Below are 230686 nucleotides of genomic sequence, written 5' to 3' on the forward strand. Positions count from 1 at the left end.
GAACAACTTCTGGGCGTTTAATCTGGATGCCACGCGGTATGCAGCCCATATATCCACACCTACCCTCCTCATGTGGGGTACTGCCGACCCGCGCGTAACGCGCCAAGAAACCGATGCCCTTTTCGCGGCACTCAGCGGCCCTAAGCTGCGGCAGGATTTCCCCGGCTCCGGCCACGAGCCCTATTGGCGCAAGCACCAGGCGCTATGGGAGCAGACTATTACGCAGGCGCTACAACACTTGCCTGCGCCAGGTAACCGTACTGCGGCCACTCAGTAGCCCCCATTGATTTCTCTACTAGTTCACCAGCAAGAGCTGGCGTAGCTGCTGTTTGGCAGTGGGGTGCAGGTGGGGGTTGCCGAGGCGCAACATATCTGCCAGAGTTAGTAGCTCGTGCAGGGCAGCGTCCTGGCGGGCGGCCACTACGGCGCCTGGGTATAAGGGCTCAATAGTGGCTCCCCAGGCAGGGCCATCGGCAGAGGGCCACACATACGTTTCTGAGAGTGTAGGCCACCCTTTATCAGGTGGCAGCACTATCGGCAGTCCTTGTTGGTGGGCGCCTAGCTCAACGGGAAATACGCAGGGCAGGCCATACAACAGGAAGCGAAGCAAGCGAGGACGGTTGATGGTCCGGTGCTCGGGATGCAGTAGGCGCGCGAACTGGCAGCGCCGGAGGGCATCCGAAACTTCCGCGGCACTGAGCCCTAGCGCCACAGCCAACTCCTTGCCCTGCCACGCTTTATTTTCTAGCAGGCTGATTTTTAGCAGCAAAACAACGTCCTGCGGCCGCATTCCATGGTGCTTGCGCATACAGGCTGAAGGGATTATTCAGGATTCGCAAATCCTGAATAAGAGCCCTTTTGTGGGTGAACGAGGCGAAGGTAGAAAACCCATCCTAACAATAGCAAGTTTATTTAAACTAATTCTAAATAAGCATTGACTGCAGTAATCTACCTTATACATTTGCTACTGTTTAGAAATTATCTAAATAAGAAACATAGGCAACTCTTGCTCTGAAAAGCGGGAGTTGCTGGCTTCACTGGCAAATGCATCGTTCCCTCACTCCTACTTTCTTGCTTGCTCTGCTACTGGCCCCAGCTGTCAGCTGGGCCCAACAGCAGAAAGCCCCCGCTGATACTAGCACTCGGCATCTGCGGCTGCGGGAGGTAGTGATAACAGCTACCCGCACCGAAAAAGCTCTAACGGAGGTCCCTATTCCGGTAACGGTGGTCAGCAGGCAGCAAATCAAAACCATGGGTGCTCTGCGCCTCTCCGACGTACTAGGCGAGCAGACGGGCCTGAACGTAGTAGCCGACCACGGGCGCGGTATTCAGATGCAGGGCCTGAACCCCGAGTACACCCTGATTCTGGTGGATGGGGAGCCGCTGATTGGCCGCACCGCCGGCACACTGGAACTCTCGCGGGTGGCAGTGGGCAATATTGAGCGCGTAGAAGTGGTGAAAGGCCCGGCGTCGGCGCTGTGGGGTTCCGAGGCGCTGGCGGGGGTAGTGAACATCATCACTCAAAAGCCCCAGCCCGGCACCCGCGGCGAAGTACGCCTACGCTACGGCACCAACCGCACAGCCGATGTAGGCGGCACCTTTAACCTCAAGCAAAACCGCCTGGGCATCACGGTATTCGGAAACCGCTACAGCTCGGCGGGCTACACTCTGCAGCCCGCCAGCGGCCAAGCCACCGTGCCGCCGTTTGCCAGCTACACCGGCCAAAGCCGCCTCTCCTACCAGCTCGACGACAAGACTACCCTAAGCATTTCGGGGCGCTACTTTATTGAAAACCAACGCAGCGAGTTACCCATTAGCACGGAAGGTGGGCAAACGGCGCCGGTCCGCCTTAAAAGCCGCCAGCAGGACTTCAGTCTGAACCCTACCCTCACGCGCTGCTTCTCGGATAAACTCTTTGGCACGCTGCGTTTCTATCACGCCGGCTACCGCACCCAGGAAAATTACACTTACACCACTGACGGCGCCTACTACGACGCCAGCTACTTCCACCAAACCTTCACCCGCCCCGAAGCGCAGCTCGACTGGCGCCTCCACCCCAAGCACACCCTTACCGCTGGGGCTGGTTACTTGCTAGAGTCGGTGGAAGCTACCCGTTACGACCAGCGCCAGCAGATGCGCTCGGCCTACGGTTACCTCCAGGACGACTGGGCGCCCCTGCCGGGCCTGAACCTGGTGGCCGGGGTGCGCTACGATGGCCACAACCAGTACCGGGGGCAGCTCAGCCCCAAGCTCTCGGGGCGTTACCAGGTGCGGCCTTGGCTGGCGGTGCGGGCCTCGGCGGGCCGCGGTTTTCGGGCGCCGGATTTCCGCCAGCTCTACCTCAACTTCTCTAATCCGGCCGTGGGCTACAGCGTGTTTGGCACCCACCAGGTGCAGGAAAAAGTGGCCCAACTGGTAACCCAGGGGCAGATTGCCGTGGACCCAGCCACTGGCCAGCCGCTGATTAATGCGGCCCTTCTGGAGCAGGCTAGCAGCCTCACCGCCGAAAGCTCCCGGGCCTACAACGCCGGCTTTCAACTGGACCCAACCAGCAAGCTGCGCCTAACGGCCAACTTCTTCCATAACGACCTGCACGACCTGATTGAAACGGCCGCCGTGGCTCAGAAAACCAATGGGCAGTCGGTGTATTCCTACCGCAACGTGAGCCGGGCCTATACGCAGGGCGTGGAAGCCGATGCCCGCTACCTTCTAGGTCAGTATCTGACCCTGAGCGCCGGCTACCAATATCTAATAGCCAAAGACCGCACCGTGCTGGCCCAGCTCAAAGCCGGCTCCATTTACCGCCGCGACCCGCAAACGCTGGAAACCATACGCCTCAGGGAGGCGGATTATGGGGGCCTCTACAACCGTTCTCGTCACACAGCCAACGTCAAGCTTTTCTACGAAAACCAAGCCGCTGGCTGGTCGGGCAGTGTGCGGGGCGTGTATCGGGGCCGCTATGGGTTTCAGGACCGCAACGGCAACCTGATTCTGGACGCCGCCAACGAATACGTGCCGGGCTACTGGCTCCTGAATGTGGCCGCCGCCAAAACCTTTCGCCAGCGCTACACCCTGCAAGCCGGCCTCGACAACGCCCTGAACTACACCAACCCCGCCTACCTAAGCACCGTGCCGGGGCGCCTGTACTACGCCAGCGTGGCCGTAGCCCTGGGCCAGAAATAGCCGCACTCCCCTCCCTACCTCATTCATCACCCTATCACTTCATCACCTCTTTACACATGACCCAATTATTCTCCCGCTTCACGCTGATGGCCCTAGCCGGTCCTACACTCCTTTTCAACGCCTGCTCCAAGGATGACAACGATAACGAAGTGAAGCCGGCGGAGGCGCTGAAAACGGAAACGGCCAGCAACCTGGCGCCCGCACCCGGCACCACCAATCCAACCACCGGTCAGCCGGGCACTCCCAGGCACTATGCCTTCTACAGCCTGGCCAACAAGAGCACAGTGGCCTACACCGACTCGGCTACTACCAAGTGGGACCTGGCTGTGCGCGGTACTACCATTCTGGTTAACGGCAGCAGCAGCGGCCCTGGCCAGGGCGGCGCTATCGTGAAAGAGGGCCTGTTCTCAGAAGTGACTACGGCCCCTACTACCGACTACAAGCAGGATACTCCCACGGCTAAAGCCATTCCGACGGGCTCAGGCAATGGCTGGTACAACTACAACTCTACCACCCACGTGGTGGCACCCATTGCGGGCCGGGTGCTGCTCATTCGCACAGCCACCGGCAAGTATGCCAAGGTGGAAATTGTGAGCTACTACAAAGACGCGCCTGCCACTCCGGTCGGCACCGAGCCCAGCGGCTACTACACCTTCCGCTACGTGTACCAACCCGACGGCAGCACCAACCTAAAATAAGTCCGACGCGGGCGGCCCGGATTACCGCGAGCTGCGGGGGCTTACTACCGCCGGGCCGCCCGCTGTCGGCACAACTTTCTCTTTCTTTCCGATGAAACAGTTCCTTTCTTTTCTGCGGGCCGCGCTGGTGCTGGTCCTGCTAGTGCCGGGGCGCTTTGCGGCGGCCACGCCGGCTCCTACCCGTATTGTGTCGCTTAATGGCACCGTCAGTGAAATTATCTGTGCCCTAGGCCACCAAGCGCAGTTGGTGGGCGTGGATGTAACCAGCACCTACCCTGAGGCCTTGACCAAACTGCCCAAGGTGGGCCACAACCGCAATATTTCCGCTGAGGGCGTGCTGTCCCTGAACCCTACCCTGGTGGTGGGCACTACTGAGTCGTTGAAACCAGAAGTTGCGGCGCAGCTGAAAGCAGCAGGCCTACAGGTACATCTATTCAAACAGGAATACTCCGTAACCGGCACCAAGCAGCTCATCAGGGACGTAGCCGCCACCTTTGGCGCTATGGCCCAAGTGCCCGCCGTTACGGCCAAGCTAGACGCCGATCTGGGCAAAGTGAAGAAAGCCACCGCCGCCCCCAAGGTGCTGTTCATTTATGCGCGTGGGGCCGGCACCATGATGGTAGCGGGTCAGGGCACCTCCGTTGAAAAAGCGCTGCAATTGGCCGGCGCCCGCAACGCCGCCAGCGGCTTCTCCGACTTCAAGCCCCTCACGGCCGAAGCCCTGGTGGCCGCCAACCCCGATGTACTACTGCTCTTCGATAGTGGCCTAGACAGCCTGGGTGGCAAAGCGGGCTTGCTCCAGATTCCGGGGGTAGCGCAAACTGCTGCGGGCCGCACCGGCCGCGTAGTAGAAATGGATGGGCAGCTGCTCACGGGGTTTGGTCCTCGCCTGGGCCAGGCCACGGCAGAGCTGGCCAGTAAACTTAAATAACGCTGCTGATGCCTACCCTCGTCCAGGCTCCGGCCCCTATCGTAACCACGCCGCCACCCCAGGCCTTACCTGGGCGCCAGCCTACGGTATTAAGGCGCCAGCGCTTGCTGCTCCCCAGCCTCGCCATCTTGCTTATAGGGGCTATTCTGGTGGGAGCCGGTGTGGGGGCCGTGGAGGTGCCGGTGCCCGCCGTGGTGGGCATCTTGCTGCATAAGCTCGGTGTGAGTACCGGCCTAGCCTATGAGCCTCAACAGGAGGCCGTGCTCTGGGCTATTCGGTTGCCGCGGGTGTGTTTGGGGGTGCTAGTGGGGGCGGCCTTGGGCTTGGCGGGTGCCAGCATGCAAGGTCTGTTCCGGAACCCGTTGGCCGATGCTGGTTTGATAGGTATATCCTCCGGGGCTTCGCTGGCTGCTGTGGCTACCATTGTGCTAGAGGTGAAACTGCTGGCCATATTTTCGGGACTGGCGGCGGTGCGCGAGGCGCTGGGGTTTTACCTGCTGCCGACGGTAGCGTTTGCGGGTGCCTGCGGCACTACGTTTCTGGTGTACCGCATTTCGCGGGAGGGCGGCCGCACGGTAATAGCCACTATGCTGCTGGTGGGCTTGGCCATCAATGCCCTAGCTGGTGCCTGCACCGGCCTGCTTACCTACGTAGCCACCGACGAGCAATTGCGCAGCATCACGTTCTGGGGACTGGGCAGCCTGGGCGGCGCCTCCTGGCCTACGGTGCTGCGGCTCCTACCCTTCCTGGTGCTGCCGCTTCTGTGGCTGCCACGCTTGGGCAAGCCGCTCAATCTGCTGGCCCTGGGCGAAAGCCAGGCCACTCACCTAGGCCTGCCCGTGGGCCGACTAAAGCGGCAACTAATTGGCCTATCCACGTTGGCGGTGGGCGCGAGCGTGGCGGTAGTGGGTGCTATTGGGTTTCTAGGCCTGATTGTGCCCCACCTGATCCGCCTGGTAGCAGGGCCCGACAACCGCCGCGTACTGGCAGGTTCCGCCCTGGGCGGGGCAATAGTGCTGGTGCTGGCCGATACCCTGGCCCGCACCATTGTAGCCCCAGCCGAGCTGCCCATTGGCATTCTCACGGCATTGCTTGGCGCCCCTGCCTTCCTCTGGATTCTGCTGCGCGAACAAAAGCAGCGCCGCTCTTAAGCCGAAAAAATCATGTTCGACGTTGAAAATCTAACCTATCAAACCGGCCGAAAAACCCTGCTGCAACAGGTTTCCTTCCGGGCCCGCCCAGGTGAACTGTTGGCCGTGGTGGGAGCCAACGGGGCGGGTAAATCTACCTTGCTGCGCCTGCTAAGCGGCGACATAGTGCCCACCAGTGGCCTAGTGCGCTTCGATGGGCAACCGCTCAGTGAGCAGCCGGCCGCCACGCTGGCCCGCCGCCGAGCAGTGCTTACCCAGCAGCACACGCTGTCGTTGGCCTTTCCGGTGGCGGAGCTGGTGATGATGGGCCGCTACCCACACTTCCAGGGGCAGCCCACTGCCCTCGACCATTGGATTGTAGAAGCTGCCCTGAGCACCGTAGGCCTCTCGGCGCTGGCGGGGCGCAGCTACCCTACCCTCTCGGGCGGGGAGCAGCAACGTGCCCAGCTGGCCCGGGTGCTGGCGCAGGTGTGGGAAGCCCGGGAAGGCTTTCTGCTGCTCGATGAGCCCCTCACCGGCCTCGACCTGCACCACCAGCACCACACCCTGGATATTGCCCGCGACCTGGTGCTGCGGGGCTTCGGAGTAATTGCCGTTCTGCACGACCTGAACCTGGCCGCCCAGTACGCCGACCGTATTCTGCTGCTGGCTGAGGGCCAGCCAGTGGCCTACGGCCCGCCTGATCAGGTGCTAACCTGCGAGAACATTCACCGCGGCTTTCAGATAGATGTGCAGCTCCTGCCCCACCCTCACCTGAGCTGTCCGCTCATTGTGCCTTGCCCGCGCCGCGCGGTGTAAGGTACCCGCCTCATCTTCTCATGTAAACTACCGACCTTACTTTTTATGGAGACTTTCACCGCCACTCTTACCCTAGCCGAGCGCTGGCAGCAGTATCAGCAGGAAAACCTCAAGAGCCGCATCCGCGACGCCGCCCGCGCCCTGAGCGTCAGCGAAGCCGAGCTGCTGGCTACTCGCTGCACTGGCCTAGCCGACTCCCCCGTAACGTTCCTGAGCAACGACTTCCGGGCGCTGCTCAAGCAAGTGCCCACCCTGGGCCGCGTGATGGCCCTCACCCGCAACGACAGCGCCGTGCACGAGCGCAAAGGCGAGTACCAAAAAGTATCCGTGAATGGGCACGTAGGCCTGGTGTTAGGCGAAGACATCGACCTGCGCCTGTTCCTAGGCCACTGGGAGTTTGGCTTTGCCGTGGATGAAAACGGCCGCCGCAGCTTGCAGTTCTTCGCGGCCGATGGCGAGGCGGTGCATAAGATATACCTGCTCGAAGAAAGTAACCATCTGGCCTACGACGCCCTGGTAAACCAATTTCGGGCCACCGGCCAGCCCACTACCCTCACCACCCAAGCGGCCCCCGCTCCTACGCCCGAAGCCGACGACGCCAGCATTGACTCGGAAGGATTTCGGGCAGCGTGGCGCGGCATGACCGATACGCACGAGTTTTTTGGCCTGCTGCGCCAGTTCAATGTCAGCCGCACGCAGGCCTTGCGCTTGGGCCCGCCGGAGCTGTTGCGCCAACTCGATACCACTGCCATCAACCGGGCGCTGCGCCTTGCCTCGGAGCAGCAGCTGGCCGTGATGATTTTCGTGGCCAGCCGCGGCTGCATTCAGATTCACACGGGTCTTACGGAGCGCATTGTGCCCACTGGCCCCTGGCTGAACGTCCTCGACCCCGATTTCAACCTGCATTTAAAGGTAGGCGACATTGCCCAAGCCTGGGCCGTGCAAAAGCCCACTACCAATGGCATTGTAACGTCGGTGGAGTTGTACGATGCGGCGGGCAACAACCTGCTGCTGTTGTTCGGCAAGCGCAAGCCGGGTATGCCGGAGCTTACCGCCTGGCGGGAGCTGGTTGCTACCTTATAAATTTCGGTTAATACCCTTTAAAAAGCCTCAACTTGCTCAGTTGGGGCTTTTGCTTTTTCTATCCTATTAGCTCCCTCTACTGATCATCTGCCCAGCTGTCAGCATATCCCTTGTCCTATTTTCTCGTAAAAGTCAGACCGTCGCGAATCAATTCGGTGAAGTATGTAAAAGTGACAATCTGTCACAAATAAGTTGCTTTTCGGTGGCTGGTACGCGTCTTGTAATTCCCCCGGTGCGAGTGATTCGCATCTGATATCTGACATCTCAACTCCTAAACCATAACCATTCACATGGGCAAAATAATCGGTATTGACCTCGGCACCACCAACTCGTGCGTGGCCGTAATGGAAGGCAACGAGCCGGTGGTAATTCCGAATAGCGAAGGCCGCCGCACGACTCCCTCGATCGTGGCGTTCCTCGATAACGGTAAAGGCGAACGTAAAGTAGGTGACCCCGCGAAGCGTCAGGCCATTACCAACCCCAAGAATACGCTGCAGTCGATCAAGCGCTTCATGGGCCGCGGCTTCGGTGAAGTAACTGAAGAGTCGAAGCACGTATCGTACGAGCTGGTGCGTGGTTCTAACAACACGGTAGCTGTGCAAATCGGCGACCGTCAGTACACGCCCCAGGAAATCTCCGCTATGGTGCTTCAGAAAATGAAGCAGACTGCTGAGGATTATCTAGGCCAGCCCGTAACGGAAGCCGTTATTACGGTTCCTGCGTACTTTAACGACGCCCAGCGTCAGGCTACCAAAGAAGCTGGTGCCATTGCCGGCCTCGATGTAAAGCGCATTATCAACGAGCCTACCGCCGCTGCACTGGCCTACGGTCTCGATAAAAAGCATAAAGACCAGAAGATTGCCGTGTACGACCTTGGCGGTGGTACTTTCGACATCTCGATTCTGGAACTAGGTGATGGCGTATTCGAAGTACTGAGCACCAACGGTGACACCCACCTCGGTGGCGACGACTTTGACCAAGTAATCATCAACTTCCTGGCGGAGACTTTCGCCAGCGAAAACGAAGGCCTCGACCTGCGCAAAGACGCTATGGCCCTCCAGCGCTTGAAAGAAGCTGCTGAGAAAGCCAAAGTAGAGCTGTCGAGCTCTTCGGAGACTGAAATCAACCTGCCTTACGTAACGGCTACCGCTTCGGGCCCCAAGCACTTGGTGGTAAAGCTGAGCCGCGCGAAGTTCGAGCAGCTGGCTGACAGCCTCGTACGTCGTTCGATGGAGCCCTGCAAAAAGGCGCTGCAAGACGCTGGCCTGAGCACTTCCGACATCGACGAAGTAATCCTGGTAGGTGGTTCAACTCGTATCCCCCGCATCCAGGAGGAGGTAGAGAAGTTCTTCGGCAAGAAGCCTTCAAAGGGTGTTAACCCCGACGAAGTAGTAGCCGTGGGCGCTGCCATCCAGGGTGGTGTACTGACCGGTGAAGTGAAGGACGTGCTCCTGCTCGACGTGACCCCGCTTTCGCTGGGTATCGAAACGATGGGCGGTGTAATGACCAAGCTGATCGAGTCGAACACGACCATTCCTACCAAGAAGTCTGAGACTTTCTCCACTGCTTCTGACAACCAGCCTTCGGTTGAGATTCACGTCCTGCAGGGCGAGCGTCCATTGGCTTCGCAGAACCGCACCATCGGCCGCTTCCACCTCGACTCGATTCCGCCAGCACCCCGTGGTGTTCCGCAAATCGAAGTAACCTTCGACATCGACGCCAACGGTATCCTGCACGTATCGGCCAAAGACAAAGGCACCGGTAAGGAGCAGAAGATCCGCATCGAAGCTTCTTCGGGCCTCACCGACGCCGACATCGAGCGCATGCGTAACGAAGCTGCTGCCAACGCCGAAGCTGATAAAGCGGAGACGGAGCGCATCGGTAAGGTTAACGCCGCTGACTCAATGATTTTCCAAACGGAGAAGCAGTTGAAAGAATACGGCGACAAGCTGAGCGCTGGCAACAAGACTGCCGTTGAAAATGCTCTGGCTGACCTGAAGAAGGCCCATGAGAGCAAAGACATCACCGCTATCGACTCCGCTATGGAGGCTATTAACGGTGCATGGCAGGCTGCTTCGCAGGAAATGTACGCCGCTACCCAAGGTGGCGCCGACGGCCAGCCTGGTGCTGACGGTGGCAACCCCTTCGGCGGTGCCGGCCAGCCCGGCGGCAACGGCCAGCAAGGTCAGCCCCACGACAACGTAACCGACGTTGACTACGAAGAAGTAGGCAAGTAGTCCTCTTGAGGATTAAATCATAAGAAAGGCCCAGGGCAATTGCTCTGGGCCTTTTTTATTTTAACGCCTACTAGTCACTCAGTCATAGATAAGCGTAGTTTTTAAGCGTCCTACTGAGCGGAGTCAAAGCAACTCTCCCTCTGACCAATCACACTGGCCTAGAACAGCAACGAAGCGGTAGAGATGCTTCGACAAGCTCAGCATGACGTTCTTTATCGTACGCTTACCTATGCTGAACCATTTAAGATTTACCAAGGGCAAGTGGCCGGGGCCGGGAAGTATTCCTCACTGAAATACTTGCCGGTTGGCCCATCTGAGTCAAGCAGCGCATATTTCACGATACGTTGCCCGGCTTCTTCTGCCGTACTAGTGCCCTGGTGACCCGTGAAATCGGTTTGAGTGTAGCCGGGGCACACTGCGTTGACTTTGAATGGCGTGTTGCGCAGCTCGTAGGCCAGGTTGAGGGTATACATATTCAGGGCTGCTTTCGAGGCTTGGTACACCGGGAGTCGAAAGACGAAGTTGTCATTGTCGAAGTCGGCGGACAGCGTCAGGGACGCCATAGCAGTACTTACGTTTACGATGCGGGGCTCCGGTGACTTTTCCAGCAGATCGAGGAACGCCTGCGTGACCCCAGCCACCCCGAATACATTGGTGGCAAACACTTCTTGAAACTGGCCTAGGGTAGTTTGCCGGGCCAACTGCGACATACCACCGGAAATGCCGGCGTTGTTAATCAGCACATCCAGCACGGGTGTTTTTGCCTCAATCGTCGCCCGAGCGGCCTGGATAGAATCGGGATCGGTGACATCTAACTGAACAGCTGCGAGGGTAGTAAGCCCGGTGGCTTTTAGCTGTTCTACTACGGCTTCGCCGCTCTCCAACTTACGGCTGCCGATATACACGAAAAATCCGTGCTGAGCGAGTAGCTTGGCTACTTCTAGGCCTATGCCTTTGTTGGCACCGGTGACCAATGCTGACTTCATTGCTTTATTTGAATTAGGTAAGAAAAAGACCGACAGAATCATTCTAGCCGGACTACTGAGGTAAGGACATAGCCCTATCCGTAAGGCATTTGCGAATGCCTTTTAGTGTGATTTATCAGAAGTGAAGGGAGCCGTATGAGCCCTATGTACAGGGGCGTCTTCTCTCAGAGAAAAGTGTGCAGCTTAGGCTGCAGGACGAAAAGCTAGAGGTAGTTCCTCTCCACAAATGGTTCTGCGCATCAAGCGGCGTGGGGCTAGGGGTGATTGAACTGGCCTAGAATGATTACCCTAGAACGTCATCCTGAGCAACGCGAAGAATCTTATTACGCATGAAAGGCTTGTTCTAGGCCTCTGCTACGAAGCGGTAGAGATGCTTCGGCAAGCTCAGCATGACCGCTAGTGTGGCAACGTTAGCACGTGAGTTGTCTCGACAAGCTCGACATGACGGGCTTCTATACCGTTCTAGGCCAGTTCACCACCCGTAGCGCCTCCTGGCTTGGGAGGAGGTCAGTACGCTACTAGGGTCAGCTCGGTAGCCTTTCTCTGCTTGTCCAAGGCATTTGGGGAGTAGCCGAAGTGTTTTTTGAACGCATAGGAGAAATGCGCCAGGTTCTCAAAGCCTGCTTCCAGATAAACCTCAATGGGCTTTCTTTTCTTTTCTGCGAGCTGGTAGTGGGCTAGGGCTAATCTTTTCTGCGTGAGCCAGCGCTGAGGGCTCAGCTGAAAGGCCTTTTTGAAGTCTCGCTTGAAGGTGGTTAGGCTGCGGCCGGTCAGGTAGCTGAACTTGGCCAAGGAGATATTGAACATATAGTTAGCTTCCATAAACTCCACCAAGTTCAATTTCCCCGGCTCGGAGAAATCGGCCAGCACCCCGTCGCTGTTCTGGTCAAGGCTGCGTAGTATCTCTATTACTTCCGCAATCTTCACGGCCAAAAGCTTTTCAGGTAACGGGTGCTGTAGCTCCAGGTAAGGCAGCAGTGACGCAAAGAGGCTTTGCAACAGCGGGTTTTTGGGGTATACCAGAACATCACTGGAAGCTGACCGAGCCACCGCTGGCACATTTTCCGCGTAGTACGACCGTACCAAAGCTGTGGGTAGCTTCATAATCACGGCTTGGTACGCTACGCCGTCTTTCGGGTTCTTGATCAGTGTTGCAGGCTGGTTTTTGGGCAACAGCACCGTGTCACTCGCTCCACAGTGGAGGGTGCGCCCGGCTTGTACCACTTTCAGTTCACCAGCCAGTACACTAACCAAGATGTGCTCCTCGAAAGCAGCCTCTCCCTGGTAACGCGCATCGCCACCACACACAACCACCATTTCTGCGTTGGGGTTAAGCAGCTTGCTTGCCATGAGGAATTTCGGTTAGAGACGTTTGGAGAGTGGTTATTGACCTTACAAAGGTAGCTAGCCTCACACCTAGGCACTTTGTTTAAAAGGCCGAATACACTTTGCTCAGCAGGCTACTTTGCTACCACAACAGGCCTAGAAGGCAGCGGCTACCAACGCAAATACCAACTCTGCCAAAGGATTGAGGTGGCATCTGCTTTACCAGCTAGCCTACGATGTTCGCTCCACTACCTCCCTCCTACCAACCGTTGGTTTACGCGCGGGCCATTTCGCGCGCGAGCTGCTTATACTTCTCGACGGCCGCGTCTTTCTCACCCTGGAGTTCTGCCAATAAGCCCGAGTCGACGATGGTTGGGCAGTGCTTGGCTCCCCACAGCACGAGCTCAATGATAAGGGGAACGGTATCTACTCCCTTCTCAGTCAGGCGGTAGGTGAACTTCGATTTCTTATCGGCAGCTACAGCTTTGGTCAGAATGCCTTGCGACTCCAGGACCGCCAAGCGGTCGGCCAGAATGTTGGTGGCCATTTTTTCCGCCGACTGCAGGAATTGCCCATACGTGGACTTGCCCGCGAACACCATGTCCCGCAAAATAAGAAGGGTCCATTTGTCCCCTAGCACGTCGAGAGCGGTGCTGATTGGACAAGTAGAACGCTGTTTGAGCACTTTCATATGACAGATATTTTTTCACTTGCAATTTGCAAGTAATTGGATTCTTGCTTACACTTGCAAATCGAAAGTAAATATAGCTGTTTCTCCTATCTCACAGCAAGGCAGCCCCTCCGATTCAACAAAAGGAGTAGCGCCTTTGCTCATTAACCCCTTGCGCACGACCTCTTATAGCTTGTGCAACACCCTTCTTCCGGGCAGTTGGAGCCCGATCCTCTTCTCCCTGCATCACCCTTTTGCCGACCACGCAGTCGTGGTTTTAAATTTCTGCTTCATATGATCTTAGTAACAGGAGCCACCGGTGGCCTAGGCCACGAAACCATTGAGTGCTTGCTTAAGACCACCCCAGCCACGGAAATTGCCGCCCTGGTGCGCGACGTGAACAAAGCTACGGACCTGACGGAGCGAGGTGTCGACGTCCGGCAGGCCGACTACTTCGATTACCCTGCCCTGGTGCACGCCTTCCAGGGCGTTGAGAAGGTGCTCTTGGTGTCTGCAGTAGCCTTTACCGACCGGCTAAGTCAGCACCGCAACGTTATTGACGCTGCGAAGGAAGCTGGGGTCAAGCACCTATTCTACACCAGCATTCAGCGCAGTTCCGACTTTGTGATGCCTGAGGTTACGGAAAGCGACCGGGCCACAGAAGCCTACCTAAAAGCGTCGGGGCTGGTCTACACCATTCTCCACAATGGCTACTACTTCGAAGGCCTAGCCTACCTGATTGGCAGCGAAGTACCAGAATCCGAAATACGTGTCCCGGCCGGAGAAGGCAAAATAGCCTTCGTCAAGCGGACCGAGTTGGCCGCCGCTACGGCCGCCCTGCTCACTAGCGAAGGCCATAACAACCAAGAGTATACCCTGACCGGGAGCGAAGCCTATTCGTTTCACGACGTTGCCCGCGAATTCTCCAAGCTGGCGGGCCGGCCCATCACCTATCACAACAGCGAGCCCGCGCCCTATATCGCGCAGTTAGTTGCCGCCGGCCTGCCCGAGCCCGTCGCTACCTTCTTGGCCCAGTGGGCCGCCGCCGCTGAGCACGGCATGTTAGCTGGTACACCCGGTACCGTCGAGCGGTTGTTGGGCCACAAGCCCACCTCGTTGCAGGAATACTTGAAAGCGACCTATTTCCCAGGCGCATAACTGGCTGACCGCGGTTGCCCATGCTTGGTGCATGGCCTTCTCTGTGAGGGCCCCATCCTCATCAACGCGAACCTCTCCATTCTAGCTAGTAGCACCTTTGTAGACTAGGGCGAGCAGGCATCAAACGCGTGCATAGCAGCCGGTTGCCTAGCGCCAAGCCATTACAAACGAGCTGATTTGCCAATAAAAATGCCCTATTGACCTGGGCAGGCTGGGAAATGAGCTGGCTTCCTTTAGCGGGCAAGCGCCCACTACCCTTAATCCACTGCTAAATAATTAGTCATGCAAGCCTTAACGTATCAAAACGCCCACGAACTGACCGATTTTGCTCTTGACCTGCAAGAGTTGCCTGTGCCCACGCTACGAGATTCTGATTTGCTGATTCGCGTCCGGGCCTTTGCCGTGAACCCCGGTGACACAGTTATCCGCCGGTTCCGGTCAGCTGCCCCGGGTCAGACGGTAACCTTGGGCTGGGAGTTTGCCGGCATCGTCGAGCAAGTGGGGCCACTCACCACGGGGTTTCAAGTGGGCGACGAGGTATATGGCGCCGGTGACCTTTCGCGGGACGGAAATTACGCCGACTACGTAGCAGTCGATTACCGGGTGGTAGCTCATAAGCCCTCCACCCTGTCGTTTCCGGAAGCTGCGGCGCTGCCTATGAGCTTCCAGACGGCCTGGGGCGCCTTGCTGCGCAGCGACAATCAGTTACCGGCGGGGGTGAATACCGTCTTGGTTTTGGGCGGTGCCGGTGGCATTGGGTCCATTGCTGTCCAATTGCTGAAAGCTCACACCAGCGCCGTGGTTATTGCTACGGCGTCGCGCCCCGAATCCAAACGCTGGGTCGAGGCCATGGGCGCTGATGTGGTGCTGGACCATAGTCAGGACCTCGCCACGCAGTTGACGCAGGGGGGCATTGAGAAAGTAGATATGGTGCTGGCTACTCGCTCTTCCGCCAGCCACTTAGCCGCCATGCCGCAACTGCTCAAGGCCTACGGACACCTCGCCCTGCTGGATGCCCACCAGAGCTTGGACGTCAGCGGCCTAACGCCTTATTCTATCTCGGTGCACCTAGAAAATGTATTTGCCCGAGTACTCACCAACCAGCACCCCGAGCAGCAAGGGTTGATTCTGCGCAAGCTTACGCAGTTGGTAGAAGCAGGCAAGATCCGGTCTACCCTGCAGAAAACATTGCCGGGCTTAACCAGCGAGAATATTCGTACCGCCCACGAACTAGTTGAAAAAAGCGAGATGATCGGAAAGATCGTACTAGAACTGGAAAGCGTCCGCTGACCAGTAATCACCTCTAAGAAGCTGCGGCGCATGAGAAGTTTCTTTTAGCTCACACAGCCAACACCCGATGTTTTGCCCTGAAAGTAAATTGGCCCTTGTATACGCTGGAGCGGGATGACGGCCCAGATGCCACAGGCAGTTAGTAATCTACCGCTTCGCTTAGGCGCAATTTGACTAGAACTCTGCAGGAGGAAACCTAGAAATACACGTTTCCTTCTCTCTTTTCTACCTCAGTAGCAAGCCAAACAAAAAGCCTCACCATGTGGTGAGGCTTTTCTTTTTATACCTGGCCTACGAGGTGGCCTAGGCCACTCTATTGCTTCCAACCGCCACCCAGCGCCCGGTACACATTTACCGAGGCGTTGAGTTGCTGCATCTTGGTTTCGATCAGGTCGAACTTCGATTCCAAGGCGTCGCGCTGGGTGAAGAGCACTTCGGTGTACTCGGCGCGGGCCGAGCGGAAGAGGCTGTTAGAAATGGTGCTTGACTGGTTCAAGGCCTGTACGGCTTTGGCCTTTTCGTCGTAGCTCTTCGCCAGGTTGTTGATGTTGGAGAGCTGGTTAGCTACTTCCACGTAGGCGTTCAGGATGGTGCGCTCGTAGTTGTAGGCGGCCTGAATTTGCGCAGCGGTGGCGTTGCCGTACACGGCTTTGATGCCGTTGCGGTTTACCAGGGGCGCTACCAAATCACCGGCCAACGAATACAGCATCGACTCGGGCGTGGAGAAAATAAGGCCGGGCTTGAAGGCTCCGAAGCCAGCGCCACCCGTTATGCGCAGAGCCGGGTAGAAGTTGGCCCGCGCGACCTGAATATCCAGCTTGGCGGCGGCTAGGCTCTGCTCCGCTTGCCGGATATCCGGCCGGTTTTGTAGCAGCTGCGCAGGAACACCCGTCTGCACTACCGTTGGCACCAACTCATTGAACGAGGCATCATCGCGGACGATGGGCTGCGGATACCGGCCGACTAGGAAGTTAATCCGGTTCTCGGTTTCCGTGATGCGCTGCTGAATACCGTACTGCAGGCTGCGGGTGTTGTGCACCTGGGCCTCAAAACGCTGCACGGCCAGCTCCGTCGTCCGGGCCGATTCCTTTTGTAGTCGCACCAGCTCCAGGGCATTGGTTTGCAGCTCAATGTTCTGCTTTACAATGGCCAGCTGATTGTCGAGGGCCAGCAACTCGTAGTATGAGTTGGCAATTTCGGCAATCAGGTTGGTCACCGTGAAGTTGCGGCCTTCTACCGTAGCCAGGTAGCGCAGGGCTGCCGACTTCCGGGAGTTACGCAGCTTGTGCCAGATATCTACTTCCCAGCTGGCAAAGGCGCCGATTTGGTAATTCTGCAGCGGGTCGGGGTTGCGGTGCTCCGGCTTGATGTCGATAGCTTCTTCCGTGGCACCCTGGAGCGTATAGCGGCTAGGCCTCTCGGCTTCGACCTTGGCGCCCAGGCCTACGAACGGCAGGTACTCCCCTTTCCGGATCTGTACTTCGTTGCGGGCAATCTGGATTTCCTGCAGCGAGATATTCAGTTCCTGGTTACGCTGCAGCGCGGTATCGATAAGCGCAACCAGGTTGGGGTCGGTGAAAAACGATTTCCACTGGCCCGTTGCTGTGCTAGCCGTGTCTCTTGCGCTGGCGGTGCCGTAGCTGGTAGGCACCGTGCGGTTCTCTTTTCTTTGTACCAGCTCAGGCGCTTTGCACGCCGCCACCGTCAGAGCCAGGCACGCGGCCGTGAGACTTTGATATATGCGTCTTTTAAGCATGTTCTTCAACTAATACGTGCGGCTCAAACTCCGACAAGGGGTGCTCATTTTCATCCCCAATCAGCTTGCGGCCGGAAGCCAGGGTGCCGAAGATGTAGTACAGACCAGGCACAATAATTACCCCGAAGATGGTACCGAACAGCATGCCCCCGAGGGCCGAGGTACCAATGGTGCGGTTACCAATAGCCCCAGCGCCGTGGGCCAGTACCAGCGGAATCAGACCAGCAATGAAGGCGAACGAGGTCATGAGGATGGGGCGGAAACGCACCTTAGCACCTTCAATGGCAGCATCACGAATTGACATTCCCTCCTCGTGCTTCTGTACCGCGAATTCTACAATCAGCACAGCGTTCTTACCTAATAGGCCTACGAGCATTACTAGGCCTACCTGGGCGTAGATGTTGTTGGCCAGACCCATGGTCTTGATCAGCAGGAACGAACCGAAAATACCAGCGGGCAGCGACAGGATTACCGCCAGTGGCAGCAGGAAGCTTTCGTACTGTGCGGCCAGTACCAGGTACACGAAGCCCAGTACAATCAGGAAGATATAGATGGCCTCGTTGCCACGGCTCACCTCGTCTTTCGATAGGCCACCCCAGTCGATGTCGTAGCCGCGGGGCAGGGTCTTGGCCGCTACTTCTTGCACGGCCTTGATGGCCTCACCTGAGCTGTAGCCCGCTGCTGCATCGCCGCGGATAGAAGCTGTGGGGTACATGTTGTAGCGGTTGATTTCGTTGGCGCCCTGGCTCTTCACAATTTTCATGAAAGCCGAGAGCGGCACCATTTCACCCTTGTCGTTCTTCACCCACATATCCAGCACGTCTTTGGGTAGGCGGCGGTACTCGGGTGAGGCCTGCACGAACACCTTGAAGAAGCGCTGATATTTAATGAAGCCCAGCTCGTAAGTCGAGCCAATCATGATACTCAGCGTGTTCATGGCATTGCCGATGCTTACGCCCTTCTGCATAGCCAGCTGGTTGTCGATCTGCAGTTCATACTGCGGATAGTTAGCGGAGAAGAAGGTAAATAGACCCGAGAGCTCCTTACGCTTTTTCAGCTCGGCCATGAAGTCCTCGTTCACCTTTTCCAGCGCCTTGTAGTCACCGGTGGCGGTTTTATCAAGCAGCTGCAGCTGGAAACCACCTGCGGCGCCATAGCCGGGTACTGCTGGTGGCTCAAAGAACTCGATGGTCGCGCCAGGAATTTCCTTGGCCTTTTCTTCTAGGCTCATCACAATGTCGTGCACCGACTCCTTGCGCTCTTCCCATGGTTTGAGGCTAATCAGCAGGGTACCAGCGTTGGAGCCGCGACCTTCCGTAAGCACTTCGTAACCGGCTAGCGACGACACGCTTTCGATACCGGGCACCTTTTCTGCTAGCTTCGAAAGCTGCTGCGACAGGGCGTTGGTACGCTCAAGCGTTGAGCCAGGAGGCGTTTGAATGATAGCGTAGAGCATGCCTTGGTCTTCGGCTGGGATAAAGCCGGAAGGCAGCGTGGACGAGATACCGAAGATGCCGAAGCCGAAGGCTATCAGAATACCGAAGGTGAATACCCGACGGTCAACTACCTTCTCTAAAATGTTGGTGTAGCGGCCGGTCAGGCGCTCGAATCCCCGGTTAAACCAGTCAATAAACCGGTTGATGGGGGTCTTTTTGCGAGGCTGGCCGTGGTTGTTCTTCAGAATCATGGCGCACAGCACCGGCGTCAGCGTCAGGGCCACAATACCCGAGATGACGATAGACGAGGCCATGGTGATGGAGAACTGCCGGTAGAAAATACCCACCGGGCCGCTCATGAATGCTACCGGTACGAATACCGCCGTCATCAGGATGGTAATGGCAATGATAGCGCCGCTGATTTCACCTACTACCTCCCGCACCGCGCCGTATGGCGAAAGGTGCTTTTCCTCCATCTTGGCGTGCACCGCTTCCACCACCACAATGGCGTCATCGACCACGATACCGATTGCCAGTACCAGGGCGAAGAGCGTAATCATGTTGATGGTCATGCCGAAGGCCTGCATGGCAATGAACGCCCCTACCAGCGACACCGGCACGGCAATGATTGGAATCAGCGTAGAGCGCCAGTCGCCCAAGAACAGGAACACCACAATGGCCACCAGAATAAAGGCGTCGCGCAGGGTGTGAATTACGTTTTCGGTGGAGGCGTCGAGGAAGCTCGATACGTCGTAGCTGATCTTGTAGTCCATGCCGGGGGGCATGGTCTTCTTCAGCTCCTCCAGCTTGGCTTTCACGCTCTTGATTACATCACTGGCGTTGGAGCCATAGGTCTGCTTCAGCATGATAGCCGCCGAGGGGTAGCCATCGAGGTTGGAGTAGATGTCGTAGAATTCCGAGCCCAACTCCACGTTGGCCACATCCTTGAGGCGCAGCGTTTCACCGTTGGCGTTGGCCTTGATAATAACGTTCTTGTATTCTTCAACGTCGTTGAAGCGGCCCTTGTAGGTCAGTACGTATTCCAGCGCGGAGGCTTCTTTACCGTCAGAGCGGCCGATACGGCCCGGCGAGCCAATTACGCTTTGGTCGTTGAGGGCTTCCATCACGTCATCCACGGAGAGGTTGTAGGCCCGCATGCGGTCGGGCTTCAGCCACACGCGCATGGCGTACTGGCGAGAACCCAGAATGCTGGCACGTCCAATACCGTCGATACGCTGGATTTCGGGCAGCATGTTTACCCCGGCATAGTTGAACAAGTACCGCATATCGGTATTCTTGTCCTTGCTATAGAGGTTAACATACATCAGCATGTTCGGTACCACGCGGTTTACCACCACGCCTTCGCGCTGCACCAGCACCGGCAAGCGGTTCAGGATCTGCGCAATGCGGGTGTTTACGTTTACTACCGCCTGCTCCGGGTCGGTGCCCAGGTTAAATACGATCTGAATGTTGGCCTCACCCGCCGATACGGCATCGGAGGTCATGTACTTCATGCCGGGCACGCCGTTGATGGCCTGCTCCAGCGGAATAAGCACCGACTCGGTTAGTACCTTGGCGCTGGCGCCCGGATATGCCGTGCTCACCATTACCATGGGCGGCGAAATTTCCGGGAACTGCGAGTTGGGAAGGGTTTTGATGGCCAGAACACCCAGGAACATGATTACCACCGATATCACGATGGCAAACACTGGCCGGCGAAGGAATCTACTGAACATAGTTTATGACGTTTGTTACCAGTAGCTGATTGCCAATGGTTAGTACAGGATTTGCACTATCCTTTGACAATCAACCCCTAACAACCTTACTATTCAGAGTACACTTTGAGGTGGGAGACGACCGACTTGGGGTCTTGGTAGGTGAAGCTGATCTTATCACCGTCTTTCACTTTCCGAATGCCTTCCAACATGATCTTGTCGGAGGCGGCTAGGCCACTAGATACCACGTAGAGGTCGGGCATTTCAGATGCCACTACCACTTCCTTCTGGTGCACCACGTTGTTCTTGTCAACCACGTACACGAATTTCTTTTCCAGAACCTCGAAGGTGGCTTTCTGCGGGATGATGATGGCATTTTTCATGGGCACCGTCATCAGCACGCTGCCGGTTTCGCCGTTGCGCAGTAGCCCCTTAGGATTGGGGAAAGTGGCCCGGAAAGCAATGTTGCCAGTCTCATTGTTGAAGTCAGCCTCGATGGTTTGCACTACGCCGGGGTATTGGAACACCTCGTTGTTGGCCATCTTCAGCTTCACGCGCATGGCGCTATCAGTCTTGGCGGCGTGGGCTTTGTACGACAGGTACTCAGCTTCCGGCACGTTATAGTACACCCACATTTTGCTGTTGTCGGAGAGCGTAGTCAGCAGGTCGCCCTCATCCACTAAGCTGCCTAGCCGGGCCTGGAAGTGGTCCATGATGCCATTGAAGGGCGCCCGAATGGTGGTGAAACCTAGGTGAGTCTCGGCCAGGTTCACTTCGGCTTTGGCCTTCTCCAGCTTAGCCTGTGAAAGGGCCAGCTCACTTTTCGACACCACGTTGTTGTCGGCCAGCTTCTTGGTGTTCTGGTATTCCAGATCCACGAACTTGGCTTCGGCCTGCGATTTTTTCAGCTCGGCCTGGTAGAGCATCGGCATGATTTGGAACATCACCTGCCCTTGCCGCACTTGCTGACCCTCATCCACGAATATTTTCTGCAGATAGCCTTTTTCCAGGGCGCGCAGCTCAATGTGCTGGATGGAATGGATCTGCGAAACGTACTCCTTCGTGATGGTCGTGTCCTTTTGCCAAGGACTGGTAACCAAAAACTTAACTTGTTCTTCCTTCTCTTCTTTCTTTTCTGAGCAGCTTGTAGCGGAATACAAGACGCCTAGGCCCATACACATGAGCGCGAACCTTCCTTTCATAAGGGTCTTAGATGCCTTAACCGGCGTTTGGTGATCCAGAGGATATTGTGATGTGTGGGATAGAATGCGGAGCGGGGCCTGCCTAGGCCAGTAGCGGGGTGAGTACTGATGCTACCGGGTAAAGCTGGTGGCACGTAAGCGGCGTAACCGAGTGCCAGTACGACTGTGGTTGGTGCCAGACCACCGGTTTAGTGGGCTGGAGGGTACTACCTAATTTGTCTTCGTACATACTTGCTAATTGACGAGGCTACTGCAGCAGAAGCCCATTGAGGGCCAGCGGAAAAGAGGGATAATGTGCGTGCTGTAGTGCCAGTGTCATAGGTTGGTGATACAAAGCACTTGGTGCGGCATGAAGACTACATGAAGCAAATCTTCATCTAGACTACCCGGAAGCACTTTTCACCTCATATCATTCTATAATTCAAATTATTATATCTGGCTTTATAGATACTTCACTAGAGCTTGGATTCCTCGGTATTATATTTTTTATCAATCCATCGCGCTCGTCAGCAACTCTAAGCTTCTTGAGCCTTTTACCGCCGTTTTGGCTTAGGTAAGAGTAGGTAGTGTAGCTAGGTATAAAGCCTTTACTACGGAGCGGTAGTTGTGCCCACAGCTCAATGCCCCATACTCAGCCCGTTATAAGTAAATATTTGTCATAGAATGCATTAGCCTACGCGCCTACGTATTTTATAGGGGGGGGGGATTTAGTACTCTGACTCGCTAAAACCCGTTTTTATTCGGTTGCATGCTACTTGCTGCAGGGCGAACTTCAGTTATGAAAGATTTGCTCTCCCTATGGTCGTCTCAGCAGCCTGCCCTGCTTACTACCGAGCAAGGCCGCCGGCGCTTGCTGACGCTCCTGCTTACGCTTACGGAGGGGACGCACTTATACCCCACCCCCTGCGAACTGCGATTATTTGAATTATATGCGCTAGGCGAAATTCCGGTGGAGGAGTTAGTAGCAAGCCTAGGCCCACCCGAATTTGTCACTCAGGATCTTACTCACCGAATGTGATGCCCACCCTAGCGGCGGCGCCAATGGTGGCCTAGATCTGGTAAGAGAACTTCTAATTCTATCCCATATCCCCATCGACTGATAGTTATACTCCTATCAAAAAGTGAAGCACTTACTACGCTTTAGCGCGCCCCGGGCAAGCTGGAGGCCGCAGTGTAGATTTATTTATTTCCGCAGGAGCTGGCTCGCAACAAAATCAGAGGCCTAGAAGTAGGACTTACTATCCTACACTCTGGTTATGTGATGCTTGAGCCTGCCACCTTTTTCTTAAATCAGGCTGAAGCCAGTCAGCATATTCACTTCATTTATGATGTGGAGGCAGAGCTGATTGTCTTTGTCAATAGCGCCTATGAGCAACTACTGCTAGGCCACTCTGACCGTGTAAATGAGGAACTGCCTGGCTTACTCGCCCGCCTCCACCCCGATGACTTACCTGTGCTGCGCCGCTACTGGCAGCTCTGGACTCAGGGCCGAATCCACGACGATATAGAATTCCGGTTGGCCCACCCCAATAGGTCAGACCAGTGGTTCTGCCTGACGCCATACTGGCACCACCAACCCCAAGGCAAGGGTTGGCTGGGCGGCATACTCCGAGATATCAGCTTCACGAAGGAGCACGAGGCAAACGCGCTCAAGTTCAATAGCAAGAAGAACATAGTACTGGAAATTCTGGCGCACGACTTGGCCGGTGCGTTTATTATGGTGCAGCAGCTGGCTACTTACGTGCAGGATGAATTGGAGCCTGCATCAAACCCGCGGGTACTAGAGATGCTCCAGCTGATGCAGTCAACCAGCCAGCACAGCGTGCAGCTCATCCACGACCTCGTCGATCAGGAATTTCTGGAATCCTCTAGCGTTGCGCTCCGGCGTGAGCGGGTTGATTTACGAGAGAAACTAGGTCAGTGCCTGGAGCCTTTCCGGCGTGCTCCTGGCCGCCAAACCCAACAGTTGCAGTACGAAGCGCCTCCGGGGCCTCTATACGCTGAGGTAGATAGCCTAAAGATTGTGCAGGTGGTGGCCAACCTGGTAGGAAATGCCATGAAATTCACGCCAGATGAAGGCCGCATTACGGTGCAGCTAGAGCCCTGCACTGATTGTGTGCGCATAAAGGTGGCCGATGAGGGCATTGGCATTCCGCAGGATTTGCAGGCCGCGCTGTTTGAGCGGTTCACGCAAGCTCGCCGCCCGGGCCTGCGCGGGGAGCCCACTACTGGCCTAGGCCTCTTCTTGTGTAAGACCATTGTAGAGCTGCATCAGGGCACCATCTCGGTAGAAAGCACCGAAGGCCAAGGCAGTGTTTTCACGGTAGTACTACCCTTGACAGAAGAAGGCTTGCCAGCTCGCTAGGCCATCTCTGGTTAGGTACAGCCAACAATAAAAACGCAACAGGACGCCCGCATTACTACGGCGTCCTGTTGCGTTTTTTGCAGCATAGGCCTAGCCCGGGCTACACCTCATGCGGCCATTCAGGTGACGACAGCATGCGGCAGAGAAAGACAAAGCGCTCGGCCTTGTCAAAATCCATTACACTGAGCGGAAGAGAGAATCGAGGCGCAGCAGCTTTAGGCAGCGCTTCAGCACTGGGCTCACGTTGCACAGCCACACCCCCGAGCCGCTCTGATGCAGCAACAGCAGTTGCGATACTACATAGCTAACCCCCAATGAACGCAGGCACTTTAATTGGCTACAATCCACCAGAAAGTTAGAGCGGGCATGCTCGGGTTGCTGGGCTAGCGTTCGGATAGCCTGGATGGCATCTACCGTATCCAAATCGATGGGCGTAAGAGCCGAAATAGCTGGGCGGCTGGTACCAACGGAGTTAAGCGTAGCAGACATATGTGAGGGTGACTGAAGTATGAGAAAGTAACAGGCACTGGTAAACCAGGCATCTACCCTCAGATAAACGGCAGTGCGGTATCTTTTTCTCCCGAATAACTACGGGTTTCCAGGAGCTGAAAACTCGTATTTTCTCTTCCGTAGCTTTCCGCTTTTGCGCTATTACCCGTACTGATCCGGTACCGTGGGGCCACACCCTACGTATTCTCCCCCACCCTATAACTACCGCTCGTTGCTCCTCTCGGCAGCAGTTGGCTTCACTAAATCACCATGCGCCCGCCCCTAGATTTGCCCCGTAGTAATTCTCAGTTGCTAGGCCAGTTCACAGCGTAATGGCAAACTTTCTCATCGTAGGAGCCGGTATTGGCGGACTAACCACTGCCCATGCGCTGCTAGGCCTAGGCCACTCGGTGCGCGTGTACGAAGCGGCGCCGGAGCTGCGCGAAGTAGGAGCCGGGGTAGTGCTAGGGACCAACGCCATGCGCGCCCTGCACCAGTTGGGCCTGCACGAAGCAGTGCAGGCACACGGCACGCCTGTGCTGCACCTCAACTTGCTGGATCAACAAGGCCGCGTGCTCCAGGCCGCCGACACCTCCGTTTTCACTCAAAAGCTCGGGTTCGATAACCTGGGTATCCATCGGGCCGCACTGCAGCAGGTGCTGTTGCGTAAGTTGCCCACGGGTACGGTGGTGCTTGGTAAGCCATTCGAGCGCTTCGAGGAAACTTCTACTGGCCTAGCAGTTCACTTCGCGGACGGTACCACTGCTACAGCTGATTTCTTAGTTGGCGCCGATGGCCTACGCTCCCGGGTGCGGCGGCAGTTGCTGCCCAACGCAGAGCCCCGCTATGCCGGCTACACCTGCTGGCGGGCTATAGTAGATGCCTCACGGCTGCAGCTCCCAGTAGGCCAGTCAGGTGAAACCTGGGGTGAGCGGGGTCGGCGCTTCGGGTACGTGCCGGTGGGCGGCGGTAGGGTATACTGGTTTGCCTGCCTCAACAGCCCGGAGCCGCAAAACCCAAAGTTTCGGGCATACCGCGTGGCAGACTTGCAGCGGGAGTTTGCCCAGTTTCATGCGCCCATTCCCGACCTGCTCAGCCTCACCCGCAACGACCAGCTACTCTGGAACGATATTCTGGATCTGAAGCCCCTGCGCCACCTGGCCTACGGCCGCGTGCTTCTCCTCGGGGATGCCGGCCACGCTACCACGCCCAACATGGGGCAGGGTGCCGGCATGGCCCTAGAAGACGCCGCTGTGCTATCCTCTTGCTTGAGCGCCGAGGTTGATACCAGGTCTGCCTTTCGGCAGTTTGAGCGCCGCCGCCTGCCACGCACTACCCGCATTGTGCAGACCTCCTGGCGTCTAGGCCAGGTGGGCCAGTGGGAAAACCCGCTGCTGACTGGCCTACGCAATACTGTCATGCGCCTCCTCCCCGACTCCGTCAGCCGCGGTCAGATGGCGTGGCTGTATGAGGCGACTTAGAGGCTGAAAACAAAACGGCAGCCTGTGGCTGCCGTTTCGCTTAGTTAAGTAGTGAGTTCCTTTTCGGTCTTTTCACTGCTGGCCTCTTCCAGCTCCTCTTCGGTTTCCTCCTCAAAGCCCTCCCTGATTTTTTCGTTGGCCTCCTGGTGGTCCTCCGCGTCGGCCTGCTCCTGATTTTCTTCCTGCTCCTGCTTGTCGTGGGGTTCGTAGCTGAGCTTGATGTAGATCGGGAAGTGGTCGGAGCCTACGTAGGGCAGGCGCTCCATATCGTCCACTTTAAAGTCCGCCGACACGAAGACGTGGTCGAGCGGCCAGCGCAACAGGGAGTAATCGGCGTGGAAGGTGGGCAGCAGGCCGCGGCCCACGCGCGGGTCCATGAGGCCACTAATGCGGCGGAACAGCTCAGAGGTGTGTGACCAAGCCACGTCGTTCATATCCCCAAACACGATGGTTGGTTCCTCCCGCTGCTCAATCTCCTTGCCCACTAGCAGCAGTTCAGCGTCGCGCTTGGTGCTGGTTTTAGACTCAGCGGGTGCTGGGGGCTTGGGGTGCAGCCCAAACAACCGCACCCAGGTTTTGCCATCAGGCAGCTGTACGTGCGTGTGCAGAGAAGGCACATCATCATCAAGCAGGTACTTGATTTGACAGTTTCGCAGGGGCAGGCGCGAGAAAAAGAGCAGCCCGTAGGTATTATCTAGCGGCTCGTGGCAGGTATAGGGGTGCGTTTTTTCCAGCGCCTTCAGCTGCCCGTACCACCATTCATCGGTTTCCACCGCCATTATCACGTCGGGGTCAGACTCCTGCAGGGCTGCCAGGGCTTTTGCGCCTTGCTTGTTGAATTGCAGCACATTCATCACGGCCAAGCTCAGGTGGCGCTTCCCGTCTTTCAGGGTGCTGTCGCCCACCTGCTTGCGCACCAGAGGCGTGTACGGCAGAATCCGGATGCCCTGGTATATCACGGCTATACCCAGGGCAGCCAACAAAATCAGCCCCCAGTTCTCTTCGAATTGATGCCAGCCCAGCAGCAAGCCAGCCACTATGCACAGCAGAGCCACGGCCACAATCTGCAGGCGCGGAAAGTCAAATACCCTGATCCACCAGGCCGTTTGGCGCAGCAGCGGCAAAAGCGTAGCAATCAAGGAAACAATAGCCAGCAGAAATGCCAGGCTATGGGCTATTAGCAGCCAGAGGGGTTCATCAAGATCAGGCACGGGTGGGGAGAGATGTGGTGAGACAGGGAAGCAACAGGCGAAAATGAGGCCACCTTAGTCGTCGCTGAACCCTCCCTTCCGCAACTCTTCAATTGTGCGCATCACTTTATCCTTCAGTGAGGTCCGGTATTTCTCCAGCACGTCGGCTAGTCGGGCATTGCTAATGGCCAACATTTCCGTGGCCAACACGGCCGCGTTGGCGGCTCCATCTAGCGCCACAGTAGCCACGGGCACGCCCGCCGGCATCTGCAGCATCGACAGGATAGAGTCTAGGCCGTGCAGGGAAGTAACGGAGTTGATAGGCACCCCAATCACGGGGAGTGTAGTGAAGGCCGCTATCATGCCCGGCAGATGAGCGGCGCCCCCACCACCAGCAATTATCACGCGTAGGCCACGCTTGCGGGCGGTTTCGGCGTACTCAATCAGCCGGTGCGGGGTGCGGTGCGGCGACACTAGCGTTATCTCGTAGGGCACGCCAAACTGCCGCAGAAACTCTGCCGCTGCCGACATGATTTTCAGGTCAGACTGGGAGCCCATAATAATGCCTACCAGCGGTGTATCGGCCGGAGAGGTTACCTCGGCCGGGGAAGAAATGGGAAGTGTTGTACTCATGGGGAGAGAGGACGAAAACAGGACAGAACCGGCTAGACAGTGCTTCTACGCGCTCCTACGCACGAGGTTCTTTCACCAAACATAGCGTTTTCCTTGTTTGCTGATTCTCAAAGGCTCGTACCTTTGGTGAGGCCCCAAGTGCCCGCCTCACTTATGGAGATACTGCTTGCCACCTTTACCACCTTATTCTCGGTTGTGAACCCCTTCGGGGCTATGCCGGTCTTTCTCACCCTCACCGAGGACGACACCCCCGCCGTACGCGCCAATACTGGCCTACGAGCTTGTTTGTACATGATTGGGGTGCTGATGGTATCGTTCTTCGCGGGCCAGTACGTGCTGAATTTCTTTGGCATAAATATTCACCACCTGCGCATTGCGGGCGGTATTTTGCTCATGCGCTCGGCTTTTGACTTGCTCACGCCCGGTGGCAACCGCAGCAAGGTATCGGAGGCCACCCTGGAGGAGAGTATGCACAAGGATGATATTTCCTTCACGCCGCTGGCCATGCCCATGCTATCGGGGCCCGGTTCCATGGCCGTGTGCATTGGTCTGTTCACAGAAAAGCTCAGCTTCCTCGATATGGGGATGATTGTGCTGGGTTTCGTGCTGGTAGCGCTGGCGGCTTATATTATCCTTATGTCCTCGCTCCGCCTTACGCGCTTCCTTGGCCGTCCTGGTATGGCGGCGCTGGCCCGTATCATGGGATTTATCACTTTGGCTATTGGCGTGAATTTCCTGGCTACAGCCATTGCGGCACTTTTTCCTGGGCTGAGCCGGTAGAAAAGTATGGGTGAAGTCATCGGCCTTTTGTTTCTTTTAGGCCTATGTGTGGCAATTGTAGTCCTGCTTCCAGCAGCTGGCCTATGGTGGCTTGTCAAATGGTTTAAGTCACAGAATTATCGATGGACCGCAGTTGTAGTTCAGGTGCTGCTTGCTGGCTTTGTTATCTTCTGGATACTTCTCATCTACTCTTTCTATTTTCTCTTTGACGGTGAGCTTAAAGATGAGTTTGTACGCATCACCGCTTTACCTTTCCCAGAATCTGGGGAAATAATACGGGGAGACGAATCAGGCCTTGACCCACATGGCAACTATATTGTCTGTGCCCGCATAAAAGTCAGCACAGACGATTACACCCTTATTTTGAAGAAGCTGAGGGCTGATTCTGCTTTTCGGCCTACTCATATGGCCACTGATTCTTCTTTCGTGAGCAGCAAGGAGTTTCAGTATGCTACCCAGAGCATAAAGCCCAGTGACTATGTCTACTCCTTTGCCAGGGGCCAGGTAAATGTAGATGCCTACACATTCGTAGGGTTTCTGCATGACCGGTGCACCATTGTCATTTATCGTTGCAGCACATAAGCCCTAAAAGAGCCGGAGCTAACCTTGCATTTTAAAGGCTATCGACGAGAAAACGCACCCTAATAGGTATTCCTTCACTGCTCATTCTTTATTGCTGACTGCGGTAGGTTACCTTTGCGGCAGTTATGCTGAAGAACGACCTCCTCCTCCGTGCCGCCCGTGGCGAAGAAACCGAGCGCACTCCTGTGTGGCTCATGCGCCAGGCTGGCCGCATCCTCCCCGAATACCGTGCCCTGCGGGCCCGCCTCAGCGGCTTCAAAGAGCTGGTAGAAACGCCCGAGCTAGCCGCTGAAGTCACTATCCAGCCCGTCGATGCGCTTGACGTGGATGCCGCCATTATCTTCTCCGATATTCTGGTGGTACCTGAGGCTATGGGCCTGACCTATGAAATGGTGGAAGCCCGCGGCCCTCTGTTTCCGGAAACCATAAAAACGGCCCAAGATGTAGCCCGCATGCGCGTGGCCGACCCTGAAGAGCACCTGGGCTACGTGCTGGAGGCTATTCGCGTAACCAAGCGCGCCCTCAACGGGCGAGTACCCCTCATCGGGTTTGCCGGTGCTCCCTGGACCATCCTGGCCTATATGGTGGAAGGACACGGCTCCAAAACCTTCAGCAAAGCCCGCCGGATGCTCTATGCCGAGCCGGAGCTGGCGCATCAGCTGCTGCGCAAAATCACGGATACTACCATTGCTTACCTGCGGGCACAAGTGCAGGCCGGCGCCAACATTGTGCAGGTATTCGACTCGTGGGCGGGTATTTTGCCGCCGGCCCACTACCAGGAATTCAGCACCCGCTACATCGCCGAAATTTGCCAGGCCATCCCCGACGTGCCCGTTACGGTATTTGCCAAAGGTGCCTTCTGGGCCGTAGAAGACTTCGCCCAGCTCCCCTGCCGCACCATCGGCCTCGACTGGAACCAGGATGCCCGCGCCGTGCGCCCCTTGGTAGGCGACAAAACCCTGCAGGGCAACCTCGACCCCTGCGCCCTCTATGGCACCCCGGAGCAGGTTCGCGCTGCCACTATCACCATGCTCGACCAGTTTGGCCCACACCGCCACATCGCCAATCTAGGCCACGGCGTCTACCCCGACACCAACCCCGACAACGTGAAGGTGTTCATTGAGACGGTAAAGGAATACAGCCCTAAGCTGCGCTAACCGCACGCAAGGCTCCAGAAACAAAAAAGCCCGTCACCTGAAAAGGACGACGGGCTTTTTTGTTTCTGTGACGCTGTTATAACGCTAGGCCTACATTCTGAGCTTCTTCTAGCAATAGCTGTTTTTCAATTGGCACTACCCCTACCTGCTCGCAAACCAAGCCGCCGCCAAGGTTGGCCAGGGCTGCTGTAACGGGTGCTGGCAGGCCTAACGCCACGCACAACGCGGCAATACTGATAACGGTATCACCGGCACCAGAAACATCAGATATGCTGCGCAAGTGGGCTGGAATGTAGGTGCGCTTCATCTGCCCATTTTCTACAAACACACCGCGCTCCGAGAGTGTTACCAGCACAATTTCGGGGGTAAGTACCTCCCGCAGACGAGCTACGGCGGCCTCGAAGGCGGGCTTCTCTGCATCGGTGTCGCCGAACTCCAGCTTAAGGCCTTCGCGCAGCTCCTTCAGGTTGGGCTTGAACAACGTGCAGTGCTGGTAGGCCAGGAAGTTCTTCTTCTTGGGGTCGACGACGGTAGGAACTCCTTGCTGCCGGGCTAGTTGGATGAAGTGCTGAATGCTCTTTTCATTGAGTACGCCCTTATCGTAATCCTCAAAAATAACCACATCGGCGCGGCTCAAGAGCTCCTCAAAGCTTTCTGCTAGGCCACGATTTTCCTCCTCATTCAGGTCGGTTTCTACTTCTGAGTCAATGCGGAGGAGTTGCTGACCGTGGGCCAGAATGCGCTGCTTCACGGTAGTAGGCCGGTGCTGGCTCCGCACAATACCGTCGGCCGACAGGCCCGTGGTGCGCAGCAGTTCCAAGAGCTGGTCGCCTCCTTGGTCGTCGCCAATTACGGCGCACAGCAAGGGGGTAGCACCTAAGGCCTGCACGTTCAGGGCCACGTTGGCCGCTCCACCCAGGCGCTGCTCCGTGCGGCTCACATTCACAACCGGCACGGGTGCTTCTGGCGAAATACGGGTGGTCTTGCCCCACACGTAAGCGTCCATCATCACATCGCCCACAATCAGGACAGTGAGGTCGTTGAAAGCGGCAAAAAGCTCGGGCAGAGAAGCAGGCGGTACGGCAGCGGGCATTACGGGAAAATCTGGTAAAGAAGCCGCAAAGGTAGTCGACCGCCGGAAAATGCACCGCCTATAAACCAAGAACCACCGACGGCAAGTCGGTGGTTCTTGGTTTAGGGCTTAGGGGCAGGGTTACACCAGCTTTGCCAAGCTATACTTGATTCGGATAAAGGCCTCCCGCAGCTTTTCATCGGCAGCGGCAGTGCTAAACCGGAGGCAGTTGGGCGCCCCAAAAGCGCCGCCATCTACGGCGGCCACGTGCCCATCATGTAGCATGTAGAGAGCCAAGTCGTAGGCAGAGTTGATGGTTTTCCCCTCGGGCGTGGTTTTGCCAAAGTAGCCGCTCACGTCGGGGAAGATGTAGAAGGCACCACTAGGCGTGGGCGTCCGGAAACCGGGAATATCTTTCACCAGCTCCAGCACCATGTCGCGGCGGCGGCGGTAGGCCTCTACCATCTCATCAGCAGAGGTACGGCCTCCTTGCAGGGCCGCCAGGGCCGCCCGCTGGGCAATGGAGCAGGTGCCTGAGGTAATCTGACTCTGGATTTTCTCACAGGCACAGGCAATTTCCTTGTTGGCGGCCAGGTACCCCACGCGCCAGCCCGTCATGGCATAGCCTTTCGAGAAACCATTTACCGTAATTACGCGGTCTTTGATTTCGTCAAACTGCGCCATGCTTACGTGCTCCCCCTCGAAGTTGATGTACTCGTAGATTTCATCAGCCAGCACATAAATCTGCGGATGGCGCATCAACACCTCCACTACGGCCGCTAGCTCTTCCCGCGAAAACACGGCCCCGGTTGGGTTACAGGGCGAAGAGTACATTACGAGCTTGGTGCGTGGCGTAATGGCCTCTTCCAGCTGCTGAGCCGTGGCTTTAAAGCCATTTTCCAGAGAACCTACCAGCGTAACGGTTTTGCCCTCCGCCAGCCGCACCATTTCTTCATAGCTCACCCAGTAAGGCGAAAACACAATCACCTCGTCATCGGGATTCACGAGGCTCATTACGGCGTTGGCTAACGACTGCTTAGCGCCGGTGCTTACTACAATGTTCTCGGGCTTATAGGCCAGGTTGTTTTCCCGCTGGAGCTTGTCGCAGATGGCCTGGCGCAGATCGGGGTAGCCGGGCACGGGCGTGTAGAAGGTGTAGCCGTCGTCAAGGGCCTTTTTAGCGGCGTCCTTGATGTACTGGGGGGTTTGAAAGTCAGGCTCCCCAAAGCTTAGGCTAATCACGTCGACGCCCTGAGCTGCCAGCTCCCGCGCCATTTTGGCCATGGCAATAGTCTGCGACTCTTGCATGGCATTGATACGATCGGATATAACAGAGGCAGTAGGGGCAGCAGTAGCGTCAGACATAAGGCATCGGGGAAATGAGGAATAGGGAATGGACGCAAAGGTACGGGAAGGTACGCATTCGGACCGGCGGGAGAAAGCACAACTACCGCCTCGTTACTCTTGCCCTAGCCACCGAAAGCAGCGCAGCATAATGCGCAAATCGGTGCCGGTAACGTAGTCTTTGGCGTACAGTAGCTCCAGCCGACGGCGGGTGGCCTCCGAGAGTGCCGCAGTTGCTTGAGCAACATCGGCAGGCGAAAGAATAGCCCGGGCCAACCGCCGCGGAGCCGCCGCATACCGCAGGCCTACCCACGTGCGCGAGCCACTCAGCACCCGAAAGCAGTTGCGCACAAACCCGGCTTTGTGCCGCTGAAATAGCAACACTAACGGCAGCAGTACCAAGAGCAGTAAGCTAGTGAACATATCAAGCAGCCGCTTATTGCGCACGTGCTGAGGGTGCACCAGGTTCAGGGTAATGTCAAGGGTATAATAGTCGCCGGGGGCATCCTTGCGGGAGCTGCCAATGATGTATTCGCTGTCTTGGGGCAGAATCTTGTAGGCCACCTCCGGATGCTGAGGCAGGCGCACCATAAGGGAAATTATCTGGCTGGCTGATAAATCTCGGCCGCAGAAAATCAGCTCATTCAGCTCATACATCCGGATGATATCCTCCAGCTGCCGCACCTCTCCCAGCAAGTCTTCGGCGGCAGTGGTGGCTTGGGCAGCTTCCGTCATTTCCCATACAGTGGCAGCCCCTACGGCCGTGCGCCGAAAGTTGGGCGAAGGCACCATCACTACATCGGGCGTCACAAAGCCAATAACGCGTACCTGCACACCAAACTGCTCTAGCAATTGCCGCACCCGCTCACTCTCCTGCCGGGAGCCTACGATAGCGACGTTTTTTTGGTGATACACTGCCAAACTGAACTTGTGGTGCACCACCAGGTTATGCACCATACGCCGACCAATCAGCGCCGCGGCGCTCCAGGCTCCGCCTAGCACAATCAGCGCCTTGGAGAAGCGCCAGGCGTCCAGAAAGTTGCTAAACGCAGAAATAAGCACGGTACCGATGAAGATACCCCGCACGATGCGGCTGGTTTTTGTGGGCTTATCGTAGCCGCCGCTTAGGTAAGCCGAAGCGAGCCAGAACAAGATATAGACCGGCACGGCGGCCAGCATGTACTTTTCTGGGTAAGGGATGCGCACATACCGGTGGTTTTCCTCCCAGTAGGTTTTCAGGAAGTACATCCCCCCGTAGATCATAGCACCATCTAATAGTACGGGCGTAGCCTGCGTGAAGAAGCGCTGGCCTAGTGCCGCCCCGGCCCTCAGCCAGATAGCCATGTTAATCAGGAAGCTGAACGCCCCCGCCCGACCCGGTGCGAAGTGCTTGCGGGCGAAGATGACCATGGCCCGGTAAAACACAAACACATAGTTGACACTCGTGCGCTTGGTGCTCTCCCCCTTGTAATGGATGATGCGGGTGCCAGGATAGTAGTAATTCTTCCAACCTCCCTGCGTGAGGCGGTACGAGAGGTCAATGTCCTCACCGTACATAAAATAGTCCTCGTCGAGCAGGCCTACTTCCGCCAGGGCCGTCTGGCGCATGAGCATAAACGCTCCACTGAGCACGGCTACTTCGTGGCTCTCGTCCTTATCAAGGTAGCCCAGGTGGTACTGCCCAAACCGTCGCGACTTTGGAAATAGCTTGGCCAGCCCGAACATTTTGTAGAAGGCCACCCAAGGTGTGGGCAAGCCCCGCTTGCTTTCCGGCAAGAAGCAGCCCTGCCCATCCAGCATTTTTACGCCTAGGCCTCCCCCATCAGGGTGAGCATCCATGAACTCGCAACACCGCAGAAAAGTATCTTCTTCTACTACGGTGTCGGGGTTGAGCAAGAGCACGTACTCACCACGAGCCTGCTTCAGAGCTTGGTTGTTGGCCTTGGAGAAACCAGGGTTGTGGTGGTTTTCCAGAAGGATTACATCCGGAAACCGATTCCGCACCATGGCTACCGAGCCATCCACGGAGTTATTGTCCACCACAAATACTTCCACTGGCTCCCCTAATTTCTCCACCGCCCGCTCCACCGACAACAACGCCTGCTCTAGGAAATAGCAGACGTTATAGTTAACGATAATGACAGAAAGCTTTACAGGAGCAGGCACAAGCGCGGGGGCGTGGAAAGGGTTACGAAATGTACTAAGATTAGCCGCACCCTACCTACCTTATTTCTAAGACGTGTGCCAAATTATTACGGAATTTATATATCTGTCAGCTTCCGTAGGCCTATTATTATTGTTCAGCTAATTGGGTACGGTGAGTCCAGACGCAAAAACAGCCCGCAGAGCAAGTCTACGGGCTGTTTTAAAGTAACTGTTATCTTTTTGTTTAGTGGCCGCCAACTATTACCGGGCCTGCCGCTGCCGCTCCACTATGGAACGGCCCAATGTGATTTCATCGGCATACTCTAGCTCACCGCCCATCGGGATGCCACGGGCAATGCTGCTCACGTGCACCTCAGGTAAGTCGCGCAGCTTGCGAGACAGGTAAAAGGCAGTGGTGTCGCCTTCCATCGTGGGGCTGATGGCCAGAATGACTTCTCGTACCTCAGAGCCTTCTTTGGTTACGCGCTGCAGTAGAGAGTCAATGGTTAGATCAGCCGGGCCAATGCCTTCAATGGGCGAAATCACGCCACCCAGCACGTGGTACATACCTTGGTATTGCGCGGTATTCTCAATGGCAATAACATCGCGGATATCCGACACGACGCACACGGTGCTTTGGTCGCGGAGCTGGTTAGCGCAGATGGCACACTCCGGCGTATCCGAGATGTTGTGGCAGGTATCGCAGTAGCGAATCTCGAAGCGCATTTTAGCCAGGGCCTCCGCCAGCGAAGCCGTAGTATCCGTCTCGGCTTTCAGTAGGTGGAGCGCGAGGCGCAAAGCCGTTTTCTTGCCGATGCCCGGCAGCTTCGACAATTCACCAACGGCGTTTTCTATCAATTTGGAAGGGAATTCCATTCAGATCAACAAGTTGTAAAAAGAGCTGTCATCCAGGGCGTACGAGGGTTGCTCACAAGGCCCATATCTAAACAATAATTTCCTTGTGATAAGTCCCTTCGCAGGTCCTGGATGACAGTTTTTTTCGTCGGCTCCCAGCTATACGATGTCGGCTGAAATGCCGCGGTCGTGGATAGCGGTGCACATGGCCGCCAGCTCGTCATAGGCGCCGTGCTTCACGGTGCACTGGCCTTTGTAGTGGATCAGGAGCGTGCACTGCTCAGCCTGTTCGGGCTCGTGGCCGCACACATCAATGAGCGTTCTGATGACGTGGTCGAAGGTATTAATGTCATCATTATACACGACCAGGTCGCGCACGTCGGTGGTCTCTTCCAGGAGCAGAACGTCCTCGTCGTACTCGATTTGCGGTTTACTGTTCATGGCACAAAACTACGTAAAAACAGGCAGAAAGCCGGATTTCAAAGTCTAAACTGGTTTACTATAACCACCTGAGCAGCAGAATCGTTTCGGGCAAGCATTGTAAAATCTGAATAGAACCAAAGTACAGGCAGGTACCTGCTCTCCAGGGTGGCCTAGCTAGACTGCTCTGAAATTCTGATGTACTTTTCAGGTCTCATTCCGCTACCCTTTCCACTACTATGCTTCACCGTTTTGCTCACCGGCGGCTTTTCCTGCTGCTGGCTGTTATGGCGTACCTGCCGGTTCTGGCCCAGCAGAAGCGTTTCACCATGGAAGACGCCTTCCTCAACCGCCAACTTCAGCCAGAAAACCTGCGTCAGCTCACCTGGATACCGGGCTCCTCGGATGAATACAGCTACCTGCGCACCACCAACGGCCAAGACGAGATAGTACGTGGCTCAGCTAGTGGCCAAGTAAGGGCCGTGCTTTCCCTTGGCGAGCTAGGCCAGTCGTTGCAGGCGGCCGGTGCGCCGGCTGTCAAGGCTTCGGCATTTCCGGCCGTAACCTGGGTGAATCCGCAGAGCTTTCTGGTTACGCGCATTGGCAAAGTATACCGCGTTGATGCGGCCTCCAAGCAGGCTGCTGCGCTGTTTAGCTACGACCAGAGTGCCGCCAATGTAGACCTCGACCCAACGAAGAGCCGAGTGGCCTACACTAAAGGCCAGAACCTTTACATCTCACTGGCCGGCCGTGAAAACGAGGCTGTGACGCAGGAAACCAACTCAGCCATTGTGAATGGGCAAGCCGCGCACCGCTCGGAGTTTGGCATCACGAAGGGCACCTTCTGGAGCCCCACGGGCAGCAAACTGGCCTACTACTGCATGGACCAGACCATGGTAACGGACTACCCCATCGTATCTATTGAGCCCGAGCCCGCCAAGGCTGTGCCCATAAAGTACCCCATGGCTGGCGACAACAGCCATGAGGTAACGGTGGGCGTGTACGACCTGGCTGCCCGCAAAACTGTGTTCCTACAAACTGGTGAGCCCAAGGAGCAATATCTAACCAATATCACTTGGAGCCCCGACGAGAAGAGCATATACATGGCGGTGCTCAACCGGGCGCAGAACCACATGAAGCTCAACCAATACGATGCTGCTACTGGGGCCTTCGTGAAAACGCTGTTTGAGGAAAAGGACGAAAAGACCTTTGTGGAGCCTCTGCACCCGCTCACGTTCGTGCCCGGCCACCCCGACCAGTTTATCTGGCAAACCCAGCGCGACGGCTACAATCACCTCTACCTCTACTCTACCAGCGGCAAGCTGCTGCGCCAAATAACCAAGGGCGCGTGGCAGGTAACGGACTTATTGGGCTTCGCTAATAAAAACCGGGAAGTAGTATTTCAGAGCACGGCAGCTAGCCCCATGCAGCGCCGGTTGTATAGCGTAAGCCTAAACGGTGGCAAGGTGCGCGACCTGACTCCGCAAGCGGGCACCCACGCCGCCACGCTCAGCCCTAGCGGCACGTATCTGCTCGATGTCTTCAGCAACGCTACCACTCCTCGCACCATCAAGGTTATAGGCCTAGCCAATGGCCAAGTCAAGCAAACGGTGCTGACGGCCCCAAATCCAATTGCCGACTATCAGGTGGGTGAAACCAAGCTGTTCCCCATCAAGGCCGATGATGGCAAGACGGACCTGTACTGCCGCCTGAACACGCCGCCCGGTTTCGACCCCAGCAAGAAGTACCCAGTGGTGGTGTACCTCTACGGTGGCCCACACGTGCAGCTCGTGACCGATTCCTGGCTGGGTGGCTCCAACCTCTGGATGCAGCTCATGGCCCAGAAGGGCTACGTGGTATTTACCCTCGACTCACGCGGTTCCGGCAATCGGGGCTCGGCGTTTGAGCGGGCTACCTTCCGGCAGCTGGGCACCGTAGAAATGGCCGATCAGCTAAAGGGAATTGACTACCTCAAGAGCCTGCCCTACGTGGACCAAGCGCGCATAGGTATTCACGGCTGGAGCTTTGGCGGTTTTATGACGACAACTATGATGACGCGCAGCCCCGGCACCTTCAAAGTAGGCGTGGGCGGCGGCCCAGTTATCAACTGGCGCCTTTACGAAATCATGTACACAGAGCGCTACATGGACACGCCCCAGGAAAACCCCGAAGGCTACGAGAAGGCCAACCTGCTCAACTACGTCGATAAGCTTCAGGGCAAGTTGTTGCTCATTCACGGCACCATTGATGATGTAGTTGTGTGGCAGCACAGCCTCGAATACCTGAAAAAGGCCGTAGACCAAGGTGTGCAGCTCGATTACTTCGTGTACCCAGGCCACCCGCACAACGTGGGCGGCAAAGACCGCGTCCACCTCTACAATAAAATCACTCAGTACTTCGACGAGAAGCTCTAGGCCAGTAGCTAAGCCTTGATAACGCAATAAGGAAGGACCTTTCTCAGAAACACGACTGGCCTAGCGGCCCGGCGCTTCCTCTGAGAAAGGTCCTTCTTATCGTTTAGCGCTATCGCTTGATTTGACGAACTATGGTTGCGTCCGTGATTTTGTCATCATCCATGAGCAGCAGGGCTTTGCTGAGGATAATGGACAGCACAGCGTCGCCCTCAAAGGGCAGAAATACATCGGTGGTGGTTTTCACGGAACGGTCGGGTACAATACAGAGGTACTGGTCGTTGGGCTCCATGAGAATGTTGCCGCTGCCCAAATGGATTTTGTAGGTCCGTAGCTTGCCGCGCACTACCAGAAACCGGTCCTTGATTTCGCTGACCTTACCAATCTTCAGGCGCGGGACCAGACGCTCCAGGGCCAGCTTACGGTTTTTTGCCACTTCGCCAAGCTCCCCGAAGCTGTAGCTTTCCCAGTAGTCACGGTAAACGGGTAGGCCACCGTTGTCGCGCCAGAGGGGGTCATTTCCCACTGAGGCAACGCCCACGAACAAGTCTACGTCGCGCATTACTTCGGAGAATACCAGGGGTGGTACCTCCGGCAGCGATATCGTTTCCTCGCCCCTCACAAATCGTACTTGGTCGGTGCTGACGTAGTTCCAGATACCGGTAGCATTCCAGGCTTCATCGGCATTCACTTCACTCACCCAAAACTGCGCCTGCAGGCCTTGCACCGGCAGCTCCAGCGTGGCCGCATCCGACTCGTAACCTTTATCATAAGCACCCATGAGGCTGTAGCGCCAGCCGCGTAGCTTGGCCAGCGAGCTAAACTGGTGCTGCCGCAGCACGTGAGCTGCCATCCGGTTGGAGTATGTGCGGGTGCGTTCTTCGGGCGGCGTAAGCAAGTATACTTCACGGTAGGCCTGTTTTAGGGGCTGGCGCAGTTGGTTTTCATCCAGCAAGGTGCGCCAGGCCAGCACTTCTTCGGTGGCCGCTAACACGGGGTGCCAAAGCTGCAGGGTGTCCGCGTCAGTGGGCTCCGGTACAACCTTGCCCTGTGCATTTCGCCAAGCATCCTGTAGCCATAGGGCATCCTGATGAGAACCATCGGGGTGATGGATACGCCAAATGAGGGGGTGCACCAGCTTTTCCATGAGGCCATGCTCCATGTAGTAGCGCCGAAACCTAGGCCACGTAATGCGCCGGTCGGCTACATAGCTCCGGTCGAGCCGGTCGCGCTGGGCGGAGTAGGCGTGCTGCGCCTGGGTTTGGGCTAGCTTCAGGTTTAGCAGCTCTTGGCCGTGGGTGCTCTTTAGGGCAGTTGGCGCCGACTTTAGTGGCTTGCCCGACTTACTCCATTGCACTTCCGCTTTGCCTCCTACCAGCGTTAATACGGCCCGGTAGTCGCCTAGCGTGTACTCAGCCCGCCCGCCTTGCAAGCCGAAATCGGGCACGGCCATGTCTTCCAGCTCAGCCGGCGTCATGCCCAACTCCAGGGCTGCCTTTTCAATGCTGCGCCCGATAAGCGTTTGCGTGTTGGCCTGCTTTACTACCCCATGCAGCCGCGATAAATGCGCCACGCCCGGCAAGCCGCCTTTCGCCAATACCCATACGCACGCATTGCCCAGGCTAGCCGCAAGTTGGCCTTTCTCCGGAATTTTGCGGTAGCACTTGGCCGCCAATTCGGCTACCGAGTGCAGCATGGTTGGGGTTAGCAGCGAGGCACTAATCCAGAGTAGCCCTTTCGCCAACTCTTGGTTGGGTCCGCTCAAAAAATGCCTCTCCGTGTACGTGTAGGTATGGCCCCCGTAGGTATTGGTGCGGTTGAGCTCTTGCACGGGAAGTTTAGCCAGTGCGCTCAGCCATACTTCAATGTGCGACGCCACCAGCTCGGTTCCTACTGCCGCCACCGCGGCGCCTGCCTCCTTCTGGAACTTAGCGGTGGGCTGGGCACCAGTGGCTTTCTGGCACAGCTGCAATAGCCGCATCCACGACCCAGCTTCCGGCCCGTTCTCTAGGGTGCGTACAAACTCGGTTAGCGCCTGCCCGAACGCATCATTTGTGGGAAACACGAGCTTCGGCAGCTGCTCTGGTTCAGTAACACCCAGCATTTCCCGGATTTTTACACTCGCTTTAGTTTCGTTAAGATGGTGCGTTTCCAGGTAATTGAGCAATTGCAAGAGATACGCCCGCGTTGCCTCCTGAATGTCCTCTTTCTTAAGCAGCTTTTGTAACTGGCCTAGCGTCAAACTAAACGGATAAAGGCCTAGGCCTGTGCGTCGGGCCTCGTAGTCTGTCTTGCTGAAATCCAGGCCAAAGCCGCGGAATAGATTCACGTATTCCTCTTGGCTGAGCTGCATGCGAGTCCGCATCAGCGCGGTTAGGATATCAGTCATAGTAAACCGTAATTGAAAATTCTGCTGACGGACGCATTCAGTCATGGCCTGGGTTAAAGCCAAGGCTATTCTTCCCCGAAACCGGGGACTCTCCTCACATACCGTAGCATAAGCCGGCAGATCAGTGATTTTGATGGTATACGGCTTGTCACTCGCCTCTTCGGTCAGGGCAATTAGAACAGGGCGTAGTTCCTGCTCGGCACCTGTATCCGCAAACAGTTCGGGCAGGGAATATAGCTTGGTACTTAACATAGAGTGCGAGACACGATGAGTAAATAAAGCACGCCAAAGAGCGTACAAAGTCACGGAAAGAATAATGGATAAATTTATCATCCACCAACTAGCGGCGTGAGCTTAATAAAGCTTGCCGTGGCACCTGCACCTAGCCATACTTCCTCATCGAGGGTTTCTACCTGCCGATCGTTAACTAACACGAAGTAACCGTTCTGCCGAAAGCCTTCCAGGGCTTTGTACAGCTGCTGCTCGGCATCAATAGGCTTGGGCTGGCGCATCCGAAAACCGTTGAGTACTCGCTCCGAATCGGTGGGCTGCACTAGCCCATGAAAGATCCCCGACTGCCGGTTGTTATAGGCAGCTACTTCCTGGTGCACCCGTTGGGCAATAAGCTCACGCACGGTAAGCATCTCCTGCTGTACTTCCAGTTCTATGCGGTGCAGAACTCCGCCGGTAGCGGTTTCATCTTGAATGGTGAGTGTGGCCATAGATTTTAGAATCATTACTAATGATGGTGGATACTAATTTCATTAGCAATATAGGCAAAAGCAGTTTATCACCCCTCTAGGCCACTATTTATTTTCCAACGTATTTTTAGCTCGACCTACTCTCTCCTAGCTAGCATGCCCGTTCCGTCCGCTGATTTTAAGCGCGCCCTCAAGCGCCTATCCGACAAAGAAAAGGAAGCCCTGCTCCTGCGTGCTGCCCGCCGCGACGCCGAGCTGTATGACACCCTCAGCTTTGAGCTGCTGCCGGATGTAACGGTAGAAACGGTATTTGAGCAGACATCCGACCAGATTCATGAGTTGTTTGCGGTAGGCGCCACGGGCCGCCTGCTCAACCGCAGCCTTACCAAGGCTCTGCAGAAAGCCACTAAGGAAGTAGCCCGGGCCCGCCGCATCACCAAGGATAAACGCCTGGAAATAGACCTGAACCTCTACACCCTACGGCACATCTTTGCCAACTACACCGGTCAGTTTGAGAGTGTGTATGGCGGTTTCTACACTAGCACGGCCCGCCTAGCAGCTCGCACCACCCAACTGGTATTACAAAACCTACACGAAGATCTGTGGCTGGAGTACAAAGCCGAGCTAGACGACTTCCTGCAGCAACTCCACGCCCGCAGCAAGAGCCGCAGCCTCAAGTTCGAGCTGCCTCGGGAGCTAGTGTTGCCGGATTAGTAGTTACTTGCTGCCTCTATTTTTAGCAGTACTACTAGCATGTATATTTTACGTTCTGTGGCCTTGGCCGCTTCTCTAGCGAGCTTGGTGGCTTGTTCCGATAATTCAGCCACTCGTTCCGCTTCCTCTCCTTCCTCAAAAGCCGCCCCCGACACGGCCGTTGCCCGCAAAGTAGCCAAGGAATTCAGAGTGCACTACAACCGGCCCGTAGACCTCGATAGCACCGACGGGTACTTCCTACCTGTTTCCGTAGTGCCCCTAGATGGTGCAGCCCGCAGCCGAACGTTTTCCAGCGGATCCTACGAAAGCGACTCTGACCGTAACGGCATTGAGGGCACCTGTTACAACCTGGTTTTTCTGCAAAAAGCAACCTTATCTGAGCACTTATTGCTGACTCACAGCCGATTTGTTATTGCGGATATAGATATCGAAAAGAAACCCGACGCACGCTGGCCTTACCTATTTTACACCATCATGAAGGCCGACACCAACGGTGACGGAGAACAGGACAAGGAGGACGTTAGTGCCTTATACGTCTCGGACCGGAGCGGCCAGCAACTACACCAACTCACCCCCGATGGGACAGATCTAGTGAGCTGGCAGATTCTACCCAAGACGAACGTGCTGTTAGCCGAGGTGCGCCCCGATGTGAACAAGGACCGGGAATTTACCCACGCCGACGGCACCTACTGGCTGCGCTTCGATTTACAGAATCTACGCGTAGCCCCTGCCCAACAACCCACGGCCCCGCTCAGCAAGCAGTTGCAACAGCAGATGCTTGAGCGCCAAAGTCGCTTACCCCAATAGGCCTAGCGCAAAAAAGCCCCGCCAGAATCCTGACGGGGCTTTTTTAGGTATAAGTAAGTAGCCTAGGCCAGTATTACTTACTTGGCAATTACGTTGAAGCTCAGCGTGAAGTCATCGTTGATGGCTTTGTCGCCGATGCCGTCGAAGAACGACTTGGAGCCGTATTTGATGTCGAACTTGGTACGGTCAACGGTGGCAGTGCCGCTGGCGGCAGCTACGCCGTTCTTCACGCCCACTTTGGCGGGGAAAGTGATGCTGTTGGTTTTGCCTTTGATAGTCAGGTCGCCGGTGATGTTGGCGTTGTTAGCGTCAGCAGCAGCACCTTTGATGTAGGCCACCTTCGTGATTTTGAACGTAGCGTTAGGGTTGTTAGCTACACCAAAGAAGTCATCGGAGGTGATGTGGCCCATAAACTTGGTTTGGGTATCAGCGTCCTTGATGTCGGTAGCCTTGATGGACTTCATGTCCACCGTCACGGTGCCACCTACCAGCTGGTTGCCACGCACGAGCAGTTCTCCACCCGAAAACTGTACGGTACCATTGTGGCCGTGCGTTACGGCTTTGCCATCCCAACCTAAGGTGCTGAGCTGGGGCTGCAGCTTGTAAACTTTGTCGGCAGGCTTTACAGCGCTAGCAGCAGCTTTATTTGCAACTGGCTGACCAGCGAAGGCGGGAGCAGCAAACAAAGCGGCGGCCAGCAGGGCCGGCAGAACGATCTTTTTCATGATTGAAATAGAAGTGGTAAAGGGAGTTAACTGAAAGACGTCAGTCGCGGATTTTGTCAAGAAGGGCGCTGAGTTGCGAGGCTTCCTCAGCAGTTAAATTACTCATTCCCAGTTGCTGGGAGTTAACTACGTCGTCGAGCTTGGTAAGCAGCTCTAATCCTTTGTCGGTGATGCGAATGTCCACGGCGCGGCGGTTGCTAGGACATACTTTGCGGGTTACCAGCTCTTTGGCTTCCAGCTTATCTACAATGCGGGAAGCGTTACTGGTCTTATCCAGCATTCGCTCAATCAGCATGTTTACCGTGGCCGGCTTGGGGTGCTGACCGCGCAGAATGCGCAGAATGTTGAACTGGGGGGAAGTCAGGTTAAAGTCCTTGAACATTGCCCCTTGCTTCAGCTGCAGCCAGCCGGAAGTAAACACCAGATTGATGTAGGCTTTTTGGTACTCGTCTCGGAAAGTGCGCTGTTTAATTTCGTCCTCAATTTTCATAGCTCAGGCATGGGGTCATGCTGAATGATGATGCAAATATATGTACATACATTTAATGTTGCAACACCATTCAGCAAATTTATTTTTAATCACGACTACTGTTCTGATGCAGCCTCCAGGTAGCAAATATCGTAAGCAAGGCATCTAAGCTCCCTATTCCCATGAAAAAGCTCCCTCTCTCCCTGTTTTTGCTGCTAGGCCTGCTAGCGGCAGCCCCTAGTTTTGCTCAAACCACTACCGCGCCAAAAATGCCGGCCGGGGCCAAAGAAGTTAATTCTACTGACCGCTTTCTGATGCAAGGCGGACAGGTAGTGCTGGTGCAAGGCAAGCGCCCTACCCCACTCTCGAAGAATGTAGTGCTTTCTAACGGCACCAAGATCAACTATAAGAGTGGCATAGTGGAGCTACCCGGAGGCAAAATAACAACTTTAAAAGAAGGTGATTACGTGCGCATGGACGGCGGTATTGTATTCGCTACGCCTGGTAGTGCCGCAGAGGCGCGCAACGAGCCAGCCAATACTGCTAGTTCCCAATTTCAGCAATACGTTGATAACCGTCCGGCTCCTAATAGCACGGCAGGCGTAGAGGTACGCCTCACGGAGTTGAACCAGAAAATCAGCCTTATGGGCGAAAAAATCCAGCTCCTAAATCAGAAAATCTGCTTGATGAGCTCCTCTAGTCAGCGCCCCGTCGATACCAGCCAGCTAGACCAGCAGATCAAAGCACTAGACGAAAAATTAAAGTAACCAGTAGGTACTCCACCCGCTGCCAGCTTGAGCACCTGCTGCTTGGGTGGGCAGTGGGTTTATGGTGTTATAGTAGGCCAGGCGCCATACGGTAGCAAGTGACCCTGCTCCTCTCCTACTAACTTAAAGGGTTCATTCTGCACTACCAGAAACCCATCTAAGTCGCACACGTCGGTGAGGCTGCTGACCTGCAACGCCGACCATATTCCCAGGGAGGTTTCTACCATGCAGCCCAGCATGGTCTGGAGACCGTGGGCGCGAGTTTCACGCAGAATGCGCAGGCCATTGAGGTAGCCGCCCGCCTTCATCAGCTTCATGTTTACGCCATCGAACTGCCGGGCTATTTCCGTGAAATCTGCCTCATCAGTCACCGACTCATCCGCGAAGACGGGGCAATCCAACTGACCTTTTAGGGCGCGGTAGTCGTCGGCGCAGGCGGCTGGCAGGGGCTGCTCCAAGAGGCGTACTCGTAGGCCAGGCAGCCTTTGGATTTGTTCCCACGAGTGGCGCAAGCTGTCGGCGTCGGTCCAGGCTTCATTGCCATCGATTATAAGCAGATGATTGGGCAGCAGGCGCGTGACCTCGCGCAGCAGGTCCACGGCCCCGTCGCGGTTTACTTTCACCTTCAGCATGGGGAAACGCTCGTACCCCTGCACCCGTAGGAACTCGGCCACGGCGCCAGGCTCCATAATGGGCAAGGTAACGGCGGTGGGTACGGCTGGTGCGGGGGGCGAGAGGCCTAGCCATTGCGCTACCGGCTGCCCCGCCAGCACGGCCGCCCGGTGCACAAACGCCGACTCTAACGCAAAACGTAAGGCATGGGCCGGGGAGTGAGCCGCCAAAAAGCTAGTTAGCTCCTCTAAGGTGTGGCACTGGCCTAGGCCAGCCATGTGGAGCTGCGCAAACTCTTCCTGCAGTCCTTCGGGGGTTTCGCCGTAACGCACATTAGGGGCGGCCTCTCCCCAGCCAATTGCCTGGCCAGCCTGGTCTTGTACTTTCAGAAGCAGGTTGGTTTTGAAGGTAGAAGCGTTGCGCGCTATTTTCCAGGTGTAGCGCAAGGGCAGCGCCAGCGGGACAAGAGACCAGGTGAGCATGGGGCGAGGGCAGGAACAGAAAGGCGAAGGCCAAGGTACTACGCCGCCCCCGATACGCCAGCAGGTGGCCTAGAGATACATGAGGTAATACCGAGGTTGTGCGTAAACTCAAATGGGGCACGTGCTACTGCCCGGCTCAAAAACCTATCTTTGCCGTATTCCCGCCATATTCTTTCCCTGATTGCTGCGCATGAAGTTTTCGCGACTCGCACCTCTTGTTCTTATTCTCTTTGTTCTTGCGGCCATTTTAACGGCCCTGGCGGCCTATCAGGTGGTAGCACTGCCCAACGCGGTACCCATGGCGGCCCGCTGGCTGGCCGTTGCGGCGGCAGTAGCGCTGGGCTTTCAGCGTCGCTCCATCACGTTCTGGATTGTGGTAAGCATGCTCGTAGGAGCAGAAATTGGCCACGACTTCCCGGAGCAAGCCGTGCAGCTAAAAGTGCTTAGCGACGTATTCCTGCGCCTGGTAAAAACCATCATTGCGCCGCTGGTATTTGCCACCCTGGTAGTAGGTATTGCTGGCCACGCCGACCTCAAGCAGGTGGGTAAAATGGGGCTTAAAGCATTGATTTACTTTGAAGTAGTCACCACATTTGCCCTGTTCATCGGGTTGGGGGCTATCAACTTAACGCGCGCTGGCGAAGGCGTAGACCGCAGCGGCATTCAGGCTGATAACGAGCAGCTTGCCACTGTAAAGCAGACTACTGCGGACATTATTCTGCACATCTTCCCCGAGAACATTGCCAAATCAGTGGCGGAGGGGCAAGTGCTGCAGGTAGTAGTGTTTGCTATCATCTTCGCTATTGGCTTGGCTATGGTGCACCAGAAGCACCGGGCACCCATGCTGCAGCTCACGGAGAGCCTATCAGAGGTGATGTTTAAGTTCACCAACGTAGTAATGTTCTTTGCGCCATTTGGGGTAGGTGGCGCCCTGGCCTACACAGTGGGCAAGATGGGCTTTGCTCCCTTATATAATGCCTTCAAGCTGCTCTTGACGCTTTACGGCGCGCTGGCTGCATTCCTGGTACTGATTCTGGTGCCCATTGCGCTGATTGCCCGCATCCCGCTGAAGCGCTTTGTGCTGGCTATTGCCGAGCCCGTGAGTATTGCCTTTGCTACCACCTCATCAGAAGCTGCTTTGCCTCGCGCCATGGAAGCCATGATTGGCATTGGCGTACCGCGCCGCATTGTGGCCTTCGTGATGCCTACCGGCTACTCGTTTAACCTCGATGGCACCACGTTGTACCTTTCATTGGCCGCCATTTTCGTGGCCCAGGCGGCGGGCATAGAACTGACGTTCGGTCAGCAGTTGGTAATGGTGTTCACCCTCATGCTAACCAGTAAAGGCGTGGCCGGAGTACCGCGCGCCTCGTTGGTTATCCTGCTGGCTACGGTAGCTTCGTTCAACCTCCCCGCTTGGCCGGTGTTCATTATCCTCGGCATTGATGCCCTCATGGACATGGCCCGCACCGCCGTAAACGTAGTCGGCAACTGCTTGGCTACTGCAGTAGTAGCCCGCTGGGAAGGCGAGTTTGTGGACAACTATGTGGCGCCTCCGCTGGAAGAGCTGGCCGAAACGGATAGTGCGTTGGCGCACTCGGCGCACTAAACTATCAGTACCAGTATTTTGTAGACAAAGCCCCGTAGTTTTAGTAAACTGCGGGGCTTTGTTTTGCAGTAAACCTATATGCCACATGCTCTAATGCATATCATTAAAAATTGCATTCAGCATGTTCTATTTTTTAATTAAATGTTTATATTTGAATCCATCTATCTGCGAAACAAATAGCGTTACTTTTGGAGTTGCCTCTAGAAGTTAGCCTATTAACCATCCTGCCTATGAACTTCGCGAATCGGTACTCCCTTCTGTTTCTACTGGCTACATCGCTGTTCACTAGCTGCAAATCAACTGAAGAGGCTCTCTATAGCGCAGTTCACTCCAACCACTCAGTTTCCATTGGGAAGTTGCCGCGGTTAGAACAAGTGGTGGAGGCTGGCCCCTTAAATGCCACGGAAGGGGCCTACCCAGATGATGCTTCCAAGGTATTCCGCCAAGAACTGGCCTACCATACAGCTGAGCCTGCTGATACCGTAGAGTATGGTTATGCTAAGCTTATTATAACGCAAGCGGAAGTTACGCGCACCGGCCGAGGGTTGCAGGCATTTCAGATGGCCACTCTCATGACCCCTAGCTTATTTGGCCTTCCTCTGGAGTGGTACCGCACAGAAGTGAAAGCTGAAGTGCAAATCATCAATTCCAAGGGCGAGGTAATTGGTTCTTACACGGGCACCGGCCGTAGCAAAGTGCGAGTTGCCATGTACAACGGTTATAGCCAAACCAGTGCTCCCCGCATTTCCGACGTGCAAGGCCTGCGCCTAGCCCTAGACCAAATTCGCCCCCAGCTTGATACGGCGGCCATTAGTCTGCGTGCACAACTGCTGGCCGCTGGTCCTAGCGAAGAACTAATCGGGACAGCACACACCAACAGATAACTAGTTTACTACTCTCTCCCTGCTCTTACCTACACCCGTTCCCGCATCTGGCCGCCTCAGCGCTTGGATGCGGGAATTGTGTTTCTGCGCCCCTTCCAATGCGCTCAAGGCAACTCGTAGTGAGCGGGTGAGGCCATTGGCCTAGGCCTGTTGTCTGCAACCTTCTCGGGCCGGATGGTTACTTTGCGGCAGCCAGCCCTCCAAGTCTGGTCTCATTCACGCTCATTGCCTTTTCACCATGAAACACGCATTGCAGGCCTTGGCGCTGAGCACGGCGTTGCTGGTTAGCCCAGCTGCCAACGCGCAGAAAGCCGCTGCCTCACCTACCACCGCGGCCACTAGTACCAAGTCCGTTTTCCCCTACCCTATTCAGCAAAAACAGCTAGCCAATGGCCTGAACGTGGTTACGGTGCCGTTTGACTCGCCGGGCTTGGCCTCCTTCTTTCTGGTAGTGCGTGCGGGCTCCCGCGACGAGGTGGAACCGGGCCACACGGGCTTTGCGCACTTCTTTGAGCACGTAATGTTCCGGGGCACTGAGAAGTACTCCAAGGAGCAGTATGATGAGGTGCTGCAAAGCATTGGGGCCGCCGCCAACGCAAATACCTCCCTCGACCGCACTGTGTACCACATGACCGGCAACGCCCGCATGCTGGAAAAGATGTTTGAGGTGGAGGCCGACCGCTTTCAGAACCTGAAATACTCCGAGCACGATTTCAAGGCCGAAGCCGGCGCCGTGAAGGGCGAGTACACCAAAAACTCTGCCTCGCTCTACACCCAGCTGAATGAGAAGGTGGCCGATGCAGCTTTCGACAAGCATACCTACGAGCACACCACGATGGGCTTCTTCAAAGACATCGTGGACATGCCCAACCAGTACCAGTATTCTCTCTCCTTTTTCGACCGTTTTTACCGCCCCGAGTACACCACCCTGCTAGTGGTAGGCGACGTGAAGTCGGAAGATGTGAACAAGCTGGCCGATAAGTATTTCGCCTCCTGGAAGCGCGGCACTTACCAGCCGAACATCACGCCCGAGCCCGCCCAAACGGCCCCTAGGGCAGTGCACATCCAGAACGCCAACTTCCCGCCGCTGGTGAGCTTGAGCTACCGTGGGCCGGCTTTCTCCGACCAGAGCAAGGACTTGCCCGCTCTCGATGTGCTAACCACGATGTTGTTCGCCGAAAACTCGCCCCTGTATCAGCAGCTGGTAGTGAAAGAGCAGAAGGTGCGCTTCGTGGGTGGCTCGCCCAACTACACCCGCGACCCGTATCTGATGACCGTTCGGGCCTCGGTGGTGAAGCCCCAGGATATGGCCTACGTGAAAGACCAGATTACCAAGGCACTGGAGGAAATGAAAACCAAGCCCGTGGATGCCAAGCGCCTCGCCGATACCAAGTCGGCACTGAAGTATGGCTTCCTGATGGGCCTAGATGCCCCCGACCAAGTGGCCAATGCCTTATCGCAGTTTATCTGGCTCACGGGTGATGTACAGTCGCTGAACCGCTTCTACGCCCAATACGACCAAGTAACGGCCGCTGATATTCAGGCCGTGGCGCAGAAGTACTTCGTGCCCGCGGGCCTGACGGTAGGCACCATCGGGCCGGGTGCTACGAGTGGCCTACAGTAATACGCCCGCTGCTGCTTTAACGATCAGCGTGAGCATTCAACTAGGCCACTGCTCCTTAGTTATGCTTGCTTCTTTTAGCTGAACAGCAACGGTACTCTTTTTCTCTCTTCCCTGATTTCACCTCCATGAAACATATAGTTTCTCGCCTCCTGCTGAGTGCGGCCCTGCTAGGACCAGCCGCAGTGGCCCCTGCTCGCGCCGCCGAGATAGTAGAGCTGCGCCAACCCAACGCCGCCAAGGTGGTGGTAAAGCTGCAGTTCCGCAACGGCTCCGCCGCCGACCCCGTGGGCAAAGAAGGCCTCACTTACCTCACCAGCCAATTACTTACTGAGGGTGGCACCAAAGACCTGACGGCCGCCCAGCTCAAGGACTTGCTCTACCCTATGGCGGCGCGCTACTACGCTACCACTGACAAGGAGGTCACCACGTTCACCTTTGAGTTTCACCGCGACTTTGTTGATCAGTTTTACCCTGTGCTGCGGGGGCTGATGCTGACGCCTTCGTTCACGCAGGAAGACTTCGACCGTCTTAAGAGCAACCAGCTTAACTACGTAGAGCAGCTTATTCGGGCTTCTTCTGACGAAGACTACAGCAAGTTTGCCTTGGAGGACCAGCTGTTCCGGGGTACTCGCTACCAGCACATGACGCGCGGCACGGCCGCAGGCGTAAAAAGCATCACGCTGGCTGATGTAAAGCAGTACTACGCCAGCGCCTTCGGCCAGAACAATCTCACGATAGGCCTAGCCGGCAATTACCCGGCTTCCTTCGCCAAACAGCTGGAGCGCGACCTAGCCAAGCTCCCCAAAAGCACCGTGAAGGTGCCAGTACCGGTAGCAGCCATGCCCAAGGGCATCCATGTGGAAATCATCAGTAAGCCCGATGCTCTGGGCTCGGCGGTGTACGCGGGCTTCCCCATCCAGACCACACGCGCCCAAGACGACTTTGCGGCCCTGATGGTGGCCAATTCCTGGTTGGGCGAGCACCGGAAGAGCTACGGCAAGCTCTACGATAAAATCCGGACGACCCGCTCCATGAACTACGGCGACTACAGCTACATTGAGTGGTATGAGGCCGGCGGCAACAATATGCTGCCCGTGCCCGGGGTGCCGCGCCACGCCAACTACACCAGCATCTGGCTACGGCCCGTGCAGATTGCCGAAGGCCTGCGCAAGCAATACCCCTCCGAGCTAGGCAACCTCACCGTAGGCCATGCCCCCTTCGCACTGCGCTTGGCCGTGCGCGAAATGGACAACGTGGTGAAAAACGGCATGAGCAAGGAAGACTTTGAGCGCACCCGCACGTTCCTGCGCTCTTACGTGAAGCTCTACGGCACCACGCCCGCCAAGCAGCTCGGCTTCCTGCTCGACTCCCGCTTCTACGGCCGCAAAGACTGGCTGCAGGAGGTAGATGGGCAGCTCGCCAAGATCACCCTCGATGATGTGAACCGGGCCATGCGCAAGCACTGGCAGGTGCAGAACATGTACGTAACCATCGTGACCGACGACAGCGAAGCCCAACCTCTGGCCGATGTGCTTAAGAACAACACGCCCTCGCCCATGAGCTACGCCAACGTGGTGAAGGCGGGCCTACCGCAAGCTGTAGTAGCCGAGGATGCGGAGGTAGCCAATTACAAACTTAACGTGACAGAGGTGAAGGTTATCGACACCAACGACACGTTTCGGTAAGCGCTAGGCCACTGCTGGCCGTAAATCGTTGCACTCAAACCGTCTCGGCTTCTGGTCGAGACGGTTTTTTTATGGGCCCATTAAACTCCGCTGGCCCACAAGCATCTATGAAGCAAAACCAGCTAGCTGAACTACATTCTCCCACATCATTTCCCATGCAAGTAACTTCATTCAAAACCCTAGGCCTCCTGCTGGTAGCGCTCCTGACCAGCCTCAGCACCTGGGCCCAGCCCGCTCAGAATACGCAAGGCCAAGCGCGCCCTAACCGCCGGGTTGTAGTCGCCTACGTGCAGCAAAACGTACTGCCCGTGGTACGCCAGCAGCGTCAGAAACTAGAGCCTCAGCTCAGCACCTCCGATAAGGCCCAGCTGGCTATTTACCGCACTCAGCTGCAGGAACTGCGCCAGCGCGGCAAGGCTCTTCGCCAGAGCTTCCGGCCCGCGGGTGCGCCCCAGGGCACCCGCCCAGAGCTAACCGACACGCAGAAGCAGCAGTTGCAGCAGCTCCGCAACGACCAGAAGGCCCTGCTGCAGGAGGTTGGTAAACTAGCCCAGAAGTACGAGGGCGATATTGCCAAGCTAGCGCAGGAAGTGCAGCCCCAGCGCGAAAAATGGACCGCAGATCTAAAAAACCTAATAGCTCAAAACACCACGCCCGAACAGCAGGAGCGCCGCAAGCACGTGGGAGGCAAAATGCGGCACAACAACCCCACCGCGCAGTACTTCAGGCCCGCCATGTTCCTGCTGATGAAGACCAACACGCCAGCTGCTACCGAAGCCCGCGGCGCTGGTAGTACTGTGTACCCAAACCCCGTTACCCCTACTAGCCAACTGGAGTATGAAGTAAAAAAAGCCGGCCCCGTGACGGTTGATTTGCTAGATAGCATGGGTAATATGGTGCGTACTGTGGCTCAGGAAGCGCACAAGGAAAAAGGCACTTACACATTGCCAGTGAACTTGAGCGACCTAACCAACGGCACTTACTACTTTAAAATCACGACGAAAGGCGCAGCTGAAACCAAGCGCTTCGTGAAGGAGTAGAGTTTGTTCTCATGCTAGGCCACTTCTAAGCTACGCTGCGAAAATAAAACTCAATATCTCCGCTACCGGTTACGTTTGTAAGCCAGCCCAACTATCGGGCTGGCTTTTTCGTGGGTTGCTGCCGGCTTGGCCTAGAGTGGGCTAGGTGCCAACGTAGCCCTATCTTTACGCCCCTATGCTGCGCTCCTTCCTTACCTGGTTTTTGCTCCTTTCTACTGCTGCGCTTGTTGCGGCCTGTTGTGGCTCCGTTGCCTGCGATTGCAACGATAGCAACGCGGACGGCATTGCGTTTAAATTCGACACCACTTCTAGCACTAGTACGCGTCTTCCTTTTAAGCCCGAGGACTTTGACACCGTGTATGCTGTGCGGCGAGTGCTGGGAGATACTGCCAAACGGCCGACGCGTGATACGGTTGTGATAGCTCGAACGACAAAACAAGCGCGCGAGCAGCCCATTATCATCAACAATACTAGTCCTTTCGTGGCAAACAAAAGTAGGCGAATTGATCAGTATAGCTATAAGCTGTACCTAGCTACCCGCAAGAAGCCTTCAACATCATTGGTGGTGACTGACTCGGTGGTAGTGGAAAAAGTGGATGTAGCTGGTGAGTTTAAAGCTGATGGCTGCTGCACGTGTTACGAGAATACCAAACGAGAGGTGTATATTAAAGGGTTAGCGTCGCCCTTTATTGCCACTAACCCAGAAGATCCTAAGCAGCCAATTCCGTTTGTGGTGAGACGCTAGTGCTTTTAGGCATTGTGGCCTACCAAGCGGCACTATATGTTTCAACGCCACAGAGCTGCGGCGCGTATACGTATCATCTCCAACCAGCGCGATGTTGAGCACTGATTTCTGGAGTACTTGCCCTCTGGCTCTATGCTAAAAGAACCTGTTGCCCGCCCGGCCTCGGCCGTATTTCCCTTCAAGACTACCCTTAGCCTGGAGCCTCTCATTGCGTACTGGAAAGACCGTGAGAATGCCTCTAACGCCGGCGTGGCCCAATTGGCCCGCTTTATTGGCGAGCAGGTAGCACAGGCCGACTGGTGCCGCGGCCCCATCACGGATTTGGCTCAGCTGGAATGCAACTGCGACCTGGTGGAGACTCTGATGCTGGCGGTATTCCCCTCCTCTTCTTTCCAGACGGATATCAGCGGCGCTATTCTGCCGTTTCAACGCCACAGCTTCTACTATACTCCCCGCTTTGAAGAAGTACTGCTTAATGCGGGCCAAACCATTAAGCAGCCGCTTAACATTGATGTGCACACCCTGGAGGTGTACACTACCCGTATGGCCTACCAGCTTATTCTGGAGAAGGTATACGGGGTGCACATTCCTATGCAGGGCGCTATTATTTTCACGGTTCCCGATTACAGCATTGGCCTTTACCGTCACTACAGCGTCAACTTCAACTCTACGTTTCTGGAGGTACTTGTGCACGGTGAGAAGCCCACGCTGACCCCGGAGCAACTAGAGCACCTTACCCGGAACATGCACCGGGCCGATATTTGGCAGGAAACGTTGCCGCCGGAGCATTTTGAGCTCTCGGGCTTCAACCTGCTGCAGCTGGTCGACGTCACGGAACAGGAAATTCTCTCGGAGCTGAAGTACGACCTGCTAGAGCGCGACGTACTACAGGCCTCCGACCGACTCGAGCAAATTCAGGAGAAGCTGCGCGTACTCTTCGGGCGGCCCTTCCTGCAGCTGGGCATTGCGGCCTACGACGAAAAAAAGAAAGCTTTCGTAGACTTCGGACGTAAAATCAACCACAGCTTCCTGACCAAGCAGCTCCACAACCAAGATGCCAGCTCCGGCTTCCGGCAGATTTACAGCCAGCTCTGGCAAGACCGCCAGCCCCTGGTGCTGGAAGACGTAGAAAAAGCTGATATTCCGGAAGATCTGCGCCAGCAAATTCTAAGTCTCGGTATTCGGTCAGCCATTTTGGCTCTGCTGCCCTACGGCGACGATACCGTAGGCCTCTTAGAGCTGGGTTCGCCCAATGTAGGCGACCTTGATGAGTTTAGCCTGGAGAATGTAACGCAGTTTATGCCGCTGTTTGCGGTGGCCGTAAAGCGCAACGCTGAGGAAATCCAGACCCGCGTGCAGGCCATTATCAAGGAGAAATTCACGGCCCTGCACCCGACCATGGAGTGGCGTTTTACCGATGCCGCCCAGAATTTGCTGCAAAAGATTGAGGACGGCAACAAGAATGCAGAGATGGAAGATATCGTCTTCCACGAAGTGTATCCCCTGCACGGCTCCTCCGACATCCGGGGTAGCAGCACGGCCCGCAACGAAGCCATCCAGGGCGACTTAATTGAGCACCTGACTTTGGCCAATAAGGTGCTCAAAAAGGCCTCTGAGCTTCAACAGTTGCCTATTCTCGACGAGTTGAAGTTCTACGTGAGCAAGAACCTGCGCCGCCTGCGCCAGGGCATCCTGACCGGCGACGAAGTGAGCATTTTCGAGTCGTTGCGCATGGAGGTGGAGCCGCTGTTCAATTACCTGGCCCAAAATGCCCCGGAGCTGCGGCCCGTCATCAAAGAGTATTGGTCTAACATCGATACGGAGTTGGGCATCCTCTACAAACGGCGTAAGGACTTTGAGGAAAGCACCACCCGCCTCAACGATGCCGTCAGCGACTACCTTGATGAGGAAGAAGCCAAGGCCCAGGACATGTACCCGCACTACTTCCAGCGCTTCAAGACCGATGGCGTGGAGCACAACATCTACGTGGGTGCTTCGCTGGTAGAGAACAAACCGTTTGATCTGGTTTTTCTGAAAAACCTAAGGCTATGGCAACTGCTGGTGATGGTGGAAATCACGCGCCGGACCGCCGCACTGAAGTCGCAGCTACCGTTGCCCCTGGAAACGACCCAGCTTATTCTCATCCATAGCCAGCCTCTCAACATTCGGTTCCGGCAGGATGAACGCCAATTTGATGTAGATGGAGCTTACAACATCCGCTATGAAATCATCAAAAAGCGTATTGATAAAGCCACGGTGCAAGGAACGGGTGAACGGCTAACTCAGCCAGGATACATTGCGTTGGTGTACACACAACAGCGCGAAGCCGACGAGTACTTTGAGTACATCGACTATCTGCAGGACCGTGGGCTACTGGAGCCCGGCATTGAGGAACTGGAGCTGGAAGAGTTGCAAGGAGTAAAAGGCCTGCTTGCCTTGCGGGTGAAAGTACGGTTGTAAGGGTATAGCAACGCGAATAAAAAGCGAAGCAGCAGGTGGCCTAGGCCACCTGCTGCTTCGCTTTTACACTAGTTTATAGTTTCACTTCCTCCCGCCACCACAGCCGCAACGCCGTGCGCAGCAAAATCAGCCAGACTAAGCCGATGGCAAAACCGGCGAGTACATCGGTGGCGTAGTGTACGTGCAGGTACACGCGGGTGAGCCCAATGAGTATGGCCCATACGAGCAGCCCAGCTGCCCACAGCGGGTGGCGCTGGTGCCGCCAGAGCAGCCAAGCCACGCACCCATATAGGGCTAGGCCTATCATGGCATGCCCGCTCGGGAAGCTCAGCCCTGCCTGCGGAAAAAGCGCTGAGCTAGGGCGCGCCCGTTGAAAGTGCGCTTTTAGCAGCTGATTTAGTAGGGAAGCTCCCGCTACTGCCAAAAAAACCTCCAGGCCTTCGCGGCGGTGGCCTCTGCTCCGCAGTAGCAGCGGTAGGCCTATACCGGCTCCTACCAGAAAGGGGAGAGACGCGAAGAAGGTCACCCCTTCCACCCCGCTAGTGAGGCTCGGCCACCAATTCCGGAGCTCATCCATGCGCGCAAAAGCCCACTGGTCGAAGTCGACGGAGTGCTGCACGAACACCACGCGCGTCAGGTAAAAGAACAGCAAAGCCGATGCGACAAACACGAGTCCGACCACTGCTATTTCCAAAGTCAGGAAGCTAAACAGAGCCGTGAATCGGGCAGCAAATCTTTTCATAGCCGGAGAGTTGTTCCACTATCCAACGCAGCCCTAGCCTCGGGTGTTGGAGAGTCCTAGAGCGCAGACGACCAGAAAACAAAAAAGCCGGTCCATATCTGGACCGGCTTTTGTGCGCTCGGAGAGACTCGAACTCTCACACCTTTCGGAACTGCCGCCTGAAGACAGCGCGTCTACCAATTTCGCCACAAGCGCAGCTTTTTTATCAGTTGACCGCCGTGGTGGTGGTCATTTGATGCTGCAAAGATAGGAGGCTTTTTCGACGTGTGTCAAGCTTTGTGCTTAAAAAACAATAAAAACTTAACCACAAAAGTTTGCTTCCTGAGTTATATAGGCTGTTTTTCAGCCGCTTGCACTTGCTTACCGAAGCGCTTTTTTGCTTTAATTTCTAGTTGCCGCAGAAGCGGAATAGCTACCACCAGCCAGACCAAGCCCGCCGTGAAGCCCGCCAGTACGTCGGTGGCGTAGTGCACCCGCAGGTACACCCGGGTTAGCCCGATGAGGATAATAAGAACCGCTAGGCCAGTAGTGAGGCCCCAACGCAGCGCCTTAGAGCGAACGTGCACCTGTACCAGATAAATCAAGAGACCATAGAAAGAGGCCGATATCATGGCGTGCCCGCTAGGAAAGCTTAGGCCACTAGCCGAAACTAGCGGCAGCAATGGCCTCGGACGGTGGTAAAACTGTTTCAGCACTAGGTTGAGCGTAATGCTGCCCAGCGCTACTACCGGCACCAGCAAGGAGTACCACCGGCGCCGCCGTACCAGCAGCCACGCTACCAGTAGTAGCCCCATCACCGTAATAAAGTTGCGCGAGGCCAAAAACGTGATACCCTGTACCCATTCCTGCCGCTCGGGCCCAAATAGCTGGCGCGTCCAGCGGAAAGCTCCGGCGTCAAAGGTGGCGGCGTCTTGATCGAATACCTCTCTACTTAGCGCGAGAAAGATGACCACCCCCACCGTGCCTAATATCAGCGTAATGGCAAATTCCGTGAAGAACAGCGTGACACCAGCTAGTAGTCGACGAATTGAGTTGGTCATGAATAAACAGCAATAAAACCAGGATGAGAGGTTCCGGTTGACGTGGTTCTTACGACATTTCGGTGCCTTCCGGCCGAATTACGTAGTCTGCTTGATTCCTTCCACCGCTGATGCCCCTCCCCGACTCCGGCTTCGATTACGTTGCCGCTTTCTATGATTCGCTGGCTCGCTTGGTGTATGGCCGGGCGTTGCAGCAGGCGCAGCAGGCAGCCCTAGCCGGCTTGCCAGCAGGGGCACCGCGTATCTTGGTTATTGGTGGCGGTACCGGCTGGGTGCTCGGGGAAATATTGCGTCAGCGCCCGCAGGCTCGGGTGCTCTACCTAGAAGCATCTCCTCAGATGCTACGTCGCAGCCAAGAGTTTCTGCGCCAGCACTGGCCTACGAGGCAGGAGCAAGTAGAATTTCGGCTAGGAACTGAAGCAGCTTTGCTCTCCCAGGAGCAATTTGAGGCCATTATTACCTTCTTTTTCCTCGACCTATTCGAGCCCACCCGACTGCGGCAGCTCATTGCTAGGTTGTACGCCGCACGCAGGACCGGGGCCCTTTGGCTCCTCGCCGATTTTGCTCAGCCCCAAACCTGGTGGCAACGGGGGTTGCTAGCCACCATGTACGCCTTCTTCGGCCTGACCACTGGCATTAGTGCCCGCCGTAGGCCACCCATTGAAACAGAATTGCAGCGGCTAGGCCTATCGGCCCGGCCACTGGGCGCTTTTTTTGGCGGAATGGTAGAGGCCACGGTGTGGCAGTAAGTGTATCGGCGGATTTATGTGGTCGGCTTGCAGCCTCTTCATCGCAAAAGCTACCTTTAGGCAGCTTTCCATTTCCTTTCTCTCCTCTCCTAATATGATGCGGAAAACCGCTGCCCTGCTTCTGCTAGGCCTGCCCTTGGCCCTTGGCCGCCCGGCCGCTGCTCAGGCCCCCGTGCAATACTCCGTGGCCTTCCCCAATGCTATGCACCACGAGGCCCGCGTGACGGTTACGTTTACCGAGGTGCCCGCCGGCACACTGCAGGTACGCATGGCGCGCTCCTCGCCCGGCCGCTACGCCCTGCATGAATTTGCGAAGAACGTGTACGACGTGCAGGCCACTGACTCCAAAGGCAAAGCATTGGCGGTAAATAAGCCTGACCCCTACGGCTGGGACGTAACCGGCCACGATGGCACCGTGCGCTTCACCTACACCCTCTTCGGTGACCGGACCGATGGCACCTACGCCGGCATCGACTCGCGCCACGCCCACCTAAACATGCCCGCCACGCTGGCCTTTGCCCGTGGCCTAGAGCAGCGCCCGGCGGAGGTGAAGTTTGAGTTGCCCCAAGGCTGGACAGTAGCCTCGCAGCTGCGCCCCGATGCGACCAAAGGCACTTACTACGCTCCACACCTGCAGTACCTCATGGACTCACCCACCTCGCTGGGGCCACAGAAGGTGCGCAGTTGGCAGGAACAGGGCAAAACCATTGAGATGCAGGTGCTGCACGATGGCACCGATGCGGAACTGGACGCCTTTGCCAACAACACAAAGAAAGTAGTGAAGGAAGCCGCCGCCATCTTCGGCGGTCTGCCCGACTACGATTTCGGGCGCTACACCTTCGTGGCCAACTACCTCCCCCAGACCAGTGGCGACGGAATGGAGCACCGCAACTCCACCAGCCTCACCAGCAACCGCCCCCTGCGCGGCCCCGGCGCCCTCGACAACCTGGGCACGGTTTCCCACGAGTTCTTCCACAGCTGGAACGTAGAGCGTATCCGGCCCAAAGACTTGGAGCCCTTTGACTTCGAGCGGGCCAATATGAGCAGTAACCTGTGGTTTGCCGAGGGCTTCACCCAGTACTACGGCGAGTTGCTGCTGCGCCGGGCCGGCATCTACACCGACGAGCAGTATTGCCAAGAAGCCCTCAGCGGCATCGTAGATGCCATGCTGACCATGCCCGGCCCGAAGCGCTACTCGCCGGTGTACATGAGCCAGCAGGCGCCTTTCGTGGATGCCGCTGCGGCCATCGACCCCAACAACCGCTCGAACACCTACCTGAGCTACTACTACATCGGGGCGGGCAATGCCCTGGCCCTGGATCTGCAGCTGCGCCAGCGCTTTAAAACCGACCTCGACACGTATATGCGCGCCCTCTGGAAAGAGAACGGCCAGCAGCAGAACTACGCTCCTGCCAAGCCCTACACCCTCCGCGACCTGCAACGGGTGCTGGGCCAGGTAACCAAGGACACCACCTTTGCCGGCCAGTTTTTCCGCCAGTACATCACCGGCCACGAGGCGCATAACTACGAGCAGCTCCTGGCCCCCGCTGGCCTACTGGTGCGCCGGGCCCAGGCAGGGCAGGCCACGCTGGAAGCCCGCATGCAGTTCAACCCCGACAGCAGCGCTACCCTGGGCACTACCTTGCTAGGCAGCCCCTTCTACCTCGCCGGCCTCGACCGGGAAGATGTGGTGCTAAAGATGGATGGCCGCAAGCCCACCAATGCCAAGGAAGTGCAAAAGCTCCTGGCAGCTCACAAACCCGGCGACATCATTCAGGTGGAAGCCCGCGCCCGCGACGGGGTGCGCACCGTGCCGGTTACTCTCCAGGAAAACTCCGACCTCGAAGTGGTGCCCTACGAACAGGCGAAAAAGCCGGTGACCAAAGCCCAGAAGAAATTCAGGGAGGAATGGCTGAAAGGCAAAGCCAAGTAATGGCTTGTCTGCGACGCAGATCTTGGCTAGCTCCTAAATAGCCGCCCAACCCTTATACCCACGAAAAAGGGGCCACTGAATTCAGTGGCCCCTTTTTTATTTAGCTTGCTGGTACTTGACTAGCCTGCTTACTCCATTGGGTAGCGCAGGCCGATTTGCTTGCGCACAGCATCTAGCTGGTGCATTAGCTCCTGCGTGAACTGCAGAGGCAGCAAGGGGCTCTGCGTGAGGCCTTGCGCCAGACACTGCTGCACGTGCTCGGCTTCGTACTGATAGCCGTACCCTTGCTTTTCGCAGGGGATATGCTGCGGCTCCTGATTTGGGAGCTTCAGGGTGATGCCACTAGCGGCGTGGAAGCGACCCGTGAGGTGAAGCTGGCCGTGGCTGCCGTAGAGAATGCACTGGTTATCAGTTTGAGCAGCCAAAGTAGAGAACAGACTAGCCGTGGCCCCACCCTCGTAGGCCAGGGCCATAGTACAGTTCACGTCTACTCCAGTGCCGGCTCGGGTGGCTATGGCGCGTATCTCCTGAGGCTCACCAAGGAAAAGCTTGCTGATAAACAGCGGGTACACTCCAATATCTAGCAAGGAACCACCCGCCAAGGCTGGGTTAAACAGCCGGCCTTCCGGCACATACGGAGCCACAAAGCCAAAGTCGGCGGCGAGGTGCTTGATTTCGCCGATGGTACCGGCCGCTACCAGCTCCAGCGCTTTATGGATGGCCGGGAAAAAGCGCGTCCAGAAGGCTTCCATCAGGAAAATGCCTTTCGCTTCTGCAATCTGCCGCATCTGCTGGGCCTGCTGGGCATTCACGGCAAAAGGCTTTTCGCATAGCACGGGCAATCCGGCGCGCAGGCAGAGGAGCGTGTGGGCGTAGTGCTCGGTGTGGGGCGTAGCAATGTATACCGCATCTATGTCCGGCACTGTCAGTAACTCATCGTAGCTGCCCACGGCATGAGGTACTCCGAACCTGGCGGCAAACTCCTGGGCCTTGACCGCATCACGCGAGGCTACCGCGTGGAGCCGGGCATTGGGCAGCAGCGCGAGGCTTTCTGCAAACTTGTGAGCAATGTTGCCTAGGCCTAGAATAGCCCAATTGTATGTGCGCATAAAGCAAGTATCAGGATGATTGACGGAAGCAGCTAAAGGTAACTGCTCGCCAGAAGTATACTGGGTAAACTTGCTTGTAGGCCACTATTCACGGCTGTGCTACTTCTTACCTCGGGTAATGAACTGACGCAGCCGCGGGTAGTGGCCTAGCGGTGCGCTATTCTTCTTCCGCAGTAATGGAGGCCGGGCCGTCGGGCAGGTTCAGCAGTGGGCCGAGCAACACCGCATTGGTAAACAGACGCGAGGTGCCGTGCCAGTAGTGGCGGAAGTTGGGGTCATCGGCGAAGAGCACCACCCGACCAGTGCCCACCTTGCTAACCACCACCGCAGCCGAGTTGCGAATCTGCTGCAGGTTGTTTCTAGATACGTAGCCACTCACGAGCGGCGACGCCGTGTACTGTGCTACCGTGGCATAGGGGTTGCGGCTGGGCCGCAGGAACGTAGTACCATTGCGGAACACGTAGAGGCGGCGGTTGGTGAGGCCAAACCCAATGGGGTTGGTAATGTCGATGTCGGTGAGGTAGATAGAGCCGGCAATAGCGCGGGTTCCCTCCTGCTCCTGGCCTACGAAGTCGGCACGCCGGGGGGCGAAGGAGGTTTGCGGTTTGGGCCGCTGGGTTACTTTGGGAGCGGGCGGCGTGGCCTCGGCCAGCGCTACGGCAAAAGCGGTGGTATCGGCCCAACCTCCATTAGCCGGAATCAGCAGCTTCTCTTTCACAATGCCCTGCTTGATGGCCCATTCCGAAGCGTTTTTCAGGGTAACGAGCGTGCCGCCTTCCTGCACCCAGCGCCGCAGCTTATCCACGGCCGCTTTGTCGAGGCTAGTGTACGAACCACCCACCAGAACTATACTGCTGTAGCGGCCTAATGGCGCCTTCCCGAAGTTGCTCAGCTCAATCTTGCTCAACGGTAGGCCTAGCTGCTGATTAGCCACAAACCACGCTTCCCCTACTTCCGAGGCCGTGGTACCCGTTCCTACCAGAATGGCCGCCTTAGCCTCGGGCACGGTGCGCACATTGTTAGAACCCAGATCAATACCACCCAGGCTGAAGCCAGTGCCCACACCAGTAAACGTTACCTGGTGCTGCCGGCTCAACCGGCTCACGATTTGAAAAACAGAATCGGCGGGGAGCTTTTGGGCCGCCACCGGAATAACCAGGGTGCCATAGCCAAAGTCGATGGGCTGTTTAGCCGTGCCGGCCTTGAAGGGCTTAAAGCTGACTTTGGTGGTGATGCCGGCCCGCTGCAGCGCCACCAGCGTACGGGGAGCATTGTAATCAGACCAAGGCAATAAGTAAGCGTAGCTGCTCTGCCCGCCCTGCACGGTGCCCGCCAGATTTTTAGGCGACGAAACAAGAGCCCCTTGCACTAGGCCTGTGTTCTTTTGTTTCGACACCGCCAGCCCATACGCATGGGCCTGGCTCCAGCCCGTTACGTCATAAAACACGCTGTCGTGGAAGGTGGTCAGCTCCTCGAACAAGGAATTGACGATGCGATACTGCGGCTGGCTGGTGGGCACCACGTAGGCTTTGCCCTGCTTAAACTCCTGCTTATCCAGCGTAACATTTTTGCCCAGCTCGTGCACCTCAATTTTGTGTTGCAGCAGCAGTGCCAAGAATTTGTTGGTCAGGGTTTCGTCCTGGGCATTGCCGAAGACGTAGGCTTTGGTCGGGAACTTGCGGGCGTCGGTGAGAGCTGACGCAAAAAAATCCCGCTGATGACGCAGGTAGAGCTCCTTTTCCTCCACGGCTCCGCGCACGGTGGCTATGCCAGTAGCCACGTGGTTGCGAATGGTAAATGGAAACGTGACTACACCGTTGGTCCCTTCTTGCGCCAACCCGCGGGAGCTGCCGACCTCGAACGTGATGCCCACGCCGCCCTGAAAGTCGGGGTACGTGGAGCCGTAGATGGGCGAGAGGTTATCGAACTGCTCCTTGGTCCAGTAGAGCGAGCCCAAGTCGTCGAGGGCTTTGGCGAAATACTTGGCCATGTGCACGTTCAGCACTTCATAGGTAGCCCGCGGAATCAGGTCGTTCTCGGTGCTGAATGGTTTGGAGGGCTCAAAGTAGTACGTGCCGTTGGTGCCCATCTCGTGAAAGTCAATCATCACGTTGGGGTACCACTCGTGGAAGAAGGCCATCCGGGCCCGGCTTTCGGGTTGGGTCAGCGGAAGCCAGTCGCGGTTCAGATCGGTGTAGAAGTGGTTGGTGCGCCCACCCGGCCAAGCCTCCGTGTGTTCCCGGTCGAGCGGGTCGGTTACGTTGGGCCACGACTTATTCTGATCAAACCAGTGCGAAGCCCGGTCGCGGCCATCGGGGTTTTCCAGGGGGTCGATGGTAATTACGGCTTGCTCCAGCCACTGTTTGGTCTCGGGCGAGGTAGAGGCCGTGAGGTAGTAGGCCAGCAGCAGCGCGGCTTCCGAAGAACTGCTTTCGTTGCCATGCACACCAAAGTTCAGGCTCACTACTACCGGCAGCTTGCGGTAGTCGGGGGCGGCCAGTTTCGGGTCCATTAGGGCCCGCCGTGCCTGCTGCAACCCCGCCAGATTCTGCTGATTTTCCGCAGCCGTGATGGTGGCCACCACCTGCGGGCGCTCCTCAAAGGTGTTCCCCAGCACCCGCAGGCTCACTTTATCCGATACCCGATCAAGCTCCCGCAGGTAGGCCACTATCTGGTCGGTGCGGGTGTAGTGCGAGCCAATGGGGTAACCCAAAAACTGCTCGGGCGTGGGCACGGCGGGGTCAAAGCTGCCGCCGGTAGCCGCCGGGAAGAAATACTTGTTTTGCGCCAGCGCGGGAGCAGCCGAAGCCAGGCTTAGGCTAAGTAGCGCGCCAAAAAAGGTTGATTTCAACATGATAAATGCAGGTCGTAGTCAGAGGAATGCGAGCTACCTAGCCTAGTAGCCGGGGTTTTGCGTCAGGCTGGGGTCGGCCACCAGGTCGTTGAAGGGCAAGGGGAACAGCCAGCGACGTTGGTCAGTAACGCCCAGCACTGCGCCGGCCCGGCCCGTACGCACCAGGTCAAACCAGCGGTCGGCCTCGAAGGCAAACTCCACCCGGCGCTCATTTTCAATCGCCAGCAGCAGTTGCTCGGCGGTAGCGGCGGTGCTGGTGGGCACCCCGGCCCGGCTGCGCACGGCATTCAGATCGGCCAGGGCGGCGGTTAGCTTGCCCTGCTTGGCCCGGGCCTCCGCCCGAATCAGGTACTGCTCCGCCAGCCGCAGCACGTAGCTGGGGTCGTCGCGCTGGGCGGAGCGGCTGTAGAGGTTGCCGTAGGTAACTGGGCTGCCCGCGATGGTCGTGGTAGCAAGCAGGGCCGAGCGGCTCCCGCCCACGGCCGGGTCATTGAGCAAGGCAATGGCCGCCGGTACGGGCTGGAAGTTGAACTGCCCACCCAGGGCGCTCGGGAACCAGTTGTTCCACATGGAGTTGGCGTCGGAGTTGCTGAACGTCAGCTCGAAGATGGACTCCCGGCTCAGGAAAGGAGCCGTGGAAATCGTGCGGTAAGGTGTAACCAAGCTATAGTTGCTGCTGGCAATTACCTGCGTAGCATAGGCCTCGGCCTCAGTCCACTGCTGCCGGTACAGGTGCAGGCGGGCCCGCAGGGCGCGGGCAGTGGTTTGCACGGCGCGGTTACGGGTGGCACCATCGGGCAGTAAGGCTTCGGCCTGCGTTAAGTCGGCCAGCACTTGGTCGTAGGTCTGGGCCTGGGTGCTGCGCCCAATTCCCTGGCCGTTTTCCTTGGTGCGGGTGGGCGTGAGTACCAGCGGCACACCGCCCCAGCCCCGCGCCAGATCGAAGTACACGAGGGCCCGCAGGAAGTAGGCCTCTCCCTGCAGCTGGTTTTTCTCGGCCGTCGTCAGTAGCGGGTCATTCACCCCTGGCACGCCCGCCAGTACATTGTTGGCGCCATTCACGGCTTGGTACATCTGGGTCCAGGCTTCCGTAATGAGCACGTTGTCGGCGCTGAGCTGGTTCTGATCAATCTGCAGAAACTGGTTCAGGGTGCCATTGAAGCGCACATTTTCGCCGGGCAGAAAGCCCAGCACGGGCCAGTTCAGCTGGTAGTAGGCCTGCACCCGGTCGTAGACGCCAATGGTGGCGGAGCGGGCACTGCCGGCATCGGTAATGGCCTTATCGTCGGGCAGCTGCTGCACCGGGGTCGGGTCCAGCAAATCCTGGCACCCGGTCAGGCTTAAGACAGCGGTTGAGAGTTGCGCGGCAAACAGGAGGCGGTATAGGGTCTTTTTCATCGAAGTCAACAGCTTATAGTCCGACCGTCAGGCCCACCTGGAAGGTGCGGGGCTGGGGCACGGTGGCCCAGTCGATGTTTTTGGTATTGCTCACGCCGCTCTGGGAGTTCACCTCCGGGTCGAGGCCGGAGTAGGGCGTGATGGTGAAGAGGTTGGCCGCCTGCACGTACACCCGCAGGCTGCTCAGGCGCGCTTTGGCCGCCACGTCTTTCGGCACGGTGTAGCCCAGGGATAAGGTCCGGAGGCGCAGGAAGGAGCCATCTTCCAGGTACCGGTCGCTCAGGTTCTGCACCACGCCCCCGTAGTTGTTGCTGGCGGGGTTAGTGGTGAGCCGCGGAATATCCGTGATGTCGCCGGGCTTCTGCCAGCGGTCGAGCTGCTCGCGCAGGTAGCCGATGTTGCTCTGGGTGCCGCCGTGCACCAGAAAGAAGCGGTTCATGTTCATGATCTTCGCGCCTTGCTCGAAGTTGAGCGTGAAGCCCAGGTCAAAGCCCCGGTAGCTTACCGAGTTGGTGAGGCCCCCGAAGTAATTGGGCCAGGCATTGCCCACCAGCTTGCGGTCAGCCACCGTGAGCTGGCCGTCGCCGTTCACGTCCTCGTACTGGGCATCCCCATTTTCCGGGTTCACGCCCGTCTGGTGGTAGAGCCAGAAGGAATAGAGTGGTGCACCCTCCTCCAGCCGGAAAATGTCGCGGGAGCCGCTGGTGATGGGCGCGGCCAGCTTTTCAATTTTATTGACGTTGCGGGCTACGTTGAAGGTAGTGCTCCACTGCACCGCGGCCTTGGGCAGCCAGTTAACGGTGGCCTGCAGCTCCAGGCCTTTGTTGCTCACGGCTCCGTAGTTTTCCACCACCGAAGAGAAGCCGGTTTTGCGGGGCACGGGTACGTTCAAGAGCAGTCCCGAGGTATACTTGTCGTAGTAGTTGAACTCGACCAGCACCCGGTTTTGCAGCACGGCGGCGTCTACGCCCACGTTCCACTGCCGGGTACTTTCCCAGCTTAGGTTGGGGTTGGCCAGCTGCAGGGGGGCAGTGCCCGGCAGGTCGAGGTAGTTGGCGCCGCCCTGCACCAGACCGCGGGCCGCAAAGTCGCTGATGCCGGCCTGGTTGCCGGTTTTGCCGATGCTGGCCCGCAGCTTCAGCTCCTGAAACACGTTCAGGTTCTTCACAAACTCCTCTTCGCCCAGGCGCCAGCCCACGCCCACTGCCGGGAAGTAGCCCCAGCGGTTGTCCTGCCCGAAGCGCGAGGACGCATCGGCCCGGAGGCTTACATCAGCGGTGTAGCGCTGCTTGAAGCTGTAAGTGCCCTTGCCGAAGAAAGAGACCAGCCCAGCCTGGGAGCGGGACGACGAGCCCGTTTGGGTGGCCGCCGAGGCGATGCTGGTCAGGTCGTTGCTGGGGAACTGCTGCCCGGCCAAGCTGGTGCGCTGAAAGGTGTTTTTCTGCAGGGTATTGCCCACCAGCGCCTGCAGTGAGTGGTTTTCGCCCAGATCTACGCTATAGTTGAGAGTTTGCTCATTGAGCAGGGTGATATCCCGCGAGAGAAACGACGAGGCCGTACCGCGCGGCTGCCCCGCCAGAATGAGCGTGTTGTTGAAGTTGTTCTCGTACATGTCGTTGAAGTCGATGCTCCAACTACTGCGCAGGGTCAAGTGCTTGCCGAACTGGTACTGCCCGTACACGTTCGAGATGACGCGGGAGCCCACCGCATCGTTGTTCAGGTTGTCAATCAGCGCCTGATGGTTGTCGAAAGAGCCATATTTGGCGTAGCTCCCGTCCGGGTTGTAAATCGGCAGGTTGGTGCGCGGAAACAGGGCCGAGTTGATGACGCCCACCGGGTTGTTGTCGTTACTGCTGACGTTGCGGTGAGTGCGCGTGAGGGCCGTGCTGGTCCCGATGCGCAGTTTATCGGTGACCGAATTGTCGAGGTTTACGCGCAGACTGAACCGCTCAAAATCGGTAGGCCTAGCAATGGACTGCTGCTTGAAGTAGCCGCCCCCAATGTAGAACTGGGTCTTGGCCGACCCACCGGCCGCCGATAGCTCATAGCTCTGCGTTTGGGCCGTGCGGAATACATCGGAGAGCCGGTCGTAGGTTTGCTGTTCCTCAGGCAGGCCCCGCCCACCGGAGGCCACCGAGCGATACGGCAACTGAGCCGGATTGCCACCATCGTTGAGAAACCGCTCATTTTCCAGCGTGGCCAGCTCCTGCCCGGTCACCAACTCGTACTTGTTAGGTGCTTTCGACCAGGCGTGGTAGGTGTTGAAGGTGATGCGCGTCTTGTCGCCGGCTTTGCCCCGCTTCGTGGTAATCAGCACTACTCCGTTGGCCCCGCGTGAGCCATAGATGGCCGTGGCGTTGGCATCCTTCAGAATCTCGATGCTCTCAATATCCTGCGGATTCAGGTCGGCCAGCGGGTTCGATGAAACTTGGTTGCCTAGGCCAGTTGCAATCAGGTTGGTGTTATTGATGAATACGCCATCTACCACGTACAGCGGGTCGTTGCTGGCATTCACGGAGTTGCTGCCCCGGATGCGGATAAAGATGCCCCCGCCCGGCACCCCCGAGTTAGCCGACACCTGCACGCCGGGCGCTTTACCTTGCAGCAGCTGGTCGGGGCTGGCCGCCGGAATGTCCTTCAGCGCCTCGCCATTCACGGAGCTAATGGCACTGGTGAGTGTTTTGCGGTTCTGCTCGCTATAGCCGGTAACAACTACTTCCGAGAGCTGCTTCACATCGGCCCGCAGGGCAACCTGCACCTGCCCGGAGGTAACGTTCAACGTTTGCGCCTGGTAGCCAATGGCGCTAATCAGCAACGTATTATTGCCTTCGGGCAGAGTGAGAGAGAATTGGCCTTTACCATCGGTAGTAGCCCCAACGGTGGTGCCCCGTACAATAATGGTGACGCCTGGCAAGGGGCTGCGGTCGGCGGCGTCGGTGATAGTACCTGTGATGGATTGGCCCGTTGTGGATTGGGCGAAACTCGCCGGGGCAAGCGCAGCTACCACCCCTGGCACCGCCAGTAGAGTAAATAATTTCATATCAGAAAGGAGAAGGAAGTGGAGCCGCGAAACCGCGCTGAGCGATTCGCTCAATTGCTCCTGATGGCGTCAAAAAGCTCGTTTGAGAAGAGCTACGGCAGAAAATACGCCTTCCTTCAAGCCTAAAATGTGTGCACAGGAAGGCCATTCCGTTGAGAGCTTCAACGAAAATTTGGGCACCAAAATGAAGGAAGGACTGACCTCAGCTGGCGGAGTCGCGCACGCCATCCGTCCGGAACGGAGCGGGCGTTATCGACTACCTCCTGGGTCAGGAGTTGGTGTAACAGTCAGGCGCGCTACTACCCTCTGTTACAGGAGCAAGCAAAAAGAATACGAGGGAATCCCTGGTCCTTAGCAGCTCACAGCCCGCATCTGCATACAGACGCTTGAACGCATCATGCTACAACACGCATGCTGTAGGGCGTTGGGCGCGGCGTTTCGGACGGCAAGGCTGGTGAAGGTGCTCACGGCGTTGTTGTTTTTATATGGTCAGGACTTGGCACCGTTCCGGATGTTCCGGGGGTTGTCGGCGGTTCATAGAGCCTGTCTCTCCGCGCCTCTGTATAAAAACAATCCTTTGTGGGTGAAAGAATTGGTATGCCAAATGTACAGGCGCATTTCTGATAAATCCAAATTTTTGTTTTTAGCCCGGAACTTTTTCGCGCAAAAACTCTCAGCCGAAGCGCGGGCAAAACTTGGTGCTGATGCCTGCTTAACTATATTTGCCCGCTTACTCAGGTGGCCTAGCGACCAAAGTAGGCACCCAAAAACCAGCGAGAATCTCTTCTTTTCCCAGTTACATGCTGCCCGTAACGCTGATCGAAAACTGTTGCTGTTGTTGCCGTGCACTACGCTAGCGCCTTGTGATGGTGGCCCTAGGCCACGTTAGTTTTCTTTCCCGCTTTACTTGATTCTGCATGACTGCTACCTCCGCCGGAACCCGGCCGGACTTGGTACGCGGCATCCGCCGCTGGGACTTCGTCGCCCTTATTATCAACATCACCATTGGCGCCGGTATTCTGGGGTTGCCAGCCAAGATTTATGCCCTGGTGGGTGCTTACAGCGTAGTGGCCTACGGCGCCAGTGCGGCCATTGTGGCGCTTATTATCCTGTGTTTCGCCGAAGTCAGCAGCCGGTTTAGCGGGGCGGGCGGGCCATACCTGTATGCTCGGGAAGCGTTTGGGCCACTCGTGGGCTTTGAGGTCGGCTGGCTACTCTGGATTTCGCGGCTGGCCAGCTTTGCGGCGCTCTGCAACTTGTTCGTTGATTATGCCGCGTACTTCTGGCCTACAGTGGGGCATGGCCTAGGGCGGGCGGCGCTAATGGCGGCGCTGGTCAGCAGCCTCACCCTCATCAACCTGGTGGGCGTGCGCACGGCTTCGCTGGTTAACAATCTATTTACAGTCAGCAAGCTGTTGGTTCTGGTTGTCTTCACCAGCGTAGGCCTATTCTACGTCGATTGGCATGCTTTCTCGTTTGCGGTGCCGCCCACCTACACGAGCTTCTCGGGGGCAGTCTTGTTGCTCATTTTTACTTTCTCCGGCTTTGATGTGGCCGCAATTCCCGCTGCCGAGATTCAGCAGCCTCAACGGAACGTGCCCTTCGCCTTGTTCACGGCCATTGCCACAGTAGCCGTGCTGTTTTTGCTGGTGCAGGTGGTGTGCATTGGCACGCTGCCCAACCTGGCCACTTCAGAACGGCCCTTGGCCGATGCCACCCAGCAATTTCTGGGGCCGCTGGGCGCGGCTTTTGTAGCGGCGGCAGCCATGCTTACGGCGCTGGGTACGCTCAATGCCCTTATGCTCACGGGGCCCCGGCTGCTCTTTGCCTTAGCCGAACAAGGCCAGATACCGGCCGTTTTTGGCGCAACGCACCCACGGTTCCGGACGCCACACGTGGCCCTGCTGGTGTCAGCGGGGCTAAAGCTCGTGCTAGCCATATCGGGCACCTTCATCTATGCTCTCACGCTCAGCACCATCATTCGGCTTACCTACTTCGCGCTTACATGCGCGGCCCTGCCGGTGCTGCGCCGACGCTACCCGGCCCAGCCGGCGCCATTTCGGGTGGCCGGTGGCGGGCTGGTTGCCCTGCTTTGCGTAGGCCTGTGCGTGTGGCTTTTAGTCAGCAGTAAAGGCAACGAGGCCCGAGACGTAGCGCTGTTTGCAGCGGGTGGCCTAGGCCTGTACTTCATCTGGAACCGACGTAAACCTGTGCCGTCCTGAGGTCTTCTCTGCTTGGCCGTTTGAGGAATAACGTCCTGGCGAGCGGAGTCGAGACATCTCCCGGGCTGACGTTGTAATGCTAATCCACCGAAGAAGGACGTCATCCTGAGTGCAGCGAAGGATCTTATCACGATAGAACGACTGGCCTAGCACCTCGTGCTGACGGGACAAGATCCTTCGCTGCACTCAGGATGACGTGCTAGATTGATGAGCAAGCATCTCAACGTCAGCCCACGAGATGTCTCAACCAGCTCGACAGGACCGGTAGGAGTCATCGTCTATATTCCTTCCGACGACGTTCCCGATCCAATACTTCTTCCCTCGTACTCTGCTTCTCTACATTCTCACGTTATGCCTCTCTCTTCCCCTATCACGTCGGTGGCCATTCGCACGCCGCAGCGCGTGGCTGAAATCTCTTGGTTCGATGACCTCTGCGGGGGCGATACGCAGTACCTGAGCGTGCTCGATGGGGCCTACCGCAGTTCCTGGGCCCACTGCCGCGACATCACGCTCTCGGCGGAGCGCCTGGGCTATTCCAATATTTTGCTGCCTACTTCCTATACGGTAGGCCAAGACGTCATGACGTTTGCGGCTGGCATTGCACCCCAAACGTCGCGCATCAACCTGCTCACCGCCATCCGTACCGGTGAGATTCACCCGCCCATGCTGGCCCGGGCCCTGGCTTCATTAGACCACATGCTGGAGGGCCGGCTCACCATCAACATCATCAACTCCGACCTACCTGGCCTACGGGAGGTGCCGGAGCTCCGGTACCAGCGGTGCGCCGAGACCATCGAGATTCTACAACAGGCCTGGACGCAGGAGCGCATTGTGCACAAGGGCGAGCTGTACCAGTTTGACATGGCCTCTGACCCCGCCAAGCCCTACCAGCAGAACGGCGGCCCGCTCCTGTACTTTGGAGGCACTTCGGAAGGGGCACGTGCGGTGTGCGCGCAGTACTGCGACATGTTCCTGATGTGGCCCGAAACCGAGGAAATGCTCTACGAAACCATGCAGGACATGAGCGCCCGAGCCGCCCGCCACGGCCGCCAGATCGACTTTGGGCTCCGCATTCACGTGATTGTGCGCGAGACCGAAGATGAGGCCCGCGCCTACGCCCGCAAGCTCATGTCGAAGTTTGACCCCGTGAAAGGGGCCGAAATCAAGAGCCGCGCCCAGGATTCGTGGTCGTTGGGGGTGCACCGCCAAAACCAGCTACGGGAGCACGCCGATATGGAAGGTTTCGTAGAGCCCCTGCTCTGGACCGACATTGGCAAAGCCCGCTCCGGAGCTGGTGGGGCCCTGGTGGGTACGCCCGACCAGATTGTAGAGAAGATCAACCGCTACATGGATATGGGCTTCCGCGCCTTCATCTTCTCCGGCTATCCGCTGCTAGATGAAGCTGACTATTTTGCCCGGTACGTGCTGCCCCGCTTGCCCAACATTTCTATGCCCGATTTTCAAGGCCGGCGCCCCCAGCAGACGCCCGTTACGCCCCTAACTACCGCACCATTGCGCTAATAGCGAGTCACCTAAGGATATGCTTTGCTATTCAATACAGTGACGTATTTGCTTTACATAAACCCTTTAACTGCGCAGATAAGCTGGCTGACGCTTTAAAGACTACCTGAAATTCGTTCAGAGGCTGCGGTGTACTGCAGCCTCTTTCTTTTATAGGCCTACGCAGTAATTACTGCGGTGTGGCTAAGGCGGCGCATTCTGCATGGCGCGGGCAGCTGACCAGGTGGTCGTTGACTAGGCCAGCGGTTTGCAAGATGTTGTAGCACGAGACGGGGCCGGTCATCACGAAACCGCGCCGCTTCAGGTCTTTGCTCATGGCTTCGCTCTGGGGCGTAGAAACGGGTACCGCGTTGGTTTCGCTACGCTGATTATCAAGAGGACGGCCGCCAACGTATTGGTAGAAGAACGGCAGCAAGCCCGCATCGCCGCCCACTTCCTGCCGTAGCCGCAGCCATGCCTGGGCATTCTGCACGGTGGCCTCCAGCTTACGGCGGTTGCGCAGAATGCGCGGGTTCAGCAGCAGCTCACTTATTTCCTCCTCCCCAAACCTCGCCAACCGTTCCGGGTCGAAGCCGGCGAGCAGCTCCCGGAACCCTTCGCGCCGCTTCAATACCACCGGAAAATCGAAGCCCAGCTGAAACGTGTGGAGCACCAGATACTCAAATAGGATACCCGCTTCGGCTACCGGCTCACCCCATTCATAGTCATGAAAATCCCGCATTAGCTCGTTGTGGTGCGCCCAGGGGCAACGGCCATCGGGGGAGGTGGTGGGCAGATTAGGAAGCATCATGTCTATAAGCGTTACTTGATCAGTAAAAGTAGCCCAATCAATTCCAATGCTTACAAAATATTCATATTGCAACTAACATTATTAATATCTTACTTGAAAATCCATACCTTATCAAAGAGAAGTTCCTCTTATTGCCGTGAGTACGTTTTAGTGCAGCTTTTCCCCTCTTTACATAGTTAACCACCCTTATGAAAACAAGCTTTACGCGTCTCCTGCTGCTAGCAGGATGGTTGCCACTTTGTGCACCAGCAGCTCTAGGCCAACAACAAAGCCCTGCCCCAGCAAGGCAAGTAGAGCAGCCAGCATCTCCCCCTACTGCCGCGGAGCTGCTTCAAACACTTCTTGGCATAAAGCAGTCTGCAATAAGTCAGTCTGCCGCCGTTAGTAAACCTGTTAGTGGCGCAAGGTCAGGTTCGGCCGCCACTCTTTCAGGCAAGGGCATCACGGAACAGGCAGCTACTACTGGCCCCGTGAGCCGGGAATGGGCCATTCACTATAATGGCAAGGAGCCCAGTTCCGACGACCTGCCCCAGGCGATGGTAGTGGACGCGAACGGCTTTGCATACGTGACGGGGTATTCCCACTCGTTTGTCACTGGCAACTACGACTGTGCCACGGTGAAGTATTCTCCGAGTGGTCAGCAGATGTGGGTAGCCGTTTACGACGGCCCCGCCCATGGCCTTGATGCAGCCAGTGATGTAGCCGTAGATGCGGCCGGCAACGTGTACATAACGGGCTATTCCTACACCACGCCAAGTAGCCTCGACTACGTTACCATAAAATACTCTCCCAGCGGTCAGCAGCTGTGGTTGGCCACCTACAATGGCCCCGGCGACAAAGGAGACGGCGCTACTAACCTGAAGCTGGATGCCGTCGGCAATGTGTATGTTACGGGCACTACCACTACCAGCAGTGGGCAAGTAAACTACGCTACGGTGAAGTACTCTGCCAGCGGTCAGCAGCAATGGGCGGCTTTCTACGATGGCCCCGCCAACTTAGCCGATCAGCCCGTTGACTTGGCCCTGGATGCCGCCGGCAACGTGTACGTAACCGGCACCTCAGCCAACGGAAGCACCCGTGATGATTATGCTACGGTGAAATACTCGCCCAGCGGCCAGCAACTCTGGGCGGCGCGCTACGATGGTCCCTCTTCTGGCAACGACCAAGCCGTGGAGTTAGCCCTTGATGGCGCGGCCAATGTGTACGTGACGGGCATATCTGACACACCGGTTGGGGGTCAGGAAGACTATGCCACTCTTAAGTATAACAGCAATGGCCAGCAGCTTTGGGTTGCTCGCTTCAATGGTCAGGGCAATGGATCTGACCGCGTAACTGGCCTAGCGGTAGATGCCAATGGCAACGCCTACGTGACCGGCGGCTCAGACTTTCACTACGCCACGCTAAAATACTCTTCCAGCGGCCAGCAACAGTGGCTGGCCACGTATGTAGGCTCAATGTACAGCTCTGATCGGGCCTCTGATATAGCCGTGGACCCCACTGGCAGCGTGTACGTGACGGGCGCCACGTACGGCGGTGGGCCTACGGGCGAGTACGCTACGCTGAAATACTCCCCCGATGGTCAGCAGATTTGGGCGGCCACGTACCCTGAGCCAGCGGGAGGTATTTATAAAGCCACCAACCTAGCCCTCGATGCCAGAAACAATGTGTACGTGACGGGGTACTCCGGCTCTATCATCAAAAGCATCAGCGACTACGCCACCGTCAAGTACATTCAACCCCAGAAAGGCATCATCTACCCAGTGGTGGTGCCCCCATCCCCTATTAGCGTAACGGCACCAGCCAACCAGTGCGGGGCTCGGGTAGAGTTTGAGGCGGTGGCTATTGGGTCGCCGGTTCCTACTATCACCTATGCCACTTCTGCCGGGCCTATTACTTCACCGTACGTTTTTCCCGTGGGCATAACCACTGTTACGGCTACTGCTACCAGCGGTGTAGGCACGAGCAGCGCCACGTTTACCGTCAACGTGACTGACGTGACGCCCCCCACTATTGTAGCCCGCAACCTAACAGTGGCGTTGTTCAACGGTTCGGCTACAATTTCCCCGCTTGATGCCGATGCAGGCAGCACCGATGCGTGCGGTATTGGCCGAATGCAGCTGAGTCAGACCAACTTCAGCTGTGAGAACCTGGGGGTTAATAACCTGACGCTAACCGTCTTCGATGTAAATGGCAATTCAAGTACGGCCCCTATAACGGTAACGGTAATAGGAAACCCACCTGCTCCCCAAATTGCCGTGCAGCCCATTGGCGGTACGTATACTGGCGGAGTACCTACCACCCTCTACCTGGGGTATGGCCCGCAGAGCGTGACCCTCTCAGCCAGTGGCGGAACCAGTTACAGCTGGAGCCCGGCCGCCGGGTTGAGCAACCCAACTAGTGCTACGCCAGTTTTCACGGCTACTGCGCCTGGCACCTATACCTACTCCCTCACCGCTACTGGTGCCTCCGGTTGCCAGGCCACTACCAGCGTGACGCTGACGGTGGTAGATGCGCGCTGCGGCAATGGCAAAAAGAATGACAAGGTGTTGGTTTGCCACAATGGGCAGGAACTCTGCATTGCGGCCAGCGCGGTAGCAGCCCACCTCCAGCACCATTCCGGCGACCAGCTAGGCCACTGCAGTAGCCAGCCCAGCCTGTCGGCGATGACCACGGAGTTGACTGCCTATCCCAATCCTAGCACAGAGCGCGCGGTTGTTTCCTTCCAGGCCACTAGTTCGGGGCAAGCTGAGTTGGTAGTGTACAACGAGGTAGGCCAGCGCGTGACCACACTTTTCAACGGGCAGGTTGAGGCCGGACAGCAGTATGAACTTCCCCTGGACAGCCGTAATCTGCCACGCGGCCTGTATTTGTGCCGTTTGGTGCTCGGCGCTCAAACCAAGCAGGTTCGCCTTTCCGTCGGTAAGTAACCCCTGGTGAGCTGAGCTCATCTCTAGGCCACTAGCCGCGGCTACGTTAGCACCTCCCTCTCCGGAAGGTTTGCCTTAACGTAGCTGCGGGTAGTAGCCTAGCTATTTTCAGTTACAATGTGGGTTGTTAGTCTTTATTGGCACACTAACCATTTCCTTAAACAAAGACTACAAACTTTTAAACGTTTGTTTAAATCACCCGTTTAGCTATAATATACCTCTTACCTTTGGCCCATAAGCCTACTATTTCTCCATGAAAGAAGCCCCTTCCTCCACCCTATCTACTGAAGAGCGCATCCGGGAGGCGGCGCGCCGGGTGTTCTTGGAGAAGGGCTATGATGGCACTACCTCGCGCGACCTGGCCGAAGCTTCGGGGTTGAACGTGGCCATGACCAACTACTATTTCCGGAGCAAGGAGAAGCTGTTTCAGCTTACGTTTCAGGATTTACACCGCCTACAGTTCGCCAAGCTCAACAGCCTCATTCACCTTGATATTCCCTTGCGGGAGAAGATTCTGCGCCTGATTGAGGCCGAGCACGAGCTAGTGGTGGAAAACCCGGATCTACCGCTGTTCATTATGCACGAGATGCGGCGCCACCCCGACCTGTTTACTGAAACGCCTACGGCCTCCTCACCCTACCCTGCTCTGCCCGACTCTCTTTTTGCGCGCCAAGTGAAGGAAGCAGTAGATAGTGGACAGATCAAGCCCATTCAGCCGCTGCAAATTATCATGGTGATTGTCAGCAATGTGCACTATCCGTTTGTGGGCCGGGCATCTATTACGCATTCCCTGCGCATGACTAATGAGGAGCTTATGGAAGTAATCAATCAGCACCAGCAAGTAATCAAGGACATGATACTAGGCTACCTGTTTGGGCCCGAGGTTCAAACCTAAACCCTATTTTTTTATCCATGCTTTAAACAAATGTTTAAAACAACTATTCAATAGCATAAATCAACTGATTGTCAGTCTATTTCCCATTCACCATCCACTCTATCAACGCATGAACAAGCTTCCGATTGGCAAGTGGATATTAACGCTGGTGGCCCTCATGACCATGTGGGGAGCCTACTACGCCGACTGGAATGAAACCCACATTTTCAATCCGCGCTGGCCGGCACACGCCAAGTTTCACAATGCCCAAACCATGCTATTGGGCTCCATCCTGGGCGCCCTGAGCCTGTGGTTTTTGTGGGGCCAGCGGGGCAATAAGCGGGCTACCCTGAAGCTGGCGGCAGTATTCGCGGCGGTGTACTGGCTTGCCCAGGCCGGGGCCCTGCTGTTTCCGGGAACCGCACTGATCGACCCTGAATTTTATCAGCCCAACGACCCGCCCCGCCAATTGTACTTCGACGCGGCCCTGGCCGTGGTGCTGCCCCTGGCCTACTGGCTTGAAACCCGGCGCCTGCGCCGCCTCGCGCACGATGCGCCCTTATAACTCGGACTTTAGTCGCAGCCAGTTGCGCCACTTACACTTCATTCTTTAAGGTTTGTTCAGCTGCTACGGGCTAACGACCTGCTGCACACAAAACAACAGCAGACGGTCATAGGTCAGACTTCTCTTCATTTCTAGGCCACCCGGCGGCCCCTAGAGCTCTGCCACTGCCAGCGCCTGCCTTCTTCTCTTATCCTTCTCCACTTTATCCTTTCTACTGCCATGCAAGATCCCCGCCACGACGAAGACAACCACATCCGGAACCTGGCCGGCCCCGAAGCTCTGCACAAGCTGCAGGAGCTGGCAACCGGCATCTGCATGTTCACCACCTTCACGGAAAACCGTCCGGCGCCCAGCCGCCCGATGGCCCTGCAGGGAGTGGACGAACAGGGCGCTCTGTACTTCTTCAGTGCCGCTTCCTCCGACAAAAATCAGCAGTTGGCCACCGACCCGGCCGTGCAGCTTTACTTCTGCAAGGAAAACGCCTCGGAGTACCTCAGTATTTACGGCCGCGCCACCGTTTCGCGCGACCGGGCTAAGATTGAGCAGTACTGGAACCCCTTCGTGAAAACCTGGTTCCAGGGCGGCCCCGACGACCCCGATCTGACCCTGGTGCGCGTGCAGCCCGAGGTGATTCATTACTGGGACACCAAGCACAACCAGATGGTAGCCCTGCTGAAAATAGCTACCTCCCTGGTAACCGGCAAAACCCTGGACGATGGCGTGGAGGGCGAGCTGAAAGTCTAGGCCACCTGATTAGCCTCCTTCTCCCTTTCCTCATCCTTACTACTGAATTTGTTATGAAACGCATTTCCCTTTTCTACTGGCTCACCACCGGGCTCCTGTCGGTGGCCATGCTCGGCTCAGGGCTGGGCGATGTAGCCCTGGCCGCGCCTATTGTTGAGAACATGCAGCACCTGGGTTTTCCGGTTGCGCTGGTGCCGTTCCTGGGGGTACTGAAAATCCTGGGCGTGCTCACCATTCTGCTGGTTCCGCGCGAGCATCTGCGTGTGGGGGCCTACGCAGGCTTTTTGTTTTACAGCCTGGGCGCCGTGGCCGTGCACGTGGGCGCGCATGACCCGGTGGCCGCCGCTCTGCCGGCCCTGGTGCTGCTGCTCCTAACGGTGGCCTCTTACTGGCTCTGGACGAAACGCCTGGCTCAGCCAACTACCAGCCCCGACACCGCCACCCCAGCCCTTGCCTAGCAGCCTGGCCTTCTGACACCTGACCCAGCAAAACACCCCGCCGCAGCGGCAGTGGCCTAGCCTTCTCTTTTCTCATTTCAACCCGACCTTCCCATGTTTACCATGCAAGAAATGGACGAGCACGTCTCGCACGCCGATCAATTCCAGGACAACAGCCCCGAGCCTGTTACACTGTTAAATACCTTCCATGTGGCCCCCGACCAGGTAGATGAGTTCATAGTTGAATGGGGCAATATCGTGCGGGAGTTTCGGACCCAGCCGGGCCAGATTTCCACCCAGGTGTACCGCGGCATTGCCGGCAGCGGCATGGTTGTGATTCAGGCCGTGTGGGAGAGCGTGGCCCACTACCGAGCGGCCGTTAGCAACCCGGCATTTCAGCAGCGGGTGGCCAACTACCCTTCCAGCACCGTGGCCATGCCCCACCTCTACCGCAAAGTGGCGGTGCCGAACGTGTGCGTGGCTTAGCGGCCGAGCTATTCAACCCATCCTTCATTTTCAACTTATTTTTCCTCTCTATTATGAGCAAGACCATTGTAGTAGCCGGCGCAACCGGTAACCTGGGCGGCCGCATTGTGCAGGCGTTACTTGATCGGGGCGCTTCCGTCCGGGCCATTGTGCGGGCGGAGTCTGACCCCGGAAAAGTAGCCCAGCTAACGCAGCGTGGGGCAGAAGTACTACAGGTAGATATGGCCGATGTTGCGGCCCTGACCGAAGCCTGCACGGGAGCCGACTGCGTGGTATCGGCGGTGGCGGGCCTGCACGATGTTATCGTGGAGGGCCAGCGGGTGCTGCTGCAGGCAGCCGTGGCAGCGGGCGTACCGCGCTTTATTCCTTCAGATTTTTCGAGCGACTTTACCAAGATCCCCCCTGGCCAAAACCGCAACTTCGACCTGCGCCGGGAGTTTAAGACCCACCTCGACGAGGCTCCGATTGCCGCTACTTCCATCCTGAACGGCGGCTTTGGGGAGCTGCTGAACTACGGCATGCCTTTGCTCGATTTCAAGCAGCAGCAAGTAGGGTACTGGGAAGATGCCGACTGGCGCATCGACTTCACCACCATGAATGACACCGCCGCGTTTACCGCCGCCGCTGCCCTCGACGACTCTACTCCGCGCTTGCTGCGCATTGCCAGCTTCCAGATCAGCCCCCGCGAACTGGCTGCAGTGGCTGAAGAAGCTGGGCGCGGCACCTTCAGGCTGGTGCAGCTAGGCAGCCGGGCCGATCTAGCCGGCCACATTCAGCGCGCCCGTGCCGCCAACCCGGCGGGCGAGCAAGAACTCTACGCGAACTGGCAGCAGATGCAGTACATGCTCAGCATGTTTAGCGTGCAAAACGATCCATTGGACAACGGCCGCTACCCCGACGTGCCCTGGACCAGCGCATATGAGGTACTAACCCAGAGCCGGTAACAAACGTAGCCCGGGCGTCTGCTCGTACCCGTTAGCATAGCGCGTCACTTTGGCTGCGTTTGCTATTGGGTACGAGCAGACGCCCGGGCTACGTTTACAATACTGCCCTAGGCCGCTACGGCGACTACCTCCTCTTGAGCCTGCCGGCGGCGACGCAGTACCAGCATCACGGCAAAGGCAACACCGCCTACTACCAGCGCACCACCCACCCACTCCGGCGAAGTGTAGCCCAGGCCGGCAGCAATGGGTAGGCCACCCAGGTAGGCACCCAACGCATTGCCGGTGTTGAAGCCCGACTGACTCAGTGACGACGCCAGCATCTCGGAGCCCTTAGCCGCCCGAATCATCAGCATCTGAATGGGAGCCGCCGTGGAGAAAGCCAAGGCTCCGGTGAGCATAGTGATGAGCACCGTAGACCATTGATGCTGGGCCGCCATCGGAATGGTGAACAAGGCCGCAGCCATAGCCAGCAGTAGCCAAGTGGTAGCCCGCAACGGCGACATTCGGTCGGTGAGCCAACCGCCGAGCATGTTACCCAGGGCCATACCCACGCCCGCCAGCACCATCAGGATAGTCACGGCGTTGTGGCTGAAGCCAGCTACCTCCGTAAACAGCGGCACGATGTAGCTGAACCAGGCGAAAAAGCCGCCGTTGCCCAGAATGGTAATGGCGATAATCATCCAGGGCTCTAAGCGGGTAAAGGCCACAAACTCTTGCCGCAGGTTGGTTTCGCGAGCGGGTAGCTCGGGCAACAGGCGCCGCACGCTCACTACGGTGAGTAGGGCTACCACCACTATCAGCACAAACGGAATGCGCCAGCTGAAGGTGTGGCCTAGATAGGTACCAATTGGTACACCGATGATGTTGGCAATGGTCAGGCCCGCAAACATGATGGACACGGCCTGCGCCTCTTTGCCCGGCTCTGCCAGTCGGCCCGCTACTACGGCACCCACGCCAAAGAACGCCCCGTGCGGAAGCCCCGAGATAAAGCGCGTCAGCAGCATCAACTCATAGCCGGGCGCTATCGCCGACAGCCCGTTGCCGACCGCAAAAATCAGCATGAGCAGGCCTAGAATCTTGCGAGGAGGCAGTTTGCTGGTAAGGGCCACCATCAAAGGGGCACCCACCACCACGCCGAGGGCGTAAGCTGAAATGAGGTGGCCGGCCGTGGGGATGGAAATATGCAGGGCCTTGGCTACGTCGGGCAGAATACCCATCATGACAAATTCGGTCATGCCAATGCCGAATCCTCCCAAGGTGAGAGGAAGTAATACGCGTTTTGAATTCATAGCGGGGAATCCCGTACAAGGGATAGGCCTACAGACAACTAAAACGGCCTTTAGGTTTTAAAAATCTGAAACCAAGTTTTCTACCGTTCAGCCTGTGCGCCGCTGCAATTGTGCTTTTGGTACCAAACCGCCCACGAAGTTGCTCCTGTAGGCCCACAAAAAAACAGTCAATCCAGACAATGTCCGGATTGACTGTTTCGTGCTTGACTAATTGCTGAGTTTTATTTCCGGCGGCCGAAGATGCGGAGCAGGAACAGGAACAGGTTAATAAAGTCGAGGTACAGAGTGAGGGCACCCAGCACGGCGGCTTTACGGTCAGTGTCTTCGTCGCCGAGGCCTACGAAGGCCAGGGCTTTCAGCTTCTGGGTGTCGTAGGCGGTTAGGGCCACGAACAGAATCACGCCAATAAAGGAAGTGATAGTGTAGAGCAGTGAATTCAGCCAGAACAGATTTACCACCGAGGCAATGATGAGTCCTACCAATCCCATAAACAGGATGTTGCCCCAGCGCGATAAATCGGTGCGGGTGAAGTAACCATATAGGCTCATCACGGCAAAGGTGCCACCCGTTACGAAGAAGGTGGAAGCAATAGAATCGGCGGTGAATACCAGGAAGATGATGCCGAGCGTGATGCCATTAAGGGCCGAATACGCTACGAAAGCACCAGTTACCGAGCTTACCGACATTTCAAAGGCACGGGCGGAGATGTAGCCGACCACAAACATTTCCAGCAGCAACAGCGCCCAGAAAACCAGGCGGTTGCCGGCAACTAGCTCTATAATTTCCGGCGATGAGCCTACCAGCATGGCCACGCCACCCGTAAGGGCTAGTGCACCGGCCATCCAGGCGTACACCTGCCGCATAAAGTTAGCTTGTACTTGGGCGGCTTCTTCGGCACTGATATGTATTTCAGGCTGATAAGCTGCTTGCTCTTCAGGGGTAACGTTTTCCATAAACGGAAATAGAGAGTAGGAATGAAAACTAAACAATGCCAAGATACAGGTTCAGTGGTTTCTATATAGCGAAACCCCTACATCAGACTGAAAAATATCTGCGTTTCCTTCTGTTCACCCCCGTTTATCCATGCCCCCCGACCGTCGCCTTTGGCTGATTTATAGTATTATTCTCCTTGACGTGGTTATTGGCGCGGCTATTGGCCCGGTGCTGCCGGAGTTTGTGCGGGGGCTGGCGCGGCCGCAGCTGTGGATGGTGCTGGGCACCGGCATGTTCTTAGGAGTGCAGCTATTTTCGGCCCCGGTGCTGGGGCGCCTCTCCGACGGCTGGGGGCGCAGGCCTATTCTGGTGCTGTCGGCGGTGGGCACGCTGCTGGCTAATGCGCTGCTATTCCCGGTGCGGGCCACGCTGTACTTTGCAAACCGCTTCAGCGACGGCCTGACCAACGGTATGTACGCCACCATTCGCTCGGCCATCACCGATATCTCACCACCGGAACGCCTGTTCCGGAACCTAGGGATTGAGGGCGCTATTATTTCCCTGGGTTTCGTGCTGGGGCCCATGGCTTCCGGCGCCGTACTAACGCTTTGGGAGGTAGAGCCCAGCCAGCAGGTGGCCTACGTGGTAGCGCTGGCCGTAGCGTTGGCCGCCCTGAACGTGGGGCTCAGCTTGCTGCTCCGCGAAACCCATACCCAGCGCACACCCGTGCGCGGCCCTAAGTTGCGCGCCGAACTAAGCCGGGCCATAAACCCACTGACGCTGTGGCAACGGCTGCGGGAGCAGGATACGCCCGACCGAGGCCTGCGCCCCATTGTGCTGATGCAGCTTGTCCTTACGCTGAGCACGGGGTACTACACGTACTTCGTGCCCTTTATTAGCATCGGGGAGCTACACTTGGATGCCCGCGGCATTGCGTACTTCTTTATGTTTTTTGGAGTGCTGAGCGTGGTCATCAACTACTTGTTCTACACCTACCTTGCCGACCGCCTCAACCAGCGCCGCGCTATCTTCTGGCTGGCCGTTTTGGGCGTACCCATTCTAGTGGGGTATGGGCTCGTAGGCCAGTCGGTCACGCGCCTGTACGTGCTCACGGCCCTCGACTGCCTCACGCTTTCCCTGATTCAAGGGCTGCTGGAAGGGTTGCTAGCTCAACGCACCACCGTGGCCGACCGTGGCGAAATATTTGGGCTGAACCAGGCCGTGCAGGGTCTGGCCAGCTTCGTGAGCACGCTAGTGCTGGCAGCGCTATCCATCATAGACTTGCGGCTGCCTTGGCTGTGGTTTGCGGGCTGCCTGGCACTGGTAGCTTGGCAGGCCCGACAACAACTCCGGCAAGCCGAGCCATCGGCGGCACTCGCGGAGAGTTAGCCCTTGCTACTGCACTAGTAGTAATAGATGCGTAGGCCAGTCCAGAAGATGGTGCCGAGAATGCCTAGGATGAAGATGCGTAACCCGTGCTGGCGATCTGTGGGCGCGAAGGCAAATACCTTGTCGCCAGTAGGCAGCTGTTTCTGGTGCTTAAATAAGTGCCAGCCAATGAACACCGCTACAATGCCACCAAGTATTGCCATGAGGTAGCCGGCCAAAATCCAGGTTTTCTGGCTTTCCTCCGGCTTGGCTAGCTCTGCCAGCCGACGCTGACGCAGGAGCTGCACTACATCGGGTGAAACGTCGTGGCCGCGCTGGCGCAGGAGCTGCCGGGCTAGCGTTACGTCGAGGTTGTTCCACTCATCGGGCTTGGCCAGAATTTCCATCAGCTCATCATCTGAGAAGCTATAGAGGTAATGGTCGGTGGGCACGGAGGCCGTCAATGTCTCGTTGGCTTGCTCTTCTGCCAGTCGGGCTGCCTCAAAATTCTCCTGGCGCAGCTTCACCACGAAATAAGTATCGGTGGGGTTAAAGGCAAACGTCACATCAAGCCGGGGCCGGTCGAAGCCGGTTTCGAACTCAATACCGCGCTGGCGCAGAATATCTAACAGGGGTTGCGCTACCTCTAGGGACGGAAAGCGCTGGTAAGAAATAAATTCTGACATCGTATAGCGAAGCTAAGCAGCTGCTACGTTACTACTTTTCTGGTTCCTTTTTCACTGAGGGCACGCAGCCTGCTCCACTGATGTTGCGTATCTTGTGAAAGGAAACTCTGCTTCCCGCCCCTTGCTTATGCTACGTTCTTCTCTTGTACTGCTCGGCCTGCTGTTTGCGGGTGCTACGGCTTCGGCCCAAACCTTACCGTACGTGGCAGCCGGCACGCCTGCTCCCGGCCTAGGCAGCCTCAGCCAGCGTACTTCCTTCAGCCTGAATGCGGGAGCTATGTTTGCCGGGCGCTTTGGCTCGGCCAGCTACATTAGCCCCACCATGGCCTATCAGGTTACCAAGCGCTTCTCGGTGTTTGGTGGTGCCACATTTCTGCGCACTACGCCCGGAGTGGCCTACGGCTACGCTTACCCCGGTACTGAGGTGGGCTACCGGGCTTCGCAACCGGGCTACTATGGCATGAACCGCATGCTCATTCAGGGCTGCGGGCAATATGCGCTGTCGCCCCGGCTGACCCTCACCGGCTCGGCCTGGAAAGACCTGACGCCCGGCGGCTATAACGTAAACCCCTACGCGGGCTTCGGTGGCAATATGGGCTCAGGCGTAAACCTGCGGGCCGACTACCACATCACCGAGAACTTCTCGGTATCGGGTGGCCTACGCATGAGTAACGGCACCTCAGGCTACCCGGGGTACTCACCCATGTATTCGCCGGGCATGCCCTTTGGCTACTAGCACTTCCTAATTTTTTTCTGAGCCACCCGCCATCCTCGATGACGGGTGGTTTGTTGTTTATTTGCCTCCATCTTTTCCTGCTACTCCCCTTCCGCATGGCCGCTGCCCGCTACGTCCGCAACGAACAGCTTTCGACTATCAAGCCTAACTACCCCGGCAACAAGATGATTGGCAGCGAGTACTGCAACGGGGAGGAGCTCTACGAGCCCAATTTTAGCACCGTCATCCGCTGGCAGCTGACCGAGAACCCGCAGAAAGAAGAAAAGAAAGCCGATACCTGGGTGCCGGAAGTGGTAAACTGCACTGCATTTCTACAAAGCCAAGAAGATGGGCTGGTGTGGCTAGGCCACGCCTGCTTTGTGCTGCGCGTGGGTGGCAAAACTATCCTCACCGACCCTGTGCTATTTTCGTCGCTGGGCCTGCGCCGGCGCCACCCCCTGCCCTGCCGCCCCGAAGACCTGGTGAACATCGACTACCTGCTGCTCAGCCACGGCCACCGCGACCACCTCGACGAGCAATCCATTAAGCTGGTGGCGCGCCAGAACCCACAGCTGCAGGCCTTTGGGCCGCTGGGCATGCAGAAGCTGGTGCGCGGTATGGCCCACAGCTTGCCCGTGCAGGAGGCCGGCTGGTGGCAGCAGTTTGACCTGGGCCCCGAGGCACCCTTCGAGCTGTTCTACCTGCCCGCGTCTCACTGGCACCGCCGAGGCCTGTTTGATTTGAACACCGTGCTGTGGGGCAGCTTCCTCATCCGGACGCCCGATGGCCGCACCCTCTTCTTCGCCGGCGACACTTCCATGGCCGACCACTTCGAGCAGATTGAAAAGCAGTTCGGCCCGCTGGATATTGCCCTTATGCCCATCGGGGCCTACAAGCCGGCCTTCATGATGCACATGAGCCACACGAACCCCCACGAGGCCGCCAAAGCGGTAAACCAGCTCCGAGCCGGCCACGTGGTGCCCATGCACTACGGCACCTTCGACCTTTCCGACGAGCCCGCCTCCGAGCCGCTCCGGGAGCTACAGATGGTAGCCAATGGCCAGATGCTACGCGGCGAGCTGCACGCTCCCGCCGTGGGCGAGGTGCTCCGCTGGCAGGACTGGGAGTAGCGTTTACCCGTTGCCAGTTATGAGTCACCGGTTATGGATTCGGTTTCCGGTACTCAAGTGTCGGTTGTTGACGGCTAGTTGGTAGCTTTGGTGTTTACTATTCCTGACTGCCGCCCGGCTTACTGGTCCTAACCCAACTGGCAACCGGCAACTCATTACTGGCAACTCACCCATGTCTCCTACCCTTATTCTGAGCCTGATTGCGGGCTACTTCGTGGTGCTGGTTATCATTGCGCTGCTCACGTCGCGCAAGGCCACCAGCGAATCGTTTTTCATTGCGAACCGCAACGCGCCGTGGTACATGGTGGCGTTTGCCATGATTGGGACTTCACTCTCGGGGGTCACGTTCATTTCTATTCCGGGTATGGTAGCCACGCAGTCGTGGAGCTATATGGCGGTGGTACTGGGCTACATTGTGGGCTACCTGGTTATTGGCACGGTGCTCATGCCCATGTATTACCGGCTGCGGCTGGTGTCTATCTATACCTATCTGGAGCAGCGCTTTGGGTTCTGGAGCTATAAAACGGGTGCTTTCTTCTTCCTGATTTCTCGGGCCGTGGGCGCGGCCTTCCGGCTGTTTCTGGTTGCGGGTGTGCTGCAGCTAGCTGTATTCGACAGCCTGAACGTGCCGTTTGCCGTCACCGTGAGCATCAGCATCCTGCTGATTTACCTCTACACGTTCCGGGGCGGCCTTAAAACCATCCTCTGGACCGACACTTTCCAGACCATGGCTATGCTGGTGTGCGTGGCCGTGAGCATTTACCTGATGGCCGATGAGCTGAACCTGGGCTTTGCCGGGCTCGTGAAAACGGTGAAGGAAAGTGCCATGTCGCAGATCTACTTCTCCGACCCTAAAGACGACAAGTTCTTTTGGAAGCAGTTTGCCTCGGGTGCCTTTATCACCATCGTGATGACTGGCCTAGACCAGGATTTGATGCAGAAGAACCTGAGCTGCCGTAATCTCCAGGATGCCCAGAAGAACATGTTCTGGTTTACCATTGCCATTGTGGTGGTCAATGTATTCTTCCTCTCGCTGGGCGTGCTGCTATATCAGTTTGCCGCTGCCAAGGGTATTACGCTGCCCACTAACCCCGCCACCGGCAAAGTAATCGGCGACAACGTGTTTCCGCTGCTGGCTACTAACCACTTCTCGCTGTTCGCAGGCATCGTGTTCATACTGGGTATTATTGCCGTTACCTACGCCTCCGCCGACTCAGCTCTTACGGCCCTCACCACCTCGTTTTGCGTCGATATGCTCGATATTAAGCAGTATGAGGAGAAAAAGCAGACCCGCGTGCGCCAGCTCACCCACTTTGGCTTCTCGCTGGTGCTCATCGTCATTATCCTGATTTTCCGGGCCATCAACGACCAGAGTGTCATTACGGCCGTGTTCAAAGCCGCTGGCTACACCTACGGGCCGCTGCTAGGCCTCTACTCGTTTGGCCTTTTCACCAGCCGCGGCCTCCACGACCGCCTCGTGCCCTACGTGTGCGTGGCGGCTCCACTGGTAACGTGGTTTATCAATGCCAACTCCAAGGCTTGGTGGGGCTATGAGTTCGGCTTTGAGATTCTGATTCTGAACGGCTTGCTTACGTTTGTGGGCCTGCTAGCAATTTCTCGCGCCCGCGTACCAGAATTGAACCCTGTTGCATAGGGGTTGTTTAGGGAGACGTACCTTTGCATCTAGAATGTGCCGAGCTACTTGGCTTTTCATTCCGACGCAGGAGCAACCCGGGTTAAAGCCGTTGAGCTTATTTCTCCAGATTCCTCCTGCGTCGGAATGACAGGTGAAAGTCTCACGTTGCACCAACGCCTCCAACTACTGCCCTATGAAACATCTTTTCTTCATCTTGTTGCTCGTAGCTTCGGGCGCCGCGGCGCAGGCGCAAACCCAGCAGCCTACTCCTGCTGCTTCTCCAGCTACCACCAAGCAACCTATCGAGTTGAAGGCTGGCCGGATGCAGGCCCAGGCCAAGCCCGCGGCAAACCGCCCCGATGCGCCCCCGCAGTTTCCGGGCGGAGCACAAGGATTGAACACGTTTTTTCAGCAGAACTTAAAGTATCCCGAGGCGGCCAGCGTCAAGCAGGTTAGCGGCAACGTGGTGATGACTTTCACGGTGGAAGCCGACGGACACCTGACCAACCCCACCGTCCTCCAACCCCTCTCCCCGGAGTGCGACACGGAGGCGTTGCGCGTGCTAGGCCAGATGCCCGCCTGGAAACCGGCTACCCGCAAAGGGCAGCCCATTGCTACCCAAGTACGGCTGCCCATCCCCTTCGGCAACTCGGAGAATCTGAAGGTGGAGCAGGGCAAACCGAAATTTGAATAATTGAATTATAAGACATGAGAAGTGAGAGGTAGGAAAGAGGAACCGTTCATCGTCGCCCGAACGACCCTTCCTACCTCTCACTTCTGACTTCTCTAAGAGAATGGCCCGAAGTGGAATGAATACCAGTGGTACAACCCTTGACCCGGATGTACCCAAGAAGAAATTAACTAAGGAAAGCTTTCGGCAGGGACTGCGCATTTTTCGTTTCACGCTTCCCTACCGCACCAAGTTCAGTATTGGCACGGTGCTCCTGACGCTCTCTAGCGCAAGCACTATGGCCTTTCCCTGGCTAATTGGAAAGCTCGCTGATACCGCTAGCGGCCACCCTGTAGTGCTGCCCAATGGTACCGCCGTCACCATCAATCAGATTGCACTGGGCTTTGCGCTGTTGATTCTGCTGCAGGGCATCTTTTCCTTCGGGCGCATCTGGCTGTTTACCCAGGTAAGCGAATTTACAGTGCGCGACATCCGGCAGGCGTTGTACCGCCAGTTTGTGTCGCTGCCCATTCCATACTTCGAGAAAAACCGGGTGGGTGCCATTACTTCGCGCATTACATCCGATGTAGGCATCATTCAAGATTCCTTTTCCCTCACACTGGCGGAGCTGTTTCGGCAAGTGATGACGCTGGTGGCGGGTATTGTGTTCATCATGGTGGTATCGGTGAAGCTCTCGATGTTCATGCTGCTCACTTTCCCGCCTATTGTGGTGTTGGCCATGGTATTCGGAAAAAAAATTCGAGTGCTGGCCAAACTCACGCAGGATGAGCTAGCCAAAACCAACGTCATTGTAGAAGAAACCCTGCAGGGCATCAACACAGTGAAGGCCTTTACCAACGAGCAGTTTGAAACGGTGCGGTATACTTCCTCGCTCACTAAAACGGTGCGGGCGGCCTTACGCAGCAACCTCTACCGCGGTGGCTTCGTGTCGTTCGTTATCATTGGCCTGTTTGGAGGTATTGTGCTGGTATTGTGGCGGGCTGCCACTCTAGTACAGGCCGGCCAGATGACCATCGGCGACCTTACGCAGTTTGCCCTCTACACTATGTTCATTGGGGCATCAGTGGCAGGCCTAGGCGAACTGTATGGAAAGGTGCAGAGCACACTTGGCGCATCGGAGCGTATCTTGGAAATTCTTGATGAGCCTACCGAGCCTACCCACCAGCCTGGCACTACTCCACTCAAAGTGCGCGGCGACATCGACTACCGCCACGTGGCCTTCAGCTACCCCACCCGCCCCGATTTGCCCGTGCTTCAGGATATCAACTTTGGTATTCAGGCCGGGGAGAAAATTGCGCTGGTAGGCCCCTCTGGCGCCGGCAAAAGCACCATTGTGCAGCTGCTGATGCAGTTCTATGAGCTAAGCGGCGGCAAGATCCTCATTGATGGTCGCGACGTGCGCCAGTTCGACCTCACGGAGCTGCGCCGCCACATTGGCATTGTGCCTCAGGAAACGCTGCTGTTCGGGGGCTCTATCAGGGAGAACATTGCCTACGGTAAAATCGACGCTACCGACGCCGAAATCACGGCCGCTGCGCGCAAGGCCAACGCCTGGCAGTTCATCTCTACCTTCCCCGAAGGCCTCGACACGCTGGTAGGTGAGCGGGGTGTAAAGCTCTCGGGTGGCCAGCGCCAGCGCATTGCCATTGCCCGCGCCATCCTGAAAAATCCCGCCATTCTCATCCTCGACGAAGCCACTTCCGCCCTCGACTCGGAGAGCGAAAAGCTGGTGCAGAGCGCCATGGATGAGCTCATGCAGGACCGCACGAGCATCATCATCGCCCACCGCCTCAGCACCATCCGTAAAGTTGATAAGATCCTGGTCATCGATGGAGGCCGCATTGTAGAGCAGGGCTCCCACGATGAGTTGGCCCACAACGAAAACGGCATATACGCTAACCTGCTGAAGCTGCAGTTTGAACTAAGCTAGAGCACGGATTTAGACGGATTCATCGAGTCACACGAATTTTAAAGGAAGGGCGAGGCAATGTGCTTCGCCCTTTTTCGTATACATAAGTGTTATATTGATAGTTAACGCATTCAACAGCTATGGCCATCTTCTCTCACCGCCGTCATCACGTTGTTGGTACGCCGCGGGGTATGACCTGTTACTTCTTTTGCGTATTGCTGTTAGTGCTCTGCTATATGCTGGCTGGCAGATTAAATTCTCCGTTTGCTGATCCATACGTTCGGCTGCCGACAATTTCCTCATCCTTTTGCTATAGAGGTCTAGAACATCCTATTACCATTTCACTTGATGCCAATAATCATATTTTTCTCCAAGCAGACGAAGAGATACAATCATCTTTGATTCGGCAAGTTGCTGAGCAGCACGGTATCTATTTTACTACTACTCAACTAAGTGAACTAGACAAAACACCTTACTTGGGCCACCGAATAGAGGAACTACCCCAATGGCTTTCAACAACTGAGCGAGAGCGGCGCAGCGTTGTTCCCGGCCTATCAAATGTTGAGGATTTAGGAGAATATATAGCTGCTGGCTTGCAGATTACCCGGCAGCAGTTCGGCAGATCTGCTTATCTAGCTCTGCGAGCTGATAAGAGCATTGCAGCCCCTCAGATACAGTCTATGATCCGGCTGTTTCAACAGCATGGCTTCAATCGGATATACCTTATAGTGGAAGAATAAACTAGATCATGCTATGTGTCAGCTTCGTATTATCCGTTACCGCAGCTTGCCGGACGCACCCAAATTGATTTTGGGTCATTGGGGCAGCTTGCTGTTTCTGTTATGTGGACTACTGGTGTCGGCGGCGCCCTTTTCTTATTACACAGCGCCGACATTGCGCCTACCTTCAGCTAGTAGTACATCCGTGTGCACTATGAGAGAAGGGCCAATCCTAACTATCTCTTTCGATGCACAACGCCAGCTTTACGTTTCGACCGAAGAGGTACTGCAAGCTTTCATGCTGGAGCGCGTAGCGGCTCGCCATGGCATTTGCATCACAAGCCGACAACTATGGGAAGCGGCGCATCTGTCCTATGTAGGCCTACCAATAGCTCAATTACCCAATTACTTGGATATGACAGCCAAGCAGCGCTGGGCGGTTCTACAGCGCGGCATTCCAACTTCTGCTACCAACAATGAACTACTAGACTATGTCGAGGCTTTCCAAAACGTGGCGCAACAGCAGTATCAGCGTAAAGGATATGTAGACCTACGGATTGACGCTCAAACTTCTGCCGCTGATGTGCGGGGACTGCTTCACTTACTTCAATCTCTAAATATCAACAGGTACAACCTAAAAGTAGAGCGAGTTTGATTTATCAAGATATGTTGTCCCAACGCTCCATTCCCGCTGAATGAGCGACCTTGCGGGCATGCAGTCCCTCGTGTTCTCCCAAGTAACTATGTCGGCCGATGAGTATGTGGCCGTGAATTTCCGGCTGTGGCGTCAACAGCCCGCCACCCGCCGCAACAACTGGATTCTGATAGCAGCCCTCGTATTGCTCAGCATCAGCTTGCTAGCCCAATTGCAGCAGGATGGGTGGCAGCTCACGTCTTGGTCAGCGCCTTCGCTTTTGGTTGTAGGCCTGTTGTATGCGCTTCTGCGCACGTGGTTTGTGCGTTGGATGCTGCGGCGAGGCTACCAAAAGAACACGGTACTAAAAGAACCCATCGACTTCACCCTGACTGCCGAGGAAATCAAAGGACGAAGTGGCCTAGGACAGTTCTCGGGGAAATTGGCCACTATCAACCGGGCCGTATTGGTGCAGCCTGATTGGCTGCTGCTCTACCCCAACCAGGCCGCCTGCTATTATCTTGATTTGCGGCGGTTACAAGCTCCGGCCACTCTTTCGGCAGTGGAGCAGTTGTTGGCGCAGCACCAGGTCTCGTTGCGCCGCGTGTGAAACCAAAGTATCCAGTGGGCTAAAATACCCTACACCTGCCAACTTTATTAGCAAAATAAACCTAGCCAAGCGGGTGAAAAAGAATAAGGAAGACGCCTTTTGCTTGCTTTTCCCTAGTTTTACCCCCACATCCCATTCTCTTTTTCTTAGTCTTGCTTCTATGATCATCACGAGTAACCTGAAGTCATCGCGCGTGCTGGGCTCTACGCTGCTGGTAAGCGGCCTACTGCTGGCTAGCGCCGCGCAAGCCCAGATTTCTACTCCCGCCGCCAGCCCTAAAAGCACCGTGCAGCAGCGCGTAGGACTCACCGACGTTACCATCACCTACTCGCGCCCCGGTGTGAAAGGCCGCCCGGTTTTCGGCGACTCTACCACCAAAGCCATTGTGCCTTTTGGTCAGCGCTGGCGCACGGGTGCCAACAATACCACCAGCATCAAATTCTCGGATGACGTGACGGTGGAAGGCAAAAAAGTACCGGCCGGCGAGTACGGTCTCTATACCATTCCCGGCAAGACCTCCTGGGTTGTGGTGCTCAACAAAAGCACCAAGCAGGGTGCCGATGTGAAGGGCTTTAAAGATGCCGACGACGTAGCCCGCTTCACGGTGAAGCCTTACGCTCTGGCTAACAAGGTGGAAACCTTCACCATTGAGTTCTCCGACATTACGCCTGCTACCGCCAACGTGGAAATCCTGTGGGATAAGACCGGTGCTAAGTTCAAGGTGATGTCTGATGTGGATTCCAAAGTAATGGCCCAGATCGACGAGAAAGTCATCAAAAACAGCAGCGCTAGTGCCAACGACATGGCTGCTGCGGCCGTGTACTACTACGACAACAACAAGGACCTGAAGCAGGCTCTGACCTGGATTCAGAAGGCTAACGAGAAAGACCCCAAGTTCTGGAACGTGCACACGGAGGCCAAAATCCGCATGAAAATGAAGGATTACAAAGGCACCGTAACGGCCGCCGAGCAGTCGAAGAAACTTGCCGCCGAAGCTAAAAACACCGACTACGTAAAGCTGAACGACGGCATCATCGCCGACGCTAAGAAAGCCGGCAAGCTGTAAGCAAACTGGCCTAGGCCACTAAGCCTACAAAAGCACGTCATCCTGACGAAGGAATGATCTTATTACGTTAGCACGAACAGGCTCTGGTCAGTTGTCCCAGCGTGCAAAGATCCTTCCTTCGTCAGGATGACGTGCTTTTGCGTGCAGGGTTCAGCGTTTTTTTAAGCAGCTTTCTCTCGCTTTGCTGGCATCAAAACGCTGCCCAGCATGACGAGCACACACCCGATGATATTGAACCACAGGTAGCCAATTTCGGTGCGCCAGTAAAGTAGCAACACGGCAATCTGCGCAACGATGGCCGACCAGAAAACGGCGCGGCCATCTACACGCTTCAGGAAGAAGGCTACCACAAATATCCCTAGCATCGTACCGTAGAACAGGGAGCCCAGGATGTTCACGGCCTGAATGAGATTCTCCAGCTGCGCCGCAAACGTGGCGAAACCAATACCTAGCACGCCCCACCCCACGGCGGCCCAGCGGGAGGCTCGCACGTAGTGGCGTTCCGTCAGGCCGGGCTTAACGGGCTGATACAAGTCGATGATAGTAGTAGAGGCCAGAGCATTGAGGCCGCCCGCCGCGCTGCTCATGGCCGCCGATAATACCACCGCAATCAGCAGGCCTACGAAGCCGTGGGGCATATACTTCAGTACAAACGTGAGGAACACGTAGTCGGTGTCTTTGGCCTCGGCGGTAGGGACGGCGCGTTTGAGCAGTTTCTGGGTTTCTACGCGTAGGCCACTGCTGGCGGCATCGGTGGTTTGCAGACGGGTTTGGGAAGCGGCTACTCGTTCTTCATCGCCGGCCCGCAACGCTTCTACCAAGCCTTGGGTAGCTTCGCGGCGCGCTTCAAACAGCGTAGCATGCTGTTGCTCCAGCAATCGGAGCGTGTCGCCGCGCTGGGCTTGCCGAGCCACCTGCTCGCGCACGGGGCGGTTGAAAGTCAGCGGCGGAGCGTTGAATTGATAAAATACGAACAGCAGCACGCCAATCAGCAAAATCCCGAATTGCATGGGCACCTTCACGAGGCCATTCATTAACAGGCCTAAGCGGCTTTCCGTGATGCTGCGCCCGGTTAGGTAGCGCTGCACCTGGCTCTGGTCGGTGCCGAAGTACGACAGGGCGAGGAACAGGCCGCCTGTCATGCCCGACCAAAAGCTGTAGCGCTCCTTGAAGTCGAAGTGAAAGTCTACTAAGTTTAGCTTGCCCCGGTGGCCTGCCACTTGCAGGGCATCGGTGAAGCCAATATCGGCGGGCAGATAATGCACTAGTAAGTAGCCCGCCACCACCATACCCGTGAAGATGACGGCCACTTGCCACTGCTGCGTAACGGCTACGGCGCGCGTCCCGCCCGCTACTGTGTAGCTAATCATTAGCCCGCCAATCAGCCACACCGTAATGTGCACGTTCCAACCCAGAATGGCCGACAGCACCAGCGCCGGCGCATACAGTGACAAACCGTTGCTGAGCCCCCGCTGCACCAGAAATAAGGCCGCCGCCAGCGTGCGGGTGCGCCTATCAAAGCGGCCTTCTAGGTACTCGTAAGCGGTGAATACGCGCAGGCGGTGGTAGATGGGCACCGCGAAAACGGCAATCAGCACCATGGCCACGGGCAGGCCAAAGTAGAACTGAATGAAGCGCATGCCGTCGTCGTAGGCCTGCCCCGGTGTGCTCAGGAAGGTGATGGCCGAGGCCTGGGTGGCAATGATGCTCAACCCAATGCCCCACCAGCGGGCCTGTCGGTCGCCGAGCAGGTAGCTGTCCATGGTTTGCTGGCCGCGGGTGCGCCAGGTGCCGTAGCCCACAATAAACGCCAGTGTGCTGCCCAGCACCAGCCAATCCAGCAGACTCATGCAAACAGCCGGGTGAGGTAGGTGAAGAACGCTACTTCGGCGGCCAAGGCTCCCAACACCAGCCAGTACCACGCCCGCCACGAGGGCAGCAACGGTGGCGCCGGCTCAGCGGTTGAGCTTACACTTTCGGGAGACTGGGTGGGGTGGTCAGGCACAAATGGGCGGGTTGGGGTACGCAAGAGGCAACAAATACGCCGCTAAGTTGCATCAGGGGCTGCAGAAACCAACTCGCGTCGTAAGCTTGGCTGCAGCCACCACGTCCCAATTTCAACGAGGCAAGTAAGCACTACTGCCAAATAAACAGCCGCCACCACGTCGCTGAGCCAGTGCAGTTCCAGAACCACTCGCCCTACCCCCACCATCCCAATCACGCCAAGCAGCCAGGGCCGCAGCTTCGGGAACCGTAGAGCCAGCGGCAACAGCATACCCGCTACGGTGGCGGTATGCCCCGACGGAAAGGCGTCGTACTGCCCTAACGGCTGCCAGAACGCAGCGTCGGGGGCGGTGTGCAGCCACAGCACCTCGGGCCGCGGCCGGTTGAAATACATCTTCAAGATATTGCCCAAGGCCTCACTTCCTACCCAGGTCAGCAACATCACCAGCCAGATGGTAGCGTGCTGCCAGCGTAACAACCACGACCCCAGAAACAGCAGGGGCAACAGCAGCCAAACCCACGGCAGGCCTAGCGGGCCGGAAACGTGCGACGCGAACCACAAATAATCTGTGCCCTTCATCACGCCTTCAAAGACACCTCTTACTGGCTGCTTGTTGTGCATTAACAACGCCACCGGCTTATCTAGCAATGAAATACAGAGCAATATGAGCGGCACTAGGAGTAACGTAGCAAACAGTAGCAGCCGTAAGTAATAGCGCATAGATATAGAAAACAGGTTACTGCTTGGTCTCAAACCCGCACGTCATCTTTCACTTCCTTTAGAAAGGCGTGCGGGCCTGAGACAGTATAGTTACTATTAACAACCTATTTCCCCAACGACACCATATTGGTGAGCAGGCGGTAAGCGCCGGGTACGCCGGCCGGTAGCTCCCGGAACAGGGATAGGCCTGTGTAGATGTAGTGCCCCTTACCGTAATCAGCCACAAGGATGGCGCTTTCCTTGGCCGATTCGTTGGGGTCGTGGGAGCTAAGAACGGTTTGGTACTTGGCATCCCATTGGGAGGGGTAGTAGAGGCCCTGCTCCTGCACCCAGCCTTCAAAATCCTTGGCGGTAATTTTATTGGGCGAGTTCAGTAGCGGCTGCTTGGAGTTGAGGAAGGTAACGGCGGCATTCTCAACGGTCACCCGGTCGGCAGACAGCGTGAGCGGGTACGGCCCAATCTGGGGCATCACGGTGCCGCGGTTCACCACATATTGCACCACCATGTTGCCGCCGTTTTCCACGTAGCGCAGCAGCGTGGGCTGCAGGGTTTTGAGGCGGTCGAGAGTGTTGTAGGCCCGCACGCCCAGCACCACGGCATCGAAGCGGCGCAGGTTCTGGTCGGTGATGTCCTCGGGCTTGAGCAGGGTTACATTGTAGCCGATCTGGCGCAGGGCGTCGGGCACCTCGTCGCCGGCGCCCATGAGGTAGCCAATTTCCTGGCCCTTGCGCTTGAGGTCCAGCTTTACGAGCGGGGCCACGGCTTCGGGAAAGAGAATCTGGGTCGGGATGTGGTTGTACGCGATGGCCTGGTAGCCGCGCGAGTACTGCTGACCTTCCACGGTAGCTACGGCCCGTAGCTCGGTTTTGCCTTCTGCTGCGCCCGCGCCGGGCTGCACCCGGAACTGTACGGTCTGCTCGGCATCTTTGCTGGATATATCGAAGTTGAAGCTGGCCGGCTCGGCTTTCCAGCCCGTCGGCAGAGTAAGTGCCACGCTTCCCTTCACACTGGCTTTCCCAGCGCGTAAGGTTACCGGAATGGTTTTAGGTGAATCGTCAGCGAAGACGTAAGCGCGGCCGCCGATGTTCACGGCTACGGGGGGCACTACAGCCAAGGGGCGGTACTTCTCTCCTTCTACTGGGTCAGTGCTTTTGTATTGAACGGGAACACTATAGAACAACGGAGTACCCAACACGTTTACCTGCAAGCCTATGTAAGCAGAAGCTGGATTCTCAGGCAAGCCAATAAGGTTTTGCTGGTTGACCAGCAACATGGCATTACGTTCTTGTACTTGTTTCCCTCCGCCACCATCCGGCAAGTGCTGGGCAGGTACAGTAGCTACGCCCGGAACTTGCGCTGTTCGTAGCTCACCTCCCGCCGCGAGCAGCAACTCGCTGGGCACCCGGTACATTCCAACAGTGCCTGCTTCTCGAAGCCAGTACGGCTGCGACGTTGAAAGCTGCGCTGCAAATCGGAGGGGCAGGCGCAAGGAAAGCGTCTTCTCATTACTTAAAGTGGTGTTCAACGTAGTATCACGCCCGAACCCGAGGGCTCCGGCTCCTCGCACAGTTACGGGCACTGCCGAGCGGTTGAGCACATCAAGGCGGGCTGCTACGGCCTGACCAGGGGCAATCGTAGGCTCAGGCAAAGTAGCCTCCATGTACAGGCCTAGACTAGCCCGAATAAGCTCTTCAATCTGTTCCTGCTTGGTTTTGATCCAGTGATACTCCGGCGTCAGCCAAAATCCTCCGGTACCTCCTAGTGCTTTGGCTTGGTAGTCAAGCTTCAGAATTCCTTCCCGCACCTTCAGCAACCCGGCCACGCTGGCGCTCGGGTTGCTGGGGTCGTACTTCCGGATAACCTCGTCTATCAGCTTGCCTACGGCCGCCCCATTGAGCACGCGGTTCCAGCTCATGTCAATGCCTTCGAAAGGGTCTGCCTTGGGCTTGTCGCCTTTCACATATTGCAGGTATTCTAGCGCCTCGCCCCGCGTTGCCGATGAGCCGAAGCCCTGGCTTTTATGTTGGGAGCGGCTGCGGGCGGCAATTTCGCCGTAGCTCTGGCCTAGCAGCGGGTTATAAACGCCAGCATCTAGCTTCAGATACCCGTCCATGTTTTCGCCGGGCTTCACGAAGAAGCTGCCGGTGTTCCAGAGCAGGCGCTTGGGCTGCCAGGGCTGCACGTATTTCAGCTGCTCAGGGAAGCGCTTGGGGTCTCCGGCGGCATCAAAGGCCTCAGCGGCCAAGATGGCACTGGCCTGGTGGTGGCCGTGGCCGGCGCGGGCGTCGGGCGGAAAGCGGGTAATGAGCACATCGGGCCGACGCTGCCGGATCACCCACACCATATCGGCCAGCACTTGCTCCTTGTCCCAGATGGTGAAGGTTTCCTCGGAAGTTTTCGAGAAGCCGAAGTCATTGGCACGAGTGAAGAACTGGCGGCCCCCATCAGTGCGGCGGGCCGCCAGCAGTTCCTGCGTGCGGATAACGCCCAACTGTTCGCGTAGCTCCGGGCCGATGAGATTCTGGCCACCGTCGCCGCGGGTGCAGCTGAGGTAGCCAGTTTCTAGGAGGCGGCCGTTGGCCATGTAGGCAATCAGGCGGGTATTCTCATCGTCGGGGTGGGCGGCCATGTACAGCACCGAGCCCAGCACATTGAGCTTCTTGAGGCCCAGCAAAATTTCCGAGGACGAATAAGTTTTAGGAGCCTGAGCAGCGGCTTTATCAACGAATAGAGAGCCCTGAGTGAGGAGCAATGCCCAAAAGGCCGCACGAAAGGAGCGAATACGCATGGAGGAACGTCAGGAGTAATAGCAGGACGGTAAAGATACAGGCCTAGCCGGGAGGTTGCAGAACCACCGAAGCGCCAAACTGTTCTAGGCCACTTCTGGCCACACATGTACCCGCACAATAGGAGTTGCCCAGGCTCGGGAGTAGGCCACTCAACCGAAGCGCAGTATGCTGATTATGACTTTACAAGAGCAGCATCAGCGTTTCATAGCATAAGTCACTCACAGGCTAAGGTGAACTAGGCTCCTACTGCGGTGAGGAACGGGCAGTAACCTCTTCTCCTTTCCGGAGGCATCCCTAGTCTCTTTCTAGTCGTTAACCTGTATGTACCTGCTTTCCGCCACCTTTCCTGCCTGCCTATGCTGCTAGACACCCGACTTCCCATTCGCTATATCTTCCGAGATATCCTGCCGGATCTTATCCGGGTGTTTATCATATCCGTGATATTCCAGCTGCTGAAGCAATTTTTGGCACAGGACATTCCGCTGATACCTCTGCAACTACCCACGGTACTTGGTGGGTCAATCTCGCTGCTCCTGGCATTCAAAATCAGCCAGTCGTACGACCGGTGGTGGGAAGCGCGCAAAGTGTGGGGTGCTATTACTAATGATTCGCGCACACTGGTGCTGCAAGCCCGCACCTTTGTGGCGGATACGGCTTCGCTCCCGCCCGCCCTTTCCATTCAGGCCCTGGCCTACCGTCAGATAGCCTGGTGCTACAGCCTAGGCCAGTCGTTGCGGGGGCTAGACCCGATGGAGTCGCTGGGGCAATTCCTTTCGGCGCACGAACTGGCCTACCTTCAGCAGCATAGCAACAAGCCCTTAGCGCTGCTAGACCTGCACGCTGCCCAAATTAAAGAGCTCTACCAGCAAGACGCCATCAACAGCTTCCAGCAGGTGCAGCTTGATGCCACCCAAGTACGCCTCTGCGATGCTATGGGCCGCGCGGAACGCATCAACAGCACGATATTTCCTACCAGTTACCGGCTGATGGTGTATTTGTTTATCTACCTGTTCCTCATTACTCTATCGCTAGGCCTGGTTGAAACAATTGGGCGCTGGGAGGTGCCGCTGCTGCTGGGCATTGCCACCACCTATTTCCTGCTTGAGCGCACGGCCCGCTACCTGCAAGACCCGTTCAACAATCGCCCAACTGATACCCCCGTCACAACGATTGCCCGCAACATCGAAATCAACCTTAAGCAGCTACTCGGAGATACCGATGTGCCCACTCCCCTCCCCGCTGAAGCCTACTACCGTATGTAATCTGCGGGTTAAATGAAAAACGAATTGGCTCCTAGGCCACTATGCGGGCTATCAAGAGTTCCTTGCTAATGCACTGGGTTCCGTTGAACGCCAGAACGGCCGGGGAAAGACGTCTGGTGCGTCTCTCCCCGGCCGTTTATTGACTGCTTAAACCACTATCTAAGACATCTTAGGTGAGTCATCTACCCATTGCGAGTCGGCGCTGAGGTCGTAGATTTTTTGGATGTCGTGCAGAATGTGCTCGAAGTCTAGGTTCAGATCTTTCAGCAAGCCGGTTTGCAAATCAAACACCCAGCCGTGCACGGTTGGGTAGCCTTTCTGCAGGTACATCTGCTGTACTACAGCCGTTTTGGCCACGTTCACGCACTGCTCCTGCACATTCAGCTCTACCAAGCGGTTGTAGCGCGCGGTAGTATCCTCAATGGCATCCAGTTCCGTGTGATGCAGCCGGTACACGTCGCGGATATTGCGCAGCCATGGGTTTAGCAGCCCCAAATCTTTGGCCTGCATAGCATGCTTTACGCCGCCGCACCCGTAATGTCCGCACACCACAATGTGCTTGACGTTGAGGTACCGCACTGCATACTCAATCACCGACATGGCGTTGAGGTCAATATTATTAACCAAGTTGGCGATGTTGCGATGCACGAACACTTCTCCTGGCTTCACGCCCATCAGGTCTTCCGCCGTTACGCGGCTGTCGCTGCACCCGATGTACAGATAATCAGGCTTCTGATCAGATATTAAGGCCTCCAGAAAGGCGGGGTTGCTCGCGGTATGCGTTTCTACCCATTGGCGGTTATTGTTGAAGATATCATCATAAGTGGGCATACGGCGGGGCTGTTAAAAAGTGAAAGATGAACGCGGTACCAGTTACTCAGAGCCGCCTTATAGGCAGCCCCCGAACTGCTAACAACTGTGGTTAGTACGCGCAATATACCCGATGAGATATTAGACCACTCCATGGCAAAACGGGTAGCGGCCGGTGGCCTAGCGCCATTTGCCCCAAGTACTACTGTCGCAGTGGGCTCAGATATAAACTGGTGGCCGTATGCGTCTGAAGAAGCCTAGCCCACGTCTGTACCTTCGCACCTTTATCTGCCCTGAAATTTATAGCCTGACTTCACGCGCCTTCGTATAGGCCGTTTTACGAAATACGTCCGCGTTCCTTTCCGCATGTCCTTTCCCCTTCCCTCTCAGTTGCGCCTTCTGGCTCTAGGCCTGTTGCTGCCCACTCTTTCCTTGGCTCAGACCCCAGCGCCTGCCCCAGCGGCCCCCGCACCCATCACTACACCTCAATGGTATCTGCTTGATCCGAAGCTGGACGGGGTGATGGGCGTGAGTGCTACCCGGGCTTATTCGGAGCTGCTGCAAGGCCGGGCTTCTACCACCGTCACCGTGGCTATTATTGATGCCGGCATTGATACGGCTCACGTGGATCTGAAGCGCATGCTCTGGCACAACCCCAAGGAGATAGCCGGCAACGGCAAGGATGATGACCAGAACGGTTACGTGGATGATGCTTACGGTTGGAGCTTCCTGGGTGGCCCCGACGGCCGCAACGTGGATATCGACACCTACGAGGACACCCGTATGCTGGCCCGACTCCAACCGCGCTTCAAGGGCAAAACCCGCACTACCGTGCCCGCCGCCCAACGCGCCGACTACGACCTCTACGTGAAAGTGAACAAGAGCTATAATGATAAGCTCAAGGAAAATACTCAGCGTCTGAAGGAGATTGAACAGGCCTACACGGAGAATCAGCAGGGAGTGGCGGCCGTAAAGCAAGCGCTCAACGTGCCCGCGCTGGATACAGCCACGCTGCATCACCCTCCCACCACCGACCCTGAACTGCTGGCCGTTACCCAGGGCCTCTACCAAAACTTGTTGCAAGCTGGCTACCCCTCATTGGAAGCTGTACTGGAGGAAATTAAGGAAGCCTTAAACGATACTAAAAATCAGCTTAACTATAGTCTCAACCTCAAGTTCGACCCGCGTGGGGTGGTGAAGGACAACCCCAACGACGTGAAGGAGCGCCGTTATGGCAACCACGATCTTTATGGCCCCGAGCCCAGCCACGGCACCCACGTGGCTGGCATCATCGGTGCCGACCGCGATAATGGCCTAGGAATTCTAGGCCTAGCCTCCAACGTGCGCCTGATGGCAGTGCGCGCCGTGCCCAATGGGGATGAGCGCGACAAGGACGTGGCCAATGCCATTCGGTACGCCGTAGACAACGGCGCTAGCATCATCAACATGAGCTTTGGCAAGTATTACTCACCGCAGCGGGCGGCAGTAGAAGAAGCCATCCGTTACGCTGGCTCTAAAGGCGTGCTGCTGGTCCATTCCGCCGGTAATGAAAGCAAAAACCTCGATCAGGAAATGCAGTACCCCTCCCCTGTATTCCAGAACGGGCAGCGCATTCCGAACATGATAACTGTGGGGGCCTCCGCCCGCACCAATGATGCCGACTTAACAGCTGAATTTTCCAACTATGGCCGCCACGCCGTAGATGTTTTTGCGCCCGGCAACCAGATTTACTCTACTGTTCCGGGCAGCAAATACGCCAACAAGAGCGGAACTAGTATGGCTGCTCCCGTAGTAACCGGCATAGCAGCAGTGCTTAAATCGTACTTCCCTTCTCTAACTTCAACCCAGCTCAAGCGCATCATCCTGCAGTCAGCAGAGCCCGTACACACGCAAGTACATCAACCCGGTACTAAGAAGCTGGTTGACTTCCGAGAACTATCAGAAACGGGCGGCGTGGTAAACCTTTATCGGGCCGTGGAGCTAGCCCGCCAGCAAACGGCACAGTAATAAACACAATACTTCTAATGCAAAAGCCGACTTTCCTGAGAAAGTCGGCTTTTGCATTAGAAGTAGATTCATCTCAACTCTAACCCCTGTGATTACTTAGAATTAAAGCTTGTTGATTGGTAAAAATATGATCTGTGAGCTGCTTTTAATTGAACTATGCTTATAATTTTTATAAGTTAATTAACCTCATGCGCAATTGCATTTTATTATTTTTATTCAAAATAAAATGCGAATAGCCATATTTTTTATAATTTTATGCCATCAAATTCCGATAGCTATGAAACAGTTATACAAACACTTGCGAGTCCTATTTCTTTCAATGGCGCTCGGTGGAGCAGTCACAACTTCCACGCAAGCTCAAACGAAGGTTCCCCCCAAGATTGATGGTACCATCAGTTACTCTAGTGAAACTGCTACGGAGTACGGTTCCAAAGGAGAAAACTGGGTAGAAAGTGGCGTACTGGCATTAGGTGGCACTCGCTGGTTTCTCTCCTTTGATGATACTTATCTCTATATAGGAGTGGAAGGTGTTGCCGCAGAGGTTCCGGCAGTACTCTACTTCAACACAAAGGCTAGCGCTGGCATCACATCGGGTATTGAAGGAAGTAGCGTTACACTTCCATTTGCAGCTGACGTAGCTGTAACCGTTGGCACCAATGCAACAAGCAGCTTAGTACAGTTTGCTGAATCAACGGGTAAAGGTTTTGAGTGGCGCCCATCTGTCTTGCCTGCTCCTACTGCATCAGATGTGTTATCATTGGCTAATAGCAGAGAGATTCGCATTCCTTGGTCAAGCTTTAATACTGGCACCAAACCCTCTACATTCGAATGGCTAGCCTACCTGCAGACTGCCATTAATAATCCGGCTCCAGTAATCAACAAAACCGAGACGGATTATGCCTACTACTACAATGTGTTTACGCCGTCAAACGCACCAACTTTTGGGCGGTTAAGCTATACAGCTTCTCCAACTGCTACTACCACTCCCGGCGGCACGTTCTTTAATTACGCCGTTAATACGGGAAAGAAAGAGGTTACGCTTGCGGGCAATCTCACGGTGAACGGCACCCTCTACGTGAGAAACACCACCATTAATACGGGAAACAACACCGTTATACTTGATCAGTACGCTATCCTCGACGAGGAAGAGAACGATAAGACGAATAGCAATGCCAATGGCTACATATCGGGTAAAGTTGCTATGACGACGACCTTAGACAAGGATGGTCTATACAGCTTCGGGAATATGGGTTTGCTGTTGGACTTAAAAGCTGGTAGTAGCAGCACTCGTTTTCCCGGAAGCACGGTTGTTACTCGTTTAACAGGGCAAACCTACACGGGCACTACTGGTAACACTACCGTCAGCAGATTTTTCTTTGTGAAGCCTAGCACTGTTGAGAGCAACGACCTTGATGTAGTTATGACGCTTCATTACGCCGAGCCGGAGAAGAATACAATTGCTGAAGGACAACTTTCCTTTTTCAAATCAACTCTCCCGCCTACCATCAGCTTGGCGGGTGTAGGGTTTGCTGAAGAAGGCCGTGACAGAACGGGCCTTAACGCTGGCAACAACACGGTTAGACTAAGTGGTGTTGAATTACAGGGAGTTTGGACTTTGGCTGCCAAGGGTAGACCTCTGCCGGTAGAACTGACCCAGTTTACTGGTCAGGCTGAAGAAAAGGCGGTGCGTTTACGGTGGGCCACGGCTGTTGAGCTAAACAATAAAGGCTTTGAGGTGCAGCGCCAATTGCCCAATAGCAAGTGGCAGGCCTTGGGCTTTGTTAAAGGCAAAGGCTCTTCCGACCGTACTTCATCCTATGAATACCTCGACCACTCTGCCGGAGCCGGTATGCAGTACTATCGCCTAGCGCAAACAGACCTTGATGGCAAAGTGACTTATTCAGCGGTGGTACCTGTAAAGGTAGGCGACCAAGCCGCCGCACAGTTTGCAGTATACCCTTCGCCGGCTACAACTTCACTGTCAATAAGTGGCCTACAGAATGGGAAGCATTCCGTTGATATTTATAACGCCAAAGGGCAACGTGTAGCAACGCAACAGCTCTCCGAAGCACAAGCAACTGTAGCCATAAGCCATTTGCCAGCGGGCATTTATACTCTGCGGGTGGTAGGTGATGGCCCAATAGCCAAGACTAGCCGGTTCGTGAAGGAATAACCCCTTACTACCAAGCCGAACTTACGCCTCCCGGCGCTGCAGTCTGCGGCGCCGGGATTTTTATATATCCCACCCTCTAAGCCATTGAGCACTACTAGTTGCCGCTCCGCAAGACTAGTGAGCCTTCAGTTGCTCTTCACTTTCTCTCACCAACTTCACCTATTCGCATTCTACCTTTGAGGTATGGCTCTGCAACTCTCCGCTCTCTATATCTACCCCGTAAAGTCTTTAGGCGGTATTCGCCTCACCGAAGCACACATCGATACCCGCGGCCTGCGCCACGACCGGCGCTGGCTGATTGTGAATGAGCGCAATCAGTTCATGACGCAGCGCCAGACGGCTGCCATGGCCCACCTGAAAGTAGAGCCCGCTTACAATGGGTTCTTGCTGCGCCACAATGAGCGGCCTGAGTTACTGCCTTTGTTTGTGCCTTTTGAGGCGACGCCAGAAAAAACGTTGTTCGTGACCATCTGGGATGATATGGTATTTGCCTGGCGCGCCCGTCCTGAATGCGATGAGTGGCTTTCTGAGGCGCTAGGCCAGTCGTGTAAGTTGGTGTATATGTCGGATATGGTGCGCCGTGATGCAGAGCCCGAGTACAACCCTATCAACACGCTCGTAAGCTTCGCTGATGGGTATCCTTACCTGTTAGTTGGGCAAAACTCCCTAGCCGACCTCAACACCCGCTTGGCGGAGCCTGTAAACATGGACCGCTTCCGACCTAACCTCGTATTCAGCGGCGGCGAGGCTTTCAGCGAAGATAGCTGGCGTGACTTTCAGATTGGGGAGGTAACCTTTCGGGCTGTCAAGGGCTGTAGCCGGTGCGTACTCACCACCATTGACCAGCAAACCGGGCTGAAAGATCCACAAAGTGAGCCTCTGCGTACCTTAGCCAGCTTCCGTACTCAAAATGGAAAGGTCAAGTTTGGCCAAAATGTAACTGGCCCTGCTACGGGTACCATTCGTTTAGGTGATTCTGTGTCAGTGCTAACCTACAAGTCATAGTAAAATGCTGCTCAATCATATAATTATTATAACTTTTACATTTAACAGCGCAATAACGTTAATGATAATAATAATTGCCTTTAACTAATACAAACCCATATTAAATAACTCTCGAGCATAGCTTTATACTTATGTATTTTACATATAACACATACAGGATAGCGGATTATCATCTTGCACTTAGCTTATAGATGATAATTCATATAATTTTGAACAGCTAATCACTAGCAGTATCTATCATATTGAGTTACTGCCAAGTGCGTTTGAAGGCAATGCCTCTACCTTATGGATAGAGCCCTGCCGGAAAGTATAGCCCGCGCTCTTTATTAGTTCTGCCCCGCCATGCCTGTTGCATTCCCCTCTTTATCACGCTATGCCTGGCTACTCTGGCTGCTAGTGCTGGCGCCGGTTGCTCTGCGCGCCGAAGACTACAAACCTCTCCAACAGCTCCACGAAACGTGGAGCGATTTGCTGACCCGTCACGTAACCTTCGATGGCCGCCTTGATTACCAAGGGCTCATGGAGGACGAAGATCAACTGCTGGACTATTTAACGAGCCTACGTAAGGTTACGCCCGCCTCCGCTACCTGGACGCCCCAAGAAACCAAGGCCTTTTGGCTGAACGTGTACAATGCTTCTGCTGCTTACTTGGTTTTGCAGTACTACCCCGTCAGCAGCATTAACGATATTCGGGTGAAGGTACTGGGCGGCACGAAGTCGCCGTGGGATGCGCCGGTAGTGAATGTAGGCGGGCAGACGTACTCACTCAACCAGATTGAGCGCGACAAGTTGAGTGGCCCCACCCCTGATCCTCGTATTCACTTTGGGCTCATATACGCTGCTGTATCAGAAGCACCTCTGCTAAAAGAGGCCTACGATGGTAGCCGCCTCAACCAGCAACTTGACTCCCAAACACGGCGCTTCCTCAACGACTCCAACTTCAACCAGCTCACGCCAGCTCACGCGAAGCTTTCTGGCCTTTTTGATGCGTACGCCAAGGACTTTGGCTCGCCATCGGAGCTGTTGGCGTTTATTAACCGCTACGCCCGCACACCAGTAGAGCCTACTGCTACCATTGAATACCTCTCATTCAGCTGGGCTCTCAACGACCGAATCGATCCTAGCACCTCGCAACCGATGAGCAAGCACTAGGCCTGCAAGGCGCCAACCTCCACGGCAAGTGCCCCGTACCGCAACCCGGTGCGGGGCACGCTTTTTTACTTTTGGCCCAGCACTACTAACCTTTTCAACCTTGAGTATGCAACGGGCTTTCATTCTATCCTTCCTGCGCGATTTGGCTGCGAACAACAACAAAGCCTGGATGGACGCGCACCGCCCCGACTATCACCGGGCCCGCGCGGAGTACACTGATTTTGTAGCGGAGCTGATTCGGGGAGTGCAGCAGCAGGAACCCGACCTGCTGGGGCTTACTCCTCAAGACGTGATGTTTCGCATCAACAAGAACGACCGCTTTCAGCAAAGTGATGAGCCATACAAGAAGCATATGGGGGCGGGTCTTAAACGCGGGGGGCGGCATAGCCCATGGGCTGGCTACTTTATTGCCCTGCAGCCGGGAGGCGAGACCTACGTAGGCGCCGGGCGCTGGCAACCGGAGGCCGACCAGTTGGCCCGCATCCGGCAGGAAATTCACTACAACCCCACTGAGTTTCATGCCCTGCGCCAGAGCCCAGACCTATTGCGCCACTTCCCGAGTGGCCTAGACAAAAGCCAAGCTCTTAAAACCGCTCCAAAGGGTTACGACCGTACGGACCTAGACATTGAGTGGCTGCGCCTCAAGAGCTTCTTCGTGTGGCAATCATTCTCCGACAAAGACGTACTCCGCACCGATTTCCCGCAGCAGGTGCTGGCTGCCTGGCAAGCCGCTCAACCGTTCGTTCACTTCCTAAACGAGGCAATGGCGGTAGAGTAACTGCACTGAAGCAAGAACTGATTCTTGAAGTTTTTACCAATAGGCCTAGAAGCTTTACCAACCAAAATGCCCGGACTTCTGCGTAAGAAGTCCGGGCATTTTGGTTAGCTAACCATAAGCATAAGGCAGCAATAGACGAGATGCACGCTCCTGGCTGTGCGCAGCATGTTGATCTGCCTTCTAGTCTAGAAGAGGCCGAACAGCGTGCTGTTGATCTTATCGATGATGACGCTCAAATCCTCGGGGTTGTGTACGTAGTCGAGGTTATTAACATCCACGATGAGCAGCCGGCCGCTCTTGTAGTTACTGATCCAGTGCTCGTAGTGCTCGTTGAGGTTTTTGAGGTACTCTATTTTGATGTTGTTCTCGTAGTCGCGGTTGCGGCGCTCAATCTGCTGCACCAGTTTGGGCAGGTCGGCACGGAGGTAGAGCAGCAGATCCGGTGGATCTACCATGCTGATCATCGACTCGAACAGGCCTAGGTAGTTCTGGTAATCCCGCTCCGACATGAGGGTAGACTGGTGCAGGTTTGCCGCGAAGATGTGGGCGTCTTCGTAAATGGTACGGTCCTGAATTACCCCTTTGCTGGCACTCTGCAGCTTTTTGATGTGCTGCGTTTGGCGAAAGCGGCTATTGAGGAAGTATACCTGCAGGTGAAATGCCCAGCGGGGCATGTCATCATAGAAGTCTTTCAGGTAGGGATTGTGGTCCACATCTTCCAGAAAAACCTCCCAGTTGAAATGGTGCGCCAGTTTATTGGCCAGCGTGGTTTTGCCGGCTCCGATGTTGCCGACGATTGCAATGTGCATGAGCGAAGCGCGGAGAATGCGAGAAGTGAGCAGATCAGGTTAAGCTACAAAAGTAACGGAAGCGGCTGAACCAGCATGGCCATTTTAGTAGCAGATTTCTAATAGAAAACTGACTATATTACCTACCTGCTCCTATCCCACCTACCACAACCAACCCTATTCTATGCACCGCATCCAGCTACAGCATATCGGCTCCATGTGCGATGCGCATGGCAACCGCTTGGTAGAGCTTTATTACGCTCCCACTAGAGAACTACTGCACGTAGAATGGTTTGGCAACATCACTGGGCGCGAGGTTATTTATGTGGCACAGGAGTTTTTGAAAGTGCAGAAGCAACTGAACATATCGGTGCTGCTCAACGATAAAAGCCATGCCACCGGCGACTGGACTGAGTCGATGGAATGGCTGGAGTTTGATTGGCTGCCTCAGGTGCTGCTGGAGGGGCTACGCGCGGTGGCCTACGTCTTCAGCCCCGACGCAGGTACTCACTATGCTAGCAGAGATTTTTCAGAGCGCGTAGCGCGGCACATTCCTATTCGGCTTTTTTACGATGTGCCTTCCGCCAGCAAATGGCTGAACAGCCAAGTACGGTTTAACCCTAATACAGGCCACGGGTTTGCAGCACAGGCCTAGCTACCTGCTCCCATAAGCACAATCGGCGGCCACCCAATTTCTGAGCAGCCGCCGACCTGGCCTAGCACACAATTAGCGGCTTACAAAAGCTCTAGCACATGGCTATTGCTCATTAATGGCATCTTTCACGTTGCGGGCCTTCTCTAGCGTCCGGAATTCTCCCTGCAGGGTCCGGATGCGCAGGCGCTCCTCCAGCGGCAAGTCGGTGCGTACTTGTTCGTAGCGGGCGTTAAGGTTGCTGAGCACGGCACCGGCTGCGCTCCAGTCAGCAGCAGTCCAGTTCTTCTTTTTATCGCGCATGGTTTCTACCAAGCGAGAATATAGGTCGGGCAGCTCGGTGGCCCGGGCCCGGCTAATCACTACGTCTTCACCCAGCAAGCGGCGCTGGGCCTGTACGGAGGTTTCGGGCTGGCGCGCTGCCTGATCGAGGCTATCTTGCTTAGCCGACCACTTCTTATAACGGGTCTTTTGCGTGTCGTATTCGCGCTTGCCTTCCACTGTAAGGCTGTCTACCGCCTTATCGATGCGCTTACTTTGGCGCTCAAACTCGGCGTTGATGCGCGGCTTTTCGCGGCGAATATCCGCCGCAGCGCGGTCAATCTTGTCATTAACCCAGTCGCTGAACATATCCAGGTCGCGCTCCACGGCCGAGGTGGTGCTGACCTTGGGGCGGGAGGTTGAAGTTGTTTTTTGGGCTACTGCTGCGGAAAGAGTGAGCAAGCTGGCAACCACAACAAGTGGGATCTTTTTCATAGGACGGGAGAAGGTGTGAGCGAACGGGAAATAACGGCTGAGGCAAACTACCCCGTATACCGTAGCTCGCATTTTCTGTCCCAAAAACGGGCCAATCCCTGATTTAGGTTCGGTTTTGCGCGAAATAATGCCGTTTTTTGCTCGCTATGTCAGCTTCTGCCGCCGCGCCCATTACCATTCATCCGGCCACTCTGGCCGATATTCCCACGATTATTGCGCTGGCGGAAGCCACTTGGGAGCCTACGTACCGGTTCATCATCTCCAAGGAGCAAATCGACTATATGTACCGCGTCATCTACACGCCGGCTTCGCTGGAGCGCCAGATGACCGAGCAGGGCCACCAGTTCCTGCTGCTGCTAGACGATGGCCAGGCCGGCGGGTTTGCCTCGTACTCCGCCAAGACTGAAGCTGGCGCCTACCACCTCAACAAAATCTACATCCTCCCCTCGCACCAGGGCCGGGGGTTTGGGCAGTTGCTGATTCGGGCCGTGGAGGATGCCGTGCGGCAAGCCGGTGGCTCAGTGCTGGAGCTGAACGTAAACCGGCATAACCCCGCGCTGGCTTTTTATGAGCGCCAGGGCTTCCAGCGCCATCACGAGGAAGATATTCCCATTGGCCCCTACTGGATGAATGATTACGTAATGCGTAAAGAACTCCGCTAAGCCAAGGTAGCAAAGATGTGCATGTATGGGTTGCTGTGCGAGTGGCCTATACCTAGATAGTCCTCTTAACTCCGCCAAAGCAGCACCTTCGCCATTGTAGGGCATCACACCTTTACTACTCTACTGCCTCCCCCTCTCAATTTCATCACTTCACAAACTCACCATATGGCCACCAAACTCACCGTTTTAAGCAATGGCTCCCTCCGCGTGGAGGGCACCGATTTCGAACTCGTAGACGCCCAAGGCCAGCCCTATGGCCTCGGCGGTCGGGAGCGAATCAGCATTTGCCGCTGTGGCCTCTCCTCGAATAAGCCTTTCTGCGACGGCTCGCACAAAGGGCACTTTGAGCACGATGCCAAAGCGTTTGACTTGCCGGCTCCCGCAGCCCCCAAGCCCGTTACGCCTCCCACAGCGCCTGATGCTGGTGGTCAGCCCCTCGGCTAATTCTAGGCCAGTAACTACCAAAAAGGCCGGCTTCCTGGATCAGGAAGCCGGCCTTTTGCTTTACCGCGGATGACTGTGAGCCATCTGCAGTAAACGTATTAAGCGCCTTGGAACAAGGAATCAACCAGTGCTACGTACTCCTGACGGGCTTCATCCTGCGACTTGCCTTTGAGGGAAGCCCAGGCGTCGTACTTGGCAATGGCTTTGAAGTCGAACCCGCCGGGACGGTCGCCGGCTACGTCGCCTTCGCTGGCTTGCTTATAGAGAGCGTAGAGTTGGAGCAATACGGTGTTAGAGGGCTTGCTGGGAAGCTGCTGAGCGCGTTGCGCGGCGGCTTCGAATTCTGCGGAAGTAGCCATTAGGGAAGCTAGATAAAAACAGGTGAGGTGATTGATGCGAGGTACGGCGGAGCCGGGTGGGAAGATACGGATTCCGGCAATTTTGTGCTGCATGCAGCATTTATTTACCGTGTATATTCCGCCTTCTGATTCTCACTTACGCTCTTACTCTGCTACGATGGCCTCACCTCTACTCCGCTCTCTTACAGCCGTATTCCTTACTGGCGCCTTGTGCGGTGCTGCTCCAGCCTGGGCGCAAAAAACTTACTTACACTGTGGGCGGCTGCTAGACATGCGCCAAGACCGCGCCCAAACGGAGATGACTCTGGTAGTGGAGAAAGGCCGCATTGTGGCCCTAGAACGGGGCTATACTGCCCCCGCAGGCCCAGCGGACAAGGTGGTGGACCTGAAGAACCGCACTGTGCTGCCTGGCCTTATTGACTGCCATGTGCACCTTGAGAGCGAAACCAGCAAAGACAACTTCCTGCAAGAACTCACCCAGAACCCCGCCGACATTGCCTTTGGCTCCCTCGATCATGCCCGTAAAACTCTGCTTTCGGGCTTTACCACGGTGCGCGACTTGGGCGGCTCGGGCGTGAACCTGGCCCTGCGAAATGCCATCAACCAAAACAAGGTGGTAGGCCCGCGTATTTTCACCGCGGGCAAAGCTATTTCGGGCACTGGCGGCCACATGGACCCCACTAATGGCTACCGCCTCGACCTAATGGGCATTCCGGGCCCTACTGATGGAGTTGCCAACGGCCCCGACCAGTGCCGCCAAGCAGTGCGGGAGCAGTACAAGCGTGGTGCCGACCTCATCAAGATTGCCTCTACTGGTGGGGTCCTGTCGGTGGCGAAAGATGGTAGCAGCGCGCAGATGACGGAAGTCGAAATCAGGGCAATTGTGGAAACGGCCCACGACCTAGGCCTGCAGGTAGCCTGCCACGCGCACGGAGCAGAAGGCATGAAGCGCGCCATTCGAGCGGGCGTCACTAGCATTGAGCACGGCACGCTCATGGACGATGAAACCATGAAGCTCATGGTGAAAAACGGCACCTGGTACGTGCCCACCATTACGGCTGGCAAATCCGTCGCCGACTCAGCCAAGATTCCTAACTACTACCCAGCTCTGGTTACGCCCAAAGCCATCAGCATTGGCCCAAAGCTGCAGAGCACCTTTGGGCGGGCGTATAAGGCGGGCGTTAAGATTGCGTTTGGTACGGATGCGGCCGTTTTCCGGCACGGTGTGAATGCCCTGGAGTTTCAGTACATGGTAGAGGCTGGTATGCCCCCTGTACAGGCGTTGCGGGCGGCTACGGTTAATGCCGCCACGCTGCTAGGCCAGTCAGAAAACTTGGGCACGCTGGAGCCGGGCAAACTGGCTGATGTTGTGGCGGTAGACGGCGACCCGGTTCAGGACATTAAAGTGATGCAACGGGTACGCTTTGTAATGAAGCAAGGCACAGTTTATCGGCAGGAATAAGGCCTACGGGAAAAGCAACTTTCGCGGAGGACTCAGCCAATGAACAATCCGCGAAAGTGCTGCTAGGCCACCTCCCAGCAGCCTCAGGCAGCAGAACAGTAGCAACCTTGCTAGTAGGCTGCACCGTATCCTCAGCGCTGTTCTGCTCTTCCTGACTATGAAAAAAACCAACCCAGAAGTTCTCATCAAGGATTTCATCAAGCACAAGCTTACCCTTGCTCTGGCCGAAAGCTGCACCTGTGGCCTAGCAGCAGCTCAGCTAGCCCCGGCCGAAGGCGTGAGTGAGGTACTGCTGGGCTCCGTGGTGACGTATCATACCGATGCTAAGCAACAGCTGCTTGGCGTAAAGAAAGCTACGCTCAGTACCTACTCCGCCGAAAGCCAGCAGACCACGAACGAGATGGCCCAGGGCCTGCACCGCCAACTCCCCGACGCCGACGTGTGCGTGGCAGTAACGGGCTTGTGCGGCCCCGGCCAGTCAGAAACGCCCGACAAGCCCGTGGGTACCGTTTTCGTGACCGTACTGTTTAAGGGCCATGCCCACGAGTACCGCGAGCAGTTTAATGGGAACAGCGATGCCATTCGGCAACAGGCGACGGAGTTCATCTATCGTAAGCTAGCTGAACTGCTAGACCGCGAGCAGGTGGCCCCGGCCACCTAGGCCTGTATGCGTCGGTTGGCGCGCCCCACCAGCATTAGCTGCAGATTGAGGCGTACCACATCTCCAATACTGCGGCAAGGCGTGAACAGATCGGTGGTGTGATGCTTGTTCAGTTCTAGTTTTAATTGATCTACTTTCTCTGGAGGCGATATTTCGTCTCGGCGCATGCAGTCCATTAGATCCTTGAGGCGGTAACGCTCAGAGCGTACGCGCCGGGCCATCAGGGTACGCTCCTCCGCCTGATACTGCCGAATGGTTTCGGGCTCTAGCAGTTTGCTGCATAGCATTACCACTTCGCGGTTGTCCTTGAAATACTGGGGCATGTACATGGTCTTCTTGCCCTCGTAGCTCTGCTGATCAAAGTCGATGGCGCGCACCCGGTACTGCTCGTCTTCAAAGTCGGGGGTTACTACTATCACGTAGTTGTAAGCGCGCATATCGCCCAGCAAACGGGCAAAGCACCGCTCGTTAAACTTCACAAACTCCTTGGCAATGCGCACCTGGTTGAGGTGGGGCCGCTGCAGATGGTCGCGGATAAAATCGTCGCCGGGGATACCGGCTATATGCTCCTCAATGAGGGTATCGCCGTGCACGAGGTAGTTCATGCTATTTGGCGAGAGCAGATGCTCTAGCTCTAGGCCATACACTCGCGAGGCATCGGCCCGCTTCACGTAAAAGTAATCGTAGTTGTCGTTGAGCTGATTCACGATGCGCACCCGAAACGGGTTGCTGTTTCCGAAGCGGCAGTAGTCGATACGGTCGGCCAGCAAGTGGTCAGTGAAAGATAAGTCTCCTCCCGTCTTGAGCAAGGCGTACACTTGGGCAAGGCCTTCACTTAGCTCACGTAGGGCTTGGGGCTCGTAAAACACCGTTTCCCAGAGCGTATCCCGTTCCTGCCGATCAAGGAGCGGAAAGCTACCACTGGTGCGGGTAAGGTCGGCGTAGGTTACCGGTAGGCGCGTTTCCCGGTCGTACTGGTGCAGGTACTGACGCAGGGGCTTCCCAATGGTGTAGCTGATTTTTTTGCGGGAAATCGTAGTCAATGGGCGGAGGAGCTAAGGGGGGTAGAAGGCATCTAACGCGGGAAAAGTGAAAAGATACACCCATCCGAAGCGTTGCTAAGTGGTTTTAGGTCACCACTTCGCCAAAAACTACAATTCTTGCCTCATTGATTCGTCAAATTCCCGAACTTTGCTGTGCCGCGGGTTGCGGCTTGTTCGTGCTGTTATGAAAAAACTGCTCCTCACACTTCTCGTTGTCCTGATCTGCCCGCTACTGTCTCAAGGGTGGGGCTTTTTTGGTCACCGTACCATTGCTCAGATTTCGGTATACGCCCTCCCCTCGTCTATGCGCGGCTTCTACTACCGCCACATGGCCGAGCTGGTGAAGCGCAGCACCGCCGCCGATGAACGTCGCGAAGCCGACCCAGCAGAAGCACCAAAGCACTTTATCGATATGGACCACTACGGCGACAACCCCTTCGGGCTGATGCCGAAGCTCTACGACAAAGCCGTTGCCAAATACACCGCCGACACCCTCCGCAAATATGGTACGGTGCCCTGGACGGTAATGGAACTGAAGGAGCAGCTCACCGAAGCCTTCCGCAAACGCGACACGGTAGCTATTGTGCGGCTTTCTGCCGACCTAGGCCACTACGTTGCCGATGCCTATGTGCCCTTGCACACCACTGAGAATTACGACGGTCAGCTTACGAACCAGGCCGGCATTCATGCCTTATGGGAAAGCAAGCTGCCAGAGCGCAACATTGCCAAGTACAAGCTGGACTCTGAAGCCGCCAAGTATGTAAAAGACCCACAAACGGCTATTTGGCAGGTAGTGCAGGACTCATACGGCTTCTTGGGCGCCACCTTTGATTACGAAGACGACCTCAACAACAAGTTCACGACGGAGCAGAAGTACGTGTTTTCGCATAAGTATGGCAAAACCCGCCGCTCGTACTCTGATGCGTTTGCCGATGCATACCACGAAAAAGTGGGTGGCATGGTGGCCTACCGCCTCAAGCAGGCTCCAACCATGGTAGCTTCAATGTGGCTGACAGCCTGGAAAGATGCTGGCAGCCCCGACCTCGACGGCATGATGGCCAAGAAGCCGAGCAAAGCAGAAAAGGAAAAGCTGGAAGTGGAGCTGAAGGCTTGGGATAAGAATGAGTTGGTAGGCCAGCAGATGCTGTTGTCGCTGCAAAAGGTAGAGCAGGAAGCCCGCCCCGACCTCATCAATGCCGCGCAGGATATGGCTCCGGTGCAGGAAGAGCCGGCTCCGGCCGCTGTTACTCCTACCGGTTCACCGGTACCAGGTGCACCAGCCGTACCGGCCGGCACCAACAAAGTGAAAGTTAAAACCAAGACGCCCGACGCCCCTACTCAAAAGCAAAAGGCGAAGGCAGCTCCCGCTCCTAAAAAGAAAGCCGATGATGGCTGGGGGGCCCCAAGTGGGTCAGGCTGGTAGTCTAACGTAAGCCTTACAGAAAGCGGCTCCTATTTCGGGGCCGCTTTTTTTGTACCTGTTTAGGTCAGGCAATGCATTGGGCTTTGCGGTTGATTAAGAGAGCCCGCAGAAGCATATTATCAGAAGTAAGCCTAGCCACGAGAGGCTACATCACAAGCTCAACTGTTTCATATATAGACCTTTATACATACGATAACATTCGGGCTTTCTTCAACTTATGGGCAGACTGGGCCGTTAGAAAAGCTCCGCTGCTGGCGGAGTGTTCTTTTTTTACCCTAAACAGAAGGTGCTATGATTCTGCGTTATGACCGGCTGGCCGTGGAGCTGCCTAAACCCAAAAACCCTTCCCCCAATGATGCAGCTGCTATTCAGGAGCTATTGGGCGGTAAGTACGGGGAAATGTCGACCCTGATGAACTACACGTTTCAGTCGTTCAACTTCCGCGGTCGTAACCGCCTGCGGCCATTCTACGACCTCACGTGCAGCATCGCGGCGGAAGAATACAGCCACATTGAAGCCGTATCATACGCTATCAATCTGCTACTGACGGGCCAAACGCCCCGGGGTAAAGATCCGGTACCGGCTCCACTAGCTGGCGTTTCGGATGCTCGTAACAGCTACCATTTTCTGAGCAGCGCCCAGGCCGCATTGCCCGTCGACTCCATGGGCAACCCCTGGACGGGCCATAATGTGCATGCCAGCGGCAACCTAAAGCTCGACTTGCTGCACAACTTCTTTCTGGAATGCGGTGCCCGCGCCAACAAAATGCGCGTGTACGAAATGGTATCGGACCCCTGCGCCCGTACCATGGTAGGGTATCTGCTGGTACGCGGTGGCCTACACGTAGTAGCTTACGCCAAAGCTCTTGAGAAGCTCACGGGTGTAGAAGTAAGCAAACTGGTGCCCGTGCCTGAGCTAAGCAATGATGCATTCCCAGAAGCCAAGAAGCTGCAAGATCAGCAGAAGCTGCACCTTAAGCTTTACACCTTCAGCCCCGACGATTACAAGCAAGCAGGCATTATCTGGAATGGCACCCACCCAGAGGATGGGCAGCCACTGGAAGTAATTCAAGGTGGTTTTGAAGGCGTGCCTTACCCAGAACTGGAAGAAGAGCCCCAGCTCAACTCTCCCGGGGCCGACGACTACGACCCGCAAATGTTTGCTGATATAGCCAAGAAACTTGGTATAAAGCTCTAGGCCTCTCTGCTAAGCGCAAACGGCTATTTTTGGGTGCGGTCTTCTTCGGGAGGCCGCACCTTTTGCGTTTCTGCCCGTTTGCTACCTGGCCTAGGCCTCCCTTTCTGCCCGCTCCCTATGAAACTCCTTTCTGCCACGCTCCTGCTTAGCGCCCTGCTAGCCACTGCCTGTAACCGTGCCCAACCCGAAACGGCCAAAGATCCGGCAGCTCCGGCTCCCATACCCGGCCCCGATCTTATGACCCTGGTAGATTCGGGGGGCGTGGCGGAACGTCAGATACTGGCCTACGGGCAGGAGTACCCCGCTTCTGAGGTGATTATGCACACGCGCCTCGGCGATATGCGCATTCGGCTCTATGACGATACGCCCTTGCACAAAGCCAATTTCCTCTTGCTAAGCCGCAAAGGGGTGTTTGATGAAACGGTATTTCATCGGGTAGTGAAAGACTTCGCCATTCAGGGAGGAAACTCCAACTTCCGCACTATTCCAATGAAGGAGTACCACCTCAAGCCCGAAGTGAAGCCCGAGCACTTTCACAAGTACGGTGCCCTGGCCATGGCGCGCTACGATGGTGCTCAGAACCCCGGCAAGCTTTCCTCTAACAACGACTTCTACATTGTGCAGGGCAAAAAGATGACGGCTGCCGAGGCCAAAGCCTCTTCCCCCCGCCCCCTTTCCCCCGAGCAGGTTCGTGCCTATACTACCATTGGCGGCACACCTGGCCTAGACGGCGAATACACCGTTTTTGGGGAAGTAATTGAGGGCTTGGATGTAATTAACAAGATTGCCAACGAGCCCCTGGATCCCTACAACTGGCCGAAAAAAGACGTTCGAATTAAAATGGAGGTGATTGAGCCCAAGAAGTAGTCAGCTCATTTACAGAACCTTTCCTCATTGCAGTTGAACGCCCGGCCTCCTTGAGTAACCTCAGGAAGCCGGGCGTTTATGTTGTGCTACTGATGCTAAGTTACAACCGCCGTACGGCTATCAGGCGCGTGTGCAGCACGTCGCCGGGTTGTTCCTGCAGAAGCTCCCGGGCTTCTGCACGGGTGTAGGTCATCATGTTGCTGGCATCGTTGCTAAAGAACCCCGGCGTGCTGGTATCCGCCTGCGGGTCCTTGGCTTCCTGCTTAGCGGGATGCAAATCCACTTCATTGGGCCGAACGGCAAACACCTGATAGAAGTAGTACCGTTGCTCGGTGGTGTTTCGCGGTTGAAACTGCACCACATACACGTCGCCCACTTTAGGGTTTTGTAGCTGAGCGGAGAGTGTAGTATCTGCCGAAGCGGCGGCAGTGTTTGTGGCTGCCGGCGGGGCTTCGGGTGGGGTAGTAGCAGCCGCTTGCTCTGAGGACGGCGTTGAGTTACAACTGCTAACGAGCGTAGCACCAGCTAGCAGCACAGGTAGTAAGCGAGGTATGATTTGCATGAGGCAAGCTAATAAGGAATAATACGTAACGGGACGAGACACAAAAAAGGTGGCCTACACAGTGTAGGCCACCTTTCTAAGTACTCGTACAAGCGGGCCGGAGCCTACCACACTTTCGCGCGGTCAGCTTGGGCACGTACCATCTTGGCGTTGTCCTTGCAGCCGAACGCCTCAAAGAACTCGGGCATGTTCATGAGGGGGCCAACCGTGCGGAACTGGCCCGGAGAGTGCGGGTCGGTCATAACCTGCTGACGCAGATATTCGGGGCGGGCATTGGTGCGCCAAATCTGAGCCCAGGCCAGGAAGAAGCGTTGCTCAGGAGTATAGCCATCAAACTTAGGACGAGCACCGTTGCCGTACTGCTTCTGCAATTGCTTCTCCAGAGCCGTGTAGGCGATGTTCAGGCCACCGAGGTCGGCGAGGTTTTCGCCCATCGTCAGTTTGCCATTCACGTACACCGAGTCGAGGGGCGAGAAAGCGGAGTACTGCTTGCCCACCATATCGGCACGCTGCTCAAATTTGGCCGCATCTTCCTTGGTCCACCAATCTCGCAAGTTGCCCTGCGAGTCGTACTGTCGGCCCTGGTCATCGAAGCCGTGCGTGATTTCGTGGCCGATTACCGCACCCATACCGCCATAGTTTACCGCGTCGTCGGCCTTGGGGTCGAAGAACGGGGGCTGCATGATGCCAGCCGGGAACACGATTTCGTTCATCGGCGGGTTGTAGTAGGCATTCACTGTGGGCGGCGTCATGCCCCACTCACCGCGGTCAATGGGTTTGCCAAAGTGCTTAGAGTTATCGATGCTGGCCCACTGACGAGCGGCTAGCACGTTCTTCAGGTACGACTCACGCGAGATGTTCAGCGAAGAGTAGTCCTTCCACTTATCGGGGTAGCCGATTTTCACGGTGAAGGCATTCAGCTTCTGCAAGGCCTCCTTCTTAGTAGCCTCGCTCATCCAGTCTGACTTCTGGATGTGCTCACCCATGGCCTCCCGGATGTTAGCCACCATTTGCATGGCTTTTTGCTTGGTATCGGGCGTGAAAGCCTTATCCACGTACAGCTGGCCAAATGCCTCGCCCAGGGCGCGGTCGGTGGCGCTGTTCATACGCTTCCAGCGGGGCTGCTGCTTTTTGGCACCCGTGAGCACCTGCGCAAAGCGGAACGACTCATCACCAAATGCCTTGGGCAGGGCCGAGGTCAGCGACGAGGTCATGTGCCAGCGCAAGTAGGTTTTCAGGTCGCCGAGGGGTTCCTGCTTCAACATGGCGCTTTCTTCCTTGAAGAAGGCGGGCTGCCCCACAATGATTTCCTTAGCTGACCCAACTTGCAGCGCTTGCAGCGTGGCGGGCAGCCCCAGATTAGGGAACTGCTTGTTGGCCTCGGCCACCGTCATCTTGTTGTAGTTGGCGTAAGGGTCGCGCAGATCAACGCGGCTCTTGCTGGCTTTGGCGAGGCGCGTTTCCAGGCGCATCACGGTAGCGGCGTTCTTGGCGGCAGCAGCCTCCGAGTCGCCCAGCATTTTGAAGGTATTGGTCAGGTAGGTAATGTAGGCCGCCCGGATGCCTTTGGAGCGGGCATCGTCTTTCAGGTAGTAGTCGCGGTCGGGCAACGATAGGCCACCCTGCCCAATTTGCACGGCGTACACAGTGCTGTTTTTCTCGTCCTGGCCTACATACTCGCCGTAGAATGCGCCGGTACCCAAAAGCTGCTGACGGGCAATTTCGGCCTGCAGCCCTTTCAGGTCTTTGATGGCGGCAATGCGGTTCAGCTCAGGCTGCAGGTACTTCAGGCCCGCTTTTTCAATGGCCATGGTGTCCATAGCCGAAGCATAGTAGTCGCCTACTTTCTGCTCATTCGAGCCTTTCGCTGCGGAGGTGTTCTTGGCAGCTTCCTCCAGAATCTGCCGCATTACGGCGTTGTTCTTGTCGCTAAGCTCATTGAAAGAGCCCCAGCGTACTTCGGCAGCCGGAATAGGGTTGTTCTTAAGCCAATTGCCGCTGGCAAATTGGTAGAAATCAGAGCAAGGGTCTACTGACTTATCGACGTTAGCCACGTTCAGGCCTACGCCAGGCGTTACTGTTTCTTCAGCGGGCGCTGCAGGGGCGGTAGTAGCAGCGGTGGCTACAGGAGCAGTTGTTTTGCTCGATGCGCAGCCCGCCAGGGCCAAACCAGCGGCGGCTACGGCCGCTAGGGTCAGGCTATTACGGTTTTTCATAAGGAGACTGTGTGGGTTGGATAAGTGCAGATGTGCTGAGCAAGGTAAGCGAAAAAGCCATGTTATGCGGTGGGTGGGTTATCGCCGAAGGGGCTCTTGCGGAACGCAAGGACGGAGCTAGGCCAGGTAGCGTTGCACGGCTCAGGTACAGGTGCACATCTGGTGGTTGCGGCCTGCCCCAGCGGGAACTTCTCTGGCCTAGCGCACTATTTCCGGTACTTCCGAGTTCACAGTTCACCACTTCTCGCCGTAACTTGCAGTCTATGCCGCTGTATAACCGCCGCCCCGAGCCTGGGCTTTCCGCATCGCCCCCTGCTGCCCTGCCGTTGGCTGAGCTGCTGGCCCGCGTGCGGCAAACCCTGAGCGAGCGGTTCGCAGACTCTTACTGGGTGGTAGCTGAAATTGCTGACCTCACGGCTCCCCGTTTCGATGGGGCCCATTGCTACCTCACCCTCACCGACCAGCATACCACGGGCCGCGGGGCGCAGCTGAAAGCTCAGGCCCGCGCCACCATCTGGAGCCAGCGCTACCAGCAGCTGGCTCCCGCCTTCGAGCAACAGACTGGCCTAGCCCTGAAAGTAGGCCTCAAAGTGATGCTGCGCGTGCAGGTGAAGTTCCACGAGCAGTTCGGTCTCTCCCTTGATGTGGTGGCCATCGACCCCACTTACACCGTCGGCGACTTGGCCCGGCAGCGCCTCGAAACTCTACGCAAGCTGGAAGCAAAGGGCCTGCTGGAGCGCCAGCGCCGCCTCACGCTCCCCATTGGGGTGCAGCGCGTGGCGGTAATCTCCTCCCCCACGGCTGCCGGTTGGCAAGACTTCGTGCAGCAGCTGCGGGAGGCTCCCTATGACTTTGCCCTAACGCTCTTCCCCGCTTCTATGCAGGGCGATGAATCTCCGGCCAGTATCCGGGCCGCACTGGCTGCCATCAAAGTGCGGCGCCGCGAGTATGATGCCGTGGTTATCATCCGGGGCGGGGGTGCCAAAACGGACTTGCTGGCTTTCGACGACTATGGCCTAGCCGCCGCTGTGGGGGCTTTCCCGCTGCCCATTCTCACCGGTATCGGCCACGAGCGCGATGAAGCAGTTGTTGACCTCACGGCGCATACTTCGCTTAAAACACCTACTGCGGTTGCCGCTTTTCTCATTGAACGCCTCGCCCGTTTAGAAGCTGCTTTAGATGGTTACGGAGGCCGCATCCGAGAGCTGGCCCAGGCCCGCGTGCAAGATGCCGCCGACAGCCTGCATCGGATGTTACGCCGGGCTCATCAGAATGCCCGCCAGCAATTGCAGGAGCACCGCGAAACCCTCCATCACCGCATCAGGTTGGCGGCAGCGGCGCCCCGAGCCCAACTGCGCCAGCAGGAACAGCAACTTACCCGCCGCCGTCACCAGCTGCACCGCGCCGCCCGTACTGGCCTACGTAGCCAAGAAGGCCGCCTGCGCACGTTTGGCCGGGCACTGGCCCAACGCTTCCGGCGCTTGCATCGCCGCCGCTGTGAGCAGTTGCTGCGCCGCCGCTTCCAGTTGCAATTAGCCGCCGAGCGGCTTCTGCACCAGGCTGAGCTGCGGCTGCTGCGGCTGCTGCGGCTGCAGATTGCTGCCGCTGCCTCACCGCCGGTAGAGCAGCCCATTGAGTTAGCCGCCGTTGTTGCGGCCCCTCCCCGGCCTAAACCCGCTGGTGCCACCTCTTCACGCAAGGCCACTAACCTGCCCGCCGAAGGTCAGCTTCCCTTGTTCTTGTCTTAGCGTATTCGCTTTACTCATGCCCCAACCCATCACCTACCGCCAGGCCATCGAAGAGCTCGAAACCATCCTGCGCGCGCTCGAAACTGATTCTGTGGACGTAGACGACCTCACGGCCCGCGTCCAACGCTCGGCTGAGCTCATTCGGCTTTGCAAGCAGAAGCTTCGCTCCGCTGAGTCGGCCATTGACCAGGTATTTGAAAATCTCGATGATGAAGATGACTCTGATGAGCTAGACGAGGAATAGGCCTAGTAACAGTTCTATAGCGTTCTTAAAGCAAGAACGAAGCGAGGAAGCTGAGTTACCTGTCAAGGGTAACTTCAGCTTCCTCGTTTCGTTCCGGTTGCCCCATACTGCCACTATAGGTCACTTCTAGATATTACCTCTTGCTCTTCTACTTGTGCTTGAGAGTACCATATATTTGCCCGTTCTAATTTTCTCTACCCTACTTAGCACCTATGAAGTCACCTTCTACTGACTCATCCTCGGAACTAGATAAGGCCAGCCAATGGACGCGCAACTACCGAGCACAAAATCCTGGCGCCCCTAAAGGACACTGCATCAAAAAAGAACAACTGGAGGCTATTCTGAACCAGCCCGGCTGCGAGGGTATCAGAGCCTACTATGGCCTAGATGAGGAGGGCAACCGCAAATTAATCTTTGTGGGCATCGACGCCGACGAGCAGGATATCCTCTCGGCTACTGGCGTCACTACTGCTCTTCGAGCCGCCACAACCGATAGCTTATCATCTCAAGAAGCTCAGAGCACTGTTGTAACGGAAACGCAGCCTTGCCCTCCGTGCTGCAGCCTTGATAACCCGTTGAACAGCTAATTGCCAGCGACCAAACTAGCCCCCTGGTTCATCAATCTCTGCAATTATGGAGAGATGGTGGCTTACTGCGCCATGCTCATCCCCCTAAGCATAGCCTGGCAACGGCGTACAGGCCTGCACGGCAGCCTGTACGCCTTGGTTTTTGTTCCAGCCTGGATGTTCTTTATGTACTGGATGATGCAGCTAGGAATTTATCTATGGCACTATAATCTTGCTATTGCTCACCTCAGCACCTTCATTGAATCGCTTATTTATTTGAAGGTATTTCATGATGCCTTACCGCATCGCAGACAGCAAAAAACAATTCACATTCTGATGGCTGGCTTTATAATATTTGCTCTATTAGACTCTTTTTATCTCGAAGGATTTCAACAAATAAACTCATACACCAATCTCGCAGAAAGCATTCTAGTCACAGGGCTTATCCTTTCATACTTTGAGGAAGCAGCGTTTTCACAGAAACACTCACATTTATTACGAACACCACTTTTTGTCGCTTCAATTGGCATTTTATTATATCTAGCTGGCACAGTAACAGTATTTTTATTCACCAACCATTTTATCACTACTAATAACGAGCTCTATGCACGTTTGATTTACCTAATTAGCAGCACCTTAGTTTTTGTTCTAGCGCTACTACTCACTCGGGCTTTTTACTTAGTTCAGCCTATCACATCCAGTAAGCTGGCTTGACATGCTAATTTAGAATATTCACCCTTTACAATTACCGATAATTCATACACACGCTAACATTGAGAATATCTGAATACTTAACTTTATTATTAATCCTTATTTATATTTAATTTTTTCACAATAAAAATACAACCTAAATTGTAAATAAATATTTAATTTTTAAATTATTACACTAATAATTAATTATATCGCTCGAATAGATCCAACTACCTTTTTGTTTACTATCATAGCTGTGCTATTGTGCTATTCCTTTTGCCCGCTACGCAACGCGCTGCATTACTGCGTTAGCTCCAATCGCAGCTAGGATAGCCTCCCCTCTTGTTTCGCTGTGGTAACGGGTACTTTCAGAGCATGTAGTCGGATAAAACCTAGTATCTTGGGAAACTGAATATTGTCTTATTGGCTGCTGCTTACTACTAATGCCCGACGCGCTTATCCCGTTGGTTCTCGTTACGCCTATCCTGCTGCTGCTGGCGTTAGGCATCGTGGGCTTCGTAGTACGCTACCAACGACGCTTGCTGCAGCAACAGCAAGAATTCCAGGCCCTGCAAGATGTTGCTCAGCAACAGGCGCTTGAAGCCGCGCTGCTAGCGCAGGAAGAAGAACGCCGCCGCATTGCCGGCGACCTGCACGATGGCGTAGGTACGACCCTAGCTATTGTGAAGCTACACTTGAATATTCTTGCCCAACCTGATCTAACGCACGAGGCCTCCGCCCTGCTCGACCAAGCTATCAGTGAAGTTCGGCGCATATCACGAAACCTATTGCCGGCAGCCCTTCAGAAATTTGGGCTTTCCTTTGCCCTAGATGCGCTAGCCCGCACCATGCCCGTTGATGGCCCTACCCATGTGGTGCTCGATCAATTGGGCAATCCGCGCCGTCTCGACCCGAAGTATGAACTAATAGTGTACCGCGTGGTGCAGGAGTTGCTGGGCAACGGCCTACGTCATGCTCATGCGGCGCTCATTGAAATAAAAGTAGACTTTGGGGCCGACTATTTGTCCATTCAGTACTCCGACAACGGCATCGGTTTTGACCCCACTACTGCAGAAGCTCCCCCTACTGCTGGCATGCGTACTGGCCTAGGCCTCACTAACCTACGCAGTCGAGTTGCCGTACTACGCGGAACACTTCGCCACGAGTCGGCCGCGGGAGAGGGTAGCCGAGTTTGGATTTCCTTGCCCATCCCCTATCTTACTACAAGTCAGCCCCCTACCCTCACCTTTGCATGACCACACCTCCGATTCGTCTGGCCGTAGTAGACGACCATATTCTGTTTCGCAAAGGCTTAAGCGCCCTAATTAGCGGCTTCCCTAACATGGTTGTGGCCTTCGAGGCCGGCGATGGTCAGGAAGCCCTTGAGCGCTTGGATCAGGGCATCGTGCCCGATGTGGTACTCATGGATTTGCAGATGCCCGTGCTCGATGGCCTACAAACCGTACGCCTGCTGCGCGTGCAATACCCGCAGGTACGTACCATCATCATTTCGATGCACGATGAGCCCGAGCTTATTGACAGCCTCCGGGCCGAAGGAGCCCACGGCTACCTGCTCAAAAATGCCAGCCCAGAGGAAGTACACCGTAGTATTCTCAGCGTGCTAGGCCAAGACACGCCCGCTAGCCGCATCATCTCTGCCCGGCTCTAGGCCACTATCCTCAACGCAAACATCCGTTTCGCAACCAGCTTAGGCAGCTTCCATTCAGGATACGCCTACTGCTCGTCGCGAAACGGATGTTTGCTTTACCGCATCTGGGTAATTGCCTCACTCCAGCTCCACGGAAGGGTCCCAGAAAAGCTGTTTGAATTCTACTACTTGGTCATCTTCTACCCGCACGCCCTCTGCTTCTAGGGCTTCCTGCATAGCAGTAGGGGTAGCAAAATGATGGCGCCCCGTTAGTAACCCATTGCGGTTAACAACACGCTGAGCCGGCACTTTTTCTAGGCCTAGTGCTGGAGCTGCCGCAATCAGAGCGTACCCTACCATGCGGGCCCCGTGCCGAGCTCCCAGGTAATGCGCAATGGCGCCATAGGTACTTACCCGGCCAGGCGGAATTAGGCGTACTACCTCGTGCACATCCTCGAAAAAATTACGGCCAGCAGGAGCAGGATCAGCAGAAGATTTCATGGCGGAAAGATACGGGTAAACACTTGCCTAGGATATACTTGAAAACAAGCTCAACAGTATCAAAAAGCCCGATTTTTATATCAACCCCTTCCTAAAACTGGACGTAAGAACCAGGGCTTAGCGCTAGCAGCTGAGCCCTGCTTTTTGTCCTTCTCCACCTTTCACCTACCTAGCTATGTTTGACAAATTGGAAACCTTAGAAGACCTGTTCCAACACGAACTGAAAGATCTATACAGCGCCGAAAACCAACTGGTAAAAGCGCTTCCTCAAATGGCTGCCGCCGCCAAAGACGGACGTCTGCGCGCAGGTATTGAACGTCACCTGAAAGAAACGCAACAGCAAGTAGAACGCCTAGAGCGCATCGGCAAGTCGATGGACATTGATCTGGATGGCGAAACCTGCAAGGCCATGGAAGGCTTGATCAAAGAAGGCCAGAAAACGCTATCCGAAAATGCTACGGATGAGGTGATGGATGCGGCTATCATTGCTGCTTCGCAACGCATTGAGCACTATGAGATTTCGGGCTACGGCACGGCTGCACATTACGCCGAGCGCCTTGGCTACGATGAAGCTGCTCAACTCTTGCGCCAGACCCTAGACGAAGAACAGCTGACCGATACCAAGCTGAATGATCTGGCCAAGTCCTATATCAACCAGAAAGCTATGTAAGAGGCCTAGGGGCAGGCGACTGTACTTGCAAATAATTTTGGCAGATACCTCGTTTGCCCATTCGCCCTTGCGGGTGCTCTGAATAGCACTTTGTTTCTAAAAAGCCTGCAACCCGCAGGCTTTTTTTGTGTCTTATCCCCGTTGCTCCTCTACCCTTTCGGATAAAAGCAAACCCAAATCCGGCGGTTAGCGTTGTCAACTTTTGCTGCCCAAGTGTGGGCTGTTTTATCAAGTTGGGCCCCACCCCCTAGTTTCATGCAAACCCAAGAACGCGAACAACAAGTAGTTGCTACTGAAACCCCTACCTCGAACTCTGGTGGCGGCGGCCGGCGCATACTTTGGCTGGTCATCACGTTGGCAGTATTGGCAGCTCTGGTCTTCGTCAAGATGAAGTATTTTCCTTCTCAAAGCGGAGAAAAAGGCGGGGGTGGTAAGGGCGCAGCAGGCGGAGGCAAAGGCGGCCCAGGCGGCGGCGGAGCTCCGGGTGGTAAAGGGGGCGGCCAAAAGCTGCCAGTGCAGGTATACGTGGTACAGGCCACTAACCTAGCCGACGAGGTAGCTGCCACCGGCTCTATTCTGGCCGAGGAATCCGTAGTTATTAAAAGCGAAATATCGGGCAAGATTACGCACCTCAATATCAAAGAAGGGCAGCCCGTACGCAAAGGCCAGTTGCTGCTCAGCATCAACGCCGATGAAATTCAGTCGAACCTGCGCAAGCAGGAATACAACATTAAGCTGTACCGCGACCAGGAGCGCCGCCAGCGCACCCTGCTAGATAAGGAATATATCAGTGCCCAGGAGTATGAGCAGGCTAACAATCAACTGCTCACGGCCCAGGCCGATTTGCAGACCTTGCGCGCATCCTTGGCCAAGGCCTATGTGCGGGCTCCTTTTGATGGCGTGCTAGGCCTGACCACTGCCACGGTGGGCACTTATGTTAGCCCTGGCGCTGAAATCACCACTTTATCGAAGGTGAAGCCGGTGAAAATCAACTTCACGGTGCCTAGTCGCTTTGCCAATCTGGTAAAGACCAATGACCAGATTACAATTACGGATGAGGCTTCCAACAAGAAGTTTCAGGCCAAGGTATATGCCCTTGACCCGCAGATTGACCCTGTAAGCCGCACCCAAACCGTGCGCGCCCGCTACGCCAACACAAACAACGAGCTACGGCCTGGTGCCTTTGTGAAGGTAAATCTGCAACTGGGTGAATCGACGCAGGCGCTACAGGTACCCACTGAATCGGTGGTGCCGGAGGCAGCAGGATACAGCGTATACACCGTGGAAAAAGGCAAGATGGTGCCGAAGAAAGTAAAGATTGGGGTCCGGTCTGCCAAGCTTATTCAGATAACCGATGGCCTAGCCGTGGGTGACACAGTAATTCGTACCGGCATCCTGCAGGTTAAACCCGGCGACGCGGTAAGAGTCACTAAGTAAACCAGTAGTATGATGGCTGGTAACGTACGGCGCGGTGTCTCGCAGTAGCCGTTCCTCCCCGTGCTAGCCATCCCGTTTTTTAGCGCGAGACACTCTGTGTATTTGACGTATGAGCTTATCCTCCACCAGTATAAACCGGCCAGTGCTCGCCATTGTGATGAGCTTGGTCATCGTGATTTTTGGGGTGATTGGGTTTCGCTACCTGAGCATCCGGGAATACCCGAGCGTTGACCCTCCTATAATTACAGTATCGGCCAGCTACACCGGCGCCTCCGCCGATGTAATGCAGGGCCAGGTAACCGAGCCACTGGAAGAAGCCCTCAACGGTATCCAGGGCATTAAAAACCTAACCTCCAACAGCCGCGACGGCCGCACGCAGATTACGGTTGAGTTTGACCTCGATGCTGACCTGGAAACGGCGGCCAATGACGTTCGTGATAAGGTATCGGGGGCTCAGGGGCGGTTGCCCCGCGATATTGACCCGCCGGTAGTGAGCAAGGCTAACGCCGACTCTCAGCCGATTGTGATGACTTACCTCAGCAGCGACCGGCGCAACCTGCTGGAGCTGACCGACTATGCCAACAACACCCTGAAAGAGCGCCTGCAAACTATTCCGGGCGTATCTGAGATACGAGTGTATGGCGAGCGGAAATACTCTATGCGCCTCTGGCTGGACCCCGTGAAGCTATCTGCCCTCGGCGTATCGCCGGTGGATGTGCAGGCTGCTCTGACCCGAGAAAATGTGGAGTTGCCCAGCGGCGCCGTGCAAGGTGAGGCCACCCAGCTTACCCTCCGGACTATGGGACGGCTGACCACTATCGAAGACTTCAACAACCTGATTATCCGTCAGGATGAGTCGTCTTTGGTTCGTTTATCTGATATCGGCTATGCAGAGCTCTACCCTGAAAATGACCAAACCATTTTTAAGGTAAACGGGGTACCCATGGTAGGCCTAGCAGTAATTCCGCAGCCGGGTTCCAACCAGATAGATATTGCCGACGAGTTCAATAAGCGTATTGACCTTTATGGTAAAGACCTCCCGAAAGACTTAGTGCTGAAGCCTGGCTTCGATAACTCAGTCTTCATTCGCAAATCCATCAATGAGGTAGAGCATACCATCATTGAGGCATTCGTGCTGGTAGTTATCATCATCTTCCTCTTCCTGCGCGACTGGCGTTCTACCATCATCCCGGTAGTAGCCATTCCGGTTTCGCTGGTGGGTATCTTCTTCGTGATGTACTTGATGAACTTCTCCATCAACGTGCTCACCCTGCTGGCCATCGTACTGGCTATTGGCCTAGTTGTGGACGACGCCATTGTGGTGCTGGAGAACATCTACTCCCGTATTGAGGAAGGCGAAGACCCCAAAACAGCGGCTATCAAGGGCTCCGAAGAGATTCTGATGGCCGTAATCAGTACGACTATCGTATTGGCGGCCGTATTCTTGCCCGTCGTGTTCCTGACGGGTATAACCGGTCGTCTGTTCCGGGAATTTGGCATTGTGGTAGCTGGCTCGGTGTTGATTTCGGCCTTCGTATCGCTGACCCTGACGCCCATGATGTGTAGCCTGCTGCTCAAGCGGGAGGAAAAGCACAACTGGTTTTACCGCAAAACGGAGCCTTTCTTCGAGAAGATGATTGGGTCTTACCGCGAGAGCCTAGAAACCTTCCTGCGGAATCGCTGGCTAGCGTGGCTGGTGGTGGCTGGCACCGGAGTGGGTATTTGGTTCTTTATGAAAACCATACCCTCGGAGCTGGCCCCAGTGGAGGACCGCAGCCGCGTAAACATTAACGCTACGGGTCCCGAAGGAGCTTCCTTTGAATTTATGGATGCCTACATGGCCCAGCTCACCAAGTTGGCAATGGACTCTACGGGCCAGCAGAATCTCAGTAGCGTGTTTGCCGTTACGTCGCCTGGGTTTGGTGGTGGCTCTAACTCTGGTACGGCCCGCGTACTGCTGCTGGATGCAGACAAGCGCCCCTTGCAGCAGCAGCAGATATCTGACAAACTCAGCGCAGGAGTGAAGCGCCTAACTGCGGCCCGTACTTCGGTATCACAAGACCAGAGTATTGGTAGCGGCGGAGGTGGCCTACCGGTACAGTTCGTTATCCAGACCCAGGACTTTGATAAGTTGCGCACTGCGGTACCTAAATTCCTGGACGCCGCCCGTCAAGACCCCACGTTCCAGTTCGTGGACGTGAACCTGAAGTTCAACAAACCCGAACTGCGCGTAAATATTGATCGGGAAAAGGCGCAAAGCCTGGGCGTTTCAGTGCAGAGCATCAGCCAAACCCTGCAATCGGGCCTTAGCGGGCAGCGCTATGGCTACTTCATCCGCGAAGGCAAGCAGTACCAGATTATAGGCCAGGTGGCGCGTGAAGACCGTAGCCAGCCGCTGGATGTTCGCTTGCTATCGGTGAAGAATGCTAATGGAGAGCTTATTCAACTCGACAACGTGATTCGGCTGGAGGAAAGCAGCACACCACCCCAGCTCTACCGCTTCAACCGCTATAACTCCGCCACCTTCTCGGCTTCTTTAGCACCCGGTCGGACGCTCGGCGACGGCATTGCGGCCATGCAGGCCATTGCCGACAAAAACCTCGATGAAACTTTCTCGACGGAGCTAGCTGGTGCTTCCCGCGACTTCCAGGAGAGCTCCTCGTCGCTGGTATTTGCCTTTGGGCTGGCCCTGGTGTTGATTTACCTAGTACTGGCGGCGCAGTTCGAGAGCTTCCGCGACCCGGTTATCATCATGGTGACGGTGCCGCTGGCCCTATCGGGGGCGCTGTTAAGCTTGTGGTACTTCAACCAGACGCTCAACCTGTTCTCTCAAATTGGCATTATCATGCTCGTAGGCCTGGTAACCAAGAACGGTATCCTGATTGTGGAGTTTGCCAACCAGCAAGTGGAGCATGGCAAAGACTACATGACTGGCCTGATAGAAGGAGCCACTGCTCGCTTCCGCCCAATTCTGATGACCTCATTGTGCGCCATTTTGGGTATTCTGCCAATTGCTATTGCATCTGGTGCGGGCGCCCTTAGCCGGCGGGCCATGGGTATTGGCGTGGTAGGTGGCTTGTTCTTCGCAACTGCCTTAACCTTGTATGTGGTACCGGTTATGTATTCGTATTTCGCCACTGCGAAGAAGCACAAACAACCGGTTGCTGAAGAAAAAGCCGTAGCGGCTTAATTAGAAGTACCTGCTTTCATGCCGCTTCCTTATTTGCCGTTGAATCCCTCCATGCATCGTTCTTTCCTGATTGCTGTTTGCCTTGCTGCTGCGCCCCTCCCCCTGCTGGCGCAGCAGCCGGTACTCCCTTCCCGACAGCCGGCCACTCAGCCCCAGAGTAAGCCTCAAACTGAAAAGCCAGAAACCGTTGCTCCCGCCCCTTTCCTAACGCTGGCGGATGCTATCCGGATGGGCATAGAAAACAACTATAACATCCGGCTGTCGCGGCAGGATGAGCGAATTGCTGCGAACAATGTAACGCGCGGAAACGCGGGTCAATTGCCAACGGTTAACGGCAACCTCACTCGCACATTCAACCGCAACAACGTACGACAGGAGTCATCCAGTCGCCCTGAGCCTAGTATCGCCAATGGGGCAAAGTCTAACCTGCTCAATGCAAACGTTGCCGCCACCTGGACGATTTTTGATGGTTTGGGGATGTTCATTGCGTATGATCGGCTAAAGGCTTTAGAGCAGAGCCAACGGGAGATTACGCGGGCAACCGTAGAAGAAACCGTGGCTAGCATTACCGACGCCTATTTTGTAGTAGTGCGGGAGTCAGGCAAAATCAATTCTATTGAAGAAGCTCTCAAAATTGGGCAGGCGCGTATTGATCTTACGCAGGCCCGGGTAGATGTAGGAGTAAGTGCGAAAGTGGAAGTACTCACGGCGCGGGTAGATTACAACGCCGACCGCTCAGCCCTAATTCAGCAGCAGGAAGCCCTTCGAACTGCCAAAATCAATCTGAATAATTTATTGGGGCGTAGCCCTGGCCTAGATTTTCAGCCTCAGGACTCAATAGTTGTGGCGCAGGATCTGAACCGGGAGGCCGTTCTGCAGGCAGTACGGCAGAACAACCCACGGTTGCAGCAGGCACGCACCAACATTGATGTGGCTACCTATGACCGGCGCTTAGTACGTGCTTCTCGGTTCCCACAGGTTGGGCTTACATCCGGCTACGGGTTAAACCGTAATATCAACGGAGCAGCCTTCTTCGGCTCCCAGCTCGTCACGAACACAAGCCGCAACTATGGCTTAAACTATGGGTTGGTAGCCTCAGTGCCGATTTTTGACGGCTTTAACCGCACCCGCCTTGAGCAAAACGCCCGCATTGCGGAGGAACAGAGCCGTTTGGCACTCGACCAAACCCAGCTCCAGCTAGATGCTGAAGCGGAACAGGCCTACGCTCAGTACCAAAATCGGCTACAGCTTCTTGAGCTGGAAGAAACTAACATTTTGCTGGCCCGCGAGAACGTTGCCATTGCGCTAGAACGGTACCGGCTAGGCCTCCTCACTCCTATCGCACTGCGCGAAGCCCAACGCACTCAGCTTGATGCTGAAGTACGCTTGTTAGATATTCGTTACCAAGCCAAGCAGGCAGAGATTGTGCTCCGACGGCTAAGCAGTGGCCTTGTACAGCAAAGCGCCTCGCAATAACCGATAAGCACTGATAGCCCACAACGGGTTGCTTACCTCCCACGACAAAGGGGCCGCAGTGGCGGCCCCTTTGTCGTTTTATATTGTACAGGCCCCTCTGCAGAGGGCTATAGCCAAATATTAAGAAGCACCTATTCATTCGCTTAGGAAAAAGCACCATTTGGCGGGTAGCTACTTTGGCCCACCGAAAATTGCAGCACGACAGGTGGCCTAGGAGGTAGGTTTGGGAACCTTTTACGTCAGAGCTGATCCGGAATGGCTTGATGGAAAAGAAGTATTACTCTCTCCCTTCTCTTAGACCTATTGTCATGTTTGCTTCTTTCTGCCGCCTTTTCCTGGTTCTCTCTCTCATAGCTGGTACTCTTCTCGCTAGTGCACCTCAAGCCTCCGCTTCTGTTCTCCCCTTCTGGAAGCACGGCCGCTTATTGCCTAGTGTACGGGCCAAAATCAAAGGTCAGAACCGTATCCACCGCCCCGTATACCGGACTTACAAAGCCTATAAAGCTTACTAAAGCGCTACCCAAATCATAACAACAGTAAGGGGCGGCTTTCTCTAGTAGTAGAGAAAGCCGCCCCTTACTGTTGTTATTTAAGCTGCAGGCTTTTCAATTGCCCTAGCGCTTGCAGGGTCTCTGCGCGGGTCTTGGCCTTTTTCTCGTCTTCGTCTACCGGAGTTTTAGGACTTGGCCCGAAGAACGTAACGATGTTTTGCTTTAGCGGCGGGGTCATTCCCTCAAACTTATTTTCTGCCAGTTTGCGTACTAACTCGCCGTAGGCCTCATCTGTCAGCTTGTACTCTCCTACCTGCGTAGGTTTGCCGGTATCAAAATCAGTGTTAGGCAATACCTGGGTAGAAGCAGTAAGTGTATCCTTGGGTTCCAGCTCTACGCGGCGACAATATTCCGTACTTACATCTCGGAAGCTGGCGAGAAAGAGTTCCTGCGCTTCAGGGGTAGGCAGTTTGAAGGCAAAAGGCCGCAGAGGGCCAATTTTTGGCAACACCCGCACGAAATAAGACAAGACCCGTGCCCCCGTACCGGGCACTTGATAATCGGTACCATACTGCTTGCGGTACTGATGCTCGCTTTGCTTGTATACGTACTCACGACGCCGAGCCCGCGGGCTTAACCGACGAATTTCTTTTTTCTGCGACTGCCAAGCGGCTCGGCTAGCAATTGGGATGAGGGAACGTACCGCAAACCGGAAAGAGCCAATAGCCAGGTCTACGTTAAATATCACCTTGCCCAGCTCTAGGCCATACGTCTTTTTAAAGGCCCGCTCCAGCACCTGCTTGCTCACCTGAAAGCCAATTGCCCGCTGATAATCAGCAGAGCGGTAGCGCCCACTAGCTAGCTGCACTACGTCGAATGCAAACTCCAGCTGGGTGTGCTGAATAGGAGCCTCTTCGTAGGTGATATTGTTCCCAAACTTCTGTTGCAGATCGGGGTACACTGAGGGCATGGCTTTATTTGTGCCCTCGGGGTGGCCTACAATGTCGGCCGTGTAATGCGATAGTGCTCCTAACGCAAAAGCATACTCATTGCGGTTGTGCGCTTCATCCAACAGGTTCCGGACAAAGTCACCGCTCCGGACGTAGTGCGTAAGATTGGTAAACAGCTCCGATCCGAACGGGTAAAACCCCATATCTTGAATAATCGAGCCCCCATAAGCGTAGCTTTTGGCTTCCACTAGCTGTTCTTCCGTTGCACCAGGATACCGCTTTTCCAGAAAAGGCTTTAAGCAGCGGTTCCAGGTAGAGTCGATGTTGGCCTGGTGAGAGAGAACAGAATAACCTGACGAGGAAAAAGGCAGCACCAACAGGAGCAGCAGGAACAGGCGATGCATGAGGCGGGGAAATTGAGAGTCAGTTCACGGCAAACGGGAGAAGCCGCATCCGCGTTGTCCAGCTTAAGAATGGCTTCGTTTTCTTGAGGCGTCGTTTCAACTAAAAGTGGCCTAGCCACCAAATTACCAATCAATTCACCTGCGCTCTAGCCATAAAGCAAGGCATAAAAAAAGCCTGACTTCTGTAAAGAAATCAGGCTTTTTGCAGAGGAGGAGGGATTCGATACCCCTGCCCTATCTTATTGTTTCTTAGCAGCTTACCAGTTGCTGTAGAGCGTGTATATCCGGGTGTGTACCAGAAACGTCTACAAGGCCATAGGTAAGGGGGTAACCAGGCCGTCGGCATATGGAACGAGTTGACGCACCACACACGTATCGGCTGCTTCCTGGCTACCCGTTGGAAAAGACCCCGACTTTTCCATCAGTTGCTGGACGAAGCGCATTTGCTGGCCCATCTGCTTGATCTGCTCTAAGGCCTGTTGCAATTGTTCTTTCACGGAACTGAGCTGCTCTTTTAGCGATTCGTTCTCTCGCTTCCAGTAAGCAACTTCATCGTTCGTCGTCTCCGCCACCACGGCCAGCGAAGTAGCCTGTATAGTATTAGGCTTTGGGTCCGCTGGTTTAGTGTTGCGGACTACAGCCATACTCCCCTCCAGTTTTGTAGCAGGGACACCGAGCGCCTTTGCCAGCTTCTGTACGGTGCCAGCCCGCGGCTTTTCTACTTCATCATTTTCGAGAAGAGAAATACGAGGCCGATTGAGTCCAGCCGCATCAGCCAGCTCTTCTTGAGTCCAGCCGCGCTCTCCTCTGAGCGTGGCCAAACGTTGACCGAAAGATTGATCCATAGTATGCAGGGTTTAAGTTTTGCTTTCTTTGTTAGGTTTTGTACCTTTATGGCCCTAGGCAACGTAACACGTTGTATGCCTTTTCTTAAATACAAAGACTAGCAAAGGCTCACAAAGGTTACAAATGCCAACCAAACATGCAACAATATGGCTCTAACAATTGAAGCTCCACAGACAAATACCACTCCTCTCTCCTACGGTGAGGAGATGAAAAGTCTTAGAAGCCAGCTAAATGGAAAGCCTTACTGCAAAGGAGTGAAGGATTTACTGCCTCACTTAACGCCTTGGCAAATCCGTAACGCAGTGAATGGCAGGAAGGAAGATGCTCTGGTTCTTTCAGCCCTGCGCATCTATGTGCACAAAGAAAAACAGGCGTTGACTGAGGCTCAACTGCGTCTGGAGCAAGAAGGGGCTAAGGTGGGGCTGCCAGCAGCCTAAAAAAATTTATCTGTCTTTGTTAGCTTTTGTAACCTTTGCTGCGATATGTTTGTAGAAACAAAACCTAACATTAAGACTAACGATATGTGCACCACTACCCCTCCCTCCCATCTGATGCCAGCCGAAGTCACCCACTTCGAAGTAGCTACCACCAGCAATGCCCCTGCGCAGATGTGGCCTACTCCAGCGGGTGCCACTGAGCCCGACACCTACTGCGAAGACGAGGCTGACCGCCTACAGGCCACAGTGGTACGCACCGCTCCTGTGCATCGCTGTCTGCGCAAGGCAGTTGCCACCGCCCTGACCACAGCATATGTGGCATTAGGCCAGGACTGGCGCAAAGAAGCTGAGGTGCATTACCCCGAACTATTCATTGAGGTACCGGGCGAAGCTTCGCCGCTGGCCATCATCCGCTAAGGCAATGGGCTGCTATCACGAACGCCAACGCCTCAACGGCCTGCTCTTCCACAGTGACAGCAAGTTTGCCACTTGGGAAGCCTTCGCCTTAATGCCGAGCAACGTCAACCCCTCGGAGTGGCAGGACCGCCTACGGATAGCAGAAACCATCTACGCTATCCGCTGCGGCAAAGAGCCTGAGCTAGCCCCCTTCGTCGTGCTGGCTGAGCTACGCCAGCTCATCTACAAGCAGACCAAGGCCAAGAATGCTGCTCGGGTGTACTCGCAAGCCGAGATAGACGCTCTGCTCGATTCCCTCGAAAACCGCTCCGATTGGAGTGAGCTACTGCGCTGGCTCAAGAATGTGCGCAAGGAAACCGAGAAGCGCTACCAAGCTAGCCGCACTCAACTACCAATAGCCGCTTAATCCTACCCCTATGAGCTACCTCAACGGCTACGCCGACCCAGACTACCTCCAAGAGCTGCCCAAGTTTCGCCTACCCATGCTAGGCCAGGGTGGCACCTACCGCGCCTTCGAAATTACTGGTGACTCCATGCTGCCTATAGCCAGTGGCACCGTAATCGTTGGCCGCTACGTCTCCGACTGGATGACTATTAAGGATGGCACGCCCTGCATCGTGGTCAGCAGCAAGGAAGGCATTCTGTTCAAGCGGGTTTTCAACCGCCTCAAAGACTCGGCTACGCTGGCCCTGCACTCTGATAACCCGCTGTATTCGCCCTACAGCATTGATGTAGAAGATGTGGTGGAAATCTGGGAAGCCAAGTCCTACATCAGCAGCACTTTCCCGATTGCTGATCTCTCCCTTAACCGGCTGGCCAGCATCGTGCTGGACTTGCAACAGCAGGTAGCATCCATGAAGAAGTTCTAATCCTGCTGCGATGAAACCTGTCCTCATCACCATCGCCGAAGCCAAGCGCATTGCCGCTGCCAAAGCCCTCTACAACGCCGAAGCCTCATACCGTCAGGCCTGCTTGGAATTGGAAGCTGCCCGTGTCGGCTTGGTCCTGCCTGCTAAGCAGCGCGGAACCGCCGCCGGGGAAGGTAGCCGCAGCCTAGCATTTGCGCGGGCCTTCGGTGAGCCAGTGAACATGCAGCCTACCGCCTAGAAAACAAACAGCCCGCAGGCCGGAATCCCGCGGGCTATTCACTCAATTCATTAACAGTGCAAAGATGCTAAACGCAGATCAAGTATCCCACATCATTAGCCTGCTTAAGCCCCAGGTAAGCAAGGAAGAGATTGAACAGGTAGAAATAATGCTCTCGACACCTGTAGTCAGTGGCGATGTGCAGAGCATGGCCTTCTATCATGCCGATGTTATTAAGGACGTGTTGACTGAGCGAGTTCGTCAGCATAACAAGTTCGGCTATCAGAATCGGCCCCCGTTTGAGTGGTTTCTCATCTTATCAGAAGAGGTTGGGGAGGTGGCCAAGGAGTGTGTAGAGATGCAGTTTAACGATGCCTCACACCCTCATTCCAATCCAGCGGCATACCGCAAGGAACTGGTCGAAGTAGCAGCTGTCGCCTTAGCCGCACTGCAGAATTTCGACATGCGGGCTTCTAGCCACGCAAAGCCAATTGGGCTATGAAAGTCGGACGCATCGCCTACGCTGGGCCGCTGGCCCTACTGCTCGTCACCATCCAAGCCACTGCCGCCAAATGATACGCCACCACCTTCCCGCCCCCACGCCTGAGCAAAAAGCTACCCGCGCCACTGCTTACTGGCTACTCGTCTTTTTCGGCTGCATCCTGCTCACCATCCTCGGTAGCTGCAAGATGGCCCAACCTAAGAAGGCTAAGCCAGCACTAGGCCTGCTACAGGACAAGGAGGTGCCGCTCCCAAAATACGGCTGGTACCCAAGTGACGCCCGCCCCTAAAACAGTAGCGGCGCTACCCCTCGGAAGGTAGCGCCGCCTAATACTCAAAGTCTTAACAGCCGCAAATATATGTCTACTGAGATAGAAAAACCGAATACCAAAGTAGCGAAGGCTAAAACCACTGTGAGCAGCCTTACCCTCGGCAACGCCGATGATGCGCTTACGCTGGCCACTGAGCTGCAAAAGTTCGTCCGTGACAATAAGCTGACCAGCACCATTCAGGGCAAGCAGTTCCCCAACGTCGAGGCCTGGCAGTTCGCCGGTACCCTGCTCGGGTTGAGCGCTGTACTTGAAAGCATTGAGGATAAAAGCTCTGAGGCCGAAAGCAAATGGGCCGCTACCGTGCAGCTGGTGAATGTAAAGACGGGCGACATCGTAGGCCGGGGCTTTGCCACCTGCTCTAATAAGGAGCACACCAAGCGCAGCTTCGCCGATTACGCTATCTGCTCAATGGCCCAGACCCGCGCTGTCGGTAAGGCCTACCGCTTGACGCTAGGCTGGCTGATGAAAGCTGCTGGCTATGAGGCTACGCCTGCTGAGGAAATGGCAGATCAGGAGACCAGTGCGCAGGTAGTAGACGAGAAGCCCCGCCCTACTCAGCCGGCCGCACAAGAGGCCAGCGCGCCGGCTTCGCCACAAATGGTAGCCTCCGAAGAGTCCGACCCAAACCGCGCCGCTGAAGACTTCTTATCGGTGGCCTTAATCATTGATCTGATTAACAGTGCAGAGACACTAGATGAGTTGCAGGGTATCTGGTTCGGAGAGGCTAAGCCTTATCAGAAGGAGATTGATGTACTCGGCGCTAAAGAAGCGCGCAAAACCCTTCTGAAAAACGCCTCCGCCCAGGCTGCCTAATCACTTGCCCCGCTGCCACCGGTGGCGGGGCTTATTCGTGCCTCTTCTAACTGATTGTAATTATGGTAGTTGTTAGCAGTTTGCATAGAGAGTTGCTGGGTCTGGAAACAGCAGAGCCAGTTAAGAACGCTGGTGAGTTGTGGCCAGCCGCACAGCAGCAAATACGGGAACGCGCCTTAGCTGGCAAGCTTTCCGAAGATATGCGCAAACAAGCGCTGTGGTTAGGCTTTGAGGTGCCAGAGTATAAGCCTCTCATAACCTTTCGATATGTGCCTACGCCTGCTCCTGTGCCCTCATTTGAGGACTTGGCACAGTTGGCAGCGGGTTACTTTGGTCCTGCCACACAGGCCCAAGTATTCGAGCTCTCCCCTAGCAACGGCCTACGTCGTTCGTATGATCTGCCCGGCCGTAGAGTAAGCCCTCAGAATTACAGCATCTATGCTGCTGGGCGGGTGTGGTATATCATAGGCCACCCCTTCGCCAAGTATGCTACCCTGTCCGAACGGACCGCCGCCAACAGTGCTCGGCGGGCAGCAAATGAAATGGCTCGGGCAGCCAAGGCCACTAAGCAGGCGCAAGCCGCAACGCCACCACTTTTTGCGGAATTCTTTGGCCCGGCTAAGGTTACAGCCCCTCGGTACACGAATGCTGAGCAGGCGCTAAGCTTTGAAACGATGCGCAGGCAAGAGTGGCTTACCAACATGCGTAGCCACATAGCGCGGGAAATCCTAGAAGTACGGCGGCGTCTTGCTGCTATGCCAGAGGAGGCAGTAGCGCGGGTATATACCCAGTGGCAAAGCCAGCGCCATGCTTGCGGCCTAGTTTATCTGCTAGATAAGCTATGGCAGCTGCAAAGAAAGGAGGTGGCCAGTGCCTAGCAAGACAACCCCAGCCCAGCGCGTAGCCGAGCTGCTACGGGAGCTGAGCACCCGGCGGCGGGTGTACCCTCACTGGATCGATAAGCACCGCAAGGACGCTAAGACCGGCATAAGTCCGGAGGATGCCGCCCACCGGATAGCAGCCATTGAGGAACTGATTGAGGATATGTACACCCTCTACCCTTCCCTTCGCCCGGTGGTACAGGCCAGCCTATTTGAGATTCCCCCAGTGCATAAGAACCCGCCTAGGCCAGAGCGACCATGACCACCGCCCCGAACCGCTACCACCGAGCCGAAACCGCCGGCGGCTCTACTCCCCCCACCCTACCACGTCGCATGTACCCGATTCGCCAAGCTATCAACCAAATTCGCGGCCTCCGCTCCGAGCCTAAGTCGGTGCTGGTGGAGGTGTGCGAATTGCATGAGAACGGCAAACGCCGGCAGTGTGACGCTACCAACAGCTACCTAGCAGAACGCCTCGGCATGACGGGTAAAAACGTTTCCCGCCTGCTCTCTGGCCTCGTCTCTGGTGGCTGGTTAGAGTGTGATGTATTCCCGCATTTGGCTAACCGCCGGCTGCTCACTCCGACCCCAAAAACGCGGGCACTGTATGTGCCCGAAGTAGCCGCCGCACTATCCCCAGTTCCGCTAAGTGGGGATACCCCAGTACTAAGTGGGGATACCCCAGAAGTGGGGATACCTCACCCCAGAAGTGAGGATAGGGTATCCCCAGAAGTGGGGATAGGGTCACCCCAGAAGTGGGGAGACTTGTCTACGACCAAGAACGACCATAGTACGAACAAGGTGGAGGGGGAGGCGCTTCGCTCCGCTCTCGCCGCCGCCGAAAAAAAAATACAAGAGTTGGTTACGGCCACCATCGAGCTAGCAAGGAGCAAGGCTCAGGTAGTTTCCGACCTAGAAGAAGTTACCCGCCAACGCGACGAGCTGCAAGCCTCAGTGAATGCCAATCGTTCGGCCGCGTCGGCTTCGCACACTGGGGGGGGCGCCGGCCGCAGCCGGGCACAAGTTTCCTTTCGCCAATAGCAAGGCAGCTACCGAGGCTGGCCTACGCGCCCTGGCTCAGCGCCTGGGGTATGGTGCTGCCTACCTGCCTCACTACCTCGCTCACATGGCTTTGAAAGCCGAAAACATGCCAGTGCGCGACGAACAGGGCTGGCAAAACTACGCCCAGCGCTTCCTGGAAAATGATGCCAACAACTCTAAAGCGGGCCTGATTACCACCCCTCCAAAAGATTCCGCCAATGCTACCGCAAACCTCACAGGCCGGTCACGTTCCGGCTTCCACAGCAAAGACCTCGATTTTAGCGACATACTCGCCGCCAACGCTTATCTCGCTTCTGCGTCAGGACACGGCGACTTACGCGAGCCAGGCCCTGAGCCTGACGCCTCAGAAGGCTTTGCAGTCGAATTCACTAGCTAAGCTCAACAAGGAAGGTGGGCAGGAGTTCGTGAATGCGCTCTCGTTTGCCCTGGCCTTCACGCTGAAGCAGATCAACGTGCAGAACGGCATCAGTGCCATGCAGATTTCGCTGGCCATTCCGCAGCTGCTCCGCCAGTTCTACTACCTGAAGTTCGATGAGGTAGTGCTGTGCTTCCGCGAAGCCGCCCGGGGCCGGTGGGGTACCAACTACAACCGGCTGGACCTGCAAGTCATTACCAGCTGGCTGACGGCCTACGATGAGCAGGTGCGGACGCCGCTAGTGAATGCCCAGGCTACGCACGAGCACGAGCAACTGAAGTCGGGCAAGAACATCATCAACCAGCTCACCACCGCCGAACTCGTGCAACTCGGCTACCAGCCCCTTAACGACTTCACCCGTCAGCAGGTGGCGCAAGAACAGCAGCAGCGCGAAGCCGAGCTGGCCAAGGTGGCTGCCATGCCCGACGACATGCGAGAGGTGGCTAAGGAGCTGAGCCAGCGCGGCAAGGCCTTCAAAGTAGAGCAGGCCCGCTCCATTGATGCCGCTACCAAGCGCCTAGGCCAGATGAATGAGGTCGGCTATGCCCAGCAGGTGCGGGAGTTGATACCCCGCCTCTCGGAAGCCCAGCTTAAACAGATGGAAGACGAGGCATGGGAAACGCGCAACAAAGCTGCCCTAGATGCCATCTCCGAGTACCGCCGTGGTCAAAGTGCCGCGGCATAGCCTACCCCCCAACCCTTCACGCTACTACCTGATGAGACTATGCAGCCTCTTCGCCGGCATCGGCGGCTATTTCTTGGCCTCTCGAATCAATACCTCCAACGTTGAGGCCATGCTTAGGCCACGTTGTTCGGATAATTCTTTGAGTGTAGCCAATGCCTGCTCAGACAACGCAAACGAGGTTCTTTTCTTCTTTGCCATTGGGAAGTGTGGTAAATGTGTGGTAACTTAGGCATAACAATTTACATCAAAGTTATGGCAAATCAACACACCGCAACACCTGTACCAGCACGTGAACTTCTTATGCAGATGTATCACGAACAAGGCTTGAGTCAAAAGGAGGTCGGAGAAGCCCTTGGCGTTTCGCAGAAGGTGGTTTTCGCTTGGCTGAAAAAGCTGGAAATCCCCGCTCGTGTTGCTGCAAAGCGCAATCAGCGCGGCGAAGCCAATCACATGTGGAAGGCTGGCGATGCCTCTTATACTGCTTTCCACCATCGGGTAGAAAGCTTGCGCGGTAAGCCTATGCGCTGCGAAGTGTGTGGCACAGAGGATGAATCTGCGAATTACGATTGGGCCAACCTAACCGGCAACTACCAAGACCCGCAGGATTACAAGCGCATGTGCCGCAGTTGCCATCGGCAATTCGATTACGCTAAAGATGCTACACCATGCGAGTAATGGACTTGTTCGCAGGTATTGGGGGATTTTCCCTCGCCGCGCATTGGATGGGCTGGGCCACCGCCGTCTTCTGCGAGTGGGAAGAATTCCCCCGCCAGGTGCTGATTAAAAATTTCCAGTGTGTACCTGCTGAAGACCTGAGCGCCGCTGAGCTCACCACCATCATCGATGCGTGGAAAGCATGGAAGCCAGGCCAGCCACAACCGACCTCCGTTCTCTATGGTGATATCTGCCACTTTACTGCCTCCGCTTGGCGGAGAGCAATTGACCTTGTTTGCGGTGGGTTCCCCTGCCAAGATGCCAGCCACGCCAGAACCCATAGCTCAGGAGGAAACCATACTGAGCAGGGATTATCAGGCAAGCGAACTGGCCTCTGGTGGGAAAATCATCGGATCATCCAACAGCTGCAGCCTCGTTTCGCAGTCGGTGAAAACGTCTCAGCAATCCGCGGCAAAGGGCTCAACATCATCCTTCAAAGCCTTGCCGAAATCGGGTACGATGCGGAGTGGTGTGATATGCCAGCCCATTGGTTTGGTGCCCCCCACCCGCGTGAGAGGACGTGGATTGTGGCTTACCCCAACGGCCTCGGACGGGGAGAAGAGAGCCTCATTCTCAGCCAAATCATTAGCCGGCCGATTCCACAGGCATCCCAATGGGAACCTAGCCGAGCAATATGCAGCACTTACGGGAAAAAGGCTTTGCCCGAGGCTTACGGAATACCTGATGGGATACCCCGAAAACTGGGCAAGCGTGGCGTAGATCCTGAGATAAAAGCACACGGCAACGCCATAGTACCCCAAGTGGCCTACCAACTCTTCCTCGCTATTGCTGACTGGATAGCCCAGTATGCCCCATGAGCGCTAACACTCAAATTATCTCCCGTCTCCGGAGCGAGAAGCTAGATGAGCTCCAACGCCTACTGCGCATCTACGCCACCGATGCCCAGACCGTGAAACTGATCAACAACGAAATCAAACGGCGTCAAGCCAAACTCTCCACATGAGCACTACCCCAACCTATACCGAGGCCTCAATTGAGGAAGCCTTTAAACTACTCGACTATGCAGTAAGTGCCAGCCGCGCTGGTGTGCTGTTGCACGAAGAGTTTGAGGACCGAGTAGAGCAGGCTGCCGCCCTGCTACGCCCCGCCACCGATGCCGCCGCGCTGGAGCAGCTGGCCCAGCAGCACCCGATTGATCTGCCGTGGATGCAGCCGGTGGCAGTAATTGCCTCCGATACGCCGGCGCCGACGTGCAGCCCGCTCAGTTGTGATGGGTGTGCAATGTGTGAGGAAGGAGGTAATAATGAGTAAGTCTAAGCTGATACAGACATCTGATTTATTGCCAGGCACTAAGCTTGAGTCCTCAACTAAACCCGGTGAATTCAGCACTGTTGGCGAATTCTACCCCCGTTTTCAGAACTCTAACGGCTACTGGAACACATGGGAAGTGACGTTGGCAGACCCTAGATACAAGCCACGTCTTACGCTTTCTGCAATCCGTCGGCATTACCGAAAACCTTAATGGCCCTACGCACTGCCTCCCGAGTCGATGCCAACCAGCCCGCAGTCGTGCAAGCGCTGCGGGCCATTGGCGCTTCTGTCCTCTACACGCATCAGCTCAAGAACTGCTTTGATCTGTTGGTCGGCTACCGCGGCCGCACCTTCCTGATTGAAGTCAAAGACCCCGAGCAGCCGCCCAGCAAACGCCAGCTGACCGCCGGCGAAGAAGAGTTCCGCAGCACGTGGCGCGGCTCTCCTTACCACATTGTGCACACGCCCGACGAAGCTATCCAACTCGTTACCGCTCCCTAACTCCCTACTGCTACGCTCTCTCCCTATGCCCCTTATCCAGGATGTTCCGATGATTACCGTATACCGTTCGGGCATTATCAACCTCAACGGGGAAGCAACCCGTCTGATGCACGATACTCACTTGCAGGTAGACTTGCTGCCGCCGGTCAATGCGCGGGCCAGCTGGCAGCTTGACCGCCGCGCTGGGGCCTGCTGTAACCTGCTCAAGGGAGGGCGCAACGGCAGCCACCTGCGCTTCTCGGCACCCTACCGTGCCGCCGAACTGTTCCGGGAGCAGCCCGCCTCCGTCACGCGCATCATCTTCCGCATTACCCCGCATCAGCAGTACTTGGACCTCTACACCTTGGCTGCCGAGCTACCCGTGTCCAATCAGCCCGCAGCATTGCAACAAAAGCCCCGGCGAAAAGCGGCGTAAGGCCCGGTCTGTGGGGAGATTTGGTGTATGTCCACCACTCCCGAACCGCAGTCTACTGAAGCCCCCAAGCTCACAGCGAAGCAGCAACGCTTCGTCGAAGAGTACTGTGTAGACTGGAATGGTACTCAAGCGGGAATTCGGGCCGGTTATGCCAAGAAGACTGCCGCCGCCGAAGCCAGCAGGTTGTTAAGAAATGTTAAGGTTAAAGCCGCCATCGATGAGCGGCTGAATGAGTTGAGCTTGTCCGCTGGGCAAGTCACCAAACTCATCAGTGACATGGCAGAAACCCGCCTCAATGACTTTATAACAGTCAAAGAGGTAGAGCAAGAGACCCGTGTTCCACAGCCGTTAGCAGAGACTATCCGTCTGTTGGAGGAGGAAATTGCATTTGAGGAAGAATACGCCCATCGTTCGGCCGAAGTGCTAGGCTTAGTCGATGAGGCCAAGGAAGATTACTTGGCTGATAAGCGCCGCTCCATCAAATGGAAGCGGCTAGATGTGCTGAAGCACCAGATGACGCTGGAGCGCAATCCTGATGCTTTCATCATGGTACCCGGGCCTCCTACCTTGGTGAAGCGCGCTGATCTGGACCTCGTGAAGATTGCCGAAGCCAAGGAAGGCAACCGCATCAAGTCCTGGCAGCCCTCGGAGTTCGGTACCAAAATCGAGTTCTACGACTCGGCTGCGGCCCTGCGTGATATGGGCCGGGTGCGCGGCATCTTCGAGAAGGATAACAGCCAAGCAGCCACTACGGCCGTCATCCACACGAAGACTGAGATTATCAACACTGGCCCCCCGATTGCCCGGTCAGAAAAGGACATAGACGATGTTTAAGTCTGGACGCCTTTTCGGGGACAACTACCATAGCGCGGCCGATACTGTCGTCAACCAGGGCGGTACCAGCTCGGGTAAGACGTACTCCATCCTGCAGGTGCTGTTTCAGAAGCTCTCGGAGCGCACCAGCAAAGTGTGCACAGTGGTTGGCCAGGACATTCCCAACCTGAAGGCGGGTGCCCTGCGTGATGCGCTCGACATCTACAACAACTCCGAGGAGTTGAAAAGCCTCATCAAGTCTTACAACAAGTCGGAACGCATCTTCGAATTCCACAATGGGTGTGTGATGGAGTTTAAGAGCTACGAGGACTCGCAGGATGCCAAGTCGGGTAAGCGGGACTTCTTGTTTTTGAATGAGGCCCAGGGCATTCCCAAGCCCATTTATGACGAACTGGAGCTACGCACCAAAGAGCAGGCCTTCATCGACTACAACCCCAACGCCGAGTTCTGGGTGCATGATGACATCATCGGCAAGTCCGGTGTGGAGCTGCTGATCAGTGACCACCGCCAAAACCCCTTTCTGCTGGATAAGCAGCGAGCCAAGATCGAAGGCCTGAAGGAAAAGGATCTGGAGCTGTGGAAGGTGTACGCACGTGGCAAGACGGGCAAGATTGAAGGCCTAGTGCTTCGCAACACGGTGCTCTGCAACTACGAGGACATTCCGGCCGGGGCCCGCTTTATCGGGCGCGGCATGGACTTCGGCTTTACCAACGACCCCACGACAGCCGTGGATGTGTACCTGTCCGGAGGGGAGCTGTGGCTGGATGAGGTGCTCTACGAAGAAGGCCTGACCAACCCAGACATTCACCGCCGCCTGCTGGCGGAAGACCCTGCGGCTACGCTGAAGGTGATGATAGCCGACTCAGCCGAGCCTAAGAGCATCGAAGAGTTACGGCGGCTCGGCTTCCGCCTGATTGAGCCAGCGCTAAAGGGCCCCGACTCGGTGCGTGCTGGCATAGAAATTTTACAGCGGTACCGCCTCAATGTCACCCGGCGCTCGGTGCACCTGCGCAAGGAGCTGGATAACTACAAATGGAAGGTAGACCGCACCACAGGTAAGCCTACTAATGAGCCCGTGGACGCCTTCAACCACTGTATAGACCCCGTGCGCTACGTGGTGCTCAACAAGCTACCTGCTGCGCTGGCCCCCCGCCGCCGCTCCGCTAAATCCTCACTCGTCCAATAAGTTCTACAGATATGTCAGAAGAAATTCAGTTAGAAACTCCTGCTGAGAAGGTTGCCCGCCTGGAAGAGGATTTGTGCATCGTTGGCATTAGTAGTTCCACGGGTATAGTTCTAGTTACTGTTGAGACAGAGGACGGTGTAGTAGAAGTGCGCGTAGAAACTCCAAAGCTTCGGCACCGCATCTTGGATGCATTGATTGATGGGTTGGGTAATAAACTTGATGAAGCACGCAGGGAGGCGGCTAACGCCTAATGCGCCACGAGCTTAGCCTTACCTCTGCCGATGGCACCGAAACCATCACCCTGCAGGTGCCGACCTCGTGGGATGATGTGACGCTGCAGCAGTACATCGACTACCAGTGCAGCGAGGAGCCGGCTGTGTGTCAGCTGGCCGGCATCACCCAGGCCCAGCTCGACCGGCTGGTGTATACCGATGCGGGCTACCTCATCAACCTGCTGGCCTTCGCTGCCGAGTTGCCCGACCCGCCCTTGTCGGAGGGCATGCGCGACCCGGGCGCCGCCACCTACGGGCAGATGGTGCTGGCCAATCAGTACATCGAAGAGCACCCCGACCAGCCGCACATCTTCTACGCGCCCTACCTGTACGCGCTCTACCGCACCCGCGAGGTGTACGGGCGCAATGACCAGGGCAAGGAGGAGCAAATGCGCCAGGCCATTCTGCAGCAGCCCGTAGGCCAGTGCCTGAGCGACGTGCTTTTTATCTACGCGGGGTGGTTGACTTCCATGAGCGCCACTCCGCAGGTCCCGAAGACGCTGCCGAGCCAGACGATGACGAGTTGGAAGCCGGACTGGAAGAACTGGGGGAGCGTTTTGGCCCGCTGCTTACCGTCGATGCGCTCAGCAGCGCCTTCCGCTGCTCCTGGGCCGACCTCTACGCCCTGAGCGCCGATACCGTGTACCGCAAGCTGCGAGTAGAGCAGGCCAAAGCGGCTTACCAGCGCAGGCTAGCCAAGATTCACCGAGAGAAAACCAAGTAGTTATGAGCAATTCAGTACTCAAGCCCATCGAAAATGATCCAGGCGTTTACCGCTTTAACTGCCCTGGGTGCAATCATGACCACTATGTAAACACTGTTACAGCCAATGGCAATGGTGCAAAGTGGAGCTACAACGGCAACCCTGAGCGGCCAACATTTAGCCCAAGCTTACTCATTCGTAGTGGGCACTTCATTCCTGGCTATAGTGGTCGGTGCTGGTGCGACTATAACCGTGAGCACCCAGACGACCCAGCGCCCGCAAGCGTCTGCTGTTACATCTGCCACTCCTTTGTTCGGGATGGGCAGATTCAATTCCTGAGTGACTGCACTCACGCGCTGGCTGGGCAAACTGTGCCACTGCAGCCCTATGACGCATGAGCCGCCGGTACCGCGACCCGCCTAGGCCCTGCGGTAAGAAGAAGCTCAGCGAGAGCAAAGCGCATGGCGTGGTAGAACGCGCCCGCCGCAGCCCCTCCGATCGTCGCCATGAAATCCGGGTGTACTTCTGCCGAGGCTGTGACGCCTGGCATACCAGCAGTGCCCCCTTCACCACCGCCGCCCAACGCCGGGCATTACGAGAGCAAGCATGACCGAATTAACTCAACTCTATACCGTGGCAGAGCACGGCTTTGGCGACTGCCTACGCACTGCTTTTGCGTGCATCCTAGACAAGCAGCACCCGTCAGAGATACCCATGTTCACTTTCGAGGAAGACGGAACGCCTACGGGCCCAGATTGGGGCCTGAAAATGATGCGTTGGTTTCGAGAGCAAGGGTATGAATGGGACACCATAGACCTGAAAGCCGTGCGCCAAGGCCGCGAAATGGCACCAGGCACACTTGAAATGCTCGATGGGTATTGGGTGGCATCGGGCCTTTCTCCGCGCTTCTATCCAGATGGCAGCATCATGCACCATGCAGTAGTAGGCTTTGGCCGGGACATGCAAATAGTGCACGATCCGCACCCCTTGCGCACTGGCTTACGCGGCTTGCCAGAAACAGCCTATTGCTTGACCCCTATTCAGAAGTAGCATGACCCACGCCGAAATCGTCGCCTACCTCGAAGCCCAGGCTCTGGCCGCCGGGGCCGCTTCCTTCTGGCATGGCAAGCAGGCCCAGGCCGATATCAACTACAACGCCGCATTTCCCCAGGCGCACCTGTTTCTGATGCCCAGCCGCATCAAGGGCAACACCATCACTACGCAGGTGGCTATGTGCTTCTACGGCAAGGATGAGCACGAAAACGGCTCGGCTGACTCCGTGTTCATTCAAGATGCCATGGATAAGCTCACCCAGAAGTTTCACGGTCTACTGGCCTCGGAAGAGGATGCCGACGTGGCACTAGTCGATGATGCTATGGACCGCACCCCCGTGCTTCGGAAGGGCGCGGCCATCGGTACAGGCTACCTGGTCAACTTCACCCTGCACAGTCTCGTGGTATGCTAAGCACTCCTGAACAGCATCGGGCCCTTTTCTTAGAAATAGCGGCAGAAATGACACCCGAGCGATTGGCTGAAGCACTAAAGCCAATAGAGCTGCCTCCTATTTCCATAGAGTTATCGCAAGCAGATAAACAGCGAGACAATGATTTGCTTAACAGGCTGATGTATTCGGCTATTGTCATTCGCCCTGAAATACCAACACCACCATGCTAGCCAGTGCCGAGGCGACCTTTGCCAAGTCCATGCCCGAACTGGTAGAGCTGACCATTGAAGCCCTGAAGTCACACCCGCAGCCGCCGTACGGCAAGCCTGCCTATGCCAGTGGCCGCACGGCCCAGCAGATTCGGGAAGAGCACGGCGACGATTTCGGCCAGGTACTGGGCCCCGCCCACATGCAGACCCTGCTCACCGGCCGCGGGCCTACCCGGGGTGGCGGTAGTGCCGGCGGCGACCCGTTGCATACCATTCTGGAGCAGTGGGCTCAGGACAAGGGTCTACAGCTACGAGATGGTATGACCTTCAAACAGTTCGGCTACGCCGCTGCCTACAACATTCACAAGCAGGGCACGGCGCTCTACCGGCTCAAGCAGCCTTCTGGCCTACTGGATAAGGTGCTGACGACTGATTTTCTCAACACCCTCAAAGCCCGCATTGCCGCGGGCGAAATGGTGGCCATTGCCACCGAACTACGCACCGTCTTAGCTGCCTGATATGGCCCTGAAGCGCATTTATGAAGCATACACCGAGGTTTCGCGGCAAGATGATCCGCAAAACCCGGGCGTGTATACCATTCAGTACGAGTACACCTACTCCTTCTGGGATGACGTAGCCAAGGCCGTAGAGGCGGGCACGCAACCCTCCAGCTATATGGGGGGCTACGCCGGAGCTCCGCCCGAGCCGCAGGCCTACAGCTGGCCCACCGATACTCCGCTGGATGCCTACACGGTACCCACCGACCCCGCCGCAGCGGGCTACGTGGCACAGTACGCTGGGCAGTACGTGACGGTGTACCATGACGGAGCGGGCGGCGTCACCTATGCGCCAGCGGATGTATGCGACCTGGCCATTAAGAACATTCGGCCCCAAGCCCCAAGCGGCCCAGGCGCGCCTGGCTCGGTATCGTTCGAGGCCACCACCTCGGCGGCCACCGTTACGGTCAACGTGCACGAGGCGGCTAGTGGCGCGTTTGTGCTCTCGCTGTTTCAAGTAGCCCCCGGCTTGCTCGGCACGAACCTAGCGCCGGGTAACTACGCCTTGCGCGTGCAGGATGCGCAGGGCTGCCAACTCGGCATCAGCCCCGAAATCCTGTTCACGGTGCCTACTGCGCCCGCGCTGGTGGTGCTGGGCTGCATGGATGAAGAGGCCACCAACTACAACCCGCTGGCCACCGAAGACAACGGTACCTGCCGCTACGCGCCCCGCTGGGTAGGCGCGTGGAGCCCCGAGGGCGTGAAGGTAACGGTAGCCCCGGCTGGTGACCCGCTGCCCGCCTACCTCAGCGCTGAGCTACTGGCCGGCTACCCCGTAGGCCACCCATTGGCTGCTAGCAGGCCACTGGTGCGCGTGGCGCTGTTACGGGCTACCGTAGCGCCTTCGGGGCTGGCCACGTTCGATCTGGCCCCGTATCTGCGCGCTGAGCTTGGCAGCCTGCAGCAGGGTGCCCGGCGGCTGGACCTGAACAGCGCCACCGCGCATACGTCCGATCTGTTCGTGGGCTTCCAGCTGCTGGTAGGCGGCGCTTCCGTGGCCAAGGGCTATGCGCTGAACTCAGCACTGGACGAAGTGACGCTGGAGCTGCTGCGTGGTAGTGACTTGCCGCTGTCGCCGTTCGGCAAGACGCTGCCCGTGTGGGGCGGGTATGATTTTCCAGTGTATGCGCTGGATGAAGACCCGAGCGGCCGCTTTGGGCTGGTTACGCCGCGGCCCGCGGCCAATGACGGCACCAAGGATATTCGCGTAGTGAACCTGCCGTGCCCACGCTACGGGCTACCGGTGGCGTGGCTGGCCCCAGGAGGTGGCTTCGGCTACTGGGTATTTGCCGGAAATCACGCCCTGGGTGATGAGGTAGGCGAAGGTCAGAGCTACTTGGAGGCTACCACCCAGCAGCTGCGCTACAGCAGCCGCACAGCGTCTCGGCAAGTCGTAGAGGCCAGCAGCGGCGTGTTTAGCCAGCGCGCCCTAGCGGAGGGCCTGCGTACGTTGCGGCGCTCGGTGCAGGCCTGGTACCAGCCCGAGGGGCCGGGTACTACCTGGGTGCCCATTACGCTGAAGGGCGGCAGCTTTCCCGCTTACCGCGAAGGGCGCAACCGCTATGAGGCCACTATCCAATTCACCGAGGCTGTGCCTCAGTACGTGCAAGGGCAATGAAACGACTGAACAGCGAAACAGCCTACCCAGGTTTGCCCACATTCAAGATGAAACGGGGCTACGTGAACGGAAACCTCATTCTCCGAATAGTTATGCGCAAAATGATGCGTGTAATGATCGAAGATTTAAAGCGCATGATGCCATGATTACACCAGAAGCAGCTGTGGCTATTGTAATTGTCTTGCTAGGCCTCTTGATGATGGGCTGGCTTTTGGTAATGGTGAATGAAAGCCGCAAAGCGAAGAACCATGCCTTTCGCCGCTTTTCTGAATTTCCACCCCCGCCGCCTCGTCCTATGCCCACTAAGTCTGACTTGGAGAACAAACAGGCCAGGGAAGAGTGGAAAGCCAAATGGGATGCCTATAACGCCAAATATCCCTCATGAGCAATCAACTCCTCGTCGGCGGCATTGCCCTGGACCTCTCTCCGGATACGGTTATCCTGCCCAGCTTTCAGGCCAATGACCTCACCAAGCCCGACACCATCCAATCGGACTTCTCGCCCGAGTTCAGCCTACCTGGTACGCAGAAAAACCACCAACTGCTGGGCCGCGCAGCCTACGGCGGCACCCTGGCCGGTATTCCCTACCGCAAGCTCATGGCCACGCTGCTCAGTGATGGCGTGGAAATCATGCCGCTGGCCCTGCTCATTGTGAAGGGCTACGCCGGCGGCAAGTACCAGGTGCAGCTGTTTGCCGGTAACCGCCGCTTCATTGAGCAGCTAGGCGACAAGACGCTACAGGAGCTGGACTTTTCCCGCTTCAATCACCTCTGGACGCTCGATAACGTGGCCAGCCGCTTGCCGCTGGCCTACTGGCAGGAGCACGGCTGGGGCTATGAGGTGCTGGACCGCGGCCGTCCGCTGGACCTGACGGCCCTGAACCCGTTCATCTGCCTGCCCTCGGTGTCAGCCCAACTCATTTGGGATCAGATGCTAGCCGAAGCGGAGTTTACGGCGACGGACCTGAGCCAGGAGCCGTTGTTTTCGCGGCTCAACGTGCCTTCCCCGCAGGTGGCCGGTTACCCCGCTGACTTTATAGCCGCCCGCCAACTGGTGGCCGGGCATCCACAGCAGCCTATTGTGCCACGCCGGCAAGCGGCTACCCGTGATCCGCTGGAATTTCAGGTGCCCTTTACGTTTCACCCCGCCGGTACCGACCCGTTTCACACGCCCACTATTCCGGGCATGCTCATCGAGCGCACGTTCTCCGAGCACGGCGAAACGTATCCGTTCACTATCTACGTGCCAGACACGGCCTGCTTGCTCACCATCGAAGCTAGGGTAAACGTGGACTTCGAGGTACGCCTCGGCAAGGTGCGCGCCCGCCTCTCACTCTACAAAAACGGGCTGCTCTGGGTGGAGGGTACCGCCCAAGAAGTGGGCACGGGCTCCAATCACCTCGTCTCGGCTAGTGTAACCGCTACGCGGGAGCCCGTTGCCGCTGGCGACGAAATCTACTGCGTGCTGCGGCTGGAAAGCGTGAGCCTCGTGAGTGCGCGCTGGGGCTTCTATACCGGTTTGTTCTCGGGCCAGCAGTACGGGCCCTTCGACATGCCCAGCCCGCTCGATCAGTGGAAGATTGAGGTAGTGAGCGAAGTGCCGCCCGGGGGCCAGATCAACCTAGCCGCTTGGCTGCCCGACATGAAGCAGCTCGACTTCTTCAAAACCATCGTGCAGCTGCTCGGCCTTACGGTGCAGACCGATGCGTACGACAGTCACTTGCACCTGGGCCTGTCGGGTACGGTGCTCGACAATGCCCCGAAAGCGCTGGACTGGACAGGCAAGCGGGATGCCCCGTTTCTGCCCGCCGGCGAAGCGCGGGACGTGGTGTTTCGCTTTGGCAGCTACGGCCGCAAAAACTGGCTGCGCTGGACGACCGATAGCGTAGACAGCTACGACGTGACCGAGGCCAGCAGCCGCGTGGGCAAGGTGATACCCAAGGGCTACGCCGATGGCTATTTGGCGGTGGCTGACGAGAACCTACCCGCTGAAGCTAGCCTGGGCACGCTGCCGTTTGCGGCTACGGGCAACAGCCAAGCACTACCCGGTGGGCTGAAAATTCCCAACTGGAAGCGCAATGAGTCGGGTGGTACTATTACCTACGATCAGCAGGACGTGGTACCGCGCCTGACCCTGCGCACCGGGGCCCCGCTGCAAGTGGTGCTGCGCTACCTGCTAGGCACGCGCACCGTGTCAACCGTGCTCAGCTACTTCGCCGATGCTACGGCGCAAGTAGAGCTGGACTTGCAGCGCTGCATCTTGCCTCGTTACTGGCGGGGGCTGGCGGCCATGCTGTTGGAAGCCCGCTACCACAAAGAGCGGTACCGCTTGACCCAGCAGGACATTGCCGCCCTTGACTACACGATGCCTATCTGGGACGGGGTGCTAGGCGACTACTTTGCCATCAGTCAAGTAGCTGAGTTCAGCGCAGATAGGCCTACCGAGGTGGCCTTGTGCCGGCTGCACCCGTCGCTGCTGGCCCCGCCGGTTTCGGCTACCCAGCCCGCTATCGGCTTGGAATTCTTCGAAGGTGAGTTCAACGTGACAGCTACTACGCCACCCGAATTTTATTAAGTTCGCCTATCGTAAATAATAATTTTAAAAGAATACGTTAAAGGATTTCACCAAAGCTCAAGCAACCTATAAAGGAAAATCAGGAATGAATAAGCCAGTGCCTGGGACTCGCTACCAAGTTGGGTTATCTCCACTACCTAATCCTGAATATCTAACAGTTGGAATCGAAGGCGGGCCAGGCACAGCCACCACCGCCTATGAAAGAATCACTTACAGCATCCAAGAAGAATTTTGGCAAGACTGGGAAAACGTGGTAGATGTGGAAGGAGCCCCAATTCGACTTCAATAAAGCAAAAGCCCCGACCTACACAGGCCGGGGCTTTTCGTTAAGTTAGCAGTCAACTAAACCCTCTTTATATGGCAGAGAATAACGAAGATTTGACATTCCGCCCAGACATTGCAACGATCAATATGCTTTTGGACGTGAAAGCAATGCTCACGGTTTCATTAAACATTCAATCTGATTTATTAGCGCATAACTCAGGTAAAGACAATATGGAAGTGCGCAAAGAGACTTGGGATCGGGTTGCTACAACCCGAAAGAAAGAGGTTGAGGCCTTCGAAGAATCGTTAAGAAATAAATGAAAAAAGCCCCAACCTTGCATAGGTTGGGGCTTTTGCTTTAGGAATAAATCACCTTCTAGGTGTTCGACATGCTTTGAGTGAACTCATCTCGGGCCAATCCCTCTTTCACATCTACGATGGTGGCCTTGATGGCCCCGCTTCTCCGGATGGCGGCTACAACGCCCGCTCCAACCTCTTCTGCTGATAACGCAGGTGCCGGCCCCTTTACCGACTCGCGCACGAAGCTGGATTGTACCACGCCACCCAGCGCCATATGCCCCGAGGGAGCCAACGGCTTGCCGCCACCCATCACGTTGAGCACAGAAGCCAGGGGCCGCAGCAGCGGGCTACGCCACACGCCCTTGGTCAGAATAATTTCATCCCCCTCAGCTTCGCCCATGGGCCGGCCCGTCAAGCGGTGCACCAATGGTATGCCGCCCTGGCTGTGGCTGGGCCCGTTGAGTACGCCCCCCTCGGCAAACCGCTGGCTGCTGATAGCGGCAATCTGCGCGCCCGCTGTAGCCGTGAGCAGACCAATCTGCACGCCTCGTACTACCGTAGCAAACGGCTCGACGAACGGCGCCGCGGGAGCCCGTAGAATCTGCATTACGCCGCTGGCCAGATCAATCAGGGCCTGGGCAATGGCAATCTTGCGGCGCTTCTCGGCATACTCTTTCTCAATGCGCTCCTGGTTCTGGGCGTGGGCCTTCTGGATTTTCTCCCGCTGCTCGGCATTGTCGCCGGCCGCGGCCAACTGGCGGCGCATCTGCTCACTGTCCCGGTTCAGGGCCTGCGACTTGGCTGCTTCTTGAATGGTGTTGAGGCTATTGACCGAGTTAGCCGTTAGCGCCGCAATAGCCTCAAACTGCTCACCGAGGAGTTGCTTACGGCCCTCAGTGGTTTGGCGGTCTAGCTCCAGCAGTCGGGCTGCCGTTTCCTGCTCGATGCGCAAGCGCTCAGCGCTGCCTTCTTTGGTGCCGAGTATCTGTGCATCCCGTTCGGCCAGAATGCCCGCTTTACGCGCATTTAAGAAACCCTCCGACAGTTGCACGCGCCGGGCCTCTTCCTGGCTTAGGCCGAGTAGCTGCCGATCAGTGGCCAGCGTCAGCAGCTGAGCTCGTTCGTCCAGGGCTACCCGCTGCCGCTCGACTTCCTCAGCGGCATTGTCGGTGGCTAGCTGCTTGAGGTCAGCGGCCAGCTTGGTGCGGATAGCGTACTCTTTGGCCGCGTTGTCTTCCCGTACATCTAGGGCAGCCAGCTGCAACTCAGTATCCAACTCCAGGGCCCGGCGGCTCAGCTCGTATTTCTGCTGGGTGCCTACTTCGGCCACGCTTAGAGCCCCGGCGACGAAATCACGTTCCGCCTGCAGGCCTTCCTGGGCCCGCTTGCGCTCGGTGTCGGTTTCCAGCTTGAGTTTATCCGCCTCATACTTGGCATCAATCAAGGACTTTTGCCGAGTCGTCATGTCTTTCTGGGCTAAGTCTAGCTTATGCTGCGTGTCCAGCTTCCGGCGCAGAATGTTCAACTCCTCCTCGGAATTGGCCTGCACCTTGGCTAGCTCCAAGTCCAGAAAGCCGAGCTGTACTTTCAGTTCGTTTTGCCGCGCGGCTAGGGCCTTATCTGCTGCTTTCTGCCGCGCGTCGGCCGCTGTTTTCTCGGCTTCCTTCTCTTTATCCAGCCCTTCTTTGGTGAGCTGAAAGCGGTTGGTGATGTACTCGTTACGGCGGCCAGCGGCATCCTCTTCGAGGTCGGCTAGTTCCGCCCGGGCCTCGGCTTCTTTATCGAGCAGTTCGGCACCCGCCTTGGCAGCGCCACCACGCAGAGCAATCTGCTCTTTGTAGATGGCTAGCTGCTCTTTGGCCTGCTTTACCAGAATGCCTTCGCGGGCCTGCTCCACCTTAAACGCATCCTCATTGGCTTTTTGGCGCACTTGCAGCGAGTTAAACTCATTATCCCGAATGTTCTTCAGGTTCTCCTCATCCCGCAGCAGGCGCTTATTGGTATCGGCATTCACGCGCCGCTGCTGGTCTAGCTGCTGCTGCCGCTTGGTCAGGTCGCCAGTAAGCGTAATCTCCCGGCTTATTTCGTCACCGATGCCCGTCAGGGCACCTTTTGCCGTTTGAGCCGCCGCCGTGAAGTCACCACTGAGCACCTGCACTACGGCCTTGCCCACGGCACCAAGCCGGTCCGTCACGACATTCACCGCTGCCCCAAGCTGGTTCATGACCTTCTCCACTAGGCGGGTGCCCTCAGCCGTTTTGGTCAGGAATACCACCACGCTGCCCAGCACGACCACCAGTGCCCCGAGACCGGTGGCAATGAGCGCTAGGCGCAGGGCACCCAGGGCCCCGGTTTCCGCCACTGTAGCGGCTTTGGCTAGGTTGGCAGCCTGGGTGTACTTGGCTTTGGCCTCACTGACTTTGTTGAGGCTGACACCGAATACTTCCACGTCACCCACTACCTGCTTTACGGCCGTGCCCAGCTTTACGGGCTCTTTGGCGGTGTCGGCAATCTGGGTCTTCAACTTCTGGATCTGAAAGCCCAGCTTACTATACTCCTCACTGCTCTCGGATACCTGGCTCTGCTCTTGCTCCAGCTTCACGAGTTCGGCGGTGGCCTGCTCAATAGCTGCCGAGTACTCCGCTACTTTCTTTTGTGCTTCCTCATAGCTCAACCCCGCCTTCGCGCCGGCGGCTTGCACAGCGACCCCGTAGGCCGTGGCCTTGCGCTCCAGTTCGGTATAGGCCTCACTGTCTTCGGCTAGGCCTTGCTGCTGAGCCCTGATCTTCACCAGTTCGGCCGTAAGCTCCTCGAAGCTACCAGTAGGCACCTTTACTTCGGGCAGGGGCTCTGCAATCTCCTTCTTAAGCTTCTGGATCTGGAAGCCGATGCGGGCGTACTGCTCACTGCCTTCGCCTACCTTCTGCTGCTCCTGTTCCAGCTGCACCAGGTTCTGAATGACGGGCGCAATGCTGTCGCCGTAGCTAGTCAGCTTGGCCTGCGTCTGCTCATAGGTCAGGCCCGCTTCCGCACCTGCTTTGTTGATGGCCTGCTGAAAGCCGACGATCTTCATGCGCTGCTGCTCATAGGCGGGGCTGTCCTGCGTCAGGTTCTTTTGCTGCAGCTCCAGGCGCTTCATCTCCGCAATCAGCGGCTCAATGGCCCCGCCGTAGTTGCCCACATTCCGGACAAACAGGCCCATGCCGGCATCAGTCGTTTTGAGCGTGCCGCGTAGCTCATCAATGACCTTGGCCAGTGCCTGCGTTTCCTCGGTGCTGTTGTTCGCCGAGCCCGCTAGCTGCTGGTACTGGCGCTGAGCTAAGCTGAGCTGGGCTTGCTGCGCTTGGTAGGAGTCGGCTACGCCCTTCGTGGCGGTGCTGTACAACTCCAGATTCTTACTTAGTGCCGTTTGTTCCTGGCGCTGCTTCTTGAGCTGGTCATTGAGCGCTACGGTTTGCCGCGCAAAGGCCGCATCATCAACGCTGCCCACTTTGCGGGCGGCATTCAGCTCCCGCTGGGCAGCCCTGGTTTTCTCGATATCTAAGACCAGCTGCTTGAGCCGGTCATTCGTCTTCCCCTCATCAAGTTGCACACGCAACAAAACTACCTCAGATGCATCAGCCATCGGGTTTTAATTTTTGTATTTCTAAATTGAGAAAAGACGCAATTGGCAAGTAGTCAGAATAGCATTCGCCACTACCATTGAAGACTTGTTTAGGCTTGTATTTTATATTTTTAAATTCTCTTTTTATATGGTGTTCTAAATTCCATATATACTCTGCATCTCGCGACTCAATAATTAATAATTCGATTAATGTATAATTAGCATCTAACCTTCCGCTAAAGCGCTTAGATATATCCTGTGATGTTATACCAACTTTATAAAAAACCTCGCCTTCTCTTTCCAGCTGTATCAAGTACAACTTAGCTATTCTATTAGCGGAAAGAGCAAGCCACCGCGTTTTAGTCCATCCAGAAAGATTCCTAGGCTGGCTTCTTGCGCAACGCATACAGCCACTTCCTGTTAAATGCGCATGCGCCCTTTGCTCGAATGCGCCATGCAAAGCGCAGGTAATAGTAATCTTCTCTTTCATGCCAAATGTTTGTGGCAACAAAGCGTAAGAGTATTTATTACCGTGTACCTCTTTGAATTTCAAAACGAATTCATCGGGGCTTAGCTGTCCTGCGCATTTGGGGCAACCTGTACCATTTACATGGTTATGATATTTAGGATTAAATACTCCATGATCAGGGCACAGCACTGGTATATTATCGGTTGCCCTGAATACACTAGGCAGTAGGCTATAGTCATATTTGCCATTATGCACAGAAACAAGCCGTGCTATTTTTTCTGCTGTCGGAATTAATGGAGGGGCTCCCTTCTGCATGCCAGGCCTGGGGCCTCGTTTTACAGGTACAGTACTTGCTGCTTCATTTGGCTTTTTCATGCTATCAATATAGCAAATAAAAACTGTACTCACAGTAGTACGGTTATTCCAACTGTACTCGCAGGAGTACTACTTCGGAAGCATCAGCCATTAGGATTGTGTTTTAGCAGGAGCCGGGTAATGGGGTACGCGCACGAGGCGACCCTGGGCAATGTCGTTGAGGAACGGCGTGAGGAAGGAGTTGAGCGGAATGCCTTCCGCAGCAGCTAGTTCCTTGAGGCGTTTGACCGTGTTTTTCGGCGGATTGACTTCCATAGAAAAATAATCCCGGCACCCTGCCGGTGGTATGCCGGTGAAGTTCCGGCCTTATTTGCACTGCCCCAAGAAGTGGAGATTTCTTTGTTGCAACGCCCCCAATAGGCGCCCGCAACATGCCCGAACTCGTCATTCCCGTACCCGAAAACATTGGCCCTGGCGGTATCGACTGGGACTTTTTCGAGTGGATACCCTCCTTTACCGTGGAGGATATTCGCATGCACTTGCAGTACGCCGAATACGAGGGCATTGAGGTAGATAGCATCCTACTGCAATTCGGCATCTGCTACGGTGGCTCGGTGCGCCACGCGTTGGAAATTTACAACTACCTGCGCGGCCTGGGGCTGCCCATCCGCGCCCACGTGCTCAGTATTACGGCCAGTTCCGGCACCATCGTCGCCTTAGCTGCTGACGAGATAGAGATGGAGCATACCGCGCAGTGGATGGTTCACCGCCCGCTCTATCCCAGTGGTACCTACTCGCAACGGGCGGAAGATCTGCGCGCCGACGCCGACCGCATTGACCGGGACGAGCAAGCCATTGTGGATGTGTACGTGGCTGCTTCCGGCAAGAGTGAGCAGGAGGTGCGTCAGCTGGTGAGCGTAGACCGCTTTATGACCGCTGCGGAAGCGCTTGACTTTGGATTCGTCACGAAGGTCAACCCGCTCAAGTCCAAGGCCCCAACCAAAGTAGAGGCTCAGGCCAAGCTCAAGCATTTCAAATTGGCCGTAGCCCGCGCCGATAAGCGCACTGTGCACGCCCTCAATACGCCTAAACCCAAGGCGGCTGCTTCGCGGCCCGCCGCTAACGCTTCCCCTAAACCTATGGCCAAGAACGCCACCCCGGCCGCTGCTAAGACAGCCGCCAAGAAAGTTACGCCCCTTACTGCCGAGCAGAAAGCCAATGCTAAAATCGTAGCTGACTTGGCCAAAAAGCTTGGGGTAAAAGCCACCATTGATGGTGCCGCTGATACCACCGAGGTAACCGCTGAAGCTACGGCTACCGTGCTGGCGGATGGTGCCGGTACGCTCTATACCGATGGCCCACTGGCCCAAGGCAAAGAGGTGTTCAACGATGAGGCCTTGAGTGTCGCCACGGCCGATGCCACTTATGAAGCCGAAGATGGCCGCGAAATCGTGGTGGCTGGCGGTGTTGCGGAGTCGGTAAGCGATGCGTCCGATGAGGGCGAAGCTCCTACGGAGGCAGCTGCTACCACTACGGAAGCTATTACGGCTGCCGTAACCGCTGCCATTGCGCCTCTTACCCAGCGTCTGGACACGATGGAGGCCAAGTTTAACAAGACCGTGCCGCCTACGCCCCGCCCGTCGGCCCGTGCTAGTGCTGCCCCCCAGGTGGACACGAAGAATAGCAACACGCCCCGTCCGAAAGCTGCTCACCACGCTGGCCTGTAGCCTGTCGGCTAAGCGTCCTCTCGCTTTTTCTTCTCTCGCCTTTTACCTGTTCGTGTTATGTTCTTCGAGAATATTCCCTCTTACCGGCCCCCAGTAGCCGTTGTGACCATGCCCGCCCGCAAGATTCCTACGCTCCAGGAGCTAGGTATTCGGGTAGTGGAAAACATCAAGACCAGCGTGCTCATGCAGGGCCTGCTGGCTAAAAACAAGGTGACCGTCCGCGACACCGGTTGCGGCGAATTCCAGGGCACCGGCGCGCTGGCCACCTTCAAGACCAACGAAATCAGCGTTGATCCGCTGATGGCTCAGGATGAGGACTGCGCCGAAACCTTCGTTAATACCATCCTGCAAGGCATGCTCAACGCGGGCCACGCGACAGATTCTGACCTGACTGGTACGGAAATCGAAACGCTGGTACGTGCTTATGCCGAGGGTGGTATTGCCAAGGTGCCCGTGGGCAATCAGCCCGAGTTTGCCAACCTGCTGGACTTGGCCTTGAACGACCAGGTAAACCCGGTGGTGTACGGTGATGCCCTGCGCATTTGGATGCTCGGCGACAAAGCCAGCGCCAGCAAGGACTACAACCAGACCAACGGCTTGCGCAAAAAGCTGCTGGCTGCTGCGCCCACGGCCGGCGCCACGGGTGCCACCGGTACCTACCGCGGTGCTGCTATCGACTACGCCGCGCTGAAGGCTGACCCGAAGAAAATCTTCGAGGTGCTGGAAGACCTGGTAACCAACTGCTCGGATGAGCTGCAGGATGTGGATGATGCCCAGAAAGCCATCTACCTCACCAAGAGCCTGTACCGTCTGCTCAAGTTTGCCTATGCGCCCGCTGACGGTGAAAACTCGCAGAAGCTGGAGTACGAGAAGGGCACCCGCACCTACTACTACGACGGCATTGAGATCAAGGAACTCAAAGTGTGGGAGCAGTTCATGAAGCTGGACTTCTCTACTGCTTCGCCTCACCTGGCTTTGTACACAGCGCCCAAAAACCTGATCTGGGCTACGGACCTGGAGTCGGATATGACGACAGCCGAGTTCAAGTACGAGGCTCGCACTCGCATCAACTGGTGGCGTGTGCTCTTCCGCCTCGGCTCGGGCTTCGCCTACGACATCCTCGTATCGTTCGCGGTCTAGTCTGCTACTGAATCATTCGTGAAACCCGCCCTAGGTGCAGCAACGCCTAGGGCCATTTCGAAAGGAGAACCGAACTCATGGCAGAAGATATCTGCAACCGCATTTCCAAAAGTGTCACCAGCTCCAAGTGCGGCAAGTCAGGTGGCATCAACCGCAACAGCTGGGTATTCCAGCAGGACCAGTTCACCGGCGCCGAAACCCTCAACAGCACCACGGGTGCGCTCTCGGGCTTTGGCCTGAAGGCGGGTGAAAAGGGCATTAAGGCCGTAGGCCGGCCCAAGCGTGGCAGTGGCGCCAACAAGTCCAACACCACCGACAACGGCAGCACCGAGGTAGAGCAGACGCTCATTCAGGAGTACCGCTACAAGGACCAGATCGGGCTCAACGCCCTGACCGAGTTCCTGAAGGCCGATGCCAAAGTCGTGTTTCAGGAAACGGCGGGTGGTGATATCCGCGTGTTTTTCAAGAAGTACGGCAGCGAAACCAGCACAGGCGAAGACGGGACGGGCACGAATCTGACGGATGATAACAACATCATGAAGACCACGCTCACCGGCAAGGAAGACGACTTCCCGATGTTCTTCGAGGCGCCCGTTTCGGGTGGCCAGAGCCAGCTGGCGGCTTCCCGCGCCTACCTGGATGCCCTGGTAACGGGTGCGGAGGTAGTAGAGGAGCCTGTTCCCTAAGCCGTGGCTGTCGCTTACACTGCCGAAACGCTAAGCCGGGTGCAAGCCTGGCTTAGCCTCTCGCTCTCCAAGCGGCACACCAACGCAGGCAAAGCCGAATTACACGCGCTCTACGCGCTCATCACCGGCGGCTCTGCGGCGGGCTGCACCAACTGCAATTATTCGGGCTACGTGGGCATCCTAGAAGCTTACGAACGCCAAGCCCTTCGCCTTTTACATCCTGAACTCATGGCAGATTCTAATTACAGCCTCGCTCCCGGCTTTGAAAACGAGCAATTCGTGCACGAAAAATTCAGCTCGGTGGTAACGGCCGACAACCTGACCGACGAAGCCGCGGAATTCTTCATTAAAAACGGCTTTGAGCACGCTTTCGTGAAGAAAGAAGCAGCCAAGTCAGAGCCCAGCCAGCCGCGGCTGACCGAAAAGCAGCAGGCCGTAGCCGATTACAAAGAATTGTTCGGCGAAGAGCCAGATGCAGCCAAGACTGCGAAAGAGCTGAAGGAGCTGATTGCCGCCAAGAAGGCTGAGCTCGACCTGCAGGACTAAGCTAGTCCCCTCTCAACCACGAAAAAGGGCCGCTGCTACTTGAGTAGCGGCCTTTTTCTTTCCCCACTGCCAGACGACATTCCCCATGGCTAAGCGCCGCCGCACTTCTACCGTTTCCCTGCTTCGCGTTGGCGCTCCTTCCTCGGTTCTGAATGCGCCGGCCATCCCTGCGGGTGGCCCCGGCGAAAAGCTCAAGCTCGTGAGCTGGGGTGCTAGTGACCAGCTGCCCCAGGAATGCCTGCGCATCCTCTACGACTCGGGCACGGCAGAAGCCTGCGTGACGCGCATTGCCCAGTTTATTGGCGGCAAAGGCTTTGCCTCGGAGGCTACGGCGACCATGCGGGCCAACGATGAGCAAACGCTCAATGATCTGCTAGCGGAGGCCAAGCACTACGCCGGCGCAGGCCTCGGCGTGGCCCTCGTAGTACGCTACACCTACGGTGGCCAGCGTGGTGATGTGTTTGTGGAGCCATCGGACTGCCTGCGGCGGGAAAAGGACGGACTAGGGCGCTTCGTAGTGAATTACGGGCTGAGCGAGGGGAAACGCTCGGCTGCTGATAACCGGGTGTATCTGCCCTTCAACCCGCTGGCTTCGGAGGAGGAGATTGCGGAGGAGGTGCTGGCTGCCGTGCAGTCGGAGGCCGGGTATTGGGGGCACCTGGTCTTTTCCTTTGAGGCGCGGCCCGGGCGCACCCAGTACCCCGTGCCGAGCTACTACGCCGCCAAAGAAGACCTGGAGACGGATGCGGCCCTGGCCCGCTTCGATAAGAAGCAGGCCAAGAACGGCTTCTTTCCCGATGCCGTGATGACGGTTATCGGAGCCAAGTACAGCCCCGAGGCTGATCCGGACTTCGTGCCTGGCGAAGGCCAGACGATGGATGACGCGCCCGATGTGGAGTCGCCGGACCTGCTCGACATCAAGAAGGGCGTGAAGGCCATGAAGGGCAGCGAGTCCGAATCCTCGGTGCTGGTGCTGGCCGTGGAGAAAGAGGAGGAGGCGCCCAAGATTGACTTCATCGACAAGGGCCCCAACTCCAAAGGCCTGACCGACATGCGCAACCGCATCACGGGCGCGGTGTGCCGGCACATGGGCGTACCGCCGGTGCTCATCGGGGTGGCCGAGGCGGGCATGCTGGGCAATAATCAACAGATCGTCAACAGCATAAAGCTGTTCAACCTGACGGTAGAGCCGGCCCGCGCTTCCATTATTGCCCCGCTGGCTAAGCTGTATCCAGAGCTGTCGGACTGGAGCGTGAAGCCGCTGAACCCAGTGGACTACCTCGATCCGACGGTGGCGGGCAAAATGACCGATGATGAAATCCGGGCCTTCGGTGGCCTGCCTGAGCTGGAGAAACCACAGTCGACGGATGCCGAGCGCACCCTGCAGGCCCTGGCTGGTTTGCCCGCGCTGGTAGCCAACCAGGTGCTGGCCGATATGACGCCCGATGAGCGCCGCGGCTTGATTGGCCTAGGCCCGAAAACTACTCCTACTCCTACGCCTGCTACATGAGCCAGCTACCCATCACCAAAGCCGACTTCAAGGACTTGACGCCGATGTCACAGAACGTGGCTGACGCGCTGATTCAGCCCTACATCTTGGAAGCATGGGAGTATGATTTGGAACTGCTAACAGAAGCGGAACGGGCTGCGCTGCTGACCACCCGCGCCAACTGGTCGGCCCTGTTTGAGAAGCTGTTTGCTGAAAAGATTCGCCCTCTGTGGGTACTGGAGGCCTACCGCCGCTTTCTGGGCATGCACGGTATTCACGTTACCCCGAATGGCATTGAGTATATGGCCGCCGACACGCAGGCCATCAGCCGCACCGAGCGGGTAGAGCTGAAGGCGGATGCCGAGGCCAAGGCTTCTATTCGGCGGGGTCGGCTAGAAGCAGCGCTACGGGTGTATCGGGGCACAGTAGCGACTACCTGCAGTCCAACCCGCCGCAAGCGGGGCCGCGGTGGGGTCCAATTCATTCCCGTCTAGCTACATCATCTTCTTATTCTAGCCCTCTATGGCTTCCCGCTCCCAGCACAAGCAACGCATTCGACTTGTATTTAAAGTAGTACCCGGTGGCCCGGCCGACGTAACGCGCAGTGCTCCCGTCATCAGTGCCCTGGATGGCATTATTGACGACTACGCGCTGAAAAGCGAAATACCCCAGAACGTAGGCTTTACTACCATCACGGAAGGCCAGTACGGTACCCATCCGGAATTCACGAATCAGAATGACGTGAATGCCTTTCTCCTGCAGCAAGTGGCTAATGGTGTAGCCGTGACGGTGCCGCCGGCCCCGAAGGGTGCGCAAGTAGACGACGTAGGAAATATCTTCTCGCACCTGGCCGTGCCCGGCTATGCTTCGGCTTCCGACTACGAGCTGGAAAAGGCTGACGTAGCCGCAGGCTTCAGTACGCCGACGGATATCTACTCGCAGGGCGGGCGCATTTACTATCCCGGTATCACCGGCCCGCATAGCGTGGGCTCGGTGCGGGCGCGCGTGAAGGCCAGCGGTGGCAGGCCCGCCGGAGAGTTCGTGAGCAATGCCACGGCCTTCACGGGGCCAGTGGTGGTGCCTGGTCCTACGCTGACGCAGGCGCAGCCTGCCAGTGGCATGGTGGGCACGCAGGTAGTATTGACTGGCACCAACCTGACGGGGGCGCTGGTCGCCTTCAATGGCACGGCCGCAGCACCCGTCAGCGTTACGGCGACCCAGATCGTAGTACCCGTACCGGCGGGCGCCACGTCGGGCAACATTACGGCGACGACCAGCGCGGGCACGGCGACGCTCTATTTCACCGTTACGGTACCGGCGGCAAACATGCTGCCTACGGCCAATGCGGGCGCGGATATCACGCTGCAGCTGCCTACCAATCAGGTAGCGCTACTGGGTACGGGCTCAGACAGTGATGGCACTATCAGCTCGTACAGCTGGGCCCAGATCACCGGTCCTAATAATGCTACGGGCATGCCCGCTTCCACACAAAATGTTGTGGTGAGCGGCTTGGTCGCGGGCATCTATCAGTTTCGCCTGACCGTTACCGACGATAAGAACGGGCAGAAAACGGATGATGTATTGGTGACGGTAAATGCCGCTACCTCTGTCCTGGCTGCTGGCCTGACGCTTCCCAGTGGCAGCACGGTTGCGGTGGGTGGCGCACTGGCCTTTACTGCGACAGCTAGCGGAGGTACTAGCCCCTATGAACTGCTGGTGCAGGCAGAAAATACTAACACAGGGCAAGTAATCCAGGTGTATGCAGGTAGTGGCGCTTCTTATTCTGGCAGTTGGACACCCACTGTTGCGGGCTCCTACGCTCTGACTAACACGGTAACTGACAATACAGACACCATTAAAATCTCGCCGGTGCGTACCGTAACGGTTACGGCTGCTCCAGTGCAAGCCGGCCCCGGTATTGCCGCCACGTTCCCGAACGATGGTCTTGTTACCTATTCATTCGACGCTGCTAGCGAGGAGCCAAGAATGTACGCGGGCGTGCTAGGCAATCAGCGGCTAGTCAACAACTTCACTTACACGGATAGAGTGGCCGGGCGATCCGTACGCGACCCCAACGTGTTAGAGCGCTACACGGCAGCTGGTGGCTTTGCTCAGGTAATGGTGCACACCAACATTATAACCGGGCAATTCTATAATAATACCGGACACTTTGCGCTGGCAGTTAGCCCTTCCGGAAACGGGCGCGACTGGAAATTCTTGAAAAATCTGGTCGTTTCTACGGACCCGTTGGCTACGAGCTGGAGTCCTAAACTGACCGTTATTAATGGCCAGGACTATATTATTTACGCCCACTCAACTAATGAGAAAAAAGAGCCTACGAATTATGAGGAGGTGATGTATTTCCAGATTTGGGCGGTTCCAGTAAATAATTTATTCTCCTCTAATCCAACAGTAGGCACCCCAGTCAAAATAACTGGCTCTTCATTTCCAGTAGATATTATTGACCCGTTCTTGTATTTCAAAGATGGGCTGTATCACCTGTTGTTTAAAAATGAAGCAACGGATAAAATAGGCCTCTGTACTTCTTCGCAGCCGTTTACTGGCTACGGTGCCGTAACGTACCCTAATGTAGCTAATCAGGCTATTGAGGGTATTTCACGCTATGTGTTCGGTAACGACGAATTGTTTACCGCCGATCTATACGGCTCTACAGGGGTAAACTATTTCGGGGCTAATGCCGCATTCAACACGTTTACCCCCCTAAACCCGTTGGCGGGCAATGGAATAATCGTGCGACACAATTCGCTGTGGCCCGCTGGTAGACCTGATTTAATTGTAGTGCCCAAGGTGGCAACTCCAGGGGTGCCCTACGCCGGTATCCGCATTACGGGCAGTAATGAAACAACAAACAGTATAGACCTAGCTGTCGCGGGCATATTAACTACACCCGTAGCACAAGCCACGGCCATTACGCTGCAATTCTACGATAACAGTATCAGTGGGGGCGCGCTGTTCAACGACAATAACAAGGACGGTGGGCTCTATACCATTACGGTTCCCGCCGGGCAGACTTCCTATATCCCACCCGCCTTGCAAGCCGTGGGCAAGGTGAAGAAAGCCAACCGATATGAGGTGGGCTGGAAGGTGTTGAGCACGGACAACCCCTCCGTTTCCATTGACCCGCAAACGGGGCAAAGCTCTTTCGTGGTGAGCGCACAGGGTACGCTTTCCGGCTCGCTGCCAACGCTAACAGTTACCGGAACATTAGGAGCGCAAACGGCCGATACGCAGAATGTTAACCTTGATTTCCAGGTGTCTACTCCATTTACGGTGGATACACAACTCTACCTTCAGGTTACGGCTGATGGCGTGTTGAACCTCTATCCAGAGAGCGACCCTAATAACCCTACGCCACTCCTATTCCCAGCTGGGCAGACGCACTTCACCCCATCCTATCCTTACCCCCGAAAGGCGGGTGCGGACTACAACTATGTACTGCGCATCCGAAGCACAGGCCAGTACACCACGGGCAATCCTGACAGCTTACTGCTGGTGATTCCCGCCAAGTAAGCCCCATACTCTCTACCTGGTACGCTCGGCACTGCTACGGTGGTGCTGAGCAAGTAGCCCGCTTGCCTCTCGCTTCTCTGTGCCCGTCTGACCAACGCCTAGCACCATGACCTATTCGATCTGCCTACCACGCTACACCCCTCGCTACCCGCTGCTCTGGCCTCCGCCCAGCTGGCAACAGGTGGTAGCTGGCTTACCTCTTCTCCCAACCCCGTTTCTAGCTGCCTGTATCGCCGTGCTTCCTACTTATACCCTCTCTGTTGTGCTGCTGGATGCTGCGTTGGCCGTGCCGAACGTGGTAGTGGGGGGATTCATCACCGTGAGCTTGGCTTTCGTGCTGTGGTTTATTAACCGCAACCAGGCCACGACGGACGCCACGAATAAGGATACGAAGGAAGCGGTGCTGGCCCTGACCAAGCTGGTCACGGAAATGCGCATGGAGCGCAAGGAAGATCGGGTTGTCGTCGATTACCTGAAAGAGCGGCAGGATAAGCTGGAAGAAGAAAATGAAGTCCTACGCAAAAGCGTGCATGCCTTCGATGTCTTCATCGAAGTGCAGAAGGCTAGTGGAAAATTCAAACCCAATTCTTAATACATATGCAATCCTCTCTTTTCAAGCGCCTCATCAGCTCACTACGTAGCAACTGGCTCACCTTTCTGATTTTCTTCACCATTGGCCTCGGCGTGCTCTATGGCCAGCAGGTATTGCTGCAGGTAACGGCTGCCCTCAACGGCGTAGACCTGCACCAGGTAGCGCAGAAAGCACCCGACAACATGACCAGCGCCGAGGTTGATACCGTGAAGCAGGCTAGTGGCTGGGTGCCAGCGGGCACCGGGAGCAAGTTCCTTTTTGCCGCTGGGTACTTCTTTCTGTTTATAGGCCTCGTATGGCTGGCTCAGAGCATCACAGCAAAGCCTGCCAAGCGATGGGCGAAGAAATACTATGCCCGCGAGTTCGGCTACCTAAGCGGGTACGAACGGTTCAAGGAATACCAGCAAGGCCGCTGGCAGCTCATTGCCTTGGCCTGCGCTTCCATCATTGCGGCTGCGCTTATTGTATAACAAAAAAATAGCGCCATTGCATCTGGTTGAAAATGCTTTTAGTGACCACTGAAGGCCTTTTTAACAAAAAAAATGCGCGGCTGCATTTTATGACAAGTGATATGACAACAAGAGTGCACCACCGCTTTATCTGGCGCGTGCTAGGCTTCTGGCTGTTCTACTCCTTGGTGGCAGTGTGGGCTGCTCAAGCCCAAACCAGCCGGGCATTACAGGCCCAGAACGCCGCCTGTACAACCCAATGGCTCACCGCTAACCTCTGGATACGGGAGGCCACCGGCCGCAACGATGGCCCAGCAGTTACCCGAATTATTCTGGAAAACGGCGGGGTACGCGGCAACGAGTGGTGCGGCTTCACCCAGGCCGAAGCACAAAAGCGCTGCGGGCTTCCGAGGCCGAAAGGTGCTGGCGGCTCCTATAACTGGTTCCTCGACTCCAAGCGCAACGTGCTCAAGGGCAAGGTGGGCAGCTTTGACAGTGTACAGGTAGGCCACAAGATTGGCATTTACTCTGCCAGCCGGGGGCGCATTGCGCACATTACGGCCTGCGTGGAGTTGGCCCGAGCCGTGCGCAAGGGTCGGCCCGCGCGCGGGGCTTGGTGTATAGGTGGTAATGAGGGGCGGGGTACTAATGCCGGTATGCACCGCACGTTTTACGCTGCCACCGACATCTACGCGGCGGCTAACTGGAATTACTGAGATGAAGCATTATCTACTCTTATCCGTCATGCTGAGCGTAACGGCCTGCGCGCTACCCAAGGGCACTGCAGCTCCCGGGCAGGAGCCCGTTGATGTGGCCTTGTCCCAGCTAGACTACCAGCGCGACCAGCCGCATAAAGCAGCCAATTATTTGGAAAGTAATATTTCCAACCCCTCATCTGACTTGGGCAAAGAACACAGTTCGAACATCGCTGCAAAACCTGCTTCATTAGCTCCAATCAAAGAGAAGGGTTTTCTTAAATCAGCAGTTTCGAAAGTAGCCTCGGTGTTTGCTTCATCGGGAAAGTTCAAGAACAAAGGCACCATAATCATTCAAGAAGGCACAGGCAACACCGCGGCTGTGCCCTCGAAGACCGAAGCCCCCGTGCAGCTGGGCCAGCAGAACAAAGCCACCGACAACCGCGAAGCCGGCGCCGATGGTGGGGCCGCTGGCATCGGCAAGGGCAACACACCTTCGGTTAGTGTAAAGGAGGTAGGCCCGCCTTGGTACGTGTACGCCGTGCTGGTGCTGGCCAGTGCTACGGGCGGCTGGATACTTCGCAATCATGCCAGCAAGTGGGCCTGGGTACCGGCCCGCTGGAAGCTGGCCTAATAGAATCGTAGGCGGTGTTCACTTGGTGGTGGCCACTGCCTACGGTAACCCGAATGGCTGCGCAGCCATGCCGAGGTTTGTATCGGAGGGAAGCCGGGACTGCAGCCCGGCTTCTTCGATTAAATGATTTTATCTAATAAGAAGTATAACTAATAAAAGTCATCGAATTTGAGGACTTTCTCTACCTTGCAGCCCTCCCCCAATTCCATAACGACAAACGAAAGCCCTGGCTACCCCAAGTAGTTCAGGGCTTTTACTTTATCTGTGTGAAGAAGATTCTCTTTAGATTAGCAGAATGGAAGATATAACTCAGGATACCCCGCTAGATCAGTTTATCGCTTCTGTCACTCCAGCAATTCAAGCTTACTTTGAATCAGAAGGCTTGGGCAGTGATGCTTCGATAGAAGCAGAAGGCAGAGCAAAAGCGTTCGGTCAGTCGCTCCAAGCCGTAGTAGCCTCTCGCCAGCAGCGTACTGAGAAAGCTCCCAGTATCTTCGATAACGGCACCTATTTTTCCATCGACGAAAATAATCAGGCTAGAATCTACTAGTAGCCTTTCTGTTAATAAAAAAGCCCCATCTACTGTAGTAGGTGGGGCTTTTTTATTATCGAGAGTTTCTTCTAGCGGCGCACCACGGTAGCGGTGCCAAGTGTGCCAGGAAGTAGCATAGTAGTAGGTGTTAAAGGTGATACCTATCCACGTTTACGCATAAGGTTACTTGAGTGTTACCTATAATCATAACAATAATTAATATAAACTTTTAGGTAATTATTAGGTTGTTCTGTCCCTTGCCTAGGTGTATATATAAACTTTCCTAGAGCTATTTTAATTATATTAACAGTGAGGTAGATTCATGATATACAATCATTTAACCCACTCACTATCATGGCACACACCTCTACTTTCGCCCTCACCATGCTACTAGCTGGCACCCTGCTGACCTCGGCTTGTGACAAGCAATCCGACGTAGCTCCCAGCCAGCCAAGCGCCAAGGCCACTAAAGCTATCCTGCTGCCTGGTCAACTCAGCCCCGTTGCTATTGGGCAATACTGGAATCATGGTCCAGAGGTAACTGGCCTACAGTGTTATGCCCCAGCAAAACTGGTCTCATCCCGCATCACTGATAACGTGCAGGTGGACACCTATGAAGGAAAGGTAGTGGACTGCATCCCAGCTGAGCGGCTGGTATACAACACCACCTATACCGTGCAAACGCAGCCAGAACTGGCCGTAATACGCTGCCATACCGTAACCGAAACGGATGGCACAATCACGATACGGGCTAATTACAACATGAATGCTAGCCGGTAGAGGCCATTACACGGCAGCAAAAAGACCTGTACCACAATGTGGCACAGGTCTTTTTGCTGCCGTGGCTACGCCAAATATTCCGCTACTGCTTGCTGCAGCGTGATAGTAGCACCAGGCCACTCGGGTATTTCCCGGCTGATCTTCTCGCCGCTGAGCAGCAGCACCTTCATGTCATCATCTCGGCGGGTAGAGGTGCCGAGGCAGGTGCTGGCATCCTGACCGAATGCTTGAAAGATGGTGTGGATAAGGTCCGCGACCTTCACCAGTGGCGCCCGTCCTACGGTGTAGAGGCCCGGTGTATAATCTCCTTCCGCTAGTAAGCGGCACAGGGCCACAATATCTAAGGCATGGATATACTGCCGCTCCTGCTGGCCTGAGCCAAGTGTTACCTCTTCGCCGTTGGCTAGGGAGCGCACTAGGTATGGCACTAACCGGCTGCTCTCCCGGTCTTTCGCCCCAAGCATGGCCGGCAGCACCAAGTGGTAGGCTTTTATTTTCAGCGGTGTTTCTCCAATGAACCGGGTAAGGATGCGCTTGGAGGCTGTGTAATTGTTAGCAGAAGGCCGCGTAGAATGCACGAGGCTTTCCTCTGTTACCGGTTCGGGGCTATCCGTGGCGCCTATTTCGAAGCTCGTACCAAAGCTGATCCACTTGCCCGGCCATCCTGCGTCTTCTAGCTCAGTCAGCAAACGAAGAGGCAGCAGCGCATTGATAGCGTAGCCCATGGCGTTGCTTTCGCCCTTAGCCGACTGGACACCGGCACCAGCTGTGTAAAAGATGCACTCTGCCTGCATCAGTTGCTCAGTAGAGGGTAGGGAATCCGGATAGTTAAAGTAGTGAAACGCATGCTGGTGGCCAGCTGAACGCCGCCCAAACAAGATCAATTCGTGCTGAGGGGCTAGGCCTTCAATCAGGTATTCCGCTAGTAGGCTGTTAGAGCCAATAATGGCGATGGTCATATAAGTATCTAAACAGGAAGTTATGCTTACACTGGTCGCCCATTGTACCCAGTATATCTTTCAGAGGTGTTAAAAGAAGTATTCAGCCTATGCATACTCCCATATGCCTTGCCAGAACCAATACTGTCTTTAGTAACACCGGGATGTTTTAACACTACATTTTCAGACAGTCTTTTATTGTCTTGATTATTTGAATAAACGGCCTCAAGGTTAGGTTGATTACTTAATTCGATGCCTTTAAAAAAGTGGTTGCCAGCAACATCAAGACAATGAAGCGTGAATTTGATGCTAAACTGGGCGTTCTGTGGTGTTTGTATATAACACAGTCTTTCCTCATCAACAGCAAACGAGTGTGAGGAACCCTTAAAGAATATAGGGGAGCAATTCAGCATCCCATTGATTACTAAGTATTCGAAGCAAATGTCATTTGCAGCTGCATTGAGTGACTTGATTCTATAAGTATATTCATCAACGCTATTAGCAGTATTTTTCTCAACAAATGAGAATTCAACGAAAGGTCTTATTTCTCTCGCTGCTCTATTAGACTCTATTCTAAATAACTCAAACTGGGATTTATTCACAGCAGCTTGAGCTTGAAGCGACTTAACAACAAAGAATATCCCAACGACAGAAGCTCCGAAACTGAGCCAATCAGTTAAAGAAGTGTCTTTTAAAATTGGTTCTGAGCCTAATGCTGGCCTAGTAATTAAAAAGGCAATGACACAAATTGCCATAACGGAAAAGCACACCAATGCTTCTTTAACAGACATATACTAATCAATCTAAAACGAACTCCAAGCTGACCTTAATTCGTCTTCAAAGTACACATCCCAGTACTCATTATCCAACCGGTACACGGGCCTGCGTATCCGGTCATCACACAGCAGCGAGCCGCGCCACGTCACTTGCCATGCGATCTGCGGGTCACTCTTCACCCGCACCACATTGCGCAGGTCGTACTGGTAGCGAACAAAGGGAGGCATTTAAAAAGCACTCTTAGTCCCTACGTACCGCCAAGGTGCATGCAGTGAGTCGCGTTCAAACATCATGTGGCATACGGAGATAGACTGGTCGAGCATCTCGTCTCCTGTGGATTCACGCCACCGCTGCACATGATCTTCCTCGTCTAGTAGGGTGACTTCAGCATGCAGATCTTTTAAGTACGTGCTCGCTTCTAGCCGCTGTAAGGCCTGGGCTATTTTCTCTGGACTGGGCGTAATCATAAGCTTAGCGTTTGCGCTGGCGGCGTGCATCTAGCTGTTCTCGGCACCACACTATAGCCTCAAATGCTTCTGCTGTAAGCACTACAACGGAAAACCATATACGATTCCGAATAATCTGGTTATCAACTGTATCAATAAACCCTTCTGCCCGCATCTTCTCTGCCTCCTTTGGGTCAATCAAGCGGGTGAAGTGCATCTGATATTCTCCGGCTGGAGTAACTATCATGGCAATCCGCCGATTGTGTAATCGTCGTTGCACCCCTCGCATATATTGGGTGTTCTCTGGCAACAGCATTCCGATAGGCATGGCTAATTATTTTGGCTTTTCACAATCTTACTAACAAAGCTAGCAAAAGCCAAAACGTACGCTACTTACCCCATCGAGTCAAAACCAGCATCCCCTGTGGCAGCTGGCCCAGCCTTGTGCCACTGCTCAGGCGTGGCGGGCGTCCAGTCTACACCATCCGTTCCCGTTGCTGCCCCTCCCCTATCCAGCCGCATGGGTGCAATATCTAGTGGGCTTGTACGCGGGGTGCCGAATACGCGCTCGATATCCTCGGCAATTGTACGGTCCAAGATGCGCGCGTATATTTTCTCGGTGATACGGATACTCTTGTGGCCTAGGATTTTGCTTACTACCTCCATCCGGACGCCCGCATTGAGCAGCAGCACGCCGGCGGTCTTCCGCCCAATGTGCGTGGTAAGCCGCTCGACAGATAGTCCGCAGATAGCCGCTACCTCTTTTAAGTGCACATTGTACTTGGCATTGCTGCGCACGGGTAGCTGCTGGTCGCACAAGGTCAGGATGCGTTCGGCCTCGGGCAGCAATGGTACCAAGCACTCATAGGAATCCATCATCGTGGATTTTTGCCGGGTAATGCGCAGCCACCGCCGGCCATCCGTGCCGCGCTCAATATCCCGAGGCAAGCGCAGGTTACATAAGTCAGCGTAGGCCAGGCCAGTCCAGCACTGAAATACGAAGCACCACGCGGCAGAGCGCAGGGCCTGGAGCTGAAATGGGTAATAGCTGATGCGGCCCAGCTCCTCGGTATCGAGAAACACTAGCTCCTTATCCTTGCCCTTCCGGAACTCATAGCCGTTCATCGGGTTGGCCCGCAGAATTTCCCGACGCACACCCCAGAGCAGTACCTGCTGCACCGCCCCCAGGGACTTCTGCGCGTAGTCGTGGCCATTGTGCTCAGCAACCCGGTGCCAATGCACGTAGGCATCACAGTAATTCAGCGTAAAGCTCTCGGGCCGCAGCGTCAATTCACCCCGCGCTTTCAGAAACTTCGCTAGGGCCCGGCGCCGGGTGCGGTCAACGCCCAAGGTAGTGGCTGAAATCTCGGTGCCTACCAGCCCGGTCCGCTCCTCAATGAAGGCATCGAATAATTCCAGCAGGCTGAGCCGGCTGCCCGTTGATTCCTTATAGCGCTTCACCAGGCCTGCGGCCGTGAAGTTGATCTTGTCACGGTTGTACTCGCTGCGGTAGCCTTCGAAGACGTTGCGAATTCTGGTCAGCTCATTGTTGCCGAGCTGGGCCGACTCGGTGCGACCCTTTAGCACTTGCCCGCCGGGGTTCCAATTCTTTGAGAACACTTTAACGGAGGTGGCGAACGGGAGAGCTTCTACCTTATCAACAGTCACGCGGCAATAGAGCGTACCCTCCCGGTCGGGGTGGCGCACATTCTTGCGCAGGATGAAACGAACGAACATAGTACTTGCCATAGCCAATCGTGTTACTAAACTGATTGGCAATTTTACTAAGCTTATTGGAGGAAGGATACACAATTGGAGGCTGTGTAACCGTAAGTTCTGCGTGTACATGAATAGGTACACGAATTCTACACGCCCCTATTTGTCCAAAAACGCCGTTTCCAGCGCGCTAAGGGCAAAAAAGAAGCCCCGACAGTGGCTGTCGGGGCTGCTAAGAAACTAAGATGCAGAGGAGGAGGGATTCGAACCCCCGGAAGTTTAACCTTCAACGGTTTTCAAGACCGCCGCAATCGACCACTCTGCCACTCCTCTAATAAGATGTTATACCCAATTATACAGTTCACGGTTTGAACTGGCAAGACTTTTCTGGGTAAGAAAAAGTCTTCTGCAGAGAGGGGGGGATTCGAACCCCCGATACCGTTGCCGGTATAACGGATTTCGAATCCGTCGCATTCGACCACTCTGCCACCTCTCTGTGACCCCAAATGAGCGGTTTGGGATGGCAAAAGTAGCAGGCGGCTTCGCTTAGTGCAAGCCTCTAGGCCACATTTTTCATAATTTCTGATGCTCAACGCCGCTAAAATTCAGGCACCGGTTCATTGTCAACTACTTACCTAACTTCAACCTACCGGTCACTGCATCAATGCTTACGTTGATTTCAAACCCGAGAATCAAGGTCATACACACGAAGTCAAGCCAAACCATAAAGCCTACCAGCGTGCCGATGGAGCCATAGAAGTGGTTATAGCTGTCGAAGATCTTGACGTAGAGAATAAAGAGAAAGGACACTAAGAAGATCAGCAGAGTAGCCACCACTGCACCGGTAGAGATAAAGGGCCACTTATCATGAACCGGGGGCACGTAGTAATATACCAAACAGGTAGTGAGCAGGAACAAGCCTACCACGGAGCCGTAGCGCAACAGCGCAATGAGTTGGTCGGTCATGGCCTCAGGCACGATTTCATGATACACTAAGGCGTCGATGATATAGGTTCCGAAGAAGATGCTGGCTACTGAAAACAGCAGCACCGAGGACAACACAATGGTAAGCAAGGTGGCAATTACTCGTTTGCGAACGTAGGTGCGCTTCTTGAAGGAAGGATACTTCTTTTCAAAAGCATCGAGCAATGCCATAATACCATTGGAACTCAGCACCAGTGCCATGGCGAAACCGAAGGAGAGCAACCCTCCGTGCGGAATGTTCACGATATCCTCGATTGTACCCGAAACGGCCACGTACATCTCCTGCGGAATTAAATCAGACAGGAACTGGAGGATGTCGAGGTTCAGGTTAGGGATATGGATGTAGGGAATGAGCGTGAACAGGAAGATGATGGTGGGGAAAATGGCAATTGTGAAGTTGAATGCCATGTAGCTGGCCCGTTTGGTCAGGCCATCCAGCTTAATCTCCTGCAGCATTCTATCTACTACATCATAGACGGAAGCTTTGCCATCGTGAAAGCGGAGCCGCTTCAGAAAAACAATAAACCGGCGGTAGCTACGCCGGCGGCGCACATCTGGCAGATGGTAACGGCGGACGGGCAGACGCATGCGATACAATAAGTAAGTGGCCTAGCAGAGGCAGTTTGAGCTAAACAGGGAAGTATGAATTACCTGACTTTTCTAGAACACTACCGAAGCCCAGAGAGGTCCCTACTTCATAGTTAGAACAGTTTACTACTGCAGTTCAGCTAATCAGAACTATCATCAGACTCACCTAGCCCCTATGCTCCTCTCCCATATTGGCTCCGGTTGCTTATGCTCCCTTGGGCTCATTTCCCTTGAGAAAAGCAGCTGGAGCAGGCGCATTTTCGGGTAATTTCTCCGCCGGCGGTGTAAGAGGGCCTGCGGTTTCATCATCGCTGAAATAGGGGGCTAGCTTCTCTTGAATACTGGCTGGAATGGGCACAGGCCGGCCAGTGGCCATACTCACAAACACCATCAGTGTGTGGCCTTCCGTGAGTAGCTCCTGAGACTCATTATAGATTTCGTACTCGAAGAGCACGCGCGTACCATCGGCAGGCTGCTTTAGCAGTAAGCGTACTGTCAGCAGGTCATCGTAGCGGGCAGGGCGCCGAAAGCGGGTTCTAATCTCGCCCACGGGCATCCCTACCCCATCGGCCTCCATATCCTTATACCGGATACCCAACTGACGGAAAGCCTCAGTGCGGGCTACCTCGAAGTACGCGGCATAGTTGCCGTGATAGACGTAGCCCATCTGATCAGTTTCGGCGTACCGTACCCGAATTTGCGTGTCTTGTGCGTACATAAGTCAGTAAGGAGTTTAGGGTATCAGGGGCAGTTACTTGGGGTTGATTACTTTACTGCAACGCCCAATGGGTAACCGACAGCTGAATTTACTTCATGATTCCGGCGCGGCTCAGGGCGGCTTGGTAGCGCCGGGCATTCACTAGGTGCTCCTGCTCATTGCGAGCAAAGGCATGATAACCGCTGAAGTCATCCTTGGCGCAGAAATACAGGTAATCGTGGCTTTCCGGGTTCAGCACAGCATCAATGCTGGCAATGCTGGGCAAATTGATAGGGCCAGGAGGCAGGCCTGCGTACTTATAGGTATTGTAGGGTGAGTCTTTAGCAAGGTGCACATTGAGCACGCGTTTGATGGTGAAGTCGCGGTTAGCGTACACCACGGTGGGGTCGGCTTGCAGCTTCATGCCGCGCTTGAGGCGATTAAGGTAGACGCCTGCCACGCGGGGGCGCTCATCGGCGTGCTGCTGCTGCTCAGCTTCTACAATGCTGGCCAAGGTGCTCACCTGAGCACGAGTGAGGCCTAGCTTCTCGCGCTTGGCGTCGCGGGCGGACGTCCAGAACTTCTGGTACTCCTTCTTCATGCGCTGCATGAGGTTGTCGGCGGAAGTATTCCAGTAGAGCTCGTAGGTATTCGGGATGAACATCGACAGGATGCTGGTGGTGTCGAAGCCCAAGCTCTTAGTATAGCTAGGGCTGCTCAGCAGCGAGTCGAACTGGTGCGGACGGGCATCGATTGCAGTGCTCAGCTTGCGAGCCAGATCCTCGCGCAGCCGGATGTTCTGGAACGTAAGCTTCAAGGGCGACTGGCGGCCCGTGCGCAGGTTGTTTATCAACTCGCGGTTGGTGTAGCCGTCTTTCAGCTCGTAGCGGCCGGGCTTCACTAGCTTCTCGTACTTCATCAGGCGCGCCACAAAGTGCAGAGAAAGCTTATCCACGATTACGCCACTGGCGTCAATGGAATCAAGCACTGCTTTGGCCGTCTCGCCTTTCCGCACCAGCACATACGTAGGGCGGCCCTTGGTTTCTACGTTCGGCGTGAAGAAAACCTGGTAGAAATAATAGGAGAACGTAATGAGAATCAGCCCAAGAATGCCGGTAACGTAGGCAAACCGGTTTCGCCGCCGCGTGGCGTTGGCTTTATAATCGATGCGGGTTTTGGCCATATGGCAAGTAAGAATCAGTAAGTACAGGGGGCACTTCCATTTCCGGGTAGGCCACTTGGCACCGTAGAAATGGATTTGGCTGCCAAAAGTACGGGTTATCCGTGGCTATGCCGCAGGGTGAGGTTTGCCAATTACCAGTAGGCTTCGCAGCCCACCTACACGCCCCGGAGTTGCTGTACTCTCATTCTAGGCCTGCTATTTTACTAGCTGCTGGAGGAAATCATTACCTGGTCCCAGAAACTGCTGTTACTCTTCTGTAGGCCAGTTCCCTTGATTTCTTGCGTGGCCTAGCGCAACTCAACCTGCATTTTTATCGAAAAGAGTAGCAGGTTACTTTCTCACCTTGTACATTGACCGCCCCCGATGCCCGCCGGCATTGGGCTTGGTGTTTCCCCAAATCCAGATTCAACCATGGCTGCTACGCTGCTTCGCATTCACCCCGATAACCCGCCTCAAAACCGCCTGCTACAGGCCGTAGAAGTGCTTCGCAACGGCGGAGTTATCATCTACCCAACCGACACTGTGTATGGCTTGGGCTGTGACATTCACAATGCGAAAGCGGTAGAAAAACTCTGCCGGATTAAAGGCATCCACCCCGATAAGGCAAATCTGTCGTTTATCTGCGCCGACCTTTCTCACATCAGCGACTACGCGCACGGTATCACTACGCCGGTCTATAAAGTGCTGAAGAAGGCGTTGCCTGGCCCTTTCACTTTCATCTTTGAGGCTAGCGCCAAGGCCCCTCGGTACGGCGGAGTGAAGCGCAAAACCGTGGGCATTAGGGTTCCTGACAATCAGATCTGCGTAAGCTTAGTGCGGGAGTTGGGCAACCCTATTGTCAGCACCTCAATTCACGATGATGATACTTTAATTGAGTACAGCACCGACCCAGACCTCATTTATGAGAAATACCGCTCCCTGGTAGATCTGGTGATTGATGGTGGCTTTGGCAACAACGTGGCTAGCACGGTTGTCGACTGCACGAATGAGGACTTCGATATCATCCGCCAAGGCGCTGGTGATATCGAGCAGTACCTCTAAACCTACTTCTATGCTAGTCATAGAAAACAGAAGAGGCCTGGCAGTTGCTAGGCCTCTTCTGTTTTAAATCGGGGTTGGTCAGTTAGCAATAGGTGCAACGGGGCGTTTGTGTTTCCAGCGCCTGTGAGTCCAGAGATAAGCAACGGGGTTTTCGCGAATAGTCTGCTCCAGGTGCTGCACAAATGACTCCGTTATGGGGTAACTATCAGGAGGAATTGGCGTGCTCCCGTCGTAAAGGTCACTTAGCACCACTTCGTAATGCCCGCGCCGCACTCGGTGAATGCTTACGTACACTACAGGGCAGTTAAACCGAGTAGCTAGTCGCTCAGCACTGGTATAAAACCCCGCCTCCTGATGCATAAAGGTTGTCCAGTACGGCCGATCCTCGGGGCCTGCTGCCTGATCTGACAACAGACTTATCACTCTGGTTTCGCCTTTCCGCTTTATCATGTCGCGCAGGGTATCGCGCATGGGAATTAGGCCAGCTCCGGTGCGGGTCCGCAGCCGGTACATATAGTTTTCAAAGAAGACGTTGCTCAGCGGCTTGTATACCCCATCAACGTGGGCCGATAACCATACCGCTCCTGAGGTCAATACCCACTCCCAGTTGCCCGCATGCGACGACAGGCCTAGCACCGTGCGCCCCTTAGCAAAATGCCGCTCCAGCACTTCCGGGTTTCGAAAAATCACTCGCCGCCTAAGCTCTTCACCAGATAAGGTTGCGAGTTTCAGTGTTTCCACTATCACTTGAGAAAAGTGCAGGTAGAACTGCTGCGCCAAGCGCGCAATTTCAGTCTCTGATTTTTCAGGAAAAGACTTGCGCAGGTTCTGCACTACTACCCGGTGGCGGTAACGCACCACGTAGGCCAGTAGCAGATAAAACCCGTAGGCCACTCCGTATAGTACTGACAAAGGCAAACTAGCAATAGCCAGCAGCACCCACTCTAGCGGGCGATAGTACCAAGGAAAGGCAGCGCCAGATGGGCGAGCAGAGGAACTAGTAAAATTCATTAGGGCATAACGGCCCCGGCCGGAGCATAATCAGCCGGATTGTAGCGCAGTTTAGCCGTTTGCGAGGAAAGCACCTGGCTTTTGGCATTGCGAAGTTCAACGGTTAGCACATACTCTCCCGCTGGTAACTTGGTCAGATCTAGCTGGCCTAGCACGGGCGTAGGGCGACCCTCTAGGCCAGTAATTGGGCTAGTTGCTGAGGCAGCATCTTTGGCGCCGCCTACAGTGCGCACTCGGTACCGAACGGTAAGCGGCTGCCCAATAGGCGCATTGTACAGCTCGGCGTAGAAATTAAGCTTCTCTGCCCCTCTTGAATAAAAGCCCCCTGGGGTACGCGTGAGGCTATAGCCGTTCCGAATGAAATTATTGGCTTCTGCTACGGTGCGGCTAGCAGGTTTGGCCAGCATTACCACACTGCTAAGGGTAGGCTTGGTTGCCGTTGTCTTGACTATAAGCGGCAAATCGGTGATGCTGGCGGTACCAGCCCGGTACTGGTCGCGCACCTGTCCGCGCAACGTGTAAGTGCCATCTGGCAGCACAATGCGCTTTTGAAAGCTGATCGGGTTCTTAATAGCTGCCGTTGTGTCACGTAGCACTGGCGGCTTCAAAGTCACCGTTTCCTGATACGCCGCACTGCCATCGGGCCGGATAACTTCTAAGGTTACGGTAGCCGCGGCCTGAAACATCTTGGGTCCCCGGCGCATGTAGGTGAGAGCCTGCCCCGACACGGTAGCATAAATTTCTACTACTCCGCCTTTTACTACTTGGTCTTCATTACGAAAGCAGGCCACGTCCAGCAAGAGCTGCGGCGGAGCGGCAGCCTGCGTTAGCAGAGCAGTTAATATCAGGAGAAGAGTAAGAAACGTACGCATCATGTCAGCTTGTCGGGGTAAAGGTAGAGGGTTGGCTGCAAAAGATTACCGGCAGGATAATGGTTCAGGCATATCTGCGCCTCCTGACTGGCCTAGCACTACCCTAGTTTTAGTGTGCCATGCAGGAACTGAAAGTGCCATACCCGACGCCACTACAGTTTGAAACGCGGCTCAGTTTCATAGCTTGTAGCCAACACCAAACTTTTTCCAGCATGTTGCTTGTTTCTGAATCACAGTACCACCCTCCCCTCGCCTTTTTTAGTCAGTTGCTGGGAGCCCAAGAACTGTGGCTGGAAACCCAAGAACATTACCGGAAGCAAACATACCGAAACCGTTGCCTTATTCTCACGGCGCAGGGTGTAAAGCCCCTTACTGTACCAGTGGTAGATGGCAACCGTAGCGAAAAAGTCCTTACTTCTACCATTGAAATTGATTACCGTCAGAACTGGATACATCAGCACTGGCGCACGCTGCAAACCGCTTATGGTGGCACACCGTATTTTGAATATTACGCCGACTATCTGCACGATATTTACGTAGAGAAACCACAGCTTCTTTTTGAGCTTAATCTGGCTTTCCTGCGCTTTTACCTGCGGTGTCTGCGCTTACCCCTCCCAATCCATCTTACCACCGAATACCTCCCCTCCTATTCTGCTGCTCCGCTGCCTACTTCAACAGGTACCGTTTGGCAGGATCGGCGGGATTGGCTGACACCAAAAGCCCGGGAGAATGCCAAACCTGACAGGACGTCGGTTCGGCCCTACTCTCAGACGTTTGGTAAAGATTTTGTACCGGGACTCAGCATCTTAGACCTGCTCTTTATGCAGGGACCGGCCGCCGGCAGTTTTCTTGCGTAGTGTAACTGTCGCCCCCGAACCTTCGCCCGCTCCCATCTGTTTCAGATACTAGCGGCCCAATCCCCGGAATTCGCGTAAACAGCGCTTGCGGGGTTCCGTATTTCTTCACTACCTTATCTGCATGGAAGCTAAATTCTCAAATCGAGTCAAAGAGGTCATCTCTTTGAGCCGGGAAGAGGCCATCCGGCTCGGGCACGATTATATCGGTACCGAACACTTATTACTGGGCATGATTCGCGAAGGGGAAGGCACTGCCATTGGTCTGCTCAAGAAATTGGGTGTATCGGTGGAGGAGCTTAAGTATGCCCTAGAGCAAGCCACCCGTAATACGGCCACGCAAGGCACGAGCATCACGGGCTCTATCCCTCTGACGAAACAGACCGAGAAAGTTCTTAAGATCACGTACCTCGAAGCCAAAATCTTCAAGAGCGAAATTATTGGCACGGAGCATCTACTCCTGTCAATTCTGCGCGATGAAGACAATATCTCGTCTCAAATTCTCAGCAAATTCAAGGTGAACTACGAATCTGTGCGCGATTCGCTGGACTACCACGGTAACACGGCGAACAACCCCACCAACGGCCCAGAGGCCGATGATGACGACAACGACCGCCTCTTTGGAGGCTCGGCCGGCCGCGGTGGTGCGGGCGCCGGAGCTGCTCCGAAGAAAGGAGGCGAGAAATCGCGCACTCCGGTGCTCGATAACTTCGGCCGCGACCTGACCAAGCTGGCGGAAGAAGATAAGCTCGACCCCATTGTAGGCCGCGAGAAGGAGATCGAGCGCGTTGCTCAGATTCTGTCGCGCCGCAAGAAGAACAACCCTATTCTGATTGGTGAGCCTGGTGTTGGTAAAACGGCTATTGCCGAAGGCCTCGCCCTGCGCATCATCCAGAAGAAAGTATCACGTGTGCTGTTTGGCAAGCGCGTAGTTACGCTTGACCTAGCCTCGCTGGTAGCTGGTACCAAGTACCGCGGTCAGTTTGAGGAGCGCATGAAAGCCGTAATGAACGAACTGGAGAAGTCGCCCGACGTGATTCTGTTCATCGACGAGCTCCACACGATTGTGGGTGCTGGTGGTGCTTCAGGCTCGCTGGATGCTTCCAACATGTTCAAGCCCGCTCTCGCCCGCGGTGAAATTCAATGCATCGGGGCTACCACGCTGGACGAATACCGTCAGTACATCGAGAAAGATGGCGCTTTGGCCCGTCGTTTCCAGATGGTGATGGTAGATCCGACCTCACCTGAGGAGACGATTGAAATCCTGCACAACATCAAAGACAAGTATCAGGACCACCACCACGTGGTGTACACCGACAAAGCCATTGAGGCCTGCGTAAAGCTGTCGGACCGGTACATGTCTGACCGCTTCCTGCCAGACAAAGCCATCGACATTCTCGATGAGGCTGGTGCTCGTGTGCACATTAACAACATTGTGGTTCCCGAGGATATTCTCAAGCTCGAAGAGCAGATTGAGAACATCAAGACGGAGAAAAACCGCGTGGTGAAGTCGCAGAAATACGAGGAAGCTGCCAAGCTCCGCGACACGGAGAAGAAGCTTATTGATCAGCTCGACCAAGCCAAGAAGGACTGGGAAGAGGAGACCAAGAAGAAGCGCTACACCGTGAAAGAGGAAAACGTGGCAGAAGTAATTGCCATGATGACCGGCATTCCGGTAAGCCGCGTAGCTCAGAACGAAAGCCAGAAGCTGCTCAACATGGGCGAAGAGCTGCAAGGCAAAGTGATTGGGCAGGACAAGGCCATCAAGCAATTGGTGAAAGCCATCCAGCGTACTCGCGTAGGTCTGAAAGATCCGAAGAAGCCCATCGGCTCGTTCGTATTCCTCGGCCCGACTGGTGTTGGTAAGACGGAGCTGGCCAAAGTACTGGCTACTTATCTCTTCGACAAAGAAGATGCTCTCGTGCGCATCGACATGTCGGAGTATATGGAGAAGTTCAGCGTATCGCGCCTGGTGGGCGCGCCTCCCGGCTACGTGGGTTACGAAGAAGGCGGTCAGCTGACGGAGAAAATCCGCCGCAAGCCATATTCGGTTATCCTGCTCGACGAGATTGAGAAGGCTCACCCCGACGTATACAACCTGTTGTTGCAGGTGCTGGATGACGGTATCCTAACCGACGGCCTGGGCCGCAAGGTTGACTTCCGCAACACCATCATCATCATGACCTCGAACATTGGGGCACGTGACCTGCAGGACTTCGGTGCTGGTATTGGTTTCGGCACCAAGGCTCGTCAGGAGAACATGGATGAGTTGACGAAGGGCACCATCACCAACGCTCTGCGGAAAACCTTCTCGCCAGAGTTCCTCAACCGTTTGGACGACGTGATTGTCTTCAACTCCCTGGAGAAAAAAGACATCCACCGCATCATCGACATCTCGCTGTCGAAACTGCTGGGCCGTATCCAGACGCTGGGTTACCGTGTAGAGCTGACCGACGCCGCTAAGGACTTCGTAGCCGAGAAAGGGTATGATCCCAAATACGGTGCACGTCCGCTGAACCGGGCCATCCAGAAGTACATCGAGGATCCGATTGCCGAGGAAATCCTGAAGGCTGAAATCGCACAGGGTGACGTTATCACGGCTGACTACGCTGAGGGTGCTGAAGAGCTAACCTTCGCCGTAAGCAAGAGCGGTGAAACGCCTAACCTAGCCAGCGACGAGCGGCCCGAGGAAGCCCCAGAGCCAACGGACGATGAGCCGAAGGACACGAAGAAGAAAGGCGAGTAATCGTCAGTAGTTAATACAAGAGGCCGGTTTCTGTAAAGGAGCCGGCCTCTTGTACTTTTATGGTAAGGACTCTTGCCATCATCCAGTAAGTCTCGTTTATCGAGTGAGTACTTGCGCTACATCAAATGCTGGCATCTTGACGTTAAACATCGTTGCTGACGTGGACTGTGCCGCATCAGAATTCTGGTGCGGCTTTTCTTTGCGGGTGCGTTACCTTTGGCTTCCTACATAAAGCACCCACTCTGCATCCCTAAGCCCATCCAATGTCTGACTTGCACACTGACGCCCAACTGAGCAAACTCGAAATCCTCGACCGTAAAAACCAAGAAGCCTTACTGGGCGGTGGCCAAGCCCGAATTGATGCCCAGCATAAAAAAGGCAAGCTCACCGCGCGTGAGCGGATTGATTTGCTGCTCGACGAGGGCTCTTTTGAAGAGATTGGCAAGTTTGTGATGCACCGCTCCAAGGACTTTGGCTTGGATAAAGAGTATTATCTCGGCGACGGCGTAGTGACGGGCTACGGTACCGTTAATGGCCGCTTAGTGTACGTTTTCTCCCAAGACTTTACGGTATTCGGGGGCTCACTCAGTGAAACCCACGCCGAGAAGATTGTGAAGATTATGGACCTGGCCATGAAGAACGGCGCACCCGTGCTAGGCCTCAATGACTCCGGCGGAGCCCGCATTCAGGAAGGCGTAGTAAGCCTCGGTGGCTACGCGGATATCTTCTATAAAAATACGCTGGCTTCGGGAGTAGTACCGCAGTTGTCGGCCATTATGGGCCCCTGCGCCGGTGGCGCAGTATATTCTCCCGCTATCACCGACTTTATTCTGATGGTGCAGGACACGAGCTATATGTTCGTGACCGGGCCCAACGTGGTGAAGACAGTAACTCACGAGAATGTGACCAGCGAGGAGTTGGGCGGCGCCAGCACTCACTCGGCCAAAAGCGGCGTGACGCATTTTACCTGCGCTAATGAAGTGGAGTGCATCAACTACCTCAAGCGTCTGCTGAGCTACATGCCACAGAACTGCGAGGAAACTGCCCCGGCCCTTCCCTACGAGAGTGGCCTAGACGAAGCTAGGCCAGTGCTGGACTCCATTATTCCTGAGAACCCCAATCAGCCCTATGATATTCGGGAGGTAATTGAGGGAATCATTGATGCCGATAGCTTCCTGGAAGTACACCAGAACTTCGCCGAAAACATTGTGGTAGGCTTTGCCCGCTTGGGTGGCCGCAGCATTGGCATTGTAGGCAATCAGCCGGCTGTGTTGGCTGGCGTGCTCGATATTAATGCCAGCACCAAAGCTGCTCGCTTCGTGCGCTTCTGCGACTCGTTTAATATTCCGCTGCTGGTGCTAGAAGACGTACCCGGCTTCTTGCCCGGCACCGACCAGGAGTGGCGTGGCATTATTACCAATGGTGCCAAGCTGCTCTACGCCTTCTGTGAGGCTACTGTACCGCGCATTACGGTTATCACCCGCAAAGCCTACGGCGGGGCCTATGACGTGATGAACTCCAAGCACATTGGGGCCGACATGAACTACGCCTGGCCTACAGCTGAAATTGCTGTAATGGGTGCTAAGGGCGCGGCCGAAATCATCTTCAAGCGTGAAATTGCCCAGGCCGAAGACCCCGAGGCAAAGCTGCAGGAGAAAGTAGATGAGTACCAGCAGAAGTTTGCTACGCCTTATCGGGCGGCTCATCGTGGTTTCGTGGATGAGGTAATTCTGCCTTCTCAGACTCGGCATAAGCTGATTCGTGCCTTCAAAATGCTGGAGAACAAAGTAGACACACTCCCTCGTAAGAAGCACGGAAACATCCCGCTCTAAAGTCTATAGCCTGCTAAGTTGACAACAGGCATGTATCTACATTTATTTTGGCGTAACTTCTTGCCTTGCGCACGCTTGTTGCTAGCTGTTGTTTTACCCAACGCCTGTCACTAAAAATTCGCACGTCTAATGCGTCAAGAGAGCTTCGACTTCCTCCAGAAATACTTGAATAACCCCTCTCCTACTGGCTTCGAAAAAGAAGGTCAGCAGTTGTGGCTGGAATACATCAAGCCGTATATCGACGAGTATTTCGTAGATACCTATGGCACCGTGGTGGGCGTTATCAACCCAGAAGCTCAGTACAAAGTGGTGATTGAAGCTCACGCTGATGAAATCAGCTACTTCGTCAATTACATCACTAAAGAGGGCTACCTCTATCTGCGCAAGAACGGGGGCTCCGACCCATTGGTAGCACCCAGCAAACGGGTGAACCTACACACGACAAAAGGCATCGTGAAAGCGGTATTTGGCTGGCCTGCCATTCACGTGCGTAAGGTGGAGCAGGACAAAGCCCCAACCATTGAAACCGTTTTCCTCGACTGCGGCGCATCTTCCAAGGAGGAGGTAGAGGAAATGGGAATTCACGTGGGCACTGTGGTGACGTTTGAGGACGAGTTCACCGTGCTCAACGACAAGTTTTACGTGGGCCGGGCTCTTGACAACCGCATTGGCGGCTTCATGATTGCGGAAGTAGCCCGCATGCTGAAGGAGAACGATAAGAAGCTGCCTTTCGGCCTCTACATTGTGAATGCCGTGCAGGAAGAGATAGGCCTACGCGGCGCCGAAATGATTGCCCACCGTATTAAGCCTGATGTAGCCATCATCACAGACGTGACCCACGATACACAGTCGCCGATGTATGAGAAGAAAACGTCGGGGGATATTTTCTGCGGCAAGGGTCCGGTTATCACTTACGGCCCGGCGGTGCAGAACAACCTGCGTGACCTGATCATTGAAACTGCCCAGCAAACGGAGGTTCCCTTCCAGCGGGCAGCGGCCACTCGGGCCACTGGCACGGACACCGATGCGTTTGCCTACTCTAATGCTGGCGTAGCTTCTGCCCTGATTTCGCTGCCGCTTAAGTATATGCACACCACCGTTGAAACGGTGCACAAAGACGACGTGGACAGCGTAACGAAGCTCATCTACGAAACGCTACTGCGCATTGAAGACGGCCACGATTTCCGGTACTTCAGCTAGGCCACATTACTGGTCTTAAGTCCTGCGAAGGATCTTGTTGCACTTGATTGGGGCTTGCAAGGCCAGTCTTTCAAGTACGGCAAGATCCTTCTCTCTTTAGAAGAGTAGTGCTTCTAACTGTTCCCATCTTATCATTATGCTTCTTCCTCCCTTACCCAGTCTGCCACTTACCGTCACCGATCAAATGGGCCGGCGAGTGGCCGTGCCGTTTCCTCCGCGGCGGATTGTGTCGCTGGTACCTTCCCAGACGGAGCTACTCTACGATCTAGGCCTAGGCGACCGGGTAGTGGGCGTGACGAAGTTCTGCGTTCACCCGGCTCATGCCCGCGAAAAAGCTACTGTTATCGGGGGCACGAAGAACTTTCATCTGGAGAAAATCGAGGAGCTACAGCCAGACCTTATCATTGGAAACAAAGAAGAAAACTACCAAGAGGGCATTGAGCAACTGGCCACCAAGTACCCAGTCTGGATGAGTGACATCACTACGCTGGATGAATCACTGGATATGATTCGTCGCGTAGGCCTGCTCACGAGCCGGAAAGAGCAAGCCGATGCCCTGGCCAGTGAGATTCAAACGTCACTGGCAGCATTGCCACCGGCAGCAGAGTTGAAAACAGCCGCTTATTTCATCTGGCGCAAACCCTACATGGTAGCTGCCAATGGTACTTTCATTGATGATTTGCTGGCGCGGGCTGGTTTTCAAAATGCCTTCGGCCAACTTAGTCGCTATCCTGAAATTAGCGCAGATCAACTGCGGGCGGCGGCTCCGCAACAGATTTTATTGTCCTCGGAGCCGTACCCCTTCAGTGAAAAGCACCTCGCCGAGTTCCAGGAGCTTTGCCCAGCATCTGAGATTCGGATTGTAGATGGAGAGCTGTTTAGCTGGTACGGCAGCCGCCTGCGCCATACCGCGTCGTATTTCCAAAGGCTCAGGCAGCAGCCTTAAAAGTAAAAGCCCCTACCATGCGTGGTCAGGGACTTTTACTTTGATAATTTGATAAAGTGTTGCGCTTACAAACTGAATCCTACCTTCTCTAGCTCTGACCAGAACTGCGGGTATGATTTGCGCACAACCTGAGGAGCCTCAATAGTCAGAGGGCCACGCATAGCTAGCGGGGCAAAGGCCATGGCCATGCGGTGGTCATGGTAGGTGGCTACAGATTGACCTGACACCTGGAAGCCCTCGGATGAAGCCCGGAAATGGCCTTCTCCTTCATCAGTAAGCGAGCCGCCAAACTTGGCTAGCTCCTGCTGCAAGGCCGCAATGCGGTCAGTTTCCTTGATGCGCAGGCTTTCTAGGCCAGTCATCACTACGGGCACACCCAGGGCAGCAGCCACTACAGCTACAGTCTGGGCCAGATCAGGGCAATCAGTAAAGTCCTGGGTAAACTCCTGGGTCTTTCCGGTCTGGGTTAGCCGTACTGCCTCACCTGCGAGAAACTCTGTGTTCACCCCCAGCTTCTCCATGATGCCTACAATGGCCTGGTCGCCCTGCCAGGAGTGGCGGCGCAGATCGGGCAGCGTGATGTGTGAACCCGCAGGGGCCAGAGCTACCAGGGCATACCAATAGCTAGCCGCCGACCAGTCGCCTTCCACCGTGTAGTCGGTGGGCTGGTAGGCCTGGGGGCGTACTTCCAGCACCTCACCTAAGTCGCGGCACTGCGCACCAAAGTGTTGCATGAGTGCCTGCGTCATGCGGATATAAGGGCGTGAGCCAACTTTACCCGTCAGCCAGATGCGTAGGCCACTCGCCAGCATTGGGCCCACCATCAGGAGGGCCGAAATGTACTGGCTGCTAATGTCACCACGTACGGTAAGCTCGGTGAACTCGTCGGTGGCGGGCTGCGGTGTGCGCCCTAGTAAGCGCAGAGGCGGGTATCCCTCCTGGCCAAGGTACTCAATGCGGGCACCCAGTTCTTGCAGAGCATCAACCAAGATGCCAATTGGCCGCTCCTTCATACGGGCGGTGCCGGTAAGCTCCGTCTGGCGGCCCGTCATGGCGAGGTAAGCCGTCAGGAAGCGCATGACGGTGCCAGCATCTTCCGCATCGAAGGCAGGAGCTTCGGGGTTAGCTAGCAGCCGCTGCATGAGCTGCGTATCGTTCGCATCAGAGAGGTTGTCGAGCTGTCCACCGCCCGCTAACGCCCGGATAATTAAAGCGCGGTTGCTTTCACTCTTAGAGGCAGGAAGCTGGGCCGTTCCGCGGAGCGGCTCCCCGGTCCAGGAAAGAGAAATTGACGTGTTGATGGCACTTGTATTTATGGTTCAGACTAGAAGCTCCGAACCTTATGAGAAATGAAATGGAATTTGGTAGTATCCTTCAGCTTAGCCGGAAGCAAGTGTGCAGCTTCCAAGTGGCCTAGAGTTACAACCGATGGTAGTACCGCAACGACTCAGCTATTTCAGCTACCGTTACTGGCTGGTCGTACACGGCTCGGCCGATGGCCTCAAGCAGTGTGCAGTTGATGATGGAGCCCGCGTTTTTCTTGTCTTGCCGTGCAAGATCCGCAATGGCGTCGGTTTCAAGCGTGACAAACTGCACCTTGTCGTAGATCGAAAACAGGAAGGTTTCAATCTTATCTAGCTCTTCGGGGCTGAGCAGGCCTTTTTGGTGGCTGAGCCAGGCTTCGCAGACCATACCAGCAGCCACGGCTTCGCCGTGCAGAATCTCCCGCCCCGGCTGCAACAACAAGTAGCTTTCGAGGGCATGCCCTACGGTATGCCCAAAGTTCAGGACCTTGCGTAGGCCACTCTCTAAAGGATCTTGCTCTACAATGCGTTGCTTCAGGGCTACCGACTCGCGAATAATAGGCGTCCAGTCCTCCACAAACATGCCCTGCTGCCGCTGTTCGGCAAAAGCTGTGGCGTCGGCTATCAGCCAGTGCTTGACCACCTCCGCGTAGCCCGATTTCAGTTGCCGTGGGTCGAGAGTTTCCAGGAAACGCGGTTCGATACACACGGCAGCTGGCTCCTGAAATACGCCTAAGTGGTTTTTAAAGCCCAGAAAATCTACACCGGTTTTGCCGCCCACACTCGCATCTACCTGGGCCAGCAAGGTGGTAGGCACCTGCACAAAGCGAATACCACGCTTATACAGCGCCGCGCAAAAGCCCCCCAAATCGGTTACTACTCCCCCTCCCAAATTAAGCAGCAGCGCATAGCGGTCGGCGCGTTGCTCCGTCAGCTGGTTCCACACGGTTTCGCAGGTGGCTAGGGTCTTGTATTCCTCTCCCGCGGCAATCTCGATGAGGGTATGTTCAGCCGGCAGATGCGGTTTTAGCATGGGGTAACACTGGCGGGCAGTATTGGAGTCTGCCAACACCCAAACCTGGCTTACGGCTGGCCTACGTGCCATTTCTGCCAAGGCAGGAAGTGCTTCTGGCCCTATATAGAGAGAGTTATTCAAGGCGACAGTTATTATTTCAAGATTTACTCTACCAATGAGTGGAAAATCAAGCAAAAATAGCTTGCTTTGATGCAACTATTCTATGCTTTACCTACTCATAGTACTGCAACTTAACCTCTATTCTATAATATGTGCTCCGTCGTTCGTCGTGTAATGCTCACGCTCGGCTCTGGAATTATGCTTTTTACTAGTGCATGCAGTCGTGATTCGCTGCCCACTGCCGAAGAACAATTAGTTGGCCGCTGGGAGTGGGTTGAAAGCACTGGGGAAGCTACCACGAGCGTTACCCCGGCCTCTACAGGCCATCAGGTATGGGTTGATTTTGACCGCCGGGGGCGGGCGCGCTTTTATGAGGATGGTTCGTTGCGCAGTGCTGCCGCCTTTTCGGTCCGTCGTGCTATGCACCGGGCTGGGCATAAGCACTCGTTTCGCCACATGATTATCTATCGGGGATACCAGAGCAACCAATTTTACTCTGTGCAGGGTAACCGCTTGCTTATGGAAGATGCCTCGGGTAAGACTGGCGCGCACATCTACCGCCGTTCTAGCCGCTCTTCAGAAGCGCAAGTAGCTGCGGCCAAACTCACGGAACAATAGCACTGCGCTGGCAGTCGCAGCTGAACTGCTGCTACAGACTTTAAGAGGCCTAGGGAACAGGCAAGCTACCAGAAAAGACCTAGCAGGCAGGGTAACTATCCCCGCCGAAACGGTGTTTTACGGCTATCTTCGCACCGCGAAACTCACCCATTCCGCGCTCAACCTACCACCCGATGTCTGTAACCCACGTCCCGCAGCTGTCCTTCGACGACACCGCTGTTGCCTTTGCGGCTAAATCTGATGGCGAACTGCGCAAAATGTACGCGCTTTTCGCGGCCATGAACAACAACTCGCTGGTTAAAACTGGCGGCGGGTTGATGAAAACGGCGCTTAAGTGGAGCCTGCCGGGCACCAAGTTCCTGATCAAAAAGTCCATATTTGAGCAGTTTTGTGGCGGCGAGACTATTCAGGAATGCCTGCCGGTTATTCAGGAGCTTGGCCGTTACGGTATTGGTACCATCCTCGATTATTCTGTAGAGGGCGAAGGCAGCGACAAGAGCTTCGACGATACTACTACCGAGATTCTGGCTACGCTGGACATGGCGCACCGTTCTCAGCACATTCCGTTCTCGGTATTCAAAGTTACTGGCCTAGCCGACAGCAAGATTCTGGAGAAGGTACAGGCTGGCACAGCACTTTCTCAAGTGGAACAGGCCAGCTTTGAGCGCAGTAAGAAGCGGATTAACGCCATTTGCGCACGGGCCCATCAATATGGCGTGCGGGTATTCGTCGACGCTGAGGAGAGCTGGTTCCAGGAAACTATTGATCAGCTCACCTATGAGATGATGCAGCGCTATAACCGTGAGTCGGCCATCGTCTGGAATACCTACCAGCTCTACCGCCAAGATCGTCTCGACGCTATCAAGACAGCGTATGATGCTGCAGTGAAGGGTGGCTATTTCTTGGGTGGCAAGTTGGTACGAGGAGCCTACATGGAAAAAGAGGCCCGCGTAGCCCAGCAGCAGGGTCGAAGCAACCCCATTAACCCTACTAAGCAGGCAACTGACGATCTATATAATGAGTCGTTGCGCTTCTGCGTGGAGCATGCCGACCATATCAGCATCTGCGCCGGTACGCATAATGAGGCCAGCTCCTTATTGCTCACTGAGCTTATGCATGAGAAGGGCCTGCAGCCCAACGATCAGCGCATTTGGTTTGCCCAGCTGTATGGTATGAGTGATAACCTCACTTATAACTTGGCTAATGCTGGCTATAATACGGCTAAGTACGTGCCCTATGGCCCCGTAGAGGCCGTTATGCCCTACCTGCTGCGCCGAGCTGATGAGAACACAGCTATTGCGGGCCAAACCAGCCGGGAGTTTCTACTTATTCAAAAAGAAATGAACCGCCGGAAGCGTCGGAAATAGTGTTTTGCCTTTAACGGCATAATTTTGGTTAGCGGCCGCCCGTCCATTCAATTCACTCTTGATTGGACGGGCGCTTTTTTTTGGTAGATTCCGCTCCCCTATTCCATTTTGCTCATGATCGGCCGAGTACGCAGCCATTTAATCCGCTTTGCCCGCACCCAGGTGGGCACCACTAGCTACCTCAACTTGGTGCAGGAAGCTGAACTAGGCCTGAACCTGGATATATCTCACGAAAAAGCTGGCCTGAATGAGCTTCTAGCAGAAATCTCTGAGAACGAATTTCGGGCTGGTCGTCCCATTATTAGCTGCTTAGTGAAAGTAGAGGGCTCTAAAGGACAAGGCGACAATTTTTATAAACTGTGTGAACGGCTAGGCCTAGGTGAATGGCGCAGCTTAAAACAGCAAGAAGACTTTTTAAAGGAGCTTCGCAAAGAATGTCGAGCTTTCTGGCAGAACGAAGATAATTTTAAGCAATTCGCCTGATTTTTAACTATTTACGTTGGCTGTAAGTGGCCTAGTAAAAGAAGAGTAGAGAGAGGAAGAGCTAAATTTTATGTAACCCTGTTAAGCTCCTCCCGTTAAGCTATCCTGAAACCGCTGTTGTACTTTCCTTTCCAAAAGTTGTACAACGGCAGGTGGTTACTCTCTCCTATTCATTCATTTTACTTCCCACCTCATGAACACCAACGATTCAATCAACCCCACGAATAGCGGTACAGGTTCAGGCGCAAACTATGGTACTGGCTCGGCTGGTGCCGGCTATGGCACCGGTAGCGAAAGCAACTCTAGCGGTAACATGGGCAACTCTGCTTCTGGCGACTCTAGCGTAAGCGGAGCAACCACTGGTAGCTCTAACTACCCACTGACTAACTCAGGCGATACCAATCCTCACCACGACCACGATGCTACTGCTAAAGGTGCTGCCATTGCAGGCACCGCTGGTGCAGTAGTAGGTGCTGGTGTTGATGCCGTACAGAACGCCGCTGGCGACGCTGGCCGTGCTGTAACTGGTAGCAACACATCTTATGGCTCGGGTTCGGGCTCAACTACCTACGGTACTTTCCGTGACCGTGACAGCGCTGAGCGTGCTTACCAATCGCTTTCATCGCGTGGTTACTCGAAAGACGATGTAAACGTGCTGATGTCGGATGATACGCGCAAGCGTCATTTCGGTGACAACACTCCTGACACCGATCTGGGCGACAAAGCTATGGAAGGTGCTGGTGTAGGTTCCGCTATAGGTGGTACTGCTGGTGCCGTAATTGGTGCTATTGCTGCTATCGGTACTTCAGTAGCTCTGCCAGGCCTAGGCCTCGTAATTGCTGGTCCTATCGCTGCCGCTCTGGCTGGCGCTGGTGCTGGTGGTCTGACGGGTGGCCTAGTAGGTGCCCTAGTAGGCTCGGGTATTCCTGAAGAGCACGCCGCTGAGTACGAAAGCGACATCAAAGGTGGCAACATCGTGATGGGTGTAAAGCACCGCAGCGATGAGGATGCCCGCTACTTTGAAGACGAGTTCCGTCGCAACAACGGCGACAAAGTACGTCGCTACTAAGTAGTAACAACTGTTCTGCTTATAAAGGCCCTTCCCTTCCGGGGGAAGGGCCTTTATTTTTGTATAGTGTTTTTTGTATGACCCTTCATGGAGTACTCACTTTTTAGGTGCTTCTTTGTTTTAGGCAGGTAAATTGCACTTGTCAACTACCTCTAGTCAGTTGGTGGCAACGGGGCTGGCTAAACTTCTTTCTTATTTTGACCTGCACTCTGGAGTTGGGCACTTATTTATTGCTTCCGAGCGTTTTTAGGTACAACTAGCCCCGATTAGAGCGCGTAAAGCGCTAGTAGGCTTCTAGCGTACCATTGACTTTCCTTCATTTCATTACCGACTTTTCATGTCTTCCACTCGAATTAAGATAGGCCTATATGCCTCGGTGCTGCTGGCAGTGTTCGTGCTGGCGTCCTATAAGCTGTATCAGCGAAATGATGCGCGCACCCCGCAAAAAGACGAGGTACTTATTAAGGCTATGCTGCAGGGCTTGAGCGCCGCCCACTACCAGCCTGAAAAGATCGATGATGCTTTTTCGAAGCGGGTATTCGATTTATACCTCAAGCGCCTCGATTCCAGCAAAAAGTTCTTGCTGCAGTCTGATGTGGATCAGCTGCGCAAGTACCAAAGCGATATTGATAACGAAGTGCTCCGCGGCACCCACGAGTTTCTGGACCTGAGCACCCAGCTCATGGATCAGCGCGTGAAGGATGTGCAGACGCTTTACCACGATATTTTGGCCAAACCTTTCGACTTCACCACCGAGGAGACGTTCGAAACTGAGCCTGACAAGACCACCTTCCCAGCCAATGCTGCTGCCCAACGCGAAGAGTGGCGCAAGTTTCTGAAGTATCAGACAATGGTACGCGTATCAGAAATGATGGACGAGCAGACTAAGAAGAAAGACAAGCCATTGGCTTCTACTTCGGCCACTCCTTCTTCTACAACTACTTCGGAGCCTGTACGCACGCCTGAGCAGATGGAAGCTGAGGCCCGTAAGCGTGTACAGAAGTACTTCGATGATTACTTCCGCGACTTGCAGCAGACTGATGCCAACGACCGTTTGGCCACGTACGCAAACACCATTGCAAATACCTACGACCCTCACACGGAGTACTTTGCTCCGCGCGATAAAGAAACGTTTGATGTAGCCATGACTGGCCGCTTCGAGGGTATTGGCGCTTCGTTACAGGAAAAGGATGGTCAGATTAAGGTGTCCGACATCATTCCGGGTAGTGCCTCTTACCGTCAGGGCGAGTTGAAAGCTGGCGACATCATTCTGCGGGTTGCACAAGGCGCTGCTGAGCCAGTTTCTATTGAAGGCATGCGCCTTGATAAGGCTGTTACGCTGATCAAAGGCAAAAAAGGCACGGAGGTTCGTCTTACTGTAAAGAAGCCCGATGCTAGCACCAAGATCATCTCCATCATTCGTGATGTGGTGGTTATCGAGGAAACGTTTGCTCAATCGGCTACTATAAACGACGGCGGCAAGAAGATTGGGTATATCAAGTTGCCTTCCTTCTATGCTGATTTCAACGACAACGGGGGCCGTAGCTCGGCTGCTGATGTGAAGAAAGAACTGGAAAAGCTGAAGCAAGAAAACGTGCAAGGCATTGTGCTTGACCTACGCTTTAATGGCGGCGGTTCTCTGCAGGATGCAGTAGAAATGGCTGGCTTATTCATTGAAAACGGCCCTGTTGTACAGGTGCGCGGCGGCCAGGGTGCTGCTAGCGTTTACAATGACAAAGACCCACGCGTGCAGTATGGTGGCCCACTTGTACTGCTAGTAAATAAGTACAGCGCGTCTGCTTCTGAGATCCTGGCCGCTGCTATGCAGGACTACAAGCGTGGTGTTATCATGGGCTCAGCCAGCACGTATGGCAAAGGCACCGTGCAGCGCGTTTTTGACCTGGATGACGCAATGCCAGCTGAGTTTAACAGCATCAAGCCCTTCGGCTCGCTGAAGCTGACTACTCAGAAGTTCTACCGCATCAACGGTGGTTCTACTCAGTTCAAAGGCGTGATTCCGGACATTGTACTGCCCGACGCGTATAGCTACCTCGACCAAGGCGAGAAAGAGTCGGACTACCCATTGAAGTGGGACGAAATCAGCCCTGCTCGTTACAGCGCTTGGAAATCTGCTCCGGCCATTGATAAGCTGAAGCAATCTAGCTCGGCTCGCGTAGCCGCTAGCCCTAGCTTCAAGCAACTATCGGGCATGGTACAGCGGATGGTGAAGCGTAAGGACGACACGAAAGTGTCGCTGAAGCTGGCTTCTTACCGCGTTGAGCAGCAGCAAGCCAAAGTTGAGTCTGACAAGTACGAAGCTATCCAGAATGCAGCTCCAGCTATGGCCATTGCCCCACTTGCAATTGACCTGCGCGCTCAGGGTGCTGACACCATTAAAGTGAATCGTGCTTCGCGCTTCACTAAGCCTCTGAAGAAAGACATCACGCTGCGTGAAGCAGTAGCCGTGTTGAAAGACCAGATCTAAGCTCTAGACCAGTAGGCCACTCTTCAAGCCCCTTGCACTACCGTGCAAGGGGCTTTTTTGTGCCCCCTGCCTTTGTGATATAAGATTATCACAGTGTATTTGCTTAACAAATTTCAGCCATTTAAATTAGCAAATAGACACCAACAACAACATGATATCACTCCACTATTAAATTTTATAATCAATTGGTATTCAGTATTTTAAAATACCAAATTAATTGTCAAAAACATTAGCAAATAAGAACTCAAACCAGCTCATACCTGTTTACTTAGCATGACGACGATGAACATGGAAACTCCAATCATTCCTCTCGTAACAGAGGAGCAGAAGCAGGCTGAGGAAACGTGGCGCAAATCCATTCCGGCCCAGGTGTTCCTTAACTACTTCTTTGCTATTAACTACCACATTCAGCAAGGCGACGACGCGCTGGGTGGCCTGCAGCATCTCCCCTTCTTCCGGGCTCACCAGGCAGAGCTAGTGGAAGCCGATGAGCAGGCCATTGCTAAGTTGCTGCACGCGTGCTGGAGCACTGAGTACGCCTTGCGTGCAACGGCAGAGTTGGGTGATGAAGACTACCTGCGCAATGCCTTGCACTGGACGTTCCCTCAGGCTTATCATACCATCATGGCTGGCCTACAGGCTTTCCTGTACACGGCTGGCGTGCGGAGTAACAATCCATCCCTGATCCGCCGCGAGGTGGGCCGCTTGGTAGTGCGCAATGCGTATCCTAGGCCAGTATCGTTCTACGCTGCTGGTACTTACGGCGACTTTAGCATTCACCGGTTGCCGCTCGCTGGCTACAAGGCTGGGCTGCACATTGCCGGTAAGGAGATTGATGCCCAAGCTCAGATTGGTCAGTTCTTGCGTACCACGCGCAAGATGAAGGCCCAGTGGACGCGTCAGCAGGTGCAAGCTAACCCTAACACCGCGCTCCGCAGCCAGAAGACTGGCAAGGTGCTGGACAAGTGGACGGCATCACACTGGCAGCAGATTACGTGGCGCTTAGGCTATACCACTGTTTTCGACTTGCTGGGCCGCCTGCAGATTTCGCAGACTAGCCGCGAGATTGAGCGTTACGTAGAGGCTGAAATTGACTTCAAACTCTTCCATCAGTCGCTGCTCAATATTGTGAGCTACCTCAACGGCATCCACGAAACGTACGTGGCTAAGGCCATGGGTCTAGAGCGGTATCAGAAGATGGTAGCCGAACTGCCGAAGCACTTGCAGCACTCCTTTGTGGAAGAGCGCCTGCACTCGCGCATCGAGCCCATCCTGCTGGATCAGGAGCCCACAATGCGTGTGGCTGCCTAAGCGGCCCTAACCGATCTTTTGTAGTCTTACTCCATATATACCAAAGCGCCGCCCTAGTAGGGCGGCGCTTTTTGCTTGTAGGACACCCAACTATCTATCAATTCGCCGGTTTATGCAAATAAGTGTTCCGGCCGCGCTATTTTTGCAGCTTGACTTTTCCGGCCCCTCGTGGGCCTTGCTTTTACGCCCCGACCCATGCAGCACCTCAGCGAACAGGAGTTAATTCGTCGCAATAAACTAGAAGAGCTTCAGAAGCTCGGTATCGAGCCCTATCCGTCCGAGTTGTACGAAGTAAATTTCTATGCTCAGGAGATTCTCGACAACTACCATGTTGAGCTCAATAACTTCCAGGACGTAAGCATAGCTGGCCGTCTGATGTCGATTCGGGTGAAGGGCAAGGCTTCCTTCGCTGAGCTGCAAGACGCTTCGGGCCGCATCCAGCTCTATATCAACCGCGACGAGATTTGCCCCGGCGAGGACAAGGAACTTTACAACACTGTATTCAAGAAGCTAGTAGACCTTGGCGACTTTGTGGGTGTGAAAGGCCACGTGTTCAAGACGATGGTAGGTGAAACCTCCATTCATGTAACCGGCTTCACGCTACTCAGCAAGAGCCTGCGCCCCTTGCCCGTGGTGAAAGAGCGCGTAGACGAAGCTACCGGTGAGAAAATCACCTACGATGCCTTCACCGACCCCGAGCAGCGTTACCGTCAGCGCTACGTAGACCTGGTGGTGAACCCCCACGTGCGCGACGCTTTCGTGAAGCGGACCCAGCTAGTGCAGGCCATGCGCAACTACCTCAACGACAAAGGCTACCTGGAGGTGGAAACCCCTATCCTGCAGCCCTTGTATGGTGGTGCCGCCGCCCGCCCCTTCAAAACGCACCACAACACGCTGGATATGACGCTGTACTTGCGCATTGCCAACGAGCTGTACCTGAAGCGCCTGATTGTGGGTGGGTTCGATGGCGTGTATGAGTTCTCGAAGGACTTCCGCAACGAGGGCATGAGCCGGTTCCACAACCCCGAGTTTACGCAGATGGAGCTGTACGTGGCCTACAAAGACTACTACTGGATGATGGATCTGGTGGAAGAAATGGTAGAGCGTGTAGCCCTCACGCTGCACGGCAAAACTGAGGTGCAGGTGGGCCAGAACGTTATCAACTTCCAGCGCCCCTGGAAGCGGTTCACCATGGCGGAGTCAATTGAGCACTACACCGGCTTCAACATTGATGGCAAGAGCGAGGAAGAACTGCGCGCTGCCGCCAAAGACCTGAAGGTGGCCCTTGACCCTAGCATGGGCAAGGCCAAGATCATTGACGAAATCTTTGGGGAGCACGTAGAGCCCAAGCTGATTCAGCCCACGTTCATCACCGACTACCCGGTGGAAATGTCGCCGCTGGCGAAGAAGCACCGCAGCAAGCCAGGCCTAGTAGAGCGCTTTGAGGCAATTTGCAACGGCAAGGAAATCTGCAACGCCTTCTCGGAGCTCAACGACCCCATCGATCAGCGGGCCCGTTTCGAGGAGCAGTTGGAGCTAGGCAAGCGCGGCGATACGGAAGCCATGGTACTCGACGAGGACTTCCTGCGCGCGCTGGAGTATGGCATGCCGCCAACAGCAGGCCTAGGCATCGGCATCGACCGCCTGAGCATGATCATGACCAACTCGAATTCTATTCAGGATGTGCTGTTCTTCCCGCAAATGAAGCCCGAGTACACGAAATCGGAAAACGCCCCTAAGCCCGAGGCAGAAGCCTAAGAGCAGGTGGCCTAGGCCATAAAATGAGAAAGCCTCCCGCTAGTTGAATGGCGGGAGGCTTTCTTTTTAACAAGCTTATTGGTCCGTTGAACAGCCTTTGCCTGCAGAAGCTTGCGATGGGCAAGTAAATTTTACTCTCAGGAGTGTTAAACCAATTCCTAACAGAAGCTTTACAGCCGGCAATTTTACGACAGGTGCGTGTCCAACTTCTATCAAGCTGGTTATGTATTCTTTAACGGGACCGGCCAAGCAAGGTTGCGCCTACCCAGGAAAATTTTAGAAGAGCCGGCACTAGGCCACTTGCGTCCACAAAATAGTTGAACTGAGGTGGCCTAGCGCCATACCTTTCGCCTCATTGCCACATACGCCCGAAGAAGCACTCTACCTGACGCACTTGCCTGAATAAAGCTAACATCCGGTTCGCAGGTGCAGAATGCTGTATGGGTAGTTAGCCGCTCCGTTGGAGGAATAAAGCGTGCTAGGCCAGTACTTGACCCGCGCACCCAAACCGGTAAAAAATCAGAAAGCCTCCCGCTAAAATAAATGCGGGAGGCTTTCCTTATAATACAATCAACTTACCAGTCCAACAGGGGATATTGAAGAAGTGTGCGATGGACAGCGTACGATTTTACTGACGGGTTGTTTGACCAGATCCTGTCAGAAGCTCTACGGTCGGCAATTTTACTCCAATACCTTCTCCAGTCTTCGATTTAAGCTGGTTGTATATTCTTTAACGCGACGCCTAGCGTAAGGTTACGGGTAGCGCGAAAAAATTAATGAATAGAGCCCGGATAGTGCCGCGCGTCACCCCCTATGCCATCGTAGTCGGAGTCACCATCGTGGGTGAAGCCAGCTTCGGAAATGGAGGGGCCACTAGGCCTATCCAAGGAGCTCAGCAGGTTATCAGCCGCGGAACGGTCAGCCTGCTGCTGATCCGATACGGGCGCATCTGATTTGAGCGAGTTCACGCGGGAGAGGCCCTCTTTCAGCAGCTTACTGAGGTCGTCGCTCAGTTTTGAAGCTGATTTCTTTAACCCTGACCGCGTTTCATCGCCCGTTTCGGGAGCCAGCAACAAGCCGGCTACAATGCCAGCGGTGGCACCAGCCAGCAGCGAGAGAATAACTTTGCCTTTTGTGTCTTGCATGGGAATAAACGGTTAGTGAGGTGAAGCGGTCCGGGCGTTACCCATGGCCATACTGCTATATACCATGTTAGTGGTATAACGGTTAAAAAAAGCCCCTGCTCTCTTGTAGAAAGCAGGGGCTTTTTAGTGGGCGGAGTGGCCTACAGGTCGTTCAGCAGTTTTACTACTTCAGCCTTGGCTTTGCCCAGCTTATTTTGCAGACGGCCTACGAGCTCATCGCCCTGGCCTTCGGTGTACTCGAGGTCTTCGTCGGTGAGCTGAGCATACTGCTGCTTCAGCTTGCCTTTCGACTCATTCCAGTCGCCTTTCAGCTTCAGTTTGCTGCCAGCGCCGGTCAGGCCAAGGTCTTCGAGTTTCTCGATGTAGCCCTTGAAGCGGGAGTCGAGGTCTTCGCCATATTTAGAAAGCTGCTCGCCGAGTTGGCCGCTGTATTTAGTAGCCGTAGCGCCGAGCTTTTCACGAGTGGCTTTGCCTTTGTCGGGAGCCATCAACAGACCAGCAATGATACCGGCACCGGCACCAGCTAGAGCAGCGAGGAGGATCTTACCCGAGTTGTCTTCTTCTTCGTGATACGACATAATAGTGGAGAGAGAAAGGGAGTGAAAAATTAGGGTTCAAGAGCTATGACCTACGGCGTATTTTGGGCGAAAGCAGCGTGCTTTTTTCCGGATAGTGTAGGTACCAATGTTCGAACTATACGAAGCTCTTCAGCTCAGGTTATGCTGACAAGGTAAAAATAGTTAACACAAAATATATGCAGTACCTGCCAGCCTACGGCTCAGGTTAGCGTATTGGGAGCTGATTTATTGATTTCTTGCCAGCTCAAACATATTCGTTCGCCATGAAAAGCCTTATAACGGTTCTTGCCTTACTGCCCTTGCTAGCTACCTGCCAGCGCCCCACTGCGGTAGCAACTCAAAAACCCTGCATCGACCCCAGTAAAATCAACGCAGATGCCATGTGCACTATGCAGTACGACCCCGTGTGCGGCTGCGATGGAAAAACCTATGGCAACGCGTGCACCGCAACCAATGCCGGCGTAACGAGCTTCACGAAGGGCCCGTGCGCCAATAAGTAAGTCTCACTACCTTCTGCCACCCATTCTTTTTGCAACATCCCATATGTCTGAGAAACGCTATTTCCGCCAGCAGAACCCTTTTATTGTTCCTACCACTGATGGTAAGCTCATTGAAGAGCACATTGGGCACGCCAGCACCGGCACCGGCCAGTACAGCGTGGCCCATATGGTAGCGCCCCCGCACTGGAGTGAGCCCCACCAAACTCCGGAGTTTGACGAGGTAACGATAGTAGTGCGGGGCCGCAAACGGTTTGAAGTGGACGGCGACGTAATTGAGCTGGGCGCCGGCGAGTCGTTGCTGATAAAGGCGGGTGCGCGGGTGCGCTACTCCAATCCCTTTGAGGCGGAGTGTGAGTACTGGTCGATTTGCGTGCCGGCCTTCAGCCCCGCCACGGTGAACCGGGAAGAGGAATAATTCTTCCTGGGTAGTAGATGGCCTAGGTGCCGACCTATTACCGGGTATTGCCTACCTTCCCCCCATCTCCCGCCTTTCTACTGCTCTATGGATCAGCGCATCATTAACCTATTCGATGAGTACACGCACGCCCCGTTAACCCGCAAGGAGTTTATGGAGCGCCTAGTAAAATTAGCCGGCGGCACCGCCCTGGCAACGGCCGCCCTGGTAGTGCTGGAGCCCGGCTACGCCAAGGCCGCCACCATCTCCGCCGACGATGACAACCTCGTAACGGAGGAAGTAACCTGGCCCGGCGACGCTGGTGTAACGATGAAAGGCTACTTGGTACATCCCAAGGGCAATAAGAAGCGGGGGACGGTGGTGGTGATTCATGAGAACCGAGGCCTTACGCCGCACATTAAGGACATTACGCGGCGCGTAGCCAAAGCGGGCTACGTGGCCTTGGGCGTTGATGCGCTATCGGTGTTTGGTGGCACTCCTGCTAACGAGGACGAAGGTCGCACGCTCATCGGCAAGCTCGACAAGCAGCAAAACCTAAACAACTACCTGGCCGCCCTGGCCTACCTGCGCACCCGGCCCGACTCCAACGGAAAAACGGGTTGCGTGGGCTTCTGCTGGGGTGGAGCCATGGCCAACAGCCTCGCCACTCACGATGCTAAGCTTAATGCGGCAGTGGCCTACTACGGCACCCAGCCTCCGGCAGAAGAGGTTCCCAACATTAAAGCGGCTCTTATGCTGCACTATGCAGGCCTGGATGAGCGCGTGAATGCGGGCCTGGCTACGTACGAAGCAGCTCTGAAAGCCGCCGGTGTGAAGTATGAGCAGTACGTGTATCCCAACGTAAACCACGCCTTCAACAACGACTCCTCCCCCGCCCGCTACAACGCCGAATCGGCCAAGCTAGCTTGGGACCGGACCTTGAAGCTCTTTAAATCAACGCTGAGCTAGCCCTATGTCCCAGTTCTCTCATAAAATCACCACTAGCTTCATCGCTTTCGCACTTGGTGGCCTAGCGTTAACTGCGTGTCAGGAATCTGGCTCACGGCAGGATACGGCCACCGCACGAAGAGCTGAAGCCCGTAGGCAAGCCGCTGATACCTCAGAAGTAGAGCCCGAAGTGGCCTACTCCCCTTCCCCCAATGAGTTCATAGAGTGGAAAACCGCTACTATCAACGGAACTCAGCCGCTAGTAGGCAAAACGGCTGCGCTGTACCGCTTGCTAGGCCAGCCCGATAGCATCGTCAGCCCTAATATGGACGACATTTGCGTTTCCTTCTACGATAAGGAGTTCAAGTACGCCTACTTCAAGAATAGCCTACTGGAAGTGTACGGCGACACGGCAGTAATCGGGACTCTGGATTTTCGCCATAACCCCAAGCTCTCGCTGCACACGCCAACCATGCGCCTAGGCCAGGCTACCACGCTGGAAGATCTAGCCAAGGAATTTCCACAAGCGGTAAAAGACCAGCACACCATCAACGTGCAGGATCTGGGCGAGCTCACTGCGGTAGAACTACCTACCGGAAAAACAGCCAGTGATGATGGCTGGATACTCTTTTTCGACAAGGGCAAATTGGTACGCATAGACTACTGGATGCCCTGCTAGGCCAGTGAAGTTCTAGGCCAGAAGCCCCTAAAAAAGAACCCCGTCAGGCAGTACCTGACGGGGTTCTTTTTTAGGGGCTTCTGGCCTAGAGGCGCTGTGCTTCTGGCTTGGCGGCAGGCAGCGGCTTGCGGGGCAGCTTCTGGTCGCGCATGGCGGCTTGGTATACGAAGGAGGCTACCAGCACCGAGGCCTGCTTCAGGTCGTCGGCGGGCAGGCGCTCGTAGGTGTCCATGTTGGTGTGGTGGGTGCGGGTACCATAATCCAGGGGGTCTTGAATGAACTGGAAGCCCGGCAGGCCTACGGCATCAAAGGAGAGGTGGTCGGTGCCGCCGGTGTTGCGCGGCGACACGGTAGTAGCTCCTAGATCACCGAAAGGCTGCAGCCACTGCTGGAAGATGGGCATTACGGCCTCGTTGCCCTGGGCGTAAATTCCCCGGATTTTACCCGCGCCGTTGTCGAGGTTAAAGTAAGCGGCCAGCTTCTCGTGCTCGGGCAGCAGCTTCATGGTAGCGGGGTCGGCGAAGTGGTTTTTCACGTAGTTGCGCGAGCCAAACAAGCCCTGCTCCTCCTCGCCCCATAGAGCAATCCGGATGGTGCGGCGCGGCTGCACGCCGGTAGCCTTGATGATGCGTACGGCTTCCATCATGATGGCGCAGCCGGCGGCGTTATCGGTGGCGCCAGTAGCAGCGTGCCAGGAGTCAAGGTGACCACCCAGCATTACCACTTCGCTTTTCAGCTTTTTGTCGGTGCCCGGAATCTCGGCTACCACGTTGTAGCCTTTCAGATCCTGGGTCTGGAAGCGGGTGCGGGTTTCCAGCTCAATCTCCACCGGAATGCCGGCTTCGGAGAGGCGAATGAGCCGCAGCTGATCTTCGGGAGCCATTTCTAACTCCGGCAGTACGGGCTTGGCATCGGCAGCATAGGGCGCCCCGTTGGAGGTAAAGAATGTGCCATCGGAGCCGCCGCGGGTGCTCAGTACAGCAGCAGCACCTTCGGCCTGTAGCATCTCCGTGAGCTTGGTGCGCAGGGCAGCACGGGCCCGGAACGTAGCCATGCGGTCGGCGTCGGAGGTAGGATTAGCAGCCGGAGCGGCTGGCTTTTCCGTCATTTTTTGCAGTTCCTCGGTGGTGTAGCGCTTGGCGTCGGGCTCGAAGGAAGGTTTGGGCGGATTAGGCACCTCTAGCAGGGCAATTTTGTCGCGCAGCTGGCCTTTGTACTTATCTAAATCGGCTTCCGTGGCTGCTTTCACCACAATCACCTGCTTTTTCAGGGTACCGTTGGTGCTGGGCGTCCAGGCTTTGGGGGCCCCTATCAGGGTGTGGTAGTAGGGCGCCGTCATGGCTACATACGACTTCTCAATGTCCCAGCCGCGGCCGAAAGTGCCCCAGGGCTCCACATTGGCTTTTACCAGGCCCCAGCTGGTGAGCTGCTTTTTCGTCCACTCATTGGCACGCTGCAACCCCTCGGAGTTAGCGAGGCGTGGGCCACACACATCCGTGAGGTAGAAGGCCGTTTCCATCACCTTAGAGCGGTTGAGGCCTTCGTCTTTGATTTTTGCCAGAGCAGCTTGGTCGAGCTTTTCAGTTTGCTGGGCTAGCGCAGGAGTGGCAACGGCGAGGCTGCCGGCCAAGGTGAGTAAGGTTAGTTTATTCATTGAGATTTATGGAGGAAAGAAAGAAGCTTCGGTACCTAAAGTAACCAGAATTGCGCGAGCGTTGCGCCAGATCAAACAACTAAACTCCCTAGCACCTTAATCATAGAGATGCGGCCAAATCCCCGCCGTTGCCATGCACTTGGTAGCAGCTTGAACTAGGCCACTGAGGGGAAGCAATCCTTCTTAAGCTAAACCTACAGTAGCGTATTACAGTAACATTAATTCGATGCCTTAATATTGTTGAGTTTTTGTCTGAAAAGCCACTTGGCTTTCTGAGCGGTTGCCTTACTTCCTGCTGATATCACCTGCTCATGAATTCTGCTGCTTTCGGGTCTGATCTGTCAGCACTACTTCCCATCTTCAAGGCGCTGCCCGAGGCTTACGTGCTCCTCTCACCTGACTTTGTGGTGGAGGCCGTCAGCGACGCCTATCTGGCCACAATGCTCACCACGCAGGAGGCTCTCCTAGGCCAGTCTTTGCTTACCATTTTTCCGGCTAGCCTGGCCCCAGCCACGCCAAACCTCCAAGCCTCACTGGCGCAGGTACTGGCTACCGGCCAGCCGCATGAGCTCCCGCCTCAGCCCTACAAGGTACCCAATACGCAGCAGCCCGGCCACTTTGTAAACCGCTTCTGGCGCCTGCGCAATACGCCCGTGTTGGATGACGACGGCCAGGTAAGCCACCTACTGCATCAGATAATTGCGCTTCCAGACCTAGCGGCAGAGCAAGCTCAAGCGGCAGAGCCTGGCAGTGACGCACCTGTTCCCGCGCTTCGCACACCACATGAGGAGCTAGAAGCGCGCGTACAAGAGCGCACCCAAGCTTGGCAGCAAGTGCAGGCCCAGACCGAGCGTGAACAGGCTAGCCTGAAGAACTTGTTTATGATGGCTCCTGCTGCCATCTGCATCTTGGCGGGGCCACACTTGGTGTTTGAGCTGGTAAACCCTGGCTATCAAGAGCTGTTCCCCGACCACGATCTACTGGGCAAACCCTTTCTGCAGGCCTACCCTGAAATTGCCAACCACGAGACCTACCGGACGCTGAGGCTGGTGTACGACACGGGTATTACCCATAGAGAATTAGGCATTCTGGTTCCCATTGCTCGCCCAACTGATGGTCAGCTGGAGAACCGGTATTTCAACTACATTCAGCAGCCTCGCTACGACGGAACCGGCCACATTGACGGCGTGCTGGTGTTTGCCTTTGAGGTAACCGAGCAGGTAGTGGCCCGCGAAGAGAGCGAAGCAATAACCCGGCAGTTGCAGCTCCTGACCAACTCGTTGCCCGTGCTTATCAGCTACGTTGACAGAGAGCATCGCTACCAGTTTGCCAACCAGGCCTACGAAACGTGGTTTCGCCTGCCAGCTGCTGAGTTAGTGAATCGGCCGGTGCGGGAAATTTTGGGTGATGAGGCCTACGAGCGGGCCAAAGGCTATATGGAGCGGGCGCTGGCGGGCGAGCGGCTCGACTTTGACGTGACCATGCCCTACCGGCACGACTTCATTCGCCACATACGCACTAGCTACGTTCCCGACGTTCGCGATGGGGTGGTAGCCGGCTTTTACAGCTTGGTGGCTGATGTAACTGAGCAGGTGCAGGCCCGCGAACAAGTGCAGGCCCTCAATGAAGAACTAGCGGCCATTAACGAGGAAATGGCCGCTACCAACGAGGAGCTGCAAGCCTCTAATGAGGAGTTGCTGGCAAACCATGCTGAGTTAGCACGCAGCCAGAATGCCCTCTTGGAAGAGGCCCAGCGCCGGGTGCAGGAGCGGGAAACCTTCTATCAGGTATTTGAGCAAACGCCAGCCAGCATTGCTCTGATGCGGGGCCCTGCCCACCGCTTTGAGTACGTAAATGCGGCCTACCAGCAGTTATTCCCGGGTAGGCAACTGGTGGGCCGGTCATTAGCGGAAGCTTTGCCTGAAACGGTTACCCAGGGCTTTTCGGCTCTCCTGGATACTGTATACCGAACCGGCGAAACCTTTTTTGGCACGGAGCTGCTGCTGAGCATAGAGCAACCAGGGGGGCTCCCGGCCAAGGATGTGTACTTCACCTTTACCTACCAGGCCTACCGCGAGCGGGAGCAGATTGTGGGTATCTCCATCTTTGCCTACGATGCAACGGAGCAGGTGCTGGCCCGGCTGGCCCGGGAGGCGCAGCAGCGCCAGCTTCACGACCTGTTTATGCAGGCGCCCACTCCTATTGCCATTCTAACCGGCCCAGACATGGTATTCCAGCTCGTTAATCCGGCGTACCAGTCGATCTTTCCGGGCCGCGAGCTGCTAGGTCGCCCGGTGCTGCAGGCGCTTGCGGAACTGGCCAGCTCACCCATTCCCGACGTACTACAGCAGGTGTATACCACGCGGGAAACCTACGTGGCAGAGGCCATGCCTCTCATGTTGGCTCGCCAAGAAGGTGGCCTACTAGAAGAGCTCTACTTCACCTTTACGTACCAGGCTCGCCGAAACGAACATGGCGTTGCGGACGGCGTCATGGTCTTCGCCCACGAAGTAACCGATCAGGTGCTGGCCCGGCGCGTAGTAGAAGAGCGCGAGCAGTCGTTCCGGCAAATTGCCGACAGCGTGCCGGCCATGCTGTGGGTAAATAATCCGGAGGGGCAGTGTGTGTACCTCAACCAGCAATGGTATTCTTACACCGGGCAAACGGAGGCAGAAGCACTAGGCGTGGGCTGGCTGAATGCCGTGCACCCCGATGAGGCCGGTATTGCCAGCGCTTCTTTTTTAGACGCCAACGCCCGGCATATCCCCTTCCACTGCTTTTACCGGTTGCGCCGCCATGATGGTACCTACCGCTGGGTAAGCGACTCCGGCACTCCCCGCTTTGATAACGCAGGCGAGTTTGAGGGCTTTGTGGGTACGGTGATTGATGTGCACGAGCAGCGGCTGGCGGAGCTAGCCCTGCAGCGCCTCACCAAGAAGCTGCGCATCTCCCGCGACGAAGCCCAAGCCCTGAACACCAACCTGCGCGCCTCCAACGAACAACTCATCCGCACCAACGTCGACCTCGATAACTTCATCTACACGGCCTCCCACGACCTAAAAGCCCCCATCACCAATATAGAAGGCCTGTTGCACACACTGCAGAGTGAGCTGCCCCCGCCAAGCCAGTTGGGAGAGGTAGCTTACATCTTGGAGCTGATGCAGGACTCCGTGGACCGCTTCACCCGCACTATTGAGCACCTGACCGACGTTAGTAAGCTGCAGAAAGAGCATGATCAGCCGGCTATTCAGGTGCCGTTGGCGCAGGTGATTGAAGAAGTCCGCCTAGATTTGGCACCGCTGCTGCAGGAAGTTCATGGGCACCTGCATGTGACAGTTGAGGAAATCCCGACGGTGATGTTTCCGGAAAAAAACCTGCGCTCAGTTGTGTACAATCTGCTCAGCAATGCCTTCAAATACCACCACCCTGAGCGGGCCCCGCAGGTGTACGTCAGAGGGCGTGCCGAGCCTGATTATCTGGTGCTGGAGGTACAGGACAACGGCCTCGGGGTTGACCTTACGCGGGAGCGGCAGCTGTTTGCCATGTTCCAGCGCCTGCACACCCACGTGGAGGGCTCGGGCGTAGGCCTCTACATGGTAAAGCGCATGGTTGAAAACGCAGGTGGCCGAATTGAAGTACACAGTGAAGTAGGTCAAGGCACAACATTCACCGTGTACTTCAAGCGCTAGCCCAGTCCTTCTTTTGCTCTTCCTAATTTCTCTATGGTGCCTACCCTTCCCCGTACTCTCCTCGTCGACGACGACCCGACCACGAACTTCCTCAACCGCAAGCTGCTGGAGAAAATGGGCTTTGCCGATCAGGTAATGGTTGCGCTAAATGGCCGTGATGCCCTGCAGATACTAGACAAACACTGTCAGGACAACAGCGAAACGTGCCCCTCACTCCTGTTTCTGGATGTGAACATGCCTCTGATGGATGGCTTTGAATTTCTGACGGCCTACCAGAAGTTGTCGTTAGCTGAGCGCAACGCCATTGTAATAGTTATGCTTACTACTTCTGTGCACCCACGCGACCTGCAGAGGCTGGAGCAATTGCCCGTGGCAGGGTTTCTGAGCAAGCCCCTAACTGAAGATAAGGTAAAGCAAGTACTAGCCGAAAACTTCAATTGAGCACTTTATAAGCCCCAACGGCCGAAGTGCCCGCCTATACTTACTGGTGGCCTAGCGCACCCCTGGCTGAGCCTTAAGCTGGCTACCGGGCTGCGCTAGGCCACTGGCGTTTTATTATTTACGCATCAGTAGCTTCTTGTAGAAAGCTCTGCTGCGTGCTTTATACTCTAAAACTTTCCGCATCTTCAGGGCGCTGGGCAAGTTGCTTGCCTGCGCCGTTCTGTTCGTTTTATCACGCTTTACCTATCCCTTGTGCTGTTCCGATACGTTGTTCTGTCTTGCCTGATATTACTTCCTTTCCTGGCTAACGCCCAAGCGGAAGACAGTAGCTACATCGCCAAAATGAAAGCCCCGGGCGTGAAGATAATACTCATTGACGGGCAGTATAAGGTCTGGACGCAGAAGGTTGGAGCTGGCAAAATCAAGCTACTCCTGCTGCACGGCGGCCCCGGCAACACCCACGAGTACTTTGAGAACTTCCCAGAGCATCTGGTCAAGGAAGGGGTAGAAATCTATTACTACGACCAGCTCAACTCCTACCACTCCGACAAAACCGAAGACAAGAGCGTCTGGAACATTCCGCGCTTCGTGGAGGAGGTAGAGCAAGTACGCCAAGGCCTCGGGCTCGACCAGTTTTATCTGCTAGGCCACTCCTGGGGCGGTATGCTGGCGCTGGAATACGCTGCCAAATATCCCGAGCACCTCAAGGGCCTCATCACCTCCGATATTGGGTACAAAGCCACGGTGTTCAACAAACACCGCTACAGCCAGTACGCCGACATCATCCGGCGCCACGCAGCCAAGGATGGCAAAACCGTTGCTGGCCTAGACACCATGGGCCTACGGACACTATCTACCTTCATTACGCCTGCGGTACAAACTGAATTCCGCAGCCTGCATATGATGCGCCTGACGCCAGAGCCGCCCGTTTTCACGCGCAGCCAGGCCCACATCGTCCGGAAATACGCGGGCTACATGTTACCAACCATGGTTTCCTGGGACTTTGAGTCGCGCCTTGCCTCCATTAAGCCACCTACGCTGGTGATAGGCTCGAAGTACGACTTTGTGCCCTTGGAGGACATTGCCTACATGCAGAAGCACATCCCCAACTGCCAGGCTTACATCTGCCCAGAAGGCTCACACTACGCCATGTGGGACGACCCGCAGCACTATTTCCCAGCACTCATCAAATTCCTGCGCAAAACGGAGCGAAAAGGGTAACTTCTCGGGAGCACTCTAACCGCCACCGATATGACCGTTGAATACATTCGCTACCGTATTGCCGAGGAGCAGCAGCCAGCCTTCATGGAGGCTATTCGCAGTGCTCACCAACTGCTAGCAGCTGCCCCCGATTGCCTCAATTACCAGCTCGCGCACTGTGAAGAAGACCCGTCTCTCTTCATCTGGCGCATTGAGTGGACTTCTGTGGAGCAGCACCTCATCGGATTCCGCAAAAGCCCAGAGTTTGGGGCGTTTTTCCAGTTGGTGAAGCCGTTTTACCAGAGCATTCAGGAGATGAACCACTACGCGGTGGTTATGTGACCAAGCTGTATATTAAAATGACTGTACAGCAAATCAAACAACTGCTTGCGCAAGAATTAGCCAACCCAACCTTCGGCTTGACCCAGCGATTTTTGGTTGTTCACCGCATTCTTTACGAAGAAGATTTGCCAGTAATTCTGCGAATAGTAGAGACTGCAGTAGGCTTTGTGACAGCCTATCTGGCAGTTGAGAAGCACAGATTTTACTTAGCTACCGGCATCGACACCACTGCTGCTAAAATTATATGGGTTAACACGGAAGATTTTCACGACATCTGGCTCCGGGCTACTTCCGAGGAATTGACTTCTGCCCAAATGTTGATGCTAACTTCTCTTACACCGATAAGACAGTATACTAAGGGAGACATCCGCCGGAAATCTATTAACCATAGTCACAGCGCTATTTATTTTCAGCCTGATCAGCAGCCTGACACCTTTGAAAACCACCTCTGCAACTTACTTGACTTACTAGAACAGGATGTCGAAGGTATCCAAGCCTTAGCAGTTCAAACCGAGTGTGTAATCCGCGTGGCATCCTATTTTCACAATGGCAACGGCATGTTAGGCGGGCACTTTATAGATGCGCCCACGCTGAAGCGGATCAGCAACCTAGCCGTATCCATTGATTTCGACCTGTATGCTGAAGGCAACAGTTACCTAAACGAATAACCCCACACCCTGCTCCCGCGTCTAAACGGCTACCCCTCACCTAGCCCGTTTGCCCCATGAGCCTCTGGGAGATCATAAAGCGCCTTTTTCCGTACGTCCGCCCATATCGCCCGCTGGTAATTGGCACTTTATTGCTCACGTTGGTGGGCTCTCTGGCGGCTCAGGTAAACCCTTTTGTGCTGCGTTACACTGTGGATACGGTGCAGGGCCTGCTCGACCGGAACCAGGGCCTAGTGGAGGGCATGAACCTGCTGCTGCTGGTAAGCGCGCTATTGCTGGGCAAGGAAATCGTCAACACGTTTATCCAGTTCGGGCAGAAGTACTACGGCGAGAAAATCCGCATCAACGTAAGCAGCACGCTCTCGCAAGATGCAGTGCGCAAGGTGCTGGGCTACCAGTTGGGCTTCTACGCCGACAACGGCAACCAGACCGGCAAGCTCCAGACCCGCATTGACAGAGGGGTGGAAAGCCTGATGAAGCTGGTGCAGAACTTCTTCATTGATATTCTGCCACTCTTCGCCAATGCCATTGTGGCGCTGGTGGTCATGTTCATGAACAACGTGTACGTAGGCCTGGTAGCGGTGGCAGTGCTGCCGGTGTACTTCTGGCTGAGCTATCGGCAGGCCGACCGCCTCAACGGCACCCGTCGCGCCCTACGGGGCCTACGCGAAGCCAAGAGCCAAGGCCTAGTGAATCTCATTGATTCGGCGGTGGTCATCAAGAGCTTCGTGCGCGAAGACTACGAGGAGCAGAAGCAGGCAGGCCTACAGCGCAATTTGCAAGAGGCCCAGCTCCAGACGCGCAAAACCAACTTCCTCTACGACGGCCTCAAGACGTTTACCGAGCAAATTGGGGTGGTGCTCATCATCATTCTGACGGCCTACTTAGTACTCGATGGGCAAATCAGCATTGGGGCCATCATGTTCCACATCTTGCTGTTCAACAACGTATCGGCGCCCATCCGGCAGCTCCACCGCATTTATGATGAGATGAACGACGCTCTCACCTACTCCGAGGGCTTCTTCGACATTCTCGACGCCGACGACGCTACTGAGCAGACGGGCACCCTGCAGCCCGACCACTTGCGCGGCCGGTTCGAAATCTGCAACGTGGACTTCACCTACCCCAGCGGCACCCAGGCCCTCTACGATGTATGCCTGACTATTGAAGAGGGCAAAACTACGGCCCTCGTAGGCCTCTCGGGCGCCGGCAAAAGCACTATCATCAACCTGCTTTGCAAATTTTACGAGCCCGACCATGGCAACATGCTTCTTGATGGCAAGCCCCTGGCCGACTACGACACGCACGCCCTGCGCCAGCAGATAGGCCTAGTGCTCCAGAAGAACCACATCTTCAAGGGCACCATTGAAGAAAACATCCGCTACGGCGTGATGGATGCCACCTTCGAGCAAATTCAGGCCGCCGCCAAACAGGCTTACCTCCATGAGCAGATCATGCAGCTCCCGAAGCAGTATGAATCGGATGCCCAGCAGCTTTCTGGTGGGCAGCAACAGCGCATTGCCATTGCCCGGCTGTTCTTGAAAAACCCGCCCATCATCTTCCTCGACGAGCCCACCGCCTCCCTCGATGCCATTGCCACCGAGCAGATCAAGAACTCACTTGATGCCATCAAGAAGGGCCGCACGGTGGTCATCATCTCCCACAGCCTCGCCCAAATCGTGGATTCCGACTGCATTTACGTCATGAAGCAGGGCCGCATGGTAGAAAGCGGCACCCACGAAGAGCTCTACGACCTGCGCGGCACCTACCGCGAAATCTTCGACGCCTCGGCCCGCAGCCTTAACATCGAGAAGCTGGCTCGGGTGATGGTAGATGACGAGGATGAAGTGAGTGATACGGCGGCGTGAATAGCATTAGTAGCTAGCTGGGAGTAGGATACCCCATATCTTTGACTACCCTCAAAAATTCGTTGATACGCATAATATGCACTACCGCTTAACTCTAGAAAATTCATATTTTACTCGATTCGCACTTACCCTTTTATGTAGCTTGCTAATAACCAGTAGCTACGGACAAAATCTTTTTCCTGAAAAATTTAAGGGGTGCGTTACAGATCAGTTTAGCCTTGAGAGTGACAGTATCAGCGCTAAAGTCGATAATCAGACTCTTATAGCTATTGTTACTCATGCGCTAAATGAAGAAGAAACGAAAAGCGCAATAGGGACGCTCGCGCTACAAATTATCGTTGACAGAAATGGCCAATCGTGTTTGCTTAGCGTAAAAAACGATACTAATCTGAAAACTAAGAAGCTACGTCTGAAAGAGAATATTGACAGCAGGCTACTGTGGGAAAAGGTTGACAATAAGGTAGCAGCGGTAGTTGTACTGAGGTTCAGCAGTGGAACTATATCGGTAAAAAGATTAGGAATGAATGGCAAAAGGGGGGTGCATGAGCTACGTCCATAACTTAAATTCTGTCTTTCAAAATTGCGCATGCAATGCGTATCGAGTCCGGCATAGCTCGCAACTAGGTATCAATTCACTATGACTGTTGACCTGACCGGCATAACCAGCAAAGCCGCCATACATCAATTGTTCAAGGAAAAGCTGGGGTTTGAAGAATGGTATGGCCCGAGCTGGGATGCCTTCTGGGACTCTATCATAGCTATTGTGGAAATGCCGCCGGTGCTCACACTGACTAACTGGGAGGAATTTGCAGAGCACTGCCCCCGCGACATGGAGATTCTGCGGCAGGTAATGCAGGACTATGCAGTAGAAATGGCGCCCAAGCGCATTGTACTGGCCTAGGGCGTCAAGTGGCAGTGCACCGTTGCCATGTGTGGCGCTGGCCCTACCTTTGACGGCTGATTTGCCTTGCTCATATGAAACACTTCCTGCTGGCGGCCTTGCTAAGCACAAGCCTTACTGCCTGGGCCCAGAAAGCACCCTTCACCCCCCGTACCATTACTTTACCCCAGGAAATTGCCGACCGGAACAACCAGTTTTCCGGGCTGTTTATTCGCGGGGGCCAGTTGTTTTTGCTGGGAGAAAGCCGGCTGCAGGAGCGCGCTGAGGCCAAGGTGTACGCCCTAGACCTGGCTAGCATTGATGGGCAGCTGGCGCAGAAGTCGCAGGAGGTGGCCTACAAGAAATACAGCATCCGTAATCTGGATAAAGTCAGAGCCCACATCGATAGCCTGTGCCAGGTATACGAAGGGCTGGAGGGGCTTACCATGGTGGGCAGCACAGCCTATTTCACCATCGAAACCACCACGCCTTCAGCCTACTGCTACCTGATTAAGGGTGCCGTAGACGATGCCAGCGCTACCATCACTATTGATACGCGCTACCTGGTGCCGCTGGCCAAACCTGCCCTTACCGATGGCTCGCACATTCATAATGCAGGTTTCGAGGCGGCTACGGGCTACAATAAGAGTCTGCTGTTGCTGTTCGAATACAACTACTTCACGCACGACAACTACGCCTTGCGCATCCCGGATGCTACCGACCTGCCCGATATTCCGCAGTACGTGCCCGTAGCCCGCCTGCCCTTCCGCGTAACGGATTTGGTGTACGAAGGCAAAAACCGCTTCACGGCCATCAATTACTTCTATAACGGCGACGACGACCGGGTGTACCGCACGCCGGCCCCCGACCCAAACGCCCGCTTAGTGCTTCAGGATGGCAAATACCAGAACTACTGCCGCCTGATCAGCCTGCGCTATAAGCGCAACAAAGTAAGCTGGAAGCCCCTGTTTGAACTACCCCGAGAATACATGACCTACAACTGGGAGGGCTTGGCGGCTTACAAAGGCGGGTACTTCCTTATAAACGACAAATACGGCCCATCTAACCAGTCTACCTTGCTGTACTTGCAGAAACGATAAAGTGGGTCTAAGAGGCTTCTCTACCAATTGATCATTGTTTGGCTTTAACTGGCCCACGCTACTACACGATTTAAAGAGCCAACGCTTGATACCCCCTTATAAAGTCACCTTTATCAATGAAATTTAATCAGAACCAGTATTTAGCTGAGATGACAACAATGGTTAACAAAGCCATTGAACGAATGCAAAGGGAGTATCCGGAATGGGAAATTTATACAATCAGTATCTGGACGGATCCAGGTGCTGAGTTTAGCGCTATCAGTTTCGACAGTAAGATTCACTCTGATAAGTGCATAGAACATTATAATCAGCTGATGAAGAGCTATCAGGATGCCTATTTAGCTAAGCAAGAGTATGAAAAGGCTAAGCAGTATGCTCCGGTTGATGGACGTAATGATAATCCAGCGGATTTCGAGTTACGTGATTTTGAAGAGACGAACCATACATGCTTTGCTATAGATTGGGAGGATGAAACAGAGGAAGACGTATGGGATTTATTAGAACCGGCCATACTGAAAGTAGGAGAGTATACTTTCCACAAAGCCCAGGTACTTAATAGGCATACTGAATTTGAACTGGGCGTTAATGGCGTGTCAGATTGGTATGAAACCACCTGGCACACAGAAAATTCTTCGAATAGCTTACCTTAATGCTTAACGTTCCTACCTAGCCTAGCCTTCTGAACGTCAAGCCTATGCCTCGTTTCCTATTCCTGACGCTTCTGCTTTTCACTCGGTTGGCGCTAGGCCAGGTGGCACCGGTTGGTAACAACCCCGCCGCTGGCAAATACGCTATGGTGCGCGGCGTGAAGCTGTACTATGAAGCTTATGGAACAGGAGCGCCCCTGCTGTTGCTCCATGGTAACGGCGGGAGCAGCAAAGACTTCCAGAAAACCGTTCCGTACTTCGCCAAGCACTACCGCGTACTGGCCCTGGATAGCCGGGCGCATGGCAAATCCGTGGACCGGACCGACTCGCTGAGCTTTGAGATGATGGCTGATGACTGCGCGGCCTTGCTCACCCAATTGCGCCTCGACTCTGCCTATGTGCTGGGCTGGAGTGATGGTGGCATCACGGCCTTAGTACTGGCCCAGCGCCACCCTGGGAAAGTAAAACGCCTTGCCGCCACCGGCGCTAACCTCTGGCCCGACTCCACGGCCCTCACGCCAGATCTATGGCAGCAGATGAAGCGTGGCTACCAGGAGGGCCGCACCCAAACTTTCACTGACCCAACCCGCCGAAACGACTGGAAGGTGTTTCTGCTCGACTGGCGACACCCGCACATTTCCCCGGCTTCCCTGGCAAAAGTTAAAGCGCCAGCTTTCATCATTGCCGGCGACCGGGACGTGATTCGAGCGGAGCATACCGTAGCTATCTACCAGAACCTACCGCGCGCCTGGCTCTGGATAGTGCCCAACAGCGGCCACGCCACCTTGCACGAGCACGCCGATGAATTCAACCGCCAGGTAGATGAGTTCTTTCGGGCCAAGTCTGTGCCAGTGCCAGCTCGTTAAGGGCGCCTAGCGCTGCAGGTAGTTGGTTGAGGCTGTTGGTTTTATTCTCCTTCTTTTATGGGTGTTTGCTGGGCAATGCCGTAAGCTGAACTAGAACGGCGCGGGCATTCTGCGCTGTAGCGGCTATTTGCTGCCGCTTCTCAGAACTTACTCCATGCAAACATTCACCGTAGAGCGCCTATCCTTCGATTCACTAACCGAGATACCTAACTCTTGGCAGCCCGCTGATTACAAAGCCCTTTTAGCCAAGACCGGCTACGACAACCCCGATGAGGTAGCGCCAGAAGAACTGCAGGAGATGACGCACATGGCCCTAACGGATTTGGAGCCCACTGAGGCCGCCCAGCTAGTGTTAGAGTATCTGTTTGCCGATCAGCTCACCACGGGTCAAATTGAGAACCTGGCTCACCAGATGCTCACGGAAAAGCTGTGGGAGGAAAACCCGGAGCTGGAGCAGCATGAGGGCTTTTTCAAGGCCACGCAGCTCTTGTATACCGCCTACAACGGCAAATTTCCGCGGGCCGAAGCCGTGCAATTTCAAGTACAGCTGACGGCAGCTGATGCTACTGGCCTACAGCTGTTCGACGCTAACCCGGAGGCGCCGCTGCTGCGCCTGCTAAGCCAAGGCATGCCCGACAATACCCTGCTGAAACGCCTGTTTCATGAGCAGCTGGATGGTGCCAGCTTCCCCGAAGCCTCTTCTATTATCTGGCAACTGCACCCCAGTCAGCGCACTGAAACCGCCGTGGTATTTGAGGTTGTGAGCTCCGCCTATTGGCTTGATGACTTCAAGTACGCGGATACCTACGAAGCCACCACGCAGGCCGATACTCCCCCAGTTACAGAAGAAAGCTAGGCTACTCCTTCATTACGGAAATCGAGCCGGCGCCCGTCACTAACGATGGGCGCCGGCTTAGTTTTACTGGTAGTTTGCAGGCGGGCTGCTTGCTTTCCTACTCCCCTTTACTTCATCTAATGTCTACTGGCGAAACCAACCTCTCTCAACTGATCCGCACTATGAGGCCCGAGCTGCAGCCGGGCACTTACGTGTATTGCACCGTAGCCTCGCTCACCGGCCTAGACCTTGGGGAGTGCCTTGGCATGTTCCGGGAACGTGAGGGTATTACACTCATTCTGCCCCAAGCCACCGCCGACCGCCTCCACCTGCCCTACTCCTTCCGGGCTGCTTGGATAACCCTAACAGTACACTCGGCACTAGAAGCAGTGGGCTTAACGGCGGCCTTTGCCCAGGTGCTCGGGCAAGCCAACGTAAGCTGTAACGTAATAGCCGCCTATTACCACGACCACATTTTTGTGGCCGCCGAAGATGCGAAAAAGGCGCTAGGCCTCTTGCAGCAGCTGGCCGCAACGGGGCAAGTGGCCTAGCGCAAATATTCTGCTTGCGCTGGCAATATCAAGATGAGTAGTATTTACGCAGCCCGCGCAAATCCCTCTCGCCGGCCTCGTACACTCAGCAGAATATGCTGAGAAGATGTGTTACGCCTCTTAGAGATATCCTATCTTCGCCGAACTATATAATCCATTTTATTCTTGCCCATGAAGATACCTTCTACCCGTATAGTTGCCCTTGCGCTGCTGCTTAGCGCCTGCTCCAAAGACGATGAAACCGTACCAATGCTGACGGGTCAGTATCGTACTGAATCAACCTTGAAGGCCGGAGCAATACAGATGTACACGAGTAGTGGCGTAAATACCAATCAAACGACCATCACCCGTTTTTTGCGGCGTTTGAACGGAGCTTCCACAATTTTTATGCGCCGCGACAGTGTCCTGACGGGACCTGCGCTGGAACTGCACTTCCGCGAGAACAACCGCGTAACGCTCGCCTCCGTGGTGCCGCCCGGCGCCAACGACTATATGATAGAGTTAGAGGTTACCACCCGCGCCCGGCAATACTATCTGCTTTCAGACCTGGATTCGTCTATGGTCTACGGCTCGGGCTCGGGGTATAACTCCAATCCATGCAGTGCGTTTCCTGATAAGATTCGGCAACACCAGCCTGCCAGTAAGTGCTATAACATACCATCGTCAAGTGGTTACGGGCAGTTATGTCGGCAGCGGCCCTTACGGATGCTCGCCATCCAGAAGGGTCAGCCGGTCCTTTCGCTGTTAAGCTGGCTGGGTAAGTCTACCACAAATGGGCGCTGGTGCTGGACATCCTACGGCAACGACTGGAATAGCCTGAACTCCAATCTGCGCAACTCCCTGGCTCCCGGCGACACCGTGGTGGTACAGACAAACGAGCTAGCCCTGCGCAAGCAATAATGCCCCGCTAGGCCACCTCGTTTGAATGAGCTGGAGAAACTGGCCTAGCTGGCAGCTGGCAGGGGGCGGTTGCCGCTAGGTTTGCTCCCGGCCACTGCTTCTAACGCTCACGCTGCACATGGCGCTATAAGCAGTTCACGTTGGCGCGGGCCTTTGCCCAGGTGCTGGCCCGCGCCAACGTGAGCTGCAACGTGCGCACCAGCTACTACCACAATCGTACTTTCATGGCCGCCGAGGATGCTCAAGAAAGCGCTAGGCCTCTGGCAGCGCCCAACCGAAACGGGTTAGAGGCCTAGCGTAACAACCGAGGCTGGCGCTAGGCCTCTTGGTTGAAATTACTTCTTAGTCCTCCCGCTGAAACAGAAAGGAGATAATGCGCGGCGTGCCCGTTCGGTCTTCCGTATCGAACCACTCCTGCAGGCGCACGCACCGGAGGCCGTGGTGGCGAGCGGTTTCAGTATAGTCAGAAACGTGGTGAATGTGGCATTCCAGCTCACAGAGTGAGCCCCCGGTTCGCTCAAAATGCGCTTTAGTGCCCTGGTACTGCTTGAAAGGGTGCAGCTCACCCACGTAAAACAGCCCCCCTACATGCAGGGCCTGCCGGGCCTGCGCAAATACGGCATCCAGGTGCTCAATGTGCTCCAGAATCAGGCTGCACACCAGCAGATCGGCAGGGCGGGAGGCAAAAAACCACGGCTGGGTAATATCAGTGGGCTGAAAGTTGACGTGCGGATGCGGCAGCTTCTGACGGGCGCGGTCCATCATCTCCTTCGATAAATCGACGGCCGTGAGGTGGCTGGCTTGGGTCGCGAGCCACTGGGTGTTTTTGCCCGTACCGCAGCCCAGCTCAATTACTTCTGCGTAAGGGCCAGGAGGAATGGTAGCCCGAATAGCCTGAGCTTCCAGGTCCCGGGTTTTATTAGTACTTATGTCGTAGCTACTAGCCCACTCGTTGTATGCGTCTTCAATCTTCATCGGTGTAGTGGTATTAGTAAGCTTGTACTCATTCTGCTGGCCCTAAGCTCGTCTGTAATCTGGTAAGTACTAGCTCCACTGCAGCTTCTGGCCGAGTCTTGCCGTAGTGGGTAGTCATGGAAACGTATGTACTCGGAGATATTCATGGTGCTTATCGCGCACTCCGCCAGGTGTTGGAACGCAGCCCTTTTCGGCCTGGCCTCGACCGCCTAATCCATCTGGGCGACGTGGCCGATGGTTGGCCTGAGACGCCTGAGTGCGTGGAGCTTCTGTTGCGCATTCCGAACAGCATCTGGCTGCAGGGCAACCACGATTGGTGGGTTGCGGAGTGGATGGCCACCGAGCTGCCGCTTGAACGCGCGTATAGAATCTGGCTTCGGCAGGGCGGCGAAGCCACGTACATGGCATATCAGCGAGGCCCCAAAGAGCAGATTAAGAAGCATTTCCAAGCCTTCTTCGCCAAACAGCGCCCCTACTTCGAAGACGAAAACCGTAACCTGTACGTGCACGGCGGCTACGACCCCACCATTTCTATTGCTAAGCAAGAACCGTTTGACCTGATCTGGAACCGAGACCTGTGGCGCTACGGGCAGGAAGCCCACCACTACACGGAGTGTTTTATTGGCCATACACCCACATGGCCCGCCAGCACTTTACCATGCCAACGGGCCAACGTCTGGAACCTCGACCAGGGAGCCGGTTACTCGGGCCGCCTTAGTCTGATGAACGTGCGCACCAAGGAATTCGTCCAGAGCGACGCCGTGCCAGAGCTTTACCCCGGCGTAAAAGGCCGCTGACTCGATTCCTAACTGAAGTAGCCTAGCAACACGGCGCGCTGGGCTTGTTACGTAGTACAAGTAGCGCACTAGAGCTAACGGCCAGTTCACCCTATTTGGGAAGCAGGGGCTGGGGCTGGTTAACCAATCGTTGTTACCAAGAACGTCCTGTTGAGCTAGTCAGGACATCTCGCTCGAATCGTTGAGCTACCTGCCCACCGTCAGCCCGCGCGATGTCTCGCCCAGCTCGACATGGCGTTCTTTGATAACAGTTCTAGGCCAGTCCTCGACCTTTAACACCTCCTCAGATGGGGAGGCGAACTAGCCGTTAGCTCTAGCTTTTTACCTGCTTCGCAACGCAGGTTACTTAGCTGACGGTAGGCGGGTTGCGGTTACCTAAGGGCTTGCCACCAGCCAGCTGGCTTACCATATCATCAAGGATGTCTTTGCTGTAGCCGATGCGGTTGGCGTACTCCATGCACAGGCCGTACTCGCGGGCATCAATGTTGCCGTCTTGCAGCATCATTTGTACCAGCGTTTGCAGCTCCATGGTACGCTGTAAGCCATCGGCCGGTACAATGAAACTCAGCACCCCCAGGTTGTCGGCAATGGGCTGCACTTCTTCTGATTTGAGGCCTAGCCGGTTACCTATTTGTAGTAGAAACTGGCTTTCTGCCTTATCCAGCTTGCCGTCGGCAGCAGCTATCAGTACTAAGTTTTGGAAGAATGCGAGCTTCTTTTGCTGGGTGTCCAGCACTTGTTCTATGGAGTGTTGCGCCTGCATGTGCGGGAGATATTCAGAGTTGATAATGGGCACCCGGTTTGGTGCATTCTATCAACGGTACCTTCCCCGGATAAGTTATTGTAGTAGCGCTGCTGCTCAGCTTCCCGGCAATGGGGGTAACCGTGGAAACCTGCTTTGCCTTCTAGGCCACTGTCTACTTCATTTCGGGGTTCCAGGGCTGCTGACTGGCGAAGATGTTCTTCAGCGTGTACTGCTTGGCCTCTTTGGCCGTGAGCTGCCGCGACCAGCTCACCCGCTGCCCTACCCGGGCGCCAGGCCCCGAGGAGCGGTACTCAGCGTACGAAGCAGTTTTCTCGTTTTCTGGCTTCTTCCAGTTGTCCCAGCCTTCGGGCCGGATGTGGGAGCCCATGTAGGTATTCAGGTACGCTACCTTGGCGTACGGCCGCCAGGGCCGCCCCAGCGATACATTGTTGTCTTGTGTGGTATCGGCTAGCAGCCGGCAGTTGAGGAACACAAAGCCGTAGGCCTGCTCCTGCGGTGTAGAGGCCGCCGTAATGTGGGAGTTCTTCTTGCTGAAGATGTTGCAACGGTCGAAAACAGCCGTGGCGGCCCCGAAGATGAAATCGGTAGTGCCCTCGATATAACAATCGCGGAAATACTGGCGGGTGTGGTCGGCGGCTAGAAATAGCGTGTCTTGGTCGCCCACGATGCGGCATTTACGGAACACGCAGCGGTCGGCTTCCACATGCAAGGCCACTGCCTGACCTACGCCCCGCCCAGCTGTATTCTGAAAGGTGATATTCTCGGCCCGGAAGTCGTTGCCCTGAATCAGGACTGAGTGCGAGGTATAGGTATTGATATCGCCCTTGCCGGTGTGGTCGTCGAAGGTGATGATGGTAGTAGCAGCGTCATCGCCAAGTAAGGAGATGTGCGTTTTGAGTACGGGCACTACCAGCTTTTCCTTGTACACACCCGGCTTCACCCGTATGATTACTTGCTTCTGCGACTGATCAGGCACGGCATTCACGGCTTCCTGCACCGTTTTGAATTGCCCGCTGCCATCTTGGGCCACAATGATTGGGCCACCGGCCGCCACCTGGCTTTGGGCGTGGGTATTGAGAGTAACCAGGAGCAGCAGGCTCCAAAACAGGGAAAGCAGAATCCGAGGCATGGTGGGAGTTTACGCAGAGTGGTTTAGCTAAAGACTGAGGTAGGAAAGAGAGCCATAATAGCGGAAAGCTGCTGCGGCTGGGCGCAAAGACGAAGCTATTTCGTTGGCAACGTTGCCGGGAACGTTGTCACTGGCAGCCAGCTTTTTTGTCAGAGCCTACCAAACAACCAGCACCAATGAAGCTTGTATTCTTTGTGCTGCTTGACAGTCTACCGCTCATCTAGGCCACTACCACTATGAGATATGCGTACCTGCTTAGCCTGCTGTTGCTGCTACTGGCTTTTCCGGCCCCCGCAGTGCAGGCTCGCCCTCTACGGCCCGGCTTCGAGAAAGCCGAGTACATAGAGCTGCTGCGCCTGCACGCCCGCCTGGCCGACACCTCCTTCTTCGGCCAAATTCCGCGGCCTACGCGCTTCCGCCACGCCTACCGCTCACCCGTGGTAGGTCTCGATAACCAGTGGGAGCTCTGGACCAGCCCCGACTCCGTGGCGGTGGTCAGCATTCGGGGCACTACGGCCAACTCGGCCAGCTGGCTAGAGAACTTCTACGCGGCCATGCTGCCGGCCAAAGGAGAGCTATGGCTCTCCCCTACTCGCACATTTCCCTATGCGCTATCGGAGAACCCGCAGGCGGCAGTGCACGCGGGCTGGCTCCTGGGCATGGCCTACCTAGCTGATGATGTGGTGGCCAAGCTCGACTCCTGCCACCGCCGTGGTATCCGCAACGTCATCATTATGGGGCACAGCCAGGGCGGGGCCATTGCCTATTTGCTCACCTCCCACCTGCGCGCCCTACAGCAACACCAGAAACTGCCGGCCACCATTCGCTTCAAAACCTACTGCAGCGCGGCTCCTAAGCCCGGCAACCTCTACTACGCCTACGACTTTGAGGCTCTCACCCAGGGCGGCTGGAGCTTCAACGTGGTCAACTCCGCCGACTGGGTGCCGGAAGTGCCGCTCAGCGTGCAAACGCTCACCGACTTCAACCCGGTAAATCCCTTCACTGATGCCCAAGCCACTATCAGCAAACAGAAGCTAACCCAGCGCCTGTTGCTACGGTACCTGTTCAACCAGCTAGCCAAACCAGCACGCAAAGCCCAGCGACGCTACCAGAAGTACTTGGGCACATTGGTTTCCAAGCAAGTACGCAAACAGCTCCCTGATTATCAGCCGAATGCCTTTTACCCCAGCAGCAACTACATGCGCGCTGGCACGCCCATCATCCTACTGTCCACTCCCGCCTACTACCAGCGCTTCCCTGTAGACAAAACCAAAGTATTCCAGAACCACCTGTTCGAGCCGTACTACTACCTGGCTGAGCGGCTGCCTAAGTCTGATTAAGCTTAGTATGTACTAAGCACAGAGTGGCCTAGGCCACTAGCCGTGGTGGAATGGGCAACCACCAGCAGCTGCAGTGGTTGCACTGGGCAGCCCAGCTACTGGGGCGGCTTTTCCAGTGCGGCGTACGTTAGTAATTATAAACCCACTCCTGGGCTGCGTAGGCATACGCGCTAGGTCGTAGTTTAGATCCTGGGGCGGCACGTCGTAGGTAATGCTGTCGTTGAGGAAACCCACGGCCTGTTTCATGGCCTCAATGGTAATCCACTCGCCAGCACAACGGTGGCCGGTTAGGTACCCACCCCCACCCTGCGGGATGAAGTTGTAGGGGTTCTCCTTCCAATGGCGGAACCGCTCGGGCCAGAATACTTCTGGGTCTTCCCACTGCCGCTCGTCGCGGTCGGTGCCGTACACATCGAGCAGCACCATAGTGCCTTTAGGGAAGGCAAAGCCGTGCCAAGTGAAGTTTTCGCGTACAATGGCCCCCACAAATGGCGTAAAGGGGAAGTAACGGCGCACTTCCTGTACAAACAGCTCGGCATAATCCTCATGGGGGTTGCGCAGCTGCTGGCGATAGGGCGGAAACTCGTGCAGAGCTAGCGCCGCGAAGGTGATATATCTAGCAATGGCCACAATGGGTCGGATGGCGTTGATCAGCTCAATGGCTGCCATCTGCACGTCAAACAGCTCCCCATCGGGCTCCCGATGCCAGGCCACGGTGTGAGCCGCCGTGCCTTCCTGCACCGGCAACTTCCCCGAGCGGATGTCTCGGATGATGCCGCGCATCCATCGCTCGTTGTTAATGCGCGCCAGTTTACTGCGACCATGCCGGAGGCCTACGCCCCCAAAGCCATCAATCATTTTGCCGAACTGCTGAGCCCGGAGGCTTACTTCCTCTTCCTGCAGCGGCACATTGGCCCAGGCACAAGCGGCTCGGCAAATGATTTCCTGTGCTTCCTTGAACAGCACTACTCGGTCTTGGTGCTCCCATTTATGGCTATAGGCCTCCCACTGCTCGGCTAGCAGGGTCATCAGGCGATGCCGACTGCCGGGCGTCATCAGCGACATGAACATCTCCTTCCGGCAGCGGTGCTCCTCATTATCGCGGGTCTGGATGGCGTGCAGGCCCATAAGCGTGGTTTGCACCCGCCGCGGAATAGCACCCGTCCGGATGAACTTCTTGGGGTCGTAGAATAGCTCTGCTGCCTCGGCCCCGTGCAGGCAAATGGCCTTCATGCCCATCAGCCAAATCTGGAAAATATCGGAATTGAAGCGCTGACTGCGGCTATATAGAAACGGGTAGCCTTCGCGCAGCAAATCCAAGGTGCTGTCGAAACTGGGGTCGCGGAGAATCTGAGGCATAGTAAAGGTTCAGGTCAGAGGAAGTGGCCTAGAGCCACCTTATGAGCTCTCCTATCCTACGCAGCGGCCCTATATATGATACGCAGGAGCTTGGCTCTAAATAGGTTTCCGCTGCCGATATGGAATCTAATAGTATCAAGCATCGAGAGAACAATTGAACCCACCTCCCGAATGAAACAGCTTCTACTAATTGTCTTTTGCCTGCTACTACAACCTGCCTTAGGCCAACAAGCCAGCGTGTCGGGCCGCGTCCTCGACTTTACGACTGGCCTGGGTTACCAGGGAGCCACCATTCTGCAGAAGGGCACATCCAACGGCATGTCGGCCGATGCTCTAGGCAACTTTACACTGGGAGTGCCCTCCGGTACCGATAGCGTGACGCTCCAAGTATCTGCTATTGGCTGCGTTACACAGACCTCGCGGGTGGCTGCAGGGAGCTTTTCTATCTTTCTGCTGGAAGCCGACAACCGCGAATTCTGTGATTTACCGGTCTATCCTAAGCTTGTGCTAGGCCTGTCCAGTGGAGTCCGGTATGCTCCATTTGGAGCCTTGTTGCAGCATCCGCGCCTGTTTCACCGGCCGTACTCGGCAGGAGTCAGCTACCAGACAAACCTGCATCGGAACTATGCGCTCAGTGCTCACCTTGAATTGCCAGCTTTAGTAAGCCATAACCGCCTGCGTATAACCGAGGCAGTGGCCTACAACCAATTACAAGCGGAGCCAGCCAACGCCAGATTCCGCAGCTATCTGGTCACCTTTGGGGTGAGTATCTACCGGCTCGGCATGGTACGGATGCCTACCTTGCTGGTAAAGGGCGGCTATGCTCAGTACCAGCCCATACATAATGCTGAGACAAGCACCGCCAGTACTGGCTATGGGTTTGGATTAGGCCTCTCGCACTCGTTCTTTCCCAATACTATAGATCTGGCTAGCGAACTACACGCAACCCGATGGCCGGGATATTGGCAGTGGCAAGGTAAGCTGACCAAGAGCGTTAGGTTTCCAACTGCCACCTTTCAGACAGGCCTGGGACTTAACCTGCTGCGCCGCTATTGCGAGGTTTCGGCCACCGTAAGCTACACCTTCTTCTAACTGCCTGACGCAGCAAAAAAGCCCGACCATTTATGGCCGGGCTTTTTTGTTGGAGAATAACTACTGGCCTAGGCCTTGTTGTTGGTAATGAGCTCTACAATTTCTTCGGAGATGCCGGTGGTGCTAAAGCCACCGTCGTGCATGAGGTTCTGCATGGTCACGTAGCGAGTCAAGTCCGAGAACAGCGAAATGCAGTAGTCGGCGCAGGCTTCGGCGGGGGCATTGCCCAGCGGCGACAGGCGGTCAGCGTACTCATAGAACGCGTCGAAGCCGCTGATACCAGTGCCAGCCGTAGTTTTAGTGGGCGACTGCGACACGGTGTTCACGCGCACTTTCTTCAGCTTGCCAAGGCGCTGCCCGTAGCTGCGAGCAATGCTCTCGAGCATCGCCTTAGCCTGCGACATATCAGTGTAATCGAGGAAGGCTCGCTGAGCGGCGATGTACGACAAAGCCACTACCGAGCCCCACTCGTTGAAGGCATCCTGCTTCTCGGCCACGGCCAGCATGCGGTGCAGCGACATAGCCGACACGTCCAGCGTCTTTTGGTACCACTCGTAGTTCAGCTCGCCGTAGTGTTTGCCTTTGCGGATGTTGGCGCTCATGCCAATGCTGTGCAGCACGAAGTCGA

Annotated in this window: 219 protein-coding genes, 3 tRNA genes and 1 riboswitch (2 of these 223 cut by a window edge); of the genes, 152 read left to right on the forward strand and 70 right to left on the reverse strand. The window is 55.7% G+C overall.

Features of this window, described 5'->3' with window-relative positions; all coding sequences use genetic code 11:
* Positions 1-277: the end of an alpha/beta hydrolase gene (locus EU557_RS02815; RefSeq protein WP_135528889.1), read on the forward strand. The gene continues 722 nt to the left of window position 1, outside the view; the window shows 277 of its 999 coding nt (coding positions 723-999); its start codon lies off the left edge, out of view; its stop codon occupies positions 275-277.
* 18 nt (positions 278-295) lie between these two features.
* On the opposite strand, the gene EU557_RS02820 is transcribed toward EU557_RS02815, so the two are convergent.
* Entirely contained in the window at positions 296-808 is a 513-nt protein-coding gene (locus EU557_RS02820) for a hypothetical protein (protein ID WP_135528890.1), read from the reverse strand.
* Between the two features lie 263 nt (positions 809-1071).
* On the opposite strand from EU557_RS02820, the gene EU557_RS02825 reads away from it, so the two are divergent.
* The 7 genes from EU557_RS02825 (at position 1072) to dnaK (ending at position 10081) form a co-directional block, all read left to right on the forward strand.
* Positions 1072-3183 carry a TonB-dependent receptor plug domain-containing protein gene (locus EU557_RS02825; RefSeq protein WP_245326146.1) on the forward strand — a complete coding sequence of 704 codons (2112 nt, stop codon included), beginning with the start codon at positions 1072-1074 and terminating at the stop codon, positions 3181-3183.
* A 56-nt stretch (positions 3184-3239) separates the two neighbouring features.
* A complete protein-coding gene (locus EU557_RS02830) occupies positions 3240-3881 on the forward strand; it encodes an HmuY family protein (protein ID WP_245326147.1) in 642 nt (213 codons plus the stop codon).
* 91 nt (positions 3882-3972) lie between these two features.
* Positions 3973-4812: a heme/hemin ABC transporter substrate-binding protein gene (locus EU557_RS02835; protein ID WP_135528893.1), complete on the forward strand. Its 840-nt coding sequence runs from the start codon at positions 3973-3975 to the stop codon at positions 4810-4812.
* A gap of 8 nt (positions 4813-4820) precedes the next feature.
* The gene (locus EU557_RS02840; protein ID WP_135528894.1) at positions 4821-5963 is read left to right on the forward strand and encodes a FecCD family ABC transporter permease; all 1143 of its coding nucleotides are present in this window, start codon (positions 4821-4823) and stop codon (positions 5961-5963) included.
* A gap of 9 nt (positions 5964-5972) precedes the next feature.
* Positions 5973-6761, forward strand: a complete 789-nt coding sequence (locus EU557_RS02845) for a heme ABC transporter ATP-binding protein (protein WP_425351917.1) — start codon at positions 5973-5975, stop codon at positions 6759-6761.
* A gap of 45 nt (positions 6762-6806) precedes the next feature.
* The gene (locus tag EU557_RS02850; protein ID WP_135528896.1) at positions 6807-7844 is read left to right on the forward strand and encodes a hemin-degrading factor; all 1038 of its coding nucleotides are present in this window, start codon (positions 6807-6809) and stop codon (positions 7842-7844) included.
* A 290-nt stretch (positions 7845-8134) separates the two neighbouring features.
* The gene (gene dnaK, locus EU557_RS02855) at positions 8135-10081 is read left to right on the forward strand and encodes a molecular chaperone DnaK (RefSeq protein ID WP_135528897.1); all 1947 of its coding nucleotides are present in this window, start codon (positions 8135-8137) and stop codon (positions 10079-10081) included.
* Between the two features lie 248 nt (positions 10082-10329).
* Here dnaK and EU557_RS02860 read toward each other — a convergent pair whose 3' ends face one another.
* The 3 genes from EU557_RS02860 to EU557_RS02870 form a co-directional block, all read right to left on the reverse strand.
* The gene (locus EU557_RS02860; protein WP_135528898.1) at positions 10330-11067 is read right to left on the reverse strand and encodes an SDR family oxidoreductase; all 738 of its coding nucleotides are present in this window, start codon (positions 11065-11067) and stop codon (positions 10330-10332) included.
* Between the two features lie 507 nt (positions 11068-11574).
* On the reverse strand, positions 11575-12417 hold the full coding sequence (locus tag EU557_RS02865) for an AraC family transcriptional regulator (protein ID WP_135528899.1): 843 nt from the start codon (positions 12415-12417) through the stop codon (positions 11575-11577).
* Positions 12418-12667: 250 nt separating this feature from the next.
* Positions 12668-13084, reverse strand: a complete 417-nt coding sequence (locus tag EU557_RS02870; RefSeq protein ID WP_135528900.1) for a winged helix-turn-helix transcriptional regulator — start codon at positions 13082-13084, stop codon at positions 12668-12670.
* Positions 13085-13357: 273 nt separating this feature from the next.
* Here EU557_RS02870 and EU557_RS02875 point away from each other — a divergent pair, with 273 nt between their 5' ends.
* Together EU557_RS02875 and EU557_RS02880 are read left to right on the forward strand one after the other, a co-directional pair.
* Positions 13358-14221 (forward strand): SDR family oxidoreductase, encoded by an 864-nt coding sequence (locus EU557_RS02875; RefSeq protein WP_135528901.1) that lies wholly within the window; start codon positions 13358-13360, stop codon positions 14219-14221.
* Positions 14222-14503: 282 nt separating this feature from the next.
* Positions 14504-15511, forward strand: a complete 1008-nt coding sequence (locus EU557_RS02880) for a zinc-binding alcohol dehydrogenase family protein (RefSeq protein WP_135528902.1) — start codon at positions 14504-14506, stop codon at positions 15509-15511.
* 313 nt (positions 15512-15824) lie between these two features.
* Here the strand turns inward: EU557_RS02880 and EU557_RS02885 are convergent, their stop codons facing one another.
* The 3 genes from EU557_RS02885 to EU557_RS02895 all read right to left on the reverse strand — a co-directional run bounded on the left by EU557_RS02885 (position 15825) and on the right by EU557_RS02895 (position 21620).
* Entirely contained in the window at positions 15825-17267 is a 1443-nt protein-coding gene (locus EU557_RS02885; RefSeq protein ID WP_135528903.1) for a TolC family protein, read from the reverse strand.
* Complete coding sequence (locus EU557_RS02890; RefSeq protein ID WP_135528904.1) at positions 17260-20439, reverse strand: efflux RND transporter permease subunit; 3180 nt, start codon at positions 20437-20439, stop codon at positions 17260-17262. Before EU557_RS02890 ends, EU557_RS02885 begins: the two co-directional genes overlap by 8 nt.
* 89 nt (positions 20440-20528) lie before the next feature.
* Positions 20529-21620, reverse strand: coding sequence for an efflux RND transporter periplasmic adaptor subunit (locus tag EU557_RS02895; RefSeq protein ID WP_135528905.1), 1092 nt, complete (start codon positions 21618-21620; stop codon positions 20529-20531).
* A gap of 778 nt (positions 21621-22398) precedes the next feature.
* Between EU557_RS02895 and EU557_RS02900 the strand changes: the two genes are divergently transcribed.
* Both EU557_RS02900 and EU557_RS02905 read left to right on the forward strand, forming a co-directional pair.
* A complete protein-coding gene (locus EU557_RS02900; RefSeq protein ID WP_135528906.1) occupies positions 22399-22638 on the forward strand; it encodes a hypothetical protein in 240 nt (79 codons plus the stop codon).
* A gap of 243 nt (positions 22639-22881) precedes the next feature.
* On the forward strand, positions 22882-23985 hold the full coding sequence (locus tag EU557_RS02905) for a PAS domain-containing sensor histidine kinase (protein ID WP_135528907.1): 1104 nt from the start codon (positions 22882-22884) through the stop codon (positions 23983-23985).
* Between the two features lie 177 nt (positions 23986-24162).
* Here the strand turns inward: EU557_RS02905 and EU557_RS02910 are convergent, their stop codons facing one another.
* Positions 24163-24474: a hypothetical protein gene (locus EU557_RS02910; protein ID WP_135528908.1), complete on the reverse strand. Its 312-nt coding sequence runs from the start codon at positions 24472-24474 to the stop codon at positions 24163-24165.
* Positions 24475-24806: 332 nt separating this feature from the next.
* Between EU557_RS02910 and EU557_RS02915 the strand changes: the two genes are divergently transcribed.
* Positions 24807-25955 (forward strand): FAD-dependent monooxygenase, encoded by a 1149-nt coding sequence (locus EU557_RS02915; protein WP_135528909.1) that lies wholly within the window; start codon positions 24807-24809, stop codon positions 25953-25955.
* A 44-nt stretch (positions 25956-25999) separates the two neighbouring features.
* Here the strand turns inward: EU557_RS02915 and EU557_RS02920 are convergent, their stop codons facing one another.
* Both EU557_RS02920 and purE read right to left on the reverse strand, forming a co-directional pair.
* A complete protein-coding gene (locus EU557_RS02920; protein WP_210115969.1) occupies positions 26000-27166 on the reverse strand; it encodes an endonuclease/exonuclease/phosphatase family protein in 1167 nt (388 codons plus the stop codon).
* A gap of 54 nt (positions 27167-27220) precedes the next feature.
* On the reverse strand, positions 27221-27778 hold the full coding sequence (gene purE, locus EU557_RS02925; protein WP_135528910.1) for a 5-(carboxyamino)imidazole ribonucleotide mutase: 558 nt from the start codon (positions 27776-27778) through the stop codon (positions 27221-27223).
* A 153-nt stretch (positions 27779-27931) separates the two neighbouring features.
* Here purE and EU557_RS02930 point away from each other — a divergent pair, with 153 nt between their 5' ends.
* The 3 genes from EU557_RS02930 to hemE all read left to right on the forward strand — a co-directional run bounded on the left by EU557_RS02930 (position 27932) and on the right by hemE (position 30297).
* Complete coding sequence (locus EU557_RS02930) at positions 27932-28558, forward strand: MarC family protein (protein WP_135528911.1); 627 nt, start codon at positions 27932-27934, stop codon at positions 28556-28558.
* A gap of 6 nt (positions 28559-28564) precedes the next feature.
* Positions 28565-29140, forward strand: coding sequence for an Asp23/Gls24 family envelope stress response protein (locus EU557_RS02935; RefSeq protein ID WP_135528912.1), 576 nt, complete (start codon positions 28565-28567; stop codon positions 29138-29140).
* A gap of 125 nt (positions 29141-29265) precedes the next feature.
* Positions 29266-30297, forward strand: coding sequence for a uroporphyrinogen decarboxylase (gene hemE, locus EU557_RS02940; RefSeq protein WP_135528913.1), 1032 nt, complete (start codon positions 29266-29268; stop codon positions 30295-30297).
* Between the two features lie 76 nt (positions 30298-30373).
* Here hemE and EU557_RS02945 read toward each other — a convergent pair whose 3' ends face one another.
* From EU557_RS02945 to EU557_RS02965, 5 genes are all read right to left on the reverse strand, one after another.
* Positions 30374-31390 carry a bifunctional heptose 7-phosphate kinase/heptose 1-phosphate adenyltransferase gene (locus EU557_RS02945; RefSeq protein ID WP_135528914.1) on the reverse strand — a complete coding sequence of 339 codons (1017 nt, stop codon included), beginning with the start codon at positions 31388-31390 and terminating at the stop codon, positions 30374-30376.
* Positions 31391-31510: 120 nt separating this feature from the next.
* On the reverse strand, positions 31511-32734 hold the full coding sequence (locus EU557_RS02950) for a pyridoxal phosphate-dependent aminotransferase (protein WP_135528915.1): 1224 nt from the start codon (positions 32732-32734) through the stop codon (positions 31511-31513).
* A gap of 93 nt (positions 32735-32827) precedes the next feature.
* Positions 32828-34879: a glycosyltransferase family 2 protein gene (locus EU557_RS02955; RefSeq protein ID WP_135528916.1), complete on the reverse strand. Its 2052-nt coding sequence runs from the start codon at positions 34877-34879 to the stop codon at positions 32828-32830.
* 240 nt (positions 34880-35119) lie between these two features.
* Positions 35120-35734 (reverse strand): recombination mediator RecR, encoded by a 615-nt coding sequence (gene recR / locus EU557_RS02960; protein WP_135528917.1) that lies wholly within the window; start codon positions 35732-35734, stop codon positions 35120-35122.
* Positions 35735-35872: 138 nt separating this feature from the next.
* Positions 35873-36154 carry an ATP-dependent Clp protease adaptor ClpS gene (locus tag EU557_RS02965; protein ID WP_135433844.1) on the reverse strand — a complete coding sequence of 94 codons (282 nt, stop codon included), beginning with the start codon at positions 36152-36154 and terminating at the stop codon, positions 35873-35875.
* Positions 36155-36372: 218 nt separating this feature from the next.
* Between EU557_RS02965 and EU557_RS02970 the strand changes: the two genes are divergently transcribed.
* On the forward strand, positions 36373-38547 hold the full coding sequence (locus EU557_RS02970) for a S9 family peptidase (protein WP_135528918.1): 2175 nt from the start codon (positions 36373-36375) through the stop codon (positions 38545-38547).
* Positions 38548-38656: 109 nt separating this feature from the next.
* Here EU557_RS02970 and EU557_RS02975 read toward each other — a convergent pair whose 3' ends face one another.
* Positions 38657-41185 (reverse strand): DUF4132 domain-containing protein, encoded by a 2529-nt coding sequence (locus EU557_RS02975; RefSeq protein ID WP_167855067.1) that lies wholly within the window; start codon positions 41183-41185, stop codon positions 38657-38659.
* Positions 41186-41262: 77 nt separating this feature from the next.
* The gene (locus EU557_RS02980) at positions 41263-41670 is read right to left on the reverse strand and encodes a hypothetical protein (protein WP_245326148.1); all 408 of its coding nucleotides are present in this window, start codon (positions 41668-41670) and stop codon (positions 41263-41265) included.
* 120 nt (positions 41671-41790) lie between these two features.
* Here EU557_RS02980 and EU557_RS02985 point away from each other — a divergent pair, with 120 nt between their 5' ends.
* Together EU557_RS02985 and EU557_RS02990 are read left to right on the forward strand one after the other, a co-directional pair.
* Positions 41791-42348 carry a hypothetical protein gene (locus EU557_RS02985; RefSeq protein WP_135528920.1) on the forward strand — a complete coding sequence of 186 codons (558 nt, stop codon included), beginning with the start codon at positions 41791-41793 and terminating at the stop codon, positions 42346-42348.
* 39 nt (positions 42349-42387) lie between these two features.
* Positions 42388-43155: a hypothetical protein gene (locus tag EU557_RS02990; RefSeq protein WP_135528921.1), complete on the forward strand. Its 768-nt coding sequence runs from the start codon at positions 42388-42390 to the stop codon at positions 43153-43155.
* A gap of 77 nt (positions 43156-43232) precedes the next feature.
* On the opposite strand, the gene EU557_RS02995 is transcribed toward EU557_RS02990, so the two are convergent.
* Positions 43233-43880, reverse strand: a complete 648-nt coding sequence (locus EU557_RS02995; RefSeq protein ID WP_135528922.1) for a YceI family protein — start codon at positions 43878-43880, stop codon at positions 43233-43235.
* A gap of 40 nt (positions 43881-43920) precedes the next feature.
* Positions 43921-44370: a MarR family winged helix-turn-helix transcriptional regulator gene (locus EU557_RS03000; RefSeq protein WP_135528923.1), complete on the reverse strand. Its 450-nt coding sequence runs from the start codon at positions 44368-44370 to the stop codon at positions 43921-43923.
* Between the two features lie 161 nt (positions 44371-44531).
* Between EU557_RS03000 and EU557_RS03005 the strand changes: the two genes are divergently transcribed.
* The gene (locus EU557_RS03005; protein ID WP_135528924.1) at positions 44532-45116 is read left to right on the forward strand and encodes a DUF6799 domain-containing protein; all 585 of its coding nucleotides are present in this window, start codon (positions 44532-44534) and stop codon (positions 45114-45116) included.
* Between the two features lie 59 nt (positions 45117-45175).
* Here EU557_RS03005 and EU557_RS03010 read toward each other — a convergent pair whose 3' ends face one another.
* Positions 45176-46210, reverse strand: a complete 1035-nt coding sequence (locus EU557_RS03010; RefSeq protein WP_135528925.1) for a dipeptide epimerase — start codon at positions 46208-46210, stop codon at positions 45176-45178.
* A gap of 190 nt (positions 46211-46400) precedes the next feature.
* Here EU557_RS03010 and EU557_RS03015 point away from each other — a divergent pair, with 190 nt between their 5' ends.
* The 7 genes from EU557_RS03015 to EU557_RS03045 all read left to right on the forward strand — a co-directional run bounded on the left by EU557_RS03015 (position 46401) and on the right by EU557_RS03045 (position 56257).
* Entirely contained in the window at positions 46401-47819 is a 1419-nt protein-coding gene (locus EU557_RS03015) for a dicarboxylate/amino acid:cation symporter (protein ID WP_135528926.1), read from the forward strand.
* Positions 47820-48049: 230 nt separating this feature from the next.
* Positions 48050-48703, forward strand: coding sequence for a hypothetical protein (locus EU557_RS03020; protein WP_135528927.1), 654 nt, complete (start codon positions 48050-48052; stop codon positions 48701-48703).
* A 238-nt stretch (positions 48704-48941) separates the two neighbouring features.
* A complete protein-coding gene (locus EU557_RS03025) occupies positions 48942-50327 on the forward strand; it encodes a M16 family metallopeptidase (RefSeq protein ID WP_135528928.1) in 1386 nt (461 codons plus the stop codon).
* 125 nt (positions 50328-50452) lie between these two features.
* Positions 50453-52012 carry a M16 family metallopeptidase gene (locus tag EU557_RS03030; RefSeq protein ID WP_135528929.1) on the forward strand — a complete coding sequence of 520 codons (1560 nt, stop codon included), beginning with the start codon at positions 50453-50455 and terminating at the stop codon, positions 52010-52012.
* 155 nt (positions 52013-52167) lie between these two features.
* Positions 52168-53052, forward strand: coding sequence for a T9SS type A sorting domain-containing protein (locus EU557_RS03035; protein WP_167855068.1), 885 nt, complete (start codon positions 52168-52170; stop codon positions 53050-53052).
* 175 nt (positions 53053-53227) lie between these two features.
* On the forward strand, positions 53228-53797 hold the full coding sequence (locus EU557_RS03040; RefSeq protein ID WP_135528931.1) for a hypothetical protein: 570 nt from the start codon (positions 53228-53230) through the stop codon (positions 53795-53797).
* 132 nt (positions 53798-53929) lie between these two features.
* The gene (locus EU557_RS03045; RefSeq protein WP_135528932.1) at positions 53930-56257 is read left to right on the forward strand and encodes a GAF domain-containing protein; all 2328 of its coding nucleotides are present in this window, start codon (positions 53930-53932) and stop codon (positions 56255-56257) included.
* Between the two features lie 73 nt (positions 56258-56330).
* On the opposite strand, the gene EU557_RS03050 is transcribed toward EU557_RS03045, so the two are convergent.
* The 3 genes from EU557_RS03050 to EU557_RS03060 form a co-directional block, all read right to left on the reverse strand.
* Positions 56331-56999 (reverse strand): phosphatase PAP2 family protein, encoded by a 669-nt coding sequence (locus EU557_RS03050; RefSeq protein WP_135528933.1) that lies wholly within the window; start codon positions 56997-56999, stop codon positions 56331-56333.
* Between the two features lie 113 nt (positions 57000-57112).
* Positions 57113-57194, reverse strand: a tRNA-Leu gene (locus EU557_RS03055).
* Between the two features lie 131 nt (positions 57195-57325).
* The gene (locus tag EU557_RS03060; protein ID WP_135528934.1) at positions 57326-58039 is read right to left on the reverse strand and encodes a phosphatase PAP2 family protein; all 714 of its coding nucleotides are present in this window, start codon (positions 58037-58039) and stop codon (positions 57326-57328) included.
* A 110-nt stretch (positions 58040-58149) separates the two neighbouring features.
* Between EU557_RS03060 and EU557_RS03065 the strand changes: the two genes are divergently transcribed.
* Both EU557_RS03065 and EU557_RS03070 read left to right on the forward strand, forming a co-directional pair.
* Positions 58150-58788: a class I SAM-dependent methyltransferase gene (locus EU557_RS03065; protein WP_135528935.1), complete on the forward strand. Its 639-nt coding sequence runs from the start codon at positions 58150-58152 to the stop codon at positions 58786-58788.
* Between the two features lie 94 nt (positions 58789-58882).
* Positions 58883-60721: a M61 family metallopeptidase gene (locus EU557_RS03070; RefSeq protein ID WP_245326149.1), complete on the forward strand. Its 1839-nt coding sequence runs from the start codon at positions 58883-58885 to the stop codon at positions 60719-60721.
* 128 nt (positions 60722-60849) lie between these two features.
* Here the strand turns inward: EU557_RS03070 and EU557_RS03075 are convergent, their stop codons facing one another.
* The 4 genes from EU557_RS03075 to EU557_RS03090 form a co-directional block, all read right to left on the reverse strand.
* A complete protein-coding gene (locus EU557_RS03075; protein WP_135528936.1) occupies positions 60850-61830 on the reverse strand; it encodes a Gfo/Idh/MocA family protein in 981 nt (326 codons plus the stop codon).
* A gap of 157 nt (positions 61831-61987) precedes the next feature.
* Positions 61988-64684: a M14 family zinc carboxypeptidase gene (locus EU557_RS03080; RefSeq protein WP_135528937.1), complete on the reverse strand. Its 2697-nt coding sequence runs from the start codon at positions 64682-64684 to the stop codon at positions 61988-61990.
* A gap of 42 nt (positions 64685-64726) precedes the next feature.
* Positions 64727-66082 (reverse strand): RagB/SusD family nutrient uptake outer membrane protein, encoded by a 1356-nt coding sequence (locus EU557_RS03085; RefSeq protein ID WP_135528938.1) that lies wholly within the window; start codon positions 66080-66082, stop codon positions 64727-64729.
* A gap of 13 nt (positions 66083-66095) precedes the next feature.
* Entirely contained in the window at positions 66096-69122 is a 3027-nt protein-coding gene (locus EU557_RS03090) for a SusC/RagA family TonB-linked outer membrane protein (RefSeq protein ID WP_135528939.1), read from the reverse strand.
* A gap of 478 nt (positions 69123-69600) precedes the next feature.
* Positions 69601-69692: riboswitch (SAM riboswitch) on the reverse strand.
* Between the two features lie 347 nt (positions 69693-70039).
* On the opposite strand from EU557_RS03090, the gene EU557_RS03095 reads away from it, so the two are divergent.
* Both EU557_RS03095 and EU557_RS03100 read left to right on the forward strand, forming a co-directional pair.
* Positions 70040-71344: an APC family permease gene (locus EU557_RS03095; protein WP_135528940.1), complete on the forward strand. Its 1305-nt coding sequence runs from the start codon at positions 70040-70042 to the stop codon at positions 71342-71344.
* A 351-nt stretch (positions 71345-71695) separates the two neighbouring features.
* Complete coding sequence (locus EU557_RS03100) at positions 71696-72865, forward strand: LLM class flavin-dependent oxidoreductase (protein ID WP_135528941.1); 1170 nt, start codon at positions 71696-71698, stop codon at positions 72863-72865.
* A 169-nt stretch (positions 72866-73034) separates the two neighbouring features.
* Here the strand turns inward: EU557_RS03100 and EU557_RS03105 are convergent, their stop codons facing one another.
* The gene (locus tag EU557_RS03105; RefSeq protein ID WP_210115970.1) at positions 73035-73655 is read right to left on the reverse strand and encodes a DNA-3-methyladenine glycosylase I; all 621 of its coding nucleotides are present in this window, start codon (positions 73653-73655) and stop codon (positions 73035-73037) included.
* A gap of 470 nt (positions 73656-74125) precedes the next feature.
* Here EU557_RS03105 and EU557_RS03110 point away from each other — a divergent pair, with 470 nt between their 5' ends.
* The 7 genes from EU557_RS03110 (at position 74126) to EU557_RS03140 (ending at position 80632) form a co-directional block, all read left to right on the forward strand.
* Complete coding sequence (locus tag EU557_RS03110) at positions 74126-76582, forward strand: SBBP repeat-containing protein (RefSeq protein WP_167855069.1); 2457 nt, start codon at positions 74126-74128, stop codon at positions 76580-76582.
* Positions 76583-76835: 253 nt separating this feature from the next.
* Positions 76836-77477, forward strand: coding sequence for a TetR/AcrR family transcriptional regulator (locus EU557_RS03115; RefSeq protein WP_135528943.1), 642 nt, complete (start codon positions 76836-76838; stop codon positions 77475-77477).
* 109 nt (positions 77478-77586) lie between these two features.
* The gene (locus tag EU557_RS03120; protein ID WP_135528944.1) at positions 77587-78021 is read left to right on the forward strand and encodes a DUF6640 family protein; all 435 of its coding nucleotides are present in this window, start codon (positions 77587-77589) and stop codon (positions 78019-78021) included.
* A 219-nt stretch (positions 78022-78240) separates the two neighbouring features.
* On the forward strand, positions 78241-78765 hold the full coding sequence (locus EU557_RS03125) for a pyridoxamine 5'-phosphate oxidase family protein (protein ID WP_135528945.1): 525 nt from the start codon (positions 78241-78243) through the stop codon (positions 78763-78765).
* 53 nt (positions 78766-78818) lie between these two features.
* Positions 78819-79223, forward strand: coding sequence for a DoxX family protein (locus tag EU557_RS03130; RefSeq protein WP_135528946.1), 405 nt, complete (start codon positions 78819-78821; stop codon positions 79221-79223).
* A 93-nt stretch (positions 79224-79316) separates the two neighbouring features.
* Entirely contained in the window at positions 79317-79688 is a 372-nt protein-coding gene (locus EU557_RS03135; protein WP_135528947.1) for an antibiotic biosynthesis monooxygenase family protein, read from the forward strand.
* Positions 79689-79741: 53 nt separating this feature from the next.
* Positions 79742-80632, forward strand: a complete 891-nt coding sequence (locus EU557_RS03140; protein WP_135528948.1) for an NmrA family NAD(P)-binding protein — start codon at positions 79742-79744, stop codon at positions 80630-80632.
* A 107-nt stretch (positions 80633-80739) separates the two neighbouring features.
* On the opposite strand, the gene EU557_RS03145 is transcribed toward EU557_RS03140, so the two are convergent.
* The gene (locus EU557_RS03145; RefSeq protein ID WP_135528949.1) at positions 80740-81921 is read right to left on the reverse strand and encodes an MFS transporter; all 1182 of its coding nucleotides are present in this window, start codon (positions 81919-81921) and stop codon (positions 80740-80742) included.
* Positions 81922-82142: 221 nt separating this feature from the next.
* Positions 82143-82874 (reverse strand): Bax inhibitor-1/YccA family protein, encoded by a 732-nt coding sequence (locus EU557_RS03150; protein ID WP_135528950.1) that lies wholly within the window; start codon positions 82872-82874, stop codon positions 82143-82145.
* A gap of 130 nt (positions 82875-83004) precedes the next feature.
* Between EU557_RS03150 and EU557_RS03155 the strand changes: the two genes are divergently transcribed.
* The gene (locus tag EU557_RS03155; protein ID WP_135528951.1) at positions 83005-84243 is read left to right on the forward strand and encodes an MFS transporter; all 1239 of its coding nucleotides are present in this window, start codon (positions 83005-83007) and stop codon (positions 84241-84243) included.
* Positions 84244-84257: 14 nt separating this feature from the next.
* On the opposite strand, the gene EU557_RS03160 is transcribed toward EU557_RS03155, so the two are convergent.
* Positions 84258-84908: a hypothetical protein gene (locus EU557_RS03160; RefSeq protein ID WP_135528952.1), complete on the reverse strand. Its 651-nt coding sequence runs from the start codon at positions 84906-84908 to the stop codon at positions 84258-84260.
* A 127-nt stretch (positions 84909-85035) separates the two neighbouring features.
* Between EU557_RS03160 and EU557_RS03165 the strand changes: the two genes are divergently transcribed.
* From EU557_RS03165 to EU557_RS03205, 9 genes are all read left to right on the forward strand, one after another.
* Positions 85036-85644, forward strand: coding sequence for a hypothetical protein (locus tag EU557_RS03165; protein ID WP_135528953.1), 609 nt, complete (start codon positions 85036-85038; stop codon positions 85642-85644).
* Between the two features lie 95 nt (positions 85645-85739).
* Positions 85740-86753, forward strand: coding sequence for an MBL fold metallo-hydrolase (locus EU557_RS03170; protein ID WP_135528954.1), 1014 nt, complete (start codon positions 85740-85742; stop codon positions 86751-86753).
* Positions 86754-86925: 172 nt separating this feature from the next.
* Complete coding sequence (locus EU557_RS03175; protein WP_135528955.1) at positions 86926-88407, forward strand: sodium:solute symporter; 1482 nt, start codon at positions 86926-86928, stop codon at positions 88405-88407.
* Positions 88408-88582: 175 nt separating this feature from the next.
* Positions 88583-89083, forward strand: a complete 501-nt coding sequence (locus EU557_RS03180) for an energy transducer TonB (RefSeq protein WP_135528956.1) — start codon at positions 88583-88585, stop codon at positions 89081-89083.
* A 100-nt stretch (positions 89084-89183) separates the two neighbouring features.
* Positions 89184-91010: an ABC transporter ATP-binding protein gene (locus EU557_RS03185; RefSeq protein WP_210115971.1), complete on the forward strand. Its 1827-nt coding sequence runs from the start codon at positions 89184-89186 to the stop codon at positions 91008-91010.
* Positions 91011-91129: 119 nt separating this feature from the next.
* Positions 91130-91729 (forward strand): hypothetical protein, encoded by a 600-nt coding sequence (locus tag EU557_RS03190; protein ID WP_135528957.1) that lies wholly within the window; start codon positions 91130-91132, stop codon positions 91727-91729.
* Between the two features lie 193 nt (positions 91730-91922).
* Positions 91923-92363, forward strand: coding sequence for a hypothetical protein (locus EU557_RS03195; RefSeq protein WP_245326150.1), 441 nt, complete (start codon positions 91923-91925; stop codon positions 92361-92363).
* 40 nt (positions 92364-92403) lie between these two features.
* Entirely contained in the window at positions 92404-92952 is a 549-nt protein-coding gene (locus EU557_RS03200) for a hypothetical protein (protein ID WP_135528959.1), read from the forward strand.
* A gap of 160 nt (positions 92953-93112) precedes the next feature.
* Complete coding sequence (locus EU557_RS03205) at positions 93113-94018, forward strand: DUF2911 domain-containing protein (protein ID WP_135528960.1); 906 nt, start codon at positions 93113-93115, stop codon at positions 94016-94018.
* Between the two features lie 161 nt (positions 94019-94179).
* On the opposite strand, the gene EU557_RS03210 is transcribed toward EU557_RS03205, so the two are convergent.
* The 4 genes from EU557_RS03210 to EU557_RS03225 form a co-directional block, all read right to left on the reverse strand.
* On the reverse strand, positions 94180-95868 hold the full coding sequence (locus EU557_RS03210) for a sodium:solute symporter family protein (RefSeq protein ID WP_135528961.1): 1689 nt from the start codon (positions 95866-95868) through the stop codon (positions 94180-94182).
* Positions 95865-96047 carry a hypothetical protein gene (locus EU557_RS03215; protein ID WP_135528962.1) on the reverse strand — a complete coding sequence of 61 codons (183 nt, stop codon included), beginning with the start codon at positions 96045-96047 and terminating at the stop codon, positions 95865-95867. The genes EU557_RS03210 and EU557_RS03215 overlap by 4 nt, the downstream gene beginning before the upstream one ends.
* Before the next feature lie 18 nt (positions 96048-96065).
* Positions 96066-96743: a phosphatase PAP2 family protein gene (locus EU557_RS03220; RefSeq protein ID WP_135528963.1), complete on the reverse strand. Its 678-nt coding sequence runs from the start codon at positions 96741-96743 to the stop codon at positions 96066-96068.
* 104 nt (positions 96744-96847) lie between these two features.
* Complete coding sequence (locus tag EU557_RS03225; protein ID WP_135528964.1) at positions 96848-99532, reverse strand: PIG-L family deacetylase; 2685 nt, start codon at positions 99530-99532, stop codon at positions 96848-96850.
* A gap of 357 nt (positions 99533-99889) precedes the next feature.
* On the opposite strand from EU557_RS03225, the gene EU557_RS03230 reads away from it, so the two are divergent.
* Entirely contained in the window at positions 99890-100795 is a 906-nt protein-coding gene (locus tag EU557_RS03230; protein WP_135528965.1) for a bestrophin family protein, read from the forward strand.
* 159 nt (positions 100796-100954) lie between these two features.
* On the opposite strand, the gene EU557_RS03235 is transcribed toward EU557_RS03230, so the two are convergent.
* Entirely contained in the window at positions 100955-101626 is a 672-nt protein-coding gene (locus tag EU557_RS03235; protein WP_135528966.1) for a carbonic anhydrase, read from the reverse strand.
* Between the two features lie 345 nt (positions 101627-101971).
* On the opposite strand from EU557_RS03235, the gene EU557_RS03240 reads away from it, so the two are divergent.
* The 5 genes from EU557_RS03240 to EU557_RS03260 all read left to right on the forward strand — a co-directional run bounded on the left by EU557_RS03240 (position 101972) and on the right by EU557_RS03260 (position 108720).
* Positions 101972-103612 carry a S8 family peptidase gene (locus tag EU557_RS03240; RefSeq protein ID WP_135528967.1) on the forward strand — a complete coding sequence of 547 codons (1641 nt, stop codon included), beginning with the start codon at positions 101972-101974 and terminating at the stop codon, positions 103610-103612.
* Positions 103613-103889: 277 nt separating this feature from the next.
* Positions 103890-105785 (forward strand): T9SS type A sorting domain-containing protein, encoded by a 1896-nt coding sequence (locus EU557_RS03245; protein WP_167855070.1) that lies wholly within the window; start codon positions 103890-103892, stop codon positions 105783-105785.
* Positions 105786-105968: 183 nt separating this feature from the next.
* Positions 105969-106790 carry an MOSC domain-containing protein gene (locus tag EU557_RS03250; RefSeq protein WP_135528969.1) on the forward strand — a complete coding sequence of 274 codons (822 nt, stop codon included), beginning with the start codon at positions 105969-105971 and terminating at the stop codon, positions 106788-106790.
* A gap of 342 nt (positions 106791-107132) precedes the next feature.
* A complete protein-coding gene (locus tag EU557_RS03255; protein ID WP_135528970.1) occupies positions 107133-107942 on the forward strand; it encodes a DUF547 domain-containing protein in 810 nt (269 codons plus the stop codon).
* A 106-nt stretch (positions 107943-108048) separates the two neighbouring features.
* Complete coding sequence (locus EU557_RS03260) at positions 108049-108720, forward strand: DUF2461 domain-containing protein (RefSeq protein WP_135528971.1); 672 nt, start codon at positions 108049-108051, stop codon at positions 108718-108720.
* A gap of 185 nt (positions 108721-108905) precedes the next feature.
* Here the strand turns inward: EU557_RS03260 and EU557_RS03265 are convergent, their stop codons facing one another.
* Positions 108906-109529 (reverse strand): deoxynucleoside kinase, encoded by a 624-nt coding sequence (locus tag EU557_RS03265; RefSeq protein WP_135528972.1) that lies wholly within the window; start codon positions 109527-109529, stop codon positions 108906-108908.
* Between the two features lie 163 nt (positions 109530-109692).
* Here EU557_RS03265 and EU557_RS03270 point away from each other — a divergent pair, with 163 nt between their 5' ends.
* Positions 109693-110163, forward strand: a complete 471-nt coding sequence (locus EU557_RS03270; RefSeq protein WP_135528973.1) for a hypothetical protein — start codon at positions 109693-109695, stop codon at positions 110161-110163.
* A 102-nt stretch (positions 110164-110265) separates the two neighbouring features.
* Here EU557_RS03270 and EU557_RS03275 read toward each other — a convergent pair whose 3' ends face one another.
* Positions 110266-110916, reverse strand: a complete 651-nt coding sequence (locus EU557_RS03275; RefSeq protein WP_135528974.1) for a hypothetical protein — start codon at positions 110914-110916, stop codon at positions 110266-110268.
* Positions 110917-111062: 146 nt separating this feature from the next.
* On the opposite strand from EU557_RS03275, the gene EU557_RS03280 reads away from it, so the two are divergent.
* Both EU557_RS03280 and EU557_RS03285 read left to right on the forward strand, forming a co-directional pair.
* Positions 111063-111578 carry a GNAT family N-acetyltransferase gene (locus EU557_RS03280; RefSeq protein WP_135528975.1) on the forward strand — a complete coding sequence of 172 codons (516 nt, stop codon included), beginning with the start codon at positions 111063-111065 and terminating at the stop codon, positions 111576-111578.
* Between the two features lie 165 nt (positions 111579-111743).
* Complete coding sequence (locus tag EU557_RS03285; protein WP_245326151.1) at positions 111744-112022, forward strand: CDGSH iron-sulfur domain-containing protein; 279 nt, start codon at positions 111744-111746, stop codon at positions 112020-112022.
* Between the two features lie 98 nt (positions 112023-112120).
* Here the strand turns inward: EU557_RS03285 and EU557_RS03290 are convergent, their stop codons facing one another.
* Complete coding sequence (locus EU557_RS03290) at positions 112121-112381, reverse strand: acyl-CoA-binding protein (RefSeq protein ID WP_135529540.1); 261 nt, start codon at positions 112379-112381, stop codon at positions 112121-112123.
* A 157-nt stretch (positions 112382-112538) separates the two neighbouring features.
* Here EU557_RS03290 and EU557_RS03295 point away from each other — a divergent pair, with 157 nt between their 5' ends.
* Positions 112539-113843: an amidohydrolase family protein gene (locus EU557_RS03295; RefSeq protein WP_135528976.1), complete on the forward strand. Its 1305-nt coding sequence runs from the start codon at positions 112539-112541 to the stop codon at positions 113841-113843.
* 157 nt (positions 113844-114000) lie between these two features.
* Complete coding sequence (locus EU557_RS03300) at positions 114001-114504, forward strand: CinA family protein (RefSeq protein WP_135528977.1); 504 nt, start codon at positions 114001-114003, stop codon at positions 114502-114504.
* Here EU557_RS03300 and EU557_RS03305 read toward each other — a convergent pair.
* Positions 114501-115547: a hypothetical protein gene (locus EU557_RS03305; protein ID WP_135528978.1), complete on the reverse strand. Its 1047-nt coding sequence runs from the start codon at positions 115545-115547 to the stop codon at positions 114501-114503. The genes EU557_RS03300 and EU557_RS03305 overlap by 4 nt on opposite strands.
* A 184-nt stretch (positions 115548-115731) precedes the next feature.
* Between EU557_RS03305 and EU557_RS03310 the strand changes: the two genes are divergently transcribed.
* The 3 genes from EU557_RS03310 (at position 115732) to EU557_RS03320 (ending at position 119034) form a co-directional block, all read left to right on the forward strand.
* Positions 115732-116970 (forward strand): zinc dependent phospholipase C family protein, encoded by a 1239-nt coding sequence (locus EU557_RS03310; protein WP_135528979.1) that lies wholly within the window; start codon positions 115732-115734, stop codon positions 116968-116970.
* Between the two features lie 291 nt (positions 116971-117261).
* Positions 117262-118167 carry a manganese catalase family protein gene (locus EU557_RS03315; RefSeq protein ID WP_135528980.1) on the forward strand — a complete coding sequence of 302 codons (906 nt, stop codon included), beginning with the start codon at positions 117262-117264 and terminating at the stop codon, positions 118165-118167.
* A gap of 117 nt (positions 118168-118284) precedes the next feature.
* A complete protein-coding gene (locus tag EU557_RS03320; RefSeq protein ID WP_135528981.1) occupies positions 118285-119034 on the forward strand; it encodes a peptidylprolyl isomerase in 750 nt (249 codons plus the stop codon).
* Between the two features lie 100 nt (positions 119035-119134).
* Here EU557_RS03320 and EU557_RS03325 read toward each other — a convergent pair whose 3' ends face one another.
* Positions 119135-119596 carry a hypothetical protein gene (locus tag EU557_RS03325; RefSeq protein ID WP_135528982.1) on the reverse strand — a complete coding sequence of 154 codons (462 nt, stop codon included), beginning with the start codon at positions 119594-119596 and terminating at the stop codon, positions 119135-119137.
* Positions 119597-119700: 104 nt separating this feature from the next.
* Positions 119701-121812, reverse strand: coding sequence for a M13 family metallopeptidase (locus EU557_RS03330; protein ID WP_135528983.1), 2112 nt, complete (start codon positions 121810-121812; stop codon positions 119701-119703).
* Positions 121813-122075: 263 nt separating this feature from the next.
* Here EU557_RS03330 and xseA point away from each other — a divergent pair, with 263 nt between their 5' ends.
* From xseA to EU557_RS03360, 6 genes are all read left to right on the forward strand, one after another.
* Positions 122076-123560 carry an exodeoxyribonuclease VII large subunit gene (xseA, locus tag EU557_RS03335; protein ID WP_167855071.1) on the forward strand — a complete coding sequence of 495 codons (1485 nt, stop codon included), beginning with the start codon at positions 122076-122078 and terminating at the stop codon, positions 123558-123560.
* A gap of 16 nt (positions 123561-123576) precedes the next feature.
* On the forward strand, positions 123577-123804 hold the full coding sequence (xseB, locus tag EU557_RS03340) for an exodeoxyribonuclease VII small subunit (RefSeq protein ID WP_135433721.1): 228 nt from the start codon (positions 123577-123579) through the stop codon (positions 123802-123804).
* Positions 123805-124016: 212 nt separating this feature from the next.
* On the forward strand, positions 124017-124391 hold the full coding sequence (locus EU557_RS03345) for a hypothetical protein (protein ID WP_135528985.1): 375 nt from the start codon (positions 124017-124019) through the stop codon (positions 124389-124391).
* 72 nt (positions 124392-124463) lie between these two features.
* Complete coding sequence (locus tag EU557_RS03350) at positions 124464-125084, forward strand: hypothetical protein (RefSeq protein WP_210115972.1); 621 nt, start codon at positions 124464-124466, stop codon at positions 125082-125084.
* 419 nt (positions 125085-125503) lie between these two features.
* Positions 125504-126316, forward strand: coding sequence for a sensor histidine kinase (locus EU557_RS03355; RefSeq protein WP_135528987.1), 813 nt, complete (start codon positions 125504-125506; stop codon positions 126314-126316).
* Positions 126313-126729 carry a response regulator gene (locus EU557_RS03360; RefSeq protein WP_135528988.1) on the forward strand — a complete coding sequence of 139 codons (417 nt, stop codon included), beginning with the start codon at positions 126313-126315 and terminating at the stop codon, positions 126727-126729. The genes EU557_RS03355 and EU557_RS03360 overlap by 4 nt, the downstream gene beginning before the upstream one ends.
* A gap of 117 nt (positions 126730-126846) precedes the next feature.
* Here the strand turns inward: EU557_RS03360 and EU557_RS03365 are convergent, their stop codons facing one another.
* Positions 126847-127209, reverse strand: coding sequence for an MGMT family protein (locus EU557_RS03365; protein ID WP_135528989.1), 363 nt, complete (start codon positions 127207-127209; stop codon positions 126847-126849).
* A 175-nt stretch (positions 127210-127384) separates the two neighbouring features.
* Between EU557_RS03365 and EU557_RS03370 the strand changes: the two genes are divergently transcribed.
* The 4 genes from EU557_RS03370 to EU557_RS03385 all read left to right on the forward strand — a co-directional run bounded on the left by EU557_RS03370 (position 127385) and on the right by EU557_RS03385 (position 133982).
* Positions 127385-127879, forward strand: a complete 495-nt coding sequence (locus tag EU557_RS03370) for a YciE/YciF ferroxidase family protein (RefSeq protein WP_135528990.1) — start codon at positions 127385-127387, stop codon at positions 127877-127879.
* Between the two features lie 255 nt (positions 127880-128134).
* Positions 128135-129316, forward strand: a complete 1182-nt coding sequence (locus EU557_RS03375) for an efflux RND transporter periplasmic adaptor subunit (protein WP_135528991.1) — start codon at positions 128135-128137, stop codon at positions 129314-129316.
* A gap of 109 nt (positions 129317-129425) precedes the next feature.
* A complete protein-coding gene (locus tag EU557_RS03380) occupies positions 129426-132506 on the forward strand; it encodes an efflux RND transporter permease subunit (RefSeq protein ID WP_135528992.1) in 3081 nt (1026 codons plus the stop codon).
* A 51-nt stretch (positions 132507-132557) separates the two neighbouring features.
* A complete protein-coding gene (locus tag EU557_RS03385) occupies positions 132558-133982 on the forward strand; it encodes a TolC family protein (RefSeq protein WP_167855072.1) in 1425 nt (474 codons plus the stop codon).
* Positions 133983-134567: 585 nt separating this feature from the next.
* Here the strand turns inward: EU557_RS03385 and EU557_RS03390 are convergent.
* On the reverse strand, positions 134568-135827 hold the full coding sequence (locus EU557_RS03390; protein ID WP_135528994.1) for a zinc dependent phospholipase C family protein: 1260 nt from the start codon (positions 135825-135827) through the stop codon (positions 134568-134570).
* 305 nt (positions 135828-136132) lie between these two features.
* The gene (locus tag EU557_RS03395; protein WP_135528995.1) at positions 136133-136672 is read right to left on the reverse strand and encodes a helix-turn-helix domain-containing protein; all 540 of its coding nucleotides are present in this window, start codon (positions 136670-136672) and stop codon (positions 136133-136135) included.
* 147 nt (positions 136673-136819) lie between these two features.
* Between EU557_RS03395 and EU557_RS03400 the strand changes: the two genes are divergently transcribed.
* The 13 genes from EU557_RS03400 (at position 136820) to EU557_RS03460 (ending at position 143302) form a co-directional block, all read left to right on the forward strand.
* Entirely contained in the window at positions 136820-137110 is a 291-nt protein-coding gene (locus EU557_RS03400; RefSeq protein ID WP_135528996.1) for a hypothetical protein, read from the forward strand.
* Between the two features lie 114 nt (positions 137111-137224).
* Complete coding sequence (locus EU557_RS03405) at positions 137225-137527, forward strand: hypothetical protein (protein ID WP_135528997.1); 303 nt, start codon at positions 137225-137227, stop codon at positions 137525-137527.
* Between the two features lie 4 nt (positions 137528-137531).
* Entirely contained in the window at positions 137532-137933 is a 402-nt protein-coding gene (locus EU557_RS03410) for a hypothetical protein (RefSeq protein WP_135528998.1), read from the forward strand.
* A 10-nt stretch (positions 137934-137943) separates the two neighbouring features.
* Complete coding sequence (locus tag EU557_RS03415; RefSeq protein ID WP_245326152.1) at positions 137944-138396, forward strand: S24 family peptidase; 453 nt, start codon at positions 137944-137946, stop codon at positions 138394-138396.
* A gap of 10 nt (positions 138397-138406) precedes the next feature.
* The gene (locus EU557_RS03420; RefSeq protein WP_135528999.1) at positions 138407-138634 is read left to right on the forward strand and encodes a hypothetical protein; all 228 of its coding nucleotides are present in this window, start codon (positions 138407-138409) and stop codon (positions 138632-138634) included.
* A gap of 64 nt (positions 138635-138698) precedes the next feature.
* On the forward strand, positions 138699-139115 hold the full coding sequence (locus EU557_RS03425) for a nucleoside triphosphate pyrophosphohydrolase family protein (protein WP_210115973.1): 417 nt from the start codon (positions 138699-138701) through the stop codon (positions 139113-139115).
* Positions 139116-139185: 70 nt separating this feature from the next.
* Positions 139186-139404, forward strand: a complete 219-nt coding sequence (locus EU557_RS03430; protein ID WP_135529000.1) for a hypothetical protein — start codon at positions 139186-139188, stop codon at positions 139402-139404.
* A gap of 69 nt (positions 139405-139473) precedes the next feature.
* Positions 139474-140259, forward strand: coding sequence for a hypothetical protein (locus tag EU557_RS03435; RefSeq protein WP_135529001.1), 786 nt, complete (start codon positions 139474-139476; stop codon positions 140257-140259).
* A 200-nt stretch (positions 140260-140459) separates the two neighbouring features.
* Entirely contained in the window at positions 140460-141137 is a 678-nt protein-coding gene (locus EU557_RS03440; RefSeq protein WP_135529002.1) for a hypothetical protein, read from the forward strand.
* A complete protein-coding gene (locus EU557_RS03445) occupies positions 141130-141402 on the forward strand; it encodes a hypothetical protein (protein ID WP_135529003.1) in 273 nt (90 codons plus the stop codon). The genes EU557_RS03440 and EU557_RS03445 overlap by 8 nt, the downstream gene beginning before the upstream one ends.
* Complete coding sequence (locus EU557_RS03450; protein ID WP_135529004.1) at positions 141399-142181, forward strand: MarR family winged helix-turn-helix transcriptional regulator; 783 nt, start codon at positions 141399-141401, stop codon at positions 142179-142181. The genes EU557_RS03445 and EU557_RS03450 overlap by 4 nt, the downstream gene beginning before the upstream one ends.
* 85 nt (positions 142182-142266) lie before the next feature.
* Positions 142267-142578: a hypothetical protein gene (locus EU557_RS03455; RefSeq protein WP_135529005.1), complete on the forward strand. Its 312-nt coding sequence runs from the start codon at positions 142267-142269 to the stop codon at positions 142576-142578.
* Complete coding sequence (locus EU557_RS03460; protein WP_135529006.1) at positions 142556-143302, forward strand: hypothetical protein; 747 nt, start codon at positions 142556-142558, stop codon at positions 143300-143302. The genes EU557_RS03455 and EU557_RS03460 overlap by 23 nt, the downstream gene beginning before the upstream one ends.
* 66 nt (positions 143303-143368) lie before the next feature.
* Here the strand turns inward: EU557_RS03460 and EU557_RS25390 are convergent, their stop codons facing one another.
* Positions 143369-143500 carry a ribbon-helix-helix protein, CopG family gene (locus tag EU557_RS25390; protein ID WP_167855074.1) on the reverse strand — a complete coding sequence of 44 codons (132 nt, stop codon included), beginning with the start codon at positions 143498-143500 and terminating at the stop codon, positions 143369-143371.
* Between the two features lie 54 nt (positions 143501-143554).
* Here EU557_RS25390 and EU557_RS03465 point away from each other — a divergent pair, with 54 nt between their 5' ends.
* The 19 genes from EU557_RS03465 (at position 143555) to EU557_RS03550 (ending at position 156186) form a co-directional block, all read left to right on the forward strand.
* Entirely contained in the window at positions 143555-143977 is a 423-nt protein-coding gene (locus tag EU557_RS03465; RefSeq protein ID WP_135529007.1) for a hypothetical protein, read from the forward strand.
* Complete coding sequence (locus EU557_RS03470; RefSeq protein WP_167855075.1) at positions 143977-144834, forward strand: DNA cytosine methyltransferase; 858 nt, start codon at positions 143977-143979, stop codon at positions 144832-144834. The genes EU557_RS03465 and EU557_RS03470 overlap by 1 nt, the downstream gene beginning before the upstream one ends.
* Positions 144831-144980, forward strand: coding sequence for a hypothetical protein (locus tag EU557_RS25395; RefSeq protein WP_167855076.1), 150 nt, complete (start codon positions 144831-144833; stop codon positions 144978-144980). Before EU557_RS03470 ends, EU557_RS25395 begins: the two co-directional genes overlap by 4 nt.
* Positions 144977-145288 (forward strand): hypothetical protein, encoded by a 312-nt coding sequence (locus tag EU557_RS03475; protein WP_135529009.1) that lies wholly within the window; start codon positions 144977-144979, stop codon positions 145286-145288. The genes EU557_RS25395 and EU557_RS03475 overlap by 4 nt, the downstream gene beginning before the upstream one ends.
* A 210-nt stretch (positions 145289-145498) precedes the next feature.
* Entirely contained in the window at positions 145499-145789 is a 291-nt protein-coding gene (locus EU557_RS03480; protein WP_135529010.1) for a hypothetical protein, read from the forward strand.
* A 25-nt stretch (positions 145790-145814) separates the two neighbouring features.
* Entirely contained in the window at positions 145815-146204 is a 390-nt protein-coding gene (locus EU557_RS03485) for a hypothetical protein (protein WP_135529011.1), read from the forward strand.
* A gap of 27 nt (positions 146205-146231) precedes the next feature.
* The gene (locus tag EU557_RS03490) at positions 146232-147038 is read left to right on the forward strand and encodes a terminase small subunit (RefSeq protein ID WP_135529012.1); all 807 of its coding nucleotides are present in this window, start codon (positions 146232-146234) and stop codon (positions 147036-147038) included.
* A complete protein-coding gene (locus EU557_RS03495; RefSeq protein WP_135529013.1) occupies positions 147031-148224 on the forward strand; it encodes a PBSX family phage terminase large subunit in 1194 nt (397 codons plus the stop codon). The genes EU557_RS03490 and EU557_RS03495 overlap by 8 nt, the downstream gene beginning before the upstream one ends.
* An 11-nt stretch (positions 148225-148235) precedes the next feature.
* The gene (locus EU557_RS03500) at positions 148236-148475 is read left to right on the forward strand and encodes a hypothetical protein (protein ID WP_135529014.1); all 240 of its coding nucleotides are present in this window, start codon (positions 148236-148238) and stop codon (positions 148473-148475) included.
* A complete protein-coding gene (locus EU557_RS03505) occupies positions 148475-149125 on the forward strand; it encodes a hypothetical protein (protein ID WP_135529015.1) in 651 nt (216 codons plus the stop codon). The genes EU557_RS03500 and EU557_RS03505 overlap by 1 nt, the downstream gene beginning before the upstream one ends.
* Before the next feature lie 97 nt (positions 149126-149222).
* Positions 149223-149597 carry a ubiquitination-like system serine protease family protein gene (locus EU557_RS25780; RefSeq protein ID WP_135529016.1) on the forward strand — a complete coding sequence of 125 codons (375 nt, stop codon included), beginning with the start codon at positions 149223-149225 and terminating at the stop codon, positions 149595-149597.
* Positions 149594-149809, forward strand: a complete 216-nt coding sequence (locus EU557_RS03515) for a hypothetical protein (RefSeq protein WP_135529017.1) — start codon at positions 149594-149596, stop codon at positions 149807-149809. The genes EU557_RS25780 and EU557_RS03515 overlap by 4 nt, the downstream gene beginning before the upstream one ends.
* Complete coding sequence (locus EU557_RS03520) at positions 149806-150249, forward strand: hypothetical protein (protein ID WP_135529018.1); 444 nt, start codon at positions 149806-149808, stop codon at positions 150247-150249. The genes EU557_RS03515 and EU557_RS03520 overlap by 4 nt, the downstream gene beginning before the upstream one ends.
* A gap of 1 nt (position 150250) precedes the next feature.
* Positions 150251-150664: a hypothetical protein gene (locus EU557_RS03525; RefSeq protein ID WP_135529019.1), complete on the forward strand. Its 414-nt coding sequence runs from the start codon at positions 150251-150253 to the stop codon at positions 150662-150664.
* A 202-nt stretch (positions 150665-150866) separates the two neighbouring features.
* Entirely contained in the window at positions 150867-151370 is a 504-nt protein-coding gene (locus EU557_RS03530) for a hypothetical protein (protein WP_135529020.1), read from the forward strand.
* 1 nt (position 151371) lies between these two features.
* Entirely contained in the window at positions 151372-153027 is a 1656-nt protein-coding gene (locus EU557_RS03535; protein ID WP_135529021.1) for a hypothetical protein, read from the forward strand.
* A gap of 142 nt (positions 153028-153169) precedes the next feature.
* Positions 153170-153412: a hypothetical protein gene (locus EU557_RS25680; RefSeq protein ID WP_135529022.1), complete on the forward strand. Its 243-nt coding sequence runs from the start codon at positions 153170-153172 to the stop codon at positions 153410-153412.
* Complete coding sequence (locus tag EU557_RS03545; protein ID WP_135529023.1) at positions 153409-155601, forward strand: hypothetical protein; 2193 nt, start codon at positions 153409-153411, stop codon at positions 155599-155601. Before EU557_RS25680 ends, EU557_RS03545 begins: the two co-directional genes overlap by 4 nt.
* A 357-nt stretch (positions 155602-155958) precedes the next feature.
* A complete protein-coding gene (locus EU557_RS03550) occupies positions 155959-156186 on the forward strand; it encodes a hypothetical protein (protein WP_135529024.1) in 228 nt (75 codons plus the stop codon).
* 55 nt (positions 156187-156241) lie between these two features.
* Here the strand turns inward: EU557_RS03550 and EU557_RS03555 are convergent, their stop codons facing one another.
* The 3 genes from EU557_RS03555 to EU557_RS25400 are packed head-to-tail and all read right to left on the reverse strand — an operon-like array spanning position 156242 to position 160868.
* Entirely contained in the window at positions 156242-159790 is a 3549-nt protein-coding gene (locus EU557_RS03555) for a hypothetical protein (protein WP_135529025.1), read from the reverse strand.
* Complete coding sequence (locus EU557_RS03560; protein WP_135529026.1) at positions 159783-160646, reverse strand: hypothetical protein; 864 nt, start codon at positions 160644-160646, stop codon at positions 159783-159785. The genes EU557_RS03555 and EU557_RS03560 overlap by 8 nt, the downstream gene beginning before the upstream one ends.
* A 57-nt stretch (positions 160647-160703) precedes the next feature.
* A complete protein-coding gene (locus EU557_RS25400; RefSeq protein ID WP_167855077.1) occupies positions 160704-160868 on the reverse strand; it encodes a hypothetical protein in 165 nt (54 codons plus the stop codon).
* 116 nt (positions 160869-160984) lie between these two features.
* On the opposite strand from EU557_RS25400, the gene EU557_RS03565 reads away from it, so the two are divergent.
* From EU557_RS03565 to EU557_RS03625, 13 genes are all read left to right on the forward strand, one after another.
* Positions 160985-162280 carry a Clp protease ClpP gene (locus EU557_RS03565; protein WP_135529027.1) on the forward strand — a complete coding sequence of 432 codons (1296 nt, stop codon included), beginning with the start codon at positions 160985-160987 and terminating at the stop codon, positions 162278-162280.
* A gap of 57 nt (positions 162281-162337) precedes the next feature.
* Entirely contained in the window at positions 162338-163420 is a 1083-nt protein-coding gene (locus EU557_RS03570) for a hypothetical protein (RefSeq protein ID WP_135529028.1), read from the forward strand.
* A 77-nt stretch (positions 163421-163497) separates the two neighbouring features.
* On the forward strand, positions 163498-164106 hold the full coding sequence (locus EU557_RS03575) for a hypothetical protein (protein WP_135529029.1): 609 nt from the start codon (positions 163498-163500) through the stop codon (positions 164104-164106).
* Positions 164107-164109: 3 nt separating this feature from the next.
* Positions 164110-164652: a hypothetical protein gene (locus EU557_RS03580; protein ID WP_135529030.1), complete on the forward strand. Its 543-nt coding sequence runs from the start codon at positions 164110-164112 to the stop codon at positions 164650-164652.
* An 85-nt stretch (positions 164653-164737) separates the two neighbouring features.
* Positions 164738-166162 carry a phage portal family protein gene (locus EU557_RS03585; RefSeq protein WP_135529031.1) on the forward strand — a complete coding sequence of 475 codons (1425 nt, stop codon included), beginning with the start codon at positions 164738-164740 and terminating at the stop codon, positions 166160-166162.
* A complete protein-coding gene (locus EU557_RS03590; RefSeq protein WP_135529032.1) occupies positions 166159-166635 on the forward strand; it encodes a DUF6712 family protein in 477 nt (158 codons plus the stop codon). The genes EU557_RS03585 and EU557_RS03590 overlap by 4 nt, the downstream gene beginning before the upstream one ends.
* A gap of 28 nt (positions 166636-166663) precedes the next feature.
* Positions 166664-169672, forward strand: a complete 3009-nt coding sequence (locus EU557_RS03595) for a PKD domain-containing protein (protein WP_135529033.1) — start codon at positions 166664-166666, stop codon at positions 169670-169672.
* Between the two features lie 106 nt (positions 169673-169778).
* Positions 169779-170264 (forward strand): hypothetical protein, encoded by a 486-nt coding sequence (locus EU557_RS03600; RefSeq protein WP_135529034.1) that lies wholly within the window; start codon positions 169779-169781, stop codon positions 170262-170264.
* 5 nt (positions 170265-170269) lie between these two features.
* The gene (locus tag EU557_RS03605; protein WP_135529035.1) at positions 170270-170734 is read left to right on the forward strand and encodes a hypothetical protein; all 465 of its coding nucleotides are present in this window, start codon (positions 170270-170272) and stop codon (positions 170732-170734) included.
* A 101-nt stretch (positions 170735-170835) separates the two neighbouring features.
* On the forward strand, positions 170836-171429 hold the full coding sequence (locus tag EU557_RS03610) for a hypothetical protein (protein WP_135529036.1): 594 nt from the start codon (positions 170836-170838) through the stop codon (positions 171427-171429).
* Between the two features lies 1 nt (position 171430).
* On the forward strand, positions 171431-172042 hold the full coding sequence (locus EU557_RS03615; RefSeq protein ID WP_135529037.1) for a hypothetical protein: 612 nt from the start codon (positions 171431-171433) through the stop codon (positions 172040-172042).
* Between the two features lie 295 nt (positions 172043-172337).
* Positions 172338-172592, forward strand: coding sequence for a hypothetical protein (locus EU557_RS03620; RefSeq protein WP_135529038.1), 255 nt, complete (start codon positions 172338-172340; stop codon positions 172590-172592).
* Positions 172593-172928: 336 nt separating this feature from the next.
* Positions 172929-173354, forward strand: coding sequence for a hypothetical protein (locus EU557_RS03625; RefSeq protein ID WP_135529039.1), 426 nt, complete (start codon positions 172929-172931; stop codon positions 173352-173354).
* 65 nt (positions 173355-173419) lie between these two features.
* On the opposite strand, the gene EU557_RS03630 is transcribed toward EU557_RS03625, so the two are convergent.
* The 9 genes from EU557_RS03630 to mltG all read right to left on the reverse strand — a co-directional run bounded on the left by EU557_RS03630 (position 173420) and on the right by mltG (position 180683).
* A complete protein-coding gene (locus EU557_RS03630; RefSeq protein ID WP_135529040.1) occupies positions 173420-174313 on the reverse strand; it encodes an NAD-dependent epimerase/dehydratase family protein in 894 nt (297 codons plus the stop codon).
* A gap of 26 nt (positions 174314-174339) precedes the next feature.
* On the reverse strand, positions 174340-175083 hold the full coding sequence (locus EU557_RS03635; RefSeq protein ID WP_135529041.1) for a hypothetical protein: 744 nt from the start codon (positions 175081-175083) through the stop codon (positions 174340-174342).
* A 457-nt stretch (positions 175084-175540) separates the two neighbouring features.
* A complete protein-coding gene (locus EU557_RS03640; protein WP_135529042.1) occupies positions 175541-175762 on the reverse strand; it encodes a hypothetical protein in 222 nt (73 codons plus the stop codon).
* Between the two features lie 146 nt (positions 175763-175908).
* On the reverse strand, positions 175909-177252 hold the full coding sequence (locus EU557_RS03645) for a site-specific integrase (protein WP_210115974.1): 1344 nt from the start codon (positions 177250-177252) through the stop codon (positions 175909-175911).
* A gap of 227 nt (positions 177253-177479) precedes the next feature.
* Positions 177480-177564, reverse strand: a tRNA-Ser gene (locus EU557_RS03650).
* 76 nt (positions 177565-177640) lie between these two features.
* Positions 177641-177727 (reverse strand) — tRNA-Ser (locus tag EU557_RS03655).
* A gap of 131 nt (positions 177728-177858) precedes the next feature.
* A complete protein-coding gene (locus tag EU557_RS03660; protein WP_135529044.1) occupies positions 177859-178803 on the reverse strand; it encodes a YihY/virulence factor BrkB family protein in 945 nt (314 codons plus the stop codon).
* A gap of 205 nt (positions 178804-179008) precedes the next feature.
* Positions 179009-179521 (reverse strand): acyl-CoA thioesterase, encoded by a 513-nt coding sequence (locus tag EU557_RS03665; RefSeq protein WP_135529045.1) that lies wholly within the window; start codon positions 179519-179521, stop codon positions 179009-179011.
* Between the two features lie 88 nt (positions 179522-179609).
* The gene (mltG, locus tag EU557_RS03670; RefSeq protein ID WP_135529046.1) at positions 179610-180683 is read right to left on the reverse strand and encodes an endolytic transglycosylase MltG; all 1074 of its coding nucleotides are present in this window, start codon (positions 180681-180683) and stop codon (positions 179610-179612) included.
* A gap of 411 nt (positions 180684-181094) precedes the next feature.
* Here mltG and EU557_RS03675 point away from each other — a divergent pair, with 411 nt between their 5' ends.
* On the forward strand, positions 181095-181724 hold the full coding sequence (locus EU557_RS03675; protein ID WP_135529047.1) for an L-threonylcarbamoyladenylate synthase: 630 nt from the start codon (positions 181095-181097) through the stop codon (positions 181722-181724).
* A 78-nt stretch (positions 181725-181802) separates the two neighbouring features.
* Here the strand turns inward: EU557_RS03675 and EU557_RS03680 are convergent, their stop codons facing one another.
* A complete protein-coding gene (locus EU557_RS03680) occupies positions 181803-182663 on the reverse strand; it encodes a lysophospholipid acyltransferase family protein (protein WP_281062597.1) in 861 nt (286 codons plus the stop codon).
* 71 nt (positions 182664-182734) lie between these two features.
* Positions 182735-183610, reverse strand: a complete 876-nt coding sequence (locus tag EU557_RS03685; protein WP_135529048.1) for a hypothetical protein — start codon at positions 183608-183610, stop codon at positions 182735-182737.
* Positions 183611-183726: 116 nt separating this feature from the next.
* Here EU557_RS03685 and EU557_RS03690 point away from each other — a divergent pair, with 116 nt between their 5' ends.
* The 5 genes from EU557_RS03690 (at position 183727) to EU557_RS03710 (ending at position 191185) form a co-directional block, all read left to right on the forward strand.
* Positions 183727-184464: a WbqC family protein gene (locus tag EU557_RS03690; protein ID WP_245326154.1), complete on the forward strand. Its 738-nt coding sequence runs from the start codon at positions 183727-183729 to the stop codon at positions 184462-184464.
* 121 nt (positions 184465-184585) lie between these two features.
* A complete protein-coding gene (locus EU557_RS03695) occupies positions 184586-187207 on the forward strand; it encodes an ATP-dependent Clp protease ATP-binding subunit (RefSeq protein ID WP_135529049.1) in 2622 nt (873 codons plus the stop codon).
* A 263-nt stretch (positions 187208-187470) separates the two neighbouring features.
* On the forward strand, positions 187471-189039 hold the full coding sequence (locus tag EU557_RS03700; protein ID WP_135529050.1) for an acyl-CoA carboxylase subunit beta: 1569 nt from the start codon (positions 187471-187473) through the stop codon (positions 189037-189039).
* A 129-nt stretch (positions 189040-189168) separates the two neighbouring features.
* Complete coding sequence (locus EU557_RS03705; protein WP_135529051.1) at positions 189169-190239, forward strand: M42 family metallopeptidase; 1071 nt, start codon at positions 189169-189171, stop codon at positions 190237-190239.
* Between the two features lie 136 nt (positions 190240-190375).
* Entirely contained in the window at positions 190376-191185 is an 810-nt protein-coding gene (locus tag EU557_RS03710) for an ABC transporter substrate-binding protein (RefSeq protein WP_135529052.1), read from the forward strand.
* A 65-nt stretch (positions 191186-191250) separates the two neighbouring features.
* Here EU557_RS03710 and EU557_RS03715 read toward each other — a convergent pair whose 3' ends face one another.
* Entirely contained in the window at positions 191251-192327 is a 1077-nt protein-coding gene (locus tag EU557_RS03715; RefSeq protein WP_245326155.1) for a 3-phosphoshikimate 1-carboxyvinyltransferase, read from the reverse strand.
* Positions 192328-192604: 277 nt separating this feature from the next.
* Positions 192605-193699, reverse strand: a complete 1095-nt coding sequence (gene aroB / locus EU557_RS03720; RefSeq protein ID WP_342588219.1) for a 3-dehydroquinate synthase — start codon at positions 193697-193699, stop codon at positions 192605-192607.
* Between the two features lie 75 nt (positions 193700-193774).
* Between aroB and EU557_RS03725 the strand changes: the two genes are divergently transcribed.
* The 7 genes from EU557_RS03725 (at position 193775) to lysS (ending at position 202715) form a co-directional block, all read left to right on the forward strand.
* Entirely contained in the window at positions 193775-194242 is a 468-nt protein-coding gene (locus tag EU557_RS03725) for a hypothetical protein (protein ID WP_135529055.1), read from the forward strand.
* Between the two features lie 173 nt (positions 194243-194415).
* Positions 194416-195609, forward strand: a complete 1194-nt coding sequence (locus EU557_RS03730) for a proline dehydrogenase family protein (RefSeq protein ID WP_135529056.1) — start codon at positions 194416-194418, stop codon at positions 195607-195609.
* A 114-nt stretch (positions 195610-195723) separates the two neighbouring features.
* Positions 195724-196092 carry a hypothetical protein gene (locus EU557_RS03735; protein ID WP_135529057.1) on the forward strand — a complete coding sequence of 123 codons (369 nt, stop codon included), beginning with the start codon at positions 195724-195726 and terminating at the stop codon, positions 196090-196092.
* A 193-nt stretch (positions 196093-196285) separates the two neighbouring features.
* The gene (locus EU557_RS26015) at positions 196286-197161 is read left to right on the forward strand and encodes a hypothetical protein (RefSeq protein WP_342588220.1); all 876 of its coding nucleotides are present in this window, start codon (positions 196286-196288) and stop codon (positions 197159-197161) included.
* 337 nt (positions 197162-197498) lie between these two features.
* The gene (locus EU557_RS03745) at positions 197499-199646 is read left to right on the forward strand and encodes a carboxy terminal-processing peptidase (protein ID WP_135529058.1); all 2148 of its coding nucleotides are present in this window, start codon (positions 197499-197501) and stop codon (positions 199644-199646) included.
* Positions 199647-199934: 288 nt separating this feature from the next.
* Complete coding sequence (locus EU557_RS03750) at positions 199935-200957, forward strand: hypothetical protein (RefSeq protein ID WP_135529059.1); 1023 nt, start codon at positions 199935-199937, stop codon at positions 200955-200957.
* 195 nt (positions 200958-201152) lie between these two features.
* On the forward strand, positions 201153-202715 hold the full coding sequence (gene lysS / locus EU557_RS03755) for a lysine--tRNA ligase (RefSeq protein ID WP_135529060.1): 1563 nt from the start codon (positions 201153-201155) through the stop codon (positions 202713-202715).
* Between the two features lie 773 nt (positions 202716-203488).
* On the opposite strand, the gene EU557_RS03760 is transcribed toward lysS, so the two are convergent.
* A complete protein-coding gene (locus EU557_RS03760) occupies positions 203489-203860 on the reverse strand; it encodes a YtxH domain-containing protein (RefSeq protein WP_135529061.1) in 372 nt (123 codons plus the stop codon).
* A 140-nt stretch (positions 203861-204000) separates the two neighbouring features.
* Positions 204001-204438, reverse strand: a complete 438-nt coding sequence (locus EU557_RS26020; RefSeq protein ID WP_135529062.1) for a CsbD family protein — start codon at positions 204436-204438, stop codon at positions 204001-204003.
* Between the two features lie 263 nt (positions 204439-204701).
* Between EU557_RS26020 and EU557_RS03770 the strand changes: the two genes are divergently transcribed.
* From EU557_RS03770 to EU557_RS03785, 4 genes are all read left to right on the forward strand, one after another.
* Entirely contained in the window at positions 204702-204938 is a 237-nt protein-coding gene (locus tag EU557_RS03770) for a Kazal-type serine protease inhibitor family protein (protein WP_135529063.1), read from the forward strand.
* A 43-nt stretch (positions 204939-204981) separates the two neighbouring features.
* A complete protein-coding gene (locus tag EU557_RS03775) occupies positions 204982-205353 on the forward strand; it encodes a cupin domain-containing protein (RefSeq protein ID WP_135529064.1) in 372 nt (123 codons plus the stop codon).
* A gap of 87 nt (positions 205354-205440) precedes the next feature.
* Entirely contained in the window at positions 205441-206301 is an 861-nt protein-coding gene (locus EU557_RS03780; protein ID WP_135529065.1) for a dienelactone hydrolase family protein, read from the forward strand.
* Positions 206302-206305: 4 nt separating this feature from the next.
* Entirely contained in the window at positions 206306-206959 is a 654-nt protein-coding gene (locus EU557_RS03785; protein WP_135529066.1) for a hypothetical protein, read from the forward strand.
* An 85-nt stretch (positions 206960-207044) separates the two neighbouring features.
* Here EU557_RS03785 and EU557_RS03790 read toward each other — a convergent pair whose 3' ends face one another.
* Positions 207045-208613 carry a M28 family metallopeptidase gene (locus tag EU557_RS03790; protein WP_135529067.1) on the reverse strand — a complete coding sequence of 523 codons (1569 nt, stop codon included), beginning with the start codon at positions 208611-208613 and terminating at the stop codon, positions 207045-207047.
* A gap of 311 nt (positions 208614-208924) precedes the next feature.
* On the opposite strand from EU557_RS03790, the gene EU557_RS03795 reads away from it, so the two are divergent.
* The 15 genes from EU557_RS03795 (at position 208925) to EU557_RS25405 (ending at position 222896) form a co-directional block, all read left to right on the forward strand.
* Positions 208925-212302 (forward strand): PAS domain-containing protein, encoded by a 3378-nt coding sequence (locus tag EU557_RS03795; RefSeq protein ID WP_135529068.1) that lies wholly within the window; start codon positions 208925-208927, stop codon positions 212300-212302.
* A gap of 33 nt (positions 212303-212335) precedes the next feature.
* Complete coding sequence (locus EU557_RS03800) at positions 212336-212743, forward strand: response regulator (protein ID WP_135529069.1); 408 nt, start codon at positions 212336-212338, stop codon at positions 212741-212743.
* 252 nt (positions 212744-212995) lie between these two features.
* Positions 212996-213964, forward strand: coding sequence for a proline iminopeptidase-family hydrolase (locus tag EU557_RS03805; protein WP_135529070.1), 969 nt, complete (start codon positions 212996-212998; stop codon positions 213962-213964).
* Positions 213965-213994: 30 nt separating this feature from the next.
* Positions 213995-214285, forward strand: a complete 291-nt coding sequence (locus EU557_RS03810) for a putative quinol monooxygenase (RefSeq protein WP_135529071.1) — start codon at positions 213995-213997, stop codon at positions 214283-214285.
* Positions 214282-214953: a DUF4279 domain-containing protein gene (locus tag EU557_RS03815; RefSeq protein WP_135529072.1), complete on the forward strand. Its 672-nt coding sequence runs from the start codon at positions 214282-214284 to the stop codon at positions 214951-214953. The genes EU557_RS03810 and EU557_RS03815 overlap by 4 nt, the downstream gene beginning before the upstream one ends.
* 56 nt (positions 214954-215009) lie before the next feature.
* Positions 215010-216821, forward strand: coding sequence for an ABC transporter ATP-binding protein (locus EU557_RS03820; RefSeq protein WP_135529073.1), 1812 nt, complete (start codon positions 215010-215012; stop codon positions 216819-216821).
* A 76-nt stretch (positions 216822-216897) separates the two neighbouring features.
* Positions 216898-217380: a hypothetical protein gene (locus EU557_RS03825; RefSeq protein WP_135529074.1), complete on the forward strand. Its 483-nt coding sequence runs from the start codon at positions 216898-216900 to the stop codon at positions 217378-217380.
* Between the two features lie 78 nt (positions 217381-217458).
* Positions 217459-217722, forward strand: a complete 264-nt coding sequence (locus tag EU557_RS03830) for a barstar family protein (protein ID WP_135529075.1) — start codon at positions 217459-217461, stop codon at positions 217720-217722.
* Positions 217723-217796: 74 nt separating this feature from the next.
* On the forward strand, positions 217797-218801 hold the full coding sequence (locus EU557_RS03835) for a hypothetical protein (RefSeq protein ID WP_135529076.1): 1005 nt from the start codon (positions 217797-217799) through the stop codon (positions 218799-218801).
* Positions 218802-218917: 116 nt separating this feature from the next.
* Complete coding sequence (locus EU557_RS03840; protein ID WP_135529077.1) at positions 218918-219451, forward strand: hypothetical protein; 534 nt, start codon at positions 218918-218920, stop codon at positions 219449-219451.
* A gap of 44 nt (positions 219452-219495) precedes the next feature.
* A complete protein-coding gene (locus EU557_RS03845; protein WP_135529078.1) occupies positions 219496-220314 on the forward strand; it encodes an alpha/beta fold hydrolase in 819 nt (272 codons plus the stop codon).
* A 154-nt stretch (positions 220315-220468) separates the two neighbouring features.
* The gene (locus EU557_RS03850; RefSeq protein ID WP_135529079.1) at positions 220469-221170 is read left to right on the forward strand and encodes a hypothetical protein; all 702 of its coding nucleotides are present in this window, start codon (positions 220469-220471) and stop codon (positions 221168-221170) included.
* A gap of 119 nt (positions 221171-221289) precedes the next feature.
* Complete coding sequence (locus EU557_RS03855) at positions 221290-221700, forward strand: ACT domain-containing protein (protein ID WP_135529080.1); 411 nt, start codon at positions 221290-221292, stop codon at positions 221698-221700.
* A 171-nt stretch (positions 221701-221871) separates the two neighbouring features.
* Entirely contained in the window at positions 221872-222600 is a 729-nt protein-coding gene (locus EU557_RS03860; RefSeq protein WP_135529081.1) for a hypothetical protein, read from the forward strand.
* Positions 222601-222740: 140 nt separating this feature from the next.
* Positions 222741-222896, forward strand: coding sequence for a hypothetical protein (locus tag EU557_RS25405; protein WP_167855079.1), 156 nt, complete (start codon positions 222741-222743; stop codon positions 222894-222896).
* Between the two features lie 46 nt (positions 222897-222942).
* On the opposite strand, the gene EU557_RS03865 is transcribed toward EU557_RS25405, so the two are convergent.
* Positions 222943-223575 carry a class I SAM-dependent DNA methyltransferase gene (locus EU557_RS03865; protein WP_135529082.1) on the reverse strand — a complete coding sequence of 211 codons (633 nt, stop codon included), beginning with the start codon at positions 223573-223575 and terminating at the stop codon, positions 222943-222945.
* 116 nt (positions 223576-223691) lie between these two features.
* Between EU557_RS03865 and EU557_RS03870 the strand changes: the two genes are divergently transcribed.
* Complete coding sequence (locus tag EU557_RS03870; RefSeq protein ID WP_135529083.1) at positions 223692-224372, forward strand: metallophosphoesterase family protein; 681 nt, start codon at positions 223692-223694, stop codon at positions 224370-224372.
* Between the two features lie 346 nt (positions 224373-224718).
* Here EU557_RS03870 and EU557_RS03875 read toward each other — a convergent pair whose 3' ends face one another.
* Together EU557_RS03875 and EU557_RS03880 are read right to left on the reverse strand one after the other, a co-directional pair.
* Positions 224719-225135 carry a tellurite resistance TerB family protein gene (locus EU557_RS03875; protein ID WP_135529084.1) on the reverse strand — a complete coding sequence of 139 codons (417 nt, stop codon included), beginning with the start codon at positions 225133-225135 and terminating at the stop codon, positions 224719-224721.
* A 154-nt stretch (positions 225136-225289) separates the two neighbouring features.
* On the reverse strand, positions 225290-226267 hold the full coding sequence (locus EU557_RS03880) for a pectinesterase family protein (RefSeq protein ID WP_135529085.1): 978 nt from the start codon (positions 226265-226267) through the stop codon (positions 225290-225292).
* Positions 226268-226503: 236 nt separating this feature from the next.
* On the opposite strand from EU557_RS03880, the gene EU557_RS03885 reads away from it, so the two are divergent.
* Complete coding sequence (locus EU557_RS03885; protein WP_135529086.1) at positions 226504-227607, forward strand: lipase family protein; 1104 nt, start codon at positions 226504-226506, stop codon at positions 227605-227607.
* A gap of 36 nt (positions 227608-227643) precedes the next feature.
* Here EU557_RS03885 and cypC read toward each other — a convergent pair whose 3' ends face one another.
* Positions 227644-228966 (reverse strand): CYP152 family fatty-acid peroxygenase CypC, encoded by a 1323-nt coding sequence (gene cypC, locus EU557_RS03890; RefSeq protein WP_135529087.1) that lies wholly within the window; start codon positions 228964-228966, stop codon positions 227644-227646.
* Between the two features lie 171 nt (positions 228967-229137).
* Between cypC and EU557_RS03895 the strand changes: the two genes are divergently transcribed.
* Positions 229138-230058 carry a carboxypeptidase-like regulatory domain-containing protein gene (locus EU557_RS03895; RefSeq protein ID WP_167855080.1) on the forward strand — a complete coding sequence of 307 codons (921 nt, stop codon included), beginning with the start codon at positions 229138-229140 and terminating at the stop codon, positions 230056-230058.
* 68 nt (positions 230059-230126) lie between these two features.
* Here the strand turns inward: EU557_RS03895 and EU557_RS03900 are convergent, their stop codons facing one another.
* Positions 230127-230686, reverse strand: partial view of an enoyl-ACP reductase FabI gene (locus EU557_RS03900; protein WP_135529089.1) — the 3' portion only. The gene runs 262 nt beyond the window's last position; only the last 560 of its 822 coding nucleotides appear in the window; its start codon lies off the right edge, out of view; it ends in the stop codon at positions 230127-230129.

Origin of the sequence: Hymenobacter wooponensis, from assembly GCF_004745865.1 — a bacterium.
GTDB lineage: Bacteria > Bacteroidota > Bacteroidia > Cytophagales > Hymenobacteraceae > Hymenobacter > Hymenobacter wooponensis.

Coding starts and splice junctions, on each gene's coding strand:
- EU557_RS02820 (WP_135528890.1), bottom strand. CDS start 808: ATGCGCAAGCACCATGGAATGCGGCCGCAGGACGTTGTTTTGCTGCTA.
- EU557_RS02830 (WP_245326147.1), top strand. CDS start 3,240: ATGACCCAATTATTCTCCCGCTTCACGCTGATGGCCCTAGCCGGTCCT.
- EU557_RS02835 (WP_135528893.1), top strand. CDS start 3,973: ATGAAACAGTTCCTTTCTTTTCTGCGGGCCGCGCTGGTGCTGGTCCTG.
- EU557_RS02840 (WP_135528894.1), top strand. CDS start 4,821: ATGCCTACCCTCGTCCAGGCTCCGGCCCCTATCGTAACCACGCCGCCA.
- EU557_RS02850 (WP_135528896.1), top strand. CDS start 6,807: ATGGAGACTTTCACCGCCACTCTTACCCTAGCCGAGCGCTGGCAGCAG.
- dnaK (WP_135528897.1), top strand. CDS start 8,135: ATGGGCAAAATAATCGGTATTGACCTCGGCACCACCAACTCGTGCGTG.
- EU557_RS02860 (WP_135528898.1), bottom strand. CDS start 11,067: ATGAAGTCAGCATTGGTCACCGGTGCCAACAAAGGCATAGGCCTAGAA.
- EU557_RS02865 (WP_135528899.1), bottom strand. CDS start 12,417: ATGGCAAGCAAGCTGCTTAACCCCAACGCAGAAATGGTGGTTGTGTGT.
- EU557_RS02870 (WP_135528900.1), bottom strand. CDS start 13,084: ATGAAAGTGCTCAAACAGCGTTCTACTTGTCCAATCAGCACCGCTCTC.
- EU557_RS02875 (WP_135528901.1), top strand. CDS start 13,358: ATGATCTTAGTAACAGGAGCCACCGGTGGCCTAGGCCACGAAACCATT.
- EU557_RS02880 (WP_135528902.1), top strand. CDS start 14,504: ATGCAAGCCTTAACGTATCAAAACGCCCACGAACTGACCGATTTTGCT.
- EU557_RS02885 (WP_135528903.1), bottom strand. CDS start 17,267: ATGCTTAAAAGACGCATATATCAAAGTCTCACGGCCGCGTGCCTGGCT.
- EU557_RS02890 (WP_135528904.1), bottom strand. CDS start 20,439: ATGTTCAGTAGATTCCTTCGCCGGCCAGTGTTTGCCATCGTGATATCG.
- EU557_RS02895 (WP_135528905.1), bottom strand. CDS start 21,620: ATGAAAGGAAGGTTCGCGCTCATGTGTATGGGCCTAGGCGTCTTGTAT.
- EU557_RS02900 (WP_135528906.1), top strand. CDS start 22,399: ATGAAAGATTTGCTCTCCCTATGGTCGTCTCAGCAGCCTGCCCTGCTT.
- EU557_RS02905 (WP_135528907.1), top strand. CDS start 22,882: ATGCTTGAGCCTGCCACCTTTTTCTTAAATCAGGCTGAAGCCAGTCAG.
- EU557_RS02910 (WP_135528908.1), bottom strand. CDS start 24,474: ATGTCTGCTACGCTTAACTCCGTTGGTACCAGCCGCCCAGCTATTTCG.
- EU557_RS02915 (WP_135528909.1), top strand. CDS start 24,807: ATGGCAAACTTTCTCATCGTAGGAGCCGGTATTGGCGGACTAACCACT.
- purE (WP_135528910.1), bottom strand. CDS start 27,778: ATGAGTACAACACTTCCCATTTCTTCCCCGGCCGAGGTAACCTCTCCG.
- EU557_RS02930 (WP_135528911.1), top strand. CDS start 27,932: ATGGAGATACTGCTTGCCACCTTTACCACCTTATTCTCGGTTGTGAAC.
- EU557_RS02935 (WP_135528912.1), top strand. CDS start 28,565: ATGGGTGAAGTCATCGGCCTTTTGTTTCTTTTAGGCCTATGTGTGGCA.
- hemE (WP_135528913.1), top strand. CDS start 29,266: ATGCTGAAGAACGACCTCCTCCTCCGTGCCGCCCGTGGCGAAGAAACC.
- EU557_RS02945 (WP_135528914.1), bottom strand. CDS start 31,390: ATGCCCGCTGCCGTACCGCCTGCTTCTCTGCCCGAGCTTTTTGCCGCT.
- EU557_RS02950 (WP_135528915.1), bottom strand. CDS start 32,734: ATGTCTGACGCTACTGCTGCCCCTACTGCCTCTGTTATATCCGATCGT.
- recR (WP_135528917.1), bottom strand. CDS start 35,734: ATGGAATTCCCTTCCAAATTGATAGAAAACGCCGTTGGTGAATTGTCG.
- EU557_RS02965 (WP_135433844.1), bottom strand. CDS start 36,154: ATGAACAGTAAACCGCAAATCGAGTACGACGAGGACGTTCTGCTCCTG.
- EU557_RS02970 (WP_135528918.1), top strand. CDS start 36,373: ATGCTTCACCGTTTTGCTCACCGGCGGCTTTTCCTGCTGCTGGCTGTT.
- EU557_RS02975 (WP_167855067.1), bottom strand. CDS start 41,185: ATGTTAAGTACCAAGCTATATTCCCTGCCCGAACTGTTTGCGGATACA.
- EU557_RS02980 (WP_245326148.1), bottom strand. CDS start 41,670: ATGATTCTAAAATCTATGGCCACACTCACCATTCAAGATGAAACCGCT.
- EU557_RS02985 (WP_135528920.1), top strand. CDS start 41,791: ATGCCCGTTCCGTCCGCTGATTTTAAGCGCGCCCTCAAGCGCCTATCC.
- EU557_RS02990 (WP_135528921.1), top strand. CDS start 42,388: ATGTATATTTTACGTTCTGTGGCCTTGGCCGCTTCTCTAGCGAGCTTG.
- EU557_RS02995 (WP_135528922.1), bottom strand. CDS start 43,880: ATGAAAAAGATCGTTCTGCCGGCCCTGCTGGCCGCCGCTTTGTTTGCT.
- EU557_RS03000 (WP_135528923.1), bottom strand. CDS start 44,370: ATGAAAATTGAGGACGAAATTAAACAGCGCACTTTCCGAGACGAGTAC.
- EU557_RS03005 (WP_135528924.1), top strand. CDS start 44,532: ATGAAAAAGCTCCCTCTCTCCCTGTTTTTGCTGCTAGGCCTGCTAGCG.
- EU557_RS03010 (WP_135528925.1), bottom strand. CDS start 46,210: ATGCTCACCTGGTCTCTTGTCCCGCTGGCGCTGCCCTTGCGCTACACC.
- EU557_RS03015 (WP_135528926.1), top strand. CDS start 46,401: ATGAAGTTTTCGCGACTCGCACCTCTTGTTCTTATTCTCTTTGTTCTT.
- EU557_RS03020 (WP_135528927.1), top strand. CDS start 48,050: ATGAACTTCGCGAATCGGTACTCCCTTCTGTTTCTACTGGCTACATCG.
- EU557_RS03025 (WP_135528928.1), top strand. CDS start 48,942: ATGAAACACGCATTGCAGGCCTTGGCGCTGAGCACGGCGTTGCTGGTT.
- EU557_RS03030 (WP_135528929.1), top strand. CDS start 50,453: ATGAAACATATAGTTTCTCGCCTCCTGCTGAGTGCGGCCCTGCTAGGA.
- EU557_RS03035 (WP_167855068.1), top strand. CDS start 52,168: ATGCAAGTAACTTCATTCAAAACCCTAGGCCTCCTGCTGGTAGCGCTC.
- EU557_RS03040 (WP_135528931.1), top strand. CDS start 53,228: ATGCTGCGCTCCTTCCTTACCTGGTTTTTGCTCCTTTCTACTGCTGCG.
- EU557_RS03045 (WP_135528932.1), top strand. CDS start 53,930: ATGCTAAAAGAACCTGTTGCCCGCCCGGCCTCGGCCGTATTTCCCTTC.
- EU557_RS03050 (WP_135528933.1), bottom strand. CDS start 56,999: ATGAAAAGATTTGCTGCCCGATTCACGGCTCTGTTTAGCTTCCTGACT.
- EU557_RS03060 (WP_135528934.1), bottom strand. CDS start 58,039: ATGACCAACTCAATTCGTCGACTACTAGCTGGTGTCACGCTGTTCTTC.
- EU557_RS03065 (WP_135528935.1), top strand. CDS start 58,150: ATGCCCCTCCCCGACTCCGGCTTCGATTACGTTGCCGCTTTCTATGAT.
- EU557_RS03070 (WP_245326149.1), top strand. CDS start 58,883: ATGATGCGGAAAACCGCTGCCCTGCTTCTGCTAGGCCTGCCCTTGGCC.
- EU557_RS03075 (WP_135528936.1), bottom strand. CDS start 61,830: ATGCGCACATACAATTGGGCTATTCTAGGCCTAGGCAACATTGCTCAC.
- EU557_RS03080 (WP_135528937.1), bottom strand. CDS start 64,684: ATGTTGAAATCAACCTTTTTTGGCGCGCTACTTAGCCTAAGCCTGGCT.
- EU557_RS03085 (WP_135528938.1), bottom strand. CDS start 66,082: ATGAAAAAGACCCTATACCGCCTCCTGTTTGCCGCGCAACTCTCAACC.
- EU557_RS03090 (WP_135528939.1), bottom strand. CDS start 69,122: ATGAAATTATTTACTCTACTGGCGGTGCCAGGGGTGGTAGCTGCGCTT.
- EU557_RS03095 (WP_135528940.1), top strand. CDS start 70,040: ATGACTGCTACCTCCGCCGGAACCCGGCCGGACTTGGTACGCGGCATC.
- EU557_RS03100 (WP_135528941.1), top strand. CDS start 71,696: ATGCCTCTCTCTTCCCCTATCACGTCGGTGGCCATTCGCACGCCGCAG.
- EU557_RS03105 (WP_210115970.1), bottom strand. CDS start 73,655: ATGATGCTTCCTAATCTGCCCACCACCTCCCCCGATGGCCGTTGCCCC.
- EU557_RS03115 (WP_135528943.1), top strand. CDS start 76,836: ATGAAAGAAGCCCCTTCCTCCACCCTATCTACTGAAGAGCGCATCCGG.
- EU557_RS03120 (WP_135528944.1), top strand. CDS start 77,587: ATGAACAAGCTTCCGATTGGCAAGTGGATATTAACGCTGGTGGCCCTC.
- EU557_RS03125 (WP_135528945.1), top strand. CDS start 78,241: ATGCAAGATCCCCGCCACGACGAAGACAACCACATCCGGAACCTGGCC.
- EU557_RS03130 (WP_135528946.1), top strand. CDS start 78,819: ATGAAACGCATTTCCCTTTTCTACTGGCTCACCACCGGGCTCCTGTCG.
- EU557_RS03135 (WP_135528947.1), top strand. CDS start 79,317: ATGTTTACCATGCAAGAAATGGACGAGCACGTCTCGCACGCCGATCAA.
- EU557_RS03140 (WP_135528948.1), top strand. CDS start 79,742: ATGAGCAAGACCATTGTAGTAGCCGGCGCAACCGGTAACCTGGGCGGC.
- EU557_RS03145 (WP_135528949.1), bottom strand. CDS start 81,921: ATGAATTCAAAACGCGTATTACTTCCTCTCACCTTGGGAGGATTCGGC.
- EU557_RS03150 (WP_135528950.1), bottom strand. CDS start 82,874: ATGGAAAACGTTACCCCTGAAGAGCAAGCAGCTTATCAGCCTGAAATA.
- EU557_RS03155 (WP_135528951.1), top strand. CDS start 83,005: ATGCCCCCCGACCGTCGCCTTTGGCTGATTTATAGTATTATTCTCCTT.
- EU557_RS03160 (WP_135528952.1), bottom strand. CDS start 84,908: ATGTCAGAATTTATTTCTTACCAGCGCTTTCCGTCCCTAGAGGTAGCG.
- EU557_RS03165 (WP_135528953.1), top strand. CDS start 85,036: ATGCTACGTTCTTCTCTTGTACTGCTCGGCCTGCTGTTTGCGGGTGCT.
- EU557_RS03170 (WP_135528954.1), top strand. CDS start 85,740: ATGGCCGCTGCCCGCTACGTCCGCAACGAACAGCTTTCGACTATCAAG.
- EU557_RS03175 (WP_135528955.1), top strand. CDS start 86,926: ATGTCTCCTACCCTTATTCTGAGCCTGATTGCGGGCTACTTCGTGGTG.
- EU557_RS03180 (WP_135528956.1), top strand. CDS start 88,583: ATGAAACATCTTTTCTTCATCTTGTTGCTCGTAGCTTCGGGCGCCGCG.
- EU557_RS03185 (WP_210115971.1), top strand. CDS start 89,184: ATGGCCCGAAGTGGAATGAATACCAGTGGTACAACCCTTGACCCGGAT.
- EU557_RS03190 (WP_135528957.1), top strand. CDS start 91,130: ATGGCCATCTTCTCTCACCGCCGTCATCACGTTGTTGGTACGCCGCGG.
- EU557_RS03195 (WP_245326150.1), top strand. CDS start 91,923: ATGAGAGAAGGGCCAATCCTAACTATCTCTTTCGATGCACAACGCCAG.
- EU557_RS03200 (WP_135528959.1), top strand. CDS start 92,404: ATGAGCGACCTTGCGGGCATGCAGTCCCTCGTGTTCTCCCAAGTAACT.
- EU557_RS03205 (WP_135528960.1), top strand. CDS start 93,113: ATGATCATCACGAGTAACCTGAAGTCATCGCGCGTGCTGGGCTCTACG.
- EU557_RS03210 (WP_135528961.1), bottom strand. CDS start 95,868: ATGAGTCTGCTGGATTGGCTGGTGCTGGGCAGCACACTGGCGTTTATT.
- EU557_RS03220 (WP_135528963.1), bottom strand. CDS start 96,743: ATGCGCTATTACTTACGGCTGCTACTGTTTGCTACGTTACTCCTAGTG.
- EU557_RS03225 (WP_135528964.1), bottom strand. CDS start 99,532: ATGCGTATTCGCTCCTTTCGTGCGGCCTTTTGGGCATTGCTCCTCACT.
- EU557_RS03230 (WP_135528965.1), top strand. CDS start 99,890: ATGCTGCTAGACACCCGACTTCCCATTCGCTATATCTTCCGAGATATC.
- EU557_RS03235 (WP_135528966.1), bottom strand. CDS start 101,626: ATGCCCACTTATGATGATATCTTCAACAATAACCGCCAATGGGTAGAA.
- EU557_RS03240 (WP_135528967.1), top strand. CDS start 101,972: ATGTCCTTTCCCCTTCCCTCTCAGTTGCGCCTTCTGGCTCTAGGCCTG.
- EU557_RS03245 (WP_167855070.1), top strand. CDS start 103,890: ATGAAACAGTTATACAAACACTTGCGAGTCCTATTTCTTTCAATGGCG.
- EU557_RS03250 (WP_135528969.1), top strand. CDS start 105,969: ATGGCTCTGCAACTCTCCGCTCTCTATATCTACCCCGTAAAGTCTTTA.
- EU557_RS03255 (WP_135528970.1), top strand. CDS start 107,133: ATGCCTGTTGCATTCCCCTCTTTATCACGCTATGCCTGGCTACTCTGG.
- EU557_RS03260 (WP_135528971.1), top strand. CDS start 108,049: ATGCAACGGGCTTTCATTCTATCCTTCCTGCGCGATTTGGCTGCGAAC.
- EU557_RS03265 (WP_135528972.1), bottom strand. CDS start 109,529: ATGCACATTGCAATCGTCGGCAACATCGGAGCCGGCAAAACCACGCTG.
- EU557_RS03270 (WP_135528973.1), top strand. CDS start 109,693: ATGCACCGCATCCAGCTACAGCATATCGGCTCCATGTGCGATGCGCAT.
- EU557_RS03275 (WP_135528974.1), bottom strand. CDS start 110,916: ATGAAAAAGATCCCACTTGTTGTGGTTGCCAGCTTGCTCACTCTTTCC.
- EU557_RS03280 (WP_135528975.1), top strand. CDS start 111,063: ATGTCAGCTTCTGCCGCCGCGCCCATTACCATTCATCCGGCCACTCTG.
- EU557_RS03285 (WP_245326151.1), top strand. CDS start 111,744: ATGGCCACCAAACTCACCGTTTTAAGCAATGGCTCCCTCCGCGTGGAG.
- EU557_RS03290 (WP_135529540.1), bottom strand. CDS start 112,381: ATGGCTACTTCCGCAGAATTCGAAGCCGCCGCGCAACGCGCTCAGCAG.
- EU557_RS03295 (WP_135528976.1), top strand. CDS start 112,539: ATGGCCTCACCTCTACTCCGCTCTCTTACAGCCGTATTCCTTACTGGC.
- EU557_RS03300 (WP_135528977.1), top strand. CDS start 114,001: ATGAAAAAAACCAACCCAGAAGTTCTCATCAAGGATTTCATCAAGCAC.
- EU557_RS03310 (WP_135528979.1), top strand. CDS start 115,732: ATGAAAAAACTGCTCCTCACACTTCTCGTTGTCCTGATCTGCCCGCTA.
- EU557_RS03315 (WP_135528980.1), top strand. CDS start 117,262: ATGATTCTGCGTTATGACCGGCTGGCCGTGGAGCTGCCTAAACCCAAA.
- EU557_RS03320 (WP_135528981.1), top strand. CDS start 118,285: ATGAAACTCCTTTCTGCCACGCTCCTGCTTAGCGCCCTGCTAGCCACT.
- EU557_RS03325 (WP_135528982.1), bottom strand. CDS start 119,596: ATGCAAATCATACCTCGCTTACTACCTGTGCTGCTAGCTGGTGCTACG.
- EU557_RS03330 (WP_135528983.1), bottom strand. CDS start 121,812: ATGAAAAACCGTAATAGCCTGACCCTAGCGGCCGTAGCCGCCGCTGGT.
- xseA (WP_167855071.1), top strand. CDS start 122,076: ATGCCGCTGTATAACCGCCGCCCCGAGCCTGGGCTTTCCGCATCGCCC.
- xseB (WP_135433721.1), top strand. CDS start 123,577: ATGCCCCAACCCATCACCTACCGCCAGGCCATCGAAGAGCTCGAAACC.
- EU557_RS03345 (WP_135528985.1), top strand. CDS start 124,017: ATGAAGTCACCTTCTACTGACTCATCCTCGGAACTAGATAAGGCCAGC.
- EU557_RS03350 (WP_210115972.1), top strand. CDS start 124,464: ATGCTCATCCCCCTAAGCATAGCCTGGCAACGGCGTACAGGCCTGCAC.
- EU557_RS03355 (WP_135528987.1), top strand. CDS start 125,504: ATGCCCGACGCGCTTATCCCGTTGGTTCTCGTTACGCCTATCCTGCTG.
- EU557_RS03360 (WP_135528988.1), top strand. CDS start 126,313: ATGACCACACCTCCGATTCGTCTGGCCGTAGTAGACGACCATATTCTG.
- EU557_RS03365 (WP_135528989.1), bottom strand. CDS start 127,209: ATGAAATCTTCTGCTGATCCTGCTCCTGCTGGCCGTAATTTTTTCGAG.
- EU557_RS03370 (WP_135528990.1), top strand. CDS start 127,385: ATGTTTGACAAATTGGAAACCTTAGAAGACCTGTTCCAACACGAACTG.
- EU557_RS03375 (WP_135528991.1), top strand. CDS start 128,135: ATGCAAACCCAAGAACGCGAACAACAAGTAGTTGCTACTGAAACCCCT.
- EU557_RS03380 (WP_135528992.1), top strand. CDS start 129,426: ATGAGCTTATCCTCCACCAGTATAAACCGGCCAGTGCTCGCCATTGTG.
- EU557_RS03385 (WP_167855072.1), top strand. CDS start 132,558: ATGCATCGTTCTTTCCTGATTGCTGTTTGCCTTGCTGCTGCGCCCCTC.
- EU557_RS03390 (WP_135528994.1), bottom strand. CDS start 135,827: ATGCATCGCCTGTTCCTGCTGCTCCTGTTGGTGCTGCCTTTTTCCTCG.
- EU557_RS03395 (WP_135528995.1), bottom strand. CDS start 136,672: ATGGATCAATCTTTCGGTCAACGTTTGGCCACGCTCAGAGGAGAGCGC.
- EU557_RS03400 (WP_135528996.1), top strand. CDS start 136,820: ATGGCTCTAACAATTGAAGCTCCACAGACAAATACCACTCCTCTCTCC.
- EU557_RS03405 (WP_135528997.1), top strand. CDS start 137,225: ATGCCAGCCGAAGTCACCCACTTCGAAGTAGCTACCACCAGCAATGCC.
- EU557_RS03410 (WP_135528998.1), top strand. CDS start 137,532: ATGGGCTGCTATCACGAACGCCAACGCCTCAACGGCCTGCTCTTCCAC.
- EU557_RS03415 (WP_245326152.1), top strand. CDS start 137,944: ATGAGCTACCTCAACGGCTACGCCGACCCAGACTACCTCCAAGAGCTG.
- EU557_RS03420 (WP_135528999.1), top strand. CDS start 138,407: ATGAAACCTGTCCTCATCACCATCGCCGAAGCCAAGCGCATTGCCGCT.
- EU557_RS03425 (WP_210115973.1), top strand. CDS start 138,699: ATGCTAAACGCAGATCAAGTATCCCACATCATTAGCCTGCTTAAGCCC.
- EU557_RS03430 (WP_135529000.1), top strand. CDS start 139,186: ATGATACGCCACCACCTTCCCGCCCCCACGCCTGAGCAAAAAGCTACC.
- EU557_RS03435 (WP_135529001.1), top strand. CDS start 139,474: ATGTCTACTGAGATAGAAAAACCGAATACCAAAGTAGCGAAGGCTAAA.
- EU557_RS03440 (WP_135529002.1), top strand. CDS start 140,460: ATGCGCAAACAAGCGCTGTGGTTAGGCTTTGAGGTGCCAGAGTATAAG.
- EU557_RS03450 (WP_135529004.1), top strand. CDS start 141,399: ATGACCACCGCCCCGAACCGCTACCACCGAGCCGAAACCGCCGGCGGC.
- EU557_RS03455 (WP_135529005.1), top strand. CDS start 142,267: ATGGCTTTGAAAGCCGAAAACATGCCAGTGCGCGACGAACAGGGCTGG.
- EU557_RS25390 (WP_167855074.1), bottom strand. CDS start 143,500: ATGGCAAAGAAGAAAAGAACCTCGTTTGCGTTGTCTGAGCAGGCATTG.
- EU557_RS03465 (WP_135529007.1), top strand. CDS start 143,555: ATGGCAAATCAACACACCGCAACACCTGTACCAGCACGTGAACTTCTT.
- EU557_RS03470 (WP_167855075.1), top strand. CDS start 143,977: ATGGACTTGTTCGCAGGTATTGGGGGATTTTCCCTCGCCGCGCATTGG.
- EU557_RS25395 (WP_167855076.1), top strand. CDS start 144,831: ATGAGCGCTAACACTCAAATTATCTCCCGTCTCCGGAGCGAGAAGCTA.
- EU557_RS03475 (WP_135529009.1), top strand. CDS start 144,977: ATGAGCACTACCCCAACCTATACCGAGGCCTCAATTGAGGAAGCCTTT.
- EU557_RS03480 (WP_135529010.1), top strand. CDS start 145,499: ATGGCCCTACGCACTGCCTCCCGAGTCGATGCCAACCAGCCCGCAGTC.
- EU557_RS03485 (WP_135529011.1), top strand. CDS start 145,815: ATGCCCCTTATCCAGGATGTTCCGATGATTACCGTATACCGTTCGGGC.
- EU557_RS03490 (WP_135529012.1), top strand. CDS start 146,232: ATGTCCACCACTCCCGAACCGCAGTCTACTGAAGCCCCCAAGCTCACA.
- EU557_RS03495 (WP_135529013.1), top strand. CDS start 147,031: ATGTTTAAGTCTGGACGCCTTTTCGGGGACAACTACCATAGCGCGGCC.
- EU557_RS03500 (WP_135529014.1), top strand. CDS start 148,236: ATGTCAGAAGAAATTCAGTTAGAAACTCCTGCTGAGAAGGTTGCCCGC.
- EU557_RS03505 (WP_135529015.1), top strand. CDS start 148,475: ATGCGCCACGAGCTTAGCCTTACCTCTGCCGATGGCACCGAAACCATC.
- EU557_RS25780 (WP_135529016.1), top strand. CDS start 149,223: ATGAGCAATTCAGTACTCAAGCCCATCGAAAATGATCCAGGCGTTTAC.
- EU557_RS03515 (WP_135529017.1), top strand. CDS start 149,594: ATGAGCCGCCGGTACCGCGACCCGCCTAGGCCCTGCGGTAAGAAGAAG.
- EU557_RS03520 (WP_135529018.1), top strand. CDS start 149,806: ATGACCGAATTAACTCAACTCTATACCGTGGCAGAGCACGGCTTTGGC.
- EU557_RS03525 (WP_135529019.1), top strand. CDS start 150,251: ATGACCCACGCCGAAATCGTCGCCTACCTCGAAGCCCAGGCTCTGGCC.
- EU557_RS03530 (WP_135529020.1), top strand. CDS start 150,867: ATGCTAGCCAGTGCCGAGGCGACCTTTGCCAAGTCCATGCCCGAACTG.
- EU557_RS03535 (WP_135529021.1), top strand. CDS start 151,372: ATGGCCCTGAAGCGCATTTATGAAGCATACACCGAGGTTTCGCGGCAA.
- EU557_RS25680 (WP_135529022.1), top strand. CDS start 153,170: ATGATTACACCAGAAGCAGCTGTGGCTATTGTAATTGTCTTGCTAGGC.
- EU557_RS03545 (WP_135529023.1), top strand. CDS start 153,409: ATGAGCAATCAACTCCTCGTCGGCGGCATTGCCCTGGACCTCTCTCCG.
- EU557_RS03550 (WP_135529024.1), top strand. CDS start 155,959: ATGGCAGAGAATAACGAAGATTTGACATTCCGCCCAGACATTGCAACG.
- EU557_RS03555 (WP_135529025.1), bottom strand. CDS start 159,790: ATGGCTGATGCATCTGAGGTAGTTTTGTTGCGTGTGCAACTTGATGAG.
- EU557_RS25400 (WP_167855077.1), bottom strand. CDS start 160,868: ATGGAAGTCAATCCGCCGAAAAACACGGTCAAACGCCTCAAGGAACTA.
- EU557_RS03565 (WP_135529027.1), top strand. CDS start 160,985: ATGCCCGAACTCGTCATTCCCGTACCCGAAAACATTGGCCCTGGCGGT.
- EU557_RS03570 (WP_135529028.1), top strand. CDS start 162,338: ATGTTCTTCGAGAATATTCCCTCTTACCGGCCCCCAGTAGCCGTTGTG.
- EU557_RS03575 (WP_135529029.1), top strand. CDS start 163,498: ATGGCAGAAGATATCTGCAACCGCATTTCCAAAAGTGTCACCAGCTCC.
- EU557_RS03585 (WP_135529031.1), top strand. CDS start 164,738: ATGGCTAAGCGCCGCCGCACTTCTACCGTTTCCCTGCTTCGCGTTGGC.
- EU557_RS03590 (WP_135529032.1), top strand. CDS start 166,159: ATGAGCCAGCTACCCATCACCAAAGCCGACTTCAAGGACTTGACGCCG.
- EU557_RS03595 (WP_135529033.1), top strand. CDS start 166,664: ATGGCTTCCCGCTCCCAGCACAAGCAACGCATTCGACTTGTATTTAAA.
- EU557_RS03600 (WP_135529034.1), top strand. CDS start 169,779: ATGACCTATTCGATCTGCCTACCACGCTACACCCCTCGCTACCCGCTG.
- EU557_RS03605 (WP_135529035.1), top strand. CDS start 170,270: ATGCAATCCTCTCTTTTCAAGCGCCTCATCAGCTCACTACGTAGCAAC.
- EU557_RS03610 (WP_135529036.1), top strand. CDS start 170,836: ATGACAACAAGAGTGCACCACCGCTTTATCTGGCGCGTGCTAGGCTTC.
- EU557_RS03615 (WP_135529037.1), top strand. CDS start 171,431: ATGAAGCATTATCTACTCTTATCCGTCATGCTGAGCGTAACGGCCTGC.
- EU557_RS03620 (WP_135529038.1), top strand. CDS start 172,338: ATGGAAGATATAACTCAGGATACCCCGCTAGATCAGTTTATCGCTTCT.
- EU557_RS03625 (WP_135529039.1), top strand. CDS start 172,929: ATGGCACACACCTCTACTTTCGCCCTCACCATGCTACTAGCTGGCACC.
- EU557_RS03630 (WP_135529040.1), bottom strand. CDS start 174,313: ATGACCATCGCCATTATTGGCTCTAACAGCCTACTAGCGGAATACCTG.
- EU557_RS03635 (WP_135529041.1), bottom strand. CDS start 175,083: ATGTCTGTTAAAGAAGCATTGGTGTGCTTTTCCGTTATGGCAATTTGT.
- EU557_RS03640 (WP_135529042.1), bottom strand. CDS start 175,762: ATGATAGTTACTCCAGCCGGAGAATATCAGATGCACTTCACCCGCTTG.
- EU557_RS03645 (WP_210115974.1), bottom strand. CDS start 177,252: ATGTTCGTTCGTTTCATCCTGCGCAAGAATGTGCGCCACCCCGACCGG.
- EU557_RS03660 (WP_135529044.1), bottom strand. CDS start 178,803: ATGCGTCTGCCCGTCCGCCGTTACCATCTGCCAGATGTGCGCCGCCGG.
- EU557_RS03665 (WP_135529045.1), bottom strand. CDS start 179,521: ATGTACGCACAAGACACGCAAATTCGGGTACGGTACGCCGAAACTGAT.
- mltG (WP_135529046.1), bottom strand. CDS start 180,683: ATGGCCAAAACCCGCATCGATTATAAAGCCAACGCCACGCGGCGGCGA.
- EU557_RS03675 (WP_135529047.1), top strand. CDS start 181,095: ATGGCTGCTACGCTGCTTCGCATTCACCCCGATAACCCGCCTCAAAAC.
- EU557_RS03685 (WP_135529048.1), bottom strand. CDS start 183,610: ATGATGCGTACGTTTCTTACTCTTCTCCTGATATTAACTGCTCTGCTA.
- EU557_RS03690 (WP_245326154.1), top strand. CDS start 183,727: ATGCAGGAACTGAAAGTGCCATACCCGACGCCACTACAGTTTGAAACG.
- EU557_RS03695 (WP_135529049.1), top strand. CDS start 184,586: ATGGAAGCTAAATTCTCAAATCGAGTCAAAGAGGTCATCTCTTTGAGC.
- EU557_RS03700 (WP_135529050.1), top strand. CDS start 187,471: ATGTCTGACTTGCACACTGACGCCCAACTGAGCAAACTCGAAATCCTC.
- EU557_RS03705 (WP_135529051.1), top strand. CDS start 189,169: ATGCGTCAAGAGAGCTTCGACTTCCTCCAGAAATACTTGAATAACCCC.
- EU557_RS03710 (WP_135529052.1), top strand. CDS start 190,376: ATGCTTCTTCCTCCCTTACCCAGTCTGCCACTTACCGTCACCGATCAA.
- EU557_RS03715 (WP_245326155.1), bottom strand. CDS start 192,327: ATGCAGCGGCTGCTAGCTAACCCCGAAGCTCCTGCCTTCGATGCGGAA.
- EU557_RS03725 (WP_135529055.1), top strand. CDS start 193,775: ATGTGCTCCGTCGTTCGTCGTGTAATGCTCACGCTCGGCTCTGGAATT.
- EU557_RS03730 (WP_135529056.1), top strand. CDS start 194,416: ATGTCTGTAACCCACGTCCCGCAGCTGTCCTTCGACGACACCGCTGTT.
- EU557_RS03735 (WP_135529057.1), top strand. CDS start 195,724: ATGATCGGCCGAGTACGCAGCCATTTAATCCGCTTTGCCCGCACCCAG.
- EU557_RS26015 (WP_342588220.1), top strand. CDS start 196,286: ATGAACACCAACGATTCAATCAACCCCACGAATAGCGGTACAGGTTCA.
- EU557_RS03745 (WP_135529058.1), top strand. CDS start 197,499: ATGTCTTCCACTCGAATTAAGATAGGCCTATATGCCTCGGTGCTGCTG.
- EU557_RS03750 (WP_135529059.1), top strand. CDS start 199,935: ATGGAAACTCCAATCATTCCTCTCGTAACAGAGGAGCAGAAGCAGGCT.
- lysS (WP_135529060.1), top strand. CDS start 201,153: ATGCAGCACCTCAGCGAACAGGAGTTAATTCGTCGCAATAAACTAGAA.
- EU557_RS03760 (WP_135529061.1), bottom strand. CDS start 203,860: ATGCAAGACACAAAAGGCAAAGTTATTCTCTCGCTGCTGGCTGGTGCC.
- EU557_RS26020 (WP_135529062.1), bottom strand. CDS start 204,438: ATGTCGTATCACGAAGAAGAAGACAACTCGGGTAAGATCCTCCTCGCT.
- EU557_RS03770 (WP_135529063.1), top strand. CDS start 204,702: ATGAAAAGCCTTATAACGGTTCTTGCCTTACTGCCCTTGCTAGCTACC.
- EU557_RS03775 (WP_135529064.1), top strand. CDS start 204,982: ATGTCTGAGAAACGCTATTTCCGCCAGCAGAACCCTTTTATTGTTCCT.
- EU557_RS03780 (WP_135529065.1), top strand. CDS start 205,441: ATGGATCAGCGCATCATTAACCTATTCGATGAGTACACGCACGCCCCG.
- EU557_RS03785 (WP_135529066.1), top strand. CDS start 206,306: ATGTCCCAGTTCTCTCATAAAATCACCACTAGCTTCATCGCTTTCGCA.
- EU557_RS03790 (WP_135529067.1), bottom strand. CDS start 208,613: ATGAATAAACTAACCTTACTCACCTTGGCCGGCAGCCTCGCCGTTGCC.
- EU557_RS03795 (WP_135529068.1), top strand. CDS start 208,925: ATGAATTCTGCTGCTTTCGGGTCTGATCTGTCAGCACTACTTCCCATC.
- EU557_RS03800 (WP_135529069.1), top strand. CDS start 212,336: ATGGTGCCTACCCTTCCCCGTACTCTCCTCGTCGACGACGACCCGACC.
- EU557_RS03810 (WP_135529071.1), top strand. CDS start 213,995: ATGACCGTTGAATACATTCGCTACCGTATTGCCGAGGAGCAGCAGCCA.
- EU557_RS03820 (WP_135529073.1), top strand. CDS start 215,010: ATGAGCCTCTGGGAGATCATAAAGCGCCTTTTTCCGTACGTCCGCCCA.
- EU557_RS03825 (WP_135529074.1), top strand. CDS start 216,898: ATGCACTACCGCTTAACTCTAGAAAATTCATATTTTACTCGATTCGCA.
- EU557_RS03830 (WP_135529075.1), top strand. CDS start 217,459: ATGACTGTTGACCTGACCGGCATAACCAGCAAAGCCGCCATACATCAA.
- EU557_RS03835 (WP_135529076.1), top strand. CDS start 217,797: ATGAAACACTTCCTGCTGGCGGCCTTGCTAAGCACAAGCCTTACTGCC.
- EU557_RS03840 (WP_135529077.1), top strand. CDS start 218,918: ATGAAATTTAATCAGAACCAGTATTTAGCTGAGATGACAACAATGGTT.
- EU557_RS03845 (WP_135529078.1), top strand. CDS start 219,496: ATGCCTCGTTTCCTATTCCTGACGCTTCTGCTTTTCACTCGGTTGGCG.
- EU557_RS03850 (WP_135529079.1), top strand. CDS start 220,469: ATGCAAACATTCACCGTAGAGCGCCTATCCTTCGATTCACTAACCGAG.
- EU557_RS03855 (WP_135529080.1), top strand. CDS start 221,290: ATGTCTACTGGCGAAACCAACCTCTCTCAACTGATCCGCACTATGAGG.
- EU557_RS03860 (WP_135529081.1), top strand. CDS start 221,872: ATGAAGATACCTTCTACCCGTATAGTTGCCCTTGCGCTGCTGCTTAGC.
- EU557_RS03865 (WP_135529082.1), bottom strand. CDS start 223,575: ATGAAGATTGAAGACGCATACAACGAGTGGGCTAGTAGCTACGACATA.
- EU557_RS03870 (WP_135529083.1), top strand. CDS start 223,692: ATGGAAACGTATGTACTCGGAGATATTCATGGTGCTTATCGCGCACTC.
- EU557_RS03875 (WP_135529084.1), bottom strand. CDS start 225,135: ATGCAGGCGCAACACTCCATAGAACAAGTGCTGGACACCCAGCAAAAG.
- EU557_RS03880 (WP_135529085.1), bottom strand. CDS start 226,267: ATGCCTCGGATTCTGCTTTCCCTGTTTTGGAGCCTGCTGCTCCTGGTT.
- EU557_RS03885 (WP_135529086.1), top strand. CDS start 226,504: ATGAGATATGCGTACCTGCTTAGCCTGCTGTTGCTGCTACTGGCTTTT.
- cypC (WP_135529087.1), bottom strand. CDS start 228,966: ATGCCTCAGATTCTCCGCGACCCCAGTTTCGACAGCACCTTGGATTTG.
- EU557_RS03895 (WP_167855080.1), top strand. CDS start 229,138: ATGAAACAGCTTCTACTAATTGTCTTTTGCCTGCTACTACAACCTGCC.